198 protein-coding genes, 1 tRNA gene, 2 other RNA genes and 1 riboswitch (1 of these 202 cut by a window edge) are annotated in these 201,330 nt (G+C 62.3%); of the genes, 125 read left to right on the forward strand and 76 right to left on the reverse strand.

The features are described from left to right. Nucleotides 1–1,028, forward strand: partial view of a serine hydrolase domain-containing protein gene (locus ACODR6_RS21275; protein ID WP_489024299.1) — the 3' portion only. 352 nt of this gene lie to the left of the window's left edge; the window shows 1,028 of its 1,380 coding nt (coding positions 353–1,380); the start codon falls outside the window, past its left edge; its stop codon occupies nucleotides 1,026–1,028. Nucleotides 1,029–1,051: 23 nt separating this feature from the next. Here ACODR6_RS21275 and ACODR6_RS21280 read toward each other — a convergent pair whose 3' ends face one another. From ACODR6_RS21280 to ACODR6_RS21290, 3 genes are all read right to left on the reverse strand, one after another. Then, complete coding sequence (locus ACODR6_RS21280) at nucleotides 1,052–2,005, reverse strand: transglycosylase SLT domain-containing protein (RefSeq protein ID WP_489024301.1); 954 nt, start codon at nucleotides 2,003–2,005, stop codon at nucleotides 1,052–1,054. Nucleotides 2,006–2,130: 125 nt separating this feature from the next. Beyond that, nucleotides 2,131–2,766 carry a LysE family translocator gene (locus tag ACODR6_RS21285; protein WP_112386971.1) on the reverse strand — a complete coding sequence of 212 codons (636 nt, stop codon included), beginning with the start codon at nucleotides 2,764–2,766 and terminating at the stop codon, nucleotides 2,131–2,133. A gap of 58 nt (nucleotides 2,767–2,824) precedes the next feature. Then, nucleotides 2,825–4,036, reverse strand: a complete 1,212-nt coding sequence (locus ACODR6_RS21290) for a pyrophosphate--fructose-6-phosphate 1-phosphotransferase (protein WP_489024303.1) — start codon at nucleotides 4,034–4,036, stop codon at nucleotides 2,825–2,827. 337 nt (nucleotides 4,037–4,373) lie between these two features. Here ACODR6_RS21290 and ACODR6_RS21295 point away from each other — a divergent pair, with 337 nt between their 5' ends. From ACODR6_RS21295 to murB, 17 genes are all read left to right on the forward strand, one after another. Next, a complete protein-coding gene (locus tag ACODR6_RS21295; RefSeq protein ID WP_112715502.1) occupies nucleotides 4,374–5,081 on the forward strand; it encodes a J domain-containing protein in 708 nt (235 codons plus the stop codon). Beyond that, nucleotides 5,078–5,839, forward strand: coding sequence for an N-acetylmuramoyl-L-alanine amidase (locus tag ACODR6_RS21300; protein ID WP_489024306.1), 762 nt, complete (start codon nucleotides 5,078–5,080; stop codon nucleotides 5,837–5,839). The genes ACODR6_RS21295 and ACODR6_RS21300 overlap by 4 nt, the downstream gene beginning before the upstream one ends. Before the next feature lie 265 nt (nucleotides 5,840–6,104). Continuing rightward, the gene (locus ACODR6_RS21305; RefSeq protein WP_130277985.1) at nucleotides 6,105–6,632 is read left to right on the forward strand and encodes a lytic transglycosylase domain-containing protein; all 528 of its coding nucleotides are present in this window, start codon (nucleotides 6,105–6,107) and stop codon (nucleotides 6,630–6,632) included. A gap of 230 nt (nucleotides 6,633–6,862) precedes the next feature. Next, the gene (locus ACODR6_RS21310; RefSeq protein WP_489024308.1) at nucleotides 6,863–8,038 is read left to right on the forward strand and encodes an NAD(P)/FAD-dependent oxidoreductase; all 1,176 of its coding nucleotides are present in this window, start codon (nucleotides 6,863–6,865) and stop codon (nucleotides 8,036–8,038) included. A 55-nt stretch (nucleotides 8,039–8,093) separates the two neighbouring features. Beyond that, nucleotides 8,094–8,490, forward strand: an RNA gene (gene rnpB, locus ACODR6_RS21315) — RNase P RNA component class A. A 419-nt stretch (nucleotides 8,491–8,909) separates the two neighbouring features. Further along, on the forward strand, nucleotides 8,910–9,347 hold the full coding sequence (gene mraZ, locus ACODR6_RS21320; RefSeq protein ID WP_489024553.1) for a division/cell wall cluster transcriptional repressor MraZ: 438 nt from the start codon (nucleotides 8,910–8,912) through the stop codon (nucleotides 9,345–9,347). 17 nt (nucleotides 9,348–9,364) lie between these two features. Then, on the forward strand, nucleotides 9,365–10,390 hold the full coding sequence (gene rsmH / locus ACODR6_RS21325; RefSeq protein WP_489024310.1) for a 16S rRNA (cytosine(1402)-N(4))-methyltransferase RsmH: 1,026 nt from the start codon (nucleotides 9,365–9,367) through the stop codon (nucleotides 10,388–10,390). A 1-nt stretch (nucleotide 10,391) separates the two neighbouring features. After that, entirely contained in the window at nucleotides 10,392–10,865 is a 474-nt protein-coding gene (ftsL, locus tag ACODR6_RS21330; protein ID WP_112715492.1) for a cell division protein FtsL, read from the forward strand. A 2-nt stretch (nucleotides 10,866–10,867) separates the two neighbouring features. After that, entirely contained in the window at nucleotides 10,868–12,619 is a 1,752-nt protein-coding gene (locus ACODR6_RS21335; RefSeq protein WP_489024313.1) for a peptidoglycan D,D-transpeptidase FtsI family protein, read from the forward strand. 61 nt (nucleotides 12,620–12,680) lie between these two features. Continuing rightward, complete coding sequence (locus ACODR6_RS21340; RefSeq protein ID WP_203428539.1) at nucleotides 12,681–14,141, forward strand: UDP-N-acetylmuramoyl-L-alanyl-D-glutamate--2,6-diaminopimelate ligase; 1,461 nt, start codon at nucleotides 12,681–12,683, stop codon at nucleotides 14,139–14,141. Then, nucleotides 14,138–15,571 carry a UDP-N-acetylmuramoylalanyl-D-glutamyl-2,6-diaminopimelate--D-alanyl-D-alanine ligase gene (locus ACODR6_RS21345; protein WP_489024315.1) on the forward strand — a complete coding sequence of 478 codons (1,434 nt, stop codon included), beginning with the start codon at nucleotides 14,138–14,140 and terminating at the stop codon, nucleotides 15,569–15,571. Before ACODR6_RS21340 ends, ACODR6_RS21345 begins: the two co-directional genes overlap by 4 nt. 22 nt (nucleotides 15,572–15,593) lie before the next feature. Then, nucleotides 15,594–16,694: a phospho-N-acetylmuramoyl-pentapeptide-transferase gene (mraY, locus tag ACODR6_RS21350; RefSeq protein WP_112715484.1), complete on the forward strand. Its 1,101-nt coding sequence runs from the start codon at nucleotides 15,594–15,596 to the stop codon at nucleotides 16,692–16,694. 7 nt (nucleotides 16,695–16,701) lie between these two features. Then, the gene (gene murD / locus ACODR6_RS21355; protein ID WP_489024318.1) at nucleotides 16,702–18,114 is read left to right on the forward strand and encodes a UDP-N-acetylmuramoyl-L-alanine--D-glutamate ligase; all 1,413 of its coding nucleotides are present in this window, start codon (nucleotides 16,702–16,704) and stop codon (nucleotides 18,112–18,114) included. A 1-nt stretch (nucleotide 18,115) separates the two neighbouring features. Further along, nucleotides 18,116–19,270, forward strand: coding sequence for a putative lipid II flippase FtsW (ftsW, locus tag ACODR6_RS21360; RefSeq protein ID WP_112715480.1), 1,155 nt, complete (start codon nucleotides 18,116–18,118; stop codon nucleotides 19,268–19,270). A 4-nt stretch (nucleotides 19,271–19,274) separates the two neighbouring features. After that, complete coding sequence (gene murG / locus ACODR6_RS21365; protein ID WP_489024320.1) at nucleotides 19,275–20,399, forward strand: undecaprenyldiphospho-muramoylpentapeptide beta-N-acetylglucosaminyltransferase; 1,125 nt, start codon at nucleotides 19,275–19,277, stop codon at nucleotides 20,397–20,399. After that, entirely contained in the window at nucleotides 20,396–21,811 is a 1,416-nt protein-coding gene (gene murC, locus ACODR6_RS21370) for a UDP-N-acetylmuramate--L-alanine ligase (protein WP_112715476.1), read from the forward strand. Before murG ends, murC begins: the two co-directional genes overlap by 4 nt. Further along, nucleotides 21,808–22,782, forward strand: coding sequence for a UDP-N-acetylmuramate dehydrogenase (gene murB, locus ACODR6_RS21375; protein WP_130277993.1), 975 nt, complete (start codon nucleotides 21,808–21,810; stop codon nucleotides 22,780–22,782). The genes murC and murB overlap by 4 nt, the downstream gene beginning before the upstream one ends. Nucleotides 22,783–22,791: 9 nt before the next feature. Here murB and ACODR6_RS21380 read toward each other — a convergent pair whose 3' ends face one another. Both ACODR6_RS21380 and ACODR6_RS21385 read right to left on the reverse strand, forming a co-directional pair. Next, on the reverse strand, nucleotides 22,792–23,889 hold the full coding sequence (locus ACODR6_RS21380; RefSeq protein WP_203428544.1) for a metallophosphoesterase: 1,098 nt from the start codon (nucleotides 23,887–23,889) through the stop codon (nucleotides 22,792–22,794). Nucleotides 23,890–24,005: 116 nt separating this feature from the next. Further along, nucleotides 24,006–25,316: an MFS transporter gene (locus tag ACODR6_RS21385; protein WP_489024324.1), complete on the reverse strand. Its 1,311-nt coding sequence runs from the start codon at nucleotides 25,314–25,316 to the stop codon at nucleotides 24,006–24,008. Nucleotides 25,317–25,744: 428 nt separating this feature from the next. On the opposite strand from ACODR6_RS21385, the gene ACODR6_RS21390 reads away from it, so the two are divergent. The 8 genes from ACODR6_RS21390 (at nucleotide 25,745) to ligA (ending at nucleotide 37,395) form a co-directional block, all read left to right on the forward strand. Further along, nucleotides 25,745–26,671 carry a D-alanine--D-alanine ligase gene (locus tag ACODR6_RS21390; RefSeq protein ID WP_489024555.1) on the forward strand — a complete coding sequence of 309 codons (927 nt, stop codon included), beginning with the start codon at nucleotides 25,745–25,747 and terminating at the stop codon, nucleotides 26,669–26,671. After that, entirely contained in the window at nucleotides 26,659–27,591 is a 933-nt protein-coding gene (locus ACODR6_RS21395) for a cell division protein FtsQ/DivIB (RefSeq protein WP_489024326.1), read from the forward strand. Before ACODR6_RS21390 ends, ACODR6_RS21395 begins: the two co-directional genes overlap by 13 nt. Beyond that, entirely contained in the window at nucleotides 27,588–28,919 is a 1,332-nt protein-coding gene (ftsA, locus tag ACODR6_RS21400) for a cell division protein FtsA (protein WP_112715464.1), read from the forward strand. Before ACODR6_RS21395 ends, ftsA begins: the two co-directional genes overlap by 4 nt. A gap of 57 nt (nucleotides 28,920–28,976) precedes the next feature. Next, entirely contained in the window at nucleotides 28,977–30,716 is a 1,740-nt protein-coding gene (gene ftsZ, locus ACODR6_RS21405) for a cell division protein FtsZ (protein WP_112715462.1), read from the forward strand. 290 nt (nucleotides 30,717–31,006) lie between these two features. After that, the gene (gene lpxC / locus ACODR6_RS21410; protein ID WP_112715460.1) at nucleotides 31,007–31,963 is read left to right on the forward strand and encodes a UDP-3-O-acyl-N-acetylglucosamine deacetylase; all 957 of its coding nucleotides are present in this window, start codon (nucleotides 31,007–31,009) and stop codon (nucleotides 31,961–31,963) included. A 266-nt stretch (nucleotides 31,964–32,229) separates the two neighbouring features. Next, a complete protein-coding gene (locus ACODR6_RS21415) occupies nucleotides 32,230–33,099 on the forward strand; it encodes an outer membrane protein assembly factor BamD (RefSeq protein ID WP_199629177.1) in 870 nt (289 codons plus the stop codon). 13 nt (nucleotides 33,100–33,112) lie between these two features. Beyond that, complete coding sequence (gene recN, locus ACODR6_RS21420) at nucleotides 33,113–34,783, forward strand: DNA repair protein RecN (protein WP_199629176.1); 1,671 nt, start codon at nucleotides 33,113–33,115, stop codon at nucleotides 34,781–34,783. A 455-nt stretch (nucleotides 34,784–35,238) separates the two neighbouring features. Next, nucleotides 35,239–37,395, forward strand: coding sequence for an NAD-dependent DNA ligase LigA (gene ligA, locus ACODR6_RS21425; RefSeq protein WP_489024330.1), 2,157 nt, complete (start codon nucleotides 35,239–35,241; stop codon nucleotides 37,393–37,395). A gap of 131 nt (nucleotides 37,396–37,526) precedes the next feature. Here the strand turns inward: ligA and ACODR6_RS21430 are convergent, their stop codons facing one another. After that, nucleotides 37,527–38,060: a GNAT family N-acetyltransferase gene (locus ACODR6_RS21430; RefSeq protein WP_489024332.1), complete on the reverse strand. Its 534-nt coding sequence runs from the start codon at nucleotides 38,058–38,060 to the stop codon at nucleotides 37,527–37,529. Between the two features lie 272 nt (nucleotides 38,061–38,332). Here ACODR6_RS21430 and ACODR6_RS21435 point away from each other — a divergent pair, with 272 nt between their 5' ends. Together ACODR6_RS21435 and ACODR6_RS21440 are read left to right on the forward strand one after the other, a co-directional pair. Then, nucleotides 38,333–38,923 (forward strand): 3'-5' exonuclease, encoded by a 591-nt coding sequence (locus ACODR6_RS21435; protein WP_489024334.1) that lies wholly within the window; start codon nucleotides 38,333–38,335, stop codon nucleotides 38,921–38,923. A gap of 71 nt (nucleotides 38,924–38,994) precedes the next feature. After that, the gene (locus ACODR6_RS21440) at nucleotides 38,995–39,483 is read left to right on the forward strand and encodes a CreA family protein (RefSeq protein ID WP_489024336.1); all 489 of its coding nucleotides are present in this window, start codon (nucleotides 38,995–38,997) and stop codon (nucleotides 39,481–39,483) included. Nucleotides 39,484–39,555: 72 nt separating this feature from the next. Here ACODR6_RS21440 and ACODR6_RS21445 read toward each other — a convergent pair whose 3' ends face one another. Together ACODR6_RS21445 and ACODR6_RS21450 are read right to left on the reverse strand one after the other, a co-directional pair. Beyond that, nucleotides 39,556–40,026, reverse strand: coding sequence for a chemotaxis protein CheW (locus tag ACODR6_RS21445; RefSeq protein WP_112387003.1), 471 nt, complete (start codon nucleotides 40,024–40,026; stop codon nucleotides 39,556–39,558). Then, on the reverse strand, nucleotides 40,026–41,990 hold the full coding sequence (locus tag ACODR6_RS21450) for a methyl-accepting chemotaxis protein (RefSeq protein ID WP_489024338.1): 1,965 nt from the start codon (nucleotides 41,988–41,990) through the stop codon (nucleotides 40,026–40,028). The genes ACODR6_RS21445 and ACODR6_RS21450 overlap by 1 nt, the downstream gene beginning before the upstream one ends. Nucleotides 41,991–42,360: 370 nt before the next feature. Between ACODR6_RS21450 and ACODR6_RS21455 the strand changes: the two genes are divergently transcribed. From ACODR6_RS21455 to ACODR6_RS21465, 3 genes are read left to right on the forward strand one after another with little or no spacing between them, the layout of a single operon-like run. Beyond that, complete coding sequence (locus ACODR6_RS21455; RefSeq protein ID WP_112715442.1) at nucleotides 42,361–42,969, forward strand: SCO family protein; 609 nt, start codon at nucleotides 42,361–42,363, stop codon at nucleotides 42,967–42,969. Nucleotides 42,970–42,972: 3 nt separating this feature from the next. Beyond that, nucleotides 42,973–44,100: an FAD-dependent oxidoreductase gene (locus ACODR6_RS21460; protein ID WP_489024341.1), complete on the forward strand. Its 1,128-nt coding sequence runs from the start codon at nucleotides 42,973–42,975 to the stop codon at nucleotides 44,098–44,100. 14 nt (nucleotides 44,101–44,114) lie between these two features. Then, on the forward strand, nucleotides 44,115–44,993 hold the full coding sequence (locus ACODR6_RS21465; protein WP_130278005.1) for a 50S ribosomal protein L11 methyltransferase: 879 nt from the start codon (nucleotides 44,115–44,117) through the stop codon (nucleotides 44,991–44,993). Between the two features lie 170 nt (nucleotides 44,994–45,163). On the opposite strand, the gene ACODR6_RS21470 is transcribed toward ACODR6_RS21465, so the two are convergent. Further along, the gene (locus ACODR6_RS21470; RefSeq protein WP_165402589.1) at nucleotides 45,164–45,337 is read right to left on the reverse strand and encodes a hypothetical protein; all 174 of its coding nucleotides are present in this window, start codon (nucleotides 45,335–45,337) and stop codon (nucleotides 45,164–45,166) included. 279 nt (nucleotides 45,338–45,616) lie between these two features. Between ACODR6_RS21470 and ACODR6_RS21475 the strand changes: the two genes are divergently transcribed. Continuing rightward, complete coding sequence (locus ACODR6_RS21475; protein WP_489024344.1) at nucleotides 45,617–47,452, forward strand: aminopeptidase P family protein; 1,836 nt, start codon at nucleotides 45,617–45,619, stop codon at nucleotides 47,450–47,452. A gap of 51 nt (nucleotides 47,453–47,503) precedes the next feature. Here ACODR6_RS21475 and ACODR6_RS21480 read toward each other — a convergent pair whose 3' ends face one another. Then, a complete protein-coding gene (locus tag ACODR6_RS21480; protein ID WP_130278007.1) occupies nucleotides 47,504–47,812 on the reverse strand; it encodes an AzlD family protein in 309 nt (102 codons plus the stop codon). Nucleotides 47,813–47,814: 2 nt separating this feature from the next. Beyond that, nucleotides 47,815–48,534, reverse strand: a complete 720-nt coding sequence (locus ACODR6_RS21485) for an AzlC family ABC transporter permease (protein WP_112715430.1) — start codon at nucleotides 48,532–48,534, stop codon at nucleotides 47,815–47,817. A 125-nt stretch (nucleotides 48,535–48,659) separates the two neighbouring features. On the opposite strand from ACODR6_RS21485, the gene ACODR6_RS21490 reads away from it, so the two are divergent. Next, entirely contained in the window at nucleotides 48,660–48,908 is a 249-nt protein-coding gene (locus ACODR6_RS21490; RefSeq protein ID WP_130278008.1) for a DUF2164 domain-containing protein, read from the forward strand. A gap of 3 nt (nucleotides 48,909–48,911) precedes the next feature. Here the strand turns inward: ACODR6_RS21490 and pncA are convergent, their stop codons facing one another. Together pncA and ACODR6_RS21500 are read right to left on the reverse strand one after the other, a co-directional pair. Beyond that, nucleotides 48,912–49,538, reverse strand: a complete 627-nt coding sequence (gene pncA, locus ACODR6_RS21495; RefSeq protein WP_112715426.1) for a bifunctional nicotinamidase/pyrazinamidase — start codon at nucleotides 49,536–49,538, stop codon at nucleotides 48,912–48,914. A gap of 287 nt (nucleotides 49,539–49,825) precedes the next feature. Beyond that, nucleotides 49,826–50,377: a hypothetical protein gene (locus tag ACODR6_RS21500; RefSeq protein WP_112715743.1), complete on the reverse strand. Its 552-nt coding sequence runs from the start codon at nucleotides 50,375–50,377 to the stop codon at nucleotides 49,826–49,828. Nucleotides 50,378–50,748: 371 nt separating this feature from the next. On the opposite strand from ACODR6_RS21500, the gene ACODR6_RS21505 reads away from it, so the two are divergent. Both ACODR6_RS21505 and ACODR6_RS21510 read left to right on the forward strand, forming a co-directional pair. Beyond that, nucleotides 50,749–51,147, forward strand: coding sequence for a DUF488 domain-containing protein (locus ACODR6_RS21505; RefSeq protein WP_489024348.1), 399 nt, complete (start codon nucleotides 50,749–50,751; stop codon nucleotides 51,145–51,147). Nucleotides 51,148–51,501: 354 nt separating this feature from the next. Continuing rightward, the gene (locus ACODR6_RS21510) at nucleotides 51,502–51,849 is read left to right on the forward strand and encodes a hypothetical protein (protein ID WP_130278011.1); all 348 of its coding nucleotides are present in this window, start codon (nucleotides 51,502–51,504) and stop codon (nucleotides 51,847–51,849) included. Between the two features lie 2 nt (nucleotides 51,850–51,851). Here ACODR6_RS21510 and ACODR6_RS21515 read toward each other — a convergent pair whose 3' ends face one another. The 4 genes from ACODR6_RS21515 to ACODR6_RS21530 form a co-directional block, all read right to left on the reverse strand. Further along, nucleotides 51,852–52,148, reverse strand: a complete 297-nt coding sequence (locus tag ACODR6_RS21515; protein WP_489024350.1) for a type II toxin-antitoxin system RelE/ParE family toxin — start codon at nucleotides 52,146–52,148, stop codon at nucleotides 51,852–51,854. After that, nucleotides 52,141–52,401 carry a type II toxin-antitoxin system ParD family antitoxin gene (locus ACODR6_RS21520; protein WP_489024557.1) on the reverse strand — a complete coding sequence of 87 codons (261 nt, stop codon included), beginning with the start codon at nucleotides 52,399–52,401 and terminating at the stop codon, nucleotides 52,141–52,143. The genes ACODR6_RS21515 and ACODR6_RS21520 overlap by 8 nt, the downstream gene beginning before the upstream one ends. A gap of 69 nt (nucleotides 52,402–52,470) precedes the next feature. Continuing rightward, complete coding sequence (locus ACODR6_RS21525; RefSeq protein WP_112715418.1) at nucleotides 52,471–54,927, reverse strand: UvrD-helicase domain-containing protein; 2,457 nt, start codon at nucleotides 54,925–54,927, stop codon at nucleotides 52,471–52,473. 67 nt (nucleotides 54,928–54,994) lie between these two features. Next, nucleotides 54,995–55,672, reverse strand: a complete 678-nt coding sequence (locus ACODR6_RS21530; protein WP_489024352.1) for a YoaK family protein — start codon at nucleotides 55,670–55,672, stop codon at nucleotides 54,995–54,997. 294 nt (nucleotides 55,673–55,966) lie between these two features. On the opposite strand from ACODR6_RS21530, the gene ACODR6_RS21535 reads away from it, so the two are divergent. From ACODR6_RS21535 to ACODR6_RS21550, 4 genes are all read left to right on the forward strand, one after another. Next, nucleotides 55,967–57,148, forward strand: coding sequence for an efflux RND transporter periplasmic adaptor subunit (locus ACODR6_RS21535; protein WP_449097270.1), 1,182 nt, complete (start codon nucleotides 55,967–55,969; stop codon nucleotides 57,146–57,148). Then, the gene (locus ACODR6_RS21540; RefSeq protein WP_449097269.1) at nucleotides 57,145–60,297 is read left to right on the forward strand and encodes an efflux RND transporter permease subunit; all 3,153 of its coding nucleotides are present in this window, start codon (nucleotides 57,145–57,147) and stop codon (nucleotides 60,295–60,297) included. Before ACODR6_RS21535 ends, ACODR6_RS21540 begins: the two co-directional genes overlap by 4 nt. A 266-nt stretch (nucleotides 60,298–60,563) precedes the next feature. After that, the gene (locus ACODR6_RS21545) at nucleotides 60,564–61,562 is read left to right on the forward strand and encodes a flagellin N-terminal helical domain-containing protein (RefSeq protein WP_489024355.1); all 999 of its coding nucleotides are present in this window, start codon (nucleotides 60,564–60,566) and stop codon (nucleotides 61,560–61,562) included. 206 nt (nucleotides 61,563–61,768) lie between these two features. Next, a complete protein-coding gene (locus ACODR6_RS21550) occupies nucleotides 61,769–62,434 on the forward strand; it encodes a YiaD family glycine zipper/OmpA-like lipoprotein (RefSeq protein WP_112715407.1) in 666 nt (221 codons plus the stop codon). 54 nt (nucleotides 62,435–62,488) lie between these two features. Here the strand turns inward: ACODR6_RS21550 and ACODR6_RS21555 are convergent, their stop codons facing one another. Continuing rightward, complete coding sequence (locus ACODR6_RS21555) at nucleotides 62,489–62,896, reverse strand: DUF2000 family protein (protein ID WP_112715405.1); 408 nt, start codon at nucleotides 62,894–62,896, stop codon at nucleotides 62,489–62,491. Between the two features lie 30 nt (nucleotides 62,897–62,926). Between ACODR6_RS21555 and ACODR6_RS21560 the strand changes: the two genes are divergently transcribed. Further along, a complete protein-coding gene (locus tag ACODR6_RS21560) occupies nucleotides 62,927–63,814 on the forward strand; it encodes an AraC family transcriptional regulator (RefSeq protein WP_413709759.1) in 888 nt (295 codons plus the stop codon). Here ACODR6_RS21560 and ACODR6_RS21565 read toward each other — a convergent pair. The 3 genes from ACODR6_RS21565 to ACODR6_RS21575 all read right to left on the reverse strand — a co-directional run bounded on the left by ACODR6_RS21565 (nucleotide 63,774) and on the right by ACODR6_RS21575 (nucleotide 66,297). Then, entirely contained in the window at nucleotides 63,774–64,871 is a 1,098-nt protein-coding gene (locus tag ACODR6_RS21565; RefSeq protein WP_112715401.1) for an AbrB family transcriptional regulator, read from the reverse strand. The two genes, ACODR6_RS21560 and ACODR6_RS21565, sit on opposite strands and share 41 nt — an antisense overlap. Before the next feature lie 189 nt (nucleotides 64,872–65,060). Beyond that, nucleotides 65,061–65,309, reverse strand: coding sequence for a DUF6719 family protein (locus tag ACODR6_RS21570; RefSeq protein WP_413709757.1), 249 nt, complete (start codon nucleotides 65,307–65,309; stop codon nucleotides 65,061–65,063). 85 nt (nucleotides 65,310–65,394) lie between these two features. Further along, nucleotides 65,395–66,297, reverse strand: coding sequence for a LysR family transcriptional regulator (locus ACODR6_RS21575; protein ID WP_489024359.1), 903 nt, complete (start codon nucleotides 66,295–66,297; stop codon nucleotides 65,395–65,397). Nucleotides 66,298–66,388: 91 nt separating this feature from the next. On the opposite strand from ACODR6_RS21575, the gene ACODR6_RS21580 reads away from it, so the two are divergent. The 3 genes from ACODR6_RS21580 (at nucleotide 66,389) to ACODR6_RS21590 (ending at nucleotide 72,793) form a co-directional block, all read left to right on the forward strand. After that, nucleotides 66,389–67,423 (forward strand): aldo/keto reductase, encoded by a 1,035-nt coding sequence (locus ACODR6_RS21580; RefSeq protein ID WP_203428562.1) that lies wholly within the window; start codon nucleotides 66,389–66,391, stop codon nucleotides 67,421–67,423. A gap of 139 nt (nucleotides 67,424–67,562) precedes the next feature. Further along, entirely contained in the window at nucleotides 67,563–68,975 is a 1,413-nt protein-coding gene (locus ACODR6_RS21585) for an FAD-linked oxidase C-terminal domain-containing protein (protein WP_148195147.1), read from the forward strand. Nucleotides 68,976–69,064: 89 nt separating this feature from the next. After that, nucleotides 69,065–72,793 (forward strand): AsmA family protein, encoded by a 3,729-nt coding sequence (locus ACODR6_RS21590; RefSeq protein ID WP_489024362.1) that lies wholly within the window; start codon nucleotides 69,065–69,067, stop codon nucleotides 72,791–72,793. Nucleotides 72,794–73,025: 232 nt separating this feature from the next. On the opposite strand, the gene ACODR6_RS21595 is transcribed toward ACODR6_RS21590, so the two are convergent. The 4 genes from ACODR6_RS21595 to ssrA form a co-directional block, all read right to left on the reverse strand. Beyond that, entirely contained in the window at nucleotides 73,026–73,238 is a 213-nt protein-coding gene (locus tag ACODR6_RS21595; RefSeq protein ID WP_489024364.1) for a ribbon-helix-helix domain-containing protein, read from the reverse strand. Nucleotides 73,239–73,293: 55 nt separating this feature from the next. Beyond that, on the reverse strand, nucleotides 73,294–73,485 hold the full coding sequence (locus ACODR6_RS21600; RefSeq protein ID WP_489024366.1) for a DUF4169 family protein: 192 nt from the start codon (nucleotides 73,483–73,485) through the stop codon (nucleotides 73,294–73,296). Nucleotides 73,486–73,569: 84 nt separating this feature from the next. Further along, complete coding sequence (locus ACODR6_RS21605; RefSeq protein WP_112715387.1) at nucleotides 73,570–74,085, reverse strand: SspB family protein; 516 nt, start codon at nucleotides 74,083–74,085, stop codon at nucleotides 73,570–73,572. A gap of 128 nt (nucleotides 74,086–74,213) precedes the next feature. Continuing rightward, nucleotides 74,214–74,578, reverse strand: a transfer-messenger RNA (tmRNA) gene (ssrA, locus tag ACODR6_RS21610). A gap of 117 nt (nucleotides 74,579–74,695) precedes the next feature. On the opposite strand from ssrA, the gene ACODR6_RS21615 reads away from it, so the two are divergent. The 7 genes from ACODR6_RS21615 (at nucleotide 74,696) to ACODR6_RS21645 (ending at nucleotide 81,344) form a co-directional block, all read left to right on the forward strand. Further along, nucleotides 74,696–75,490, forward strand: coding sequence for a thymidylate synthase (locus ACODR6_RS21615; RefSeq protein ID WP_449097263.1), 795 nt, complete (start codon nucleotides 74,696–74,698; stop codon nucleotides 75,488–75,490). A gap of 150 nt (nucleotides 75,491–75,640) precedes the next feature. Further along, nucleotides 75,641–76,606, forward strand: coding sequence for a GGDEF domain-containing protein (locus tag ACODR6_RS21620; protein WP_489024369.1), 966 nt, complete (start codon nucleotides 75,641–75,643; stop codon nucleotides 76,604–76,606). 60 nt (nucleotides 76,607–76,666) lie between these two features. Continuing rightward, nucleotides 76,667–77,185, forward strand: coding sequence for a dihydrofolate reductase (locus ACODR6_RS21625; protein ID WP_489024371.1), 519 nt, complete (start codon nucleotides 76,667–76,669; stop codon nucleotides 77,183–77,185). A 152-nt stretch (nucleotides 77,186–77,337) separates the two neighbouring features. Further along, on the forward strand, nucleotides 77,338–78,429 hold the full coding sequence (gene hflK / locus ACODR6_RS21630) for an FtsH protease activity modulator HflK (RefSeq protein WP_112715363.1): 1,092 nt from the start codon (nucleotides 77,338–77,340) through the stop codon (nucleotides 78,427–78,429). Nucleotides 78,430–78,432: 3 nt separating this feature from the next. Next, entirely contained in the window at nucleotides 78,433–79,371 is a 939-nt protein-coding gene (gene hflC / locus ACODR6_RS21635; protein ID WP_489024374.1) for a protease modulator HflC, read from the forward strand. Nucleotides 79,372–79,399: 28 nt separating this feature from the next. Beyond that, nucleotides 79,400–79,567, forward strand: coding sequence for a DUF2065 family protein (locus tag ACODR6_RS21640; RefSeq protein WP_489024376.1), 168 nt, complete (start codon nucleotides 79,400–79,402; stop codon nucleotides 79,565–79,567). 103 nt (nucleotides 79,568–79,670) lie between these two features. Then, nucleotides 79,671–81,344, forward strand: coding sequence for a DegQ family serine endoprotease (locus tag ACODR6_RS21645; protein ID WP_489024378.1), 1,674 nt, complete (start codon nucleotides 79,671–79,673; stop codon nucleotides 81,342–81,344). Nucleotides 81,345–81,346: 2 nt separating this feature from the next. Here the strand turns inward: ACODR6_RS21645 and ACODR6_RS21650 are convergent, their stop codons facing one another. Continuing rightward, complete coding sequence (locus ACODR6_RS21650) at nucleotides 81,347–81,904, reverse strand: GNAT family N-acetyltransferase (RefSeq protein ID WP_489024380.1); 558 nt, start codon at nucleotides 81,902–81,904, stop codon at nucleotides 81,347–81,349. Then, nucleotides 81,901–82,791, reverse strand: a complete 891-nt coding sequence (gene serB, locus ACODR6_RS21655; RefSeq protein ID WP_489024382.1) for a phosphoserine phosphatase SerB — start codon at nucleotides 82,789–82,791, stop codon at nucleotides 81,901–81,903. The genes ACODR6_RS21650 and serB overlap by 4 nt, the downstream gene beginning before the upstream one ends. On the opposite strand from serB, the gene miaA reads away from it, so the two are divergent. Together miaA and ACODR6_RS21665 are read left to right on the forward strand one after the other, a co-directional pair. Next, nucleotides 82,792–83,685 carry a tRNA (adenosine(37)-N6)-dimethylallyltransferase MiaA gene (miaA, locus tag ACODR6_RS21660; RefSeq protein WP_489024384.1) on the forward strand — a complete coding sequence of 298 codons (894 nt, stop codon included), beginning with the start codon at nucleotides 82,792–82,794 and terminating at the stop codon, nucleotides 83,683–83,685. A 75-nt stretch (nucleotides 83,686–83,760) separates the two neighbouring features. Continuing rightward, nucleotides 83,761–84,018 (forward strand): hypothetical protein, encoded by a 258-nt coding sequence (locus tag ACODR6_RS21665; protein WP_489024386.1) that lies wholly within the window; start codon nucleotides 83,761–83,763, stop codon nucleotides 84,016–84,018. 3 nt (nucleotides 84,019–84,021) lie between these two features. Here the strand turns inward: ACODR6_RS21665 and ACODR6_RS21670 are convergent, their stop codons facing one another. Then, the gene (locus tag ACODR6_RS21670; protein ID WP_199629141.1) at nucleotides 84,022–86,073 is read right to left on the reverse strand and encodes an ATP-binding protein; all 2,052 of its coding nucleotides are present in this window, start codon (nucleotides 86,071–86,073) and stop codon (nucleotides 84,022–84,024) included. 348 nt (nucleotides 86,074–86,421) lie between these two features. Between ACODR6_RS21670 and ACODR6_RS21675 the strand changes: the two genes are divergently transcribed. Both ACODR6_RS21675 and ilvN read left to right on the forward strand, forming a co-directional pair. Then, on the forward strand, nucleotides 86,422–88,218 hold the full coding sequence (locus ACODR6_RS21675; protein ID WP_489024389.1) for an acetolactate synthase 3 large subunit: 1,797 nt from the start codon (nucleotides 86,422–86,424) through the stop codon (nucleotides 88,216–88,218). Nucleotides 88,219–88,240: 22 nt separating this feature from the next. Then, nucleotides 88,241–88,813 carry an acetolactate synthase small subunit gene (gene ilvN / locus ACODR6_RS21680; RefSeq protein ID WP_489024391.1) on the forward strand — a complete coding sequence of 191 codons (573 nt, stop codon included), beginning with the start codon at nucleotides 88,241–88,243 and terminating at the stop codon, nucleotides 88,811–88,813. 65 nt (nucleotides 88,814–88,878) lie between these two features. On the opposite strand, the gene ACODR6_RS21685 is transcribed toward ilvN, so the two are convergent. Beyond that, nucleotides 88,879–89,727 carry an aldo/keto reductase gene (locus ACODR6_RS21685; protein WP_130278044.1) on the reverse strand — a complete coding sequence of 283 codons (849 nt, stop codon included), beginning with the start codon at nucleotides 89,725–89,727 and terminating at the stop codon, nucleotides 88,879–88,881. A gap of 163 nt (nucleotides 89,728–89,890) precedes the next feature. Here ACODR6_RS21685 and ACODR6_RS21690 point away from each other — a divergent pair, with 163 nt between their 5' ends. From ACODR6_RS21690 to ACODR6_RS21705, 4 genes are all read left to right on the forward strand, one after another. Next, a complete protein-coding gene (locus ACODR6_RS21690; protein WP_489024394.1) occupies nucleotides 89,891–90,484 on the forward strand; it encodes a LysE family translocator in 594 nt (197 codons plus the stop codon). Between the two features lie 66 nt (nucleotides 90,485–90,550). Next, nucleotides 90,551–91,219, forward strand: a complete 669-nt coding sequence (gene nthA, locus ACODR6_RS21695) for a nitrile hydratase subunit alpha (protein WP_489024396.1) — start codon at nucleotides 90,551–90,553, stop codon at nucleotides 91,217–91,219. After that, nucleotides 91,216–91,875 carry a nitrile hydratase subunit beta gene (gene nthB, locus ACODR6_RS21700; protein WP_489024398.1) on the forward strand — a complete coding sequence of 220 codons (660 nt, stop codon included), beginning with the start codon at nucleotides 91,216–91,218 and terminating at the stop codon, nucleotides 91,873–91,875. Before nthA ends, nthB begins: the two co-directional genes overlap by 4 nt. After that, nucleotides 91,862–92,233, forward strand: a complete 372-nt coding sequence (locus ACODR6_RS21705; protein ID WP_203428581.1) for a nitrile hydratase accessory protein — start codon at nucleotides 91,862–91,864, stop codon at nucleotides 92,231–92,233. Before nthB ends, ACODR6_RS21705 begins: the two co-directional genes overlap by 14 nt. On the opposite strand, the gene ACODR6_RS21710 is transcribed toward ACODR6_RS21705, so the two are convergent. The 6 genes from ACODR6_RS21710 to ACODR6_RS21735 form a co-directional block, all read right to left on the reverse strand. Next, nucleotides 92,230–93,012, reverse strand: coding sequence for an anti-sigma factor family protein (locus ACODR6_RS21710; RefSeq protein WP_489024401.1), 783 nt, complete (start codon nucleotides 93,010–93,012; stop codon nucleotides 92,230–92,232). The two genes, ACODR6_RS21705 and ACODR6_RS21710, sit on opposite strands and share 4 nt — an antisense overlap. Next, nucleotides 93,009–93,524, reverse strand: a complete 516-nt coding sequence (locus tag ACODR6_RS21715) for an RNA polymerase sigma factor (RefSeq protein WP_489024403.1) — start codon at nucleotides 93,522–93,524, stop codon at nucleotides 93,009–93,011. The genes ACODR6_RS21710 and ACODR6_RS21715 overlap by 4 nt, the downstream gene beginning before the upstream one ends. Nucleotides 93,525–93,534: 10 nt before the next feature. Beyond that, nucleotides 93,535–93,915 (reverse strand): COG4315 family predicted lipoprotein, encoded by a 381-nt coding sequence (locus tag ACODR6_RS21720; RefSeq protein ID WP_203428582.1) that lies wholly within the window; start codon nucleotides 93,913–93,915, stop codon nucleotides 93,535–93,537. Between the two features lie 81 nt (nucleotides 93,916–93,996). Next, a complete protein-coding gene (locus ACODR6_RS21725) occupies nucleotides 93,997–94,707 on the reverse strand; it encodes a TfuA-like protein (protein WP_489024405.1) in 711 nt (236 codons plus the stop codon). Beyond that, entirely contained in the window at nucleotides 94,704–95,906 is a 1,203-nt protein-coding gene (locus ACODR6_RS21730) for a YcaO-like family protein (RefSeq protein ID WP_489024407.1), read from the reverse strand. The genes ACODR6_RS21725 and ACODR6_RS21730 overlap by 4 nt, the downstream gene beginning before the upstream one ends. A 17-nt stretch (nucleotides 95,907–95,923) precedes the next feature. Beyond that, nucleotides 95,924–96,475 (reverse strand): DUF922 domain-containing Zn-dependent protease, encoded by a 552-nt coding sequence (locus ACODR6_RS21735; protein WP_203430111.1) that lies wholly within the window; start codon nucleotides 96,473–96,475, stop codon nucleotides 95,924–95,926. Nucleotides 96,476–96,648: 173 nt separating this feature from the next. Here ACODR6_RS21735 and ACODR6_RS21740 point away from each other — a divergent pair, with 173 nt between their 5' ends. Next, a complete protein-coding gene (locus tag ACODR6_RS21740) occupies nucleotides 96,649–97,776 on the forward strand; it encodes an ATP-dependent DNA helicase (RefSeq protein ID WP_130278053.1) in 1,128 nt (375 codons plus the stop codon). Nucleotides 97,777–97,818: 42 nt separating this feature from the next. Here ACODR6_RS21740 and ACODR6_RS21745 read toward each other — a convergent pair whose 3' ends face one another. After that, complete coding sequence (locus ACODR6_RS21745) at nucleotides 97,819–98,511, reverse strand: MerR family transcriptional regulator (RefSeq protein ID WP_112715323.1); 693 nt, start codon at nucleotides 98,509–98,511, stop codon at nucleotides 97,819–97,821. Nucleotides 98,512–98,941: 430 nt separating this feature from the next. Here ACODR6_RS21745 and ACODR6_RS21750 point away from each other — a divergent pair, with 430 nt between their 5' ends. Next, nucleotides 98,942–99,694, forward strand: a complete 753-nt coding sequence (locus tag ACODR6_RS21750) for a pyridoxine 5'-phosphate synthase (RefSeq protein WP_489024410.1) — start codon at nucleotides 98,942–98,944, stop codon at nucleotides 99,692–99,694. A gap of 62 nt (nucleotides 99,695–99,756) precedes the next feature. Here the strand turns inward: ACODR6_RS21750 and ACODR6_RS21755 are convergent, their stop codons facing one another. Then, nucleotides 99,757–100,641, reverse strand: coding sequence for an SDR family oxidoreductase (locus tag ACODR6_RS21755; protein WP_489024412.1), 885 nt, complete (start codon nucleotides 100,639–100,641; stop codon nucleotides 99,757–99,759). Nucleotides 100,642–100,751: 110 nt separating this feature from the next. On the opposite strand from ACODR6_RS21755, the gene ACODR6_RS21760 reads away from it, so the two are divergent. After that, nucleotides 100,752–101,171, forward strand: coding sequence for a winged helix-turn-helix transcriptional regulator (locus tag ACODR6_RS21760; RefSeq protein ID WP_112715317.1), 420 nt, complete (start codon nucleotides 100,752–100,754; stop codon nucleotides 101,169–101,171). Between the two features lie 8 nt (nucleotides 101,172–101,179). Here the strand turns inward: ACODR6_RS21760 and ACODR6_RS21765 are convergent, their stop codons facing one another. From ACODR6_RS21765 to ACODR6_RS21780, 4 genes are all read right to left on the reverse strand, one after another. After that, the gene (locus ACODR6_RS21765) at nucleotides 101,180–102,388 is read right to left on the reverse strand and encodes an MFS transporter (RefSeq protein ID WP_489024414.1); all 1,209 of its coding nucleotides are present in this window, start codon (nucleotides 102,386–102,388) and stop codon (nucleotides 101,180–101,182) included. Between the two features lie 76 nt (nucleotides 102,389–102,464). Beyond that, nucleotides 102,465–103,082 carry a TetR/AcrR family transcriptional regulator gene (locus tag ACODR6_RS21770; protein WP_489024416.1) on the reverse strand — a complete coding sequence of 206 codons (618 nt, stop codon included), beginning with the start codon at nucleotides 103,080–103,082 and terminating at the stop codon, nucleotides 102,465–102,467. Nucleotides 103,083–103,166: 84 nt separating this feature from the next. Further along, the gene (locus tag ACODR6_RS21775) at nucleotides 103,167–104,084 is read right to left on the reverse strand and encodes a bifunctional helix-turn-helix transcriptional regulator/GNAT family N-acetyltransferase (protein ID WP_489024418.1); all 918 of its coding nucleotides are present in this window, start codon (nucleotides 104,082–104,084) and stop codon (nucleotides 103,167–103,169) included. A gap of 60 nt (nucleotides 104,085–104,144) precedes the next feature. Further along, a complete protein-coding gene (locus tag ACODR6_RS21780; RefSeq protein WP_489024420.1) occupies nucleotides 104,145–104,858 on the reverse strand; it encodes an aspartate/glutamate racemase family protein in 714 nt (237 codons plus the stop codon). Between the two features lie 156 nt (nucleotides 104,859–105,014). Between ACODR6_RS21780 and ACODR6_RS21785 the strand changes: the two genes are divergently transcribed. Both ACODR6_RS21785 and ACODR6_RS21790 read left to right on the forward strand, forming a co-directional pair. After that, complete coding sequence (locus tag ACODR6_RS21785; protein ID WP_489024422.1) at nucleotides 105,015–105,479, forward strand: Lrp/AsnC family transcriptional regulator; 465 nt, start codon at nucleotides 105,015–105,017, stop codon at nucleotides 105,477–105,479. A gap of 89 nt (nucleotides 105,480–105,568) precedes the next feature. Next, nucleotides 105,569–106,834 carry an NAD(P)/FAD-dependent oxidoreductase gene (locus tag ACODR6_RS21790; RefSeq protein ID WP_489024424.1) on the forward strand — a complete coding sequence of 422 codons (1,266 nt, stop codon included), beginning with the start codon at nucleotides 105,569–105,571 and terminating at the stop codon, nucleotides 106,832–106,834. Nucleotides 106,835–106,909: 75 nt separating this feature from the next. On the opposite strand, the gene ACODR6_RS21795 is transcribed toward ACODR6_RS21790, so the two are convergent. Then, nucleotides 106,910–107,956: an NAD(P)-dependent alcohol dehydrogenase gene (locus ACODR6_RS21795; protein WP_112715305.1), complete on the reverse strand. Its 1,047-nt coding sequence runs from the start codon at nucleotides 107,954–107,956 to the stop codon at nucleotides 106,910–106,912. Nucleotides 107,957–108,145: 189 nt separating this feature from the next. Between ACODR6_RS21795 and ACODR6_RS21800 the strand changes: the two genes are divergently transcribed. The 3 genes from ACODR6_RS21800 (at nucleotide 108,146) to ilvC (ending at nucleotide 110,886) form a co-directional block, all read left to right on the forward strand. Continuing rightward, on the forward strand, nucleotides 108,146–109,054 hold the full coding sequence (locus tag ACODR6_RS21800; protein ID WP_489024426.1) for an AraC family transcriptional regulator: 909 nt from the start codon (nucleotides 108,146–108,148) through the stop codon (nucleotides 109,052–109,054). Nucleotides 109,055–109,165: 111 nt separating this feature from the next. Continuing rightward, entirely contained in the window at nucleotides 109,166–109,816 is a 651-nt protein-coding gene (locus ACODR6_RS21805; protein ID WP_112715303.1) for a TetR/AcrR family transcriptional regulator, read from the forward strand. Between the two features lie 50 nt (nucleotides 109,817–109,866). Then, entirely contained in the window at nucleotides 109,867–110,886 is a 1,020-nt protein-coding gene (gene ilvC / locus ACODR6_RS21810) for a ketol-acid reductoisomerase (protein ID WP_112387060.1), read from the forward strand. A 54-nt stretch (nucleotides 110,887–110,940) separates the two neighbouring features. Here the strand turns inward: ilvC and ACODR6_RS21815 are convergent, their stop codons facing one another. Together ACODR6_RS21815 and ACODR6_RS21820 are read right to left on the reverse strand one after the other, a co-directional pair. Beyond that, nucleotides 110,941–111,528 carry a class I SAM-dependent methyltransferase gene (locus ACODR6_RS21815; protein WP_489024429.1) on the reverse strand — a complete coding sequence of 196 codons (588 nt, stop codon included), beginning with the start codon at nucleotides 111,526–111,528 and terminating at the stop codon, nucleotides 110,941–110,943. An 82-nt stretch (nucleotides 111,529–111,610) separates the two neighbouring features. After that, nucleotides 111,611–112,711: a branched-chain amino acid aminotransferase gene (locus tag ACODR6_RS21820; protein WP_489024431.1), complete on the reverse strand. Its 1,101-nt coding sequence runs from the start codon at nucleotides 112,709–112,711 to the stop codon at nucleotides 111,611–111,613. A 284-nt stretch (nucleotides 112,712–112,995) separates the two neighbouring features. On the opposite strand from ACODR6_RS21820, the gene ACODR6_RS21825 reads away from it, so the two are divergent. Continuing rightward, complete coding sequence (locus tag ACODR6_RS21825) at nucleotides 112,996–114,219, forward strand: aminotransferase-like domain-containing protein (RefSeq protein ID WP_489024433.1); 1,224 nt, start codon at nucleotides 112,996–112,998, stop codon at nucleotides 114,217–114,219. Between the two features lie 170 nt (nucleotides 114,220–114,389). Then, the gene (locus ACODR6_RS21830) at nucleotides 114,390–114,776 is read left to right on the forward strand and encodes a GNAT family N-acetyltransferase (protein ID WP_489024435.1); all 387 of its coding nucleotides are present in this window, start codon (nucleotides 114,390–114,392) and stop codon (nucleotides 114,774–114,776) included. 74 nt (nucleotides 114,777–114,850) lie between these two features. On the opposite strand, the gene ACODR6_RS21835 is transcribed toward ACODR6_RS21830, so the two are convergent. Next, on the reverse strand, nucleotides 114,851–115,909 hold the full coding sequence (locus ACODR6_RS21835; protein ID WP_489024438.1) for an aldo/keto reductase: 1,059 nt from the start codon (nucleotides 115,907–115,909) through the stop codon (nucleotides 114,851–114,853). A gap of 176 nt (nucleotides 115,910–116,085) precedes the next feature. Here ACODR6_RS21835 and ACODR6_RS21840 point away from each other — a divergent pair, with 176 nt between their 5' ends. The 7 genes from ACODR6_RS21840 to ACODR6_RS21870 all read left to right on the forward strand — a co-directional run bounded on the left by ACODR6_RS21840 (nucleotide 116,086) and on the right by ACODR6_RS21870 (nucleotide 122,913). Next, nucleotides 116,086–117,066 carry an ABC transporter substrate-binding protein gene (locus ACODR6_RS21840; RefSeq protein ID WP_489024440.1) on the forward strand — a complete coding sequence of 327 codons (981 nt, stop codon included), beginning with the start codon at nucleotides 116,086–116,088 and terminating at the stop codon, nucleotides 117,064–117,066. A gap of 17 nt (nucleotides 117,067–117,083) precedes the next feature. Continuing rightward, nucleotides 117,084–118,778 carry an ABC transporter permease gene (locus ACODR6_RS21845; RefSeq protein ID WP_203428596.1) on the forward strand — a complete coding sequence of 565 codons (1,695 nt, stop codon included), beginning with the start codon at nucleotides 117,084–117,086 and terminating at the stop codon, nucleotides 118,776–118,778. Next, entirely contained in the window at nucleotides 118,766–119,794 is a 1,029-nt protein-coding gene (locus tag ACODR6_RS21850; protein WP_489024442.1) for an ABC transporter ATP-binding protein, read from the forward strand. Before ACODR6_RS21845 ends, ACODR6_RS21850 begins: the two co-directional genes overlap by 13 nt. Nucleotides 119,795–119,867: 73 nt before the next feature. Then, nucleotides 119,868–120,977 carry an endonuclease/exonuclease/phosphatase family protein gene (locus tag ACODR6_RS21855; RefSeq protein ID WP_489024444.1) on the forward strand — a complete coding sequence of 370 codons (1,110 nt, stop codon included), beginning with the start codon at nucleotides 119,868–119,870 and terminating at the stop codon, nucleotides 120,975–120,977. Then, nucleotides 120,974–121,720 (forward strand): NUDIX hydrolase, encoded by a 747-nt coding sequence (locus tag ACODR6_RS21860; RefSeq protein ID WP_489024446.1) that lies wholly within the window; start codon nucleotides 120,974–120,976, stop codon nucleotides 121,718–121,720. The genes ACODR6_RS21855 and ACODR6_RS21860 overlap by 4 nt, the downstream gene beginning before the upstream one ends. A 65-nt stretch (nucleotides 121,721–121,785) precedes the next feature. Continuing rightward, nucleotides 121,786–122,700: a PhzF family phenazine biosynthesis protein gene (locus ACODR6_RS21865; protein WP_489024448.1), complete on the forward strand. Its 915-nt coding sequence runs from the start codon at nucleotides 121,786–121,788 to the stop codon at nucleotides 122,698–122,700. Nucleotides 122,701–122,837: 137 nt separating this feature from the next. Further along, nucleotides 122,838–122,913: transfer RNA gene (locus tag ACODR6_RS21870), tRNA-Lys, on the forward strand. Between the two features lie 79 nt (nucleotides 122,914–122,992). Here ACODR6_RS21870 and ACODR6_RS21875 read toward each other — a convergent pair. The 3 genes from ACODR6_RS21875 to ACODR6_RS21885 all read right to left on the reverse strand — a co-directional run bounded on the left by ACODR6_RS21875 (nucleotide 122,993) and on the right by ACODR6_RS21885 (nucleotide 124,386). Beyond that, nucleotides 122,993–123,301, reverse strand: coding sequence for a hypothetical protein (locus tag ACODR6_RS21875; RefSeq protein WP_413709715.1), 309 nt, complete (start codon nucleotides 123,299–123,301; stop codon nucleotides 122,993–122,995). 86 nt (nucleotides 123,302–123,387) lie between these two features. Then, nucleotides 123,388–124,092 (reverse strand): YoaK family protein, encoded by a 705-nt coding sequence (locus ACODR6_RS21880; RefSeq protein WP_413709714.1) that lies wholly within the window; start codon nucleotides 124,090–124,092, stop codon nucleotides 123,388–123,390. Nucleotides 124,093–124,179: 87 nt separating this feature from the next. Then, nucleotides 124,180–124,386, reverse strand: coding sequence for a hypothetical protein (locus ACODR6_RS21885; RefSeq protein ID WP_489024451.1), 207 nt, complete (start codon nucleotides 124,384–124,386; stop codon nucleotides 124,180–124,182). A gap of 251 nt (nucleotides 124,387–124,637) precedes the next feature. On the opposite strand from ACODR6_RS21885, the gene ACODR6_RS21890 reads away from it, so the two are divergent. Then, the gene (locus ACODR6_RS21890; RefSeq protein WP_112715273.1) at nucleotides 124,638–124,793 is read left to right on the forward strand and encodes an entericidin; all 156 of its coding nucleotides are present in this window, start codon (nucleotides 124,638–124,640) and stop codon (nucleotides 124,791–124,793) included. A gap of 39 nt (nucleotides 124,794–124,832) precedes the next feature. On the opposite strand, the gene ACODR6_RS21895 is transcribed toward ACODR6_RS21890, so the two are convergent. Continuing rightward, entirely contained in the window at nucleotides 124,833–125,237 is a 405-nt protein-coding gene (locus ACODR6_RS21895; protein WP_489024453.1) for a hypothetical protein, read from the reverse strand. A 310-nt stretch (nucleotides 125,238–125,547) separates the two neighbouring features. On the opposite strand from ACODR6_RS21895, the gene ACODR6_RS21900 reads away from it, so the two are divergent. Continuing rightward, complete coding sequence (locus tag ACODR6_RS21900; RefSeq protein WP_112715269.1) at nucleotides 125,548–125,736, forward strand: hypothetical protein; 189 nt, start codon at nucleotides 125,548–125,550, stop codon at nucleotides 125,734–125,736. A 3-nt stretch (nucleotides 125,737–125,739) separates the two neighbouring features. Here the strand turns inward: ACODR6_RS21900 and ACODR6_RS21905 are convergent, their stop codons facing one another. The 4 genes from ACODR6_RS21905 to ACODR6_RS21920 form a co-directional block, all read right to left on the reverse strand. Then, complete coding sequence (locus ACODR6_RS21905; RefSeq protein WP_112715267.1) at nucleotides 125,740–125,976, reverse strand: hypothetical protein; 237 nt, start codon at nucleotides 125,974–125,976, stop codon at nucleotides 125,740–125,742. A 58-nt stretch (nucleotides 125,977–126,034) separates the two neighbouring features. Beyond that, nucleotides 126,035–126,265, reverse strand: a complete 231-nt coding sequence (locus tag ACODR6_RS21910; RefSeq protein ID WP_112715265.1) for a hypothetical protein — start codon at nucleotides 126,263–126,265, stop codon at nucleotides 126,035–126,037. 71 nt (nucleotides 126,266–126,336) lie between these two features. Further along, entirely contained in the window at nucleotides 126,337–127,272 is a 936-nt protein-coding gene (locus tag ACODR6_RS21915) for a DMT family transporter (RefSeq protein ID WP_130278078.1), read from the reverse strand. 110 nt (nucleotides 127,273–127,382) lie between these two features. Beyond that, the gene (locus ACODR6_RS21920) at nucleotides 127,383–127,643 is read right to left on the reverse strand and encodes a hypothetical protein (protein WP_489024456.1); all 261 of its coding nucleotides are present in this window, start codon (nucleotides 127,641–127,643) and stop codon (nucleotides 127,383–127,385) included. A 218-nt stretch (nucleotides 127,644–127,861) separates the two neighbouring features. Here ACODR6_RS21920 and ACODR6_RS21925 point away from each other — a divergent pair, with 218 nt between their 5' ends. The 7 genes from ACODR6_RS21925 (at nucleotide 127,862) to ACODR6_RS21955 (ending at nucleotide 136,902) form a co-directional block, all read left to right on the forward strand. After that, nucleotides 127,862–129,310 (forward strand): MFS transporter, encoded by a 1,449-nt coding sequence (locus tag ACODR6_RS21925; protein ID WP_489024458.1) that lies wholly within the window; start codon nucleotides 127,862–127,864, stop codon nucleotides 129,308–129,310. A gap of 275 nt (nucleotides 129,311–129,585) precedes the next feature. Next, nucleotides 129,586–130,641 carry a sensor histidine kinase gene (locus tag ACODR6_RS21930; RefSeq protein WP_112715257.1) on the forward strand — a complete coding sequence of 352 codons (1,056 nt, stop codon included), beginning with the start codon at nucleotides 129,586–129,588 and terminating at the stop codon, nucleotides 130,639–130,641. A 29-nt stretch (nucleotides 130,642–130,670) separates the two neighbouring features. Beyond that, a complete protein-coding gene (locus tag ACODR6_RS21935; protein ID WP_489024461.1) occupies nucleotides 130,671–131,222 on the forward strand; it encodes a DUF924 family protein in 552 nt (183 codons plus the stop codon). Nucleotides 131,223–131,350: 128 nt separating this feature from the next. After that, on the forward strand, nucleotides 131,351–133,930 hold the full coding sequence (locus ACODR6_RS21940; protein WP_489024559.1) for a mechanosensitive ion channel family protein: 2,580 nt from the start codon (nucleotides 131,351–131,353) through the stop codon (nucleotides 133,928–133,930). Between the two features lie 122 nt (nucleotides 133,931–134,052). Continuing rightward, a complete protein-coding gene (locus ACODR6_RS21945) occupies nucleotides 134,053–134,316 on the forward strand; it encodes a hypothetical protein (RefSeq protein WP_489024463.1) in 264 nt (87 codons plus the stop codon). A 214-nt stretch (nucleotides 134,317–134,530) separates the two neighbouring features. Continuing rightward, a complete protein-coding gene (locus ACODR6_RS21950; protein WP_112715251.1) occupies nucleotides 134,531–135,361 on the forward strand; it encodes a response regulator in 831 nt (276 codons plus the stop codon). Between the two features lie 209 nt (nucleotides 135,362–135,570). Then, nucleotides 135,571–136,902, forward strand: a complete 1,332-nt coding sequence (locus tag ACODR6_RS21955; protein WP_489024465.1) for a GGDEF domain-containing response regulator — start codon at nucleotides 135,571–135,573, stop codon at nucleotides 136,900–136,902. A gap of 31 nt (nucleotides 136,903–136,933) precedes the next feature. On the opposite strand, the gene ACODR6_RS21960 is transcribed toward ACODR6_RS21955, so the two are convergent. The 3 genes from ACODR6_RS21960 to ACODR6_RS21970 form a co-directional block, all read right to left on the reverse strand. Next, complete coding sequence (locus tag ACODR6_RS21960) at nucleotides 136,934–137,953, reverse strand: GlxA family transcriptional regulator (RefSeq protein WP_112715247.1); 1,020 nt, start codon at nucleotides 137,951–137,953, stop codon at nucleotides 136,934–136,936. 293 nt (nucleotides 137,954–138,246) lie between these two features. Next, nucleotides 138,247–138,441, reverse strand: coding sequence for a hypothetical protein (locus ACODR6_RS21965; protein ID WP_112715245.1), 195 nt, complete (start codon nucleotides 138,439–138,441; stop codon nucleotides 138,247–138,249). 63 nt (nucleotides 138,442–138,504) lie between these two features. Continuing rightward, on the reverse strand, nucleotides 138,505–138,726 hold the full coding sequence (locus ACODR6_RS21970; RefSeq protein ID WP_489024468.1) for a hypothetical protein: 222 nt from the start codon (nucleotides 138,724–138,726) through the stop codon (nucleotides 138,505–138,507). Nucleotides 138,727–138,796: 70 nt separating this feature from the next. On the opposite strand from ACODR6_RS21970, the gene ACODR6_RS21975 reads away from it, so the two are divergent. Both ACODR6_RS21975 and ACODR6_RS21980 read left to right on the forward strand, forming a co-directional pair. Then, nucleotides 138,797–139,738, forward strand: coding sequence for a LysR family transcriptional regulator (locus tag ACODR6_RS21975; protein WP_413709709.1), 942 nt, complete (start codon nucleotides 138,797–138,799; stop codon nucleotides 139,736–139,738). Between the two features lie 97 nt (nucleotides 139,739–139,835). Beyond that, nucleotides 139,836–139,991, forward strand: coding sequence for an entericidin domain-containing protein (locus ACODR6_RS21980; RefSeq protein WP_112715239.1), 156 nt, complete (start codon nucleotides 139,836–139,838; stop codon nucleotides 139,989–139,991). Between the two features lie 3 nt (nucleotides 139,992–139,994). Here ACODR6_RS21980 and ACODR6_RS21985 read toward each other — a convergent pair whose 3' ends face one another. Continuing rightward, nucleotides 139,995–140,345, reverse strand: a complete 351-nt coding sequence (locus ACODR6_RS21985; protein ID WP_489024470.1) for a hypothetical protein — start codon at nucleotides 140,343–140,345, stop codon at nucleotides 139,995–139,997. A gap of 98 nt (nucleotides 140,346–140,443) precedes the next feature. After that, the gene (locus tag ACODR6_RS21990; protein WP_489024472.1) at nucleotides 140,444–141,442 is read right to left on the reverse strand and encodes a glycine betaine ABC transporter substrate-binding protein; all 999 of its coding nucleotides are present in this window, start codon (nucleotides 141,440–141,442) and stop codon (nucleotides 140,444–140,446) included. 450 nt (nucleotides 141,443–141,892) lie between these two features. On the opposite strand from ACODR6_RS21990, the gene ACODR6_RS21995 reads away from it, so the two are divergent. Continuing rightward, nucleotides 141,893–143,347: a cobyric acid synthase gene (locus ACODR6_RS21995; protein ID WP_489024474.1), complete on the forward strand. Its 1,455-nt coding sequence runs from the start codon at nucleotides 141,893–141,895 to the stop codon at nucleotides 143,345–143,347. On the opposite strand, the gene ACODR6_RS22000 is transcribed toward ACODR6_RS21995, so the two are convergent. Then, a complete protein-coding gene (locus tag ACODR6_RS22000) occupies nucleotides 143,344–145,134 on the reverse strand; it encodes a chloride channel protein (protein ID WP_199629103.1) in 1,791 nt (596 codons plus the stop codon). The two genes, ACODR6_RS21995 and ACODR6_RS22000, sit on opposite strands and share 4 nt — an antisense overlap. A 222-nt stretch (nucleotides 145,135–145,356) precedes the next feature. Next, nucleotides 145,357–145,749, forward strand: a riboswitch (cobalamin riboswitch). A 326-nt stretch (nucleotides 145,750–146,075) separates the two neighbouring features. On the opposite strand from ACODR6_RS22000, the gene cobU reads away from it, so the two are divergent. Genes cobU through ACODR6_RS22025 form a run of 5 tightly spaced genes read left to right on the forward strand, consistent with a single transcriptional unit; the run spans nucleotide 146,076 to nucleotide 152,644 of the window. After that, the gene (gene cobU, locus ACODR6_RS22005) at nucleotides 146,076–146,588 is read left to right on the forward strand and encodes a bifunctional adenosylcobinamide kinase/adenosylcobinamide-phosphate guanylyltransferase (RefSeq protein ID WP_489024476.1); all 513 of its coding nucleotides are present in this window, start codon (nucleotides 146,076–146,078) and stop codon (nucleotides 146,586–146,588) included. Between the two features lie 4 nt (nucleotides 146,589–146,592). Continuing rightward, nucleotides 146,593–147,642 carry a cobalamin biosynthesis protein CobW gene (gene cobW / locus ACODR6_RS22010; protein WP_489024478.1) on the forward strand — a complete coding sequence of 350 codons (1,050 nt, stop codon included), beginning with the start codon at nucleotides 146,593–146,595 and terminating at the stop codon, nucleotides 147,640–147,642. 3 nt (nucleotides 147,643–147,645) lie between these two features. Then, on the forward strand, nucleotides 147,646–151,572 hold the full coding sequence (cobN, locus tag ACODR6_RS22015) for a cobaltochelatase subunit CobN (RefSeq protein WP_489024479.1): 3,927 nt from the start codon (nucleotides 147,646–147,648) through the stop codon (nucleotides 151,570–151,572). A 14-nt stretch (nucleotides 151,573–151,586) separates the two neighbouring features. Beyond that, complete coding sequence (gene cobO / locus ACODR6_RS22020) at nucleotides 151,587–152,219, forward strand: cob(I)yrinic acid a,c-diamide adenosyltransferase (protein ID WP_489024481.1); 633 nt, start codon at nucleotides 151,587–151,589, stop codon at nucleotides 152,217–152,219. Beyond that, nucleotides 152,219–152,644 carry an EamA family transporter gene (locus ACODR6_RS22025; protein WP_130278092.1) on the forward strand — a complete coding sequence of 142 codons (426 nt, stop codon included), beginning with the start codon at nucleotides 152,219–152,221 and terminating at the stop codon, nucleotides 152,642–152,644. The genes cobO and ACODR6_RS22025 overlap by 1 nt, the downstream gene beginning before the upstream one ends. On the opposite strand, the gene ACODR6_RS22030 is transcribed toward ACODR6_RS22025, so the two are convergent. Together ACODR6_RS22030 and ACODR6_RS22035 are read right to left on the reverse strand one after the other, a co-directional pair. Continuing rightward, nucleotides 152,641–153,435 carry a helix-turn-helix domain-containing protein gene (locus ACODR6_RS22030; RefSeq protein WP_203428660.1) on the reverse strand — a complete coding sequence of 265 codons (795 nt, stop codon included), beginning with the start codon at nucleotides 153,433–153,435 and terminating at the stop codon, nucleotides 152,641–152,643. The two genes, ACODR6_RS22025 and ACODR6_RS22030, sit on opposite strands and share 4 nt — an antisense overlap. Next, nucleotides 153,435–153,800, reverse strand: coding sequence for a nuclear transport factor 2 family protein (locus ACODR6_RS22035; RefSeq protein WP_203428661.1), 366 nt, complete (start codon nucleotides 153,798–153,800; stop codon nucleotides 153,435–153,437). Before ACODR6_RS22035 ends, ACODR6_RS22030 begins: the two co-directional genes overlap by 1 nt. 165 nt (nucleotides 153,801–153,965) lie before the next feature. Between ACODR6_RS22035 and ACODR6_RS22040 the strand changes: the two genes are divergently transcribed. Further along, complete coding sequence (locus tag ACODR6_RS22040; RefSeq protein ID WP_489024484.1) at nucleotides 153,966–154,634, forward strand: cysteine hydrolase family protein; 669 nt, start codon at nucleotides 153,966–153,968, stop codon at nucleotides 154,632–154,634. Nucleotides 154,635–154,642: 8 nt separating this feature from the next. Here ACODR6_RS22040 and ACODR6_RS22045 read toward each other — a convergent pair whose 3' ends face one another. Continuing rightward, nucleotides 154,643–155,428, reverse strand: a complete 786-nt coding sequence (locus tag ACODR6_RS22045; protein WP_199629095.1) for a TSUP family transporter — start codon at nucleotides 155,426–155,428, stop codon at nucleotides 154,643–154,645. Nucleotides 155,429–155,535: 107 nt separating this feature from the next. On the opposite strand from ACODR6_RS22045, the gene ACODR6_RS22050 reads away from it, so the two are divergent. From ACODR6_RS22050 to ACODR6_RS22115, 14 genes are all read left to right on the forward strand, one after another. Next, the gene (locus ACODR6_RS22050; RefSeq protein ID WP_489024487.1) at nucleotides 155,536–155,955 is read left to right on the forward strand and encodes a cobalamin biosynthesis protein; all 420 of its coding nucleotides are present in this window, start codon (nucleotides 155,536–155,538) and stop codon (nucleotides 155,953–155,955) included. A gap of 72 nt (nucleotides 155,956–156,027) precedes the next feature. Then, nucleotides 156,028–156,978: a nucleoside hydrolase gene (locus tag ACODR6_RS22055; RefSeq protein ID WP_489024489.1), complete on the forward strand. Its 951-nt coding sequence runs from the start codon at nucleotides 156,028–156,030 to the stop codon at nucleotides 156,976–156,978. A gap of 187 nt (nucleotides 156,979–157,165) precedes the next feature. Continuing rightward, nucleotides 157,166–158,005, forward strand: coding sequence for a uroporphyrinogen-III C-methyltransferase (cobA, locus tag ACODR6_RS22060; RefSeq protein ID WP_203428665.1), 840 nt, complete (start codon nucleotides 157,166–157,168; stop codon nucleotides 158,003–158,005). Beyond that, nucleotides 158,002–159,309 (forward strand): cobyrinic acid a,c-diamide synthase CobB, encoded by a 1,308-nt coding sequence (locus ACODR6_RS22065; protein ID WP_489024492.1) that lies wholly within the window; start codon nucleotides 158,002–158,004, stop codon nucleotides 159,307–159,309. The genes cobA and ACODR6_RS22065 overlap by 4 nt, the downstream gene beginning before the upstream one ends. After that, entirely contained in the window at nucleotides 159,306–160,307 is a 1,002-nt protein-coding gene (gene cobD / locus ACODR6_RS22070) for a threonine-phosphate decarboxylase CobD (RefSeq protein ID WP_489024494.1), read from the forward strand. The genes ACODR6_RS22065 and cobD overlap by 4 nt, the downstream gene beginning before the upstream one ends. Beyond that, the gene (gene cbiB / locus ACODR6_RS22075) at nucleotides 160,304–161,284 is read left to right on the forward strand and encodes an adenosylcobinamide-phosphate synthase CbiB (RefSeq protein WP_489024496.1); all 981 of its coding nucleotides are present in this window, start codon (nucleotides 160,304–160,306) and stop codon (nucleotides 161,282–161,284) included. The genes cobD and cbiB overlap by 4 nt, the downstream gene beginning before the upstream one ends. A 149-nt stretch (nucleotides 161,285–161,433) precedes the next feature. Then, on the forward strand, nucleotides 161,434–161,862 hold the full coding sequence (locus tag ACODR6_RS22080; protein ID WP_489024498.1) for a L,D-transpeptidase: 429 nt from the start codon (nucleotides 161,434–161,436) through the stop codon (nucleotides 161,860–161,862). A 176-nt stretch (nucleotides 161,863–162,038) separates the two neighbouring features. After that, nucleotides 162,039–162,317: an acyl carrier protein gene (locus ACODR6_RS22085; protein ID WP_027513277.1), complete on the forward strand. Its 279-nt coding sequence runs from the start codon at nucleotides 162,039–162,041 to the stop codon at nucleotides 162,315–162,317. A 115-nt stretch (nucleotides 162,318–162,432) separates the two neighbouring features. Beyond that, nucleotides 162,433–162,915 carry a 3-hydroxyacyl-ACP dehydratase FabZ family protein gene (locus ACODR6_RS22090; RefSeq protein WP_112715199.1) on the forward strand — a complete coding sequence of 161 codons (483 nt, stop codon included), beginning with the start codon at nucleotides 162,433–162,435 and terminating at the stop codon, nucleotides 162,913–162,915. Further along, entirely contained in the window at nucleotides 162,912–164,117 is a 1,206-nt protein-coding gene (locus ACODR6_RS22095) for a beta-ketoacyl-ACP synthase (protein ID WP_489024501.1), read from the forward strand. The genes ACODR6_RS22090 and ACODR6_RS22095 overlap by 4 nt, the downstream gene beginning before the upstream one ends. Before the next feature lie 11 nt (nucleotides 164,118–164,128). Continuing rightward, the gene (locus ACODR6_RS22100) at nucleotides 164,129–165,415 is read left to right on the forward strand and encodes a beta-ketoacyl-ACP synthase (RefSeq protein WP_112715195.1); all 1,287 of its coding nucleotides are present in this window, start codon (nucleotides 164,129–164,131) and stop codon (nucleotides 165,413–165,415) included. Between the two features lie 54 nt (nucleotides 165,416–165,469). Next, nucleotides 165,470–166,498 carry a zinc-binding dehydrogenase gene (locus tag ACODR6_RS22105; RefSeq protein ID WP_112715193.1) on the forward strand — a complete coding sequence of 343 codons (1,029 nt, stop codon included), beginning with the start codon at nucleotides 165,470–165,472 and terminating at the stop codon, nucleotides 166,496–166,498. 4 nt (nucleotides 166,499–166,502) lie between these two features. Further along, nucleotides 166,503–167,438: a lipid A biosynthesis lauroyl acyltransferase gene (locus ACODR6_RS22110; protein ID WP_489024504.1), complete on the forward strand. Its 936-nt coding sequence runs from the start codon at nucleotides 166,503–166,505 to the stop codon at nucleotides 167,436–167,438. Between the two features lie 186 nt (nucleotides 167,439–167,624). Continuing rightward, nucleotides 167,625–168,332: a PAS domain-containing protein gene (locus tag ACODR6_RS22115; protein ID WP_112715189.1), complete on the forward strand. Its 708-nt coding sequence runs from the start codon at nucleotides 167,625–167,627 to the stop codon at nucleotides 168,330–168,332. 9 nt (nucleotides 168,333–168,341) lie between these two features. On the opposite strand, the gene ACODR6_RS22120 is transcribed toward ACODR6_RS22115, so the two are convergent. The 3 genes from ACODR6_RS22120 to ACODR6_RS22130 are packed head-to-tail and all read right to left on the reverse strand — an operon-like array spanning nucleotide 168,342 to nucleotide 169,690. Continuing rightward, nucleotides 168,342–168,935, reverse strand: a complete 594-nt coding sequence (locus ACODR6_RS22120) for a YdeI/OmpD-associated family protein (protein WP_489024507.1) — start codon at nucleotides 168,933–168,935, stop codon at nucleotides 168,342–168,344. Between the two features lie 2 nt (nucleotides 168,936–168,937). Further along, on the reverse strand, nucleotides 168,938–169,291 hold the full coding sequence (locus ACODR6_RS22125; protein WP_130278105.1) for a VOC family protein: 354 nt from the start codon (nucleotides 169,289–169,291) through the stop codon (nucleotides 168,938–168,940). After that, on the reverse strand, nucleotides 169,292–169,690 hold the full coding sequence (locus ACODR6_RS22130) for an SRPBCC family protein (protein ID WP_489024509.1): 399 nt from the start codon (nucleotides 169,688–169,690) through the stop codon (nucleotides 169,292–169,294). A gap of 186 nt (nucleotides 169,691–169,876) precedes the next feature. Between ACODR6_RS22130 and gndA the strand changes: the two genes are divergently transcribed. Further along, nucleotides 169,877–171,307 carry an NADP-dependent phosphogluconate dehydrogenase gene (gene gndA / locus ACODR6_RS22135; RefSeq protein ID WP_130278106.1) on the forward strand — a complete coding sequence of 477 codons (1,431 nt, stop codon included), beginning with the start codon at nucleotides 169,877–169,879 and terminating at the stop codon, nucleotides 171,305–171,307. A 114-nt stretch (nucleotides 171,308–171,421) separates the two neighbouring features. Here gndA and ACODR6_RS22140 read toward each other — a convergent pair whose 3' ends face one another. Continuing rightward, entirely contained in the window at nucleotides 171,422–172,462 is a 1,041-nt protein-coding gene (locus tag ACODR6_RS22140) for a LacI family transcriptional regulator (RefSeq protein ID WP_489024511.1), read from the reverse strand. 456 nt (nucleotides 172,463–172,918) lie between these two features. Between ACODR6_RS22140 and ACODR6_RS22145 the strand changes: the two genes are divergently transcribed. The 11 genes from ACODR6_RS22145 to ACODR6_RS22195 all read left to right on the forward strand — a co-directional run bounded on the left by ACODR6_RS22145 (nucleotide 172,919) and on the right by ACODR6_RS22195 (nucleotide 185,793). Beyond that, nucleotides 172,919–174,154 (forward strand): ABC transporter substrate-binding protein, encoded by a 1,236-nt coding sequence (locus ACODR6_RS22145; protein WP_130278108.1) that lies wholly within the window; start codon nucleotides 172,919–172,921, stop codon nucleotides 174,152–174,154. A 207-nt stretch (nucleotides 174,155–174,361) separates the two neighbouring features. Further along, the gene (locus ACODR6_RS22150) at nucleotides 174,362–175,267 is read left to right on the forward strand and encodes a carbohydrate ABC transporter permease (RefSeq protein ID WP_130278109.1); all 906 of its coding nucleotides are present in this window, start codon (nucleotides 174,362–174,364) and stop codon (nucleotides 175,265–175,267) included. After that, entirely contained in the window at nucleotides 175,260–176,204 is a 945-nt protein-coding gene (locus ACODR6_RS22155; protein WP_130278110.1) for a carbohydrate ABC transporter permease, read from the forward strand. The genes ACODR6_RS22150 and ACODR6_RS22155 overlap by 8 nt, the downstream gene beginning before the upstream one ends. Nucleotides 176,205–176,206: 2 nt before the next feature. Then, nucleotides 176,207–177,292 carry an ABC transporter ATP-binding protein gene (locus tag ACODR6_RS22160; protein WP_489024514.1) on the forward strand — a complete coding sequence of 362 codons (1,086 nt, stop codon included), beginning with the start codon at nucleotides 176,207–176,209 and terminating at the stop codon, nucleotides 177,290–177,292. 120 nt (nucleotides 177,293–177,412) lie between these two features. Further along, entirely contained in the window at nucleotides 177,413–179,878 is a 2,466-nt protein-coding gene (locus ACODR6_RS22165) for a beta-mannosidase (RefSeq protein ID WP_489024516.1), read from the forward strand. A gap of 36 nt (nucleotides 179,879–179,914) precedes the next feature. Beyond that, nucleotides 179,915–180,676, forward strand: coding sequence for a sugar phosphate isomerase/epimerase family protein (locus ACODR6_RS22170; protein WP_199629076.1), 762 nt, complete (start codon nucleotides 179,915–179,917; stop codon nucleotides 180,674–180,676). Nucleotides 180,677–180,684: 8 nt separating this feature from the next. Continuing rightward, entirely contained in the window at nucleotides 180,685–181,818 is a 1,134-nt protein-coding gene (locus ACODR6_RS22175) for a Gfo/Idh/MocA family protein (protein ID WP_130278114.1), read from the forward strand. 85 nt (nucleotides 181,819–181,903) lie between these two features. Further along, on the forward strand, nucleotides 181,904–182,935 hold the full coding sequence (mgrA, locus tag ACODR6_RS22180) for an L-glyceraldehyde 3-phosphate reductase (protein ID WP_489024519.1): 1,032 nt from the start codon (nucleotides 181,904–181,906) through the stop codon (nucleotides 182,933–182,935). 286 nt (nucleotides 182,936–183,221) lie between these two features. Beyond that, entirely contained in the window at nucleotides 183,222–184,835 is a 1,614-nt protein-coding gene (locus ACODR6_RS22185; RefSeq protein ID WP_489024521.1) for a glycoside hydrolase family 43 protein, read from the forward strand. A gap of 7 nt (nucleotides 184,836–184,842) precedes the next feature. Beyond that, nucleotides 184,843–185,340: a GNAT family N-acetyltransferase gene (locus ACODR6_RS22190; protein WP_203428681.1), complete on the forward strand. Its 498-nt coding sequence runs from the start codon at nucleotides 184,843–184,845 to the stop codon at nucleotides 185,338–185,340. 129 nt (nucleotides 185,341–185,469) lie between these two features. Beyond that, complete coding sequence (locus tag ACODR6_RS22195) at nucleotides 185,470–185,793, forward strand: RcnB family protein (protein ID WP_112715159.1); 324 nt, start codon at nucleotides 185,470–185,472, stop codon at nucleotides 185,791–185,793. A 48-nt stretch (nucleotides 185,794–185,841) separates the two neighbouring features. On the opposite strand, the gene ACODR6_RS22200 is transcribed toward ACODR6_RS22195, so the two are convergent. From ACODR6_RS22200 to znuA, 3 genes are all read right to left on the reverse strand, one after another. Continuing rightward, entirely contained in the window at nucleotides 185,842–186,012 is a 171-nt protein-coding gene (locus tag ACODR6_RS22200) for a hypothetical protein (RefSeq protein ID WP_489024524.1), read from the reverse strand. Further along, nucleotides 186,009–187,214: a zinc metallochaperone GTPase ZigA gene (gene zigA, locus ACODR6_RS22205; protein ID WP_489024526.1), complete on the reverse strand. Its 1,206-nt coding sequence runs from the start codon at nucleotides 187,212–187,214 to the stop codon at nucleotides 186,009–186,011. Before zigA ends, ACODR6_RS22200 begins: the two co-directional genes overlap by 4 nt. Before the next feature lie 91 nt (nucleotides 187,215–187,305). Then, a complete protein-coding gene (znuA, locus tag ACODR6_RS22210) occupies nucleotides 187,306–188,295 on the reverse strand; it encodes a zinc ABC transporter substrate-binding protein ZnuA (RefSeq protein WP_489024528.1) in 990 nt (329 codons plus the stop codon). Between the two features lie 100 nt (nucleotides 188,296–188,395). On the opposite strand from znuA, the gene ACODR6_RS22215 reads away from it, so the two are divergent. Genes ACODR6_RS22215 through ACODR6_RS22225 form a run of 3 tightly spaced genes read left to right on the forward strand, consistent with a single transcriptional unit; the run spans nucleotide 188,396 to nucleotide 190,480 of the window. Continuing rightward, nucleotides 188,396–189,280: an ATP-binding cassette domain-containing protein gene (locus ACODR6_RS22215; RefSeq protein WP_489024530.1), complete on the forward strand. Its 885-nt coding sequence runs from the start codon at nucleotides 188,396–188,398 to the stop codon at nucleotides 189,278–189,280. Beyond that, nucleotides 189,273–190,085: a zinc ABC transporter permease subunit ZnuB gene (znuB, locus tag ACODR6_RS22220; RefSeq protein ID WP_489024561.1), complete on the forward strand. Its 813-nt coding sequence runs from the start codon at nucleotides 189,273–189,275 to the stop codon at nucleotides 190,083–190,085. Before ACODR6_RS22215 ends, znuB begins: the two co-directional genes overlap by 8 nt. Continuing rightward, entirely contained in the window at nucleotides 190,082–190,480 is a 399-nt protein-coding gene (locus ACODR6_RS22225; protein ID WP_112715151.1) for a Fur family transcriptional regulator, read from the forward strand. Before znuB ends, ACODR6_RS22225 begins: the two co-directional genes overlap by 4 nt. A 27-nt stretch (nucleotides 190,481–190,507) precedes the next feature. Here ACODR6_RS22225 and ACODR6_RS22230 read toward each other — a convergent pair whose 3' ends face one another. From ACODR6_RS22230 to ACODR6_RS22250, 5 genes are all read right to left on the reverse strand, one after another. Then, nucleotides 190,508–190,693 (reverse strand): hypothetical protein, encoded by a 186-nt coding sequence (locus ACODR6_RS22230; RefSeq protein WP_489024532.1) that lies wholly within the window; start codon nucleotides 190,691–190,693, stop codon nucleotides 190,508–190,510. A gap of 80 nt (nucleotides 190,694–190,773) precedes the next feature. Next, entirely contained in the window at nucleotides 190,774–191,304 is a 531-nt protein-coding gene (locus ACODR6_RS22235) for a gamma carbonic anhydrase family protein (protein WP_489024534.1), read from the reverse strand. Between the two features lie 9 nt (nucleotides 191,305–191,313). Next, entirely contained in the window at nucleotides 191,314–192,012 is a 699-nt protein-coding gene (locus tag ACODR6_RS22240; RefSeq protein ID WP_489024536.1) for a fumarylacetoacetate hydrolase family protein, read from the reverse strand. A 72-nt stretch (nucleotides 192,013–192,084) separates the two neighbouring features. Next, nucleotides 192,085–194,058 carry a CHASE2 domain-containing protein gene (locus ACODR6_RS22245; protein WP_489024538.1) on the reverse strand — a complete coding sequence of 658 codons (1,974 nt, stop codon included), beginning with the start codon at nucleotides 194,056–194,058 and terminating at the stop codon, nucleotides 192,085–192,087. Continuing rightward, nucleotides 194,058–197,711: a FecR domain-containing protein gene (locus ACODR6_RS22250; protein WP_489024540.1), complete on the reverse strand. Its 3,654-nt coding sequence runs from the start codon at nucleotides 197,709–197,711 to the stop codon at nucleotides 194,058–194,060. The genes ACODR6_RS22245 and ACODR6_RS22250 overlap by 1 nt, the downstream gene beginning before the upstream one ends. 112 nt (nucleotides 197,712–197,823) lie before the next feature. On the opposite strand from ACODR6_RS22250, the gene ACODR6_RS22255 reads away from it, so the two are divergent. Beyond that, a complete protein-coding gene (locus ACODR6_RS22255) occupies nucleotides 197,824–198,363 on the forward strand; it encodes a Pycsar system effector family protein (RefSeq protein WP_203428689.1) in 540 nt (179 codons plus the stop codon). Between the two features lie 379 nt (nucleotides 198,364–198,742). Next, nucleotides 198,743–198,955 carry a cold-shock protein gene (locus tag ACODR6_RS22260; RefSeq protein WP_007533154.1) on the forward strand — a complete coding sequence of 71 codons (213 nt, stop codon included), beginning with the start codon at nucleotides 198,743–198,745 and terminating at the stop codon, nucleotides 198,953–198,955. A 77-nt stretch (nucleotides 198,956–199,032) separates the two neighbouring features. Here ACODR6_RS22260 and dusA read toward each other — a convergent pair whose 3' ends face one another. After that, a complete protein-coding gene (gene dusA / locus ACODR6_RS22265; RefSeq protein WP_489024543.1) occupies nucleotides 199,033–200,079 on the reverse strand; it encodes a tRNA dihydrouridine(20/20a) synthase DusA in 1,047 nt (348 codons plus the stop codon). 333 nt (nucleotides 200,080–200,412) lie between these two features. On the opposite strand from dusA, the gene ACODR6_RS22270 reads away from it, so the two are divergent. Then, nucleotides 200,413–201,060 carry a J domain-containing protein gene (locus ACODR6_RS22270; RefSeq protein WP_489024545.1) on the forward strand — a complete coding sequence of 216 codons (648 nt, stop codon included), beginning with the start codon at nucleotides 200,413–200,415 and terminating at the stop codon, nucleotides 201,058–201,060. A 22-nt stretch (nucleotides 201,061–201,082) separates the two neighbouring features. On the opposite strand, the gene ACODR6_RS22275 is transcribed toward ACODR6_RS22270, so the two are convergent. Then, the coding region (locus ACODR6_RS22275; RefSeq protein WP_489024547.1) for a hypothetical protein at nucleotides 201,083–201,330 on the reverse strand (248 nt) is incomplete at its 5' end.

The following is a 201,330-nucleotide window of genomic DNA, read 5'->3' on the forward strand; positions in this document are numbered from 1 at the left end:
CCGCCAATGCCGCGCCGGAGGAGGATCTTGCCGTGCCGCCGCCGAGCGAGGAACTGTGGCCGGAGGGCGACCGTGTCGCCGCGCCCAACAATCCCAAGCTCGCCCCGCTGCTCGCAGACGCGGCACTCGCCGGGCCGGCGATGCGGGCGATCGTCGTGGTGCATAACGGCAAGATCGTCGCCGAGCGCTATGGCGACGGTTTCGATGCGCGCACGCCGCTGCTCGGATGGTCGATGACCAAGACCGTGAATGCCGCGCTGGTCGGCCGGGTGATGCTGGCGGGCAAGCTGAATTTCGACGATGCGCATCTCTTTGACGCCTGGCGCGGCGATGGCCGCTCGGCGATCACGCTGGCCGATCTGCTCGGCATGGAGAGCGGCCTTGCCTTCAACGAGGATTATGGGGCTGTCGCCGATGTGACGCGCATGCTCTATCTCGATCCTGATATGGTGACGCTGCCGGTGAATGCGCCGCTGGTGGACAAGCCCGGCCAGACCTTCCGCTATTCCAGCGGCACCGCCGTCCTTCTCTCGCGCATCTGGATGGACCGGCTCGGCGATCCGCAGCGGGCCTTCGATTATCCGCGAGAGGCGCTGTTCGGGCCGCTCGGCATGTCGAGTGCCGTTCTGGAGGTCGATGCTCGCGGCACCTTCGCCGGAAGCTCCTATCTCTATGCTACCGCGCATGACTGGGCGCGCTTCGGGCAGTTCCTGATCCAGGATGGCGTGTGGAACGGTCAGCGCATGCTGCCGGAGGGGTTCGTTGCGACGATGCGCACGCCGACGCAGTCGTCAGGCGGAAAATATACGCAGGGGCAGGCGTGGCTTGCGGCACCCGGCGGCGATCTGAGCCCTGCTGCGGGGCTGCCGGCCGATACGTTCTGGCTTGAAGGGCATGACGGGCAGAGCGTGGCGATCGTGCCGTCGGCCGGCCTCATCGTCGTGCGCCTAGGCCTGACACCGAGCCGGCTCGGCTACAAGCCGCAGGCGCTCGTCAAGCAGATCGTCGGGGCGCTGTCGTCGCCCTGACCATCACGTATAAAGGGTAGGGATCAGTAGTTGCCCTGGGCAACGTCGTCCATGCCCTTGCGCTTGGCATCGTAATAATAGCCGCGCGCATAGAGGCGGACCGCATCGTCTTCCTTGCTGTCGGAGACGAGCCAGGCGCCGCGCAGATATTTTGCGGCATACTTGATGTTGGTCTCGGCATCGAGCAGGCCCGACGGCTCGCCATCGTAACCCATCGATTTCGCCGTGTTGTACTTGATCTGCATCAGGCCGAAATAGCCGCGCTTGTTATAGGCGCGCGGATTGTAGCGGCTTTCGCGATGGACGACGCGGTGGAGCAGGGACGCCGGCATTTCATAGAGCTTGGCGTATTTCTCGATCAGCTTGTTGACGAAGCCCTTCTCTGCAGTCGGCGCATCGTCGGTATCGTTGTCGCTGAACATCGGCGGTGCCGTCGGCGGATCCATCGGACCGGATTCGTCGAAGGTGAAATCGGACATCGAGCGCGGCGCACTGGTCTGGACGGCAAGTGCTGCGAGCGCGCCGTTCTGCGGCGTGGTCGCTGCAAAGGCGAGCTGCGTCGCGGGCGATGCCGGCGTGCCGGGACGCGGGGTCGGGACGACGGACTGGATTGCCGTCATCTCCGGCGTCAGCGGAATCTCGGTCGGCATGGCGGCCGAAGCGGTCTGCTGGAAGGCGGCATCGGCCGGCGAAACGGCGGTTGGCAGCACGGCGGTCTCGGCCGAAAGAGCCGGCGTCGTCTGCGGATTGGCGGCAGCAAATGCCATCGGGGTCTGCGGAGCGGAGCCGTCGGCAGCCGGAACGGCCGCCATCATCATCGCATCTTCACCCGGCTTCGGCGTCGGAACGACGGTCTGGACCGCGCTCAATTCAGCCTGGGAGGTGTACTCGACGGTCGAGCATCCGGTCATGACCCCGCAGAGCATCGTCGAAACGACCAGACTGCGTTTCAGGCCGGAAAATCCGTTCGCTACCATTCTGTCACTTTCGTGAATCGCGCCGCCCTGGCAGCGTTTAAAAAGTTACTGAGAAGCTAAGCACTGATTTTTCCCATTAACCTATTCGTATGGGCGTCGCAACCCGCTGAAAATTGCGATTGCGTTCAGGCCGCAATGCGGCGGTAGCCGGCGGTCACAGCGCCTGCTGCGATCAGCAGCGTGCCGCCCGTGCGGTTGACGGCGCGCTGGACGCTTGCCTTGCGGATGAGGCCGCGGGCGGCATGAGCGAGCAGGGCATAGCTCGAGGCGTTGATCGTGGCGAGCACCAGGAAGGTGAGCTCCATGATCAGCATCTGTTCGAAGAAGGGGGCTGCAGGGTTCAGGAACTGCGGCACGAAGGCGACGAAGAAGACGATGCTCTTCGGGTTCAGCGCGGTGACGACATAGGCGTGAAGAAAGATCTTCAGCGACTTTTCTTCCGGCAGGTTGTCGTTATCGGCGACGGGGCCGGGGATGATCGGCGCCCGCCAGAGCTTGATTCCGAGCCAGATCAGATAGGCGCCGCCGACCCACTTCAAAACCGTGAACAATGTCGCGGAAGCCGCGAGCAGAGCGCCGAGGCCGAAGAGCGACGCGGTCATGGCGGTGAAATCGCCGAGCGCCACGCCCGATACCGTCGCCAGTGCCGTCTTGCGGCCATGGCCGAGCGCATAGGAGACGACGAGCAGGATCGTCGGTCCCGGAATGGCCAGCATAATGGCGGAAGCAGCAGCAAAAGCGAGCCAGGCTTCGAGCGACATGGAATCTCCTCCTATTCCCTAAGAAACAAGCAAAGACACCATATCAACCCTGCGTCAATCATGCGGCGCGGTATTTTTGGCCAATCTGATCCATCAATTCGGCGAACCACTTGGCCGATGTATCGAAGGCCTTGCCGCCCTTGATGCGCGGGAATTCGATGGTGCGCAGCTTGCCGTTCTGGTCCTCGTCGTGACCGGTGACGCCGGAGACCTTGTTGAGAGCGCTTTCGACGGCGAGGTCGGTCATGCTCTGGATCAGGCGCAGGTCTTCGCTGTTGGCGGGAGCGGAGCGGGCGAAATAGCCGGACTTCTGCACCAGCGAACGTTCGGCATTCAGGAGGCTTGCAAACTGCTTCTGGAACCAGCCGCCGACATTGATCGTGTCGATCTTCACATGGCCGAAAGCGTCGCGCTTGATGGTCTCGCCGGCTGCTTCGCGCTCGGCGACGATGGCGTCGAGGCAGGCGCCTTCGGAGACGAAGACGGTGGCGTGGCCGGTGCGGTCCATGATCTCCTTGAGCCGGGCCGCTTCGGCCTGCAGGTCGAAGGCGGTCTCCGGCAGGTAGACGGCGTCGATGCTCTTCATGCCTGCGTTCATCAGCATGCCATCGACATATTCATTGTGGCGCGTGCGCTTCAGGTAGGCCTGGGCGGTCGCTGCCGTCAGCCAGCCGCAGTGGCGGCCCATGACTTCGTGGATGAGGAGGGTGCGCGGGGCGGCACTCTGTTCGTTGCTGACATTGTCGAAGAAATGCGCGCCGACTTCGGCCGCCGTCCAGGCGCCGAGCGACTGGCGGATCGGCACGACGTCGTTGTCGACGGTCTTCGGCAGGCCGACCACGGTCAGGTTGTAATTGTTGGCGGCGAGATAGGCGGCAAGGTCGGCGGCGGTCGTATTGGTGTCGTCGCCACCGATCGTGTGCAGGATGGTGACGCCGTCAGCGGCGAGACGCTCGGCTGCGACGCGCAGCGGGTTTTCGCCTTCCTTGACGAGGCCGCGCTTCACGCAATCGGCAGCGTTCGTCAGCTTGACGCGGCTGTTGCCGATCGGCGAGCCGCCGTAGCGGTGCAGCAGCGGCGCCTTCTCGCGCATGTCCTTGGTGATCCTGATGCTGTCGCCGAGCAGGACGCCCTGATAGCCGGACTTGTAGGCGATCAGTTCGATATCGGGAGCGACGTCGCTATAGCGCTCGATCAGGCCGCCGACAGCGGAAGACAGACAGGGAGCGAGGCCTCCGGCGGTCAGCATTGCGACTTTCTGTTTGGCCATGTTCCCTCCATATCGACCTGAGATGCGCGATTGCACGCGGCTTAGCTAACGCATGCATGGGGCAGGGAAAGAGGCCTGTAAAGTAAAGAATTGACGAAAAATCGGCACCGCTGGCGAAGCCCGGCCGGAAGCGCCGATATAATCGGTTAAGACGGCGATCGGATGCCGCCAAGATCTGTGGAAACTGTCTCACCGCAGACGGAAAATGCGGCGTCCCATCGGCAAACAATTACCGAATTGTGAAAAGTGTTTTCAACCTTACGACTAATCGCTGCCTTGCATTGGCAACGATTATTTGGTCATGGTGTTATCAGATATTGCGATGCGGGAAACTTCGATGTCCTTCTGGGAAAAACTGCTCAACGCCATTGGCAATACTGCGGGCAATGTGCTCTCCGCGGTGGTCGAGGCCGTGCGCACGGTTTTCGAAGGCGATCCCGAGACCCGCCGCAAGGTTGCCTTCTCGGTTGCTGTGATCGCGCTCTCGGCCAAGATGGCGAAGGCAGACGGGATCGTCAGCGAGAAGGAGGTTCAGGCCTTCCGCGACATTTTCGAATTCCCGCAGGATCAGGCCAAGAACGTCGCCCGTCTCTATAATCTGGCGCGCCAGGACGTTGCCGGTTACGAGGCCTATGCCGAGAAGCTGTCGTCGCTCTGCGTCACCTGCGCTGCAAACTGCCCGGTACTGGAAGACGTTCTCGACGGTCTGTTCCATATCGCCAAGGCGGATGGGCTGATCCATGAGAAGGAAATGAACTTCCTTCGTCATATCGCCGAAATCTTCAAGATGAGCGAGCAGCGCTTCGAGCAGATCGCCGCCCGCCACGTCTCGATCGGCCGCGATCCCTACAAGGTTCTCGGCGTTTCCTCCGCAGACGATTTCCCGACGATCCGCCGCCGCTATCTGGCGCTGGTCAGCGAAAACCATCCGGACCGGCTGGTGTCGCGCGGTGTGCCGGAAGAGTTTCATGCGATCGCCAACGAGCGTATGGCTGCCCTCAACGACGCCTATGCGGCGATCGAGAAGGAACGCCGCGCAGCATGACCGCCTTCGAGGCTGACTACCGCAAGGCCTCCGTGAAGCCGTCGCCGAACCATGGCGAGCGGGTAGGGGGGCGGAAGCCGGATATCATTCTTCTCCATTATACCGGGATGTCGACGCCGGAATCGGCACTCGACTGGCTCTGTCGCGAGGAAAGCCAGGTCTCGTCGCACTATTTCGTCCATGAAAACGGCGACGTCGTGCAGATGGTGCCGGAGACGCGCCGTGCGTGGCATGCGGGCAAGAGCACCTGGCACGGCCAGGACGACGTGAATTCCGCGTCGATCGGCATCGAAATCGCCAATGCCGGCCATCCGGGCGGGTTGCCCGAATTCCCGAAAGAGCAGATTGCGGCAGTGATCGAACTGTGTCGGGATTGTGGCGAACGTTGGTCGATCCTGCCCGAAAGAGTGCTCGGGCATTCCGATGTGGCGCCCGTTCGCAAGGTCGATCCGGGCGAGAGATTCCCTTGGGGAGAACTGCATAAAGCGGGGGTCGGGCACTGGGTCGAACCGGCGCCGATCACCGGTGGGCGGTTCTTCCAGCGGGGTGACCGCGGGCAGCCGATCGAGGCCCTGCAGTCTATGCTGTCGCTCTATGGTTACGGCACGGAAATCACGGGCGAATTCTCCGACAAGATGGCCGGTGAGCTGGAGGCTTTCCAGCGCCATTTCCGCCCGGAGCGGGTGGATGGAATCGCCGACTTCTCGACGATCGATACGCTGCACCGGCTGCTTGGCGCGCTGCCGCGCTATTCGTAAGCTGCGATCCGGTACTTTCACCGGCGAATTTGCAGATTCACACTTGAATTGTGCAGTGCCACATCATTTCCCTATTATCTCCTCATTGCGATGGTCTAACCCCTGCCGCTGAACGGCGTCTGCGGCCTTTGTGAAGTGTAGCGGCCAGACGTCAACTGAAACGATAAGAATTGCTGCGGCATGCAGTCATTCCTTGGCTGCGTGTTACCGTGAGACGGCGAGGCGCGCAGTCCGGCAATTCTTTGGGTCGGAGTGTCAAGACTACATGAGAAATGCGATTATTGGTGCTGCGGCATGCGTTGGCGTGCTGCTGGCAGGGTATAACTGTGCCTTCGCGGGCGAAGCAGATAATAAAACTGATAAGACTGAGACGGTTCAATTCAAGACCGTCGATCGCGACAGCGGCTATGCAATGCCTGACTTTGCGACCAACAAGTATTCGGTTCTCATCGCAAAATACGCAAAGCAGTATGATGTACCGGTGGCACTCGCCTCGGCCGTCGTGCGCGTCGAAAGCAACTTCAATCCGAATGCACGCGGCAGCGCCGGCGAAATCGGCCTGATGCAGATCAAGCCGGCAACGGCACGGATGATGGGCTATGCCGGTACCAAGAAGGGCCTCTTCGATCCGGAAACCAACATCAAGTACGGCATGAAATATCTCTCCATGGCCCATGAGCTCGGCGGCGGCGAAACCTGCGGCACGATCCTCAAGTACAATGCCGGCCATGCCGCCAAGCGCATGAATCCGGTCTCCAAGGCCTATTGCGGCAAGGTTCTGGCGCTTCTCTGAGAGCGCCGCTAACCGGCTGATGCGGAATCCTTTTCCGCTCGCACTTCAGAAAATGATTCAACTTTCCGGCCGCAATGTCTGACGTCGCAGAAGCGAGGTGAGACATGGCCGGGTTGAAGACGCGCAGATGCCGGCGGCCATGACGGTTCGCCGCCTTGCCGCCCATCCCGCAGGCGGCTATCCCTATCGCGGATTCCGGAATCCTATTCCGGCAGGCAGGGAAGGCAGGCATGGCAGCGGATTTCAAATATATCGTCGTCGGCCGCGGCATGATGGGCGCGGCTGCCGCAAAATATCTCGCCATGCAGGCGGATGGTGTTGCCGTCATCGGTCCGGACGAGCCGGAGAATCGCAGGGCGCATCAGGGCGTCTTCGCCAGCCACTATGACGAAGGCCGCATCACCCGCACCGTCGATCCCGACCGGGACTGGGCGCTGCTCGCCAATCGCTCCATCGCGCGCTACGCAGAGATCGCTGCCGAAAGCGGCATCGATTTCTATACCGAGGCGGGCTGCGTCGTCGTTGCTCCCGCCGGTTCCGACTACACCCGCGATACCAAGAATGCGGCGGATTCGCTCGATGTCGAGACGCGGATGCTCGATGGCGCTGCCCTGAAGCAGGCGTTCCCCTATTTTGCCCTGCCGCAGGGTTGCGAGGGCGTCTTCCAGCGGGAGGATGCCGGCTATATCAGCCCGCGGCGGCTGGTGAGAGCGCAGTCCACGATTGCCGAAAAGCGCGGTGCCACCGTCATCCGCGACTACGTGACGGCGATCCGCGACGAGGGCGGGATCGTTGCAGTCGAGACATCGGGCGGCAGGACCGTCACGGCGGAAAAGGTGCTGCTGGCTGCCGGTGGTTTCTCCATCAACGAGAATCTCTTGGCCGAATCTGTTGACATGTCGGTTTATGGGCGGACGGTGGTGATGTTCGAGGTCGGCGAAGAACAGGCCGAAGCCTTTGCCGGCATGCCGTCGCTCATTCTCGAAACCCGCGATATCGACATCTACCTGCTGCCACCGATCCGTTATCCTGACGGAAAGCTTTATCTGAAAATCGGTGGCGATCCTGACGATTACCAGCTGAAGACCGATGCCGAGCTCCGGGCCTGGTTCCGCACCGATGGCCGGCCGCGGGCGCGCGATCACCTGATGCTGATCACTCGGCGTCTGGTTCCTGATCTCAAGCCACTCTCGGTCTCGACGGCATCCTGCGTGGTGTCGAAAACGGCGAGCAGGCATCCGATGATCGGCTTCACCTCGTCGCCCGGTATCGCCGTGCTGACCGGCTGCGCCGGCACGTCGGCGAAGAGTTCGGACGAGATCGGGCGGCTGGGCGCCGAGCTGCTGATGACCGGCGAGATCGCGCCGCAGGGCTATGCGACGGATTTCAAACCGGCTTTCCGATAACCCGAGCCGATATTTGCTGTGGCAATTGCCGGCGGGCTCCGCTAAGGGAGCGCTGCCAGTTGGCCGGGCAGCCGCGCTTTACAATGCCGAAAGGTGGTAGGGTGAGGAAAGTCCGGGCTCCACGGAAACACGGTGCCGGATAACGTCCGGCGAGGGCGACCTCAGGGAAAGTGCCACAGAAAGCAAACCGCCTGCGTCCGCGCAGGTAAGGGTGAAAGGGTGGGGTAAGAGCCCACCGCGTTTGCGGCAACGTAAACGGCACGGTAAACCCCACCGGGAGCAAGACCGAATAGGGATGACGCGGTTGGCGCAAGCCTTCCGGCTGGTTTCCAGGCCAGTCATCCGGGTGGGTTGCGAGAGGCAGCGTGCAAACGCTGTCCCAGAGGAATGGCTGCCACGTTCCGGGTCAAACCGGAGCCATACAGAACCCGGCTTACAGGCCAACTGGCGATTTAACTTTCTTCTATCATCATGCCTTCGGCGCGGTGGCGGCAGCCGCCGCCGTCGCGGCCGGTTTATGCTGAGAAATCAGGCGCTCAGCCTATATTTGCGGTTTCTTACGGACGTTTTCTCGGGTGCCGGAAAGTGCCGATCCTAACCCTTTGTTAAACTTAACAGCTTATAAATTTTCGGTACTGCGCTCATCGCGAGAGGGGCGTTTCCCATTGACGCCCATATGGTCCCATGGTATCCCATAAGAGCACTGCACAAGGGCAATCATCTGCCCATCAATCGCAAAGCCAAGGCGCCTTCCATCCCGGAAGCGCCGGGCGGGCCTCGGTCCGTTCGGCTAGCGAAGCTGTGCTCTGTGTTGAGGGTTCCGGTGGCGGTTCTTCGCTTCGGGCTCTTTCGGAAACGGATGTTTCGTGTCATGAGCCGCTTCCTTTCAAGTGCGACCAACAGGATCGATTCCAAGGGCAGGGTTTCCGTGCCTGCGGCCTTTCGTTCCGTGCTGGCGCAGCGCAATATCCAGGAGCTCTATTGCTTCCAGGATTTTGTGTTTCCGGCGATCAGCGTCGGCGGCCCGGATCTTCTCGAAAGGTTCGAGCGGCAGATCGCTGCGGAGGATCCGTTTTCGCCGGTCGCGAACGAGATGTCGCTTCTCATTCATGGGGGCGGGGTCTTCATGAGGCTCGACGCCGAGGGGCGTTTGATGGTCACGGATTTCATCCGGGATTTCACGAGGATCTCGGACGAAGTGACTTTCGTCGGGCGGGCAGATCATTTTCAGCTGTGGCAGCCGCAGGAATTTCAGGCGGCCCAGATGCAGGCACGAGAGGGGCGCACGCTGGCGGGCAAGCGCTCCTGAACAAGCGAGGGCGCGGAATGGTGACGAATCCTGGCGGAGGTTCATCCGAAGCTGGTGGCGGACCGGTTCGTCACATTCCGGTTCTTCTCAACGAAGTGCTCGACGCGCTGCAGCCGTCTTCCGGCAAGATCGTTTTGGACGGCACCTTTGGCGCAGGCGGCTATACGTCGGCGATTCTCGCCGCTGGTGCCGATGTCGTCGCGCTCGATCGCGATCCGACGGCGATCGCTGCCGGTCAGGCGCTGGTGGCTGAGCATTCCGGTCATCTCCAGCTCGTCCATTCGCAGTTTTCCAATCTCGCAGATCAAGCGCCTGCCAGCGGGCTCGATGGCGTCGTGCTCGATATCGGCGTGTCCTCGATGCAGATCGATGAGGCGGATCGCGGCTTCTCGTTCTCGAAGAACGGTCCGCTCGACATGCGCATGTCGGCTGCCGGTGTCTCGGCTGCCGATGTGGTCAATCGCGCCAAGGTCGCCGAGCTGATCCGCATTTTTCATTTCCTCGGTGAAGAGGATCAGGCGCCGCGCATCGCGCATGCGATCGAGAAGCGCCGCGCCGAAAAGCTGTTCGAAACCACCCGCGATCTCGCCGGGCTGATCGAGCTGGTGACGCCGCGCAAGATGAAGGACAAGATTCATCCTGCGACCCAGGTGTTTCAGGCGCTGCGCATCTTCGTCAATGACGAGCTCGGTGAGCTGGCGCAGGCGCTGTTTGCAGCCGAGCGTGCGCTGAAGCCGGGCGGCCGTCTCGTCGTCGTCACCTTCCACTCGCTGGAAGACCGGATCGTCAAGAAATTCTTCTCCGATCGCGCCGGCAAGGCCTCGGGCTCGCGTCACCTTCCGGTGGCGCACGAGCGCGCCGCCACGTTCAATGCTGTCGGGAAGTCTATGGTTGCTGCCAGCAAGGCGGAAGCCGAAGCAAATCCACGGGCACGTTCCGCCAAGCTGCGCGCTGGGGAGCGCACATCGGCTCCGGCCGAAGCAGCGGACATGTCCATCTTCGGCCTGCCTAGCCTGGCCAGTCTCGGAAAACTTGGGGGTTGATGTGCTGAGAACGTTCGACTTCGTTTTGATCGGTGTCATGACGGCCGCGGCCGCCGTGACCTATACGATCAAGCATCGCGCCGAGCTGAAGCTCGAGGAGGTTCATCGCCTCGAGGCCGAGATCAAGCTCGAGAAGGACACGATCGAGCTCCTGAAGGCCGATTGGGCCCTGCAGTCTCAGCCGAACCGGCTGGAGCGCCTCGTCAATACTTATAATGACGAGCTGAAGCTGCAGCCGACGGATTCGACCTCGCTCATCCACGCACGCGAACTGCCGATGCTGAAGTCGCAGGTTCCGGTTCCCGATGTCACTGAAGCCAAGGCCGACCAGAAGCCGGGCGCTCCTGCTGTGGCTGCGAAGAAGCCGGCGGCTGGAACGGCTGTTGCCGCCAAGGCAGCGCCGAAGCCTGTGCCGCGGGCAGCTGTGCCCGAGGTCGAAGACCAGGACGAAATGGCAACCGGATCGGTGGAGTAAGCATGTCGTTTCTCTCTCGCATCATGGTTCTGAAGAGCCAGGCTCATTTCTCCTCCGGCGTCTATAACCGCTTCGGCGGCCCGACCGGCAGCCTTCCGCTGGAAGGTTCGCGCAAGAAGAAGTCCGGCCAGGCGAAAAGCCGCGTCGGCCTGCTGATCATCGGCTTCACGGCGCTTTACGGCGTCATCGGCGGCCGTCTCGTCGAATATGCAATGAAGGATCCTGAGGTCGTTTCCTCGATCCTGCCGCCCGACCGGCTGATGGCCTCGCGCCCTGATATTCTCGACCGCAACGGCGAAGTGCTGGCGACCGACATCCGCACGGTGTCGCTGTTTGCCGAGCCGAACAAGATCGTCGATGCCGACGAGGCCATCGAGAAGCTGGCGACCGTGCTGCCGGATCTCGACGTCAAGGGCACCTATCGCAAGCTTTCGGTGAAGAGCTCGCATTTCGCCTGGCTGCGCCGCCAGCTGACGCCGAAGCAGCAGAGCCAGATCCTGGCGCTCGGCATTCCCGGCATCGGCTTCCGTCCGGAAAAGCGCCGCTTCTATCCGGGTGGCCCGACCGCCTCGCATATTCTCGGCTACGTCAATATCGACAACCGCGGCGTCTCCGGCATGGAGAAATATATCGACGATCAGGGTCTGGCCGATCTCGCTTCCGTCGGCATGACCAGCGGTCAGCCGCTCGAGCCGGTGAAGCTCTCCATCGATATCCGCGTCCAGAACATTGTCCGCGACGTCGTCACCAGCGCCGTGACCAATTACGAAGCCAAGGGTGCCGGTGCCGTCGTGCTCGATATCCATACCGGCGAAGTGCTCGGCATGGCTTCGGCGCCTGACTTCGACCCGAACAATCCGGAAGAGGGCGCCAAGGAAGGCTGGCTGAACCGCATGTCGAACGGTACGTTCGAAATGGGTTCGACCTTCAAGACCTTCTCGACCGCCATGGCGCTCGACAGCGGCAAGGTCAGCATCAACGACAGCTTCGATGCCAGCCGCCCGATCCGCATCGGCGGCTTCACCATCAACGACTTCCACGGTCAGCGCCGCTGGCTGACGGTTCCCGAAATCTTCGAATATTCGTCGAACATCGGTACCGCGAAGATGATCGATATCGTCGGTATGGAGATGCAGAAGGATTACCTGACGCGCTTCGGCCTGCTGACGAAGATGAAGACCGAGCTTCCTGAAGTGAAGATGCCGAGCCAGCCGAGGGTCTGGAAGAAGATCAACTCGATCACGATCTCCTTCGGCCACGGTGTTTCGACGACGCCGATGCAGACGGCGGTTGCCGGTGCTGCTCTCGTCAACGGCGGCAAGCTGATCGAGCCGACCTTCCTGCCGCGCACCCGCGAACAGGCGGACGAGACGGCCGAAGTCGTCGTCAAGAAAAGCACCAGCGACAGCATCCGCTATCTCTTCAAGCTGAACGGTCTCAAGGGTTCGGGCCGCAATGCCGACGTGCCGGGCTTCAATGTCGGCGGCAAGACGGGTACGGCTGACAAGGTCGTCAACGGCCGCTACGCCCATAACCTCAACTTCAACGCCTTCTTGGCTGCCTTCCCGATCGACAATCCGCGCTATGTGGTGCTGACTTTCTGCGACGAGCCGCATAACGGCGAGAAGGGCCAGAACATTGCCGCTTACACGGCTGCGCCGATGGTGAAGAACATTATCCGCCGCGCAGCCCCCATTCTTGGCGTCGAACCGCAATTCGGCGAAGACGGATCGGCCTTGTTGGTGTCTTATTGAGTCTGAATGAATACGGCGCCGATTCGCGTGGGGTGAGCGGCGCCAGAGAGAAAAGACATTGATGAAACTGCGGGACATTGCCGGAAGCGCATTTCCGGAAATCAAGGATCAACTCGACGGACCGGCAGGCGGGCTGGAAATCTCAGGCCTGACAGCCGACAGCCGCAAGGTCGAACGCGGCATGGCCTTCGTCGCCGTTGCCGGGACCAAGGCCGATGGCGCGGGCTTCATCGCTGACGCCGCCAGGAACGGTGCCGCAGTCGCGATCACCTCTCAGCCGGTCGAAGCCTCCATCCCCGTTCTCGTCGTCAAGGATCCGCGCCGCTTCCTGTCGCTTGCGGCCGCCAATTTCTACGGCAGGCAGCCGGCAACGATGGTTGCGGTAACGGGCACGGCAGGCAAGACGTCGGTCGCCTCCTTCACCCGCCAGATCTACGCGCATGCCGGGCATCCCGCCGCGATGATCGGTACGACCGGCGTCGTTTCGCCGACCCGCAACGATTACGGCTCGCTGACCACGCCCGACCCGGTTTCGCTGCACAAGCTGCTTGCCGAACTCGCCGATGAGGGCGTGACGCATGCGGCGATGGAAGCCTCAAGCCACGGTCTCGACCAGAGCCGTCTCGATGGCGTCAAGCTGGCCGCTGCCGCATTCACCAATCTCGGCCGCGATCACATGGATTACCATCCGACGGTCGAGGACTATATGGCCGCCAAGATGCGGCTCTTCGATACGCTGCTGCCGAAGGGCTCGCCGGCGATCATCTTTGCCGACGACCCATGGTCGCCGCAGGCCATCGAAGCGGCCACCAAGGCCGGTCACGATGTCCGCACAGTCGGCCGCAAGGGCGATTACCTGACATTGAAGCGCGTCGAGCATTTCCGCCACAAGCAGGTGGCCGAAGTGCATGTCGGCGACGAGATTTTCGAGGTCGATATTCCGCTCGCCGGCGATTTCCAGATCGCCAATGCGCTGGTTGCCGCAGGGCTTGCGATGTCGACAGGCGTTCCGGCCAAGGTGGCGATGGCCGCGCTCGAAAAGCTGCAGGGTGCTTCCGGCCGCCTCGAGCTGGTCGGCCACACCCAGGATGGCGCGCTCGCTTACGTCGATTATGCCCACAAGCCGGATGCGCTTGAGAACGTCCTGAATTCCGTCCGCCCGTTCACCACCGGCCGTGTCGTCGTGGTCTTCGGCTGCGGCGGCGACCGCGACAAGGGCAAACGCCCGATCATGGGCGAGATCGCCTGCCGTCTGGCCGACGTGGTCATCGTCACCGACGACAATCCGCGCTCGGAAGATCCGGCGACGATCCGTGCCGAGATCATGGCGGCTGCGACCTGCGCCACCGAAATCGCGGACCGGTCGCTGGCGATCAGCAAGGCCGTCGCAATGCTGAAGTCGGGCGACACGCTGATTGTCGCCGGCAAGGGACATGAAGAAGGGCAGACCATCGGGAGTGTGACGCTGCCTTTCTCGGATCACGCCGAAGTGCGTGAGGCCTTGGAGGAGCTGAAACCTTGAACTGGCTTTGGACCACGGAAGACATGATCACCGCGATGGCGGGACGCCCCTTCGGCACGCTGCCGCAGGGGATCACCGGCATTTCCATCGACAGCCGCTCGATCGGGCCGGGCGAAGCCTTCTTCGCCATCAAGGGTGATCGCGTCGATGGTCACGACTATGCCTCGATGGCGATGGCCAACGGGGCGTCGCTGCTCGTCGTCAGTGAAGCGCGGCTTGCGGGTCTCGGCCGGCTGACCGTGCCGATGATCGTCGTCGACGATGTGCTGGATGCGCTTGGACGCCTGGCGATCGCCTCGCGCCAGCGCTCGCGGGCGCAGATCATCGCGGTGACCGGTTCTGTCGGCAAGACGACCACCAAGGAGATGCTGCGCCATGTGCTTTCGCCATCCGGCAAGGTGCATGCGTCGGTCGCATCCTTCAACAATCACTGGGGCGTGCCGCTGACTTTGGCGCGCATGCCGCTCGATACGCATTACGGCGTCTTCGAAGTCGGCATGAATCACCCGGGCGAAATCCGTCCGCTGGTGCAGATGATCCGCCCGCATGTCGCCGTCATCACCACGATCGCACCGGCCCATCTCGGCAACTTCAAGAGCATCAAGGAAATCGCTGCCGCCAAGGCCGAGATCTTCGAAGGCTTGACGCCCGGCGGCCATGTCGTGCTGAACCGCGACAACGACCAGTATAATTTCCTCGACCGCACCGCCCAGGCGCTCGGTATCACCAACATCCATTCCTTCGGCCAGCATGCCAAGGCGGAATTCCGTCTTGCCGAATTCAACGGTTCCGACGAGAGCTCGGCGCTGTGGCTGACGATCGATGGCGATACGTTTGAAGTGGCGATCGGCGCGCCCGGCCGCCATATCGCCGAGAACGCGCTTGCCGCACTCGGCGTCGTGACGCTCGTCGGTGCCGATCTCGACAAGGCGATCGATGCGCTGGCGACGCTGCAGCCCGAAAAGGGCAGGGGCAAGCGCCACAAACTGAGGCTCGGCGCCGGCACCTTGACCGTCATCGACGAGAGCTACAATGCCAATCCGGCCTCGATGCGCGCGGCGATCGCGCTGCTCGCCGCCGCCGTCCCGCAGGGCTACGGCCGCCGGGTCGCCATTCTCGGCGACATGCTGGAGATGGGCGAATTTGCCGAGCGCGTGCATTCCGATCTCGCCGGTCCGCTGCTTGCGGCCGGTATCGAACACGTCTGGCTTGCAGGCAAGGACATGCAGGCGCTGAGGGATTCGCTCCCCGACAGCGTCGCCGTCGAGTACCGCGAGACGACGGAAGAACTCAAAGATTTTGTACTGAACTCGGTCGAGCCGGGCGATGTCTTGATGGTCAAATCGTCATTGGGGATTGGTTTCGGCAAGATCGTTGCCGCGCTCCTTGACAAGTTTGCGCCATTTGCGGACACGCAGCGCGAGATTTGATCGGGTAAACAAGGGGCCCTGAATGCTGATTTGGCTAGTCGAACTGTCGGAACATTTTAAATTTCTGAACCTGTTCAGATACATTACCTTCCGCACAGGCGCCTCTCTCTTCACTTCCGCACTGATCGTCTTCCTGTTCGGGCCGATGATCATCCGCTCGCTGCGCATCCGCCAGGGCAAGGGTCAGCCGATCCGCGCCGATGGTCCGCAGACGCATTTCAAGAAGGCCGGTACACCGACCATGGGCGGCCTGATGATTCTGGCCGGTATCGTCGGTTCGTCGCTGCTCTGGGCTGATCTTTCGAACGTCTATGTCGTGGCGACCCTGCTGGTGACGCTCGGCTTCGGTGCGATCGGCTTCTATGATGACTATCTCAAGGTAACGAAGCAGAGCGACAAGGGCTTTTCCGGCAAGGCCCGCCTCGGTATCGAGTTCATCATTGCCGGTATCGCCGTCTATTTCATGATGCGCACGTCGCTGGCCTCGGGTCCTGCCGGCTCGACCTTCGGCTCGTCGGTTGCCTTCCCCTTCTTCAAGGACTTCCTGATCAATCTCGGCATCATGTTCGTGGTCTTCGGCGGCTTTGTCATCGTTGCGGCCGGTAATGCCGTGAACCTGACTGATGGTCTCGACGGTCTGGCGATCGTTCCGGTGATGATCGCCGCGGCCTCCTTCGGCATTATCTCTTACCTCGCCGGTAACGCGGTGTTCGCGGGCTATCTGCAGATCAATTTCGTGCCCGGCACCGGCGAGCTTGCCGTCGTTCTCGGCGCCGTCATCGGCGCCGGTCTCGGCTTCCTCTGGTTCAATGCGCCGCCCGCGGCAATCTTCATGGGCGACACCGGTTCGCTGGCGCTCGGCGGCACGATCGGCACCGTTGCCGTCGCCACCAAGCACGAGATCGTCATGGCGATCATCGGCGGCCTGTTCGTGATGGAGACGCTCTCGGTGATCATCCAGGTCGGCTTCTTCAAGATGACCGGCCGCCGCGTCTTCCTGATGGCGCCGATCCACCATCATTTCGAAAAGAAGGGCTGGACGGAAAGCCAGGTGGTCATCCGCTTCTGGATCGTCGCCGTCGGCCTCGCGATGCTCGGCCTTTCCACCCTGAAACTGCGGTGAGCGGGCGATGATTCCGGTCACGACACTCGCTGGCAAGAAGGTCGCGCTTTTCGGGCTCGGCGGTTCCGGCCTTGCCACGGCCCGGGCGCTGGTCGCCGGGGGCGCAGAGGTTACGGCATGGGACGACAATCCTGATAGCGTCGCCAAGGCCGGTGCCGAGGGTATTGCGACGGCCGATCTTCACGGTATCGATTGGGCGGCGCAGTCGCTTTTCGTGCTGTCTCCGGGTGTGCCGCTGACCCATCCGAAGCCGCACTGGACCGTCGATCTGGCGCGTGCCGCCGGTGTCGATATCGTCGGCGATGTCGAACTCTTCGTGCGCGAGCGCCGCGCCCATGCGCCGGACAGCCCGTTCATCGCGATCACCGGCACGAACGGCAAGTCGACCACGACGGCGCTGATTGCCCATATCCTGAAATCATCAGGCAGGGATACGCAGCTCGGCGGCAATATCGGCACCGCCGTTCTGACGCTCGATCCGCCGAAGGCGCAGCGCTTCTACGTCGTCGAATGCTCGTCCTACCAGATCGATCTGGCGCCGACGCTCAATCCGTCTGCGGGTATCCTTCTCAACCTGACGCCCGATCATCTCGATCGTCACGGCACGATGCAGCATTATGCCGACGTCAAGGAACGTCTGGTCGCGGGAAGCGATACGGCGATCGTCGGCGTCGACGACAGCTATTGCGAAATGATCGCCGACCGTGTCGAGCGCGCCGGGACCAAGGTTGTGCGCATCTCGCGCCGCCAGCCGCTGGCCGACGGCATTTACGCTGAAGGCACTAGGCTCATTCATGCCACCGGTGGCGCGGCGCTGCCGCTTGCCGATCTCGATGGCATCCAGACGCTGCGCGGCAGCCACAACGCGCAGAATGCGGCGGCGGCCGTTGCGGCCTGCCTCGCGGTCGGCGTCAGCGCCGATGAGATCAGGGCAGGGCTCGCGTCCTTCCCGGGCCTGAAGCATCGTATGCAGCCGGTCGGCAGGCGCGGCCACGCCGTCTTCGTCAACGATTCGAAGGCCACGAATGCCGATGCGGCTGCACCGGCGCTTTCGAGCTACGACCGTATCTACTGGATCGCCGGCGGCCTGCCGAAGGCCGGTGGCATCACGACGCTCGCGCCGTTCTTTCCGCGGATCGCCAAGGCCTATCTGATCGGCGAGGCGGCGGCGGAATTTGCCGCGACGCTCGGCGAGGCGGTGCCTTACGAGATCTCCGGCACGCTGGAGCGCGCCGTCGCGCATGCGGCTGCCGATGCGGAAAAAGATGAAACTGGCCCTGTCGCGGTGATGCTATCCCCGGCTTGCGCAAGCTTCGACCAATATAAGAACTTCGAAGTCAGGGGCGATGCATTTGTCAGCCATGTGGCAGCGCTCGACGGAATCACCATGCTGATCGGTTCGGCAACAGGAGATAAATGACATGGTAAGCCGCGCGGAACGTGGGCCTCTGGCCGATTGGTTTTGGACCATCGACCGCTTTTTCCTGGCGATGTTCGTCTTCCTGATGGGCATCGGCTTCATGTTGTCCTTCGCCGCGTCGCCCGCGGTTGCCGAGCGCATCGGGCTCGAGCCGTTTCACTTCGTCAAGCGCCACGCAGCCTTCATGATCCCGTCGCTGATGGTGATGATCGGGCTGTCGTTCCTGACGCCGCGGCAGGTGCGCCGCACCGCCATCCTGCTTTTGATCGTCGCGCTGGCGATGATGCTGCTGGCACTGTTCTTCGGCGTCGAGGTCAAGGGCTCCAGGCGCTGGGTAACGCTCGCCGGCATCTCCATCCAGCCGTCGGAATTCATGAAGCCGGCCTTCGTCGTCGTCTGCGCCTGGCTGTTTGCCGAGCATGCGCGCCAGCCGGAGATTCCGGGCAACCTCTTCGCCATCATCCTGTTCGGCATGGTCGCGGCACTTCTCGTCGCCCAGCCTGACCTTGGCCAGACGATCCTGACGACCGCGGTCTGGGGGGGCATGTTCTTCATGGCCGGGATGCCCTGGCTCTGGATCATCGTGCTCGGCGTCGGCGGCGCCGGTGGTCTCGTCTCGGCCTATTACGTCTTCCCGCACGTTGCCGGACGAATAGACAAGTTCATGACCGGCGAGGGCGACACGTTCCAGATCGATACCGCCCGCGAGGCGATCATCCGCGGCGACTGGTTCGGCCAGGGACCGGGCGAAGGCATCGTCAAGCGCATCATCCCGGATGCTCACACCGACTTCATCTTCTCGGTCGCCGCCGAGGAGTTCGGCATCATCTTCTGCATCGCGCTCGTTGCGCTGTTCACGGTCCTTGTTTTGAGGGGGCTGTCGCACGCATATAAGGAGAAGAACGACTTCAACCGGTTTGCGGTCGCCGGCCTCGTGCTGCAGATGGGCATCCAGTCGATCATCAATATCGGCGTCAATCTCGAACTGCTTCCGGCAAAGGGCATGACGCTGCCGCTGATTTCCTACGGCGGCTCGTCCATGGTCGCGATCTGCGTGACCGCCGGTTTCATTCTCGCGCTGACGCGCCATCGCCCGGAAAAACGTGCGCAGGACCGGAGCCTCTTCCGCGTGCCGCACGGAATGCCGGCGGAGTAAGAATATGAGTAAAGGCATCGTCCTTCTTGCCGCCGGGGGAACCGGCGGCCACGTCTTTCCCGCGGAAGCCCTGGCTTACGAGCTGAAGGCCCGCGGTTATTCCGTTCATCTGGTTACCGACAGCCGCGCCGAGCGCTATGCAGGCAAATTCCCGGCCGAGCAGATCCATGTCGTGCCATCGGCAACGATCGGTTCGAAGAACCCGGTCGCCGTGGCGCGATCGCTCTGGACACTGTGGAGCGGTATGCGCGCCGCCAAGAAGCTGATCCAGAAGCTGAAGCCCGCCGTCGTCGTCGGCTTCGGCGGCTATCCGACCGTGCCGCCGCTGCTGGCCGCGACGCGTCTCGGCGTGCCCGCGATGATCCACGAGCAGAATGCCGTGATGGGCCGCGCCAACAAGGCGCTGGCAGCCCGCGTCCAGGCGATCGCCGGCGGCTTCCTGCCCGAGAATGGTGGCTCCTATCCCGAGAAGACGGTGACGACGGGCAACCCGGTTCGCCCCGCGATCATCGAGGCGGCAAAGGTTCCCTACGCGCCATCGCATCCGGGCGAGCCCTTCAATCTCGTCGTCTTCGGCGGCAGCCAGGGCGCTCAGTATTTCTCCAAGGCGATGCCGACGGCGATCAGCCTGCTCGACGATGACCTGCGTGCGCGGCTGCGGATCACCCAGCAGGTGCGGCCCGAGGACATGGAGATGGTTGGCGGCTGCGTCGCGCAGCTGAAGATGGGCGCCGATATCGCGCCGTTCTTCACGGACATGGCCGAACGCCTCGCGAAAGCGCATCTGGTGATCTGCCGTTCGGGCGCCTCGACCGTGTCGGAAATCTCCGTCATCGGCCGCCCGGCCGTACTCGTGCCTTATCCGCATGCTCTGGATCATGACCAGGCGGCGAATGCCGCAGCGCTTGCCGCGACCGGCGGCGCCAAGGTCATCGTCCAGGCCGAACTGTCATCCGAGAAGATCGCCTCGATCCTGACGCATGCGATGAACGACCCGGAAAAGCTGGCGCGAATGGCGGCGGCGGCTAAGCAGACCGGGAAACCTGACGCTGCGAACTTGCTTGCCGGCATGGTTGAGGCTATTGCCGCCGGACGTACAATTGCAGAGTTCAAGGGGGCACAGTCATGAAACTGCCGAAGGCCATAGGCCTCGTCCATTTCATCGGCATCGGCGGCATCGGCATGAGCGGCATCGCCGAAGTGCTGCACAACCTCGGCCACAAGGTCCAGGGATCCGACCAGTCCGACAGTGCGAACGTTCAGCGCCTGCGCGAAAAGGGCATCGAAGTCTTCGTCGGCCACAAGGCCGAGAACCTCGGCGATGCCGAAGTCGTCGTAGTCTCGACCGCGATCAAGAAGACCAATCCGGAACTGATCGCGGCGCGCGAAAAGCTGCTGCCGGTCGTGCGCCGTGCGGAAATGCTCGCCGAGCTGATGCGCTTCCGCAATGCGATCGCCATCGGCGGCACGCATGGCAAGACGACGACCACCTCGCTGGTGGCGACGCTGCTTGAGGCCGGCGGTCTCGATCCGACGGTCATCAACGGCGGCATCATCAATGCCTACGGCACCAACGCCCGCATGGGCGAGGGTGAGTGGATGGTTGTCGAGGCCGACGAATCCGACGGCACCTTCCTGAAGCTGCCGGCCGACGTTGCCGTCGTTACCAATATCGACCCCGAACATCTCGACCATTACGGCAATTTCGATGCCGTGCGCGCGGCCTTCCGCCAGTTCGTCGAGAACGTGCCGTTCTACGGCTTCGGCGTCATGTGCCTCGATCACCCTGAAGTGCAGGCGCTGGTCAGCCGCATCGAGGACCGCAAGGTCGTCACCTACGGCGAAAACCCGCAGGCCGACGTGCGCTTCATGAATGTTCGCATCGACGGCGCGCGCTCGATCTTCGACGTGGAGATCCGCCGCCGCCGCACCGGCAAGGTGTTCAAGCTCGACAATCTCGTGATGCCGATGCCCGGCCGTCACAATATCGCCAACGCCACGGCCGCGATCGCCGTCGCCAACCGTCTTGGTATCTCAAATGAAGATATCGCCAAGGGGCTGGCCTCGTTCGGTGGCGTCAAGCGGCGCTTCACGCTGACCGGCGAATGGAACGGCGTGCAGGTGTTCGACGACTACGGTCACCATCCGGTCGAGATCAAGGCCGTGCTGCGCGCCGCGCGCGAGGCCTGCAAGGGCCGCGTCATCGCCGTTCACCAGCCGCATCGCTATACGCGCCTGTCGAGCCTGTTCGAAGAATTCTCAAACTGCTTCAACGATGCCGACAGCATCTTCCTTGCTCCCGTCTATGCCGCGGGTGAAGAGCCGATCGAGGGCGTCGATTCCGAGGCGCTCGTTTCGCGCATCAAGGCGGGCGGCCATCGCGACGCGCGGTTCCTTCCGTCACAAGACGTACTACCTGAGCTGGTTGCAGAGATTGCAAAGCCGGGTGATTTCGTGGTTCTCTTGGGGGCTGGGAGTATCACTTATTGGGCAGCTGCACTGCCGAAGCAATTGGAAGGCCTTTCGGGAAAGTCTGCATGAAACAGGTCAATGGGGAAAAGCTTCTCGAGTCTCTGGGAGAAGGCGTCAAGGATATCCGCGGTCGTATCACGCCGGATGCCCCCATGGATCGCGTCACCTGGTTCCGCGCCGGCGGTCTCGCCGAGCTGATGTTCCAGCCGCATGACGAAGACGATCTGGTCGCCTTCATGAAGCTGCTGCCAGAAGAGGTCCCGCTGACCGTGGTCGGTGTCGGCTCAAACCTTCTGGTGCGCGACGGCGGCATTCCGGGCGTCGTTCTGCGCCTGTCCGCCAAGGGTTTTGGCGGGCTGGAGCTTGCCGGCGAGAACCGCATCCGCGCCGGCGCGATCTGCCCCGACAAGCATGTCGCGGCGATGGCGATGGATAACGGCATCGGCGGTTTCCATTTCTACTACGGCATCCCGGGCAGCATCGGCGGCGCGGCGCGCATGAATGCCGGCGCCAATGGCGGCGAGACGCGCGAGCGTCTGGTCGAGTTGACGGCGATCGACCGCAAGGGCAACAAGCATGTGCTCTCGAATGCGGATATGGGCTATTCCTATCGCCATTCCTCGGCTGCCAAGGACCTGATCTTCACCTCGGTGCTGTTCGAAGGCTATGCCGAGGACCGTGCCAAGATCCGTGCCGACATGGATGCCGTGCGCAACCATCGCGAGACCGTGCAGCCGATCCGCGAGAAGACCGGTGGCTCGACCTTCAAGAACCCCGAGGGTCATTCGGCCTGGAAGCTGATCGACGAAGCGGGTTGCCGCGGTCTCGTCATCGGCGGCGCGCAGATGTCGTCGCTTCACTGCAACTTCATGATCAACATGGGGCAGGCGACCGGTTACGATCTCGAATATCTCGGCGAACAGGTTCGCCGTGAAGTCTTCGAGAATTCCGGCATCAAGCTCGAATGGGAAATCAAGCGCTTCGGTGTGTTCATGCCCGGCCGCGAAGTGCGTCCGTTCCAGGGCGTGACCAGCGAATAAGGCTGGCTTTTATAATCTGAGGGCTTTGCTGAAGGCGGTGTCGAAACGGACGCCGCCTTTGTCGTCTGCGGCTTCGCCGATCGCCACGTCCATCCGGTCGTTGCTGACGCGCACCAGCGTGAAGCCGCCCATGAAGGCGGCCTTGGCCTTGAAGATGTCGATGCCGTTGACCTTGTAGGCCATCGGCGTGTCGTGTTCGTGGCCGTGGAAAATGCCGATTACGTTGTACCCGCTGAGGCTTGCGAGCAGATCCTGACGTTCTGATTCATCCCACCAATGCGGCGTTCCGGTGCCGTTGTCGTCGAAGGTGCTCTTGGCCGGGTCCCAGCGCTCGGTGGAGAAATGATCCCAGCCGTAGTGCTGGAAGATGACGACGGGCCTGCCGTCGGATGCGTAGGTCTTCAGATCCTGCTTGATCCAGTCGAGGCTGCTTGCCGTGCCCTTGCTGTTATCGCCGCCATAGCGCTGCGCCTGGATCAGATGCAGGCCGCCCCAGTTCCAGGAGTAATTGTCCGACGCCTCGTCGTAGTTGTCGACGGGGACGGCCGGTTTGAAGAAGACGCTCGGCTTGTGGTTCATCTGCACGTAGTCGCGCAGCTCGTCGCGATACCAGTCGACCTGCGGCGGGCGGCCATCCTGATCGAGGTCGTGATTGCCGAGGCCGACATAGACGGGGAAATGGACGTGGTCGGAGCCGCGGCCCTGCTGGTAGCGGTGCGAGAACTGCAGAAGCTGCGAACCCTCGGCGAATTCCGCCGTCTGGCCGCCGCCATCGTCGGTGACGTCGCCGCAGACGATGATCCCCTGCGGGCGGGCGATCTCCTTGCCGGCGACGCTGAGGCCGCTCGGCTTGCCGGCGATCTCTTCGGGCCATGTCTGATGGTGGATGTTGTTGAGCGCCAGGATGTGGCGCAGCAGGTTGGCGTCGGTCTTGCCTTCCTGCTGGCAATTGGGGCTGAGGCCATCGCCGATGCGGCAGGCATGCACGTCGTTGATGACGAGGAAGGTAACGTTGACATCGGGGACGGCGGCGCGCGACAGGCGCGGCATCGATAGCGCAAAGCCTGCGCCCATACCCTGTGTCAGCAGTGACCGTCTCGTCAGCATGATCGTCCTCTCTCCTGCTTTTGAGGAGAGAGTAGGGGGCAGATGTTAACAGACAAGAATCGAAAAGGCCGCGGTGTTGCCACCGCGGCCTTCGATCGATTGGGCTTTTGAAGCGCTTAGACTTCTTCGCGGCCCGACAGCAGGATGCAGACCAGCGAGATGACTGCTGCGCCGGAAAGATAGTAGCCGACATAGGAGAGATCGTAATGCGTCGCCAGCCAGCTGGCGATGTTGGGTGCCAGCGAGGCGCCGAAGATGCCGCCGAGGTTGAAGGTCATCGAGGCGCCGGTATAGCGCACCGTGGTCGGGAAGGGGGCCGCAAGAGCAGCGCCGATCGGACCGTAGGTGAAGCCCATCAGCGCGAGGCCGATGATCGAGCACAGGAAGGCGCCGGTCAGGCCTGCGGTCAGCAGCGAGGCGTAGAAGAAGCCGAAGATCGCGATACCGATCGTTACGAGGATCAGGATCAGGCGGCGCGAGTAGCGGTCGGAGAGCAGGCCGGAGAGCGGGATCGTCAGGCCGAAGAACACGACGCCGACAAGCTGGATGACCAGGAACTGCTCACGCGAGTAGCCGAGCTTCGACGTGCCCCAGGACAGTGTGAAGACCGTCATCAGGTAGAACAGAACGAAGGTGGCGACGGCGATGAAGGTGCCGAGAACCAGGCTGCGGAAGTGCTTGGTGAAGACGACGGCAACAGGAACGGCAACGCGCTCGTGCTTCTCGACGGCCTTCTGGAACTCGGGCGTTTCGGCGATCTTCAGGCGGACATAGAGGCCGACAGCGACGAGCGCGAGGCTGGCAACGAAGGGGATGCGCCAACCGAAAGCCAGGAAGTCGTCGTTGGTCATCGTCTCCGTCAGAATCAGGAAGAAGCCGGACGAGAGGATGAAGCCGATCGGCGCGCCGAGCTGCGGGAACATGGCGTACCAGCTGCGCTTGCCGGGCGGGGCGTTTTCGGTGGCGAGCAGGACGGCACCGCCCCATTCACCGCCGAGGCCGAGGCCCTGGCCGAAGCGGCACAAAGCCAGAAGCAGAGGGGCCAGGATGCCGATCGAATCGTAGCCCGGCAGCATGCCGATCGCTACGGTCGACAGGCCCATGGTCATCAGCGCGGCGACGAGCGTCGCCTTGCGGCCGATACGGTCGCCGAAATGGCCGAAAAGGATGCCGCCGAGCGGGCGGGCGAAGAAGGCAATCGAGAAGGTGGCGAAGGACTGAAGCTGCGCAGATGCGGGATCGCTCGCCGGGAAGAAGAGATGCGGGAAGACCAGCACGGCGGCGGTCGCATAGACGTAGAAGTCGAAGAATTCGATGGTGGTGCCGACGAGGCTCGCGATCAGAACACGCGCCGGCGAATTGACTTGCGCACTGTTCGATGAGGAGGGGGTCGGCGATACGGGTGATATCGCGTCAGACATTGTCATTCCAATCAGGATTGCTGTTTGCCTTGGGAGGCAAGCGGGTCTTAACGCAATTTTAAGTCGGCGCAAACGCCAAAGACGCAAGAAAGCCACAAAATCGCCGGGCATTCTTTGGCTTTCCGATTCTCCTCGATTCCATCGCGACGCACGTTCGGTCCGGCGATTGTGACAGCGGCGGCGGAAGGCGCCGGTGGCTGCGGAGTTGATTCAAGGCTGAATCTTAAGCCTATGATAAAGCGAAGCTATTTCGGCTGCTTCAGCTTCATGATCCGATTCAAGAATGTTTCATAAATGACGCCCGTTAACAAAAGTAAACGGTTCATTAACCATATTAGTGTTTGATTGCCTTCAAGTCTGAAGGGCTGAGATTCGACTGCGAAAGCCTCGCGCAAGCGTCGAAATTCATGCCGGAAGTTATTTTGGGGGTAAGTATGAGTCGCAAGCATGTCGCTGTCCTGATGGGCGGATTTTCTTCGGAGAGGCCTGTGAGCCTGTCTTCGGGGAAGGCATGCGCTGAGGCTCTTGAGGCTGAAGGCTTCCAGGTCACGACTATCGATGTCGATCGTGACGTTTCTGCCAAGCTTTCCGCCCTTCGTCCCGATGTCGTCTTCAATGCCCTGCATGGGCCGTTCGGCGAAGACGGGATGATCCAGGGCGTTCTCGAATATCTCGAAATTCCCTACACGCATTCCGGCGTGCTCGCCTCGGCGCTCGCCATGGACAAGGGCAAGGCCAAGGGCGTTGCGGCGGCAGCCGGCATTCCGGTCGCACAGTCCGAGGTCATCAATCGTTTCGCCTTTCCGGCCGAGCATCCGATGAAGCCGCCTTATGTGGTGAAGCCGGTTCGTGAGGGTTCGAGCTTCGGCGTGTTGATCGTTCAGGAAGATCAGTCGCATCCGCCGCAGGTCATCAGTTCTCCCGAGTGGCGCTATGGCGAAGAGGTTCTCGTCGAGCGTTATATCCATGGCCGCGAGCTGACATGTGGCGTCATGGGTGATGTGGCGCTCGGGGTTACCGAAGTGGTGCCGCTTGGTCACAACTTCTATGACTATGATGCGAAGTACGCCGCGGGCGGTTCGAAACATGTCATTCCGGCAAAAATTTCACCGAAAATTTACCAAAAAATACAATCATTGGCGCTAAGGGCGCATCAAGCAATTGGTTGCCGTGGCGTCAGCCGGTCTGACTTTCGCTACGACGATCGCTTCTCCGAAGATGGCGAAATCATCTGGCTCGAGGTCAATACTCAGCCGGGAATGACTCCAACCTCTCTGGTGCCCGAAATGGCCGGTCATGCCGGTTATTCCTTTGGTGAGTTTCTGCGCTGGATGGTGGAGGACGCTTCTTGTTCTCGTTGACGGTCAAAAGGATAGGGCGCCCGAGCCATCGCGATGAGATCGCCTTCCCGGAAGGCGACAATCGCATGGTGCTGCCGCGTCCGCTGCGCCGTGTCGTCCGCTTTCTCGTGAGTCTCGGTACGGGGCGCATCTACATTCCGGCGCATACCGGCACTGTTTCGGCCCTGGCGTTCATCGCTGCGACCGGCCTCTACGGCATGTCGCTCGGTGGTCACACGGAAGCGGTGGCGCAGGCGACGACCACGGCTGCAGGCTTTGCCATCGAGGACGTGAAGGTCTCCGGGAATACGGCGACTTCCGAGATCGAAATCCTCGAGCTTCTCGGCCTCGACGGCACGACATCGCTCGTCGCTCTCGACGTCGATGCTGCCCGCCAGAAGATTGCCAAGCTTCCCTGGGTCGAAAGCGCAGAGGTTCGCAAGGTCTATCCGCGGACGATCGAAGTGAAGCTCAAGGAGCGTCAGGCCTATGCGATCTGGCAGCACGGCCAGGAGCTTTCGCTGATTGAGCGCAACGGCTCTGTCATCGCGCCGCTGCGCGACAACAAGTTTTCCAACCTCCCGCTCGTCGTCGGTCGCGATGCCGAGACGGCGGCAGCCGCGCTCGAGGGCGAGTTCGCCAACTGGCCGGATATCAAGGCTCGCGTGAAGGCTTACGTCTGGGTTTCCAGCCGCCGTTGGGATCTTCATCTCGAAAATGGTGTCGTCGTGAAGCTGCCGGCCGACGATGTCGATCAGGCACTGGCGACGCTGTCGAAACTCAACAAGGAACAGGATCTTCTGGCGCGCGACATCGCAGCCGTCGATCTCCGATTGGCAGACCGGACCGCAATCCAGCTCACCCCCGAGGCCATGGCCCGGCGTCAGGTGGTGCTCGATCAGCGGACCAAGGATTTGAAGAAGGCGGGGCAGAATATATGAGCTTGTTCGGTTCATCCCACTTTGGATTGCCGCGCCTGAAGCCGCTTTCGTCGAAGCGGTCGCACATCGTTTCGGTGCTCGATATCGGATCGACGAAAGTCGTCTGCATGATCGGCCGGCTGACGCCGCGCGAGGAGAGCGAAATTCTCCCGGGCCGTACGCACGACATCGAGATCATCGGTATCGGCCACCAGCGTTCCCGCGGCATCAAGACCGGCGTGATCGCCGACCTCGACGCGCTCGAGAGCGTCATCCGTCTCGCCGTCGATGCGGCCGAGCGCATGGCCGGTCTCACGGTCGAGAGTCTGATCGTCAACCTGACGGCCGGCCGTCTCGGCAGCGACGTCTACACGGCGACGATCGATCTCGGCGGCCAGGAAGTCGAACTCAACGACCTCAAGAAGGTTCTCGCCGCCGCCTGCCAGCAGTCGCTGCGCCAGGACCGCGCAGTCCTGCATTCGCTGGCAACCGGCTTCTCGCTCGATGGCGAGCGCGGCATTCGCGACCCCTTGTCCATGTACGGTGACATGCTCGGTGTCGACATGCATGTCGTCACCGCGGAGCGCGCCGCCCTCAAGAACCTCGAGCTCAGCGTCAACCGCGCGCATCTCTCGGTCGAAGGCATCGTTGCGACGCCTTACGCTTCCGGTCTGGCAGCCCTCGTTGACGACGAAGTCGAACTCGGCTGCGCGGCCATCGACATGGGCGGCGGCACGACGACGATCTCGGTCTTTGCCGAAGGCAAGCTGGTTCATACCGACGCTGTCGGCCTTGGCGGTCATCATGTCACCACCGACCTCGCACGCGGTCTTTCTACCCGCATCGAAGATGCCGAGCGCCTGAAGGTCGTTCACGCTTCGGCGATGTCGAATTCTTCGGACGAGCGCGAACTGATCTCGATCCCGCCGATCGGCGAAGACGAGCGCGATTTGCCGACCCAGGTGCCGCGTGCGCTCGTCTCGCGCATTGTCGGCGCCCGTATCGAGGAAACGATGGAATTGATCCGCGACCGGATCCAGCGCTCGGGCTTCAGCCCGATCGTCGGCAAGCGCGTCGTGCTGACGGGCGGCGCAAGCCAGCTCACCGGTCTTGCAGACGTGGCCCGCAAGATCCTGGCCCGCAACGTTCGTATCGGCCGCCCGATGGGCGTCTCCGGCCTGCCGACGGCAGCCAAGGGACCGGCCTTTTCGACGGCGGTCGGCCTGATGATCTATCCGCAGGTCGCGGACATGGAAACACATGCGTCACAGAGCGGTCTGCTCTTGTCGCTTGGGGGAAATAACAGCCGCATAGCCCGGATGGGCCAGTGGCTGAAGGAAAGCTTCTGAACATCGAGTGAATTGGCCGGCGTGGCGATGCGGCCATAAAGAGAAGGAACGGGTACCATGACTATCAAGCTGCAAAAGCCTGACATCACAGAGCTGAAGCCGCGTATCACCGTGTTCGGTGTTGGCGGTGGCGGCGGCAATGCTGTCAACAACATGATCTCCGCCGGCCTCCAGGGCGTCGACTTCGTCGTTGCCAACACGGATGCGCAGGCTCTGACGATGACGAAGGCGGAGCGGATCATCCAGCTCGGCGCCAACGTCACCGAAGGCCTCGGTGCAGGTTCGCAGCCGGAAGTCGGCCGTGCAGCCGCCGAAGAGTGCATCGATGAGATCATCGACCACCTGAACGGCACGCATATGTGCTTCGTCACCGCCGGCATGGGCGGCGGTACCGGCACCGGTGCCGCTCCTGTCGTCGCACAGGCAGCCCGCAACAAGGGCATCCTGACCGTCGGCGTCGTCACCAAGCCGTTCCAGTTCGAAGGCGGCCGCCGCATGCGTCTGGCCGAAGCCGGTATCGAAGAGCTGCAGAAGTCGGTCGACACGCTGATCGTCATTCCGAACCAGAACCTCTTCCGTATCGCCAACGACAAGACGACCTTTGCCGACGCCTTCGCGATGGCCGACCAGGTTCTCTACTCGGGCGTTGCCTGCATCACCGACCTGATGGTGAAGGAAGGTCTCATCAACCTCGACTTCGCCGACGTCCGTTCGGTCATGCGCGAAATGGGCCGCGCAATGATGGGCACCGGCGAAGCATCCGGCCAGGGCCGTGCGATGCAGGCTGCTGAAGCCGCTATCGCCAACCCGCTGCTCGACGAAACCTCGATGCGCGGCGCACAGGGCCTGCTGATCTCGATCACCGGTGGCCGCGACCTGACGCTCTTCGAAGTCGACGAAGCTGCAACCCGCATCCGCGAAGAAGTCGATCCGGACGCCAACATCATCCTCGGCGCGACGTTCGACGAATCGCTCGAAGGCATCATCCGCGTATCGGTCGTTGCGACCGGTATCGATCGCGCTGCCGCCGAAGCGTCCACCAAGACCTTCCAGCCGGCCGCAAAGCCGATCATCCGTCCTTCGGCGGCCGTTGCTCCGGCTCCGGCCGCAGTACAGCCTGCTCCGGTCATGCAGGCACCGAAGCCGGTTGATACCGTTGCCCAGACGATCCGCATGGCGGAAGCCCAGATGGAACGCGAACTCGACATCGTCGCGCCGCGCGCTCCGGCCCCGGCTCCTGTCCAGCAGCCGGTCGCCCAGGAAACCTTCCGTCCGCAGAGCCGCATCTTCGCGGCAGCACCGGAAGCTCCGGTTGCCCGTCCTGCACCGATGCAGATGCAGCCTGCTCCGGCTCCGGTCATGAGCCAGCCGGCTCCGCAGCCTGTCATGATGCAGCAGCCTGCACCGGTCGCGCCACAGCCGGTCCGCCAGGAGCCTGCCATGCAGCAGCCGACGCGCATGCCGAAGGTCGAAGACTTCCCGCCGGTCGTCCAGGCCGAGATCGATCACCGCTCGCAGCCCGTCGCAGCACAGGCTCACGAAGAGCGCGGCCCGATGGGCCTGCTCAAGCGGATCACCAACTCGCTGAACCGCCGCGAAGAGGAAGTTGCTCCTGAGATGACGTCTGCTCCGGCAGCCGCTTCCCAGCAGCGCCGTCCGCTTTCGCCGGAAGCCAGCCTCTACGCTCCGCGTCGCGGCAACCTCGACGACCAGGGCCGCGCCGTTCCGCAGGCCCGCATGATGCAGGAAGACGACCAGCTGGAAATCCCGGCATTCCTGCGCCGCCAGTCGAACTAAGCAGACGAGAATCGCCACGCTCAGCGCCCGGGATCACAGTCCCGGGCGCTTCTGTTTCAGGGCCGCTTCAGAAGGCTAAATTAACAAATCATTTCAATTGCATGGTTTCGTAACAATCCGAAACGAACAGTGATTTGGAATGGAGCCCGGGCGCACGTATGTATGAGGTCAGGGGACCGCGCCTTGACGCCATATGGCGACAATCCGGCGGTGTGGACAAAGAAACTTGGTGGTTTGTTTTGGGTGCTTTGAGCGCTAGGAACCATCAAGGGTAATGAAGGCAGAATTTTATGGTTATTGGCATGCTTGGCTTCCAGACGACGGTTTCTCGCCCGGTGACGCTTTCGGGCACCGGCGTCCATTCCGGCGCGGAAGTCTCCATCACCTTCAATCCGGCTGAAGTTGATACGGGCGTTGTTTTTCAGCGCATGCACGAAAACGGCTCGGTGACCGAACTGCGCGCGGTTTCCTCGCAGGTCGGCAATACGGACCTCTGCACGGTTCTCGGTTTCTCTCCGGCGCATTCGGTCGCGACCATCGAACACGTCATGGCCGCCGTCTATGCGCTGGGCCTCGACAACGTGATGATCGAAGTTCACGGCGCCGAAATGCCGATCATGGACGGCAGCTCTGCTCCCTTCATCGAAGCGATCGAGCAGGTCGGCCTCGTCTCTCTCGGCGTCAAGCGCCGCTATATCCGCATCACCAAGCCGGTTCGCATAGAGCATGGCGGTTCGTGGAGCGAGTTCCGCCCCTATGACGGCACGCGCTTCGAAGTCGAGATCGATTTCGAATGCCCGCTGATCGGCCGCCAGAAGTGGGAAGGGGACCTGACCGCGCAGACGTTCAAGACCGAACTGTCGCGGGCCCGCACCTTCGGCTTCATGCGCGACGTCGAGCGCCTGTGGGCTTCGGGCCACGCTCTCGGTTCCTCGCTTGAGAATTCCGTCGTCATCTCCGACGACAACACGGTCATCAATGTCGAAGGCCTGCGTTACGCCAAGGACGAGTTCGTACGTCACAAGACGCTCGACGCCGTCGGCGATCTGGCGCTTGCCGGCGCTCCCTTCATCGGCTGCTACCGCTCTTACCGCGGCGGTCACAAGATGAACGCCAATGCGCTCAAGGCGCTGCTCAGCGATCCGAGCGCCTACGAAGTCGTCGAGACCTCGGCTGCCCGCCCGCGCGTTGCGGCCCGTGACTTCATTGCAGTGAATGCTCCCGGCTTCGCCCCCTGGTCGGCGTGACCTCCAGAACGAATTCCTAGACCAGGACCGCCTCCCTCGGGAGGCGGTTTTTTTATGCCGGGTTTCCACCGGATAGTGTTTTTGCGGCAGATGCTTAGCGGCAACACACGGAATCAAAGATAAAAAGCCGGATATTCTCTGGGCCGATGCCACAAAAATGCGTTAATGCGTCATCATTGCGTTGCTCTCGCCGCACATTTATGGCTAGAAACGCCAGCGAGGTGTGGCTGCCGCTAAGAGTGGGTAGCGGGAGTCGGGATTTATCTATGAGTTATGCAAGGTCTGAAGGTATGATGAAGACAGCGCGCGCTTTGCTCGCATCGCTCGTGGTGCTGAGCGCAGGCGCCTTGATTTCCGGTTGCCAGTCGGATCCAGATATCGACATCACCAAGCTCGGCCTCGACAATGACCCGCCGGATGTTCTCTACAATCAGGCGCTTGCCAACATGAAGGCAGGCAACATGGCCGAAGCGGCGCGCAAGTTCGACGCCATCGACCGTGAAAACCCGTTCTCCGAATGGGCCCGCAAGGCCCTGGTGATGAGCACCTTCGTCAAGTACCGTCAGGGCAAGATCGACGACGCTCTGGCTTCCGGCAACCGCTACATGGCGCAGTATCCGGCCTCCAAGGACGCTGCTTACGTGCAGTACCTGATCGGTCTGTCCTATTCGAAGCAGATTTCTGACGTCACCCAGGACCAGCGTGCCTCGTCCAAGACGATCGACGCGATGCAGGCCGTCATCGACAAGTATCCGGACTCCGAATATGTCGACGACGCTCAGGCCAAGATCCGCTTTGCCCGCGACCAGCTCGCCGGCAAGGAAATGCAGATCGGCCGCTACTATCTTGAGCGCAAGGAGTATCTTGCCGCTATCTCCCGTTTCCGTATCGTGGTTGAAAAGTACCCGAATACGAATCAGGTCGAGGAAGCGCTCGCCCGTCTGGTCGAAGCCTATTACGCGATGGGTATCGTGGAAGAAGCTCAGACTGCGGCAGCCGTTCTCGGCCACAACTATCCGGATAGCCAGTGGTACGCCGATTCCTTCAAGCTGCTGAAGAATGGCGGCGCGGAGCCGCGGGAGAACAAGAGCTCCTGGATTTCCGAAGCCGGCCGGAAGCTGCTGCTCGGCTCGTGAGGCCTGTAACGCAATGCTGATCCAGCTTTCGATCCGCGATATCGTTCTGATCGAGCGGCTGGATCTCTCATTCGAATCCGGTCTCTCCGTTCTGACGGGGGAGACGGGTGCCGGCAAATCCATCCTTCTCGACAGTCTGTCGCTCGCCCTTGGCGGGCGCGGTGACGGCGGCCTCGTGCGCCATGGCGAAGACAAGGGGCAGGTGACTGCCGCCTTCGACGTGCCGATGAACCACGGCGCCCGCAAGCTCCTGCGCGAAAACGGCATCGACGACGACGGCGACCTGATCTTCCGCCGCCAGCAATCCGCCGACGGCCGCACCAAGGCCTATGTCAACGACCAGCCGGTCAGCGTGCAGCTGATGCGCCAGGCGGGGCAGATGCTGGTCGAAATCCACGGCCAGCACGACGACCGCGCGCTTGTCGATACCAATGCCCACCGCATCCTGCTCGATGCCTTTGCCGGCATCACCGAGGATGTCGCTCACGTTTCCGATCTCTACAGAACCTGGCGCGACGCCGAGCGGACGCTGAAGAAGCACCGCGAGAAAGTGGAGAATGCCGCCCGCGAGGCCGACTATCTGCGCTCGTCGGTCGAGGAGCTCGAGAAGCTTTCGCCGCGTGACGGCGAAGAGGACGAGCTGGCCGACCGCCGCCAGAAGATGATGAAGGCCGAACGGATCGCCGGCGACATCGCCGAGGCTTCCGAATTCCTGAACGGCAATGCCTCTCCGGTGCCGCATATCGCCTCGCTGGTGCGCCGCCTGGAGCGCAAGAGCCATGAGGCGCCCGGATTGCTCGAAGACACCGTGGCGCTGCTCGACGCGGCGCTGGATCAGCTTTCCAACGCGCAGATGGAAGTCGAGGCTGCGCTCCGGAAGACTGAGTACGATCCGAAGGAACTGGAGCGGGTCGAGGAACGGCTGTTTGCGCTGCGCGCAGCGTCGCGCAAATATTCCGTGCCGGTCACCGAGCTGCCGGCGCTTGCCGTGAGGATGATCGCCGATCTCGCCGATCTCGATGCCGGCGAGGAGAAGCTCGTCAAGCTCGATGCCGAAGTGGGCGTCGCGAAGGCTGCCTATGACGCGGCGGCGCGCTCGCTCTCCGAGAAACGTCATCATGCCGGTACGGCGTTGTCGGAGGCCGTGATGGCCGAGCTTCCGGCTCTCAAGCTCGAACGCGCCCGTTTCATGGTGGAGATCACCACGGATGCCGCGGAAGCGGCTGCCGAAGGCATCGATATCGTCGAATTCCATGTGCAGACCAATCCGGGCACGCGCCCGGGCTCGATCATGAAGGTCGCCTCGGGCGGCGAACTCTCGCGCTTCCTGCTGGCGCTGAAAGTGGCGCTTGCCGACCGCGGCTCGGCGCCGACGCTCGTCTTCGACGAAATCGACACCGGTGTCGGCGGCGCCGTTGCCGATGCGATCGGCCAGAGACTGAAGCGGCTTTCCGACAAGGTCCAGGTTCTCTCCGTCACCCATGCGCCGCAGGTTGCCGCGCGGGCGGCGACGCATCTGTTGATCTCCAAGGGTCCGGTAGAGGGCTCCGAGAAGATCGCGACGCGGGTGGCGACGATGGCGCCGCGGGACCGCACCGAGGAGATCGCCCGTATGCTGGCCGGGGCTTCGGTCACCGACGAGGCGCGGGCTGCGGCTGCCAAGCTGTTGTCGGGGAACGGGTAGGGGCTCTGCTGAGAGCGCCGCCCTCGTCCTTCGAGGCTACGCCCTTGCGGGCTTCGCACCTCAGGATGAGGGCTCCCACTAAGGCTGCGACTGGTTGGCCTTTAAGGCCCAAAGCTAGATCCGCAGTACTCGATGTTCTCGTATACTTGCGCCACCATCTCTCCACCCCTCATCCTGAGGTGCGACGGCCTCGTCCTTCGAGGCTACGCCCTCGCGGGCTTCGCATCTCAGGATGAGGGCTCCATATTCGCTGAGGCTTGCCGGTCCCCAGAGTCTCAAAACTTATTCCGCAAGGCATGATGTTGGCGATATTTGCGCTGCGATCTCTCCACCCTCATCCTGAGGTGCGAAGCCGCAGGCGCAGCCTCGAAGGACGAGGGTGGCCACAGCCCACCACTTCCCATCCAGCCAATTTGCGCTAAAAAACAACTCCAGATTCTCCGGAGTGATCACGCATGTCCATCGAAGCCGATAGCCTGACGATCGAAGAGGCCGCAGCCGAGCTTGAGCGCCTGGCGAAGGAAATCGCCCATCACGATGCGCTCTATCACGGCAAGGACCAGCCGGAGATTTCGGATGCCGATTATGACGCGCTGAAGCGGCGCAATGATGCGATCGAGGCGCGGTTTCCGGAGCTGATCCGCGAAGACAGCCCGACGCGGCGGGTGGGCGCTGCGCCATCCGCAACGTTCTCCGCCGTCACCCATGCCCGCCCGATGCTGTCGCTCGACAACACCTTCTCGCAGGAAGACGTCGAGGATTTCGTCGCCAGCGTCTACCGCTTCCTGGGACGCCTGCCGGATCAGTCGATCGCCTTTACGGCCGAGCCGAAGATCGACGGGCTCTCGATGTCGATCCGCTATGAGAACGGCAAGCTCGTCAGCGCCGCGACGCGCGGCGATGGCACCACGGGCGAGAATGTCACCGCCAATATCCGCACCATCAGGGAAATCCCGCAGACGCTGCCCAAGGGCGTGCCTGATGTCGTCGAGGTGCGCGGTGAGGTCTATATGGCCAAGAGCGACTTCCTGGCGCTGAACAGGCAGATGGAGACGGAAGGCAAGCAGACCTACGTCAATCCGCGCAATACGGCGGCCGGGTCGCTGCGCCAGCTCGATGCCAAGGTGACGGCGAGCCGCAAGCTGAAATTCTTCGCCTATGCCTGGGGCGAAATCTCCGAGCCGAACGATCTGCCGAAGACGCAGTTCGACATGGTGCAAACGTTCAGGGAATGGGGCTTCCCGGTCAATCCGCTGATGAAGCGGCTGAATGCGGTGGCCGATATTCTTGCCCATTACGACGACATCGGCCTGAAGCGCCCGGATCTCGACTACGATATCGACGGTGTGGTCTACAAGGTCGACGGCCTGGAACTGCAGCAGCGCCTCGGCTTCCGTTCGCGCAGCCCGCGCTGGGCAACGGCGCACAAGTTCCCGGCCGAGCAGGCTTTCACCGTCGTCGAGAATATCGACATCCAGGTCGGCCGCACCGGTGCGCTGACGCCGGTGGCGCGCCTGACGCCCGTCACCGTCGGCGGCGTCGTCGTCACCAATGCGACGCTGCATAACGAGGATTATATCAAGGGCATCGGCAATTCCGGCGAACGCATCCGCGAGGACGATCACGATATCCGCATCGGCGACACCGTCATCGTGCAGCGGGCGGGCGACGTGATCCCGCAGGTGCTCGATGTCGTCATGGAGAAGCGGCCGGCGGATGCCGCCGCCTACAAGTTCCCGAAGACCTGCCCGGTCTGCGGTTCGCATGCGGTGCGCGAAGTCAACGAGAAGACCGGCAAGGTCGACGCGGTCACCCGCTGCACCGGCGGCTTCATCTGCCGGGCGCAGGCGACCGAGCATCTGAAGCATTTTGTCTCGCGCAATGCCTTCGACATCGAAGGCTTCGGAACGAAGCAGGTGGATTTCTTCTTCGAGAGCGAGGACCCGTCGCTGCAGATCCGCACGGCGCCCGACATCTTCACGCTGGAGAAGCGCCAGCAGGCGTCGACGCTGACGAAGCTCGAGAATATCGACGGCTTCGGCAAGGTCAGCGTCGGCAAGCTCTATGCGGCGATCAACGAACGCCGTTCGATCGCGCTGCACCGCTTCATCTACGCGCTCGGCATCCGCCATGTCGGCGAGACCACGGCAAAGCTACTGGCGCGCTCCTACGGCACCTACGAGGCCTTCGCCGCCGCGATGCAGGAGGCGACGCCGCTCTCCGGCGAGGCGTGGAACGAGCTGAATGCGATCGAGGGCATCGGCGAGATCGTCGCCCGCGCCATCGTCGAGTTCTACAAGGAGCCGCGCAATGTCGAGGTCATCAACGCGCTGATCGCCGAGGTGACGCCGCAGGAGGCCGAGCAGCCGGTAACCTCGGGGAGCCCCGTCGCCGGCAAGACCGTCGTCTTCACGGGATCGCTGGAGAAATTCACCCGCGACGAGGCGAAAGCGCGCGCCGAAAGCCTGGGCGCCAAGGTCGCCGGCTCTGTGTCGAAGAAGACCGACATTCTCGTCGCCGGGCCGGGGGCAGGATCCAAGCTCGACAAGGCTAAGGAGCTCGGCGTTCAGACGATGGACGAGGACGAGTGGCTGGCGCTGATCGGTGGCTAACTGCTGAAGTCAGCCTATATCATGGCGTCATCCTCGGGCTTGTCCCGAGGATCCGCTACGTTGCAGATGCTCGGGACAGGCCCGAGCATGACGGAAGGATGTTGTGGCCTCGCCGGGCCACATAGTTCCTTTCAAAACCTCACCCGCGCCATCGTATAGGCATCGACATATTCCCCGGCGCGGAAGCCGAAGGCTTTCAGGAGACCTTCCTGTTCGAAGCCGAATTTGCGGTAGAGGGCGAGCGCGGCGGGGTTGTCGGTATAGACGGTCAGTTCCAGCCGCTTAATATCAAGCCAGTTGTCGGCCGTGTCGACGAGGGCCTGCATCAGGGCGCTGCCGATGCCCTTGCCTGTGAAGTCGTCGTGGATGCCCATGCCGATGCTGGCGGCGTGGCTGCGGCGGCCCTGGTTGCGCATGAGGTGGGCGTCGCCGACCGGCACGCCGTCATATTCGGCGACGAGGCTGATATTGCCCTGGGGCATGGCTTCAAAGCGCCTGCGGGTTTCCTCGATGGTCTGGAAGGGCAGGCGCAGCGTGCCGTGGCGAAAGCCGGGCAGGTTGAGGAAGGCGGTGACGGCCTCGAGGTCGTCGGCGCGCATGGCGCGGATGGTCACGCCCTTGGTGGACGGCTGTTTGCTGAATGAAATGTCTTGCGGCTTTTCCAAAATGCTCTCCTTGAAAATGACGGAGGAGAGCGGGACTTCAAAAACCCTGCTCGCCTCGGCAGGGTCTTCGGGTGTGATCGCACGATTAACGCGCCAATGCCTCCCCGAACCCTGCAGGGGCCGTGGTAAGATGCATGGTGGCGATGTGCGCGTTCGATACGATCATGGCGGGAAAAGTCGTTGATGCCGGGTGCGATGTCAACAGGTCTGTTTGCGCACAGGTGCCGGCGCGGCTAAGCCTGTGTGAACACCAGCGAATCACGGACCTCTCCTTGAAGACCATTGCCATCGACTTCGAAACGGCCAACGAACAGCGCGGCAGCGCCTGCTCGGTCGGGCTTGCCTGGATCGAGGACGGCAGGGTGACTCGCGTCGAGGAGCGGTTGATCCGCCCCAGGGACATGCGCTTTTCGGGCATGAACATCGCCATCCACGGCATTCGCCCTGAACATGTCGAGGATGCGCCTGAGTTCCCCGAGGTCATGGACGAGTTTCATGACGACTTCAGGGGCTCGACGATGATCGCCCATAATGCCGCCTTCGACTTCAGCGTCTGGCGCGCCTCGCTCGATCTCTACCGGCAGTCCTATCCGGAGCTCACCTATCTCTGCAGCCTGAAGATGGCGCAGCGCATCTGGCCGCAGTTCCTGTCGCACAGGCTGAACATCATCGCCGAGCATCTCGGCCTGCGTTTCGTCCATCACAATGCCGCCGAGGATGCCGTCGTCTGCGCCCAGGCGGCGATCGAGATGGCGAAGGCGGTCAAGGCCGCGGCGGTGCATGCGATCCCGGCCATGATCGGTATGAAGCCGGGGCGGCTGCTTGCCGCCGGCTATGAGCCCTGCACCTGCAAGCGCGCCTGATCGTTAGGCTTTTCTTGTATTGCGCCTGATGCTGCCTATCTAGAAAGCGGTTCAATTAGGAGCTTCCATCCATGTTTCGTAAGATCGTTCTTGCCGCTGCGTCCGTTGCTGCGCTCTCTGCCGGCGGCGCTTCCGCCGAGGTCGTCGGCAAGGTCGGCGTCGACTGGATCGGCAATGACATCATCGTCGATGCCATCCCGGATCCGGCGGTGAAGGGCGTAACCTGCCACGTCACCTATTTCGACCGCAGCCTGATTGACAGGGTGAAGAACGGCAACTGGTTCGAGGATCCCTCCAACAATTCCATCGCCTGCCGCCAGACCGGGCCGATCGAGATCGGCGACATCAACCTGTCGAAGGATGGCGACGAGGTGTTCAAGGCGGGCATGTCGCTGATCTGGAAGAAGCTGGTGGTGACCCGCATCTACGACAAGCCGAACGACACGCTGATCTATCTCGCCCACTCGCGCGAGCTGACGGATGGCTCGGCGAAGATGTCGATCTCGACGATCCCGCTCTATGGGCAGAACCCTGTCTGGAAGAACGGGAAGCCCCAGTAAGTGTGCTACCCGCATTCAACGAAAAAGGCCCGGCTTGCGACCGGGCCTTTCCATATCTGCAATCGCTGCCGATCAGGCTGCCTCGCGCGCCAGTTCGTCGGCGATGACGGTGTCGAGGTTGAGGAAGCAGACCATGGTCTTCTCAAGCGCGACGATGCCGCGGCAGAAGGCGCGCTGCTGTTCCGGGATGATTTCCGGAGCCGGCTGCAGGTCTTCGCTCTTGATGGTCATCATGTCGGAAACCTGCTCGACCAGGAGGCCAACCAGCTTGCCGGCGATGTCGGTGACGATGATGGCGGAGCGCTCGGAGGGCTCGGTCATCTTCATGCCGAGGCGGCAGGCCATGTCGATAACCGGGATAACGGCGCCGCGCAGGTTGATCAGACCGAGCACGTAGGGCGGCGTATGCGGCATCGGGGTTACCGGTGCCCAGCCGCGGATTTCGCGGATGGCCATGATGTCGATGCAGAATTCCTGCTCGCCGAGATGGAACGATACGATTTCGAGATGCGATCCGGCCTGTGTGATAATGGCGTTAGTCATCAAAATTCTTCCCAATTGTCTCCGGCCGGAGCGGCCATGGCTCTGGCGGCGGCGCCGCCACTGAATGCGCCCGCGACCTTGCCGATCAAGCTCCGTGCGGGTGAGGGTTTAGGATGCGAGGCGGCGGAAGCTTCTCGCGGCGTTGAACGGGCATTCATGCCCTCGCCGATCTGGAACTGACCGACCAGCCTGATCAGATTGTCGGCGTCCGTCGCAAGCGTATGGCTTGCTGCGTTCGTCTCCTCGACCATGGCGGCGTTCTTTTGCGTCACCTGGTCCATCTGGCTGATGGCCGTATTGATCTCGTGCAGTCCGGTGGATTGTTCGCGCGCAGAGGTTACGATTGATTTAACATGTTCGTCGATGCGCAAAACATCTTCGCCGATCTGGCGAAGCGCTTCGCCGGCAGCCGTGACCAGCTCGCCGCCGGTCTTCACTTCGGCGCCTGATTTGGTGATCAACGCCTTGATATCCTTGGCAGCGCCGGCGGCGCGGCCTGCAAGTTCGCGAACTTCCTGAGCGACGACCGCAAAGCCCTTGCCGGCTTCACCGGCACGTGCAGCCTCGACGCCGGCGTTGAGCGCCAGGAGGTTCGTCTGGAAGGCGATCTCGTCGATGACGTTGATGATCGTGCCGATTTCCTGAGAAGCGCCTTCGATTCGCTCCATCGCCGCCATTGCCTGGGTGACGACCAGATCCGACTTCTCGGTGTTCTGGCGGGTATGGGCGACCATGTGGCCGACTTCTTCGGCGCGGCTGGTGGCGCTGCGAACGGTTGCGGTGATCTCGTCGAGCGAAGCGGATGTCTGCTCGAGCGAGGCGGCCTGCTGCTCGGTGCGCTTGGCGAGATCGTCGGCGGCGGAGCTCATCTGGCGGCTGTTGGCCTGGATGGAGGTGCTGTTTGCCGTGATGTCGCGCATCGCCTTGCGCAGATGCTCGGTGGTCTGGTTGAAGTCGTTGCGCAGGCGTTCGAGCTCGGCCTTGAACGGGCGGTCGAGCGTAACGGTGACATCGCCGCGGGCGAGGCGGTTGAGGCCCTGGCCGAGATCTTCGACGGCAGCGTTCAGCGCTTCGGCATCGGCGAGCTTGAGGGCTTCGCGCTCGCGGCGCTCGGTCTCGCTCTGGCGGCGTTCGCTTTCGGTTTGGCTCTCAAGATTCTGCTTGTCGATAGCGGCCTGGCGGAAGCTTTCCGCGGCACGGGCCATCTCGCCGATCTCGTCGCCGCGCTCGGTCGCCGGGACCTTGCTGTGCAGGTCGCCCTGCATGATCCGCACCATGCTGGAACGGACGGCTTCGATACCGTTGCGGATCGAGCCACCGTGGATGTACTGGAGAAGAGCCATGCTGACGATGGCGAAGAAGCCGAGGCCGATCTGGATCCAGAGGGCGTTGGCGGAAATTTCGTTGGCCTGGTTGACGCGAAGTTCGGCGACATCGCCGCCGTCCTTCGCCAGCTTGTCGAGCGTTGCCGACAGCTTGTCGCCGCCGCCGTCGATGGCGTCGTCGAGCTTGTCGAAAGCCTCGTCCGGGGCACCGGCTTCGACGGCAGCCTTGAGATCGACGGTGATTGCCTTTTGCAAGGCGGCGACATCGGCGTCGTAGCTGCTCAACAGGGCGCTGGCATTCAGCTCGCCTGCGACGATCTCCATGTCCTTCGAGCCGCTCTTGAGCGTCTCGATCGTCTTGGTCATCAGTGCCAGACGTTCGGGGGCGATGGTCTTGTCGCCGCGATCGACGATCGTGTCCATCGCCGCGAGAATGAGCGTCAGGTTGGAGATGCGCATGTCGCTGACGCGATCGACGCTGTCCTGGATGTCGTTGGCGCGCTGGAGCGCGCGGTCCACACGCGCGTTCTCATACCAGCCGACACCGACCATCGAGCCGAAGCCGATCAAGGCCGCTCCGCCGAGTGTCCAAAGCCGCTGGCTGACGGATAATGTCTTGCGTATCGAATTGCTGGTCATGAAATGAAAGCCCCCGGCTGAAATAAAGCGGATGAAATGCCGTGTATCGTCGCGTTCGCCAAATCTGTCTTGATAGCGCTGACATCATGTCAAACGTAGCGCCAATGGCGCCGGCCGCAGTGCGAAATATAAAGGTGACCGATTAAGTCTTCGCTAACGATGTATTTCTTCTGATCTTTGGATGTAACGGTGTTAAATAGTTGCAGGATAAGAGAATTGTTTCTTTCGTCATAGGCGCGGCGGGATGACCGGAGGTTACCGGGTGAGGCAATTAATCACGGGTGAGAAAACGGGTTGTTGAATTGCGCGGCGTTGCCGGAGGTTATATTCCGCCAGCGATGGGCGCTTTGCGCCGCTAGGGGTTAGATTGATGAAGAATTTCCGTATTGCCGTCTGGATCGCCGTTCTGCTCGTAGCAGGCGTACTCGGCTGGCTGACGCTCAATGTCACCAAGACCAAGGACCTGCCGCTGGCGGCCGAAGGGCCGTATGGCGTGCCGTTCACGCTGGTGGCGCAGGATGGCAAGCCGATCACCGAGCAGGCGCTGCGCGGCAAGCCGAGCGCGCTGTTCTTCGGCTTTACCCATTGCCCCGAAGTCTGCCCGACGACGCTGTTCGAGCTCAATGGCTGGATGGAGAAGGTGGATCCCGCCGGTGACAAGCTGAACGCCTATTTCGTCACCGTCGATCCCGAGCGCGATACGCCGGAGATCATGAACCAGTATGTCTCGAACGTCTCGAAGCGCATCACCGGTATCTCTGGCTCGCCGGACAAGATCGCCGATGTCGTCAAGGGCTTCCGCGTCTATGCCAAGAAGGTGCCGGTCGACGAGAACAATCCGAACGGTGACTACACGATGGACCATACGGCATCGGTTTTCCTGCTCGATGGGCAAGGCCGTTTCGCCGGCACCATCGCCTATGGCGAAAATCCCGATACGGCTGTAAAGAAGCTCGAGAACCTGATCACCAAGGGGTGACACATGCCGGGCGGACATCGTGATATCCTGATCGTCGGGGCCGGGGCGACCGGCCTGACTGCAGCGCTCGAACTCGTTCGGCGCGGCCACCGCCCAAGGATCATCGACAGCGATGCCGGCCCGGTGCCGCTGGTGGAAAGCCGGGCGCTCGGCATCAATGCCCGGACGATGACGCTTCTTTCACCCTCGCGGGTCAGCGACGTCATCCAGCAGGTGGCCTTCCGCGTCGATCGTCTGCGGGCGCGCTCGGGCGAGCGCATCCTGTTCGAGATCGATCCGGGCCGCGTTACCGGCAAGTTCCATGCGATGCAGATCCTGGCGCAGGGGCATACCGAGCGGCTTTTGATCAGCAAGCTTTCCGACTATGAGGTCGAGCCGGAATGGCAGACCGTGCTGGAGCGCGTCGAGGGCAGCATGGAGAAGCCCATCGTCGTGCTACGCCGTCCGGATGGCACGGCCGAAGAGGTGGCTCCCGATATCCTGATCGGCGCCGACGGCGCCCATTCCGCAGTGAGGAAGGCAGCCGGGCTCGGCTTTCCCGGCCAGGCGCTGGAGGCCAGTTTCTATCTCGCCGACTATCAGTATCCGCAGCCGGTCGATCCGCATTATGTCGAGATCGAACTCGTCGATCCCGGCATGATCGGCCGCCTGCCGGTGTCCTCGGATACGGTGCGCTACCTCTCGACGCTGCCGGATTTCGAAAAGCGCATCCGCCATCCGATGCCGGGCGGCCAGGCGGTCTGGGTGTCGAATTTCCGCATCCATTTCCGCCATGTCGAGAAGATGTACGTCGGCAATGTTTTTCTGGCCGGAGATGCGGCGCATATTCACTCGCCGGCCGGTGCGCGCGGCATGAATCTCGGCATCGAGGATGCCTGCTGGCTCGCCTATCTGATATCGGAGGGGCGCGAGCAGGAATATTCGGCGCGGCGCATTCCGGCCGTCAAAACCGTGCTGAAGCAAACCTATGGTTTGACGTCGATGGTGACGATGCGTAATCCGGTAGCGACGAAATTGCGCAACATGCTTGCTCCGCTCGCCGTTCGCATTCCCTTTGTTGCAAACCGCCTGCTGCGCGGTGTTGCCGGTTATGATACGCCGCCTCCGCCTTGGATCGATGGCGCCCAGTAAAGAAAGACGAATTCGTGAGTGAAATCCGCCTGTATGTCTCGACCACCGAGAAGAAGGCCGAGCAGGTGCTCGATCTGCTGACCGAGGTTTTCGGCGAAGAGGACTTCGCCATTGCCACGACCGAGATCGACGAGAAGAAGGATATCTGGGAAGCCTCCGTCTACATGATGCGGGAAGACGAGGACGAGGTGCGCCGGCGCGTCGACGAGGCGCTGACGGCTGCCTATCCCGAACTCTCGGTCGAGCGCGAGGTCATTCCCGATGTCGACTGGGTGGCGAAGTCGCTCGAAGGGCTGAAGCCGGTGCGGGCAGGGCGCTTCCTGGTGCATGGCTCGCATGACCGCGACAAGGTGCGATCCGGCGATATCGGCATCGAAATCGATGCCGGCCAGGCTTTCGGCACCGGCCATCACGGAACGACGGCCGGCTGCCTTGAGGTGATCGACCGCGTCATGCGTTCACGCACCGTCAGGAATGCGCTCGATCTCGGCACCGGCAGCGGCGTTCTGGCGATCGCCGTGCGCAAGTTGAAGAATATCCCGGTTCTGGCAACCGATATCGACCCGATCGCCACGCGCGTTGCCGCCGAGAACGTGCGCACCAACGGCATATCGTCAGGGATCGTCACCAAGACGGCGCCGGGCTTTCATTCGACCGCCTTTTCCGAATACGGGCCCTTCGACCTGATCATCGCCAATATTCTGGCACGGCCGCTGATCCGCATGGCGCCGAAGCTGACCGACAATCTGGCGGCTGGCGGCACGGTCATCCTGTCGGGCATTCTGGCATCGCAGCGCTGGAAGGTGTTGTCGGCCTATAATGGCCAGAAGCTTCGCCATGTGCGCACCATCTGGCGCAACGGCTGGGTGACGATCCATCTCGATCGTCCGTAAGGGCCAGGGAAAGCAATTCCGGGAAAAAGAAAAGGCGGTGCCAATGGCACCGCCTTTTGACCGTCTAACGGTCGTGCCCACGAGCTAAAGGAGGAGGAGCGCTCGAGTGGGCTCTACAGTTCTGATTGCCGGTCCGTCGAGGGAGGAGGAGAGACGAAGCGGCAAATAGCTCAGAACGCGTAGCTGGGTGCGCCCTTGTGGCGCGTAGCCTTGTGGCTGGTGCCGAGCATCTTGAGGCTATCCTCATTGAGCGGGCGGCGCGAGCCGATGACATGACGGACAGTCTGGCGCTCGCCAGCCTGCACCGGGCTGCTGTAAGCGAAGCGCGACAGAGAGGCAGTCATTTCAAAATTCCTTTTTCGTTTGAGGTTCATCTCGAACCCGTTTGATGCGCTCTATATAATCATCCGAAAAAACTCAGGCAGAGGGTTTGCGTCATGGGAGCCATGCGTGGAATGCATAAAGCGTGCCAGTTTCACATTTGCTGTCACATTTCTGCCAAAATAATGGGCGGCCTGCCTTAAGGAGAGGTGGCGGTGTTTTTCTCCACTTCCCTAGAAATTCCGGTAACATAGCGCCAACCGCTCTCAGGCGGATTCGGCCTTCAGCATTGGGTTTTCAGCATGTTTCAGTCTTTTGAAGTGACGTCCACGCCGCAATTCGGCCGCGATCGGGTCTCGGGTTTGCGTGAAAGTTTCGATGCGCTCGGGATCGACGCCTTTCTGGTGCCGCGCGCCGACGAGTTCAACGGCGAATATGTGCCGAAATGCGCGGAGCGGCTGGCCTGGATTTCCGGTTTCACCGGATCGGCCGGCATTGCGCTGATTGCCCGCACGCAGGCGATCGTCTTCGTCGATGGCCGTTACGTGACGCAGCTTGCCGAACAGGTGGACGGATCGGTCTTTACCGGCGGCGATCTCGTCAACGAGCCGCCGCATCTGTGGATCCCCAGGAACGGCAAGGAAGGCATGCGTCTCGGCATCGATCCCTGGCTGCATTCGGGATCGGAAGTCCGCAAGCTGCAGCAGGCGCTCTCCGAGATCGGCGGCAGTCTGGTGTTCCTGCCGCACAATCCACTCGACAGGCTGTGGAGCGACCGTCCGGCCGAGCCGCTCGGCGCCGTGGCGATCCAGAATATCGCCCAGGCGGGCGTGCTGGCGAAGGACAAGATCGCGACGATTGCCGCGGACCTTTCCAGGAAGAAGGTGGCGGCGGTGCTGATCGCCGATCCGTCCTCGATCGCCTGGATCTTCAATATCCGCGGTGCCGACGTGCCGCATACGCCGCATCCGCTGGCGCGCGCCATCATTCATGCCGACGGCAAGGCCGAGCTCTTCCTCGACAAGCGCAAGACCGGCATCGAGCAGGAGGCCTATCTGGCACAGATCTCGACGCAGCTGCCGCCGTCTTCGCTCGACGAGCGGCTGGCTGCCGTGTCGAAGGATGGCGGCCGGGTGATGATCGATCCGGAGATCGCCTCCTATGCGCTTGCCGAGATCATCCGCAAGGCGGGTGGCGAAGTGGTCGAGGGTGCCGATCCGGCGAAGCTGCCGCGCGCCATCAAGAACGATGTCGAGATCAACGGTTCGGCCGCCGCGCATCTGCAGGATGGCGCGGCGATGGTCGAGTTCCTCTACTGGCTCTCGACGCAGAAGCCCGGCGGTGTCACCGAGATCCAGGCCGCAGAGAAGCTTGAAGCGGTGCGCGCCAGCGTCGGCCAGAGCATGCAGAACCCGCTGAAGGATGTGTCCTTCGATACGATCTCGGGTGCCGGCGAACACGCGGCGATCATGCATTACCGCGTCACCGTCGATACCGACCGGCCGATCCAGGCGGGCGAACTGTTCCTGATCGATTCAGGCGCGCAATATATCAACGGCACCACCGATATTACCCGCACGGTCGGCATCGGTGCCGTCACCGAGGAGCACAAGCGCTTCTTCACGCTGGTGCTGAAGGGCATGATCCAGATCAGCACGGCGCGCTTCCCCAAGGGCACGCGCGGCTGCGATCTCGATCCGCTGGCGCGTATCGCGCTGTGGCGGGCAGGGGCCGATTTCGGTCATGGCACCGGCCATGGCGTCGGCTCCTATCTCTCAGTGCATGAAGGGCCGCAGCGCATCTCCAAGCTGTCGACGCAGGAGCTGCTGCCCGGCATGATCCTTTCCAACGAGCCGGGTTACTACCGGCCGGGAAGCTTCGGCATCCGCATCGAGAACCTGATTTATGTGCGCGAGGCCGAAGAGGTCGCGGGCGGCGATACGCCGATGCGCAGCTTCGAGACGCTGACCTTCTGCCCGATCGACCGCTCCATCGTCATTCCGGAACTCCTGACGCATGACGAGCTGCACTGGTTCAACGACTATCACGCCCGCACCCGCGAGGCGCTGATGCCGCTGATCCATGACAAGGATGTCCAGGCGTGGCTGGAGAACGCGACGCTGCCGCTGGAATATTGAGGCGCGATATCCCGACAAAAACAAAGGGCGGCCTCGAGCCGCCCTTTTCCGTTACATGCCGATCGTGTGGCGCCAGGCCATGACGATGACCCAGGAGACGGCGAGCATCCACATATGCGAGTAGCGCAGGCCGATGACGAGGGCGGCGGCGAGCGCCAGCTTGGAATCCCAACCGCCATCGAAGAAGGCAGGGGCGACCAGCGTCGTCAGGACGGCGGCGGGAACGGCATTGAGCGCCGCTTCCATGCGCGGCGGAATGCGCTTCATCGTGGTGATCAGCACGTAGCCGCCGATGCGCGTCGCATAGGTGGCGACGGCGGCGGCGATGATGACGAGGACCATGTGGAGATCGAATTGCATGATCAGACCTCGTGCGGCTCGTTGGCCGGTTCCGGCGCGTGGACGGCTGGTAGCGGCAGAAGGGCCGCCAGGATGATGCCGGCAGCGGCGCCGAGGCTGACATGCCAGGGCGAGCCGACGAGGTGATAGGCGATCACTGAGGCGACGGCGCTGACGAGCGCCACCGGCAGGAAGTTGTCGCGGCTGCGGAAGCCGAGCACGATGCCGAGGAAATAGGCGGGCAGCAGGATATCGAGGCCGAGCGTCTTGGGATCGCCGATGAAGCTGCCGAGAACGCCGCCGAGCAGGCTGATCAGCACCCAGGGAATGTAGATGATGATGCCGAAGCCGAGGTACCAGATGAAGGTGACCGGCTTGCCGGCCTCACCGCGCTTGACCGTTTCGGCAAATTGCGGATCGACCAGCAGGAAGAAGGTGAAGAACTTCTGCAGCGCCGTGAAGTGGCGGATGTGCTTGGCGATCGCTGCCGAATAAAGAACGTGGCGGAAGTTGACGGCGAGGATCGAGGCGACGATCACCCAGGCAGGCACATTGCCGCCGAAGAGCTCGATGCCGACCATCTGGCTGGCGCCGGCATAAACAGTGGCGCTCATGAAGGTGAGCTCGGCAAGCGACATGCCGTGATCGGCGGCAAGCGCCCCGAACAGCGCGCCGAAGGGGGCGGAGGCGAGGGCCACGGCAAAGCCGCCCCGCAAGCCGTCAACGAAATCCGACCGACTCATCGGTATCTTCCTTTTCTCGAATGGGCCTCCTCTATGGCGCAAAGGCTTTCGCCGCAATCGAATTTCCTTGATTGACCGATCGATTTCGCTGAACGGTGGTGGCGTTCACGAGGAGAGGAAGAGCGATGAAAGCGGTGGAATTCTCGAAGGATGAGAAGGCGCAGCTGAGCGCGCGCATCCAGCATTTCTTCGACAGCGAGCTCGATCAGTCCATCGGCATCATCAAGGCGGAGCTGGTCATGGAGTTCTTCGCCAAGGAGATCGGCGCCGCCTATTACAAGAAGGGGCTGCAGGATGCGCATGCGGCCTTTGCCAAGCGCGCCGAGGATCTGGCCGACGATATCTACGGATTGGAGCGGGCGGCGACGGACTGAGGCTCAGGCCTCGAGCACCTGTTCGCTGCCGATGATCTCGATGCCGCGTGCGCGCATTTCCTCGATTGCGGCGTCAACACCCTCGGCGGTGATGCCGCGGCTGGCATCTTCGATGAAGCGGACCTTGACGCCCGGGATCATGTCGAGCGCGTCGATCGCCGAGAACTTTACGCAATAATCGGTAGCGAGGCCGCAGACGTCGAGCTCGGTGACGCCCTGGTCTTCGAGGAAATCCGACAGTCCGGTCGAGGCATCGCGGTCGTTGTCGCGGAAGGCCGAGTAGCTGTCGACATGCGGGTTTTCACCCTTCTGCTGGATGAGGTCGATCTCGTCGGCCTTCAGTTCCGGATGCAGTTCTGAATCGACTGTGTGCTGGACGCAATGATCTGGCCACAGCATCTGCGGCTTGCCGGAGAGTTCGCCCATTTCGAAGGGTTGTTTTCCAGAATGCGAGGAGGCGAAGCTGCCATGGCCGGGCGGATGCCAATCCTGCGAGGCGACGATCAGCTGATATTTTCCACTGTCGATCAGACGATTCGCCACCGGGACGACCTTGTCGCCATCGGGAACGGGAAGATTGCCACCGGGACAAAAGCCGTTCTGGATATCGACGAGCAGAAGCGCTCTCATCAAAAAGGACTCCCTCGAAGCGTGTCTTGCGCAATCGGGATCGCGATCATCTCAAGCGATTAGTGGGGGTCTCAGGCTTTGCATGCAAGCCCTATTTTTCGGGTATTTCGATTGGCGGTGCGGTACTTTAAGCACGTTCGCCTCATCTGCCTGACATCACGCGCGTCGCGTGTGCATTTTGCCATTCTCTGCGTCTTTAGACTGCGGCAGTCCGGTGACGCGGCTGCCACTCATCAATCAACGTCCATCTTCCCCGGCAAGGCTCCCCCGGCGGAGCCCGGCTCGGGTCAGATGGCCTGGATCTCGCCCTGCGTGTCTGCCGTATCGGCAGCAGGGGAGGAACCGTAGGTATTCTGGTAGGCCTGCTGCGACTTCTGGATATCGCTGAGGATATTGGTCAGGAACTGATCATCGTCATCGCCCGACGCATTGCCTGCGAGGGCCTGCGTATCGCCGGAGAGGATTTCGCTGGTCGTCAGCTGACCGTCGCCATTGGCATCGAGCGAAGCAAGAACGCCCTGCGGGCCGCTTGCGGCGTCGGTGCCGTCACTGCTGTCATCGCTGCTGGTGCCGCTATCGGACTGCTGCTGCATCTGCAGCATCATGTTGAGGATATCGGCGGTGATGCGCTGCACGACGTCGGTGGTGGAACCGCTGTCGTCGTCGGTGCTGGTGGAGGACGCCTTCGCAGTACTGGTGGCGGTCGTCGATGCACCGGTGGAAATGTTTGCCGCAGCAAGCTCGTCGGCGGAGATAATGCCGTCGCCGTTCTTGTCGAGGCTCGAAATCGGGGACTGATACTGGGTGAGGGCGCTGCCCAAGGATGATACACTGGTCACTAGAACCTCCTTTGCGAGTTCATCGTGAAGCCCGGTCTTCATGGCCGGACAGGAGCCGGGCTAAGCCGATTTGCGAGTCGGGTCAAAGCGGCGTTTTGACAGGGGAGAAGTACGATTGACGGATGATGCCGACGCAGTCTAAACTTTGGCGTACCGAAATTATGTCTTTGAAATAGAATGGTATTTTAGAGCGATTTTCGGCGAATCTCCTTCGGTTTCGTGTTGGTTTTTGGCATTTTGCTCCGGTCTCGCCATGCCAGGTGGCCGCTGCCTGCCTCTTGGCACGCCGTCGCCGGCTGCGGCATATTGTCGAGCGCAGCGCGCGCCTTGCGCGGTTACAGGGAATCAATCGCGCTGCCGGGAGGAGACGAATGGCCATCAGCATCGTGCGCCTGGGATCGCCGCGCGGAAAAGACGAGGGCTTACGGATCGGCACTGTCAGGCGGCCGCCGCGTGGGGTGCCGAAGGAAGAATTCGCCAGCCGTGACTATTACGATGTCTGGCTGCCGATGCTTTCGCCGAGCGCCGAACTTGTGGCCGAGGCGCGTTTGGCGGAAACAGAGAAGGAATGGCAGGCGTTCAGCCGTGCCTTTCTCAAGGAGATGGCGGTGCCGGATGTGGCGCGGGTGCTGGATATGCTGGCGCTGCTGTCGCAGGGCACGAATTTCGCTGTCGGCTGCTATTGCGAGGAGGAGAGCCGCTGCCATCGCAGCCTGCTGCGTGAGCTCTTCGAGGAGCGCGGCGCCCGGATCGTCTGCGTTTCAGCCTGAATGCCGCGCAGCAAAAAGGCGCGAACCCCGGCCCGCGCCTTCTGTTCCCTTGCGTCGAGGGCTCAAGATCCGATGATCTTGTTGCAGGCCATGGCGATGCCCGGATTGCCGATGAGGGCAACCAGGAGCGAAAGGCCGATCATCGACAGTGAGTAGCGTTTCATCTGCGTCCTCCTTATCCAGCCCACGGGCAGTATGCGGGAGGAGGGGCGGCAGACGAAGTCACGAATGGGTGACACCGGCTCACATAAGGTCCATCGCGGCGTGAAGCCTTGCCCTATGCCCTGCGTAAGCCCTTGCAGAAGCGCGCCATTTCTGCCTTTCTTGGGGTGACCGTCATCGGGAGGGAAAGCGGTGGCAGAGCCCGGTCCAGAAGAGAAGATCGACTCGACATTCCGGAACGGCTCGCTGACGGCGGCCGGGATCATCCTCGGCTTTTCCCTGAACTTCATCAGCCGCTGGGTCTCCAACCCCAACGACTGGAGCCGCATCGACATCCTCCCCATGGCCTTCCTCACCGTCGGCATCGCCATCCAGGTGAAGGTCTTCGCCGATCTGCTGGCGCGCGACTCGCTGATCGCCGCCAACTACGACCGCTCGCGGCGGCTGTTTCTGATCGGGCTGGTGATCGTGGCGCTGGGGATGGGGATTGCGCTGCTCAACGATATTCTGGGGCTAGGGTCGATGCAGATGCTGGGGTGAAGTCAGGCTTCGTCCAGCCAATGCGCAGGATCGCGCTTTCCGTGGACGATGGCGATAATGAGGACGCCGTAGGACGTGGGCTCGTAGATCGCGATATAGTGGCCCTCAATGAGAAGGCGGGCGGTCTCGCTGAGCTCGGGGCGGGAAGGCCCTATTTCGGGATGCGCCGCGGCGAGTTCGAATTTGTCGAAGAGACGGACAATGAGCTGATCGGCAGCGGCTTCGTTATGCACGGCGATATCGTGCCATATCTCGCGGAGATCGTTCTGTGCTCTGGGCGTCAGCCTGTAGCTAGCCACGTGCGGAGCGTTCCGCCTTCAGGCCCTTCAAGAACGCTGCGGGATCGACGTCTTCGTCTTCTCCGCTGTTTTTCCCGTCATGATAGGCTTGCTTGAGCCGGTCCAGTTCGAGGGCGCGGACGTCTTCGCGCTGTTCCCATAACCGCAGTGCGTCGCGGACAACCTCGCTGTTCGATGCATAGCTGCCGCTGTCGACGGCGCTTTGCAGTCGCGCGGCCTGTTGAGGTGTCAGCGAGACGGTAAGGGTTCGCATGTTCGTGCTTTTCATGGGCGTGACCATAGCACGGCAAGCAATATCTAACAAACTTTGTTAGGTGGTGGCCTAAACCCGCTCCACAAACCCGTCCAGCACCCGCTTCTGCCCGGCCCGGTCGAAATCGATCGTCAGCTTGTTGCCTTCGATACCGACGATGTTGCCGTTGCCGAACTTCATGTGGAAGACGCGGTCTCCGGTCTTGAACTTCGAGGGTTCGGCGGAGGTGGATTTGGCGACGAGTTCGCCTTCGATGGTGCGGCCGCGCGGGCCGCTTTCGCCATAGCCAATGCGTTCGACGGCGTGGCCGGAGCGGGTGCCCCAGTTGTCGCGGGTGGCGTCGGTTTTGTTCTGCTGGGCGCGCTTCCAGCCGGGCGTCGAATAGGAATTTTGGAAGGGGTCGGCCTTGTCGAAGCGGGACTGGCCGTAGCCACCGCGGCCATAACCGCCGTAGCTCTGCTCGGTCTCGGCGACTTCGACATGCGTTTCCGGCAGTTCGTCGAGGAAGCGCGACGGGATCGTCGATTGCCAGAGGCCGTGGATGCGGCGGTTGGAGACGAACCAGATGTGGCAGCGGCGCTTGGCGCGGGTGATGCCGACATAGGCGAGGCGGCGTTCCTCCTCGAGACCAGCGCGGCCGCTTTCGTCGAGCGAGCGCTGATGCGGGAAGAGGCCTTCCTCCCAGCCGGGCAGGAAGACGGTGTCGAATTCGAGGCCCTTGGCCGAATGCAGCGTCATGATCGAGACCGCGTCGAGGTCTTCGTTCTGCTCGGCATCCATGACCAGCGAGACATGCTCAAGGAAGCCACGCAGCGACTCGAAGCTATCCATCGAGCGGATCAGTTCCTTGAGGTTGTCGAGGCGACCTGGCGCTTCGGCCGTCTTGTCGTTCTTCCACATGTCGGTGTAGCCCGACTCTTCGAGGATCGTCTCGGCAAGTTCTGTATGCGGGGTGTTCTCCAGCAGTCCCTGCCAGCGGCGGAAGGACTGGATGACGTCGAAGAGCGCCTTGCGCGCCTTCGGTTTCAGTTCGTCCGTTTCGATGATGTCGGCGGCGGCCGCCAGCATCGGGATGTCGCGGGCGCGGGCATAGTCGTGCAGCGCGCGCACCGTGGTATCGCCGAGGCCGCGCTTCGGGGTGTTGATGATGCGCTCGAAGGCGAGATCGTCGGCCGGCTGGGCGACGAGGCGGAAATAGGCCATGGCGTCGCGGATTTCGAGGCGCTCGTAGAAGCGCGGGCCGCCGATGACGCGGTAGTTGAGGCCGAGTGTCACGAAGCGGTCTTCGAACTCGCGCATCTGGAACGAGGCGCGCACCAGGATCGCCATGTCGTTCAGCTTATGCTTGTCGCGCTGGAGCTGCTCGATCTCTTCGCCGATGGCGCGGGCTTCCTCTTCGGAATCCCAGGAGGCATGAACCTGCACCTTGACGTCTTCGGGATCGGAGCGGTCGGTGAACAGCGTCTTGCCGAGGCGGCCTTCATTGTGGGTGATCAGGTGCGCGGCGGCACCGAGAATATGGGCCGTCGAGCGGTAGTTACGCTCGAGCTTGATGACCTTGGCGCCCGGAAAGTCCTTCTCGAAGCGCAGGATGTTGTCGACTTCGGCGCCGCGCCAGCCATAGATCGACTGGTCGTCGTCGCCGACGCAGCAGACATTCTGCGGCTCGCCCTTCGGCCGCTGAGCGAGAAGCCGCAGCCACATATACTGGGCGGTGTTGGTGTCCTGATACTCGTCGACGAGGATGTAGCGGAAGCGGCCGTGATATTCCTTCAACAAATCCGGGTTCTTGCGGAAGATCGCGATCGGATGCATCAGCAGGTCGCCGAAATCGCAGGCGTTCAGCGTCGACAGGCGGTTCTGATAGGCGAAGTAGAGTTCGCGGCCCCGGCCGTTTGCAAAAGCGCGGGCATCGCCTTCCGGGATGTCGGCAGGGCCGAGGCCCTTGTTCTTCCAGGTGTCGATCATCCCGGCGAACTGTTTGGCCGGCCAGCGCTTGTCGTCGAGCCCTTCGGCCTGGATCAGCTGCTTGATGAGACGCACGACGTCGTCGGTATCGAGAATGGTGAAATCCGAGCGCAGGCCGACGAGCTCGGCATGGCGGCGCAGCAGCTTGACGCCGATCGAGTGGAAGGTGCCGAGCCAGGGCATGCCTTCGACCGCGCCGCCCACGAGAACGGCGATACGTTCCTTCATCTCGCGGGCCGCCTTGTTGGTGAAGGTGACGGCGAGGATCTGCGAGGGGAAGGCGCGGTTGGTATTGAGGATATGGGCGATGCGCGTCGTCAGCACGCGGGTCTTGCCGGTGCCGGCGCCTGCGAGAACGAGGACGGGGCCTTCAAGCGTTTCGACGGCGTCGGTCTGTTCCGGGTTGAGGCCGGAGAGATAATCCGGGCGTCTTCCGCCATCGCGCGCTGCCATGGCGCGGGCTGCCAGGCCGCCCGCTGCCGGAGCGCCAGCAGCTGGTTTGCGCGGCGCCTGCGGCTCTTCGTCGAAGAAGGGGATGTCGTCGAAACTATTGCTCATGCCGCGTAATGTAGTGATTCGGTACCGAAAGACCAGAAAAGATGTTCTGCTTCCGTACCCCAGGCTTTTATGGGGTTTTCTCCGGGCGGAAGGCGAGCGTCACCGAGGCCAGCGCCAGCAGCGGCGGAAGTGCGAAACACCAGACGCCCGCGACGATATAAGAGAGTGCGGCCAGCCCGCAGCCGAGTGCGAAGGCGGCAACGGCGAGCGCCATCTTCGAGAGACGGGTTTTCACCGGCTTTTCGGGATCGCCCGTCGCGCCCTGGGCGACATCGGCAAGGTCGATCATGATCTGCGTCGTCGTACCGGTCATCAGTGTGGTCGGCGGAGCGGATGAGAGGTAGATGCGGTGGACGGCGTTCTGGATCGCCATGGCGGTGACCAGGAGCATACCCGTCGCGACCAGCGGCAGCCCATCGGGATCGGCGAATGGGCCGAGGCGGATCGCCAGTACCGCACCTGCCGTCAGGAACAGCAGCTTGAGGATCAGCATGATGCGCAGGCTAAGGTCATTGTTGCTGACGCTGCGGCGCATGACGTAGCGCAGCAGGAAAATGGTGAGGCAGAAGACCGGCAGCGCCAGAAGCTTGGCGATGATGCCCGAGGTGCCCGAAGCGAGGGCCGCGCCGAGCGTCACGAAATTGCCGGTGACATGGGCGGTGAAGAGACCGCCGAGCCCCAGGAAACCGGCGGTGTCGACATAGCCGCCGGTGAAGCTCAGAAGGAAGGGAAGGGCGGGGCGCATCGGTCCTCCGGGTGGCGGGGGATTGAGAGAAATCTGCGTCTTCTACTGCGCTTTTCTGGCATCGCTAAAGAAGCGGGCCGTAAAATTCTTCAAAAAGCTGCGCTTCTCAAGCAAAAGTGACTTGCATCGCCACTTTCCGGACCTCGTCCAGATTACAATTCTGTAATGACGGATGGATACGCTTGAAGCCGGTTTGTAAAGGGGTGATATTGCCGCAGTCAGGCGGGAATCTTTGCCCCAGTACGCCTCTTTCGACCGACCCTGGTCCAACCTCGAGTCCCTCTGGAGACGTGAATGGCTTTTTGGAAGCAGTTTGTTCTTTCTATAGTTGTTATTGTTGCCGGTTTTGCCGGATGGATATTTTTTGCGCCCGGTGCGGCGGATAGTTTGAAAAATGCCGGGGTTCCCGAGAGCCTCGTTTCCAGGATTGCGCCGTCTGCGAAGACGGCTGATGCGACGGCTCCTGCTGCAGAGGGCGGCAATCGCCGCAATGGCGGCGGACGCGGCGGCAATGGCGCGGTTCTCGTCGTCACGCAGGATGTCGTCCAGGGTGTCGTCAACGACCGGCTGAGCGCCATCGGCACCGGTGATGCCATCCGCTCGGTTGCGGTCACGCCGCAGGCGACCGGCACGATCCGCGAGATCCTCATCAAGTCGGGCGACAAGGTGAAGGCCGGTCAGGTGATTGCCAAGCTCGACAGTGAAGAGCAGGTGATTGCCAAAGGCCAGGCCGAAGTGGCGCTGAAGGCGGCACTCGAGAAGTCTAACCTCTATCACAATATCAAATCCAGCGTGTCGCGCATGGATGTATTCGATGCCGAGATTGCCGAGCAGGGCGCACGCCTGCAGCTGCAGGCCGCCGATCTCAATCTGACGCGCCGCGATATCACCGCACCGATCGACGGCATCGTCGGCATCGTCCCGGTCAATATCGGCGACAATGTCACGACCACGACGCCGATCGTCACGCTCGACGACCGCAGCGAGATCCTCGTCGATTTCTGGGTGCCGGAGCGATTTGCCAATACGGTTTCCGTCGGCCAGCCGGTCGAGGCGACGTCGGTTGCCCGTCCCGGACAGGTGTTTTCCGGTGAGGTGGAAGCGGTCGACAACCGCATCGATTCCGCCAGCCGTACGCTGCGCATCCGGGCCCGTATCGATAACGCGTCGGACGAGCTGCGCGCCGGCATGTCCTTCAATGTCGGCATGAAATTCCCGGGCGACAAATATCCGGCGGTCAATCCGCTCGCAGTACAGTGGGATTCGCAGGGGTCGTTCGTCTGGCAGGCGCTCGACAACAAGTCGCACAAGGTGCGCGTCAGCATCGTCCAGCGCAATCCGGATTACGTTCTCGTCAAGGCCGATATCAAGGATGGCGACGCGATCATCACCCAGGGCCTGCAGCGTATCCGAGAAGGCGGGGCTGTGCGGACGGCCAATGAGGTTGCTTCCAATAATGGAGTGGCGACCCAATGAGCGTGACCGAGATCCACGACCGCGCCTCCGGCAAGCAGAGTTTCACCGCTCTCTTCGTGCGCCGGCCCATTCTGGCGCTGGTCTTCAACACATTGATGGTGGTCGCCGGCCTTGCTGCCTATGTCGGCATCGAGGTGCGCGAACTGCCTGACGTCGATCGCCCTGTCGTCACCGTGCGCACCACCTTCGACGGTGCGTCGCCGCAGACGATCGACCAGGAGCTGACGAAGGTGATCGAAGGCGCGGTTGCCCGCGTCAGCGGCCTGAAATCCATCTCGTCGCAATCGCAGTTCGGCCAGAGCCGCGTGACGCTGGAATTCTCCGATTCCGTCGATCTCGCCGTGGCCGCTAACGACGTGCGCGATGCGATCGGCCGGATCACGCAGAACCTGCCTGACGACGCCGACGCACCACAGATCGTCAAGGCGGACTCGGATTCGCAGGCGATCATGCGTCTGGCTGTCACCTCCAGCAATCTCAACATGGACGACCTGACGCTGCTCGTCGAGAACGAGATCGTCGACCGCCTGGCATCAGTCGATGGCGTTGCCGATGTCGAGGAGTATGGCGATCAGGAAAAGGTCTTCCGCGTCGATGTCGATCAGAGCGCGCTGGCAAGCCGTGGGCTGACGATCGGCGACCTGACGCAGGCGCTCAGCAATGCGGCGCTCGATGTGCCCGCGGGATCGCTGAAGAGCACGACGCAGGATATCGTGGTGCGCGCCACCGCCAACCTGCAGAAGCCCGAGGATTTCCAGAACGTCATCCTGCAGGACCGTGTCCGGCTCGGGGACGTCGCGACCGTGACGCTCGGCCCGCGGGACGGCGAAACGGCGCTGCGCTCCAACGGCAACCCGGGCATCGGTCTCGGCATCATCCGTCAGGCGCAGTCGAACACGCTGAATATCTCGGCCGGCGTGCATGCCGCCGTCGAGCAGTTGTCGAAGACGCTGCCCGAGGGTACCAAGATCGCGATCACCAGCGACGATGCCGTGTTCATCCAGGGCGCGATCCATGAGGTCGAGCTGGCGCTGATCCTCGCCGCCGTGATCGTCACCGCCGTCATCTATCTCTTCCTGCGGGACTGGCGGGCGACGCTGATCCCGGCGGTCAGCATGCCGGTGGCGCTGATCGGCACGCTGGCGGCGATCTACATGGTCGGCTTCTCGATCAACATCCTGACGCTGCTCGCCATCGTCCTGGCGACCGGTCTCGTCGTCGACGACGCTATCGTCGTGCTCGAAAACATCGTGCGGCGAAGGGCCGAGGGCATGGGGCCGCGTGCGGCCGCGGTGCTCGGCACCCGCGAAGTGTTCTTCGCCGTCATCGCAACGACGGCGACACTCGCTGCCGTCTTCATCCCGCTTTCCTTCCTGCCCGGTCAGGTCGGCGGTCTGTTCCGTGAATTCGGCTTCGTGCTGGCCTTCTCGGTGGGGCTGTCCTCGCTCGTGGCTTTGACGCTTTGTCCGATGCTCGCATCGCGCATGCTGACAAAGCCGATGCGTGAGGATCACGGGGCGCTCGGTCGCTTCGGCAACCTGTTTGCCACCGCCTATAAGTGGGGGCTGCAGCGCTGCCTCAATGCGCCGCTCGTCGTCATCATCGTTTCGCTGCTGTTCGGGGGCGCTGCACTGCTCGCCTTCTCGACGGTCAAGAGCGAGCTGACGCCGAATGAAGACCGCGCCATGGTGATGATGCGTCTGACCTCGCCGCAGGGCTCCAGCCTTGAATATACCCGCGACAAGATGCAGCTCGTCGAAGAGTATCTGCAGCCGCTGGTCGATAGCGGCGACATCCAGAACGTCTTCTCGATTTCGGGACAGGGTGGCCAGGCCAATAGCGGCTTCATGGTGCTGACGCTGGCGCCCTGGGGCGAGCGTGAGCGGACCCAGGCGGAAATCGTCCAGGACATCAACCGGGCGGCATCGCGTGTTCCGGCGCTGCGTGGCAACGCGATCTCCTCGAACAGCCTGCGCATCCGCGGGGCAGGCAACGGCCTGCAGATGGCGCTGATCGGCAACAATTACGAAGATCTGACGGCCGCGGCGCTGAAGCTGGTCCAGGCACTCGACGCCACCGGCCAGTTCGATACGCCACGACTGACCAATGAGCCGACGCAGGCCCAGGTTTCGGTGTCGATCGACCGCGAACGGGCTTCCGATCTCGGCATCGATATCACCGGACTTTCGACGGCGATCCAGTCGCTGCTGGAAGGGCGCTCGGTGGTCGATGTCTTCGTCGACGGTGAATCCTATCCTGTGCTGCTGACCTCGACGACGCGGCCGATCGACGATCCGACCGATCTCGAAAACGTCTTCCTGAAAACGGGGGACGGCAAGATCGTGCCGATGTCGGTCATCGCTTCGCTGAAGGAAGGATCGGTTGCGCCGCAGCTGAACCGTGAATCACAGCTGGCCTCAGTGGCAATCACCGCCGGTCTCAAGGACGGCATGTCGCTCGGCGATGCGGTGCATCAGGTGACACAGCTTGCAGAGCCGCTGCTGCCCTCAGGCGCCCGGCTGCTGCCGCTCGCCGAAGCTGCGACGCTGGAAGAGAATTCCAGCGGCATGGCGCTGACCTTCGGCTTCGCGATCGTCATCATCTTCCTGGTTCTGGCGGCACAGTTCGAAAGCGTGCTGTCGTCGCTGATCATCATGTCGACGGTGCCGCTCGGTCTTGCCTGCGCGGTGTTTGCGCTGATCATCACAGGGTCGAGCCTCAACATCTACAGCCAGATCGGTCTGGTGCTGCTTGTCGGCGTCATGGCGAAGAACGGCATTCTGATCGTCGAGTTCGCAAACCAGCTGCGCGACCACGGCGTCGAGGTGCGCGAAGCCATCGAGCGGGCCTGCGAGCTTCGCCTGCGCCCGGTGATGATGACAATGATCGCGACCATTCTTGGGGGCGTTCCGCTGGTCTTTGCGCATGGGGCGGGTGCCGAAGCCCGTGTGGCGCTCGGCTGGGTGATTGTCGGCGGTCTCGGGTTTGCGACCCTGGTGACGCTGTTCATCACGCCCGTCGCCTACCTGCTGATTGCCCGCTTCGCCAAGCCGCATGCCCATGAAGAGGCCCGGCTGCACGAGGAAATGTCGCATGCGACGCGGCCCAAGGTGGTGCCGGATGCGGAGCAGCTGCAGGCTGCCGAATAAGCGTTTTTGCTATGTTTTCAAGGGACGCCGCCGGATTTCCGGCGGCGTTTTTTATGGTCAACGAAGAATTGTAAAACAGCGTGAATCACTTCTGAAAGTTAGCCGTTTTTTAAGTATAAACGGCAATGATCGCGCCGTGACCGATCAATGCCTCCAGCGTTTTTGGAGGTGCTTTTCTTCCGCTGATCCCAGCGCCCGAACATGACGTTTCGCGGACCCGGTCATGTCAGTTAGTTGCGTATAGTTGTGTTCGGAGTTCGAGTTCTGTGAGTATCTTTCAACGCACATCGGTTGATGCGGCGCTGCATATTTTGCGCGAGACCAACCGTAGTTTGACCACAACGCAAAATCATGTCTCCACCGGTCTTCGCGTCGCCAAGGCGCAGGATAACGGTGCGTATTGGGCGATCGCCACCACCGTTCGCACCGATAACAAGGCGAACGGCGCGATCCAGGATGCACTCGGCATCGCGGCGGCGACGATGGGCGTTGCCTATACGGCCGTTTCCAGCGCCATCGAGATCGTCTCCACCATCAAATCCAAGCTGGTGGCGGCAACCGAAGAGGGCGTCGACAAGACCAAGATCAATGACGAGATTACTCAGCTCAAGTCGCAGCTGCGTTCGGTGTCCGAAGCCGCGAGCTTCAACGGCGACAACTGGGTACAGCTGACCGACGAGGACGATCCGACGAAGCCGAAGGAGATCCCAGCGGCCTTCATTCGCGGCGACGACGGCTCGGTCAAGGTCTCGACGCTCACCTATCACATCGACGTTCCCTCGACCGGTGTCACGACCTCTGCTGATGCGCGCTACATGGTCGATGACCGCGCCGGCGGCACCGGCGAATACGGTGCGCTGACGACCGATCACTATGCGACCGAACTCGGCGCTGCGCAGAACTATGTGATGATCTTCAGCAAGGAAGGCGATACGACCGACCAGGTCGAGATCGGTCTCGATGCCAATACGTCAGCCGACGATCTCAAGGACATGATCAGCGTCACCGATGCGGCCCTGAAGCAGATGACCACCGTAGGTTCGTCCTTCGGTGCACTGGAAAAGCGCATCGACCTGCAGAACGACTTCGCCAAATCGCTGACGGATTCCTACACGTCCGGCATCGGCCGCCTCGTCGATGCCGACATGGAGGAGGAGAGCGGCCGGCTGGCGGCGCTGCAGACGCAGCGGCAGCTCGGCATCCAGTCACTGCAGATCGCCAATGCGAGCTACAACACTATCACCCAGCTCTTCCAGAATATCTGATCGCTGTTCTCCAAAACGAATCGCCCGGGCTCTCCCGGGCGTTTTCGCGTTTGCGGATCGCCGCAAAGCTGGTGATATCCGGGCACAGTCTGCCGCGCGCCGTGTGCATTTGCCGGATTTTACGGTATCGGATGTGCACGTTTCATCTTGTTGCCGCATTCCTTAATATTTGCTCGGGTCAGCTTCGAACGGAGAGCCTTCTGCCAATGATCAAGAAATTCATAGTCCTGGCGCTTGCCGCCACCTATCTGAGCGCCTGCACGACGACCGATCCCTATACAGGCGAGCAGAAGATGTCGAACACGGCAGGCGGCGCGATGCTTGGCGCCGTTGGCGGCGCGCTCGCAGGTGCTGCTCTCGGCGGACGCGGCCATGGTGCGCGCAACGCGGCCCTGATCGGCGCCGGTATCGGCGCGCTCGCCGGCGGCGCGATCGGCAACTACATGGACCAGCAGGAAGCCGAGCTTCGCCAGCAGCTCGAAGGCACCGGCATTTCCGTCACCCGCAACGGCGACAACATCATCCTCAACATGCCGTCGAACATTACCTTCGACGTCGACCAGGATGCGGTGAAGCCGGGCTTCTATCAGACGCTGAATTCCGTCGCGATCGTGCTGCGCAAGTTCAACCGCACGCTCATCGACGTCAACGGCCACACGGACTCGACCGGCAGCCTGCAGCATAACCAAGATCTGTCGCAGCGCCGTGCCCTGTCGGTTGCCGATTATCTCGGCGGCCAGGGTATCGACCAGCGCCGCGTGTCGGCCGTCGGCTTCGGCCCATCGCAGCCGATTGCGTCCAACGCGACGGAAGCAGGGCGCTCGCAGAACCGCCGCGTCGAAATCCAGATCGCTCCGGTTACCCAGGGCTGATCCATCCTCGCATGGGCATTCAAAGCTGCCGGGCCAATGCCCGGCCGTTTTCGTTCAGGCATGCATCCTGGCGCCCTTGGTGATCTTGTCAACGATCTTCTTGTCGGCGCGCATGGCGATGCCGACGACCTTGGCATCGTCTGGGGCAAATTGCGCGAAGACCTCGCGGTTGGCGGCATCGTGGCCGGTCGCAAACATTTCCTCGATGAAGATCGACGTAGCGATGCCGCGCTCCAGCGAGCGGCGGTGAACGGCGGCAATGGTCGCGTCGTCGGCCGACAGGACGATGATCGGCTGGACGGAAAGGGCATTATAGAGATTGCCCGCCTTGTCCTTATAGGCTTCGCCGATGATATCGGGATTCTGCCCGGCGATGCCGCTCATCAGGAAGGCCGTGACATTCAGCGTCTGCCAGGAGGCAAGATTGTTTCGCAGGACGATCGCAATTTTGGTATCAAACATTCCAGGTCTCTTCGTGAGTGCGAGGTGGCATTGAGTCAGGATGTAAATTCAACTCTCTTCCAGGGTCTTGAACGTTTGTGCGCGCCATCAGGCGCGGACGGAATCCTGACTGCGCCTGCCTTTCCGGGCATCGAGCGCATCGAGGCGCAATTCTCCGGCAATGCCTTCGAGCCGCACCGCCACGACACCTATGCGATCGGCGTGACGCTGAAGGGTGTCCAGACTTTCAGCTATCGCGGTGAGAAGCGTTTCAGCATGCCCGGCCAGGTGATCGTGCTGCATCCCGACGAGGAGCATGACGGCGGGGCGGGCACCGAGGACGGGCTGCAATACCGGATGCTCTATATCGAGCCGGCGCTGGTCGCCGAATGTCTGGATGCGGAGAAGATGGGGTTGCCCTTCGTCGGCGAGCCCGTGTTCGGCGATGCGGCGCTTGCCAATGTGCTGCTTGGGGCGCTCAGCGATCTCGATGGCGAACTCGACGGTCTGTTCGTCGACGATTTCCTGACGGAGGTGGCCGGCGGTCTGGCAAGGCGGGCGAGTGCACCGGTGAAACCGATCGGCAAGCTTGCCTGGCGGCAGGCGCGCAAGGCGCGTGACTATCTCGAGGCGCATGCGACGCGCGCCGTTCATTCCGAAGAGCTGGAAGTCGTGACCGGTCTCGACCGTTTCACGCTGTCACGGCATTTCCGCGCGGCCTTTGCCACCAGTCCGCACCGCTATCTGCTGATGCGGCGGCTGCAGCAGGCAAGGGCGCTGATCATCGAAGGCGAGAAGCTGCCGGAGATCGCCTTTGCGACCGGCTTTGCCGACCAGAGCCATTTCAACCGGCATTTCAAGAAGGCCTATGGCATGACGCCCGGGCAGTGGGCGGCGCTCAGACGCGGCTCATCGCCAGGCCGCTCTTCCTGGCGATGAAACGGGCGAGCATCGGGCCGGTCAGCAGGATGACCAGGAAGCGCCCGACCTGCATCGCCATGACGAAGGGCATGTCGACATCGCTCGATGCGGCGATGATGGCGACCGAATCGGCGCCGCCGGGGCTGGTTGCCAGATAGGCCGTCAGCGGATCGACGCCGGCAAGCTTGTGGAGCGCAAAGGCCATCAGGCCGCAGATCGACATTAGCGTCAGGATCGAAGCTGCGACGCGGGGCAGGGCGCGGGCGGCGTGCGCCATGATACCCGGCGTGAAGCGCAGGCCGATGCTCCAGCCGATCAGGGCATAACTGATGGCAAGCAGCCAGAGCGGCAGCTCGATCGTCAAAAGACCCAGTCCCTGCAGCGTCGAGCCGATGATCAGCGGCAGGATGATCGTGCCGCCCTGGATGCGCAAGCGCGCGGCGCCATAGGCGCAGAAGCCGGTCAGCGCGATCGTTGCGGCAAAGGCCGGCCAGTCGACCGGCGGAAAGAAGATCAGCGGCGGCGGTTCTGCGCCCTCGGCGCTGGTCCAGAGGGTTGAGACGACAGAGGCGGCGACGGCGACGAAGACGACGCGCAGATATTGCATGAAGGCGACGAGGCGGGCATCGGCGCCGTAGCTCTCGGACATGATGGTCATCGCCGCCGCGGCGCCGGGGGAGGAACCCCAGACGGCAGTGGTGCCCGGCAGCACCTGCAGTTTGGTCAGCACGTAACCAAGCAGGCCGGCAGCGGCGATGATCGCGAAGATCAGCGACAGGAAGAGCAGGGCATCATCGGCCATGGTCTTGACGATATCGACGGTGATGGCGCGTGCCATCAGGAAGCCGACCAGCGCCTGCCCGAAGAGCAGCGGCCAGCGGGGCACGCGCAGCTGCGTCTTCGATGCGGTCAGCGCCACGACGATCGCCGCGACCATCGGACCGATCAGCAACGATGCCGGCAGGCCGAGCATTTCCAGGCCGAGAACCAGGATGACGGAGAGAGCAAGCAGGATTGCCCATCGGGGCAGGCTCGCCTTCGAAGGTAGGAAGCTGGCAAGGGCTTTGAACGGCATCAACGATATCTTCTTTGCCGATCGGCAGGCACCGCGAGAGCGATCGAAGGATGATTATCGGCGTGACTTCTGGACCGGCGGGGATGCCGGAGGCGCAGTGCGGATATATTTGTCAGCCTGCCGCAGGGTCAACTGCGAAATGTGGCACTGCACTGCCGCCAGGGTCTGGCGGCAGTGCATCCGATCCGGTCACTTATGAACGCATTTCTTGCTGATATTGTTGTTTCGTTTCGCCTTGGTGAACTTCGCGATCATCCCGGCAGGGCAGGTCTTGTCGTCGTAAAGGACCGGCTCACCCGGCGTCATCGTGGCTGCCGTGGGCTTGGTCGTCACCGTCTTGATCTCGGCGCTTGCCGGCGATGTCAGCATCGCGAGAACCGCGCCTGTCGATGACAGGACGGTCATGCCCTTCAATTTCGGATAGGTCTTGGCCTGCATCTCGATGTCCCTCCGTTGCCGGGAAGGAAGACAACATGGCTTTGCGGCCTCTGCCAATTCGCCTTTTCGAGCTAACCGGCAGTTCTCATAGCTTGGCGTGAGTAGCCAGAAAATCGAGGAGGGCGCGCACGCGAGCCGGAAGCGGGCCGCCCTGGCCGAGATAGACGGCGTAGAAGTCCTCGATATCGCCGGGATTGAAGTCTTCCATGACGACGGCAAGTCTCCCTGCGGCAATATCTTCCCGTAGGGTGAAGTCGGCGAGCCGGGCCAGCCCAGCGCCGGCAACCGCCAGATGGCGCATGGCCTCACCGTCGCTGACCTGCACACCCGGTGTGACCGGCACGTTGACCGCTTCGGCGCCATCCTGAAGCGGCCAGCCCTGGATGGCGCGGGAATAGGAAAAGCCGATGCGGCAGTGGTTTTCGAGATCGGCGATCGTTTCAGGCACGCCATGCGTCGCGAGATAGCTGGGGGCGCCGACGATGAGCTTGCGGGCGCCGCCGAGCTTGCGGGCGATCAGGCTGGAGCTCTTCAGCGGACCGGCGCGGATCGCCACATCGGCCCGCTCTTCCATGAGATCGACGATCTTGTCGGTCAGGGTGATGTCGAGGGTGATGCCGGGATGTTCGGACAAGAACTTCGGCACGAGCGGCGCCAGGATGTGGTTGCCGAAGGAGCCGCTGGTATTGATACGGATCGGCCCGGTCGCCTGTTCGCCTGACGATGCATAGCGCTCGGCCTCTGAAATATCGGCGAGGATCGAAACGCTGCGCTGGTAGAAAGCCGACCCTTCCGGTGTCAGCTGCAGCTTGCGGGTGGAGCGGTTGACGAGGCGGGTGCCGAGCCTTGCCTCAAGGCGGGTAATCAGCTTGCTCACCGCCGAAGGCGTCATCTTGCAGGCCGTTGCGGCCGCCGAAAAGCCGCCGAGCTCGACGGCGCGGACGAAGACTTCCATTTCGCCGGAGCGATTGATGTCCTGCCTGCTCATGATGAATTCAAATCACAAATGAGTTTCTTTGAGGCAATCTATATCAGCGTAATTTGAGTGTCTATCTTCTGGAGACAACAGGAGAAAGACTATGGACTATCGAAATCTCGGCCGGTCAGGCCTGCGTGTGCCCGTTCTGAGCTTCGGCGCCGGTACCTTCGGTGGCTCCGGCCCGCTGTTCGGTGCCTGGGGCAATACCGATGCCGCGGAAGCGCGCCGTCTCGTCGACATCTGCCTCGAGGCCGGTGTCAATCTGTTCGACACGGCGGACGTCTATTCTGCAGGTGCCTCTGAAGAAGTGCTGGGGCAGGCGATCCGCGGCAAGCGCGATCAGGTGCTGATCTCGACCAAGACGGCTCTTCCCGTCGGTGACGGTCCGGCCGATTGGGGCGCCTCGCGCTCGCGGCTGATCCGCTCGGTCGACGCGGCGCTGCGCCGCCTCGGCACCGACTATATCGACCTCCTCCAGCTGCATGCCTTCGATGCCTCGACGCCGGTCGAGGAAGTGCTATCGACGCTCGACGGGCTGATTGCAGCGGGCAAGCTACGCTATACCGGCGTCTCGAACTTCGCCGGGTGGGAGCTGATGAAGTCGCTTGCCGCGGCCGATGCGAACGGACATCCGCGCTATGTCGCCCACCAGGTCTACTATTCGCTCGCCGGCCGCGACTACGAGTGGGAGCTGATGCCGCTCGGCGCCGATCAGGGTGTCGGTGCTCTGGTCTGGAGCCCGCTTGCCTGGGGCAGGCTGACCGGCAAGATCCGCCGCGGCCAGCCGCTGCCGGAAGGCAGCCGCCTGCACCAGACGGCGGAGTTCGGGCCGCCTGTCGACGACGAGAAGCTCTATGCGATCGTCGATGTGCTGATGGAAATCGCCGAAGAGACCGGCAAGACCGTGCCGCAGATCGCCATCAACTGGCTCACCAGCCGTCCGACCGTTTCGAGCGTCATCATCGGCGCCCGCAACGAAGAGCAGCTGCGCCAGAACCTCGGCGCGGTGGGCTGGTCGCTGACGCCGGAGCAGATCAAGCGGCTGGATGCGGTGAGCGCCGTGACCGCGCCCTATCCCTATTTCCCCTATCGCCGCCAGGAGGGTTTTGCCCGGCTGAACCCGCCTCTGGTCTGACGATCGCGCGGCGGGCGGCCTTATTCGAAAGGCTGCCCGCAGCTCACCCCGATTGCGCGCAATCTTGACTGGACATGTCATTCCACTTGTCCCATACCAGCCTGCCTGTCGATGGTAGAACGTATTGGAGATCAACGGGATGGCTCTCAAGGATGCGAAGGCTGGATTGCGCAATGAGGCAGGGATTTCTGCCGTTCTGGGCATCCTGAAGCAGAGTTTCGGCGAGCGTTTCCAGACCGGCGAATCCTTCCGCGCGCAACACGCCCATACGACCACCTATATTCCGGCGCAGCTGCCCGACGGCGTCCTGTTTGCCGAGACGGCGGATGACGTCAAAGCCGCGGTCAGGGTCTGCGCCGAGCACAAGGTTCCCGTCATCGGCTTCGGCACGGGCTCGTCGCTCGAAGGTCAGGTCAATGCGCCCTCGGGCGGCATTTCCATCGATTTCAGCCGGATGAACCGCGTTCTCGAAGTCAATGCCGAGGATCTCGACTGCACTGTCGAGCCTGGCATCACCCGTGAAGAGCTCAACGTTTACCTCCGCGATACCGGCCTGTTCTTCCCGATCGATCCCGGCGCCAACGCCTCGATCGGCGGCATGGCCTCGACGCGCGCTTCGGGCACCAATGCGGTGCGCTACGGCACGATGAAGGACAACGTGCTGTCCGTCACCGCGGTGACCGCCAATGGCGAGGAGATCCGCACCGCGCGGCGCGCCCGCAAATCCTCGGCCGGATATGACATGACGCGGCTCTTCGTTGGCTCCGAGGGTACGCTCGGCATTCTGACGTCGGTGACGTTGAGGCTGCAGGGGATCCCGCAGAAGATCGGCGGCGGCGTCTGCCCGTTTCCGACCATCAAGGCGGCCTGCGACGCCGTCATCATGACCATCCAGATGGGCATTCCGGTCGCCCGCATCGAGCTTCTCGACGCGTTGCAGATCAAGTGCTGCAACGCTTATTCGAACCTCAGCTACGAGGAGACGCCGACGCTCTTCCTCGAATTCCACGGCACGGACGAGACGGTCGCGCTGCAATCGCAACAGTTTGCCGAGATCGCCGCCGAGTGCGGGGGCGGGGAGTTCGTCTGGACCGTGAATGCCGAGGAGCGCGCCAAGCTCTGGAAGGCCCGCCATAATGCCTATTGGGCATCGCGGGCGCTGGCGCCCGAGCTTGCCGCACTTTCGACGGATGTCTGTGTTCCTATCTCCCGGCTGGCGGATTGCATCACGGAGACGCAGGCGGATATCGAGGCACACGGCTTGCTGGCGATGATCGTCGGGCATGCGGGCGACGGGAACTTCCATGTCCTGGTGTTGTTCGACGACAAGACCGCGGAAGGTGTTGCCGGCGTCGAGAATTTCGTCTCGCGGCTCAATGCACGGGCGCTGGCAATGGATGGAACATGCACCGGGGAACACGGGATCGGACAAGGCAAGATGTCGTTTCTTCAAGAGGAGCTCGGCGGCACCGTCGATCTGATGCGCCAGGTCAAGCGCTCGCTCGATCCGGACAACATCTTCAACCCGGGCAAGATTTTTCACCTCGGCTGAAAACGGAATAATCTCATGATCTTCGGCCTTGCTACCGGCATGAATAACAGTAGTGTCGGCAACAGAATCCCGAATGGAGAATCCTTGATTTGGTAGGCCGGTTCCTCGTCTTTCTAGGGGGAGTGATCGTCGTAGTGCTCTTTGTGGCGCTACTCGCACCGCTATTCATCGACTGGACGGACTTCCGCAAGAATTTCGATGATCAGGCAAGCCAGATCATCGGCAAGAAGGTCACCGTGCACGGCACCGTCGATGCACGGCTGCTGCCGTTTCCGTCGGTGACCATGCATGACGTGCGCGTCGGCCAGGAGCCGGATGGCCAGCCGATCGTTCAGGTCGAGCAGTTTTCCATGGATGCCGAGCTTGCGCCGTTTCTCTCTGGCGAAGCGCTGATTTTCGACATGCGCGTCGTCAATCCGAAGGTGCGGCTGCGTCTCCTCAAGGATGGCACGCTGGACTGGATGCGCGGCAGCCAGGCGGAAATTCCGGCCAAGACCGTGGTGCTCGAAAATGTTCATGTCAGCGGCGGCGATGTGCAGTTCATCGACGACCAGTCCGGCCGCTCGCGCAACATCACCGGCCTGAATGCCGAAATGTCTGCAAAGTCGCTCGCCGGTCCGTGGCGCATCGATGGCGACGCGACGCTCGATGGCGAGCATGGCAGTTTCTCGATCGCCAGCGGCCAGCCGGATGAAAACGGCGTGTTGAAAGTCCGCACCCGTCTCGTTCCCGACCAGCATCCTGTCAGCGTCGATCTCGATGGCGAGCTGAAGCTCGTCGACCGCAAGCCGAACTATCAGGGCACGATGTCGGCAGCGATCGAAAACCGCGGGCAGAGCAAGAATGACAAGACGCTGCCGCCGCCGCGCGTAAAGGGCCGTTTCGAACTGACCAACGAGCGCATCCGCGTTCCCGAATACCGGCTGGAAGTCGGCTCGGCCGATGACCCCTATGTGATCACCGGGGAGGCGACGCTCGATACCGGCAGCGCGCCGGAATTCCTGCTGATCGCCAACGGCCAGCAGATCGATGTCAACCGCATCGGCAATCAGGGCGCGGGCGGCAAGACGGCGCGCGATCCCGGCCTTTCGGCCCGCCAGCGCCTCAACTCGCTGATCAATATCGTGGCGCAGGTGCCGATCCCGCAGGTGCCGGGCAAGGCAAGCGTGCGCCTGCCGGCTATCGTTGCCGGCGATACGACCATCCGCGACGTGCAGCTCGATCTGCAGCCGGCCGGTGACGGCTGGACGATCGACGATGCCGTCGGCACGCTGCCGGGGCGCACGCAGGTGGAAGGCAAGGGGCGGCTTGCGCTGCGCGGCCAGCCGTCGTTCAACGGCCAGGTGACCGTTGCCTCCAATCAGCCGAGCGGACTTGCCTCCTGGCTTGCCGGTTCCGTCGATCCGGCGATCCGCCAGCTGCGGCAGGCAGGTTTTTCCGCCGATGTCAGCCTGACGCATCAGAAGCAGAGTTTCGACAATCTGGAGATTGCCGTCGGCCCCGCGACGCTGAAGGGCAGGGTGGAACGGCTGGCACCCAAGGACCAGACGCCTTCACTCAATGTGGCTTTGAACGGCGACGCGCTGGATCTCGATGCCCTGAGGGCGCTGACCGGCCTCTTCACCGGCCAGGACGCCGGCGACAATGTGCTCGATCACAAGATCACCGCGCAGCTGAAAGCCGACAAGTTCACGGCCTTCGGCGTCGAGGCGTCGAATGTCGAGACGAGTTTCACCATCGCCGACGGCGCGCTTGCCGTCGAAAAGCTGGCGGTGAAGAATTTTGCGGGTGCCGAGCTGACAGCGACCGGCCGCGCCGAGGGCTCGCTGCTCGACTACAAGGGTTCCGGCGAGATCACCTTCAAATCGGCCGATCCCGGCCCGTTTTTCACCATGCTGAAGGAGCATCTGCCGCAGCATCCCGTCATGGACCGGCTGGTGCGCAATTCGGCCTGGTACACCAATACGGCGCTGCGCGGCGCTCTCACGCTCGGCGGCGACCAGAATGACGGGCTGACGCTGACGCTCGCCGGTGTTTCTAACGGCAGTCGCGTCAATCTCGACTACCGCATGTCCGATCTTCTGGCGCTGACCGGCAAGGGGACGACCAGCCTTGAGGCGACGCTCGAGAATGCGACGACCTCTGTGCTGTTCGGCCAGGCCGGTCTCGACCCGCTGCCGGTGGAAGCCGATGCCAATGGCAGGCTGTCGCTGAAGGTGCAGGTCAACGGCACCGATCCCGCCGATGCCTCGCTGGCCTTTGCGACCGATCGCACGTCGTTTACCGCTAATGGCAAGGTCGATGTGCGTCCCGATACCTTCATGAACGGCCAGGTCGGCGTGTCCCTGGAGAGCGCCGATCTCGACCCCTATCTGATCATGAACGGCATCGCGCTGCCGCAGCTCGGAACCGGACTGCCGTTCGGCCTCCAGACGACGGCGACGATCGATAGCGGCAAGATCACATTCGCGGACCTGAAGGGCCATGCTGCCGACAACAAGTTCGCCGGCTCGCTGGCGGTCGACAGGGCAGCGAACAAGACCACGGCGAGCGGGGAGCTGGCGCTCGACCGCGCCGATGCGATCTGGCTCGGCGAGGCCGTCTATGGGCCGATGACCGATCCTGCAACCGGCAATCTGACGACACAGGGTCTCGGACAGCCGGTCTTCAAGGATATGGACGTCAACCTGAAGCTCTCGGCCCAGCAGTTCTGGCCCGGCTGGTCTGGCGCCGTCAACGATTTCGCCAGCAACATCGCCTATAAGGGCGACGAGCTGCAGCTGAACGACATGCAGGGCACCTGGGATGGCGGCAAGCTTTCCGGCAACCTGCTCTTCACCAATGCCGACGGCACCGGCTTCTTCCAGACCAAGCTGGCGCTCGCCGATGCCGATCTCGGCGGTGTCGTCTGGTCGCGCGACGGGGCGCCGATTGCCAACGGCAAGTTCGGCCTGTCGCTGAGCTCCGAGGCATCCGGCAAGTCGATGACGGAACTCGCGAGCTCGATGACCGGCTCCGGCGAGATGCGGCTTGGCGAGACCAGCGTGCGCGGTCTCAATCTGGCGATCCTGGCGCCGCTGCTCTCGGCCACCGATCCGATGCAGGACCAGCTGAATGCCGGCAAGGTGCATCCGATCGTCGAGACGCTGCTGAACAACGGCGAGGCAAAGCTGCCGCCGCTCGGCATTCCGTTCAACATCACCGACGGCATGCTGCGGGTGCAGAACGTCACCGTATCCAACGACCTCGCCAAGGTGACCGGCAACGCGCAGATCGACCTGCCACAGGAGCGCATCAACGCCTCGCTGAATATCGGCTTCAACCCCGGCAACGACGCGCTCTCCGGCGCCGACCCGGCGTTGAGGCTCGATTTCTCCGGTCTGCTGGCATCGCCTGGCCGCACCATGGACGTGACCGATATCACCGGCTACCTGTCGCTGCGCGCCTTCGAACGCGAACGCCGCCGCGTCGAGCGCCTGCAGGCCAACGTGCTCGAAAAACAGCGCCTGCGCCGCGAAGTGGCTCTCTACAAGTTCAACGACGCCGAACGCGCCAAGGCAGCTGCGATTGAGGCCGAGCGCAAGGCCGAGGAGGAGCGTCTGCGGGCGCTCGCCGAAGCTGCGGCAAAGCAGAAGGCGGAAGCGGAAGCCAAGGCGAAGGCCGAGGCGGATGCGAAGGCTGCTGCCGACGCCAAGGCTGCGGCTGACGCCGAAGCACAACGGCGTGCGGCCCAGCAGAACAGCAGCCAGGGCCAGACACCGGCAGGCGGCAACGGGCTGAATTTCAACACCATGCCTGGCGCCGGCATTCCGCAATAAGCCGGATATCCGTCTTTCCACAATCGACCAGTGATTTACGTCCTTCGGACAAGTTCGGGATGCGGCGAGCGCTTTCATCTAGCGCGAATGCCGCAGCTTCTGATCGAAAGACGGCGTATCGCGGCTTTCGGAAACGCATAAGCTGAAATCGGGTGGTTACCCGAACCTAGCCATCAAGGGGTCATTGCCGGGCGCTCACGGGCGCGGCAATGACCTCGCCAAAAGGCTGCCATCATCTGCTGTTCTTGAGCCAGGCAAGCACGTGCAGGCGCAGCGCCGAGGAGAGGTTGCTGTCGGCGGCACGGCTATCGTCGATCTCAGAGATCAGGGCGGCGAGCGGGATTGAGCGGGCCGTGGCGATTGCCTTCAGTTCGGCCCAGAATTCGTCTTCGAGAGTGAAGCTGGTGCGGTGGCCGTGAAGCGTTGCGGAATGCTTGCGGATCATCGGCGGGACTTGCTGGGTTGATTAAACGGACGAAGCAGTGCGATCGGCAACGGGCCTATTCGTCCTTGTCCTTCTCGATCCGGCCCTGGCTATGGCTCTTCTCTGCCTTGTCGTTCAGCGCCTTGGTCAACTGCTTCTCGGCTTTGGTGCGGCCGAAGCTGATGCGATTCTGCTCGGCCTCTTTGTCCTTTTCCGAACGGGCCTGCTTCTTCTTGAACTGGCGGAGATTGACGATTTCGGCGCTCATGGCATGCCCCGATCTGAAATGAATTCGGCCGGCCAAAATGCACTTGGCTGGAATGAAAAAGGGAAGCCTTGGCTTCCCTTCCGGTTACTGCTTCTTGCGGAAGGCGTCGAGCGAGACGACCGATCCGGGCTTCTTTTCCTCGCCGCCCTCGGCAGGCTTGGCCGCCGGCGTTTCCTCGCTCTTTTCGGGAGCGACGGGGTAGGCGGTGATCTCGGCTTCGGTCAGCTCCTCGCCATCGGCGAGCGGCACGTCGAATTCCAGCTCGAAATTCACCGAGGGATCATAGAAGCCGCGGATGGCATTGAAGGGGATGACGAGCTTTTCGGGAACGTCGGAGAAGGAAAGGCCGATCTCGAACAGCGATTCGGTGATCTTCAGATCCCAGAACTGGTGCTGGATGACGATGGTCATCTGCTCGGGATATTTGCTCTTCAGGTGCTGCGAAATGCGCACGCCGGGAGCGCCGGTCAGAAAGGTGATGAAAAAGTGGTGGTCGCCGGGAAGGCGGCCCGTCGCTCCGACTTCGGACAAGACCTTGCGGATGACGCCACGCAGCGCGTCCTGTGCCAGAATGTCGTAGCGGATGTGGTCCTGCCCCATGCTTTTCCTGTCTTTCGTTGGTTCGGAAGTCTTTTCGCTCGCTTATATGCCATGTCCGGCAGCGCTGCGGAAGCCTTGCCCCGAGTCATGCTTGACGGAAGCATACATGATTTCAATGGCAGGGAGAAGGTGAAGGCTTCTGTTGCCAGGTGCCTTCGGACCCCGCCTCAAGGGGCTAACCTAGAGGACTTGGAGCGGAATTCCCGCACCGCCATTAGGCAGCGAGAGCGTATTCCTTAGCGTTGTTGTCGTTTGCAACTACACTTGTGACCCGATAACGGCGGTATCATGCCGAGCGAAAAGTCGATCTTTACACCCTTGTCGATCCTATTTCGCCCCCATCAACAGCAGCCGTACATCCAGCTGTTCTTGGTGGAGGCGCCGGGTACCGCCCCCGGGTCCAATAGGCTTATTACACCGCCCATTTATCGCCATAGCCGACCCGAAGACCGGCAAGGCTGATATAGTGTTTTCCTGAAGCGATGGGAAGAGGCTCGTCACAAAAGCGTCGTTGATATCGGCGGATTTTGCTTGGAAAAGCGATGCCACGTGGTTGGTTTCGGGGCAGGGACGGCTTAAATATAGCGCGAAAACGGAGTCGGCGGCGGCCATGAAGCAATATCTCGATCTTCTGACCCATGTGATGGACAAGGGCACCGACCGTGGCGACCGGACGGGAACCGGCACGCGCTCGGTCTTCGGCCATCAGATGCGCTTCGACCTGAACGACGGTTTCCCGGTTCTGACGACAAAGAAGCTGCATCTGCGCTCGATCATCCACGAGCTGCTCTGGTTCCTGAAGGGCGAGACCAATATCGGCTACCTCAAGGACAACGGCGTGTCGATCTGGGACGAATGGGCCGATGAAAACGGCGATCTCGGCCCGGTCTACGGCGCGCAGTGGCGCTCCTGGCCGGCACCTGATGGCGGGCACATCGACCAGATCGCGAATTTGGTGAACGGCATCATCAAGAACCCGAATTCGCGCCGCCACATCGTCTCGGCTTGGAACCCGGCCGAAGTCGACAACATGGCGTTGCCGCCCTGCCATTGCCTGTTCCAGTTCTACGTCGCCGACGGCAAGCTCTCCTGCCAGCTCTACCAGCGCTCCGCCGACATCTTCCTCGGCGTGCCCTTCAACATCGCTTCCTACGCGCTGCTGACGATGATGGTGGCGCAGGTGACCGGCCTGAAATACGGCGATTTCGTCCACACGCTCGGCGATGCGCATCTCTACCACAATCACTTCGAGCAGGCGAAGCTGCAACTGACGCGCGATCCGAAGCCGCTGCCACGCATGCTGATCAAGCGCGACGTCAAAGATATCTTCGATTTCAAATTCGAGGATTTCGAGCTCGCCGGCTACGAGGCAGATGCCAGCATCAAGGCGCCGATCGCTGTTTGACCTCTTCGCAATTTCAGCAAAGCGCTGGACCGCGAGACGATTGAAAACGTCTTTATCCGGCAATGTCTGAAAATGTACCAAGTTTCATCAGTAAGATATTAATAGCCTTCGGTTATTTTCTCCCGCGCAGATAATGCTCCCGGGACCGCAATGGACGATACTGACCTTCTTCCCCCAGATGTACTGTCGTCGATGCTGATGCGCATGTTCGAGTTTGCGCCGATCGCCATGGCGATCACCACCAGCGACACGAAGACGTCGAGCTATGCGAAGGTCAATGACGCCTATCTGAAGCTGACGGGTCTGAAATGGGAAGATATCAGCGGCAAGAAACTGACCTCCGAGGGAGCGGCGATCGACAATCCGGCGCGCGATCGGCGGCACCGGATGCTGGCTGAGGACGGTGCTTATGTGCTTGAAGAGGTCGATATCCGCCATGCCGACGGGACGATCATTCCGACGCTGATTTCGGCGCAGCGCACGATTGTCGGCGGTGTTTCCTTCGACGTCGAAGTGATCATGGACGTTTCGGCGCGCGTGCGCCATCAGCGTGAGATCGAGCTGGCGCTGCGTGCTTCGGCACGCACGGACGCGCTCTCCGGCCTGCCGAACCGGGCCTGTTTCGACGAGACCCTGGCCGAGCAGATCGAAGCGGCGCGGGCGGCGGAAAAGTCGATGGCGCTGGCATTCATCGATCTCAACGGCTTCAAGGCGGTCAACGACCGGCTTGGACATGGCGCCGGTGACGAGGTGATCCGCACGCTTGCCAGCCGTTTTCGCGAGAGTTTTCGCGCCAATGATTTCATCGCCCGGATCGGCGGTGATGAATTCGTGGTGCTGATCGAGGTGGATCCGGTGCTGATCCACGATGTCAGGAATACGGTGACGGACGCTGCCGAGCGCATCTTCAAGCCGATCGCCATCGATGGGGCGATCACCGAGGTGGGTGCTGCTGTCGGCGTGGCGCTGCTCGAGCCGTCGGATACCGCGGCTTCCTTCGTCAAGCGAGCCGACAATTACATGTATCTCGCCAAGCAGACCGGCGAGCGCGTTGCCGTCATCTGGCTCGGCAATCCGGATGCGCAGCAGACGTCTGCCGGGCGCGCCGTCGGCTAGCTTTCCCCCTCATTAGCGGGTAGGTGTCCGCACTGGCATCGAATGCGGAGGCGGGGTCTCATGTCCGGTATCATCAAGACGATCGTTGTGGCTGTATCTGAGAACGGCATCATCGGCCGGGACGGCGATATGCCCTGGCGCCTCTCGACCGATCTCAAGCGCTTCAAGGCAATAACCGTGGGCAAGCCGTTGGTGATGGGCCGCAAGACCTACGAATCGATCGGCGGCAAGCCGTTGCCGGGGCGCCCGCATGTGGTGATCTCGCGGCACGCCGCGATCGATCATCCCGATGTGACGATGGCGCATTCGCTGGCGGAGGCGATCGGCAAGGCCGAGGCGATTGCGGCTGAGCAGGGGATCGGCGAGATCATCATTGCCGGTGGCGGTCAGATCTATGCGCAGGCGATCGATTTGGTCGACCGCATGTGCGTTACCCATGTCGAGACGCATGTGGAGGGCGATACGGCTTTTCCCGCGATCGACGCCGCGCACTGGAAGCCGGTCGAGACGCTCGACGTGCCCGCCGGCGAGAAGGACAACTATCCGACGCGCTACGTCGTCTACGAGCGCCGCAGCTGAAGATAACGAATTATTTTCCAAGAAAGAACACCAAGTCCTTCATGTCGCGTTGAAAGCAGGGTCGGCGATACCTATAACGGTCACAATCGCTTACCGTCTGCCGCCCCCGCGGGCATTATGCGATCGGGAGTTCAACGAACAAAGAGGTTTTGATGCCCTGGAGCAATCAGAATGGCGGCGGCGGCCCATGGGGCGGCGGCGGCGGTAACAACAACAATCAGGGACCATGGGGGCAGGGCCCGAACCGTCCGAAAGGCGGCGGCGGGGGCAAGGGCGGTCCGCCCGATCTCGAAGACATCATTCGCCGTGGTCAGGACCAGCTGGGCCGCATGGTGCCCGGCGGCTTCAATGGCGGCGTGGCGCTGATCATCGTCGCAATCCTCGCGGCCTTCTGGCTTTTCCAGTGCATCTACATCGTCCAGCCGGACGAGCGTGGAGTAGAACTGCGCTTCGGCCAGCCGAAGCAGGAAGTCTCGATGCCGGGCCTGCATTTCCATTTCTGGCCGCTTGAGACGGTCGAAACGGTCAAGGTCACGGTGCAGCAGCAGAATATCGGCGCGACCTCGTCGTCGTCCTCGAGCGGCCTGATGCTCTCGGGTGACCGCAGCGTCATCAATGTTCAGTTTGCGGTGTTCTTCACCGTCAGCGATCCGAAGGCCTATCTCTTCAACGTCGAGAACCCGGCGGAAACGCTGCAGCAGGTTTCCGACAGCGCGATGCGCGAGATCGTCGGCCGCCGTCCGGCACAGGACGCGTTCCGCAGCAATCGTCAGCCGATCGAGACGGACGTTCTCAATATCGTTCAGGGGACGATGGACCGCTACAAGGCAGGTATCACCGTTACCGGCGTGACGATCCAGAACGTGGCTCCGCCGCGCGAAGTCTCCGATGCCTTCGAAGAAGTGCAGCGTGCAGGCCGAGACCGCGACAGCACGATCGAAGAGGCAAACCGCTATACCAACCAGCGGCTCGGCCAGGCGCGAGGCGAGGCGGCTCAGATCCGCGAAGACGCCGCCGCCTACAAGGACCGTGTCGTCAAGGAAGCGGAAGGTGAGGCGCAGCGCTTCGCATCGATCAATGACGAATATGCAAAGGCTCCTGACGTGACGCGCAAGCGGCTGTTCCTGGAAACCATGGAACAGGTGCTGAAGAATTCGAAGAAGGTCATCATCGACGAGAAGCAGGGGGTCGTACCCTACCTGCCGCTCAACGAGATCGGCAAACCGGCACAGCAGGGAGGTTGAGCCATGACATCCAATAAGCTTCCCGCCGTGCTGATCGCACTCGCGGTCGTTCTCTTCGTCGTCTATTCGTCGGTCTTCGTGGTCAATGCCCGCGAACAGGCGATCGTCGTCCGCTTCGGTCAGATCCAGTCGGTCAAGACCGAGCCGGGCCTGTATTTCAAGCTGCCCTTCGCCTTCATGGACGCGGATCGCGTGCAGTATGTCGAGAAGCAGGCGCTTCGCCTCGATCTCGATAATATCCGCGTACAGGTTCAGGACGGCCAGACCTTCGATGTGGACGCCTTCGTGATCTACAACATCGCCGATGTCCGCCGCTTCCGCGAAACGGTATCGGGTGACCGCGAGGCTGCCGAGGCTCGTCTTCGCGCACAGCTCGATTCGTCGCTGCGCCGCGTCTACGGTCTGCGTGACTACAATGCCGCTCTTTCCGAAGAGCGCGTTGCGATGATGCTCGAGATCCGCGACGACCTCAGGATCGATGCCGAGAACCTCGGTTTGAACATCGACGACGTCCGTATCCGCCGTACCGACCTCTCGCCTGAAGTCGCGCCGAACACCTACAACGCGATGCGTTCGGAGCGTCTGGCGGAAGCCGAGCGTATCCGTGCATCGGGTAACGAAGAAGGCCAGCGCCGCCGCGCCGTCGCCGACCGTCAGGTCGTCGAGATCACCGCGGAAGCGCAGCGTGATTCCGAAATCCTGCGCGGTCAGGGCGATGCAGACCGGAACCGGATCTTCGCCGAATCCTTCGGCAAGGACCCGTCGTTCTTCGAGTTCTACCGCTCGATGTCGGCTTATTCCTCGTCGCTCTCGTCGCAGGATACGACACTGGTGCTGTCGCCGAACTCGGAGTTCTTCCGCTACTTCGACAACGCCACCGGCACGCCTTCGGTACCGCCGGCAGCTCCGGCGCCGGCAGCACCCGCCGCACCGGCAAACTGACAATAGAGGACTGCAGGATTTCCTGAGGGTGCCTGCATTCTTTCTCGCGATCGAGGGGCTGGTCTATGCACCGGCCCCTCGTTTTTTTGTGCAGATGGCAAGGCTTTTGCCGTCGGTTGCGGAGCAACAGATTCGCGCTTTCGGACTGGCCGCTGTCGGTCCCGGGGGTGCCTTTGTCCGGCTTCTCACAGGCTGAGTTGAGATTGCGCGGGATTTCGCGAAAAGGTGATTTCACGCTCCATCATTCCGCCCTATGTTGGTGGTCAGACTGCCGCTTTGACCTGACATGAGGAAGCTTGATGGCCCCCACGACACGCCCGACCTTCAGACGATCGCTCGCTCTCCTGGCCGGCGCAGCCCTTCTTGCCAATATCGGTCTTGCCGGCACCGCAGCCGCTCAGGGAACGCCGCCGACAAACGGCCCGGCTTCCGTCGCCGATCTCGCTGAAGGCCTCCTCGACGCAGTCGTGAACATCTCGACATCGCAGAACGTCAAGGACGACGAGGGCGCCGGTCCGGCGCCGCGTGCGCCCGACGGATCGCCCTTCCAGGAATTCTTCAACGACTTCTTCAACAAGCAGCAGGGCGGCAAGGGCGGCGGCAACCACAATGTCAGCTCGCTCGGTTCGGGCTTCGTCATCGACCCCGCGGGCTACATCGTCACCAACAACCACGTCATCGAAGGCGCCGACGATATCGAGGTCAATTTCGCCAATGGCTCGAAGCTGAAGGCAAAGCTGATCGGCACCGATACCAAGACCGACCTGTCGGTTCTCAAGGTCGAGCCGAAGACGCCGCTGAAGGCGGTGAAGTTCGGCGATTCCAGCGGCATGCGTATCGGCGACTGGGTGATGGCAATCGGAAATCCGTTCGGCTTCGGCGGCTCGGTGACCGTCGGCATCATTTCCGGCCGCGGCCGTAACATCAATGCCGGTCCCTATGACAACTTCATCCAGACGGATGCGGCGATCAACAAGGGCAATTCCGGCGGTCCCCTGTTCAACATGAAGGGTGAAGTCATCGGCATCAACACGGCGATCATTTCGCCGAGCGGCGGTTCGATCGGTATCGGCTTCTCGGTGCCGTCAGAACTCGCTTCGGGTGTCGTGGCGCAGCTTCGCGAATATGGCGAGACGCGCCGCGGCTGGCTCGGCGTGCGCATCCAGCCCGTTACCGACGATGTCGCCGACAGCCTCGGCCTCGATGCCGCCAAGGGCGCGCTGGTTGCCGGTGTCATCAAGGGCGGACCTGTCGATAACGGCTCGATCAAGGCCGGCGACGTCATCCTGAAATTCGACGGCAAGGCGGTCAACGAGATGCGCGATCTGCCGCGCGTCGTCGCCGAAAGCCCTGTCGGCAAGGAAGTCGATGTCGTGGTGCTGCGCGACGGCAAGGAGCAGACCGTCAAGGTGACGCTCGGCCGTCTCGAAGACAGCGACCAGGCCGCGGCAAACAGCGATGACGGTTCGCAGAATGGCGGCGTCATCAATCCGGATCCCGGCGAGAACGACGACATGGACGAGCCCGACAGCGATCAGGCTCAGCCGTCACCCGACAACAAGGGCACGGAAAACAAGACGCCTGAAAACAAGGGTCCCGAGAACAAGGGTCCCGAGAACAAGGGCCAGGGCCAGACAGACCAGCAGGGTCAGGTCGCCCCCGACGCAGCGACGCCGAAGAACGTGCTCGGGCTGTCGTTGTCGCTGCTCAACCCGGATATCCGCAAGACCTTCAACATCGCCGAAAGCGTCGACGGCGTCGTCGTCACGGAAGTGACGCCCGGCTCGGCTGCGGCCGAAAAGGGCCTGAAGCCCGGCGACGTGATCGTCGAGGTGGCGCAGGAATTCATGAAGTCGCCGGATGCCGTTGCTGCCAAGGTTCAGTCGCTGAAGCAGGAAGGCCGCCGCAACGCCCAGATGATGATCGCCGCCGCCAATGGCGACTTGCGCTTCATCGCGGTGCCGATGGAATAGGGTCAGCGGCGCTCCGGCGCGCTGATCGCATAGAGGACGTGGCGGATGAAGTCCGGGGTGGTGGCCGGGACCTTCGGGTGGTCGAAGTCGCGATCTTCATGATGCGTCATGCCGATGCGTTCCATGACGGCGCGTGAGCGGCGGTTCTGGGGGACAGTGAAGGCGACGATTTCCTTGAGCCCGTGGTTGTCGAAGCCGTGCTGTAGCAGCGCGGTTGCGGCTTCGCTGACATAGCCCGCACCCCAATGGCGTTTGGCGAGCCGCCAGCCGATCTCCACGGTGCCGTCGGGGATTGCCGGTTCGTGCGAAGTTCGCATGATGCCGCAGAAGCCGAGCGTGTCGCCGGTCTCCGTGTGTTCCAGGGCGTAGAAGCCGAGGCCGGTGTCGGCGATCAGCTTGCGGAGGTAATCGAAGAGCTCGTCCGATTCCTGGCGGTTGCGCCGCCGCGGGAAAAACTCCATGACATCGGGGTCGGAATTGATCTCGTGGAAGAGATCGCGGTCCTCCTCGCGCCAGTTGCGGATGATGAGCCTGCTGGTCGTGAGGATGGTCTCGGTCATGGCGTTACGAAATCCGTTTTGCGGTAACCCTGGATGTAGAGAAGCGCGGTCAGGTCGCCGTGGTTGATGCGCATCTTCGCTTCGGCGGCGACGGCCGGCTTGGCGTGCAGGGCAACGCCGGATCCCGCGAGGTGCAGCATGCCGAGATCGTTGGCGCCGTCGCCGACGGCGATGGCGTCCTCAGGGGTGATGCCGAGCTTCTCCGAGATGTCGATCAGCGCATCGACCTTGGCCTGCTTGCCGAGGATCGGCTCGGCGACGAAGCCCGACAGGGTGCCGTTCTCGTTGAGCAGCAGGTTGGCGCGGTTTTCGTCGAAGCCGAGCGTGGCGCCGATGCGGCTCGTAAACACTGTAAAACCGCCGGAGACAAGGGCGGTGTAGTAGCCCTTCGCCTTCATCGTGGCGATCAGTTCCGGACCGCCCGGCGTCAGCGTGATGCGCTTGGCGATGACCTCGTCGACGACGGAAATGGGCAGGCCCTTCAGCAGCGCGACGCGCTCGCGCAGCGCCGGTTCGAAGGCGATCTCGCCGTTCATGGCGCGGGCGGTGATCGTTGCCACCTTATCCTTGAGGCCGACTTCGGCGGCGAGCTCGTCGATGCATTCCTGGCCGATCATCGTCGAATCCATGTCGGCGATCAGCAGCTTCTTGCGGCGCGTCTCGGCGTTCTGAACCACCACGTCCACGGGCTGGCCGGCGAGGACCGAAAGAATTGCAGCTTCGGCTTCTGCGGCATCCGTGCCGTCGCGAAGGGCGATATCGCAGGCGATGCCATCCGCCAGCCAGTAGAGACCGGAGGCTTTGACGCTGTCATGCGCCTTCTCGGCAAGCGCCGGAGACAGAACGGGGTTTGACGGATTGGCAACAAGCGTGGCAACGAGAGCCATATGGAAAACCTTCTGAGCACAACAGGTGCGATCCTGATAACCGGGCCGACCGCAAGCGGCAAGTCCGCGCTGGCCTTGAAACTGGCAAAGCAGCATGGCGGCGCGGTGATCAATGCCGACAGCATGCAGGTCTACGACACGCTGCGGGTGCTGACGGCGCGACCCGATGACGCCGACATGGAAGGCGTGCCGCATCATCTTTATGGGCACGTGCCTGCCGGTACCGCCTATTCGACCGGTGCCTGGATTCGGGATGTCGTCGAGCTCCTGCCGCGTTTGCGGAACAAGGGGCGACTGCCTGTTTTCGTCGGTGGCACCGGGCTCTATTTCAAGGCGCTGACAGGCGGGCTTTCCGACATGCCGGTGATACCCGATGAAATCCGCGCAGGATTGCGCCAGCGGCTGATCGACGAGGGGCCGTCGCAGCTCTATGCGGCGCTGCAGGAGCGGGATCCGGCGGTTGCGGAAAGCCTGAACCCTGAAGATGGGCAGCGCATCGTCCGCGCGCTGGAAGTCCTGGAAGCGACGGGCCGTTCGATCGCCGCCTTTCAACAGCAGACCGGACCGGTGATCGTCGATCCCGATAGCGCGCGGAAGATCGTCGTGCTGCCTGATCGCGCGGTGCTGCACCAGCGGATCAACGGCCGTTTCGAGGCGATGCTGGAGCAGGGCGCGGAGGATGAGGTTCGGGCGCTGCTTGCCCTTAATCTACCAGCCGAGATGCCCGCCATGAAGGCGATCGGCGTTTCGCAGATTGCAGCGATGTTTCGCGGCGAGCTGACGAGGGACGAGGTGATCGACAGGGGTTCGGCGGCGACACGCCAGTACGCCAAGCGACAGATGACGTGGTTTCGCAATCAGATGGACGACAGTTGGGAGCGTATGGCGCCCTGACGCATACACTCCGCGGCAAGCTTGGCGCGGGGATGCAGTTGTAGAGGTTCTCCAGGGACAATCTGGAGAAACTCCATGAACAACTTTCTGGCCAAGACGCTTGCTTCCATCAATGCAATCATCGCCGTCATCATCCTGGCATTCTCGACATTTTCAGCCGGAGCGGCCGCGTCTGCTCAGGGTGGATCGGGAATGTTCCTGGTTGGCGCGCTGTTCGGTGCCATCGGCGGTATCGTGCTTGCGTCGCTGATCTGCGGCACAATCGCTTTTCTGACACTGATCGAACGGCATCTCAGCGTGCTTGCTGCCGCGACCAAATCGCGGACTGCGTAAGCATCAATCCTTGTTGTAAAGGCTGCTCAGCGGCTTCCTGAGGATGCTTTCGCGCAGGGAAGAGGTGCCGGGTTCGCGGCGCTGGACTGTCGGTGCCGGTTCCTGATTGCCGAAGGAGCGGGGCTGGCCGGCTTCCTCGCGGCGCATTTCACGGCGCAGCGCCTCCAGGCGGCTGTCGATCGATCCGGCGGCTGCCGGCTGCGGATCCTGCGGCGCGTAGCTGCGCGGCAGCATATCCGGGCGGTAGGGCTCGTTCAGCGACATCGATGGCGTGGCGGCGGCCGGCAGCGGATAGGCTTGGCCCTCCGGCGGCTCCTCGTCGTCGAACAGCATGTCGCTCTGGACCGAGGCGTTGTAGCTGTTTTGGAAATTCGAGATATCCGGGCCGGCGGCGCCGCTGACGGCGCGCATGCGGGTGACGATCTTGCGCAGATCGACGGTATCGGGATCTTCCTCGGACTGCTTTGCCGTTGCGCCATGGGCTTTCGGCAGCAGGTTCTGCGCAACGCGCGAGAAGCGCATTCGCATGGGAACGCTGATCGCCTCGCCGAAGGCGATCGCTTCGCCGTTGCCGATCGAGGAGATGAAGCTGGTCGTCGAGATCGACGAATTCGGGATCGCCGAGCGGATGATTTCCTGGTCGCGGTCGTTGGACAGACGCATGGCAAACAGCGTCGAGCACTGCGACAGGATCGTCTGGTCGAGTTCGCCCGGGCGCTGGGTGATGATGCCAAGCGAGACGCCGTATTTGCGGCCTTCCTTGGCGATGCGGGCGATGGCCTGGCGGGTCGGCACGAAACCGAGCGTTGGATCAGCCGGAATATAGCGGTGCGCTTCCTCGCAGACTACCAGCATATGGATCGCGCCTTCGCTCCAGAGGCCGATTTCGAAGGCCATGCGGCAGAGCACGGACGCGACGGAATTGACGACTTCCGACGGGATGCCGGAGAGCTGGAAGGTGCAGATCGGGCGGCCTTCGCCCGGGATGCGGAAGATCTGCGCCACGGTCTCCACAATCGTGTCGGAGATCGTGTTGTTGGAGAACATGAAGTGGTAGCGCGGGTCGTTGATGGCGGCGATGATGCGCATCTTCAGCGACCGCAGGAACGGCTTTTCGGCACGGCCTTCGAGGCGGCCGATGCGCTCGTCGATCAGTGCCAGGAGATCGGCCATGCGATAGGGCACCGGCGTATCAGCGGTGATCGAGCTTTTCTCCGTCGTGCGGCGCACCAGCGAGCTGTCGCTGCCGCGGAAGGCGCGCTTGGCCTCCGGCATGATGTCGCGCAGCATGTCGAGCTCTTCCGGCACCGGCGGGCGGCCGCGGAAGACCACTTCGGCGAATTCCTCGAGCCGCATCAGCCAGAAGGGCAGGTCGAGCGTGTCGGTGTCGATGACGACGGAATGCTTGGGGAAGGCCGCGGCAAATTCGTTATGCGGATCGAGGATCAGCACGCGCAGCTTCGGATCGGCCTCGATCGCCTTGTGCAGCAGCAGCGACACCGCCGTCGACTTGCCGACGCCGGTCGAGCCGACGATGGCGAAATGCTTCGACAGCATCGAGGGCACATGGATCGCCGCGTCGATGCTTTCGTCCTGGGTGAGGTTGCCGATCACGGCGGTCGCGCCGGCACCGGCATCATAGATGCGCATCAGGTCGGCAGAGCGGATCCGGTGGGCGATGGCGCCGAGATAGGGGTAGCGTGAGATGCCGGTCGAGAATTCCTCGCGGCCGTCTTCATCGACGCGGACTTCGCCGAGGAGCTCGGCCTCGATGCTGAAGCCGTTGTCTTCACCTTCGCCCCACATGTGGGAGCCGGTGTTCATCTGATAGACGAGGGCGACGACGCGGTTGCGCCCGACGCTGATCGAAATCAGCCGTCCGACGGACCAGAGTTCGGTGAGATCGGTGCCGCCGCCTTCGGCGATTGCGGCGATCGTCGTGCGGGAACCGCTGCATGCGACGACACGGCCCAGAAAGCGGTTACCCCGCGCCTGGCTATCGCGGCGGTCATGCTCGCCGGCTTTCCCTGACGTCTGCAAGTCGTTGTTGAGCAACGGCCTACTCCCTGCGTTAGCGATCCAAGATATGACTTATCTTTTAATAAATGGTTCCGGCCCTTAATTCTGGAGGGTAAGAACCTGTAGATGGCGCCGCCGGACGCGTCGTTTTTTTATTTCGGCAAGCGTTGACGCTGCGAAATTTTCTGTCTATCACTTGCGCCCATGAAAATCGCAGCAGCTCTTATTGTGGTGGGAAAGCGCATGGGCAGGATGGTGTAACCATCCGGCGATAGCCACCCATGCGCTAGATGACAGGCTCCCTCAGGGGCCTTTTTTTATGCCTGAAATTCAGGCTTGCCGACCACAAAACTTAAATCCCAGCAGTCAGAACGGAACAGAGAAATGACGGGCACGGACAATCAGACGGCAGATAGCAATCGGATGACGGGAGCGGAGATCGTACTCCGGGCGCTGAAGGACAACGGCGTCGAGCATATCTTCGGATATCCGGGTGGTGCCGTGCTTCCGATCTATGACGAAATCTTCCAGCAGGACGAGATCAAGCACATTCTCGTCCGCCACGAGCAGGGCGCCGGCCACGCGGCCGAAGGTTATGCCCGCTCGACCGGCAAGGTCGGCGTCATGCTGGTCACCTCCGGCCCGGGCGCGACCAATGCCGTTACGCCGCTGCAGGACGCGCTGATGGATTCCGTCCCGCTCGTCTGCCTCAGCGGCCAGGTTCCGACCTCGCTGATCGGCTCCGACGCCTTCCAGGAAGCCGATACCGTCGGGATCACCCGCCCGTGCACCAAGCACAACTGGCTGGTCAAGGACGTCAACCAGCTGGCGGCCATCATCCACGAAGCCTTCCGTATTGCCCAGTCGGGCCGTCCGGGCCCGGTTCTGGTCGATATTCCGAAGGACATCCAGTTCGCGACCGGCACCTACACGCCGCCGTCCGCCCATGTCATCCAGAAGAGCTACCAGCCGAAGGTCCAGGGCGATCTGAACCAGATCCACGCGGCAATCGAGATGATGGCGAATGCCCGCCGTCCGATCATCTACAGCGGCGGCGGCGTCATCAATTCCGGCCCGGAAGCCTCCAAGCTGCTGCGCGAGCTGGTCGAGCTCACCGATTTCCCGATCACCTCGACGCTGATGGGCCTCGGCGCCTATCCGGCATCCGGCAAGAACTGGCTGAAGATGCTCGGCATGCACGGCTCCTACGAAGCCAACATGGCGATGCATGATTGCGACGTCATGGTCTGCATCGGCGCCCGTTTCGACGACCGCATCACCGGCCGCATCAACGCCTTCTCGCCGAACTCGAAGAAGATCCATATCGACATCGATCCGTCGTCGATTAACAAGAACGTCCGCGCCGACATTCCGATCCGCGGCGACGTCGGCAATATCCTCGAGGATATGGTCCGCCTGTGGCGGGCTCTGCCGAACAAGCCGGCAAAGACCCAGACGGCGGACTGGTGGGCCGATATCGCCCGCTGGCGCGCCCGCAACTCCTTCGCCTACACGAAGAACAACGACGTCATCATGCCGCAATATGCGCTTGAGCGTCTCTATGAACTGACCAAGGATCGCGACACCTACATCACGACCGAAGTCGGTCAGCACCAGATGTGGGCCGCGCAGTTCTACGGCTTCGAGAAGCCGAACCGCTGGATGACCTCGGGTGGCTTGGGCACCATGGGCTACGGCCTGCCGGCAGCGCTCGGCGTCCAGATCGCCCACCCGGAAAGCCTGGTTATCGACATTGCTGGCGATGCCTCGATCCAGATGTGCATCCAGGAAATGTCGGCCGCGATCCAGTATGACGCGCCGATCAAGATCTTCATCATGAACAACCAGTACATGGGCATGGTGCGCCAGTGGCAGCAGCTGCTGCACGGCAACCGCCTGTCGAACTCCTATACCGAAGCGATGCCTGATTTCGTCAAGCTCGCCGAGGCCTATGGCGCTGTCGGCCTGCGTTGCGAAAAGCCCGAGGATCTCGATGCGACCATCCAGGAGATGATCGACGTCAAGAAGCCGGTCATCTTCGATTGCCGCGTTGCCAATCTCGCCAACTGCTTCCCGATGATCCCGTCGGGCAAGGCACATAACGAGATGCTGCTGCCCGATGAAGCGACCGACGAAGCCGTCGCCAACGCCATCGACGCCAAGGGCCGTCAGCTCGTCTGATCGAAGTAGAGGAAACAAGACCATGAACGCACACCTTCAACCCACCGGTTCCGCCTACTTCATCTCCCCGGAAACGGCCGCCGCCGAGAGCCATACGCTCTCGGTACTGGTCGATAACGAACCGGGCGTCCTCGCCCGCGTCATCGGCCTGTTCTCCGGCCGCGGCTACAACATCGAAAGCCTGACCGTTTCCGAAACCGAGCATCAGGCGCATCTGTCGCGCATCACCATCGTCACCCGCGGCACGCCGCAAGTTCTCGATCAGATCAAGGCACAGCTGGAACGCATCGTTCCGGTTCACCGCGTGGTCGACCTGACGGTGCGTGCCCGCGAGCTCGGCCAGGACCGGCCGATCGAGCGTGAAGTCGCGCTGATCAAGGTGGTGGGCGAAGGCGATGCCCGCGCCGAGACGCTGCGCCTTGCCGATGCGTTCCACGCCAAGGTCGTCGACGCCACCGTCGATCATTTCATCCTGGAAATTACCGGCAAGTCCTCGAAGATCGACCAGTTCGTCTCGGTCATGAAGCCGCTCGGCCTCATCGAAGTCTGCCGCACGGGTATCGCGGCGATGAACCGCGGCGCGCAGGGCATGTAAGCCCAACGCCGATTACGGAATTAAGAGAGCGCCCGGGTTTGATGCCCGGGCGTTTTCATTTTGCGTCACAGCATCTCCAGCGAGGACTTTCGCGCGGGCGGCGGGAAGGCGGCGTCGAGGGCGGACCAGTCCTCGTCGCTGAGATCGAGCGAGACGCTTTCGCGGTTTTCGCTCGTGCGCGCTGCCGACGAGGTCTTCGGGATGGGGATGACGCCGTCGCGTTCAAGCAAGAAGGCGAGCGCCACCTGCGCCGGGGTCGCCTGATTGGCCTTGGCGATGCGGATCAGTTCGGGCTTGTGCAGGATGCGGCCCTGTTCGATCGGCGAATAGGCCATGACCGGCACGCCGTATTTCTGGCACCAGGGCAGGAGGTCATATTCAATGCCTCGGCGGGCGAGATTGTAGAGCACCTGATTGGCGGCGCATTTGCGCCCGCCGGGCACGGAAAACAGCTCCTCCATATCGGCGGTGTCGAAATTCGAGACGCCCCAGGCGCCGATCTTGCCGGCGTCCTCCAGGTCTTCGAAGGCCTCGACCGTCTCTTCCAGCGGGTGCTCGCCGCGCCAGTGCAGGAGATAGAGATCGATGCGATCGATGCCCAAGCGCGAGAGGCTGCGGTTACAGGCCTCGATCGTGCCGGTGCGGCTGGCATTGTGGGGATAGACCTTGCTGGTGATGAACACCTTGTCGCGCTGGCCCTTGATGGCGCGGCCGACGATGCGCTCGGCGCCCCCTTCGCCGTACATTTCGGCGGTGTCGATCAGCGTCATGCCGAGATCGATGCCGGCCTTCAGGCTTGATATCTCGCGTTCGGATTCGGTGCCCCGTTCGCCCATGTTCCAGGTGCCCTGACCGAGCGCGGGCACTTCGATGCCGTTGGGGAAGGTGATGGTCGGGATCGGGTCTTCCTGCATGGCTTTGCCTTTCCGGGTTGTGAAGACGGAGATTGCGCAGATACTCCATCTTTCAAGCAATTGTGTCACGGTGACAATCATCTGCTGGCGAAGGAAAAATAGGACAGTTAGGCTGACCTAATAAGCGGATCGCGGCAACAAGCGGTCGCTCTGGGAGAAGACGATGCCTTTGGACACTTTCGCAGCCCTGGTGCTGTTTGCCTTCACGACGTCGATCACGCCGGGGCCGAACAACATGATGCTGTTCACCTCGGGCGTGAATTTCGGCTTCCGCCGGACGATCCCGCATATGCTGGGGATCGGCGCGGGCTTCCTGTCGCTGCTGCTGGGTGTCGGCCTCGGGCTCGGCGCGCTGCTGCATACCGTGCCGTTGCTCTATACCGTGCTGAAATTCGCCGGCGGCGCCTATCTGCTGTGGATCGCCTGGAAGATCGGCTCGTCGCGGTCGCTGAGCGAGGGCAAGACGAGTGCGGCGCCGATGTCCTTCCTGTCGGCGGCGGCCTTCCAGTGGATCAATCCGAAGGCCTGGGTGATGGCGGTGACCGCCATGGCGACCTATACCGATCCGGAGCTCTATTTCATCAGCGTGCTGATCGTCGGCTTTGCCTTTGCGCTGGTCAATGTGCCGAGCGTTTCGACCTGGGCAGGGTTCGGCTCGGCGCTGCGCGACTGGCTTTCCGATCCCAAGAGGCTCAAGTGGTTCAACATCACCATGGCGCTGCTGCTCGTGCTCAGCCTGTGGCCGATGCTGAAGTGATTTTCGTGGCTTGGCGCGGAAGCGGCAAGCGCCTAAACAGGATTGCAAAGCGCGGAGGGGACAGTCATGCACGATCACGACGACGATCACCATCATCATGGTCACCACCACGATCATGACCACGGGCATGATCATGACCACGACAACCGCTATACCGACATGCAGGCGCGTGTCAGGGCGCTGGAGACGGTGCTGACGCAGAAGGGGCTGATCGATCCCGCTGCGATCGACGCCATCGTCGAGACCTACGAGACGAAGATCGGGCCGCGCAACGGGGCGCGGGTCGTCGCCAAAGCCTGGAGCGATGCTGCCTTTGCCGAATGGCTGAAGCAGGATGCGACGGCGGCGATCGCCAGCCTCGGTTATACCGGCCGCCAGGGCGAGCATATGCGCGCCGTGTTCAACACGCCCGATACCCACAATCTCGTCGTCTGCACGCTGTGCTCCTGCTATCCGTGGTCGGTGCTCGGTCTGCCGCCGGTCTGGTACAAGGCGCCGGCCTATCGCTCGCGCGCCGTCATCGATCCGCGCGGTGTGCTTGCCGAATTCGGCGTGACGCTGCCGGAGGAGAAGAAGATCCGCGTGTGGGATTCGACGGCCGAGCTTCGCTATCTCGTCATTCCTGAGCGCCCCGTGGGCACTGATGGCCTCGGTGAGGAGGCGCTTGCCGATCTCGTCAGCCGCGATGCGATGATCGGCACCGGGATTGCCGCAACGCCCGGAGCGGGCGCATGAACGGCCCGCACGATCTCGGTGGGCAGATGGGGTTCGGGCCGGTGGCGCCCGAGCCGAACGAGCCATACTTTCATGCCGAATGGGAAAAGCGGGCGCTCGGCGTCGTGCTGTCCTGCGGTGCCTGCGGCGCCTGGACGATCGATGAAAGCCGCCACGCCCGCGAGAGCATTCCGCCGGCACAATATCTCTCGGCCAGCTATTACGAGATCTGGACGCGGGCTTTGGAAGTGCTTCTGGAGCGCCACGGTTTCGCGACGCAGGCGGAGATCGCCGATGGTCACAAGCGTGATGACGGCGCGGTGCCGAAGCGGGTGCTGAAGGCCGATATGGTGGCCGGCGTGCTGGCCAAGGGCGCGCCCTGTGACCGGCAGGTCGAGACGGCCGCACGCTTTGTTGTCGGGCAGGCGGTGCGGACGCGGAACTTCAATCCGGAAACCCATACGCGCCTGCCGCGCTACGCGCGTGCCAAGACCGGCGTCGTCGAGGCCGTCCAGGGCTCCTTCGTGTTTCCCGACGATCACGCCCATGGAAAGGGCGAGAACCCGGAATGGGTCTATACGGTCGTCTTCGATGGTGGCGAGATATGGGGCGAGGGCGCCGATCCGTCGCTGACGGTGTCGATCGATGCCTGGGAGAGCTATCTTGAGCCAGTGTGATCAGGTGTCACCGCTGCGGGACTCGCCGCAGCTGCCGAAATCGGCCGAGGGCGATCCGGTGTTTCCGGAGCCCTGGGCGGCGGAGGCCTTCGCGATCACCGTGCATCTGCATGAGCGCGGATTGTTCGCGTGGAGCGAGTGGGCGGAGACGCTGTCAGCCGAACTGCACAAGCCCGGCCGCGCCGCCGATGGTGCTGACTATTTCGATTGCTGGGTTGCTGCGCTGTCGCAGATCGTCGCCAGCAAGGGCGTAACCGATGCCGCGACGATCCTGTCGCTGCAGGAAAGCTGGCAGCGCGCCGCCGAAGCGACGCCGCATGGCCGGCCGATCGAGCTCGCCAACGATCCGCAACGTTAGGACGGGAACTGCCGGTAGCACTCCTCGGCGATCTGGCGCAGCAGGTCGCGGGAGATTTCGCCGGTGACGGCATAGCCGAGCTCGCCGTCGATCCAGTAGAAGGTCTCCAGATTGTCGGCGGAGGCGAAGCGGAAGCTTGTGGTGCGATTGCCGGCATTGCGGCCGACCAGCACCGTCAGGCGCTCGCCGCCCTGATCCTCATACATGAACATCGCTCCCGGCTTGCCATCGACCGGCAGCAGGCGACCGCCAACGAGATGGAAGCCGAGCGCCTGCAGATCGGGCACCTTCAGGTTCTGGATCGCCAGCCGCTTGCCGAGCCAGGTGGCGAGATGGGCTTCCTCGTTGGCAAAGACCTCGACGGGGTGGCGGACCTCGCTTGCATAGACGAGGAAGGCGTTCTGGGCCTGCTGCGGCAGGGTCTCGGACGCCGTGAGCTGCAGCTCCGGCTTTTCGAGCAGAGCCGGACCGTAACGGCCGCTCAGCGCGCCGGCGGCGAAGATGGCGGCGATGGAGGCGGCGATTGCGGCGCGGCGCGGCCATGAGGAGCGCGCCCTATGCGGGCTGACGAGAAGGGCATCGTCAGGGCGGGTCGCGGCGTAAGGGCCGAACATCTTCTGGATTGCAGCACTCTGCGATTGCCATTCGGCTACAGTGGCGGCCTCATCGGGATTGTCCTTCAGCCATGCCTCGATGCGGGCGCGTTCGGCTTCCGCCAACTGGCCGTCGGCATAGGCATGCAGGTCCGCTTCGGTCACGGTCGGGTTGGTCTCGCTCATTTCGGTCTCCGAAGCGTAATCACATTATCGGCCTTCATTCTTTCGGCAACGCGCTGTCGGGCGCGTGACAGGCGCGACATCACCGTACCAACCGGGATATCGAGGGCGGTGGCGACTTCGCTATAGGTGTAGCCCTCGATGACGACCAGCATCAGCACGGCGCGGTTTTCTTCCGAGAGGCTGTTCAGCGCATCTTCCAGGCGGGCGCGCTCCAGCGGATCGGACGGCGTCTCGGGCGAGGCGATGTTTTCGGCCGTATCGAGATCGACGGTCATGCTGCGCGGGCCGGGGCGGCGGGCATTGCGGTAGAGATTGGTCATGATCGTCAGCGCCCAGCCGCGCAGGTTCAGGCCGCGCCATTGCGAGCGGCGGGCGAGTACCTTTTCGACGCAGTCCTGCAGCAGATCCTCGCCTTCGGCATCGGAGCGGGTCAGGCTTCGCGAATAGCGCCGGAGCGAGGGAAGGAGGGCCAGGATCTGGCCCTCGAATGTTTCGGGTGCAGGTGTTTTCACGCGCGGATACTCAGGGCTTGGCAAGATCCCAGTTGCCGCCGACGCCATCGCCGGTGATATCGCCCTTCTTCTTGTCCTTGACCCAGAAGTAGAGCGGCATGCCGTCCTTGGCCCACTGTTTCGTCCCGTCCTTGCGATCGATGATCGAATATGCACCATCTGGCTTGGCATCGCCAGCGGCAGCGAGCGGCGGCCAGTTCTTGGCGCAATCGCCATTGCAGTTGGACGTGTCCTTGGCGTCCTTCTTGAAGGTGTAGAGCGTCATGCCGTTTTCGCCTGCGAGCACCTTGCCCTTGGCGGATTCGACGGTCTGGACGGGGGCGGCTGCAAAGGCGGCGGTGGCAGCGGCTGCGGCAACGGCAAATGCGGTTGCGAAGGTTACGATCTTCATGTGGGTCTCTCCTCACGTTCGGCAGGCTTTCTTGCTTTGCCGGACATGAGACACGCGGGGCGGCGATTTTATTCCGCGCTGTCACGCATTTCTTTCGAGGGCGTCCCAGAGCGTGGTCTTTTTGAAGCGCCAGTTCTCTGGCGGGACGGAGTATGCATCGGGCGCAGCGATCACTGCTGCGAGCAGTTCCTCGGCATCGCGGCGCTTCTGATCGATGGCGTTGGCGGCGATCAATCGCATCAGTTCTTCTGCACGCGCAGCTTCGATTTGCGCTGCCGCGAGAATGGATTTCCAGGTTCGCAGTTTGAAGAAGATTGCTCTGGCGTTGTGACCGAGGATCCGCTGTTCCTCATGGCTGATCAACCCGCGCGCCAGCATGTCACCAAGTGTGGACACGACATTGACGAACGGTTCGCTGAGCGAGCGGTAGCCGAGTTCGCCGGGCGCATGCAGCTGGGCGACGGCGCTGTCGTCTTCGAGCGCGCCGCTGGCATACATCTCATAGATCCGGCCGATGCCGGTCATGCCATAGGCGGCACATTCGGCGGCGCGGAGCGCGCCCATGCTGGCGGCGCCGAAGACGCAGATGCCCTGCGACAGGGCGAAGAGGATTTCCTTGTGCCAGATGGGGGCGGCATATTCGAAGTAACCGTCGACGATGCCGATGACGGTCGCGCCGTCCTTTGCGGCACGGAAGACGTCGCCCTGCGATGCCGGGGGGCGGATATCGATCTCGCCGCTTGCAAGCTTGCCGGCATTCGGAAGCGTCGGGCCGACGAAGACAGTCTTCATAGGAACTCCATCGATCGCGAGATGGCGCGCGGGCCGAAGCGGTGCTTGCGATTGCCCTCGGGATTTTCGAGAGCGGGGACGAAGACTTTCGAGACGGCAATCGGCAGGCCGGGCTCCTGGAGCTCAATGGCGATGGCGGGACCGAGGCCTGTGGCGCTGAGCTTTTCGAGGGTCACGGCGAGGAGCGCGGCAGCGCCGAACGGAAGGTCGCTATTTGCTATCCTCATGTCCCGAACGGGGGCGTTGAATAACGCTCGTATCGCTTCCGGCAGCGGCCGTGCAAAGACCTCGGGCAGGATGTCGTCCCGGGCGCCGCTGATAAAGGTCAGGCGTGATTGTGCGGCTTCGGTGATGGCGCGGATGGCGGCGCGGACGGGATTGGGATGGCAGCCGCATCCGTGGGTGACGTCGACGAAGCGGACATGTCTTGCCTCGGTGACATTGCCGGGGCCGAGCAGGGCAGCGATGCAGGGGATACCGATATCGCTGGTGACGTCGAAGAGGCGGAGCGAAAGACTGGCCATAGCGATGCGCTCGCAGAGGCTGTCGATTGCCGGATCGCCGAACGTTTCAGGTGCCAGCGCTTCGATTTGGCTCGGTGGCGTCATCTGCCACAGAGCGTAGGCGTCGCGTTCGATCCGTTCGAGGAGAGCGTGGAGCCTGGCTTCCTCGACGGTGTTGCCGGATGCGAGGCCGTCGGAGGATTGCCAGAAGCGGCAGTCATGCTGGGTCCGGTCGAGCGGGATCGCGTCCCTGGGGACGTAGATGGTGGCGCCGTCCTCGAGGCTCGTGCCGGCGACCCATTCCAGTCGCTCATCGGCTTCGATGTCGTCGTGGCCGGCTGCTATCAGTTCGTTCAGCGGATGCCAGCGGGCGCCCGATGCGGAGAGATTGGCGCCGGTCGAGAGCCTGCCCGTCAGATGCGGCTCGCCCGCTATCGCGCGCTCCAGTGCCTCCATGGCGGCGGACACTTTTGCGTCCGTATCGGTGAGACCCTTGCCCTGGTTGATGACGATCGAGCGGGCGTTGGGAACGATGGCGTTCCAGACGGGGATGCGGATGCAATCGAGGCCGGTGACGCGGGCGAGGCGGGTGATACCGTAGCGGAGGAGCAGTGGAGCGATGCGGGCAAGCGTTTCCTCCGGCGCGCAGGCGCGGTCCGAATAGATGCCGGAATTCTGACGCTCTACCTCCGTCACATCCCTTCCTTCTGATATCAGGGGCCGTTGACCAGCTTCAGGATCAATGTCTGGACATTGCCGCCGTCGCCCATCTCCACCTTGTCGAAATCGCGGCCCTGCTGGCGCTGGTGGCCGGAGAGTTCGCCGAGCCGCTGCTGCAGGGTGACGCGGATCTTCTTGCATTGCGGATCGTCGGCTGCCGTCAGGCCGAAGCTGAAGGCCTCGATCTCTCTGACCATCTCCTTGATCGTCTCGCCATGCCAGTGCTCGTGCGTTTCGACGCCTGCGAGGAAGCTCTGCCAGCTGGCCTTGACGGCGGGCGGCAGGTCGCCCGATGGCTTCGGCAGCGTGTAGGTGATGATCAGCTTGGGGCGCGCCACCGTGATCTTGCAGGCATTGTCCGGCTGCACTTCGTATTTGCGGGTCCAGGTGAGCTTGAAGGTCGTGTGCGCGATCACCCGGCCATTGCCGGCGGCGGGGCCGCGCTCGCCGATCGACTGGTAGAGCTCGGCGCCTGTTCGGCCCGATATCGCATAGGTCTTGATCTGCTCGACGGGCTGCCAGTCCGCATGAGCGGCGGCGGGCATCGCGAGCGATGCCGTGATCAGAGCAAGGCCTGCAATATTCTTCACGCGATTCCCCTTCGATGCGAGTTCTGCGAGACTAAGGGCGAGGGCGGCACCTTTCAATCTCGGCCTTGCGCAACTGCGAGGCGTTTTCGCCTTGCGTCCGGCTCGCGAATCCTGCCAAGTCGATCATCATGCAATTTGCTCCGCAACAGGATGAAGCCCTGAAGGCCGTTTCGAAATGGCTGAAGGAGGGCAGGTCACCGCTCTTCCGTCTTTTCGGCTATGCCGGAACGGGCAAGACGACGCTTGCGCGCCATTTTGCCGAGAATGTCGATGGCGATGTGCTGTTTGCGGCCTTCACCGGCAAGGCGGCGCAGGTGCTGCGCTCGCGGGGCGCTTCGAACGCGAAGACCATCCATTCGCTGATCTACCGGCCGCGCGGCGAGGAAGCCGTTGAGGATGAGGAGACCGGCAAGACCTCGATCGCGCCGATGTTCACCATCAACCGGCAGAGCCCCGTCGCCAAGGCGGCGCTGATCATCGTCGACGAATGCTCGATGGTGGACGAGGCGCTCGGCAGGGACCTGATGAGCTTCGGCACGCCGATCCTGGTGCTCGGCGATCCCGGCCAGTTGCCGCCGGTTTCGGGTGGCGGCTATTTCACCAATCAGGATCCCGATTATCTGCTGACGGATATCCACCGCCAGGCCCGCGACAATCCGATCATCAAGCTCGCCATGCAGGTGCGCGAGGGCAACGAGATCATGTATGGCGACTATGGGGCTGCGCAGGTGATCTCGAAGAACGAGGTCAATCAGGCGCTGGTGATGGATGCTGACCAGGTGCTTGTCGGCACCAACCGGACGCGGCGGCGCTATAATCAGCGGCTGCGCGAGCTGAAGGGCTTTTCGGCTGATTATCCGCAGACCGGCGACAAGCTCGTCTGCCTGCGCAACGACCCGGCCAAGGGGCTGCTCAACGGCTCGCTCTGGCAGGTGATGACGTCGTCGAAGGAGACGACGAAGCCGGGGATCAACCTGCTGATCCGCCCAGAAGACGACGACATGGATCGCGGGGCGGCTAAGATCAAGCTGTTGAAGCAGGCCTTCGAGGATGTCGAAGGCGAGATTCCCTGGAATACCCGCAAGCGCTATGACGAGTTCGATTACGGCTATGCGTTGACCGTCCACAAGGCGCAGGGTTCGCAGTGGAACAATGTCGTGCTGTTCGACGAAAGCTGGGCTTTCCGCGATACGCGCGAGCGCTGGCTCTACACGGCGATTACGCGCGCGGCCGAGACGCTGACGATCGTGCGGTAGTTGGACAGGCGTGGCGGCGCCGTTCCTGTTGGGATTTCTCCGTCAGACCTGGACGATGCCGAGCAGTACGGCCTTGGCGATCGCCTGGAAGCGGTTGTTTGCCCGAAACTTCAGGATGATCGCGGATTCGAGCGCCTTTGCCTCGTCATGGGTCAGATCCAATGCCCTGGCGATGCGTTGCGTCGAATAGCCTTCGGCCATCAGCGACAGGCAGCGGCGTTCCTTGTCCGAGAGACCGGCCGGATCGTCGTTGTCGTTCAGCGGCGGCATGTCGCCCTGGGCGTCGAGATCGAGCAGGTCCCCAACCTGCTGGAGCTGGCGGTGCAGGGTGGACATTTCGGCCGTCAGCTCTCGCTTACGGACGCCGAGCGCCTCTCGGAACATCGCTTCGGCTTCGTCCTGCGAGCGGGCGCGGCGCAGCTCGTCCATCAGGTCCTGAATGACGGCGATCGGCATGCCGGTTTCGCGGCAGACGTTGATGACGGCCATGCGCATCACGTCGTCCTGGCCGTAGACGCGCATCAGGCCGATGCGGTTGGCCGAGAGCAGGCCCTTTTCTTCGTAGAAATGTAAGGTCCTGTGGGTGACACCGAATGCATTCGCCATGTCAGCGATGGGCACCGGTCCATCAGGGAGATCCGGCGGCAGCGCGGCAGAAGGCAGGAACCGGTATTTGGACCGGGCCTCCGAAGCGTTGCCGGCGGCAGCAAACATGCGTTTGGAACCGTCTGGCATGAACCCTCCTAGGGCATACTGTTGCACCTCATGCGGTTGCCAGTTGCTTCGACGGCGCTGTGGAGTGGGGTTTCCTCGAGGCGTTCTTGTCGTTGGGTAAGGAAGCAGTACGCGGCGTACTAAACTCGAACCATATTCTTCACGTTATGCGTGAACGGTCTTTTTTGTAAGTGCTAAAAATAATCGTTTTTAAATAGGATAGCAATGAGGGCCGGAATGCCCGGAATGCCGAGAAAAGATAGCCGGATGCCGTTTGCGGGAGCGAAAAGATTTCTTCCAGCTGAACGGGAAATACTCAAAGCGGTACGGATGACATCACGCTGCGTGAAGCATCACAGATTTGCATGCGGCCATCTGCGAATCTCGTTGGCCTTGAGGGCGCCATTGGCATAAAAGCGGAGCACGCCCCGACACCGAATGGATCATCGCCATGCCGACAACGCTTTCCGTGAACCTCAACGCCATCGCCATGCTGCGCAATCGCCGCGACCTGCCGTGGCCGAGCGTCGAAGCGCTGGGTCGTATTGCGCTGAAGGCGGGAGCGAGCGGGCTGACCGTGCATCCGCGCCCGGACCAGCGGCATATCCGCTTTTCCGACCTGCCGGTGATCCGCAACCTGATCGACGACGAGTTTCCGGAAGCCGAGTTCAATATCGAGGGCTATCCGACCGAAGATTTCCTCGAGCTCTGCCGCAGCGCTGCCCCGGAACAGGTGACGCTGGTTCCCGATGATCCCAGCCAGGCGACATCCGACCATGGCTGGAATTTCCGCAAGGACGAAGCCCTGCTCACGGACGTCATTGCCAAGCTGAAGAAAATGGGTACGCGCGTTTCGCTGTTTGCCGATGGCGACGGCGATGTCGAGGCGGTGAAGATCGCCAAGGCGGTCGGCGCCGATCGCATCGAGCTTTACACCGGCCCATACGGCGGCTGCTACGATGCGCCGGAGAGGGTCGGGCCGATCCTCGAAGGGCTTGGAAAGACGGCGGATGCGGCGCTGGCGATCGGTCTCGGCGTCAATGCCGGCCACGATCTGACGGTCGCCAATCTGCCGCCGCTTGTGAAGCGCATTCCGAAGCTCGCCGAAGTCTCGATCGGCCACGGCTTGACGGCGGATGCGCTGGAATACGGCATGGCGGAAACCGTCCGCCGCTTCTGCCGCGCCTGCGGCCAGAAGGTCTGATGCGAAAAGCCCGCCGCGGTGGTGCGCAGCGGGCTCTCCTGCAGCACTCTTTTCCCCTGCAATCAGGCGGTGAGCGCTGCCTTGCGGTCTTCGATGAACTTGCGGAGCGTCTGAGGCTCCTTGCCGGTCAGCGTCGTGAAGTCGCCGCTGAGGCTGTCGAAATTGCCGGCGCGGATATTGGCGTCGGCCGATACCAGCATGTCGACGACGAAGGACGGCAGGCCGGCGCCGGTCAGGCCGCCGGAAAGCTGCTCGTCGGTGACATCGATCACTTCGAGCGGGCGGCCGGTGATGGCGGTGACGGCAGAGGCGACATCGGCGATCGAATAGGACGTCGATCCCGTCAGCGTGTAGGTCTTGTTCTCGGGCTTGCCGACGAGGGCGGCGGCGATGGCGAGGGCGCAGTCTTCACGGGTGATGTAAGGCACCTTGCCGCCTTTGGTCGCCGTGTACCACTTGCCGCCTTCGAGATTATGCGGCAGCGACATCATGAAATTGTCGAAGTACCAGGCGTCACGCAGGATAGTGTAAGGCAGGCCGCTTGCCTTGATGGCGTTCTCGGTGCCGAGATGGTCCGGCGCGAAGGTGACCAGCGATTTGTCCGGCGAGGGCATCGAGGTGTAGGCGATATGCTTGACGCCGGCCTTTGCTGCGGCGTTAACGGCAGCGGTGTGCTGCTTCAGGCGCTGGCCGGGAACGGCGAGCGCATCGGTGCTGATGATGAGAACGGTACCGGCGCCCTCGAAGGCGGAGACGAGACCGGCGGCATCGTCGAAATCGGCCTTGCGGGTGGCGACGCCCTTGGTGGCGAGATCAGCGAGCTTCGACGGATCGCGGGTTGCGGCGATGATCCTGCCGGCCGGAACCTTGTAGGTTTCGAGCAGGTGGTGGACAACGCGCTGGCCGAGCTGGCCGGCCGCGCCGGTGACGAGAATGGTATCGCTCATGGTCTTCCTCTTGGTGGTCTCAAAAAGAGAGTAGCTCTAAAATAGGAATTGACCGCGTTCTGTAAAGAAGGCAGTTTTGGCGCCATACGTTACCAAAAGGGAACCACCCCATGAGCGGCGCGGTCGTCAACCTGAAGAGCAAAGCGGCATCCGGCATTCGCCGCGAGATCGATTTCGGCGAGCTGAATTTCGATAACTGTCCAGTCCGGGACATGATGCAGCAGATCGGCGGGAAGTGGTCGACGCTGATGATCGAGGCGTTGTCGGCGCGGCCTTATCGCTTCGGCGAGCTGCGGCGGAAGATCCCGGATATCTCGCAGCGCATGCTGACGCAGACGCTGCGCGACCTGCAGCGGGACGGCTATATCGAGCGCGAGGTTTTCCCGACCAAGCCGCCGAGCGTCGAATATCGCATCACCGATCTCGGGCGTTCGCTCTATGCGACGATGGCGCCGCTGTTGAACTGGGCGGAAGCGAACCATGATGCGGTTCGCGCCGCCCGTCTCCGCTTCGATGCCGCGGAAGGCTGAGACACGGCTTACTTGCCGCGTCCCTCGGTGAGAAAGAGCAGGAAGGCGAAAGCCGGGAAGCAGAAGCCGATCCAGGCCGTCATCGTCCAGCCGCCCGTTGCATAGGCCCAGCCGCCGAGGGCCGAGCCGATGGCACCCCCTGCAAAGAAGGTTGCCATGAACAGGCCGTTGAGGCGGCTGCGGTGCTCGGCGCTGATCGCATAGATCGCACGCTGGCTGCAGACGAGATTGGTGGTGACACCGAAATCGAGCAGGATTGCCGAAGCTGTTAGCAGGCCGATCGCCAGTGTCGAACCATCCGTTGCGAAATGGCTGACCAGGAACGAGCCCATGCCGAGCAGCATGGCCAGCGTCGAGGCGGCCTTGGTCATGCCGCGATCGGCGAGGCGGCCGGCAATCGGCGAGGCGATCGCACCGGCGGCACCGGCGAGCGCAAAGACGGCGATGCCATTCTGCGTGAAGCCGAAGGCGGGGCTGGCAAGCAGCAGCGGCGTCGTCGTCCAGAACAGGCTGAAGGCGCCGAACATGCCGGCCTGGTAGAGGGCGCGGCGCTGCAGGACCCGCGAGGTGAGCGCAAGGTGGGCCATCGAGGCGAGCAGGGCGCCGTAGCTGAGCTTCGTATGCGGCTTGCGGACCGGCAGGGTGGCGCGCAGCAGCAGGACCAGCAGCACCATGATGACGGCGGTGACGTAATAGACCATGTGCCAGGACGAGGCCTCGGCGACGAAGCTAGCGAAGGGCCGGGCCAGCATGATGCCGCAGAGCAGACCGCTCATGACATTGCCGACGACGCGGCCACGGCTTTCATCCGGCGCCATATGGGCGGCAAAGGGCACGACGACCTGAACGGCGACCGAGGAAAGCCCGATACAGAGCGAGGCGAGCAGGAAGAGCGACGGCGTGGAGGCGAATGAGGCGCCGACGAGGGCGACGGCGGAGGCGGCGATCAGCACCAGGACGAGGCGGCGGTTTTCCAGGAGGTCGCCCAGCGGCACGAGCAGCAGAAGGCCGAGACCGTAGCCGATCTGGGTGAGCGTGACGATCAGGCCGGTGGCGGCCGGGGTGAAGCCGAGATCGGCGCTGATCGGGCCGGCCAGCGGCTGGCCGTAATAGAGGTTGGCGGCGACGAGGCCGCAGGTGGCTGCGAACAGAAATGTCATCAGCGACGAGATTGCCGGGGAGGCGGCCGTCTCGTCCGTTGCCGAGGAAATGCTCATAAGAACTCCAATATGCGGATCTGGGGGAGGATCGGTATAAAAGTCGGTTCAGGCCACCCGTTTCAGGCAGGTGGCGTCAGGTCAGTAATTTCATCGCGGTTTCGGCCACCGCATTCATTTCGGCCGCCGTGCTGCCGGTCTTGCCGACGATGCGCATGCCGTTCATCACGCAGAGCAGGCTGATGGCCGCTGCGGCCGGATTGACGGACGGCGAGATGGAGCCGTCGGCCTGTCCGATGATGATGAGATCAAGGATGAATTCCTCGTTCGACGTGTAGGCATCCTCGATGCGCTTGGCAGCTTCGGCGTCGAAGGTCGAGATTTCATTGGCGCTGCCGACGACGAGGCAGCCGCGGCGGCCGGATTCGCCATGCGAGGAGACGGCGTAGAGGCCGAGCAGGGCTCTGAGCTTGTCGCGCCCGGTTTCGGCGCCCACCATGCTTTCACTGATCTTGCCACGGCGGATGGCCCGGTAGCGGTCGAAGGCGGCGAGAAAGACGCCGCGCTTGTCCTTGAAGGCTTTGTAGACGCTGCCGGATGTCAGCCCCATGGCCTCGGTCAGCTCGCTGATCGAGGTGGCGTGGTAGCCGCGTTCGGAAAACACCAGAAGCGCCTTGTCGAGGGCGGCATCCATATCGAATTCGCGCGGGCGGCCGCGGCTGCGGCTTACATCTTCGGGGGCGAGCGTCGTCATGGCTCACTCAATTAGGAAATGATCGTTTCCAAATCAAGAGAAATTTTTGCGACGCACAAGCGTCAGAGGACCAATCGATTGGCCTTAGAGGTCGAGGACCCAGGTCTGGCCGTTCTCCTCCGGGCCGAACATGCGGTGTCTCTCCTCGGAGACAAGCCTGAATCCGGCCTTCACATAGATGGCGCGAGCCGGGTGGAGGACGTCGTTGGTCCAGAGCGAGATCTGGCGGTAACCCCTTGCTTTGGCGAAGCGGATGCATTCGTTGACCAGCGTCTTTCCAAGTCCGAGGCCGCGGGCGGCCTTGTCGACATAGAGCAGCCGCAGCTTGGCGATGCCATCGCCGCCATTGGTGATCAGGATCGAGCCGATGTTGATGCCGTTGCGCTCGGCGATCCAGCAATATTCCATGGCCGGATCGAAATGCGCCAGGAACTTGCCGGCGACTTCGGCGACGAGGCCTTCGAAGCGCATGTCCCAGCCGTATTCCTCGGTATAGGCCTTGGCCTGGCTCTGGACGATCCAGCCGATATCGCCGGGGCGGTGAGCGCGGATGATCGGGGCGGGAGACTTGGCCTTGGGGTCGAGCAGCGAGCGGATCGTCTGCATGGCGCTAACGACGCTCTGCGGCTCGCCATCTGCCAGTGTCACGAAACGCTCGGCGAGCTGAGCGTTGGAGCGGCGGCCGAACTCTTCGAACTGCTTTTGTCCCTTGTCGGTGACGTGGATGATCTGGCTACGCCGGTCGCTTTCGTCGGCTTTGGTCTCGATCAGGTCTTCTGCACGGAAGCGCTTGAGGATGCGGCTGAGATAGGCGGGGTCGAGCTGCAGATCAGAGGCGAGCGTGGTGGCGCTGATGCCCTTGTGCGAGCCGATCTCGAACAGAACCCGCGCATCGGTCAGCGTGAAGGGCGTATCGAGATAGGCCTTGTTCAGGACGCCGAGGAAGTTGGTGTAGAAGCGGTTGAAGTCGCGGGCGGCTTCGATGAGCACGGAATCAGTCATGGACAAAATCTCCTGTCGAAGATTTTGTCTATTATTTATTTGACTGAGTCAACTAAATGCTCAGGCGGCTTTCTGCTTGCGCTCGTCGCCGATGGAAAAGCCAACGGCGGCCTGGGCGTGGATCGCCGTGGTATCGAAGCCGGGCAGGGGCAGATTGTCGGGATCGAGGATCAGGCAGATCTCAGTGCAGCCGAGAATGATGCTGTCGGCGCCCTTGGCCTTCTCGCGCTCGATGATCTGCATCAGCTTCTGGCGCGAGCTGTCCAGCACCTTGCCGGCGCAGAGCTCGTTGAAGATGATGTCGTGAACGACGGTCCGGTCTTCGGCTTCGGGAACGACGATATCGACGCCGAGGTTCTTCATGCGATCGGCATAGAAGCCATGCTCCATCGTGTAGCGCGTGGCGAGCAGCAGCGGGCGCTTGCGGCCCGCCGCCTTCAGCGAGGCTGCCGTTTCGTCGATGATGTGGATCAGCGGCACGGAGATGCGGGCTGCGACCTTCTCGGCAATCAGATGCATGGTGTTGGTGCAGATGAGGATGCACTCGGCGCCGGCGATCTGAAGCTTGAGGGCCACGTCGCCGAGGCGGCGGGCGGCGCCATCCCAGTCACCGGCCTTCTGCATGGCGACGATGTCTTCGAAGTTGACGGAATGCATCAGCAGTTCGGCCGAGGACAGGCCGCCGCAGCGCTCGCGCACCATCTCGTTGATCATCCGGTAATAGACTGCCGAGCTCTCGAAGCTCATGCCGCCGATCAGGCCGATTGTGCGCATTTCCGTTCTCCCATGTCATGTATTCGATGTGCAAATCATGCCGCACACCGCGCGCCGAATGTTTGCATTGTTTCACCGGTAATGCGACATGGCGCTTCCATTTTGCGATAAAATGAATGATCGTGCAAAAATTGAGCGCATTATGGAGGTCACGCAATGCTTGATGATCGCGACCGCAGGATTCTCGACCTGCTGCAGGCGGATGCCGGGATATCCGTGAGCGAGCTCGCCGAGCGGGTCTCGCTTTCGGTGTCGGCCTGTTCGCGGCGCATCCAGCGGCTGGAGGAGAGCGGCTATATTGCGCGGCGGATCGTCGTGCTCGACCGGGAGAAGATGGGGGTTCCGACCACCGTCTTCGCGCTGATCAAGACCGCGCATCATTCCGACGAATGGATCGAGAGCTTTCGCAAGGCGATCAGCAGCGTGCCGGAGATCGTCGAGGCGCACCGTCTGACGGGCAATCACGATTATATCCTGAAGATCGTCCTGCCGCGGGTCGAGCATTACGATGTCATCTACAAGCAGATCGTCCGCAAGATCGAGCTCTTCGATGTCTCCGCCTCGATCTCGATGGAAATCCTGAAGAGTGGCACGACGATCCCTGTCGGATATGCCGGATAGCTGCAGGGGAGCTATTCGCAAACGTTCATTGAAACTGCCCTGGAAGTGACGACATTAGCGTCGGCTGAATGACGCTAAAGGGGGTTGTCATGAGCGAACATCGCGTCGTCGTTGTCGGCGGCGGTTTCGGCGGGCTGCAGCTCGTCAATGATCTCAAGGGTGCCGGCGCGGCGATCACGCTCGTCGACCGGCGCAACCATCATCTTTTCCAGCCTCTGCTCTATCAGGTCGCCACGACCATCCTGTCGACCTCCGAGATCGCTTGGCCGATCCGTCATCTCTACGGCAATCGTCCCGATGTGACGACGCTGCTCGGCGAAGTCACCGGCGTCGACAGTGCGGCCAAGACCGTCAGCTTACGCAACGGAATGACCTTGCCCTACGATACGCTGGTGCTGGCGACCGGGGCGACGCATGCCTATTTCGGTCGCGACGAATGGGAGCCGGTGGCGCCCGGCCTGAAGACGCTCGAGGATGCGACGACGATCCGCCGGCGCCTGCTGCTGGCCTTCGAGCGCGCCGAGACCGAGACCGATCCCGCCATCCGCGAGGCGCTGCTGACCTTTACGATCGTCGGTGCCGGACCGACAGGCGTCGAGCTTGCCGGCATCATCGCCGAGCTGGCGCACAAGGCGCTGCCGGGCGAATTCCGCAATATCGATACGCGCAAGACCCGCGTCGTGCTCATCGAGGCTGGGCCGCGCGTCTTGCCCGCCTTTGCCGAGGAGCTCTCGGCCTATGCGCAGCGCGAGCTCGAGAAGCTCGGCGTCGAGGTGCATCTGCGTGAGCCGGTGACCAATTGCAGCGCCGACGGCGTGTCGATTGGGGAGAAGTTCATCGCCAGCCGGACGATTGTCTGGGCCGCGGGCGTTGAGGCCTCTGCCGCTGCCAGGTGGCTGGGCGTTGCCGCCGATAGGGCAGGACGCGCCGTGGTCGAGAAGGATTTGACGGCACCGGGGCTGCCTGATGTCTTCGTCATCGGCGATACCGCGCAGGTGATCCAGGCGGATGGAAAACCGGTTCCCGGCATTGCGCCGGCGGCCAAGCAGCAGGGTTCCTATGTGGCGAAGGTCATTCGCGCCAGGATCGCCGGGAGGCAGGCGCCCGCAGCCTTCCGCTATCGGCATCAGGGCAGCCTTGCGACGATCGGCCAGAGTGCGGCGATCATGGATTTCGGCAGGATCAAGCTGAAGGGCTGGCTCGCCTGGTGGGTCTGGGGCATCGCCCACATCTATTTCCTGATCGGAACCCGCTCACGCTTCGCCGTCGCCTGGAGCTGGCTGTGGATTTATCTGAGCGGCCAGCACAGCGCGCGGCTGATCACGCAGAAGGAGACGATGCGGGAGGAGAATTAGGGGCAGATGGGTGACGCCCGAGAAGATCCGGGTATGACGAAAAAGGGGCGCCGGTTGGCGCCCCTTCTTGTTTCATCAGGCCGCCAGCGAGGCGATGTCGATGACGAAGCGGTAGCGGACGTCGCTCTTGAGGACGCGTTCGTAGGCTTCGTTGACCTGCTGGATGTTGATCTTCTCGATCTCGGAGACGATGTTGTGCTCGCCGCAGAAATCCAGCATTTCCTGGGTCTCCTTGATCGAACCGATCATCGAACCGGAGATGCTCTTGCGGCCGGGGATCAGCGAGAAGGCGTGAACCGGGATCGGGTTCTCGGGAGCGCCGACGACGACCATCGAGCCGTTGACCTTGAGCAGGCCGAGATAGGCGTTCCAGTCGATTTCGGCGCTGACCGTGCAGATGATCAGGTCGAAGGTGCCGGCGAGCTTGGTGAAGGTCTCGGCATCGTTCGTCGCGTAGTATTCCTTGGCGCCGAGCTTCAGGCCGTCTTCCTTCTTCGACAGCGACTGCGAGAGGACGGTGATGTCAGCGCCCATGGCGGCGCCGATCTTCACGCCCATATGGCCGAGGCCACCCATGCCGACGATCGCGACCTTCTTGCCGGGGCCGGCATTCCAGTGCTTGAGCGGCGAGTAGAGGGTGATGCCGGCGCAGAGCAGCGGCGCGGAAGCGTCGAGCGGCAGGTTTTCCGGGATCGACAGGACATAGCCTTCCTTGACGACGATCGAGTCGGAATAGCCGCCTTGGGTCGCCGTCTTGCCGTCGGCTTCGACGCTGTTGTAGGTGCCGACGAGGCCGGGCATATACTGCTCGTTGTCGACATCGCGGCTGGCGCAGCCGACGCAGCTGTCGACGAAGCAGCCGACGCCGACGTGGTCGCCAACCTTGAACTTGGTGACGTTGGCGCCGACGGCGGTGACGATGCCGGCGATCTCGTGGCCGGGAACGATCGGGTAGACGGCGTTCTTCCACTCGTTGCGGACGGTATGGATGTCCGAATGGCAGATGCCTGCATATTTGATGTCGATGACGACGTCGTCGGCATTCGGTTCACGGCGTTCAAAGGTGAACGGCGTCAACGGCTTGGATGCGTCGGTAGCGGCATAGCCTCTTGCGATTGGCATGGGGTAGTTCCTTCTTTTCAGGAGGGTGGAAGGGATGGCGGACTATGCCCCGGCTCTCGTCACAAGCGGTATAGCGATCCTGCAAGCTTCTTGTACGATCCTGCAAATCTCCTTGCGCCGAAACGCCATCCGCTCCATGATCTGGCCAAGCGCCTGTGGCGTAACATCAAGAAAACAAATGGTAATGTTATGACGTTACATATTGGCCCCTTCGATGAAATGACATCGATCATTGCCCGTTACGCCAGGAAAGACGGGGATTCCGAGACGGCGATCGAGAACCTGCATGTCTTCAAGGGCAGCTGTCCGACGCGGCTGCAGCACATGGCCTACAAGCCGGGATTCTCGCTGGTGCTGCAGGGAAGCAAGCGGCTGATGGTCGGCTCCGACGTGCATGTCTATGGCGCCGGGCAATATGTGCTGACCTCGCTCGATCTTCCCGTTGCCTCGCATGTGACGCAGGCGACGGCCGATATTCCCTATCTCTGCTTCACGCTGTTCATCGACAGCGAAAAGCTCACCGATCTCCTGTCGAAGACCAGGATCCAGCGCGTGCCGCCATCGCCTGACGATGCCCGCGGTCTGGTGGTCAAGACGGCGCCGCCGGAGCTGCTCGATGCCTCGGCCCGGCTGCTGCGTTTGCTCGATAATCCGCAGGACATTCCGGCGATGGCGCCGCTGATCGAGCAGGAGATATCCTATCGGCTGCTCAGCGGCCCCGATGGTCCGCGGCTGCTCGACATGACGCTTGCCGAAAGCCAGAGCCACAAGGTTGCCCGGGCAGTCGCTTGGCTGCGCACAAATTTCGTCCAGCCGCTGCGCATCGAGGACCTAGCCGACCACGTCAGCATGAGCGCGTCCTCGCTGCATCATCACTTCAAGGCGGTCACGGCGATGACGCCGATGCAATATCAGAAGCAGTTGCGCCTGCATGAGGCGCGCCGGCTGTTGCTGACCGAGCATGTCGATGTCGCGACGGCGGGATACCGCGTCGGCTATCAGAGCCCGTCGCAATTCAGCCGCGAATATAGCCGTCTCTACGGTCTGCCGCCGCTGAAGGACATCGAGGCGATGCGCGGGCAGATGGCCGCCGAGTAGCGCTTTTCTTTTGATGCGCCGCAGCAACGAATTTCGCTTGACGGCGAAAAGCGCCTCGTTCATAACACGCCGCGAACCGTACCGTACGGTACGTATTGGGGAGTGCTTATCGTGTCTGCCGAAACCTTGGAGCCCAGCGAATTTTCGCCGCGTCAGAACGCCGTTCTGGAGCAGGCGTTGCAGCTTCTCGTCGATGGCGGAGAAAAAGCGCTGACGACCTCGGGTGTGGCGCGTGCCGCCAACTGCTCGAAGGAAAGCCTCTACAAGTGGTTTGGTGATCGCGACGGCCTGCTGTCGGCGATGATCGCCTATCAGGCCAGCAAGGTGCGCACCTTCGAGCGCAACGGCGAGCGCCTGACCTCGGCCAGCCTGCACGACCACGTCGTCATCTTTGCCCGCGATCTCCTGGAAGTTCTCGCCGGCGACGTGTCGCTGGCGCTGAACCGCCTGGCGATCGGCCAGTCCCATCGCGACGGCTCCAAGCTCGGCAAGCTGCTGCTCGAACGCGGCCGCCGCCAGATCGACCGCCGCGCCATGGCGCTGATCGATGCCGGCAAGCGGGCAGGGCTATTACGCTTTCATGATGCCGACGAGGCATATCACACGCTTTATGGCCTTGTTGTCTCCGACCTGCATGTGCGCATGCTGCTCGGCGAACCGGGCCTCAAGGATACGGGCCGTCAGGCGGAGAAGGCGGTCACCGCTTTCCTGCGCCTTTACGGCACGGAGAAGGTTCTTGCGGAGATGCCGGCACTCGCCTGATCTCCGCGTCTATCAAACGATGCGACAAGCAAAAGGGAAGGAACTCTACAATGCGCGTCTATTACGATCGTGATGCCGATCTCAACCTGATCAAGTCCAAGAAGGTCGCCATCATCGGCTACGGTTCGCAGGGCCGCGCCCACGCGCTGAACCTGAAGGACAGCGGTGCACAGAACGTCGTCATCGGCCTCAAGGCCGGTTCGCCGACGATCAAGAAGGCCGAAGCCGACGGCTTCAAGGTCATGACCGTTGCCGAAGCTGCCGGCTGGGCCGACCTGATGATGATGGCCACCCCGGACGAACTGCAGGCCGACATCTACAAGGCCGACATCGCCGCCAACATCCGTGACGGCGCTGCGATCGCTTTCGCACACGGCCTCAACATCCACTTCGGCCTCATCGAGCCGAAGGCCTCGGTCGACATCGTCATGATCGCGCCGAAGGGCCCGGGCCACACGGTTCGCGGCGAATACCAGAAGGGCGGCGGCGTTCCCTGCCTCGTTGCCGTTCACCAGAACGCTTCGGGCAACGCTCTTGAACTCGCTCTCTCCTACGCCTGCGGTGTCGGCGGCGGCCGTTCGGGCATCATCGAAACCAACTTCCGCGAAGAGTGCGAAACCGACCTATTCGGCGAACAGGTCGTTCTCTGCGGCGGTCTCGTCGAGCTGATCCGCGCTGGTTTCGAAACCCTGACCGAAGCCGGCTACGCTCCGGAGATGGCCTATTTCGAGTGCCTGCACGAAGTGAAGCTGATTGTCGACCTGATCTATGAAGGCGGTATCGCCAACATGAACTACTCGATCTCGAACACGGCGGAGTGGGGCGAATACGTCACCGGCCCGCGCATCATCACCGCTGAAACCAAGGCTGAAATGAAGCGCGTCCTGCACGACATCCAGACCGGCAAGTTCACGTCCGACTGGATGCAGGAATACCGTGCCGGCGGCTCGCGCTTCAAGGGCATCCGCCGCATGAACGACAGCCACCAGATCGAAGAAGTTGGCGCCAAGCTCCGCGGCATGATGCCGTGGATCGGCAAGAACAAGCTGGTCGACAAGTCGGTCAACTAATCGCTGTTGCGACTGATATTGCGAGAGGCCGGAGCGTAAGCTCCGGCCTTTTTGCTATTTGCGGGCGGTGAGGAAGAGCCAGCGGGTCGGCTTGCCGTCGTAGCCGCCGCCGTCGGCCTCCGATAGCGCAATGTTGCGCCAGCCGCCTGACGTCAGGCACTGCGAGAGCCAATCGGGCGAGAGGTAGTTGTAATAGCGGCCGAAGCCGTCATGTCCCTCGGCTTCGCCGGCCTTGAAGCTGGCATGCAGGGGAGCGCCCGGTTTCAGCGCGCTGTGGATGCGGGAGAAAACGTCGAAAAGTTCCCCGCGGGGAACATGCAGCAGGCTGGCTTCGGCCCAGACGCCGTCGAATTTGCCGGTTGCCTGCAGGTCCTGAAAGCGCATGACGGTCACTGGCCGGCCGATCAGTTTTTCCGCCTGCCTGGCGAGCTCTGCCGATCCATCCGTCGGCGTCACGTCGAAACCCTTTCCCAGCATATAGGCGCTGTCCTGCCCGCCGCCGCAGCCGAGTTCGAGGATTTTTGCGCCCGCCGGGAGTGCGGCGAGGAAGGCGTCGAGGCGTCTTGTTGGCAGACGGCGCTCGCGGGAAGCGTAGGTTTCGGCATTGCCGTCGTAGAAGGCTGAGGTTTCGTCGTTGGACATGCTGGGGACCTCTCCAATAGCAAGAAACCGGGCGAGAGGCCCGGTTTCGAAGGTGGTTTCGTCCGTTGCGGCTAACGCGAGGTCAGGCCGGAATGAGGCGGGTCCAGCCGCGCTCGTCGTTGGTGGTGCCCTTCTGCAGGCCGACGAGCTGCTGGCGCAGGTCGGTGGTCAGCTTGCCGGTCTGGCCGTCGCCGACCAGGAACTCGCCGCCGGCGTGGCGCACGAGGCCGATACCGGCGAGCACGGCGGCCGTGCCGCAGGCGAAGGCTTCCACGAGCTTGCCGCTCTTGGCATCAGCCTGCCATTCGTCGAAGGAATAGGGACGCTGTTCGACGCGCAGGCCCTTTTCCTCGGCAAGCACGATGACCGAAGCGCGGGTGATGCCCGGCAGGATCGTGCCACCGAGCGGCGGGGTGACGACCGTACCGTCGTTCATCACGAAGAAGACGTTCATGCCGCCGAGTTCTTCGACCCAGCGGTGTTCGGCTGCATCGAGGAAGACGACCTGGTCGCATTCCTTCTTTGCGGCTTCGGCCTGGGCCACGAGGCTGGCCGCATAGTTGCCGCCGCACTTCGCTGCACCGGTTCCGCCGGCGGCCGCGCGGGTGTATTCCGTCTCGACCCAGAGCGACACGGCCTTGGCGCCGCCCTTGAAGTAAGCGCCGACGGGCGAGGCGATGATGCAGAAGATATATTCCTGCGCCGGACGAACGCCGAGGAAAGCTTCGTTGGCGAACATGAACGGGCGGAGGTAGAGGCTGGCATCGCCCGAAGGGATCCAGTTCTTGTCGACGCGGACGAGCTCTTCGACGGCCTTCAGGAAAAGATCTTCCGGCACGGCGGGCATTGCCATGCGGGCAGCCGACTGGGCGAAGCGGCGGGCGTTTTCTTCCGGACGGAAGAGAAGGACGCGGCCGTCATCAGCCTTGTAGGCCTTCATGCCCTCAAAGATTTCCTGGGCGTAGTGCAGCACGGCGCTGGCGGGGTCGAGTTCCAGCGGGCGGCGAGCCGTGACCTTAGCCTCGTGCCAGCCCTTGTCGGCTGTCCACTTTGCCAGGACCATGTGATCGGTGAAGACCTTGCCGAATCCGGGTGTTTCGATCGCCTTGATGCGGTCGGCATCGGAGACCGGAGATTTGTGGAATTCGATTGTGATTTCAGGAGAGGGCGACGTCGCGGTCATTGCTGGCACCTTGGTAGTCCATTGAATAATGCGCGGCACACTACTGCTGCCGCACCTGTTTTGGAAAGGTCTGTTTCAGCGAGTTTCGGCATTTCGTCAGCGAATGATGGCCGGATGCGGCGAATGTTCAGGCCAATTCGGCCCGGTTTCCTCATCCGTGCTGCTTTCGAGGGCCAATTCGCCCAAACTTGTCACCGGGACAAGAAAATAGGTCAGTATTGTTGACATAAATTCTGTGCCGTGATGATCTGCCAGCACCACAAAAAGAGACTGAGGAAACCCCGATGCTGAACTGGGATGAAATGTTTGCGACGCGCTCGTCACGCATGCGCGCCTCCGAAATCCGTGAACTGCTGAAACTGCTCGATCAGCCCGATATCATCTCCTTTGCCGGCGGCATTCCGGATCCGGCGCTGTTTCCGGACAAGGAGTTCAAGGCGGCCTATGCCGGGATATTCGATGGCGGCGCGGTCAACTCGGCGCTGCAATATTCGGTCAGCGAAGGCTACAAGCCGCTGCGCGAATGGCTGGTGAAGCAGATGGCCGGTCTCGGTATTCCCTGCGAGGCCGAAAACGTCTTCATCGTCTCCGGTTCGCAGCAGGGCCTCGACTATCTCGGCAAGCTCTTCCTGTCGCCGAAGGATACGGCGCTGGTAACGTGGCCGACCTATCTCGGCGCGCTTCAGGCCTTCAACGCCTATGAGCCGTCCTATGACCAGCTGACGCCAAACGGCAACCGCACGCCGGAGAGCTACAAGGCGGCGGCCACGCAGAACGGCGGCAAGGTGAAATTCGCCTATCTCTCCGCCGACTTCTCCAACCCGACCGGCGAGACCGTCGATCGCGAGGGCCGCGAGAAGGTTCTGGCGCTGGCCGAAGATCTCGATATCGCCATCATCGAGGATGCTGCCTATCAGAATCTGCGTTACGACGGCCAGGCGATTCCGCCGATCTTGTCGCTTGAGATCGCCAAAAAGGGCCATATCAACGATACCCGCACGATCTATTGCGGCAGCTTCTCGAAGACGCTGGCGCCGGGCCTTCGCGTCGGCTTCATCGTCGCCAATGCCCCCGTTATCCGCAAGCTGGTGCTGATGAAGCAGGCGGCAGACCTGCATTCCTCGACGATCAACCAGATTGCCATCGCCGAAGTCGCCGAGCGCGGTTTCGATGCGCAGGTCGCCAAGATCAAGGCTGCCTATAGCCACCGCCGCGATGCGATGCTGGCAGCACTCGCCCGGCATATGCCTGATGGTGTCAGCTGGACGAAACCGGAAGGCGGCATGTTCATCTGGATCACGCTGCCGGAGGGCATGGATGGCGCGGCGCTGCTCGCCAAGTCGATCGAGACCACGCGCGTCGCCTTCGTTCCCGGCAAGGCCTTCTTCGCCGACGGCTCGGGCGCCAACACCATCCGCCTCAGCTTCTCCTGCGCCAACGATCAGATGATCGAGGACGGCATCGGTCGTCTCGGCAAGCTGGTCGCCGGTGAGATCGGCGCGCTTTAGGGCGAATAGTCTGCGTGATTGGTGCGACGCGACCTTTCGTCGGATGCCCGGTTGCATCGACTCGCCTCGCGTTGCATCTTCCCGCCGCTTCGGAAGGTTGAGGAACGACGATGAGCGGGATCAAGGTCAGGATGGCAACTCTGTCTGATGCCGAGTAGCTGGCGAGCCTGATGGCCGAACTGGGTTATCCGACAACCTCCGACAGAATGACCGCCCGAGTTGAGCGGCTGAGCGGCCGTGAGGACCACTCTATATTTGTCGCCGATGAAGACGGTGCAGTTGCCGGAATGATTGGCTTGTCCGTCTCTCCAACGCTCTACCGGGACGATCTTGATGGTGCCATCGTCGCGCTGGTCGTTTCCTCGAACTTCAGGGGAAGAGGCATTGCCGGATTGTTGGTCGCTCATGGCGAGCGCTGGCTCTATGACCGCGGCGCCCGCCTCGCGACGGTGAAACCCAACTCCCGCCGCGAAGACGCGCACCGCCTCTACAAGCGTTGCGGGTATGAACATACCGGGTTGAGATTTACGAAGGTTCTTGAAAGGCTCGGCGGATAGCGGTTCGCCATGTCTCGATAGCGCTGGTCGCACAGGAAATCGGCGCCTAAAAGGCGCCGATCATTCTCTGATTTTTACTGGTTCAGGTGCGGGGCGATCAGTTCGAGATCGGCCTCGCTCAGCCGGTCGCTCGCCGTATTGCGCTGGTGCCAGTAGGGGTAGAGGAGCGGGGGGACGCTGACGTCGTCGAGGCGCTTGCGCTCTTCGGCGGTCAGCTTCAGGTCTGCTGCGGCGAGATTGTCCTTGAACTGCGCTTCCGTGCGGCCGCCGATGATGACCGACGTGACCGTCCTGCGGCCGATCAGCCACGCGAGTGCCACCTGAGCTGCCGAGACGCCGCGGCTTTCGGCGATCGAGACCAGCGTATCGACGATATTCCACAAACGGTTCTCGTCGCGGATCGGCGGCTCGGGCCAGCCGGCGAACTGGCGGGTGCCCTCAGGCGTCGCCTGGTTGCGGCGGTGCTTGCCGGAGAGCAGGCCGGCGGCCAGCGGGCTCCAGACGAGGACGCCGAGGCCCTGGTCGATCGACACGGGCAGCAGCTCATATTCGGCATCGCGGGCTTCCACCGTGTAGTGGATCTGCTGGCTGACGAAGCGCTGGTAGTTATGCTCTCTGGAGACGCCGAGCGCCTTCATGATGTGCCAGCCGGAGAAGTTGGAGCAGCCGATATAGCGGACCTTGCCCTGGCGCACGAGCGTATCGAGCGCTTCCATGGTCTCCTCGACCGGTGTCTGGCCGTCCCATTCATGCAGCTGGTAGAGGTCGATGACATCGGTCTTCATGCGGCGAAGGCTGGCTTCGCAGGCCTCGATCAGGTGCTGGCGCGAGGAGCCGACATCGTTCGGCCCGTCGCCCATGCGGAAGCGGGCCTTGGTGGCGAGCATGACGCCGTTCTTGCGCTTGCCGCCGAGCACTTCGCCGATGATCTCCTCGGAGGCGCCGGCCGAATAGACGTCGGCGGTATCGATCAGGTTGACGCCGGCATCGAGGCAGAGATCGACGAGGCGGCTGGCTTCGGCCACATCCTGGCTGCCTGTCGCCTTCGCCCAGCCGACGCCGCCGAAGGTCATGGTGCCCATGGTCACGGTTGAAATCTTCAGGCCGGAACGGCCAAGCAGACGATATTCCATTATCCTCTCTCCCAAATTTAAACGGAAACGCGCAATCTGCCGCAAACAAATAGCGGCTCGGCGTCATGGTCAAGCGCAGATGGCGGTCTTCGACGCGGCATCTTTAGCCGACTGTCACAATCATGTTATTCGGCCTGTCTATGGAACGGCTAACTTTCACGCTCAGGGATATCACCATGAAGAAGAAGCTCTCCGCTCTCGCTGCGCTGATCGCGGCCGGTCTCGTCTCCGTTTCCGCCCATGCCGGCAACCTGGTGCTCTATACCAGCCAGCCGAACGAAGACGCGCAGGCGACCGTCGACGGCTTCATGGCCGCCAACCCCGATATCAAGGTCGATTGGGTGCGCGACGGCACGCCGAAGATCATGGCCAAGCTGCAGGCCGAGATCGAGGCCGGCAATCCGGTTGCTGACGTTCTGTTGATCGCCGACACCGTGACGCTCGAGCGTCTCAAAGAAGCCGGTAAGCTGATGGCCTACAAGTCGCCGGAAGCCGCCAATTACGATGCGGCGCTCTATGACGCCGACGGCTACTATTATTCGACCAAGCTGATCACCACCGGCATCATGTACAACACCTCGGCCTCGATGAAGCCGACGAGCTGGAGGGACCTGACCAAGCCGGAAGCCAAGGGTCTCGTCACCATGCCGAGCCCGCTGACCTCTGGTGCTGCGCTGATCCATGCACAGACGCTCGCCGGCGTTTCCGGTCTCGGCTGGGATTACTACAAGGCGCTCGCCGATAACGGCGCGACGGCTGCCGGCGGCAACGGCGCCATTCTGAAGGCCGTCGCCTCGGGCGAAAAGGCTTACGGCATGGTCGTCGACTACATGCCGATCCGCGAAAAAGCCAAGGGCGCGCCGGTCGAGTTCGTCTTCCCGGAAGAAGGCGTTTCTGCGGTGACCGAGCCGGTCGGCATCCTCGCCAGCGCCAAAAACGCCGATGCGGCCAAGAAGTTCGTCGACTACGTTCTCTCCGAAAAAGGCCAGGAAGGCTTCCTGAAACTCGGCTATATTCCGGCCCGCAACGGCATGAAGCTGCCGGAAGGCTTTCCGGCGCGCGACAGCATCAAGGTGCTGCCGATCAATGCCGCCGAGGCGCTGAAGAATACGGATCAGGATCTGAAGACCTTCTCGGGTATCTACGGGTCGAATTGATCGAAACCGGATAGTCGATGCAGGGTTACGTTCGTCCGGGAAACAGCCAGCCTGCCTGGCTGTTTCCCTTTATCATTCTGGTGGTGCTTGTTCTGAGCGTCCTGCCGCTGGCGCGGCTGGCGGTGGCAGGCATCGCTGCGCTGTCGAATGGCGGGGCAGGGGCGGTGCTCGGCGACCCGGCGCTCTGGTCGGCGACCTATTATACGCTGGTGACGGCGGTGTTCGGGACCATCATCTCGCTCGTCATCGGCTGCGCTTTCGCCTTCCTGCTGACGCTGACGGATATCCGCGGCAAGGGGCTGATCAGCTTCCTGTTCGTGCTGCCGATGATGATCCCGCCGCAGGTGACGGCGCTTGCCTGGGTGCAGATGTCAGGGCCATCGAGCCCGCTTCTGAAGGCGCTGCATATCGCGCCGCCGCTCGGAACGCCGCAGCCGCTCTACTCGGTCGGCGGCATCGCGCTGCTCTACGGCGTCCAGCATGCGCCGCTCGTCTATCTCGCATTGAGGGCCGGGCTGATGAGCCTGCCGCGCGATGGCGTCGAGGCGGCCAGGCTTTCCGGCGCTTCCAGCCTGCGGGTGTTTCGCGACATCATCGTGCCGCTATCACTGCCCGGTGTCATCGCGGGTGCGGCGATCTCCTTCGTCTCCTGCACCGGCAATTTCGGCATTCCGGCGATCCTCGGCATTCCGGCCTCGATCTATACGCTGCCGACGCTGATCTTCTCGAAATTCTCGGCCTTCACCAGCCGCACTTTCGGGGACGTGGCGCTGCTCTCGGCGATCATCGCGCTGATCTCGGTCGCGGGTCTCGCCATCCAGGAGCGGGCGCTTCGCGGGCGCGATTACCGGGTGCTTGGGCTCTCCGGGGCGACGGCAGCCTTCGAGCTCGGCGGCTGGCGCCACATTTTCACGCCGCTGCTCTGGATCGTGCTGTTCTTCATGCTGGCGGCGCCGTTCTTCGCGCTGGTCGCGGGCGCGCTGGTTCCGGCATACGGCGTGCCGCTGACCTTCAAGACCATGTCCTTTCACGCTTTCTCGGAAATCCTGTTCCGCCAGACGATCACCCGCACTGCCTTCGTCAATTCGCTGTCGCTGGCGGTGGGTGCTGCCCTGTGTCTCCTGGTGGTGACCGTGCTTGCCGCCTATGCGCTCAGCCGGCGGCGGGATCTCTTGGCGCGGCTGGTTTCGAGCGCGATCGAGATACCCTATTCGCTGCCCGGCATCGTCATTGCCGTATCCTTCATTCTGGTCTTTGCGGCGCCGCTGCCGGTTGTCAACGTCACGCTTTACGGCACGGTCTGGATCATTCTCGTTGCTTATCTCTCGAGCTTCTTCGCCGTCAGCCTGAAGCCCGTCGTCAGCGCCTTCCACCAGTTGGATCCGGCGCTGGAAGAGGCTGCGCGTCTTGCGGGAGCCGGCTTCTTCCGGCGGCTTGCCGATATCATCGTGCCGCTGATCGCGCCTGCTGCCGGCGCCTCCGTCATCCTCGTCTTCCTGATTGCCTGCAACGAGCTGACGATTTCGGCGCTGCTCTGGTCGGCGGGGACGCAGACGCTGGGTGTCGCGATCTACAACCTCGACGACAGCGGCAGTTCGGATCTCGCTTCGGCGCTCTCCGTGCTGGTCGTGCTGATGGTCGTTTTCATGATGCTGCTTCTGGAACTGATGGCAAAGCGGCTGCCCAAGGGAGTGGTGCCGTGGCGAAACTGACGCTCAATCAGGTCAGCAAGGATTTCGGCACCGGGCGTGCGGCCGTCAGCGGTCTTTCGCTCGATGTGCGCGACGGCGGCTTTCTGGCGCTGCTCGGCCCCTCAGGCTGCGGCAAGACGACGGTTCTGAGGATGATCGCAGGCTTCGAGACGCCGACGGATGGTTCGATCCATCTCGGCGAGCGGCTGCTTGCCGATGCATCGCAATCGCTGCCGCCGGAGCGGCGCAACATGGCGATGGTCTTCCAGTCCTACGCGCTCTGGCCGCATATGAGCGTTGCCGACAATGCCGGATATCCGCTGAAGGTGCGCGGCGTGAAGGGCGAGGCCTACCGCAGCAAGGTGCGCGAGGCGCTGGCGACGGTGCGGCTCAGCGATTATGCGGACCGGCGCCCCGCAGATCTCTCCGGCGGCCAGAGGCAGCGCGTGGCGCTGGCCCGCTGCCTGGTGACATCGCCCGATGTCGTGCTGCTTGACGAGCCGCTCGCCAATCTCGACCGGCACCTGAAGCAGGAGATGGAAGAGACGTTCCGCGAGTTCCATCAGCGCTCCGGCGCGACGATGATCTATGTGACGCACGACCAGAGCGAGGCGATGGCGCTGGCGACCGACGTTGCCGTGATGTCGGAAGGGCGGCTGCTGCAGGTGGCGGCGCCTGCCGAAATCTATGCGCGGCCGGAGGGGCGGATGGTTGGCGGGTTGATCGGCCGTGGTGCTATCTTGCGTCTTGCATCACCGCTTGGTGATAAGCGCGCGCTTGATTGGGACGTGATGCGTGCGGCGCTGGAGACTACCGGTACGGGCGGTGACATGAGCGATATCCTCGTGCGGCCCGAGGATGTGGTGATCGGCGGGGAGGGCGTTCCCGCTCTCGTCGACAGCGTGCTCTATGAGGGCGAGCGCTATGCGGTGAAGCTGTTGCTTGGCGATGGCCAAGTTCTCCGCGCCTTCAGCCGCGAACGGGTTTCGGGGGGCGATAACGTGATGGTGGCGGTGCGCTCGGCCTGGCGGCTCTGATCGGGCTTCGGCCTTCACGAACGCAATTTTCGCCTGTACCAATGGCGAAGCAGCATGCAAACGGGAATGCCTGATGTCGCTTCGCCTCGCTACCTTCAATGTCGAAAATCTGATGACGCGTTTCGACTTCACCGGCTTTCGCAACCAGCTGCGCCAGGACCGGGTCATTCAGCTCTTCGAGGTGCGCAACGAGGGCGTCTACCAGCAGCTGGAGCAGGCGCGCGTGATCGCGGCGACCGACGATACACGGCAGATGACGGCCTTGGCGATCGCCGATGCCGATGCGGATATCCTCTGCCTGCAGGAAATCGACAACATGGCGGCGCTGCAGGCCTTCGAATACGGCTATCTGTTCCGCATGGTCGGCAATGGTTACCGGCAGAAATATCTGGTCGAGGGCAATGACAGCCGCGGCATCGACGTTGCCGTGCTGATGCGCGAGGAGACGCGCGACGGACGCAAGATCGAGCTTCGCGACATCAAGAGCCATGCGATGCTGACCTATCGCGATCTCGACCTGTTCGACGAGACGCTGGGCCAGAATGCCCATATCGACGACAAGATCTTCAAGCGCGACTGCCTGGAGCTCGACCTCCTGATCGGCGGCGTGCCCTTCACGCTCTATGTCGTGCATTTCAAATCGATGGGCAGTCCGCGCGACGGGCTGGACGGGCGGCAGGCGACGATGCCGGTTCGCCGCGCCGAGGCGCGCGCCGTGCGCCGGATCATTGAGAACCGCTTCGGCGCCGGGGAGACCGCCACGAAGAATTTCGCCATCTGCGGCGACATGAACGACTATCAGGAACGCGTCGACGTGATCGGCACGCGCCGCACCGGCTATCGGTTCGAGCACAAGAACGAGGCCGAGAGCGCGCTCGACGTTTTCAGCCATGACGGTTTTGCCGAGAATGTCATGCGCCGCCGCGACGAAATGGATCGCTGGACGCTCTACCACGCCCGCGGGCCTCAGGAGCAGTGGCTCTGCCAGCTCGATTATATCTGGCTGTCTCCGGCGCTAGCCAGCGTCAATGCCGGGCGCCAGCCCGAAATCATCCGCCACGGCCAGCCTTTCCGCACCGTCTTTCCGCCGGGCCAGGAAGTCGAGCGCTATCCGCGCACCGGCTGGGACAGGCCAAAGGCGTCCGACCATTGCCCTGTAGTCATGACACTGGATTTGACATGAACTCGATATTTTCAGAGGAATTTGCCGGCTGGCCGCCGGAGCAGACCGTATTTCCCGTTGCCAAGATCGACCTTCGCGTTCTCGACGGCGAGCATCCCTACCGGATATCCAGGCGCGACGAGATCGCCGCCAACTGGGAGGCCGAGGTGAAGGCCAATCCGGCGCTTTTCGACGGGCGCATGGTGTTTCAGCACCGGCTGGCATTCGGCGAGGATGGGATCAGGGGGCAGGGATACGTGATCCCGTTCTCGACCTTCATGTACTGGCGGCGCCAACAGGACCGGACGGGCGGCATGCACCTGTTCGCCTATCCTGTCATCGAAGCCTCCGACAATGCGCTGGTGGCGATCCGCATGGGCGCGCATACCGCCAATCCCGGCCAGGTCTATTTCGCTGCGGGTTCGCTGGAGCCCGAGGATATCGCATCCGGCGTCTGCGACCTCGAATTCAACATGCGCCGCGAGGTGCTGGAGGAGACCGGTCTCGATCTCGCCCGCTCGACGCCGGGCAACAGCTACTATGCCAGCCGCTTCCGCCGCACCGTCACCGTCATGCGGCTGTATCGTTTCGATCTGACTGCGGACGAGATCGTCGAGCGGATCGCGGCGCATATGCTGGTGGCCGAAGACAAGGAAATCGCCGGTGCCGTGGCGATCCGCTCGGCCGACCACTCGGCCTATCCGTATAACGTCGCCATGCTGCCGGTCATCGATTGGTATTTTGGTAATCCAGACAAAACCTAAAACCTTGCACTCGTTTCGCCGGTCGGGCAGGTTGGCGGTTCGATGACCGATTCAAGGAGGCCGATGTGGCGCGCAGCTACAGCGTCTACGATGTGTTCACCGACCGCAAGCTCGCCGGCAATCCGCTGGCCGTCATCTTCGACGGCGAGGAGCTGAGCGACGAGGCGATGCAATCGATCGCCCGCGAAACGAATCTGTCGGAGACCGTCTTCGTCCAGAAGTCGGCCAATCCCGCCTATAGCGCCAGGATTCGCATCTTCACGCCGGGCCGAGAGCTGCCTTTTGCCGGTCATCCGACCGTGGGTACCGCGATCGCGCTCGCCGAGCGCACGCATGGCAGCGATGCGACGCTCGATCTCGTCTGCGTGCTGGAAGAAAATGTCGGGCCGGTGCGCTGTGCGGTGCGGCTGCGCGAGGGCGTCGCGAGTTTTGCCGAATTCGATCTGCCGCGCAAATCGCAGCAGATCGCCATGCCGCTCGAGAAGCTCGGTATCGCCAACGCGCTGTCGCTGAAGGTGACGGAGGTCGGATTCGAGAATCACGTTCCATCGATCTGGAGCGCCGGCGTGCCGTTCCTGCTCGTGCCGATCCGTGACGTCGGTGCGGCCCAGCGCATGGAGTTCGATCCGCAGCTTTGGGAAAAGACGGTGCCCTTCGTCGATGGCGCGCTGGCTTCGGCCTATATCTACTGCCGCGGCGGGGTGAACCATTCGGCGAAGTTTCATGCGCGGATGTTTGCGAGCGGAATGGGGATCGTCGAGGACCCGGCGACCGGTTCTGCGGCGGCTGCACTCTCCGGAGCGATTCACCATTTCGACCGTCTGCCTGATGGTCATCATCCGATCACCATCGAACAGGGTGTGGAAATGGGCCGTCCCTCGATTATCCACCTTCACATGGATGTCGAGGCTGGAGCGATCTCAAACGCCCGGATTGGCGGCCAGGCAGTGCGTTTGGCCACGGGTTCGCTCGACCTTTGATTTCATTGCATTTCAGCCATGCAGAAAAAAATCGAAGAATTTTTCGAGGGGCGCTAGACAAGGTCGAATATCCTGTTTATACGCCCCCTCACACCGCGCCGAGAGGCACGGGACACCGAGCGGAAACGCAAGGGAATGGGTGATTAGCTCAGTTGGTAGAGCAGCTGACTCTTAATCAGCGGGTCGTAGGTTCGAGCCCTACATCACCCACCATCTTCTTCTTGAAAAGATTGAAGATAAAGCGCCGCAGCGCCCCACCAGGGGCGCTGCGCTTTTGCGTTTTGGAAGGCCGCTAACGCGGGAATTTGTTGTAGAAAGATTCCGGATCGTAGACGCAGGCGTAGTCGAGAACGCATTGCTTTCCGGTGGCGTCCCTGAGGCTCGTGGTCGCCCATTTGTCGCCCAGCCGGCACTGCGATGGCGGGTGGCGGAAACTGCGGCCGCCGATGCCGATCCGAACGAAGACGGCCGGATTCTGGCGGATGATTTTCGCGAGTTCGTTGCAGGTGTGGTCGCGGGCCTTGACCTCGATGGCATCCAGGGCGAAGGCGGCCGACGGCAAAAGCACCGCGGCGGCGAGTGCGGCGATAACGATCTTCATATGCGGATTCCCTCTCATGCGCGGCGGCAGGAATTGTCTCTGGCCTCCATCATCAGATGGTTGCGTTTTCCGGCCAGACAAGCCCGTCAGCGCGCGATCGCGGTGCGTCTGATGTAGCGGGCGCAGAGAGCCAGCAGGATGACGCTGAAGGCGCAGAATACGCTTCCGCCCGCCGCCTTGTATCCGAGCACGCCAGCGACGCCGCCAAGCAGGAAAAACAGCACTGTCGCAGCATGCAACGTCAGGCGGCGGACGATCTGCGGGCGCTCGGGTGCGGCCTTGCCGCCGATCAGCAGCGCGAGACCGACGCCGATATCTGTGGCGATGCCGGAAACATGGGTGGTGCGCACGCGGCTGCCGGAGATACGTGTCGATGCAGCGTTCTGGATGCCCATGGTGAAGCTGAGGAGCCCGGCGATGGTGATGCCGTTCGCGGCCGGTCCGGCGCTGCCGGCATAGAGCCCCACGGCGAGCAATAGCGCTGCTTCGGAGAGCAGCGTCAGGGCATAGATATTGGCAAGCCGCCGCTGCTTGCCGATCTCGATGAAGAGCGAGGCGCTGAAGGCACCGAGAACGAACATCACGACAATCATCAGGAAGGCGAGAGCAGCGCTGAACTCGCGGACCGACATGTGATCGGAGATCATCGAGACATTGCCGGTCATGTTGGCGGAGAAATAGCCGAAGGCGAGGAAGCCCGCGCTGTTGACGCCGCCCGCCACAAAGGCGAGCACGGCTGCGAGAAGAAGATCGATCTTGGATGTGCGGCTATCGCCTTCGTGGACCAGCATATCGGGGAAGCTCGCTGAAACGCCTTGAGAGCCCTCAGTCAGCCGTGAGTCTGCGATTGGCGCAAGCCGTGAAAATCATGGGGCAGATCAGGCGAAGATCCGCGCATCGGCGCGGGCGGCGTCTTCCTGGCGGTATTCCCAGCCATCAGGGGTGATGCGGCGCCAGGTGGGCCGTCCATCGCTCGTATAGCTGCCGTCGATCGATTTGCGGGGCGGGAAGGGCGCGGCACACTGGTGCCAGATATAGCTGTTCGGCGGTGGTGGATTCAAAAACCTGGTCAATCGCTTCAACATGGCGAACCCCGAGGGTGGTGAGGCCCGCCGCGTTAGGGGTGAGGCGGGCCTTTGAACAGGAGGACATACGCAAAACTGACGCCTCGTCATGGTTGTAGCATTGATGTCGGAAAATCCAGCGTGACACGGGCGTGACATTGGCATTTGCGCGGTTACGTTGAATAAATCGTAGCGAAGCTGCGGCCGCTATTGATTTCGGCACAGTTGGTAACATCTTCATCCCATTGCCAGTTTCGACACAGGGGATATCAATGCCGAAGTCCGCCCTCGCTTTTGTCTGCCTTTCCGCTCTTCTTTTGTCCTCCTGCGGGAATACCGCCTGGGGTCTGAAGAAGGACGGCCAGGATGCGAGCCATGCCATGGACAATGCCACGCATCGCGTTCTCTCGGCCGGTGCCAAGAAGTAGCGCCGCCCGGCCTGCAGGCGGCGCCTTTCGGGCTGCCGCCTAGCGCATCGGCTGCGGCGTCGGCGCGCTGATGGTGCTCTTCGACGAGAACAGCACGAAGGCAAACAGCAGCACGCCCACAAAGACGATCAGCGAGGAGACGGCGACGAGCGGTTCCATCGCCATATTGCCTTCGAGCATCATGTAGAGCGACGGCACCATGATCACGACGCCGGCCGTATAGATGTAATACTGGATCATCGCGATACGGCGCTCGGCCTTGGCCGGGTTCAGCGCGTAATAGACGCCGAACAGCGCCATGCTGACCCATCCCAAGAGATTACAGTGCGCATGCGCGCCGATCACCGTATGATCTTCCGATATCGCCATCTTCAGCCCGATGCCGATACCGATGATGAAGAAGATGATCGCGGTTTTGAAGTAAAGTTCAGCTAGACGTGGCATGATATTTCCCCTCCGTTCGTCTGCAATCAAGACTAGCACTTGTTGCGATCCGGGAAAATGCATGCTTTTCTATGAGGAGCTGCTGACGTTTCTTTCCATAAAAAGAAACCCCGCCGGGGGCGGGGCAGCTGGGGAAGTGAGAGTAAAGCGATCTCCATCGCACGATATGAAATAGGGCGGCACGCTTTGCCGGCTACCCCTCATGAGCAGAAATTCCGTGTCCGGTTATGGTTAATTTTTTAACTATATCGGCAGTAGGGTGGAACGGAAGCGAGCTGCTTGCCGTTGTGGCAGCGAACTGGAGGAAACGATGATCTTCAAAATCTTTGCTGCCAAACCCGAAGTCGAAACCGCCGACACCGGCACCTTTGCCGATGGGCATTTCGAAACCCAGCGCATCGACGTCAGCAGCCGGCGTGATGGCCGTTACCGTTCCTCGCACGAGCGTGACTATGGTCCGGGACGCAAGATTGCCGAGGTTCCGCTCGGTCTCGCCTGATCGTCAGGCGGTCTTTTCCGTCAGTGCCCGGAAGGCGAATTTCCGGTTGCACTCACATCTGATGATATAGGTCTCCTGAAAATTGGAGGCCTTTTCCTCGAAGAAGCCGCGCGGCATCTCGTCGATCAGAAATGCCGGATGCTTGCGCGTCGGGTGATCGTCCTCAGAGACCTCTGCGATACCGGTATTGCCGCATTGCGGGCAGGTTAGCTTCTTCGAAAAGCGGTCGCGTGCGGCCATTTCATTTCCTTCCAGATTCACCCGGTCATACAGGCGAACGGCTTTCCAGGAAAGCCGCTCAGGGTGCTGGCGTCTCGATATGCTGTGGTTTCGGCGTCGATCCCGTCGTTGCCGGATCGGGTCCGGGCGATATGGCGACCGTGCCTGCAATGATGACCGCGACAATGGCGCCGGCGATCCCGAAGGTCCAGATCAGCCAGCTGCGGCGCTCCTGCTCGTAGATACGCTGTTCCTCCTCGGCGGGAGAAATATAGGGTTGCCGGCCCTCGGTCCTGTTTTTGTCAGCCATGAAAACTCCGTGCTTTTAGGGGGAACAGGCCGATGCCCGGATTGTTCCCGCCACGGAGCTTCAAAACCGGCTCAGTCGGTGGCGACCGTCGTGACCGCAGGCGCCTGGTTGTCGGAGGAGACGACGGCCGTCGGCAGCGGCGTCCCGCGCTTGCGTTCGCGCACCAGAGTCAGCAGGCCGGAGCAGATGATCAGCGCGATGCCGCCTGCCATCGGCAGGTCGATCGTGTCGTCGAAGATCAGGTAGCCGAAGGCGATCGCCCAGATCATCTGGCTATATTGCGGCGGGGCCACGAGATTGGCCGGAGCGAGGCGGGCGGCGGTCATCAGCAGCACGTTGCCGATCGCGCCGAGAATGCCGTAGCTCGCAATGAAGAACCATTCGCGTGCCGTTGGGATGGCGATGTTGGAGACCATCAACAGACCGCTGACGATCAGTGTGCCCAGGAGGCCTGCGCCATAGAGCGACAGGCGCTTTTCCGCCGGACCCATGGCGCGCAGGATGACGATCGAAATCGCGGCGCTGATGCCGCCGATCGCGGCTGCCAGATGGCCGACGGAGAGTTCGCGAAAGCCCGGGCGCAGCACGATCAGCACGCCGATGAAGCCGACGATGACTGCCGTCCAGCGCTGCCAGCGGACATCTTCTTTCAGGAAGATCACCGAGAGGATGGTGACGAAGGAGGGGAGCAGGAACAGCAGGCAGAAGGCTTCCGCCATCGGCAGCTTGGTGAAGGTGATGATCGAGGCGATGGCGCCGATCGCGCCGCAGGCAAAGCGCAGCATCCAGAGAGTGCGGTTCGAGGTCTTTACCAGATCCGTCCAGCTGTCATCCTTGCCCTTGATGAAGGGGAGGACAACGATGCCGAAAGCGCAGCCGAGAAAGGCAATCTGATAGGCGGGGATCGCACCGTGGAGGATCTTGATCGACGCGTCGCTGAAGGCAAAGACGGCGTAGGCCGCGAACGCGACGAGGACGCCGCGAAGCGGCGAGGCAGAGGAGGGCATGACATAGAATCGCGTGAGAGGGATCGCAGCCTTCCATACGCGGGAAATGCCGCCCCAGGCAGGGGCGGCGGCGAATAGCTGCCATGCCGTTTCGGCGGTGCTGTCTGCGCTCAGCGGGCCTCGCTGCGCAGCTGGGCGCCATATTCGCGGTAGATGCTCAGGCAGTCGGTATAGCTCAGCGTGCCGTTATCGCCATAGACGATATGGACGCTCGAGGCGTCGGTTGCGGCTTGCTCGACGACGAAGAGAATGGCGTCGCCGAGCGATTTGCCCTTGATCGGCAGGTCGCTGCCATCTTCCTTGGTCATTCCTTCGACGGTGGCTGCAATCTTGCGATGGCTGAAAACGGCGCGTCGGTCTTCCGGCGTCATGAAAATGTCCTCAATCGAAAAGGGGGCGATTTGCCCTTACGATCGATGAAACGCCCGGCGGGGCATTTTGTGCCAAAGAGAGTGAACCGATCACGCAAGATTTGACCTTTCCGAAGCCGGATAACGGGCGTATGCACGGTCATCCCCTTTTTGCCGGCCGGTCCGCCCCGGGCCATCCACCGCCGGCGCCACGGAATCGCAATCGCATTGGCTTCTCGATGACCCCGGCTGACATCACAGACAAGATCGACGACGCGGCAAGCGCCCGCCAGGCGAAGATCGTCGCGCTGGTGGTTGCCGTTTCCTTCTTCATGCAGATCCTCGACGGCACGATCGTCGCCACGTCGCTGCCGCAGATGGCGGCAAGCTTCGGGGTGCAGCCGGTGTCTATGAGCATCGGCATCACCGTCTACATGCTGACCGGCTCCGCCTTCATTCCGCTGTCTGGATGGCTCGGCGACCGCTTCGGCGCGCGGCGTATCTTCCTGATTTCGATCGCCGTCTTTACCGGCGCCTCGTTGCTTTGCGGCCTTTCCGGCAGCCTGACGCAGTTCATCATCGCCCGCGCCATCCAGGGCGCAGGCAGCGCGCTGATGACGCCGGTCGGGCGGATCATTGTGCTGAAGAACGCGCGGAAATCCGAACTGGTCCAGGCGATCGCGCTGATCACCTGGCCGGCGCTGACGGCGCCGGTCGTCGGCCCTGTGCTCGGCGGGTTCATCACCACCTATGCCAGCTGGCACTGGAACTTCCTGATCAACATTCCGATCGGCCTGATCGGTCTCTTCCTGGTGATGCGCTTCGTGCCGGAGCAGAAGGAAGAGGAAGCAGGCAGGCTTGATATCCTTGGCTTCATCCTCAGCGCTCTGGGCTTGACGCTGCTGCTGACGGCGCTGGAGATTTCGGTCAAATGGCATGGCGGGATGCTGCCCGTCGCCGCGATGTTCGCCGGCGGCGTGCTGTTTTCCTACCTCGCGACGCGCCACTTCCTCGTTGCGCAAAACCCGCTGCTCGATCTGTCCGCCTTCAAGGTGCAGACCTTCGCGCTCTCGACGCTCTATGCCGGAACGGCCTGCCGCGTGGCGATCAATGCGACGCCGTTTCTGCTGCCGCTGCTTTTCCAGCTCGGGTTCGGGATGAGCTCGATTGCGGCGAGCGCCTACCTGCTCGTCTACTTCCTCGGCAATCTCGGGATGAAGACGGTGACGACGCCGCTGCTGGCGATCTTCGGCTTCCGCAACGTGCTGGTGTTCAACGGCCTGATCGCGGCGGGCTCGATCATCGTCTGCGGTTTCTTCACCGAGAGCACGCCGCAGGTGCTGATCTATGCCATGCTGTTCATCGCCGGTCTGTCGCGCTCGATGGAATTCACTGCGCTCAATACGCTGGCCTTTGCCGATATCAATTCGGCGCAGCGCAGCTCCGCCTCGACACTGTCGAGCATGCTGCAGCAGGTATCGCTGCTGCTCGGTGTTGCTGTCGCAGCGGCAGCACTCAACATTTCGGCGGCCTTCCGTGCAGCGCCGGAGCCGGAGCTTTCGGACTTCCGCTGGGCGTTTCTGACCGTCGGGCTGATCGGCATCGTGTCCTGCCTGCGGTTTGCCAAGCTGCCGCCGGAGGCGGGTGCCGAGGTTTCGAAGCACCGGCGATACTCAAAAAAAGTCTGATTGCGATGGAACCATTTGGACTTACCGGCGTTTATCGCGCGGGTTAGTGCGTCCTCTTGTGTCTTTTCATTCTTAATCGCGCCTTGGCGGATACTACCGCAAGGTGAAGGTACATTGCAGATGGTGTCGTTTGAAATTCGACGGTCGATATATTTCCGGGGACGGGGCGGATTTGCTGCTGTTTGCGCACGATGACCGATACAATACGACAATCCAGAGCAGACGATTCGGCCGCCAGGCAGCCACGTTGCTGCGAGGCAGAGTCCGGAGGCGGAATGGGTGACGACACGGTCGATGCGGGCAAGACGATCCGCATCCTCTACATCGATGACGACGATGCGCTCGCAATGCTGATGCGCCGCAATCTGTCCAGGCGCGGTTTTACCGTCGAATGGGCGGAAGACGGCGCGACAGGGCTGAAGCGTGTTGCCGAAGGCGGCATCGATGCGGTTATCCTCGATCACTTCCTCAAGGCCGAAACCGGGCTCGACATCCTGCCGAAGCTGATGGAACTGCCGGATCATCCGCCCGTCATCTACGCCACCGCGTCCGGTGATACGAGCGTTGCCGTCGCCGCCCTGAAGGCGGGGGCTGACGATTACGTTTTGAAGGGCATCTCGCACGACTATTTCGATCTTCTGGCCGCCGCCCTCGAACAGGGGCTGGAGCGGGCACGCTTCCGCCGCGAGACGGCGCAGGCGCAGGAAGTGATCCGCCAGCAGCGTGACCATGCCGAAATGCTGCTCGCCGAAGTCAATCACCGCATCGCCAACAGCCTCGGCCTCGTCGGCGCGCTGATCCGCATGCAGTCGTCGATGACGACGGACCAGGTGGCGATCGACGCGCTGCAGGAAACGCAGATGCGCATCAACGCGATCGCCAGCGTCCACCGCCGCCTATATACCAACCGCCAGGTCGGTACTGTGCAGATCGACGAATATCTCGGCAGCCTGCTGACCGAGCTCGAGGCGTCGATGCGCGACGACAAGCGGCCGCACCGGGTGGTGCTGGCGGCAAAGCCGGTCAATCTGGCGACCGACAAGGTCATCACGCTCGGCCTCATCGTCAGCGAGCTCGTCACCAATGCCTTCAAATACGCCTATGGCGACGGCATCGAGGGCGAGGTTCGCGTCATCATCGACCAGACCGACGATCTCCTGCGCGTCATCGTCGAGGATGATGGTGCCGGTTTCGATCATGCCGGTCCGGCAAAGGGCACGGGTCTCGGCACGAAGATCCTGACGGCGATGGCCGCTAGCCTGAAATCCGAGCTCGGCTACGACAGGGAACATCGTGGCACGCGGGCAACGCTTGTCTTCTCGATCGGCTGAGCGGCTGACGAAGCGCCGGGGAGGGACGCTTGGCTAAAATCTGTACGCCTGACGAGGTGCTGCGCTTCTGGCTGGAAGAATGTGGCCGTGACATGTGGTTCCGGTCGTCGCTGGCGCTGGACGAGCAGATCATGGCGCGGTTTCGCGACACGCATCTGACGCTTGCCGGCGGCGGCGTCGAGACGTGGCGGGCGACGCCCGAGCAGCGTCTGGCCGCGATCATCGTCCTCGACCAGTTTCCCCGCAATATCTACCGCGCCACGCCGCTTGCCTTCGCGACCGATGCGCTGGCACTGCGGGAGGCGAAGCTCGCGATCGAGGCGGGCGCGGACAAGGCGATTGCGGCGGCGCATCGCTGCTTTTTCTACATGCCATTCGAGCATTCAGAAGTGCGGGCCGAGCAGGATCGCTCGGTGGCGCTGTTCGAAGAGCTGGGTGACGCCGAATATGCCGATTACGCGCGGCGTCACCGCGAGGTGATCGTCAAGTACGGGCGCTTTCCGCATCGCAATGCGATCGTCGGGCGCAGTTCGAGCGAGGCGGAGCTCGCCTATCTCGCGCAGCCCGGCTCCGGCTTCTGACCGGGCATTTTCACATCCGCCTTTCTGTCGCCTTTCTTTGCGATAAGAAGCGGCCTCATTGATTGATAGAATCCTGCGGGGATATTTTGCGGCCCATTCATTTCCTGCTCCGAAGCCTCGTTCTGGTGATGCTGACGATTGCGACGCTGGCACAATCCGCCGGTGTGCCGATGGCGCAGGTCGCCCAGCCAGCCGCACCGGCACCCGCCGCGCAACCGGCGCCAGCACCGGCAGCCCCGCCTGCAGCCGCTCCTGCTCCAGCAGCCGCGGCTCCAGCAGCCGCTGCGCCGCAGGCTGACGCTCCGCTTGCCAATAGCGGGCTCGAACAGGCTCTGAAGGATATCGAGGGCGCCAAGAAGAAGCTTGCCGCCTATCAGGAAAGCGCCAAGACCAATGCCGGCGATGACGACGCGCTGGTGACGCTTGCCGGTCAGGTCGATGAGCTTGGCCGCGGTGTGATCGCGACATCCGTCGGTCTTCGCCCGCGTTTCGATCAGATCAAGAACCGCCTGGCCGAGATCGGCGAGCCGCCGAAGGACGGGCAACCGCCGGAAGCCGAGATCGTCACCAACGAGCGCAATGCGCTGACGGCCGAGCGGTCGCAGATCAACGCGGTGACCGGCGATGCCGAAAACCTCTCGATGGCGATCAACAAGCTGACCAATCAGGTCGCCGAGACCCGCCGCCGGCTGTTTGCCGCGACGCTATTGCGCCGGACCGATGTTTCGATGTCGGTGCTCGACGATGCCGGGAGTTCGTTCCTGGTCGAAGTCGGGAAATTCAATGACGCGCTGACAAGTTGGCTGGTCTTCGTCTGGAAGTTCAAGAGCCTGCCGATGTTTACGGCGCTGTTCCTGTCGCTGGCGACCGCGCTCATCCTGCTTTCCGGCGGCTACCGGATTTTCGGCCGGTATCTGAGGCGCGACGACAGCATCGAGCAGCCGAGCTATATCAGCCGCCTGTCGATCGCCTTCTGGGCGACCGTCATCCGCACCTCGTCGCTCGTCGTGCTGCTCGTCACCTCCTATTTCTTCCTCGACAGTTTCAATGTGCTGAGGCCCGACATCGCGCCTGTTGTCGCGGCGCTGTTTGCGGCGATCGGGCTCATCTATTTCGTGCGGCGCTTCACCAATGCCGTCTTTGCGCCGGGTGAGCCGCACTGGCGCCTGGTGCGCCTCTCCAATCGCGGCGCGCAGTCGATCGGCGCCTGCCTGCTGGCAATGGCGATCGTCAACGCGCTCGACTATTTCTTCGGCAGCATCGGTGAGGCGATGGGATCGCCGCTGGTGCTGACGGTGGTTCGCAGCCTGATTGCGTCGATGATCATCGGCCTGATCCTGATTGCCGCCTCCTTCGGCCGCCCGATGCTGGCCCGCAGCGGCGATCCGGATGCGCCCGGCCGCCGCTGGCCGCGCGGCATGGCGATCATCCTTCGGGTGCTCGGTGCCGGCCTGATCATCACGGCGCTGACGGGCTATGTCGGTCTGGCGCGTTTCGTCGCCACGCAGCTGATCATCACCGGCGCCATCGTCGTCACCACCTATATCGGCCTCCTGTCGGGCAAGGCGATCTCGAAGACCGAGACCTTTGGCGAGACCTTCATCGGCCGCTTCCTGATGCAGCGTTTCAAGCTTGGTCCTGTTGCCGTCGACCAGGCGGGGCTTGCCGTTGGTCTGGCGATCTACGCCGTGGCGCTGATGACCGGCATTCCGCTGGTGCTGCTGCTCTGGGGCTTCCACATCCAGGATCTGCAACAGATCGCCTACCGGCTGTTCACCGAGGTTCGTCTCGGCGGCATCAGCATCTCGCTGGTCGGCATCTTCACAGGCATCCTGCTCTTTGCCGGCGGTTATCTCGTCACGCGCTGGATCCAACGCTGGCTCGACGGCAATGTCATGGCGCGCAGCCACGTTGATCTCGGCGTGCGCAATTCGGTCAAGACGGGCATCGGCTATCTCGGCGTCGGCGTTGCCGCCATCATCGGTGTTTCCGCTGCCGGTATCGACCTGTCGAGCTTCGCGCTCGTCGCCTCGGCCCTGTCGGTCGGTATCGGTTTTGGCCTGCAGAATATCGTTTCGAATTTCGTCTCCGGTCTGATCCTGCTGGTCGAGCGTCCCTTCAAGGTCGGCGACCACGTTGTATCGGGAACGGCCGAAGGTATCGTCACCCGCATCTCGGTGCGCGCGACCGAGATCGAGACCTTCCGCAAGCAGTCGATCATCGTGCCGAACTCGGAGCTGATCAACGCGGCGGTCGGCAACTGGACGCATCGCAACAAGGTCGGCCGTTCGGAGATTCCGGTATCCGTCAGCTACGATGCCGATCCGCAGAAGGTGATGGATATCCTGCTTGAGCTCGTCAACGCCGTGCCGCAGGTGCTGCGCAATCCCGAGCCGCATGTCGAGTTCCTGCGCTTCGGCACCTATTCGCTGGATTTCGAACTGCGCTTCATGCTGGCCGATATGGGCGATGGCCTGAAGGTGCGCAACGGGCTGCGCATCGCCATCCTGCGGCGCTTCCGCGAGGAGGGGATCGAGATCCCGCTGCCGCAGAGCGACATCACCTATCATCGCGACAATGCGGCGCCGCCGCTCATCCAGGCGAAGGACGAGCCGGAAGAAAATCCTAAGGATAACGAGGCAAAGGAAGAGGGCGGCCAAGTACGCCAGTTGCGCGGCAAGACAGCCGATGGCAAGCTCAAGGGCTAAGGGCCTTATTCAGCGGCCGTTCACGGGCGGCCGGCTATAAGGTTCGGGTAATCGGGTTTTCGCTGCTGGGGGCAGCAGCGCCGATATGCTCCTGGGGAGGGCGCGTCAACGCGCCGTTACGAATGGCAAGACTTGCCGCCGGACTGCTTCTTTTCCTCTTCGCCGCCTGGGGCGCATCAGCGGCGACCATCACCAATACAGACCCAGCCGCGGTCGTTCTCGTCATCACCGAGGGCGGCAACAAGGTGGAGATCGTCGTCGATAGCGGCGCTTCCGAAAACCTCTGCGCATCCGGCTGTTTCATGACGACGCCCGACGGCGATCGCATCGGCCTCGATGGCGGCGAGACGATCGAGATCGTCAAGGGTTCGGCGATCATCAAGTAAAGCGCCGGCGCCCGGAACGGGGTTGTGGCGCATTGCGCCCTGCGCAGCCCGTGCGGGCGCTTGAGCATAATCTTTTAAGCATAAGCAAAAGAAGGTATCGGGCGGGCGCTGCAAGAACTTCCGGGCTGTTTTCCGGGGCGTTCGATTAATAATTATTCAAATGAATTGATATATCTGTCCCATCGAGGGGCTCATTTTCATTCAAAGGTTTGCTATGTCGTTTTTAGGTATTTCGGGAATGCAATATTCCGGCGAAATGTTTGCGGGTGCGCGTATTATTCTTGCCGAGGATTCCAACGTCTTCACGTCGATGGTCAGCAAGCGGCTTAAGGAGCTGTTCGACATCACGGTCGAAGTATGCCGTGACTTCGAGGAGCTGCAGCTCGCCTACGACAAGTCGTCCGATCCGATCACGCTGGCGATCTCCAATATCAACCTGCCGGGCGCCGAAAAGGGCGAGGCACTGGAATATCTGGTCGATCTCAGCATTCCGACCATCGTCTTCACCGGCACGTTCAACGAGACCCTGCGTGACGAGCTGATGGCCAAGGACATTGTCGACTATATCCTCAAGGACAATGTCTTCGCCGTCGATCTCCTGTCGGAATCGATCTGCCGCTTCCTCACCAACAAGCGCCATCACGTGCTGATCGTCGATGACAGCGCGACGGCCCGCGCGCTACTCTCCAGCCGCCTGAAGCGCTATAATTTCCGCGTCAGCGTTGCCGAAAGCGGCGCCAAGGCGCTCGAAATCCTCAAGGCCAATCGCGACATCGGCCTGATGGTCACCGATTACAACATGCCCGATATCGACGGCTTCGAGCTGACGCGCCGAATCCGCGCCAATATCGGCTCGCATGAACTGCGCATCATCGGCGTTTCCTCGTCTTCGAACCGGCTGCTTTCGGCCCGCTTCCTGAAGGCCGGCGGGAACGATTTCATGCTGCGCCCGTTCATCGACGAGGAGTTCTATTGCCGCGTCAATCAGAACCTCGACACTTTGCTGCAGATCAAGACGATGAAGCGAGAGCGAGCGGTTGCATAGTTCGACAATCTTCCATGACGGATTGTGGAGGGCCCCCGGATGAACGAGGGCCCTGCTTCCGTTGTTAAGAGAAGTCGAATTTTTGCAATTTCAGGTTATTTTAGAGCCCGCTTGGCTCTTCACCCAATTGGGTGTGTCCGCTATCGTCCGAGCCGTTGTGGAAAGAGTCGATTCGACTCTCTCTTGCAGCACGGGGAGTAGGGGACTGAATGGCTTTCCAGGCGGATTTCAATCGGGACAGTTCTGCGCCGCGTTTCGGCGGCCATAAGATACTGCTGGTTGAAGATTCCCGCATGTTTTCCGCGGTTTTGTGCCATCGCTTCCAGACGGAGCTCGGCCTGAACGTCAAAGCCTGTCCTTCGCTCAAGGCGCTGCAGGAGGCGCTGGCCCAGGATTCGCATGGCTATACGATGGCCGTCGTCGATCTCAATCTGCCGGATGCGCCCTATGGCGAGGCGCTGGACTGCGCGATCGAGCACAAGATCCCGGCGATCGTTTTTACCGCGACATTCGACCTCGAGACGCGCAACAGGATCATGGAGCGCAATGTCATCGACTATGTGCTCAAGGACAATGAATTCGCGCTCGACAATCTGGTCTCGACCGTCCGCCGGGCGATCACCAATCGCAAGACGCGGGTGCTTGTCGTCGATGACGTCGCTTCGGCGCGTCAAGTGCTGGTCGATCTCCTGACGGCGCAGCAATATATGGTGGTCGAAGCCAATTCCGGGCTGGAGGCGCTGGCGGCGCTGGAAGCCTATAGCGACATCGAGCTCGTCGTTACCGATCATCATATGCCCGATATGAGCGGCTACGAGCTGACGCGGCGCATTCGTCACCGTTTCGGTTCCGACAAGATCCGGGTGATCGGCGTGTCCTCGTCCAGCGACAGGATGCTCTCGGCGAGTTTCCTGAAGGCCGGGGCGAGCGATTTCGTCTACCGGCCCTTCGTGGCCGAGGAGCTGCAGTGCCGTATCGCCAACAATGTCGAGACGCTGACGCAGATGAAGCAGTTACGCGCTGCCGCCGCCTGCGATTATCTGACGGGTCTCTATAACCGGCGCTATTTCTACGATTACGGCCCGAAGGTCGTGAACGAATGTCTGCGGCAGAAGTCGGCGAGCTCGGTCGCCATTCTCGACATCGACCATTTCAAGCGGCTGAACGACACCTATGGTCACGAGATCGGCGACAAGGTGCTGATCGCGGTCGCCGCGCGGCTGGCGACGATCTTCGAGGGCAGCGACAATCTTCTGTCGCGCCTCGGCGGCGAGGAATTCGCCATTCTCTTCCCGATGATGGATTCGCAGGCGGCGACGAAGCTTTGCGACGAGGTCCGCTCGGATCTGTCGCGGCTCAAGGTTTCGGCCGACGACGAGGAGCTGTCGGTGACGGTCTCCATCGGCGTTGCCGAAATTGCCGGCTACGAGACCTTCGAAAACTATCTGAACGCTGCGGACCAGTTCCTCTACATGGCCAAGCACAAGGGCCGGAACATGGTCTATTCGGATGCCCGCATGACGGAAGAAGCGGCGCAATAGGCGCCGCTCCGAATGTCCAATCCCGCTATTTTCAGGCTGCCAGCGCCTGGCGCGCGGTTGCCATGGTCATCTTGCGTTCGGCACGCTCCTGCTGGGGCGAGCGGTTGTAGAGTTCGCGATAACACTTGGAGAAGTGCGAGGCGGAGACAAAGCCACAGGCGACGGCCACTTCGACGACAGGCATCGACGACTGCACCAGGAGATGGCGGGCGCGGTCGAGGCGGATTTCGAGATAGTAGCGGGCAGGCGAACGGCCCATTTCCTGGCGGAACAGGCGCTCGATCTGGCGGCGCGACAGGCCGGCGCCATCGGCGATCTCCAGCAGCGACAGCGGCTCGGCGAGATTGCCTTCCATTAGCTCGATGATGGAGAGAACCTTGGCGTTCTGGACGCCGAGGCGGGCGCGCAACGGCAGGCGCTGGCGGTCATGCGGGCTGCGGACGCGGTCCGTCAGGTGCTGCTCGCAGATGCGGTTGACGAGGCTTTCGCCGAAATCCTGGCCGACGAGGTTCAGCATCATATCCAGCGAGGCGGTGCCGCCGGCGCAGGTATAGAGATTGCTGTCCACTTCATAGAGATCGGCATAGACCTCCGCCTGCGGGAAGGCTTCGGAGAAGCCCGGCAGGTTTTCCCAGTGGATCGCGCAACGCTTGCCATTCAGGAGCCCTGCCTGAGCAAGCAGATGCGCGCCCGTACAGAGACTGCCGACGGCGACGCCGCGGTTATAGCTTTCACGCAGCCAGGCGTTGACCGACTTGTTGTTGAAGTCCTCGACATCGATGCCGGAACAGACGAGCACCATGCTTGGGCGGTTCTCGCCGCCGAGATGACGGCGCTCTTCAGCGAGCGAGGAGTTCGCCTCAACGCCGATGCCGCAGGAAGAATAGACCTTGTTGCCGTCGACCGAGGTGAGGCGCCAGGTGTAAGCCTGATAGCCGAGCATACGGTTGGCGATGCGCAGCGTGTCGATCGCCGCCGAGAACGGCAGCATGGTGAACTGGGGAACCATAAAGAAGACGAGAGAGCGCTTCTTGGTCAGCATCTTGTTCATTGAGCAAAATCCATGCTGGAGGGCGATGCATATTGGTTGCCTGAAATGCGTCGCCTAGATGTTCCAAAAGCGACATTCGCATGGAAATATGCGGCTAGTAAGAGCAATTTTGCGACATTGTCGGAAAGGGCTTCCGTCAATCGCCCAAAGCGAGGGTCAAAAGTCGCGCGGTGAAACTGCTTTCAAATATATGCTTCTGAAATTCAAGATTAAATTTTGCCGCCCGGAAACGATGAGGGCGGCGCTGCCAGTGGCAGGACGCCGCCCTCACGCTGGGAGGTATGTCGCATTCATTACATAACCTTGCGTTCGTCCGCGGCTTCTGCCGACGGGTAACCCACGTCCTTGCGGATGTCGAACGGCATGGATTCGATTTCACGCGCTGCCTGCCACTGCTGCCAGGAGTGCGAAACCTTCTGAAGAAGGCTGCCTACGTCGAAATGCAGGCCGGATGAGCTCTTGCTCTCGCGATAGGTGATGGTGGTCATTGTCCTCGTCCTTTGTTCGTCAGGCATGTTGCGCCTGTTCCACATATTAGATCTTGCTATCCATCAATCAAACGAATTGATTTTATGGATACCATCATTTTTGTTGAAGCTCTTCGTCATCAGGTCACGCTCGGCTGCGGCGGCTGCGTAAGGATCGACATCGGCGATCAGGTGATGGGGCAGGGCCGTCATCTGGCGCATCGTGTTGTTCCAGGCGGTGCGCTGGATCTGCCGTGAGCGGAGCGCGAAGAAGGCGTCAATTGCGGTCTGTACAGTGTCAGTCATCATGGCCTCCTGTGTTCGTGTTTCAGCCATGAGTAAAATATAAGGTTCGATTGACTTTCAAACAAACGAAATGATATGGTGTTTAAATTCAGAAAAATTGAAAGATGCGCCGATGACGATGCCCTTTCGCAGGCCTATCCCGCTTCTCGATAACGACGTTCTGCGCACCTTCGTGGCAATCGCGGAAACCGGCAATTTTTCGACTGCGGCCGAAGCGGTGTTCAGGACGCCGTCGGCCGTCTCCATGCAGATCAAGAAGCTCGAGGAACAGCTCGGCGCGACACTGTTCATGCGCGACGCGCGCTCGGTGACGCTGACGCAGCATGGCGAGCTGCTCTTGACCTATGCGCGCAATATCCTGGCGCTCTCCAACGAGGCCGTCTCGCGCTTCATCATGCCCGAACTTAGCGGCGTCGTCCGTCTCGGCGCGCCTGAAGATATCGGCGAGCGGCTGCTGCCGAGCATTCTGAAGAGTTTTGCCGAGAGCTACCCCGGCATCATGGTCGATGTGACGATCGACATGAGCATCGGCTTGAAGAAGCGGATGGAAGAGCAGCGCCTCGATCTGGCGCTCGTCAATTTCGCGACCAGGCCTTTCCCGACCGGCGGTGAGATCGTCTATCGCGAAAAGCTCGTCTGGGCCGGCGCCAAGTGCGGCACGGCGCATCGCAAGGAGCCGCTGCCGATCTCGATATGGGAAGAGGGCTGCATCTGGCGCCAGGAAGCGTTGGCGCAGCTCGAGCGCAACAAGCGGCCCTATCGTGTCGCCTATCTCAGCGGTCACACGATGGCGCAGCGCGCTGCCGTGGTGTCCGATCTGGCGATCGCGCCGCTGCCGCGCTCCTATGTCAGCGAAGACATGGTGATCCTCGGCGCTCAGGAAGGCCTGCCGGAACTCGGCTCCTTCGAAATCCGGCTGCTGACGGCATCGCAGCTTTCCGGGCCGATGCAGGCGGTGGCCGACAGCATTCGCCATGCCTTTGCCGAAAAAGCCAAGGCCGTCGCCGCCTAAGCCATTATTGGCGTGAACCTTTTTGGCCTTGGCGCGTTAATCGCCCGGAGCGGCGCCCGCCGCTTCGGAGAGGTCATATTTGCAAAGGATTTCCAAAATGACGACGACAGCCAAAATCGGTGCTGCCTTCCTGCTTCTGCTCGCCCTGTCTTCCTGCGGCAACACGATCCGCGGCATGGGCCGCGATACGGCCAATGCCGTCAACGCCACGCAGGATGCCGGCCGCTCGGTTGACCGCGCGGCGCGCCATTAACGATCAGATCTTGGCTGCCGGATAAGCCTTCTCGAGGCCGCCGGAGCGGGAGAGACCATTGCGGAAGGCCTGATAGGCCGGATGCTGGCTCGACTTGGCGGCCTCCATCAGCCGGATCTGAAGACGGGCAGGTGCAGCCGTACCAATCCATGTGCCCGTCGTCTCAAGCTTCAGCGAATTCAGGAAGCGGCTCTCTGCGGAGAGATCGAGATAGCGGTGCAGGCCGTCGACCAGATTGTCGTCCTGCGCGACGTTTTCCATCAGCAGTTCGATATAGGACTTGTCGGCGTCACTGGCGCCGGCGAACTTCTGGGCAACGGTTTCGCGATCGGGGAAGGAAGCGGCTGTGGTCATCGGGTACCTCAAGAAAATCGTTTTGGCGCGCAACAGAGGCGCGGTCGTTATCGGTTCTTCCTTTTGCCCGCTCTGGCCTTCGCGAAGCTTGCAGCGATTTAGAGCGCCCGCTTGACCCGTGCCGCGATCTCTTCGGGAACCCAGGTGGTCCAGAGTTCCGGATAGTTCTCCAGGAAATAGACGGCGGCGTTCCGGCTGCTTTCGCTGTTCTCGTCCTGCCAGGCGAGGACGTCGTTGATCGTGCCGTTATCCCAGCTGCGCTTGCGCAGGTAGTCCATTGCCGGGCCGGCGCGATCGGCAAAGGCCTTCGTGGTGACGGTGACGCCCTGCGAGGTCGGGTATGCATTGCGCCGGGGGCGGGCGCAGCCGGAGACTGCCGTGCAGGTGTTCCACTCCATCTCGCTATAGGGGACGCCCATGCCGAGGCGGATCATGTCGTATTTTCCGATGAGGGCGGTTGGTGCCCAGTAGTAGCCGAGCCAACCGCGCTTGCGCTCGAAGGCATCGGCGATCGAGGCGTCCAGGTCTTTCGGCGTATCGGCGCTGATCAGGTTGAAGCCCTTGGCTTCGGCATAGTAGGCCTTGAACAGGTTCTGCGTGGTGATCTTGCAGCTCCAACCCGTCGGGCAATTGAAGACCGCGCCTTTTGCGGGGTCGTTCTCATCGGGGAACAGATCGGGCCTTGCCAGCGCATCCTCGATCGTCCTGATCGAGGGATTGGCATCGGCAACGAATTTCGGGATCCACCAGCCCTCGACAGCGCCATCGGCGAGGATATCGGCGCCCTCGACCAGCCGCCCGGCGGCAATCGCCTTGGAGAGTTCGATCTCGACGCCCTTGACCCAAAGCTCGGGCGCGATATCGGGCGTGCCCTTGCCATCCATGGATGCGAAAGTCGGCATGGTATCGCCGGGGACGATCTCGACGCTGCAGCCGTAGCCGGCCTCCAGGATGATCTTGTCGAAATTGGCAGCGATCGCAGCCGACCCCCACTTCATCTCGGCGATCGTCACCGCGCCGCAACCTGCCGCTACGGCAGCTGAAGCGCAGGCCCAGGCCATGGCTGACAGGAACAGCATTCTCAATGCGGCCTTCATCTGCGCTTCCTTTGTTCCACTTGTGATTTTTTATTTTGCCGATGGTAATGCCGAAAAGGTTGAGATCAACTTTCTCAGGTTGAATTTTTCTGGGCTAAATCTTTGATTTGTATCGGCTAATATTACGGGTTCACGCAGCTTTCCGTTAGGTGAGTGCAGGAGTGCGTTTCGCGTCGCGGTCAATAAAAGTTCAAAAAAGGTCGAAATTCATCTTTGCTTAAGAGCTCAATAACTCTCCGGTAAGAATGTCGCGCTATCAGTGTAACCACGGCGGGGGACAAACCGCCGGTTCTCCGGATCAGGTTCTGCGTCCCGGAGAGCACGAGTTTCGCCGTGTATGGGCGATACGCCAGAGTTTTACGGCAAACCGCGCGGCTCCCGGCTGGCGCGGTTTTCGCGTTTTGGGACCTGCCGTTGACCGCGCGCGGCAACGCGTTGTAGGCGTCATCCATGACCAGAGCCATCATGCTTCAGGGAACAGGATCGGATGTCGGCAAGACGGTGCTCGTCGCCGGGCTCTGCCGGCTGGCGGCCAATCGCGGTCTGACCGTTCGCCCCTTCAAGCCGCAGAACATGTCGAACAATGCTGCCGTCGCCGATGACGGCGGCGAGATCGGCCGGGCGCAGTGGCTGCAGTCGCTTGCCGCGCGCACGCCGTCCTCCGTTCACATGAACCCGATCCTGCTGAAGCCGCAATCGGAGAATGGCAGCCAGATCGTCGTGCAGGGCAAGGTCTGGGGGCAGGCGAAAGGGCGCGACTACCAGCGCCTGAAACCGCAGCTGCTCGAGTATGTTCTCTCCAGCTTCGCGATGGTTTCTGAAGGCGCCGACCTTGTGATCGTCGAGGGCGCGGGATCTCCGGCGGAGATCAATCTGCGGCCGGGCGATATTGCCAATATGGGCTTTGCCACGCGGGCGGGCGTGCCGGTCGTGCTGGTCGGCGATATCGACCGCGGCGGCGTCATCGCCTCGTTGGTCGGAACGCATGCGATCCTCGATGTGCGGGATCGCGGCATGATCTCCGGCTATATCATCAACAAGTTCCGCGGCGACGTCTCGCTCTTCGATGACGGCATTGCTGCGATAGGGCGCTATACGGGCTGGCCGTGCTTCGGCGTGGTACCTTGGCTGAAGGCGGCTGGTGGCCTTCCGGCCGAAGATTCCGTCGTTCTCGAAAAGCTGGCGCGCGGGAAGCCGGCGGCGCTGAAAGTCGCCGTACCCGTGCTGCCGCGGATTGCCAATTTCGATGATCTCGATCCGCTCCGCGCGGAAGAGGATGTCGAGCTTGTCTTCGTCAAGGCCGGCGACCGTCTTCCTGATGATGCCGCTCTCGTCGTTCTGCCGGGCTCGAAGTCGACGATCAGCGATCTCGCGGATTTCCGCGCAGCCGGCTGGGACCGCGATCTTGCGGCCCATATGCGGCGTGGCGGGCGGGTGATCGGCATTTGCGGCGGCTACCAGATGCTCGGGCGCAAGGTTCATGATCCGCTCGGCATCGAAGGCAGTGCAGCCGAAACGGAAGGCCTTGGCCTTCTGGACGTCGAGACGGTAATGGCGCCTGAGAAGGTCGTGCGCAACAGCCGTGCTGTCTCCGCCGAATATGGCACGCCGCTTTCCGGCTATCAGATCCATCTGGGCGTGACGGAAGGCGCGGATTGCGACCACCCGTCCGCCCAAATCGACGGCTTGCCTGACGGTGCGATCTCCACCGATGGCCGGGTGATGGGCACCTATCTGCACGGGCTGTTTTCGAGCGACGCCTACCGCGCGCGACTGCTCGAAAGTTTTGGTCTCGCAGGCGAACGGAAGAGCTATGCCGAAAGCGTCGACAGGGCGCTGGATGACGTGGCGGCCGAGCTGGAGCGCCATCTCGATCGCGACTGGCTGCAGCGGCTGCTGGGCTAGATTTCGCCAGAGACCTCGCGGCGGCGGCGGTCCAGTTCTTCCGTATAACGGCGCAGCGTATGGCTTTCGCTGAGCTGGCCGACGACCTTTCGCTCGATCAGATTGTTGAGCACGGCGAGCGCTTCGCTCTCGGTCTTGTCGAAGATCGCGGCGGCCTGCTTGGCGTTCATCTGCGGCTGCAGGAAGTCGTTCTTGTAGCGGATGAAGCTCTCCAGGCCCTTGCCCTCGTCATCCGTATCGATCGGATTGGAATGGATTTCGGGAACAAGGACGAGGCCGGCATATTTCCCGGTGTCATCGACGAGGATGACGCGCTGCGTCGAACCGGCCGGGAAGGTCTTCTTGAACTCCTCGACGGAGGTCGCGACATTGGCGGTCTTCACGTCGGCGCGCATCAGCTTGCCGACCGTCAGGTTGCGGATCCAGCCGACATCATGGGCGCTGCGAATGCTTTCGCCGCGCAGATGGAAGCGCCATGTGGCGAAGGAGTAGCCGAAGGTGGTGCGCACGACGAGCGAGGATGTGATGACAGCGGCGAGCACCAGCGCGGTGATCGGGAAGTCGCCGGTGATCTCGAGCGCCAGGAAGGTCATCGTCAACGGTCCGCCGATGATGGCGACGGCGAGCGAACTCATGCCGACGACGGCATAGACCTCCGGTGTCAGTGACGCATGCGCGAAGAACGGCGCCGAATAGGCGAAGAGCTTGCCGAGCAGGGCGCCCATGAACAGCGAGGCAAAGAACAGGCCGCCTCTGAAGCCGGAGCCGATCGATACGGCGGAGGCGAAGGATTTCAACAGCAGAATGCCGATCAGCGCCGGGATCGCCACCTGATGCGACAGGTTGAGATGCAGGGCGCCATGGCCTGCCGAGAGCACTTGCGGCGAAATCATCGCCAGCAGGCCGACGACGATGCCGCCGAGCGCCGGGCGGGCATAGGTCGGCACCGAGCTCTTGCGCGCCAGTTCCTCGATGAAGGAGACGCCCTGCATGATCAGAATGCCGGCCCCGGCGCAGCAGCCGCCGAGCAGGATCGCCGGAACGTAGTCGGCCGGAACGACGCTGCCGAATTGGCCGACATCGATGGTAAAGTCGCTGCCGGCAAGCAGGCGGGCGATTAGCGTCGAGAGCAGGGCGGAAACGACGACGGGGGTCAGCGAGACGATCGTGTAGGTGCCGATGATCAGCTCGAAAGCGTAGAAGGCGCCCGTCAGCGGCGCGTTGAAGGCGGCGGCGATGGCGCCGGCCGCGCCGCAGCCGACGAGGACGCGCAGATCGGCGCGCCGCAGTTGCAGCTTCAGGCCGAGCTTGGAGGCCAGACCGGCCGCAAGCTGCGTATAGCCGGCCTCAAGGCCGACCGAGGCGCCGAAGCCGTTGGAGATCAGGTTCTGGATCGCGACGATCACGCTATCGGTCAGCGACAGGCGGCCGCCATGCAGCGCATTCGCCTCGATCGGGTCGACCATCGGCTTCTTGCGCGTTCTGCTAAGGATGAACAGCAGCAGGCCGAGAAGCAGGCCGCCGCAGATCGGCGCCAAGAGCAGGAGCAGCTTGTTGTCGATTTCGGACGAGCTCAGGCGATCGACATCGCTGATGCCGAAAATCAGGCTGTGCATTTCGCGCGAGATCAGGCTCATGCCGGTCACCGCGCAACCGGCGATGATGCCGACAGCGCCGCCCGCGAAAACCATGCCCATTTCATTCTGGCGCGCCAGGGCGCGCAGCCGCGCCATATCGAATTTGAGATGGCGCCGCGCCAGGCGGCCGATGTCGGTTTTCGTGAGCATGATGAGAGAACTAGGCGATGGAATGCAGGATCAAGGAAGCGCGCTTTTTGCGCCGCATGATTTCGCGAGCAATTGCAGCAAAAGAGAGGCGGCCGCAAGCGAAATGTCGCCTTAAGTCAATGAATTTAATAGGCTATCTGTTTGGTAGACTCAGTAGGGTTAAGGGCGGGCTGTTTGGATTGCCCTGGCATCGATTGACTTCGCATCGCGGCACGCCTAACGATGCGTTCAATTACGGATGGTTCCGGGGCGGCGGTTGCTGCCCGGGATGAAAAGGGAATGTGACGGGGCGGACCCAAACCGGGCGCCTTCATCACAGCCGACCCCGCGACTGTAGAGCGGTCAGGGTCTTCCATCCGGTGCACCGGCACCACTGCCTGATCGCTGCATTCCGCAGCAGGGCAATGACTGACGGACACCGGAAAAGCCACTGGAAATGCATCGTGATCAGCCGGGGCAGGACGCCTCTTATTCTACGAATCGTCCGCCTTTTCACGAGAATGCAGCCGGGAAGGCGAGGAAGATCCGCTGGCACGATCAGGGATGGCCTTTTGGCCGTCCCTGTCGGGGCCGACAACCGCGAGCCAGGAGACCTGCCATCTGTGCCGGGCGAAGAGCCCTTGGGCATTCCCGCCCGCTGCCAGCACGGAGGTTGTCATGGCTGAAACAGAGTTTTGTGTGCCGTCTTTGGCGGTGCGATGGAAGGGGGAGGCGCCCGGGTCTTTGGGTGTTGCTAGCTCTACCCCCATTCCTGTGGCCTTAGGGCTGCGCCCACGGGATGTCACAGGAATCCAGCGTGCCCAAGTCCTTGGGCACGAGAGACTCATTTCCTTGTTGCTGCGATTCATTCACGGCGCAGACGCGCCGTGGCTGGATTCCTGTGACAAGCACAGGAATGAGGGAAGACCGAGAGATATGTGCCCCAGGACGGCGGCCTTCGCATGAGCAGTGCGACTTTCATCCTCGGCGGCGCCCGGTCCGGCAAATCCCGCTTCGCCGAAAATCTCATCACCGCTACCGGTCTCGAACGTCACTACCTGGCGACGGGGCGAGCATGGGATGACGAGATGCGGGCGCGGATCGAGCAGCATCGGGCCGATCGCGGGCCGTCGTGGCAGACGCATGAGGAGCCGCTGCAGCTTGCCGAACGGCTTGCGGCGATCGATAGCGAGGGCCGGGCGATCCTTGTCGATTGCCTGACGCTCTGGGTCACCAATCTGATGATGGACGAGCGCGATGTGGCGGCGGAAAGTGCCGCGCTCGCGGCCTGGCTGCCGAAGGCGAAGGCGCGGCTCGTTCTCGTTTCCAATGAAGTCGGCCTCGGGATCGTTCCCGAAAACCGGATGGCGCGGGATTTTCGCGACCATGCCGGGCGGCTGCACCAGATGATCGCAGCCTCAGCCGCGGACGTGTATTTTATCGCGGCAGGTCTGCCGCTGAAGATGAAGGGTTGAACGAATGAACCAGCAGAAAATCCCCGCAACCGTGATCACCGGCTTCCTCGGGGCCGGCAAGACGACGATGATCCGCAACCTGCTTTCCAATACCGGCGGCAAGAAGATCGCGCTGATCATCAACGAATTCGGCGATCTCGGCGTCGACGGCGATGTGCTGAAGGGCTGCGGTGCTGAAAATTGCACCGAGGACGATATCATCGAGCTCACCAATGGCTGCATCTGCTGCACCGTCGCCGACGATTTCATTCCGACGATGACCAAGCTCCTGGAGCGCGACCAGCGCCCCGACCATATCGTCATCGAGACCTCGGGTCTGGCGCTGCCGCAGCCGCTGGTCGCCGCGTTCAACTGGCCGGATATCCGCAGCGAAGTCACTGTCGACGGCGTCATCACCGTCGTCGATAGCGCCGCAGTCGCGGCCGGCCGCTTTGCCGATGACCACGATGCCGTCGAGGCACGCCGCGTCGAGGACGAATCCCTCGATCACGAAAGCCCGATCGAGGAACTGTTCGAGGATCAGCTGACCTGCGCCGACCTGATCGTGCTCAACAAGACCGATCTGCTCGATGCGGCCGGCATTATCCGTGTCCGCGACGAGGTTGCGTCGCGTATTTCACGCAAACCTGCGCTGATCGAAGCGAAGAACGGCGATGTCCCGGCAAGCGTTCTGCTCGGCCTTGGCATCGGCACGGAAGAAGACATCGCCAACCGCAAGTCCCATCACGAGCTGGAGCACCAAGACGGCACGCCGCATGACCACGACGAGTTCGACAGCTTCGTCGTCGAGCTCGGCACGCTTGCCGATCCCGCCGGTTTCATTGAGAAGCTGAAGGGCGTGATCGCACAGCATGACGTGCTGCGCCTGAAGGGCTTTGCCGATGTCTCCGGCAAGCCGATGCGCCTGCAGATCCAGGCTGTCGGCAGCCGCATCGACCAGTATTTCGACCGTGCCTGGGCACCGGGCGAAACCCGCGGCACGCGCCTCGTCGTCATCGGCTTGCACGATATGGACGAAGCTGCCGTGCGCAAGGCGATCGAGGCGCTGGTCTGATCCATGCATCTACTCCTCGCCCAGAAAGGAACGATCAGCGACGGTGACGAGGCGATCGATCTCGGCCAGTCACCCGGCGACATCCTGTTCCTTTCTGCGGCGGATACGGAGCTTTCGGCAATCGCCGCCGCCTACGGTCAGAGCGGCGGTTCACCGCTGACGCTGCGCGTCGCCAGCCTGATGAGCCTGAAACACCCGATGTCTGTCGATGCCTATGTCGAGCGGACGGCGCGGCACGCGAAGCTGATCGTCGTCCGGGCGCTCGGGGGGGCGAGTTACTTTCACTATGCTCTCGAGGCACTGCATGCCTGCGCGGCCCGCAGTGGCGCGCGGATTGCGGTGCTGCCCGGAGATTCCAAGCCGGATGCCGGGCTGACGCCATTTTCCAATGTCGATCTCGATGATCTCAATGCGCTCTGGTCCTATCTGATCGAGGGCGGCGACGAGAACTCGCGACGGTTTCTGGATTATGCGGTGGCAATGGTTGCCGGCGGCGAGAAGCCGGGTGCGGCTGCTCCGTTGATGAAGGCGGGGATCTGGTGGCCGGGGCGAGGTGTTGTCGGGGTTGAGGAGTGGCGGGCGCTTTCGGATCGGCTGCGGTCCGCGATACCCCCCTCGACATCCGCCGAAGCCCCCATCGCCGCAATCAGCTTCTACCGCGCCCTCGTCCAGAGCGGCGAAACCAAGCCGATCGAAGCGATGATCGAGGCACTGGCGGCGGAAGGCCTGCGGCCGCTGCCGGTCTTTGCCTATAGCCTCAAGGATCTGGTCTCCACCGGCATCCTCGAAAGCGTCTTCGCCGCCGCCGCACCCGATATCGTCGTCAACACGACAGGATTTGCGGTCTCCGCGCCGGGCGCGGACCGCCAACCCACCATCCTCGAGGCCAGCGGCGCCGTCGTGCTGCAGGCGATCTTCTCGGCCTCTTCGAAGGAGGCATGGAGCGGTTCATCGCAAGGTCTCTCGGCCCGCGATCTCGGCATGAACGTTGCGCTTCCCGAAGTCGATGGCCGGGTGCTGTCGCGTGCCGTCTCGTTCAAGGCGGCGGCGCGCTACGATGCCAATGTCGAAGCCAATATCGTCGGCAGCGAGCCGGATGCCGGGCGGATGCGGTATACGGCGAGACTTGCCGCCCATTGGGCGAGGCTGCGGCGCAAGACCATGGCGGAGCGCCGGGTGGCGCTTGTGATGGCCAACTACCCGAACCGCGACGGGCGGCTCGGGAACGGGGTCGGGCTCGATACGCCAGCGGGGACCGTCGAGGTGCTGAAGGCGTTGCGCGAGGCGGGTTACGGCGTCGATGCGTACCCGGCTGATGGCGATGCGCTGATGCGGCATCTGATGGACGGGCCTACCAATTCCGGGCGCGATGGGCGCGCGATCCGTGAGTGGCTTTCATCGAGTCGATACAAGGCTTTCTTCGAGAGTCTTCCGAGAAAGATTCAAGATGAGGTGACGGCGCGATGGGGCGGTCCGGAGACTGATTCCTATTTCGTCGATGGCGGCTTTGCCCTGCCGTTTTCGCGGCTTGGCAACGTGCTGATCGGTATCCAGCCAGCGCGCGGCTACAATATCGATCCGAAGGAAAGCTACCACTCGCCGGATCTGGTGCCGCCGCATGGCTATCTCGCCTTCTACGCCTTTCTGCGCCAGGAATTCGGCGCCGATGCCGTCATCCATATGGGCAAGCACGGCAATCTCGAATGGCTGCCGGGCAAGGCGCTGGCGCTGTCGGAGGAATGCTATCCCGAAGCGATCCTCGGGCCGCTGCCGCATCTCTATCCCTTCATCGTCAACGATCCCGGCGAGGGCACGCAGGCCAAGCGCCGCACCGCCGCCGTGATCATCGACCACCTGACGCCGCCGCTGACGCGGGCCGAGAGCTATGGGCCGCTCAAAGATCTGGAGGCGCTGGTCGACGAATATTACGAGGCCTCCGGCGGCGATCCGCGCCGCATCCGGTTGCTGTCGAAACAGATCCTCGACCTCGTCGCCGATATCGGTCTCGACAGCGATGCCGGGATTGCCAAGGGCGAGGCTGAGGACGAGGCGCTGAAGAAGCTCGACGCATATCTCTGCGACCTCAAGGAAATGCAGATCCGCGACGGGCTACATGTGTTTGGGGTGTCGCCTGAGGGGCGGTTGCTGACGGACCTGACGGTGGCGCTGGCGCGAGTGCCGCGCGGACTGGGTGAGGGTGGCGATCAGAGTTTGCAGCGGGCGATTGCGGGGGATTTGTTCGCAAACCCCTCCCCAACCCCTCCCCACAAGGGGGAGGGGCTTAACGCGTTGCTGCCGTCTCAATCCGCAACGGCTGAACCAGTTGAGGTTGGCCGATCCGTGGAGGCTATCTCGGCGCAAAGTCCCTCCCCCTTGTGGGGAGGGGTTGGGGAGGGGTTTTCTTTCGATCCCCTCGACTGCAACATGGCCGCACCGTGGACCGGCCCAACACCTGCGATCCTCGCTGACATCCTCGACACCCCCTGGCGCACCAATGGCGACACCGTCGAGCGCATCGAACTGCTCGCCGCCAAACTCGTCTCCGGCGAAGCGCCATGCTCATCCACCTGGCCGCAAACCCGGCAGGTGCTCGCGACCATCGAATCCCAGCTAAAACCCTCGATCCTCGCCTGCGGCGATGCCGAAATCTCGGCACTCCTCACCGGCCTCGACGGCCGTTTCGTGCCTCCCGGCCCCTCCGGCGCACCGACACGCGGGCGTCCCGACGTGCTGCCAACGGGGCGGAATTTCTATTCGGTGGATAGCCGTGCCGTCCCGACACCGGCCGCCTACGAGCTCGGCAAGAAATCCGCCGAGCTTCTGGTGCGCCGCTATGTGCAGGATCATGGCGAGTGGCCGGTTTCCTTTGGTCTCACTGCCTGGGGCACGTCGAACATGCGTACCGGTGGCGACGATATCGCCCAGGCGCTGGCGCTGATCGGCGTCAAGCCGGTCTGGGACATGACCTCGCGCCGCGTCACCGGCTACGAGATTATCCAGCCCGCCATGCTGCGCCGTCCGCGAGTCGATGTGACGCTGAGGATCTCTGGCTTCTTCCGCGATGCCTTTCCGGAACAGATTGCCCTGTTTGACAAGGCAATCCGCGCCGTCGGCGCATTGGACGAGGATGCGGCCGATAACCCCATTGCAGCGCGCATGCGCGGCGAAGCCATGCGGCTTGCGGCGTCCGGCTTGGACGAAGCTTCCGCGATGAAGCGGGCCGGTTATCGCGTCTTCGGTTCGAAACCCGGCGCTTACGGAGCCGGGCTGCAGGCGCTGATCGACGAGAAGGGCTGGGAGCGGCGTGCCGATCTGGCCGAGGCCTATCTGATCTGGGGCAGCTATGCCTATGGCGCGGCCGAGGAAGGCCGGGCCGAGCGTGGCATTTTCGAGGAGCGGCTGCGGTCGATCCAGGCCGTGGTGCAGAATCAGGACAACCGCGAGCACGATCTGCTCGACAGCGACGATTACTACCAATTCGAAGGCGGGATGGCGGCGGCGGCCGAGCATGTCGGCGGCATCAGGCCATCGATCTATCACAACGATCATTCGCGGCCGGAAAAGCCGGTGATCCGCTCGCTGGAGGAGGAGATCGGCCGTGTCGTGCGCGGGCGTGTCGTCAATCCGAAATGGATCGATGGCGTCATGCGCCACGGCTACAAGGGCGCCTTCGAGATCGCGGCGACCGTCGATTATCTCTTTGCCTTTGCAGCAACGACGGGTGCCGTCGGCAATCATCATTTCGAGGCGGTCTATCAGGCCTTCGTCGCCGATCCCAAGGTGCGCGATTTCATGGCCGAGAAGAACCCGGCCGCCCTCGAAGAGATGAAAGAGCGGCTGATGGAGGCGATCGACAGGCGCCTCTGGACGCCGCGCAGCAATTCGGCGCGCTTCGATCTGGCGCCCCATATCCATACTGAAACAGCATAAGACTGGACATGACGATGAGCGAAGAGACTGCAGAAACCGGCGAGAAGGACGATGCCCGCCATAACGAAAAGATGGCGAAGAAGAAGGCTGCCCGTGACAAGATCATGGCCACCAAGACCGATGAGAAGGGCCTGATCATCGTTCACACCGGCAAGGGCAAGGGTAAGTCGTCCTCGGCCTTCGGCATGATTTTCCGCCATATCGCCCATGGCAAGCCGTCGGCCGTCGTGCAGTTCATCAAGGGGGCGATGTGGACCGGCGAGCGCGATCTCATCGAGAAGCATTTCTCCGATATCTGCCAGTTCCACACGATGGGCGAGGGCTTTACTTGGGAGACGCAGGACCGCGCCCGTGACGTCGCCGCTGCCGCCGCGGCCTGGGAGAAGGCCAAGGAGCTGATCCGCGACGAGCGCAATTCGATGGTGCTGCTCGACGAGATCAACATCGCGCTGCGCTACGACTATCTCGACGTGAACGAAGTGGTCGCATTCCTGCGGGATGAAAAACCCTATATGACTCACGTCGTGCTGACCGGCCGCAATGCCAAGGACGAGCTGATCGAGCTTGCCGATCTCGTGACTGAGATGGAGTTGATCAAGCATCCGTTCCGCTCCGGCATCAAGGGGCAGCCCGGCGTGGAGTTCTGATGACGCAAAGCTGGCTATTCTGGGCGGTGCTTTCGGCGGCTTTCGCGGCGCTGACGGCGATTTTCGCGAAGATCGGGGTAGCCGGCGTCAATTCGGATCTGGCGACGCTGATCCGTACCGTCGTCATCATCCTGATCATCACGGCGATCGTCGCCGCCACCGGCCAGTGGCAGCCCATCTCCAGCATTTCGGGCAAGACGTGGCTGTTCCTGGCGCTTTCGGGCGCGGCAACAGGCGCGTCGTGGCTCGCCTATTTCCGGGCGCTGAAGCTTGGCGATGCGGCCCGCGTCGCACCGATCGACAAGCTCTCCATCGTTCTCGTCGCCGTGTTCGGCGTCGTCTTTCTCGGCGAGAAGCTCGGGCTGGTGAACTGGCTGGGCGTGGCGATGATTGCCGGTGGCGCGCTGCTGCTGGCGCTGTTCTAGTCTAGGAGTCGCCTCAGAAGCGCGGCGGTTTCCTCGTCCGCCGGGAAGAAGGATTCGATCGCCAGTTCCGAGAGCGTGACGTCGACGGGCGTGCCGAACACCGTCGTCGTCGAGATCAGCGACAGCGTTCCACCCGCAGTGCGGAGTTTCAGCGGAACGGCAATTCCCGCATAGTCGTGTCTCATCTCATCGGCGGGGTTGCCGCCGGGCGAGAGCTGCTGCAATTCCTTGAGCAATCCGGCGAGGATCGGGTCGGCGGTCATGTCGATCTGCTGGCGAAGCCGTTCCAGGAGGTGGGCGCGCCATTCGGCGAGATTGACGATATCGGGCGCCAGTCCCTCCGGATGCAGGCTGAGGCGGAGGACGTTGACCGGGCCTTCGAGCAGGCTTGCGTCCCTGACATTGCGCAGAAGGGGCGCGATCGCGGCATTGGCTGATATCAGCGTCCAGTGACGATCGATGGCGAGCGCCGGGAATGGCTCATGTGCCTTCAGCACCATGTCGACGGCTTGGCGGGCTGGCTTCAGGGCCGGATCGTCGAGCGACCGCTCGGCAAAGAGCGGCGCATAGCCGGCCGAGAGCAACATCGGGTTGCGGTCGCGAAGCGGCACGCCGAGCCGTTCTGCCAGATGCAGCAGCATATCGCGGCTCGGCGTCGAGCGCCCGCTCTCGATGAAACTCAGGTGTCTCTGCGAAATCTCGGCTTCGAGCGCCAGATCGAGCTGGCTCATGCGGCGAAGCTTGCGCCATTCGCGGAGGTGGTCACCAAGAGAGCGGGCTGACGGGGTCATTATGCGGCTTCCGGAACGAGATCGAGGAACCCGTGTACGGCTTTCAGGCGACCGTCTTCAAGCAGGGCGAAGTCGGTTCCCTTGATGATCGCCTCGCCACCATCGGGTCCGAGACCCCAGGAGAAGCGCAGGTTGTCGCCGTGCCCGTCTGCCGCGCCAATGAGATTGAAGCGGAACCCGGGAAAGCGGGTCTGGACGGCCTCGACCAAGGCGTTGATCTGTTCATGGCCTTCGCCGCGCATCAGCGGGTCGATATAGACGGCGTTCTCGGTCCAGCCTTCGGCGATCAGCGCCTTGCGGCGGCCGGCATCTTCCTCGTTCCAGATGGCGATGTAGCGTTCGGCCTTGTTGGTCGCGTCGGTCATTCTCTGTCTCCTTGTGATCGCCCGGTTCGTTCAGGCAGGGCGATCATCGGCAAAGGGTGGCCGCTCATCAATTACGCGAGAGGTAATCATGCTCGCGGCTTGGTGATTTGACAGCGCGGGTCGCGGCCAGAAGATTTCCCTCAGGATTTCGAGAAGGAGGATGTCATGGGTTTTCCATCAGTGATGCGTAGCGCCGGTATCGCGATCATCGTTTCCGTTGCAGGCCTTTCGGCGGCGCATGCGGCGACCATTGTCGACGAGTGGAAGAAGATCAAGGCGCCTGCCGCGCCCAAGCTCGGCGAGGTGACTGTCGATCCCTCGACGACGGCGCTGCTGCTTCTCGATTTCAACGGGGCGCAGAATCCGGAGAAAGGGCCGTGCAACACAAAGGTCAAGCCGCGCTGCATCGCCGAGCTGCCGCATGTGGCGAAACTGATGAAAGAGGCGCGCGATAGCGGGACGCCTGTGGTCTACAGCATCACGTCCAACGCGGCACCTGAAGATATCGCGAGGGTGCTGGCGCCAAAGGATGGCGATCCGATCGTGAAGTCGGGCGCCAACAAGTTCATCAATACCGACTTGGAAAAGATCCTCGCCGACCGGCATATCAAGACGGTGATCGTCACCGGCACGGCGTCCGAAGGTGCGGTGCTGAACACGGCTGCCTATGCGGCGCTGAAGGGCATGGATGTGGTGCTACCCGTCGATGGCATGTCGTCGACCGATCCCTATGCCGAGCAATACGTCACCTGGCATTTCGCCAATGCGCCCGGCGTTTCCGCCAAGACCAAGCTGACGAAGATCGATGCGATCAAGTTCGGCAAGGCGGGCTAGGAAAAGACCTAGACACCGAGCCAGACGCGGAGCGGATTGGCCGGATCGGCGATCAGCTTGATCGCGAAGGCGATGCAGACGACGACGAGCAGCGGCTTGATGAGCTTGGCGCCGGTGCGCATTGCGAGCCGCGAGCCGACCTGCGCGCCGAGGAACTGGCAGACGCCCATCATCAGGCCGACGGTCCAGAGGGTTGCGCCGAAGGAGGCGAAGACGATCAGCGCGCCGACATTCGAGCCGAGGTTCAGAAGTTTGGTATGGGCCGTCGCCTTCAGCATGCCGAAACCGGCAAGCGTGACGAAGGAGAGCATCAGGAAAGATCCGGTGCCGGGGCCGAAGACGCCGTCGTAAAAGCCGATCAACGGCACGAAAGTCATGCCGAAGAGATAGGGCGTGATGCGGCGGTGGGTGTCGAGGTCGTTCAGGTTCGGCTTGAAGGCGAAGTAAAGCGCGATCGCCACCAGCAGCACCGGCATGATGGCGCGCAGCACGTCGCCTGGGACGATCGTCGCCAGCGCCGCGCCGAGTGCGCCGCCCATCAGCGCCATCATCGCCATCGGCAGCTGTTCGCGCAGGTTTACATGGCCTTTGCGCGAATAGGCAAGCGTTGCGGACGCGGCGCCGAACATCGACTGCACCTTGTTGGTCCCGAGCGTCTGCAGCGGCGGAATGCCGGCGATCAGCATGGCGGGAACGGTGATCAGACCGCCACCGCCGGCGATGGAATCGACGAAACCGGCACAGAAGGCAGCGAGGCAGAGAAGGGCGAGAAGATGGGGGGCAATATCGGACAAGGAAGGACTCTGAATGCAGGCGTGATGGAAATCGGCGCCATGTTGCATTTCCGGCCCCGGGCTGCAATGGCTGCGGGGACATAGTTTTCTCCTTTCGGATTCCGTTGATGACCGGCTCCAGCACAGACAGAGCAAGGCTCTACGTTCTCGGCCTCGGCTGCGAGCGGGGAGCGGATGCTGCCGAGGTTTCGGCGCTGGCATGGCAGGCGCTGGAGGATGCGGCGATCGGTGCGGATGATGTCGCAGCCATCGCTTCGATCGACAGCCGCAGGGCGGAGCGGGCTATCCACGCTGTGGCCGAAGAGCTCGGCGTTGCCGCCTCCTTCTTCACCGCTGCGCGGCTGGAAGAAGAGACGCCGCGGATCAGGAATCCCTCAGCCATCGTCTTTGCCCGCGTCGGCTGCCATGGCGTCGCGGAATCGGCGGCACTTGCGGCAGCGGGGGCGGAAGCGGAGCTCGTGGTGCCCAAGATCAAATCGGCGCATGCGACGGCTGCTGTCGCGCGCATGTTGTTGCAGAAAGAATAGCGGGCGTTATGGTGGCGGCCACCTCGCGGAGCGCCCCAGGGCATCCGTGACGAGAATGAGAAGGAATATTTCATGCATAAGGTCGTTTATGACACGGACCCGGGCGTCGATGATGCCATGGCGCTCCTCTTCCTGCACCGTCATCCGGAAATCGATCTGATCGGCATCACGACGATCTTCGGCAATGCCTCGATCGAGACGACGACGCGCAATGCGCTGTTCCTGAAGCGCGAATGGAACATTGCCGCCCCGGTTGCCAAGGGCGCCAACGTCACCTTCGATCCGTCGCGCAAGGAAATCGGCTGGCCGACCTTCGTGCATGGCGATGACGGTCTCGGCAATATCGGCGTGCCCGCGACCATCGACTTGCCTGTCGATCCGCGCCCGGCGCACCGCTTCATCATCGAAACCGTGCGCGCCAATCCGGGCGAGGTGACGCTGGTTGCCGTCGGCCGCATGACCAATCTGGCGCTGGCGCTGAAGGAAGACCCTGAGATCGCCAAGCTGGTGAAGCAGGTCGTCATCATGGGCGGCAATTTCTATGTGCCGGGCAATGTCTCGCCGGTGGCCGAAGCCAATATCCATGGCGACCCCGAAGCGGCCGATGCGGTGATGACCGCGCCGTGGAAGGTTGCGATCATCGGTCTCGACGTCACCGCGATCACGACGATGAGCCGCAGCTACCTTAAGGCCGCTGCCGACAAGGGCGATGCGGCAGTGAAGTTGCTGAACGACCTTTCGCAGTTCTATATCGACTTCTACAAGCACGCCGTCGAAGACGGCATGATGGTCCATGATAGCTGCGCCTGCGTTTATGTCGTGGCGCCAGAGCTGTTCACCACGATAACGGGTGCCGTGCGCGTCGTCTGCGGCGGCATTGCCGATGGCCAGACGATCGTCAAGCCGGACGGCCGCCGTTTCCCGCCGGGCGATTGGGACAACCTGCCGAGCCAGACCGTCTGCACCGGCATCAAGTCGGAAGAGGTCATCGATCTCATCCGCGATACGCTTCTCAGGGCTTGATGTCCTGACAGGGCCGGGCGTTTTGCGTCCGGCCCCGTTTTGTCGAGTCCAATCAAATTCATCCGGCCGTCTGCTCAGATTTTGAGTCGGCTTCTTCGTAAATTGAGTCGGCTGTCAGATGGCAATCGACGATTGCCTCGGCGTCGTTGCCGTTGACCTCGCGGAATGGCGGGCATAGACCACCTCTATGATCGAGAATGCGTTCGCCCATCTGCCGGCACTGGAGCCGGGAACCGTCTGGCTCGTCGGTGCAGGGCCGGGCGATCCCGGGCTGTTGACGCTGCTGGCTGCCAAGGGGCTTTCGGAGGCCGATGTCGTCGTTCACGACGCACTGGTCAACGAGGAATGTCTGAAACTGGCAAGGCCGGATGCCATCCTCGAATATGCCGGAAAGCGCGGCGGCAAGCCGTCGGCCAAGCAGCGCGACATCTCGCTGCGGCTGGTGGAATTGGCGCGCTCCGGCAAGCGCGTGTTGCGGCTGAAGGGCGGCGATCCCTTCGTCTTCGGCCGCGGCGGTGAGGAGGCGCTGACGCTTGTCGAGCACAATGTTCCGTTCCGCATCGTGCCCGGCATTACCGCGGGGATCGGCGGGCTCGCCTATGCCGGCATTCCGGTGACGCACCGGGATATCAATCACGCGGTGACGTTCCTCACCGGGCATGATTCTTCGGGGATCGTGCCCGATGCAATCAACTGGGATGCTATCGGGCGGGGCTCGCCCGTGATTGTCATGTATATGGCGATGAAGCATATCGCGCAGATCAGTTCGTCGCTGATAGCGGCCGGGCGCAAGGCAGACGAACCCGTCGCCTTCGTCTGCAATGCGGCCACCAGCGGGCAGCAGGTGCTGGAAACCACGCTTGGCGAAGCCGCTGCTGCGGTCGATGCCTCCGGGCTGGAGCCGCCGGCGATCGTCGTCGTCGGCGAGGTGGTGCGGCTGCGTTCTTCGCTCGATTGGCTCGGCGCCCTAGGCGGACGCCGCCTTCAGCCCGATCCCTTCCGGCAGAGCGGAAAGGAGACGGCATGAGCGGCCTCCTGATCGCGGCACCGTCCTCCGGTTCGGGCAAAACGACGATCACGCTCGGGCTTCTGCGCGCGCTGCGCAATCGCGGCGTGGCGGTGGCGCCCGGCAAGGCGGGGCCTGATTATATCGATCCGGCCTTTCATGCGGCTGCGAGCGGGGCGCCCTGTCTCAATTTCGATCCCTGGGCAATGCGCCGCGAGCTGATTTCGGCCAATGCGGCGATCCATCGCCAGGGCGACCGCATTCTCGTCATCGAGGCGATGATGGGTCTCTTCGATGGCGCCGCCGACGGCAAGGGCACTGCGGCCGATCTTGCGGCGATGCTCGGGCTCTCCGTCGTGCTCGTCGTCGATGCCTCGCGCATGTCGCAGTCGGTCGCGCCGCTGGTCAGCGGCTTTGCGAGCTTCCGCGCCGATGTACGGATTGCCGGCGTCATCCTCAACAAGGTCGGCAGCGAGCGTCACGAGATGATGTTGCGCACGGCGCTCGACGCGATCCGCATGCCTGTCGTTGCCGTCATTCGCAGCGACAAGACTCTGGCGCTGCCGGAGCGGCATCTTGGCCTCGTTCAGGCCGGTGAGCATGCGAGCCTCGAAGCCTTCATCGATCATGCTGCCCAAGCCGTCTCGGACGAGTGCAATTTCGAATTCCTGCTGCGGATCGCCCGGCAGGGGCTGAACATCGCCTCGACCGCCAACATCAGGCGTCTGCCACCCCTGGGCAAGAGGATTGCCGTTGCGCGCGATATCGCCTTTGCATTCTGCTACGAACACATGCTGCTCGGCTGGCGCCGCCGCGGGGCGGAGATCTCCTTCTTCTCGCCGCTCGCCGACGAGGCGCCTGCGGCCGATGCCGATGCGATCTATCTGCCGGGCGGCTATCCCGAGCTGCATGCCGGAGAGATCGCGTCAGCTGTGAATTTCCGGCGCGGGATGCTGGATGCCGCCAAGAGCGGGACACGGATTTACGGCGAGTGCGGTGGATACATGACGCTGGGCGAGGGGCTTATCGATGCTGAAGGTGTCAGGCACGAAATGCTCGGCCTGCTGCCGCTGGTGACGAGCTATGAAAAACGCAGCCGCCATCTCGGCTATCGCCGCGTCCGGCCTGTCGATAGCGCCTTCTTCGAAGCGCCGATGACCGGGCATGAGTTTCACTATTCGACCGTCGTCTCGGAAGGCGATGCCGACCGGCTGTTTTCGGTGACCGATGCGCTCGGCACCGATCTCGGTCAGGCCGGGTTGCGGCGCGGGCAGGTGGCCGGGTCCTACATGCATATGATCGATCTCTCCGGGGAAACGGCATGAGCGGTCCGATCGTGCATGGCGGCGGGATCACCGCCGCCGCCGCCGAATTCGGCGGCAGGCCGGAGGACTGGCTCGACCTGTCGACCGGCATCAATCCCTGTCCTGTCGACTTGCCCGAGATACCGCAATCCGTGTGGCACCGGCTACCCGACCGGCATCTGCTGAATTCCGCCGTCGAAGCGGCGCGCGACTATTATCGCAGCGGCCCGCTCTCGCCGCTGCCGGCGCCCGGCACGCAGTCGGTCATCCAGCTGCTGCCGCGCCTCGTTGTGCCGGGAAGCCGCGTGGCGGTGGTATCGCCCACCTATGGTGAATACGAGAAGGCCTTTCGCAGCGCCGGATGCGAGGTGGATACCGTTTCCAGCCTTGATGAGATTGGTGACAGCACGATGCTGGCGGTCGCGGTCAATCCGAACAATCCGACCGCCAGGCTGCATGATCGCGACAGCATGATCCATCTGCATGATACGCTGAAGGCGAGGGGCGGTTATCTCATTGTCGATGAGGCCTTCGGCGACATCGCGCGCGGGGAAAGCCTTGTGCCATCGGCGGCCGAGCTCTCCAACCTGATCATCTTCCGGTCTTTCGGGAAGTTCTTCGGCCTTGCCGGTCTGCGCCTCGGCTTCGTCATCGCTCAAGACAGCCTGCGGGCGAAGTTCGAGGATTGGCTTGGTCCCTGGGCTGTCTCCGGCCCGGCTCTGTCGATCGCTACTGCATTGCTGCGCAGCGACCCCGCGCCGATCGCGGCCGGGATTGCCGAGCGGAATGCGGGGCTTGTCGTGGTGCTCGAGGCTGCAGGCTTGGCGGTCACCGGTAACGCAGCCTTGTTCACGCTTGTCGAAGACAAACACGCTGGCGATCTTTATAGGCATCTTTGCCGGCATCACATTCTGGTTCGCAGGTTCGACTACGCGCCGCACTGGCTGCGCTTCGGCCTCGGGCCAGACCGATCTGCGGACCGCAGGCTGGCGGCCGCACTGGAAAGCTTTGACGCATGACGATCGACGAACATCTGCTCGTACTTCTACTGGCTCTGCTTCTCGACCGGATCGCCGGCGATCCCGAGTGGCTCTGGTCGCGGGTGCCGCATCCGGTCGTGCTGTTCGGCAAGGCGATTTCCTATTTCGACCGCACCTATAATGGCGAGACGCTGACGCGGCCCGAGCGGCGGCTGAACGGAACGGCGTCGATTGCCTGCTTGCTGTTCGGCAGTGCGATCGCCGGATTGGTGCTGCACTGGTTCTTCAATCTCTTCGGCGTCATCGGCATCGTTCTGGAAGTGATCTGCGTCGCGGTCTTCCTGGCGCAGAAGAGCCTTGCCGATCACGTCTCCGATGTTGCGGACGCGCTTCGCTCGGAAGGGATTGCCGGTGGGCGCCGCGCCGTGTCGCGCATCGTTGGCCGCGACCCGGAGACGCTGGACGAGCCGGGTGTTTGTCGCGCGGCGATCGAGAGTCTCGCCGAAAACTTCTCCGACGGCGTCGTTGCGCCGGCGCTCTGGTATGCGGTGCTCGGCCTGCCGGGCCTCTTCATCTACAAGATACTGAATACGGCGGACTCGATGATCGGCCACAAATCCGACCGTTACATCGACTTCGGCTGGGCCTCCGCGCGGCTCGACGATATCGCCAACTGGCCGGCCGCGCGTCTTTCGATCCTGCTGATCGCTGCCGGTGCCTGGCTGCGCCGCGGCGCCCATGCCTGCAAAGAAGCCGTCCAAGTGGCGATCCGCGATGGCGGGCTGCACCGTTCGCCAAATTCCGGGCGGCCGGAAGCGGCGATGGCAGGCGCGCTCGATGTGCAGCTCGCCGGCCCGCGCGTCTATTCCGGCATCGTCGTCAGCGAGCCGATGATCAACGGCGCTGGACGCGATACGGCGACGATCCGAGACGTCGAGGATGGCGTTCTCGTGTTCAACGGCAGCTGCATGATCCTGGCGATCACTGTCTTCTTGGCCTTCCTGTTCTTCCTCTGACGGCGTTACCTGCTGTCTCAAAGTACCGTTTCTTGCAATGCTGCGTTATCTTTCCGATTACCAAGCGCCTTAAGTCAAAATAATCAGTATCTTTATAAGCTTCTTCTCACCGGTCCGGATCGCCAGTGTCCTGCCGAAGAGGGGAAGTCATGAAGACGTTTATGGCGGCTGCTGCCGCGTGCCTTTTACTGCAGTTTATTCCTGTAACCGCGAGTGCCGCCAATCTCGTTGCCAAGGTCAGCCTGGGATCGCAGACGATGACGGTGACGGAGAACGGTTTCGTCAAATATCGCTGGAAAGTATCGACTGCGCGGCGCGGCTATGTGACGCCCACGGGGTCGTGGAGCGCCAAGTGGCTGTCGCTCAATCACCGCTCGCGCAAATACGACAATGCGCCGATGCCCTATGCCGTGTTCTTCAACGGCGGCTATGCCGTTCATGCGACATTTGACCTCAAGCGGCTGGGCCGCCCGGCCTCGCATGGCTGCGTGCGGCTGCATCCTGACAATGCGGCGCAGTTCTTCTCCATGGCAAAGCAGGCGGGGCTTTCCAATACCCGCGTCGTCATCACGCAATAGCTGTTGCGGCAATCATCTGCTATCGAGGCCCGGGAAGGTGTTTCCGGGCCTTGCGCGCATTGCTGTTTCGGCAACAGTTGCCATGCAAATTTGAAACGTGCTTGAGCGAAAGCATTGGCTTTTGAAATGGATTTGCCTATGAGGGGGATAAATTCGTTGTTCAAAGAGGTAAGCGCGTGACCGCTACATTCGATAAAGTTGCCGACATCATTGCAGAAACCAGCGAGATCGACCGCGAGACGATTACGCCGGAGAGCCATACGATCGACGACCTCGGTATCGACAGCCTCGATTTCCTCGACATCGTCTTCGCGATCGACAAGGAATTCGGCATCAAGATTCCGCTCGAAAAGTGGACCCAGGAAGTGAACGAAGGCAAGGTTTCCACCGAAGAATACTTCGTGCTGAAGAACCTCTGTGCAAAGATCGACGAGCTGCGCGCCGCCAAGGCTTGAAGCAACACCGCCGTCTTTTTTATCCGCCCTGCCTCTGCAAACCGTAGCGGCCGGGCGGTTTTGTTCCTAACTAGGCGTAACCGGCGCGGCTTTTCGCGACGGGCCGGAGGATCCGATGCTGCTGGAATATTTCCAGATGATTGACCGCATCGAAGCGGTCGACCTTCAGAAGGGCGTGCTCAAGGCGCGTTCCGTGGTGCCTGCAAAGAGCCCCGTCTTCGAAGGTCATTTTCCTGGTATGCCGCTCGTTCCGGGCGTGCTTCTCATCGAAACCATGGCGCAGGCCTCGGGCATGCTGGTGCTGGCCGCGACCGATTTCGCCGCCATGCCGTTCCTGATGTCCGTCGACGGCGCCAAGATGCGCACTTTCGTCGAGCCCGAAGCGGTGCTCGACATCGAGGCGTTCCTGGAACATGACGGGTCCGGATTTGCCGTCACCAAGGCAAAGATTACCAGCGGCGGCAAAAAGGTCTGCGATGCGCAATTGAAGCTGCGCACCATGCCTTTCAGCGAAGTTCCGCTCGGCGATATCGTGAAGAAACGTGCTGGCGAAGTCGGCCTGATGGACGCGATCGCAGCGCAGGGAGTGAAGGAATGAGCAAGGCTCAGAATGATGTCGTCATCACCGGCGTCGGTATCCTGACCTGTCAGGGCGTCGGCAAGGACGCGCATGTCGCGTTGCTGACCGGCAATGGCGCGCCGCCCGTCATCGTCGAGACGGAAAAGTTCAAGCCCTATCCGGTGCATCCGCTGCCGGAGATCGACTGGTCGCAGCAGATCGCCAAGCGTGGCGACCAGCGCCAGATGGAAAACTGGCAGCGCATCGGCGTTTTCACCGCGGGCCTGGCGCTCGACGATGCCGGTTTCAAGGATGATGCGGAAGCCTGCGGCACGATGGACATGATCGTGGCGGCCGGCGGCGGCGAGCGCGACATCAATGTCGATACGCTGATCGTCGACGAGGGCATGAAGCGCAACGACCGCGAGCTGCTGTTGAACGAGAAGCTGACGACCGAACTGCGCCCGACGCTGTTCCTGGCGCAGCTGTCCAACCTGATGGCCGGCAATATCTCGATCGTCCACAAGGTCACCGGTTCGTCGCGTACCTTCATGGGCGAAGAGGCCTCCGGCATTTCCGCCGTCGAGACGGCCTTCTGGCGCATCAAGTCCGGCGAATCCACGCATGCGCTCGTCGGCGGCGGCTTTGCCGCCGAGCGCGAAGACATGCTGCTTCTGACCGAAGCGATTGGTGCCAATGCGCAGGGCGAATGGGCGCCCCTCTGGTCGCGTGAAGACGGTGCCGGCGGCGGTCTGATCTTCGGATCGGGCGGCGCCTTCCTGGTGCTCGAATCCCGCAAGCATGCCGAAGCGCGCGGCGCCCATATCTATGCGACCATCGATTCCATCGAGGGCGACCGCGGCAATCGCGCTGCCGGCAATTTCGAGAAGCGTCTCGAGCGTCTGCTGGAGCCGGCCTCGAAGCTTCCTGCCGAGGGCACGGTGGTGTTCTCAGGCGCGACCGGCATGCATGAGATCACGGCCCGCGAAAAGGCCGTTCTTGAGAATAAGCTGCCCAACGCTGCCATTCGCGGCTATTCCGGTGTTTCCGGCGTCACGCTCGAAGCCCAGTTCGGTCTCGGCCTTGCTTTCGCGGCCCTGGCCATCGGCGCCAAGGCCAAGGTGCCGGCATTCGATGCTGCGCATGAAAAGCCGATGAATGCGGCCGCCAAGGTTGCCGTCGTCACCACGGTCGGTCATCAGCGCGGCGAGGGCGTCGCCGTTCTTTCCGCGGAAGCGTGAGGAGTTTTCACATGACAGAAGCTGCTTACAAGGATCACCTCGGCCGCCCGATCGTTGCGGTCACCGGCATGGGCATCATCACCTCGCTGGGGCAGGGCCTGAAGGATAACTGGTCGGCGCTGACTTCAGGCACGTCCGGTATCCACAACATCACCCGTTTCCCGACCGAGGGGCTTTCGACCCGGATCGCCGGCACCGTTGATTTCATCGACATCCCGGTGCCGAACGCCGTCGAGCGCTCTTTTGCCTTCGCGCGCGAGACGACGATCGAGGCTCTCGCCGACGCCGACATTTCCGGCGATTTCAACGGCCCGCTGTTTCTTGCTGCGCCGCCGATCGAGCCGGAGTGGAGCGCCCGCTTCGAGCTTGCCGACCGTGCCCCGCCGTCCGATCATCCGGGCGACGCCTACGAGCGCTTCCTGGCGGCGATGCGCCAGCGCACCGATGCGTCCTTCCATGAGGCGGCCCTTTTCGGCGCGATCTCCGAGCGCCTTGCCGACCGTTTCGGCACGCGCGGCCTGCCGGTGACGCTGTCGACGGCCTGTGCCTCTGGCGCCACCGCGATCCAGCTCGGCATCGAAGCGATCCGCCAGGGCCGCACCGACCGCGCGCTTGCTGTTGCGACCGACGGGTCGCTCAGCGCCGAAGCGCTGATCCGTTTCTCGCTGCTTTCGGCTCTCTCGACCCAGAACGATCCGCCGACCAAGGCTTCCAAGCCGTTCAGCAAGGACCGCGACGGCTTCGTCATCGCCGAAGGGGCCGCGACGCTCGTGCTGGAATCGCTGGAATCGGCGATCGCCCGCGGCGCCAAGATTCTCGGTATCATGAAGGGTGCCGGCGAGAAGGCCGACAGCTTCCACCGCACCCGTTCGTCGCCTGACGGCGGCCCGGCGATCGCAACGATCCGGGCGGCTCTCGCCGATGCCGGTCTCGACGAAAGCGCCATCGGCTACATCAACGCCCATGGCACGTCGACGCCCGAGAACGACAAGATGGAATATGGCTCGATGCTTGCAGTCTTCGGCGAACGCATGGCCTCGATTCCGCTGTCGTCCAACAAGTCGATGATCGGCCATACGCTGACGGCTGCCGGTGCAGTCGAGGCCGTCTTCTCGTTCCAGACGATGCTGACGGGCACGCTGCCGCCGACCATCAACTACAACAACCCGGATCCGGCGATCGTTCTCGATGTCGTGCCGAACAAGAAGCGCGATCAGCAGGTTTCGGCCGTGCTGTCGAACTCCTTCGGTTTCGGCGGACAGAACGCCAGCCTTGTCATGGCGCTCGAACCGGCTTAATCGGTTCCGACAAAATTCAGAGATAAGGACGCCTGAAAGGCGAGAGGTTTTGCCATGCGCGCATTGCAATTGATCGACGACCGCAAACTGGAAACCGTGGACCTTCCGGAACCGGAGGCTCCCGGTGCCGGTGAGGTAACGCTGCGCGTGAAAGCCGTGGCTCTCAACCATATCGACGTCTGGGGCTGGCGCGGCATGGCTTTCGCCAAGCGCAAGATGCCGCTCGTCATCGGTGCGGAAGCCTCGGGCGTGGTCGAAACGATCGGTCCCGGCGTTGCAAATGTTCTGCCGGGTCAGCTGGTATCGATCTATGGCGCGCGCACCTGCGGCCTCTGCCGCCCGTGCCGCGAAGGCCGTGACAATCTCTGCGAACATGTCTCCGGCGTCCACGGTTTCCATCTCGATGGCTTCGCGCAGGAGAAGGTCAATCTTCCGGCGCGCCTGCTGGTCCCGGCACCTCCCGGTGTCGATGCTGTCGGCGCTGCGCTGGCGCCTGTGACCTTCGGTACCGTCGAGCACATGCTGTTCGACAATGCCAAGCTCGAACCGGGCGAGACGATCCTCGTCCATGCCGGCGGTTCCGGCATCGGCACGGCGGCCATCCAGCTTGCCAAGAAGATCGGCTGCACCGTGATCACCACCGTCGGTTCCGACGACAAGATCGAGAAGGCGAAGGCGCTCGGCGCCGATCACGTCATCAACTACCGCACCGACCGTTTCGAAGGCGTCGTGCGCAAGCTGACCAAGAAGAAGGGCGTCGACGTCGTCTTCGAACATGTCGGCAAGGACACCTGGGCTGGCTCGATGCTCTGCATGAAGCGCGGCGGCCGTCTCGTCACCTGCGGCTCGACCTCCGGCGTCTCCACTGACATGAACCTGATGATGCTGTTCCAGCAGCAGCTGAAGCTGCTCGGCTCGTTCGGTTGCCGCATGGAAAACATGGCCGACGCCATGCAGAAGATGGGCCGCGGTCTTGTGCATCCCGTCATTGATACGGAAGTCGGCTTCGACGATATCGACCGGGCGCTGGAGCGCATGGAATCGCGCCAGATCTTCGGCAAGATCATCCTGAAGATGGACTGATCTTGTGAAGCTTTTCATCACCCGGATCGTTCTGAAGCTCGAGCATTTCCGCCAGTGGCTGATCGCCCAGCTGATGTTCGGGTTTCTGAACTTCCTGAAGATCTTTCCGGCTGACGGCGCGATCCGCTTTGCAGACTGGCTGGTGCGCAAGATCGGCCCGCGTATACCGCGCCACAAGCTGATGCTCGTCAATCTGCGCAACGCCTTTCCGGAAAAGAGCGATGCCGAGATCGAAGAGATCGCGCTCGGCAGCTGGGGCAATATGGGCCGGCTGGCAGCCGAGTACGTCTTCCTCGACCGGCTGTTCGACTTCGACCCGGAGCGCAGCGAGCCGGGCCGCATCGAGGTGTCGGGGATCCCGCTGTTCCTCGATCTGCGCGACAATCCGCGCCCGTTCATCGTCTTTACCGGTCATACCGGCAATTTCGAGCTGCTGCCGGTCGCAGGGGCGGCCTTCGGTCTGCACGTGACCGTGCTATTTCGTCCGCCGAACAACCCCTACGTGGCGCAGAAGGTCTTCGATTTCCGCAGCGCGCGCATGGGCAAGCTGGTGCCGTCGCATGCCGGCTCCTCCTTCACGCTGGCGCGTCAGCTCGAAGCAGGGCAGGGCGTTGGCGTCCTCGTCGACCAGAAGTTCCGGAAGGGGCTGAAGACCAAGTTCTTCGGAATCGACGTCACCACCAATCCGCTGGTGCCGAAGCTCGTGCGCCAGTTCGATTGCGAGGTCTATCCGGCCCGCTGCATCCGCTTGCCAGGTAATCGCTACCGTCTGGAGATCGAGCCGAAGTTCGAAATCCCGCGCGACTCAAAGGGCAATCTCGACCTGACGGCCATGGCCCAGATGCTGAACGACAAGGTCGAATCCTGGGTCCGGCAGTATCCGGAGCAGTGGCTCTGGTACCACGACAGGTGGAAAATCAAAGGAAAAGTGCTCAACTAGCGCTTTTTACCCCTAAAATTCATATGTAAAAATATGACTGCCGTTTTCGTTGAATGTGAACGGTGTTCATGTTAATGCTCGCTACCAAGGCGAGTAGCCGGTTGGCACAGATCGAGAATCGACGGGCTGGCGGTGAAAACTGACATATGCTGGTTTCCCCTATGTATCAGGGGATTGGGGGGCATATTGCTGGAACTGCTGCAGGCATTCTCATCCCGTTGTGCGCAGATCGATGCCGCGATCCGCGCCGGCGACGATCGTCGAGTCTCAACCCTTGATAGCAGCGTCGACGATCTCATCGACGCGATAGTTAAGTATCAAGCTACGAATGTACTCGAGATCTACATGCAACTTCAGTTCGTGGTCTATCTGCTGGAGCAGAATGCCGACGACTGCGCAACGGTGACCAATCACGCGGCGACGCTGTCGCATCTTCTTGATCGCTATTTCGGCAATCCGGTGAAACGCCGCCTGCCGCAGGCGGCCGAGCGCATGCCGGAGCCGGAGGGCTATTTGCCCAATATGGACAACGGCAATTTCCTGAATTCGGCGATCCTCGAGACGCTGCCGGATCGTGTCGCGGTGCTGACGCGCGACTACCGCTATCTCTATTCGAACCCGGCGAACTGCGCCTATCTCGGCCGTAAGCCGATCGACATGATCGGCCGCCATGTCGCCGAGTTCATCGGGCCGGACCGCTTTGCCGAGACCAAGGCGAATTTCGACGCCTGCTTTGCCGGCGAGCGGCGCGAGTATAACTACCAGCGCGCTTCGGCCGAAGGCATGAAGCTGATCCGCTGCCGGATGTCGCCGCTGCGCGACAGTGGCGGGCGGGTGATCGGCGCGCTGGTGATGATGGAGAATGTCAGCGCGCCTGAGGCGGTGAAGGCTTGAAGCCTCGCGTCAATCGTTGAGACCCTTGCCGGCGAGGATCTGCGGCATCGCCTTCTCGATCCTGGATTCCCGGGTCTTGGCCTGTTTCGGCTGGGCGAAGTGCAGGAGATAGGCACGCTGCCGGCCGGGTGTCAGCGCTTCGAATGCCGTCTTCAGCGAAGGCGTGCTGTCGATTTTTGCCTGAAACTCCTCCGGTACGGCAAATTCATCCGTGCCCTTGAAATCGATCTTGGCGCCGGAGCGTTCGATCTCGGCGGCCTCGGCGACATAGGCTTTCAGCACATTCTCCATGCCCGAAATCTCCTCGGCGCTGGTGAAACGGATCTGCCGGGCGGCCTGGACGTTCTTGGTCTGCTGGATCAGCACGCCGGCCGTATCGCTCATCAGCGCGCCCTTGAAGAACAGCAGGGCGCAATAGTCCTTGAAGCCGTGGATCAGCACGATATTGGCGCCATTGAGCGTATAGCAGGGCTCGCCCCATTTCAGGTCTTCGCTCAGCCCGGTATCGAGGAGGATGCGGCGCAGGCGCGTGAATTCTTCCTGCCAGCTGTCACGGCGGCTGAAATAGGCGTCGACCTTGGGGGTGGTCACTGTTGCAGGCATGCTCAATCCTTGCTCCAGACCGCAAGCTCGTAGCCGTCGGGGTCGCCGAAATGAAAGCGGCGGCCGCCGGGGAAGGCGGTGATCGGCTTGACGATCTTGCCGCCGGCGCGCTCGACAGCTGTGAGCGATGCTTCGAGATCGTCCGCATAGAGAATGACCAGCGGGCCACCCGGCTGCGGCTTGCCCATTGTCGTGAAGCCGCCGGTCAGGCGACCATCGCCGAATTCGCAATATTCCGGTCCGTAGTCGGTGAAACTCCAGCCGAAAGCGGCGCCGTAGAACGCCTTGGAGGCGGCGATATCTGCAACGTTGAACTCGATATAGTCGATACGCAGGGTCGTCGGATTTCCAGCCATCTACTTCTCCATCAATGCCTTGAGCGCGTGCAGGTCTTTCTCGACATGGGCGGCGTCGGCGGCAAATTGCGCGTCGGTCATGCGGGGCTGCTTCAATAGCGTGAACATGACCTCGCAGCCATCGCCGTTCGGGACGATGCGCAGCGCATTGTAGACGCGAAGGCCGCTCTCGATGGTTACGGTATGATCGATGATGCCAAAGGGGTTTTCCGGCACGAAACTGACCCTGACAGTGCCGAGGACGCCGCGGGCGACCCAATCGTCGCCATCCCGGTCGAGGCCGGTTGCCAGGCCAGATGCCCAAAGCGGCATGTTTTCGGGCTTTCCGGCAAAATGGTAGACATCCTGCCAGTCGCGGTCGATCGAGCAATGCACGATCTTCGCGGTCATCGTCGTCATAATGGCCTCCCATAGGCGCAAAGTGCGGCCCCGCATCTCCTCAGATGGGGCCGTCGCGCCATCGATCAATATCGCGCCAGTGCTCTGACGTCGATTCCGGAGAACCATTTAGGCCGCTTCCCGTCTTGCCGTTTCGGGCTGGGAGTGCCAAAACACCGGTCGAATTTGACTCATCGGAGGATTGTCGTGGAAAAGGCAGAAATCGGACTGATCGGCCTTGCCGTCATGGGTTCCAACCTGGCGCTGAACATTGCCGAAAAGGGCAACAAGATTGCGGTTTTCAACCGTACGCCTGAGAAAACGGATGAATTCTACGAGAGTGCCGGCGATCTGAAGAAGCAGATCATTCCGTGCAAGACGATCGAGGAATTCGTCGAGGCGATCCGCCCGCCGCGCCCGATCATCATCATGATCAAGGCAGGCGAGGCAGTCGACCAGCAGATGGAACTGCTGCGTCCGTACCTCTCCAAGGGTGACATCATGATCGACGCGGGCAATGCCAATTTCCGCGACACGATCGCCCGTTTCGACCGCCTGAAGAATACCGACCTGACCTTCATCGGCATGGGCGTTTCCGGCGGCGAAGAAGGTGCCCGTCACGGCCCGTCGATCATGGTCGGCGGTACGGAAGACAGCTGGAAGCGTGTCGAGAAGGTGCTGACCTCGATCGCCGCCAAGTACAAGGGCGACCCCTGCGTCGCCTGGCTCGGCAATGACGGCGCCGGTCACTTCGTCAAGACGATTCACAACGGCATCGAATATGCCGACATGCAGATGATCGCCGAAATCTACGGCATCTTCCGCGATGGTCTCGGCAAGAACTCGCAGGAGATCAGCAAGATCTTCGGCCAGTGGAACAAGGGCCGCCTGAACTCCTACCTGATCGAGATCTCCGAGAAGGTGCTGGCCGCCACCGACCCGATCTCCAAGGGCTCGATGGTCGACATGATCCTCGACAAGGCTGGCCAGAAGGGCACCGGCAAGTGGTCGGCGATCGAAGCGCAGAACATGGGCATCCCGGCGACCGCCATCGAAGCCGCCGTTGCTGCCCGCTCGATCTCCTCGATGAAGGATCAGCGCGAAGCTGCCGAGAAGATCTTCGGCAAGCCGGACTACAAGTTCCCGATCGCTTACGGCCCCGAGCTCGACAAGGATCTGGAACTGGCGCTGTTCGCCGCCAAGATCGGCGCCTATGCGCAGGGCTTCGCCGTCATGGCCGAAGCATCCCGCGAGTTCAACTGGTCGCTGCCGATGCCGACGATCGCCAAGATCTGGCGCGACGGCTGCATCATCCGCTCGCAGTTCCTCGACGAGATCACCTCGGCCTTCACCAAGGCGCCTGACGCGGCCAACCTGATCGTCACGCCTGCCTTCTCGGAAATGGTCAAGGAATCGATCCCGGCACTCCGCCGCGTCGTTACCGCCGCCCTGCAGGCCGGCCTGCCGGTTCCGGCGCTGACCTCGGCGCTGACCTATTTCGACGCCTACCGCCAGGGCCGAGGCACTGCCAACCTGATCCAGGCGCAGCGCGACTTCTTCGGCGCCCACGGCTTCGACCGCCTCGACGGCAAGGACTTCCACCACGGCCCCTGGGGCAGCGGTGCGGCGACCTTCTGAGCTTGCTTTAAGGAGTAAGAAAAGCCCGGCATTGCCGGGCTTTTTTGTTTGGGCCTTTGCCTCTCTTCGCCCTTACTCCTGAGACGAGCGCAAGAATGAGGCAGGGAGAGGGGCTCAGCCCCGCCCATCCGCCCAGAACGGCTTGCTGACGCTCTGCAGCAGCTCCGGTTCGATGCCGTCGATGCGGGCGATGACGGCTTTGGCCATTTCGCGGCCGGCGTGGCGGACGTCTTCGTAGGCGGTGATGATTTCGGGCCGGATCCAGTTGAGGATCGGGGCGGATTCCTTCGAGACCATATCGACATCCTTGCCGAGGCGCTTGCCGGCAGCCTCGATGCCGGCGTTCACCGCGATAGCGGCGCTGCCGGCGGAACAGACGATGCCATCGGGAGCATTCGGCGAGCGCATCATCGCCTCAATGGTATTCCTGATCTCGTCGAGCGGCGCATCGATGTTGACGCGCAGCGGCACTTCCTCGGCGCCGTAATCGTGCAGGCCGGTCTGGAAGCCGATGCGGGTATGGGCGTAGTAGGTGAGCTTGCTCGGCGGCTGGAGCAGGGCGATATGCCGGCGTCCGCGATCGACGAGACGTTGCACCGCCTGGTGGGCGAAAGCCTCGTTGTCGAAGTCGTGATAGGGATGCACCAGCCCGGCATCGGTGCGGCCGTGGGTGGCGAAGGGGATGTTCTGCTCGGCAAGCAGCCGCACGCGCGGATCGTCAGGCTCGATGCGCGAGATGATGACGCCGTCGGCCGATCCCGTGTCGAGGATATAGCGGACCGGCATCATCGGGTCCTTGCTGTGCGAATGCGGGGTGACGACGATATGGTAGGGCGTACCCGTCAGCACTTCAGAAATGCCGAACACCATCTGGCTCGAAAAGCCCATGATCTCTTCGTCGATCGACAGGACGAGGGCGATGACATTGGTCTTGCCGGTGCGCAGGCGCACGCCGGCACGGTTCGGCTGGTAGCCCAGCTGGCGCGCCACCATGCGCACCCGCTCCTTGGTTTCGGCGCCGATATCCGGCGCGTCCTTCAAGGCGCGTGAAACGGTGGTAATGCCGAGACCGGTCATGAAAGCGATCGTCTTGAGCGTCGGACGCTCGCGTTGGACGGCCGCCGCCGTTCCCCCGAAATTTCCCTTGCTTTCCATAGGCCTAAGGTACCCTCACGCGAATTGCGTCTGCTTATAGATGCTTTTTCGAAACGCCGTAAGCGCCGCGGCATCCAAAAGCGTCTCCTCCCTGAGAAATAAAATCTGTAACGATACAGTAGAAAAGTCGAGCACTTTTTGATGTTTGCGCCGCAGCAATAGACGCATAGGTTGAATCGTCTAAAATCGCACAGTTTTTTTGCGCCTGCGAAGCGTGTTTCGTTGTAATTTTCGACATGCCTTGATAATTGTAATGTTAAAACAGCATCGTAGTCTCAGAAGTGCAGTGCGGCATTGACCGCACAGTATTGCGCCATCCTTGTCCGATTTGTGAATTATGGACAGGCATTGGTAGCAAAAGGGTGGCTGAAAGAAAATTTTACGAGCCGGCTGTTGCGCCAAAAAATCGATTGCACTAAGTTTTTCCGGCAACGTTTCAGTGAGGGAGGAGAACTCATGAATATCCGTTCGTTCGCGGCAATGCTCGCCGCTTCCGTCATCATTCCGCTTGGCGCAGCCCAGGCAACCGATCTCGAAGTCACCCATTGGTGGACCTCGGGCGGTGAAGCTGCTGCCGTCGCCGAGCTCGCCAAGGCATTCGACGCCACTGGCAACAAGTGGGTCGACGGCGCTATTGCCGGTTCCGGCGGTACCGCGCGTCCGATCATGATCAGCCGCATCACCGGCGGCGACCCGATGGGCGCCACGCAGTTCAATCATGGACGCCAGGCTGAAGAACTCGTCCAGGCCGGCCTGATGCGCGACCTGACCGATGTCGCCACCGCGGAGCACTGGAAGGACATCATCCGTCCGTCGAGCCTGCTCGATTCTTGCACGATCGACGGCAAGATCTACTGCGCGCCCGTCAACATCCACTCCTGGCAGTGGCTGTGGCTCTCCAACGCTGCCTTCAAGAAGGCCGGCGTCGAAGTGCCGAAGAATTGGGATGAATTCGTCGCTGCCGCTCCGGCTCTCGAAAAGGCCGGCATCGTGCCGCTCGCCGTCGGCGGTCAGCCGTGGCAGGCTACCGGCGCGTTCGACGTGCTGATGGTCGCAATCGCCGGCAAGGATACCTTCTACAAGGTGTTCAAGGACAAGGACGCAGAAGCTGCTGCCGGTCCCGAAGTCGCGAAGGTCTTCAAGGCTGCCGACGATGCCCGCCGCATGTCGAAGGGTACGAACGTTCAGGATTGGAACCAGGCAACCAACATGGTCATCACCGGCAAGGCCGGCGGTCAGATCATGGGTGACTGGGCGCAGGGCGAGTTCGCGCTTGCCGGCCAGAAGGCCGGAACCGACTACACCTGCCTTCCGGGCCTCGGCGTCAACGAAATCATCTCCACCGGTGGTGATGCTTTCTACTTCCCGCTGCTGAAGGACGCAGAAAAGTCGAAGGCGCAGGACGTTCTCGCCAAGACGCTTCTCGACCCCAAGACCCAGGTTGCCTTCAACCTGAAGAAGGGCTCGCTGCCGGTTCGTGGCGACGTCGATCTGGCTGCTGCCAACGACTGCATGAAGAAGGGTCTGGAAATCCTCAAGAAGGGTAACGTGATCGAAGGTACCGACCAGCTGCTCTCGGCCGACAGCCAGAAGCAGAAGGAAGACCTGTTCTCGGAATTCTTCGCGAACCCGTCGATGACGCCGGAAGACGCCCAGAAGCGCTTCGCTGAAATCATCTCTTCCGCCGACTGATCGTTTTCCGATCGCTGAGGCGATCCGGCTCCCGCGTGGGGCCGGATCGTTCCGGAATGCGGGGTTTGATCCTGCGTCCGGCTCCATCCCGGCAGCGCCATGCGTCTGTGCGGAATGGTGAGGGGAGGCGACGAAAATAAGGAGGGCGGCGTGCAAGCGGTGCCGCTCTGGATCACAAGACGCAATTGCGATTCAGGAGGAGTCACAATGACGGGTCAAGCGCAAGCAGGCCGGCCAAACCAACTATTGCGCAATCTCAATTCAAAGATTGCTTCCATCCCGATGATCCTTACCGCCCTGGTCATCTTTCTCGGCGGTACGCTCTGGACGGTGTTCTATTCCTTTACCAATTCGAAGCTCCTGCCTCGGTTGAGCTTCGTCGGTTTCGACCAGTACAAGCGCCTCTGGGCTGCACCGCGCTGGATCGTTTCGATCGAAAACCTTGCCCTTTACGGCATCCTGTCGCTGATCTTCAGCCTGGTGATCGGCTTCGTGCTGGCCGCGCTGATGGATCAGAAGATCCGGTTCGAAAACACGTTCCGTACGATCTTCCTTTATCCCTTCGCTCTGTCCTTCATCGTCACCGGTCTCGTGTGGCAATGGGTGCTCAATCCGGAATTCGGCGTTCAGTCGGTGATCCGGTCGCTCGGATGGACGAGCTTCACCTTCGATCCGCTCTATACGCCGAGCATCGTCATCTACGGCGTGCTGATCGCCGCTCTCTGGCAGGGGACCGGCCTCGTCATGTGCCTGATGCTTGCCGGTCTGCGCGGCATCGATGAGGACATCTGGAAGGCGGCGCGTGTCGACGGCATTCCGATGTGGAAGACCTATCTTTTCATCGTCATCCCGATGATGCGCCCGGTTTTCATCACCACGCTGGTCATCATCGCCAGCGGTATCGTCAAGGTCTACGACCTCGTCGTGGCTCAGACTTCAGGCGGTCCGGGCATCTCGTCCGAAGTGCCTGCCAAATATGTCTATGACTACATGTTCCAGGCGCAGAACCTCGGGCAGGGCTTTGCGGCCTCGACGATGATGCTGATCACCGTCGCCATCATCATCATTCCCTGGGCTTATCTGGAATTCGGCGGAGGGCGCAAGCGTGGCTAATACCGGAACCCTCAACACCACCGCGGCCGGCATCGACGCCGTCGCCTCCAAGCTTGGTTCGGGCCCGAGCGGCCCGCGGCCGAAGCCTGTTCTTTCGGCGCGCAACATCATGCTCTACGGCACGCTGTTCGTCGCCGCCGCCTATTACCTGCTGCCGCTCTACGTGATGGTCGTGACCTCGCTGAAGGGCATGCCTGAAATCCGCATGGGCAATATCTTCTCGCCGCCGATGGAAATCACCTTCGAGCCGTGGGTGAAGGCATGGGCGACGGCCTGCACCGGCCTCAATTGCGATGGCCTGTCACGCGGCTTCTGGAATTCGGTGCGCATCACCGTTCCCTCGGTCGTCGTGTCGATCGCGATCGCTTCGGTGAATGGCTATGCGCTTGCCAACTGGCGCTTCAAAGGCTCGGAGTTCTTCTTCGCGGTCCTCGTCGTCGGCGCGTTCATTCCCTACCAGGTGATGATCTATCCGATCGTTATCGTGCTGCGTGAAATCGGCATCTATGGGACGCTGACCGGTCTGATCATCGTGCATTCGATCTTCGGCATGCCGATCCTGACGCTGCTGTTCCGCAACTACTTCGCCTCGCTTCCCGAAGAACTCTTCAAGGCGGCGCGTATCGACGGTGCAGGATTCTGGCAGATCTTCTTCCGGATCATGCTGCCGATGTCGCTGCCGATCTTCGTCGTTGCGATGATCCTGCAGGTTACCGGCATCTGGAACGACTTCCTGTTCGGCGTTGTCTTCACCCGCCCGGATACCTATCCGATGACCGTGCAGCTCAACAACATCGTCAATTCGGTCCAGGGCGTGAAGGAATATAACGTCAACATGGCCGCGACGATCCTCACCGGTCTCGTGCCGCTTATCGTCTACTTCGTGTCCGGACGTCTCTTCGTCCGCGGTATCGCCGCTGGCGCAGTGAAAGGTTGATCATGAACACAAGCGTTTCCATCAAAGATCTGTCGCTGAGTTTCGGTGCGGTCAGCGTTCTCAAGGACCTGAACCTCGAAATCAACGACGGCGAGTTCCTGGTCCTGCTCGGTTCGTCCGGCTGCGGCAAGTCCACGCTCCTGAACTGCATTGCCGGTCTTCTCGATGCATCGGCGGGGCAGATCTTCATCAAGGGCAAGAACGTCACCTGGGAAGAGCCCAAGGACCGCGGCATCGGCATGGTGTTCCAGTCCTACGCGCTTTATCCGCAGATGACGGTCGAGAAGAACCTGTCCTTCGGCCTGCAGGTCGCCAAGGTTCCTCAGGCGGAGATCGACAAGCGCGTCGCCCGGGCTGCCGAGATCCTGCAGATCCAGCCGCTCCTGAAGCGCAAGCCGGCCGAGCTTTCGGGCGGCCAGCGCCAGCGCGTCGCGATCGGCCGCGCCCTGGTGCGCGATGTCGACGTGTTCCTCTTCGACGAGCCGCTGTCGAACCTGGACGCCAAGCTGCGCTCGGAGCTGCGCGTCGAGATCAAGCGTCTGCACCAGTCGCTGAAGAACACGATGATCTATGTCACGCACGACCAGATCGAGGCGCTGACGCTGGCCGATCGTATCGCCATCATGAAGAGCGGCATCATCCAGCAGCTCGCCGATCCGACGACGATCTACAACAAGCCGCGCAATCTCTTCGTCGCCGGTTTCATCGGCTCGCCGTCGATGAACTTCCTGCGCGGCGAACTGGCAACTGCGAACGGCAAGCCTGCCTTCGTGGCAAACGGCGTGACCTTCTCGCTGGAGGGATACCAGGCTTCCGAGCCGCTGCAGCCCGGCCGAAAGGTGGTGCTCGGCGTCCGTCCCGAGCATATCAAGGTCAACGAGGAGCTCGGTGCCGAAGTTCATGAAGCGACGGTCGACGTCGAGGAGCCGATGGGCGCCGACAATCTGCTCTGGCTGAAACATGCCGGACATACGATGTCGGTACGCATCAACGGCGCGCGCCGCTTCAGCCCCGGCACGCCGGTCAAGCTCGGCTTCGACACCTCGCTCGCGTCGGTTTTCGATGCCGAGACCGAGGACCGGATCTGACAAACGCAATAGGGGCGGGGCGTAAGCTCCGCCTTATCCTCAATAGCGGCCGAAAGGCCGTCCAAGTTTGGCCGCGGACCGGTATCGGTCTTCCCAAGGCGGCCTGATCGGAAACATACCATGACGTCCTTGCCGAAGAACGGTTCCCCCATCGACCTCTCGGGCAGCTGGCACCTTGCCTCCGCCGATGGCGAGGTCAAAACCACGATCAATATTCCGGGCGACGTGCACACCGCGCTGCATGCCGCCAACCTCATTCCGGATCCTTATTTCGGCCGGAACGAAGAGAAGATCCAGTGGGTCGCTCATCAGGAATGGACGATCGAGCGCAGCTTCAAGCTCAAGGAGACCGAGGGCGACTGGTATCTCGATATCGATTATCTCGATACGGTCGCCTCGGTCTATGTGAACGGCTTCCTGGCGCTTTCGGCCGATAACGCCTTCCGCCGCTACCGTCCTGACGTGACCTCGATGCTGAAGGCCGGCGACAACACGGTGCGCATCGTCTTCAAGTCGAGCATCGCGGAAGGTGCCGACCGGCAGGGTAGGCAGCCTTTCTACATTCCCTATTCGACCGGCAACTCGCCGATCCCGAACGGCAACATGCTGCGCAAGCCGCAGTGCCATTTCGGCTGGGACTGGAATATCGCGCTGGCGCCGCTCGGTCTCTACGGCACGGTCGCGCTGAAGAAGCTGGAAACGGCCCGCATCGAGCATGTGACCACGCGCCAGACGCATAATCTCGACGGCAGCGTCGAGCTGCAGGTGACCGCTACGCTCTATTCGAAGGACCCGGGCATCGTGCCTGTGCATTTCGAGCTCGACGGCGAGCGGGTGCGCCTCGATGTCGGCGTCAATGGCGGCGAGACCGTCATCAATCAGTTCTTCCAGATCGACAAGCCGAAGCTCTGGTGGCCTTCGGGCAGCGGCGAGCAGGCGCTCTACACGTTGAAGGTCGAGCTTCCTGCCGATAGCGCCAGCAAGCAGATCGGTCTCAGGACCGTCGAGCTGATCACCACGCCGGATGCCGCCGGCAGCCGGTTTGCGTTCAAGGTCAACGGCCGCGAGATCTTCTGCCGCGGCGCCAACTGGATCCCGGCCGACGCGCTCTATTCGCTGTCGTCGCCCGAGAAGACCGAGGACCTGCTGCAATCGGCGAAGGCCGCCAACATGAACATGATCCGCGTGTGGGGCGGCGGGTTCTACGAGCAGGATTACTTCTACGATCTGTGCGACCGGCTCGGCCTGATGGTCTGGCAGGACTTCATGTTCGCCTGCAACCTCTATCCCTCGACCGACGACTTCCTCGATAGCGTTGCGCTCGAGGTGGACTATCAGGTCAAGCGGCTCTCCTCGCATCCGTCGATCGCCATCTGGTGCGGCGACAACGAGCTGGTCGGGGCGCTCACCTGGTTCGAGGAGTCGCGCAAGGACCGCGACCGCTATCTTGTTTCCTACGACCGCCTGAACCGGGTGATCGAGCTGGCGATGAAGAAGGCGGCGCCCGGCGCCATCTGGTGGCCGTCGAGCCCGGCTTCCGGCTATCTCGATTTCGGCGATGCCTGGCATGCTGACGGTTCCGGCGACATGCATTACTGGTCGGTCTGGCACGAGAACAAGTCGTTCGACAATTACCGCACGGTGCGGCCGCGCTTCTGCTCGGAATTCGGCTTCCAGTCCTATACGTCGCTGCCCGTCATCAAGACCTATGCCGACGCCAAGGACATGAATGTCGCATCTCCAGTCATGGAGCTGCACCAGAAAAATGCCGGCGGCAACGAGCGCATCGCCGGCACGATGTTCCGCTATTTCCGCTTCCCCAAGGATTTCCCGAATTTCGTCTATCTCAGCCAGATCCAGCAGGGCCTGGCGATCAAGACGGCTGTGGAATACTGGCGGTCGCTGAAGCCGCATTGCATGGGCACGATCTACTGGCAGCTGAACGACACCTGGCCGGTGGCCTCCTGGTCGAGCCTCGATTACGGCGGCCGCTGGAAGGCGATGCACTATCTGGTCAAGCGCTTCTTCCAGCCAGTAGCCGTCGCCGCCATTCCTGCCGATGACGGCAAGTCGATCCGCTTCTCGCTGGTCAACGATACGCTGGATGAAGTCAGCGTCGATCTGTCGATCTCGATCCTGACGATGAAGGGCGAGCGTCAGCATCTGCGGGATGTTCAGGCTGTCTGCTCTCCGGATGCCGCGGTGACCGCCGCCTCGATCGATATCTCGGATATCCCCGAGGGGACGCTGCTTGCCTGGCGTTTCACGGCTTCGAACGGCATGGGCGGCGAGGGGCACTATGTCCACGGCACCTACAAGGCGCTGGAGCTCGAACCCGCCGGTCTGCAGGTGACGCATGAATATGTCGAGGAGGACGGCTCGGTCTGCCTCAATGTCACCGCGAGGGGACTGGCGCTTTTCGTGATGATCGAGACGGACGAGGACGGGAAATATTCCGACAACGCCTTCGATCTCGCGGCCGGTGAAACTCGCCGCATCACCTTCACCCCGGCCAAGGCGCTCGAAAAGGGCAAGCTGCCGGACTTCCGTTTCTACGACCTGCATTCCTGCCAGTCGGCAGAATGAATTTGAAAGATGGGCACGAGGCCCGAGGAGGAAATGATGACGAAACTCAGCTTTCAGCTCTATAGCGCGCGCAACTTCCAGCCCTATTCGGCGATCTTCGAAAAGCTCGGCAAGGCCGGCTACGGCGAAGTCGAAGGCTTCGGCGGCATCTATGCCGATCTTGACGATGCCGGACTGAACAGCCTGCGCGGCGAACTGGACAAGAACGGCCTCACGATGGCGAGCGGCCATTTCAGCCCGGATTTCCTGGATGGTGAAGTCAAGAAGTCGCTCAACATTGCCAAGCTGCTCGGCATGGATTCGATCTATGCCCCGCATCTGGCCGCCGATCAGCGCCCGACGGATGGCGCCGGCTGGCTGGCATTCGGCAAGCGCCTGCATGAGATGGCAAAGCCCTTCAAGGATGCCGGATACGAGTTCGGCTGGCACAATCACGACTTCGAATTCGTGAAGCTCGCCGACGGTTCGCTGCCGATCGAGCGCATCTTCGAAGGCGCGCCGGATATTTCCTGGGAAGCCGATATCGCCTGGGTCGTCCGTGGCGGCGCCGATCCCTTCGCCTGGATCGAGAAGCTCGGTTCGCGCATCACGTCGGTGCACGTCAAGGACATTGCGCCCGCCGGCGAGAACAAGAACGAGGATGGCTGGGCCGATGTCGGCCATGGCACGCTGCCCTGGGCAAAGCTGATCGCCGCGCTGAAGGGCACCAAGGCCAAGCATTTCGTCGTCGAGCATGACAATCCTGCTGACGTCGACCGCCTGATCACCCGCTCGATCGCATCCTTCAAGACCTATTGAGGCATATCATGACCAAGGAACTTGGCGTCGGCATCATCGGATGCGGCAACATCTCCACCACCTATTTCTCCCTGTCGCCGCTGTTCAAGGGCCTGAAGGTCCTTGCCTGCGCCGACATCAACATGCAGGCGGCCGAAGCGCGCGCCGCGGAATACGGCGTCAAGGCGCAGACGATCGAGGAGCTCCTCAAAAACGATGAGATCGACGTCGTCGTCAACCTGACGATCCCGGACGCGCATTTCCCGGTCTCGAAGTCGATCCTCGAGGCGGGCAAGCACGTCTATTCGGAAAAGCCGCTGGTTCTGACGCTGGAGCAGGGCGAGGAGCTTCGCCGCATTGCCAAGGAAAAGAACCTTTCCGTCGGCTGCGCGCCCGACACCTTCCTCGGCGGCGCGCACCAGCTCGCCCGCAAGTTTATCGATGAAGGCGGCGTCGGCCGCATCACCTCGGGCGCCTGCTACGTCATGAGCCCGGGCATGGAAATGTGGCATCCGAACCCGGACTTCTTCTTCCTGCCGGGCGGCGGCCCGATCCTCGATCTCGGTCCGTACTATATCGCCAACCTGATCAATCTGATCGGCCCGGTGAAGCGCGTCGGCGCCATGACCTCGATGGCATCGGAAACCCGCACGATCACCAGTGCGCCGCGCAACGGCGAAGTGATCCCGGTGAAGACGCCGACGACGATCCAGGCAATCCTCGAATTCGTCAGCGGCGCGACCGTGACGCTGACGGCAAGCTGGGACGTCTGGTCTCACCGCCACGCCAATATGGAGCTCTACGGCACCGAAGGCTCGATCTATGTGCCGGATCCGAACTTCTTTGGCGGCGTGGTCGAGGCGAGCGGCAAGGACAAGGACATCAAGCCGGTCGAGGGCTGGGATCATCCCTTCGGCATCTTCAACCAGGAGAGCCCGCAGGGACCGCGCGCCAACTACCGCACGGCCGGTCTCGCCGACATGGCGATGGCGATCATCGAGGGGCGTGACGCGCGCTGCTCGCTCGACCGCACGCTGCACGGCGTCGATGTAATGACCTCGATCCTGAAGTCGGGCGAAGAGGGCCGCTTCATCGAGCTGACGACGACCTGCACGCAGCCGGCCGCTCTCGGCATCGAAGAGGCGCAGGCGCTGCTTCGGTAATCGCCCGCTCTTGAAGTGAGGCTTCAAACGACTATTGTCCCGCGCGGGCAAACTGCCCGCGCGATTTTCTTAAAGGAATAGAACCATGAGCTGGCAACCGGCTTCCGACCGTTATTCGAAGATGAAATACAACCGCACGGGCCGTTCCGGCCTGAAGCTGCCTGCCGTCTCTCTCGGCCTCTGGCACAATTTCGGCGGCGACACGCCACATGACCGCAAGGTCGACATGTGCCGCACGGCCTTCGATCTCGGTATCACCCATTTCGACCTCGCCAACAATTACGGCCCGCCTCCCGGCAGCGCCGAGACCGCGTTCGGCGAGATCCTGCGTACCGATTTCGCAGGCCTGCGCGATGAGCTGATCATTTCGTCCAAGGCCGGTTACGACATGTGGCCGGGTCCTTACGGCGAGTGGGGCAGCCGCAAGTATCTGATCGCGTCCTGCGACCAGAGCCTGAAGCGCATGGGCCTCGACTATGTCGATATCTTCTATTCGCACCGCTTCGACCCGGAGACCCCGCTGGAAGAGACCTGCGGCGCGCTTGATCATATCGTCCGCTCCGGCCGCGCGCTCTATGTCGGCATCTCGTCCTACAATTCGCAGCGCACCCGCGAAGCGGCCGCGATCCTTAGGGAACTCGGTACGCCATGCCTGATCCATCAGCCGAGCTATTCGATGCTCAATCGCTGGGTCGAGGACGACAAGCTGCTCGACACACTCGATGAAACGGGCATGGGCTCGATCGTCTTCTCGCCGCTGGCGCAGGGCATGCTGACCACCAAGTATCTCGGCGGTATCCCGCAGGACAGCCGCGCGGCGCAGAACCACTTCCTGAAGAAGGACTTCATCCGTCCTTCGATCATCGACAACATCAAGAAGCTCAACGAGATCGCCGAGAAGCGCGGCCAGACGCTGGCGCAGATGGCGATCGCCTGGGTGCTGCGCGGCGACCGCGTGACCTCGGCGCTGATCGGCGCCAGCCGCTCCTCGCAGATCGTCGATTGCGTCAAGGCGCTCGACAATCTCGAGTTCACCGCAGACGAGCTGAAGCAGATCGATGTCTATGCCAAGGAAGCGGATATCAATCTGTGGGCTAAGTCGGCTGAGCTGGAATAGGCTGGGTGATTGATGACGCCCGGGGGAGTTTGGCGGACAACGTTTCACCATGCTCCCTCATTCCTGTGCCCTTAGGGCTACGCCCACGGGATGTCACAGGATCCAGCCGGCCCAAGTCCTTGGGCCGGTAAGACTCTTCTCGCCGCGCGGACGCGCGGCGGCTGGATCTCTGTGGCATCCCGTGGGCGTAGGCCTAAGAGCACAGAGATGAGGGGGGGAGACGGGTATTAATGCTCACAGCCCCGGCGAAATTGACGTACGTACCGCAAATTCTGGAGGAGCCGCCATGATCCGCAATCCCATTCTGCCCGGTTTCAATCCGGACCCGTCGATCTGCCGTGTCGGCGAGGACTATTACATCGCGACGTCGACCTTCGAGTGGTATCCGGGCGTGCAGATCCATCATTCGCGCGATCTGGTGAACTGGACGCTGGTGCGCCGCCCGCTGGAGCGCAAGTCGCAGCTCGACATGCGTGGCAACCCCGACAGCTGCGGCGTCTGGGCGCCCTGTCTTTCCTATGCTGACGGGTTGTTCTGGCTCGTCTACACCGACGTCAAGCGCTTCGACGGCAACTTCAAGGATGCGCATAATTACATCGTCACGTCGCCGACGATCGACGGCGAGTGGTCCGAGCCTGTTTATGTGAATTCTTCCGGCTTCGACCCGTCGCTGTTTCATGATGAGGACGGCCGCAAGTGGTTCGTCAACATGCAGTGGAACCACCGGACCGAGAGCTACGGCGGGGCGCCGAAATCACCGGCCTTCGACGGCATCCTGCTGCAGGAATGGGACGCGAAGACGCGCTCGCTCGTCGGGCCGATCAAGAACATCTTTGCCGGCAGCCCGCTGGGGCTCGTCGAGGGGCCGCATCTCTTCCGAAAGAACGGCTATTATTATCTCACCACCGCCGAGGGCGGCACGGGCTACGACCATGCCGTGACGATGGCGCGCTCGCGCAGCATCGATGGTCCTTATGAGATGCATCCGGACATGCACCTGATCACCTCCAAGGACCAGCCGGGCGCCGTGCTGCAGCGGGCAGGGCATGGGCAATATGTCGAGACGCCGGATGGGCAGGTCTATCACACCCATCTCTGCGGGCGGCCGATGCCGCCGAAGCGGCGCTGCACGCTTGGGCGGGAGACGGCGCTGCAGAAATGCGTGTGGAAGGAGGATGGCTGGCTCTATCTCGAAAGCGGCACCGTCGTGCCCGATGTCGAGGTTCCCGGCCTGAATGGCGCGACGCTTGCCGAAAAGCCCGTTCGCACCGAGTACAGTTTCGACGGCGGCAAGCTGCCAGCCGATTTCCAGTGGCTGCGCACGCCGGAGCCGCAGCGCATCTTCAATCTGACGGAACGGCCCGGTCATCTCCGGCTGGTCGCCCGCGAAAGCATCGGCTCCTGGTTCGAGCAGTCGCTGGTGGCACGCCGCCAGGAACATCACAGCTTCCGCGCCGAGACGGTCGTCGAGTTCCAGCCGGATACCTACCAGCAGGTGGCGGGCCTGACGCATTACTATAACCGCCACAAGTTCCATGCCGTCGCAGTGACGCTGCATGAGAAGCTCGGGCGCTGCGTGACAGTGCTCTCCTGCGATGGCGATTATCCGAATGGGCGGCTGAGCTTCCCGGCAGGCAGTGGTGCCGCCGTGCCGGCCGAGGGCCGCGTCCAGCTGTCGATGGAAATTCGCGAGAACGGGTTGCAGTTCTTCTGGCAGACCGAGGGCATGGGGGCCTGGCAACCTGTGGGCCCCGAGCTCGATGCCGGCGTCGTTTCCGACGAGGGCGGGCGCGGCGAGCATGGCTCGTTTACCGGCGCCTTTGCCGGCGTCTTTGCCTTCGATACGTCGGGCAGGGCGAAGACGGCCGATTTCGACTGGTTCAATTACGAGGAGCTGTGAGGGAACAATGAACGATATCGACATCGTCCCGATCGCCGAGCAGCATATCGACGGCTTTCATCAAGCGCTCGATACCGTCGCCCGCGAGCGGCGCTACTTGACCTTCCTCGAGGCGCCGCCGCTCGAGAGCACGCGGGCCTTCGTACGGGATATGATTGCCAACGGCCATTCGCAATTCGTGGCGATCGCCGACGGCGCGGTGGCCGGCTGGTGCGATATCCGCCGCCACGCGCAGCCTATCCATGCCCATGGCGGCGCGCTCGGCATGGGCATCCTGCCGGCGTTTCGCGGCAGAGGGCTTGGCGAGCGGCTGATCAGGACGACGATTGAGGATGCCCAGTCGAAGGGGCTGGTACGCATCGAGCTCAACGTCCACGCCGATAACGCCCGCGCCATCCGGCTTTACGAGCGCGTCGGCTTCGTTCGGGAGGGGATCGGCAAGGACTTCGTCTGCATCGACGGGCGCTATCTCGACGTCATCTCAATGGCAATCGTGCGCCGCTGACGCCGCGAAAGCTACATTAGATATCCGGCATAAGCCTTTGTCCGGATTACAGAAGTTTAATTAAAATTTCAGATTCGGTTCATCTTTATGGACGTAATTTCGGGGCGTGTTCAACACGAGGAAACCCCAATGAAAAAGTTCTTCGCCGCTCTTCTCTCCGCCTCCTTCCTGCTGTCGCCGATCGTTGCTTCGGAAGCCAGCGCCAACGATTATCGCCGCCCGGTTGTCGTCGAGAAGAACGTTCACAAGCAGGTCATCGTCAAGAAGTACCGCTGGACCAAGGGTCATCGCGTCACCGCCGCCGAGCGCCGCCGGATGGCTGACGTTCGCGACTACCGCCGCTACCGCCTGTCGGCTCCGCCGCGCGGATATCACTGGGTAAAGGTCGACAACGACTTCCTGCTGGTCGGCGTCGCCACCGGCATCATCACCAGCATCATCGCCGGCCGCTAAGCGGTTGCGGGAATGAAACAGAAAGGGCGGCAGTGATGCCGCCCTTTTTCATTTATCCTGACCGGCAGCCGGCTTGCGCGCGATGGCTGCCTTGAGGAGTGCTGCTGCGAGCGCCTTGGCTTTGTTTGGCTGCGGCTCGGGAATGCCGAGGCCGGGGATCGGCGGCAGCGGTTCGCATTCCTCGCAGACGCAACGGAAGGCCTTTGCTCTCTCGCTCATGCGGCGCGCAACGCCCAGCTGGCGAAGGGATCGGGAAGATCGCGCCATTTCTCGGGCGTGAAATCCGCGGCATCGACGAGACATGCGTCCAGCCCGGCGCGGATCTTGGCCTCGTCCATCGGATCGGCGCCGATGAAGACGATTTCCTGGCGGCGATCTCCCCAGACAGGATCGAGATAGGGCGCAATGTTCTTTTCGAAACCGGGATCGCGCGGCCACTGCTCCTTCGGAACCGCCGTCCACCACAGACCCATCTTGCCGGTGCGGACAATGGCGCCGGCCTGACTGATCTCGCCGACATAATGCGGGCGGGTGGCCAGCCAGAAGAAGCCTTTCGAACGGACGACGCCCGGCCAGGGGCGATCGAGGAAGGCCTGCAGTTTTCCGGGATGGAAGGGACGCTTCTCGCGATAGACGAAGGAGCGGATGCCATATTCCTCGGTCTCTGGCACATGATCGCGGAAGCCGTGCAGCTCCTTGTACCAGAGCGGGTGGGTCTCGGCCTTGTCGATATCGAAGCGGCCGGTGCCCAGGACGTCTGCGAGTTCGACGCGGCCGAAATCCGTCTCGATCAGCTTGGCATCCGGGTTCAGCCCGGCGATGATGATGCGGGCGGCATCGCGCTGCTCCGGCGTTGCGGTGCCGGTCTTGTTGAGGATGACGACATCGGCGAATTCGATCTGCTCGACCAGGAGATCGACGATCGTCCTGTTGTCACCATCGCCTGCAGTCTCGCCGCGATCAGCGAGGAAATCGGTGGAGGCGTAGTCCGCAAGCAGATTGGCGGCATCGACGACGGTGACCATGGTGTCGAGCCTAGCGAGATCGGAGAGGCTTTCGCCGGCCTCATCGCGGAATTCGAATGTGGTGGCGACGGGCAGGGGCTCGGCGATGCCTGTCGATTCGATCAGCAGGTAATCGAACCGGCCCTGTTCGGCGAGCTGGCGGACCTCGGTCAACAGGTCGTCGCGGAGCGTGCAGCAGATGCAGCCGTTGGTCATCTCGACCAGCTGTTCCTCGGTGCGCGACAGATTGGCGCCGCCATCCCGCACCAGCGCGGCGTCAATATTCACCTCGCTCATGTCGTTGACGATGACGGCGACGCGCATGCCCTGTCGATTGGAAAGGACATGATTGAGCAGCGTCGTCTTGCCTGCGCCGAGGAAGCCGGACAGGACGGTGACCGGGAGCCTGTTATCCATGGATATCTCTGTATTAATGTTATACCATTACATATGGTGATCTGAAAAAGGCGAGCGGAAGGGCTCGCCTCTCTTGTCGATATTCGAAAGCTCAGCTCTCGCGGCTGAGGCAATCCTTCATGCTGGCCGCAATGCCGCGCATCAGGGTGAAGTAGAGATCGGGACCGGCTTCCAGCGTGGCGGCTTCCGGATCGAGGACGCCCGACTTCGCCTTGGTGCCTTCGATGACGACATCGACGAGGCGCGGCTCGAACTGCGGCTCGGCGAAGACGCAGGTGGCGCCAAGTTCGGCGACCTTCTTGTGGATCTCCGAAACGCGCTCGGCGCCTGGGATGGTTTCCGGGCTGACGGTGATCGAGCCGGCGACCTTGATGCCGTAGCGGTGCTCGAAATACTGGTAGGCGTCGTGGAAGACGATGAAGGGCTTGTCCTTGACGGGTGCGACGGTGGCGGCCAGTTCCTTGTCGAGGGCATCCAGCTTGTCATCAAGCGTCTTGGCATTGGCCTGATAGGTCAGCGCGTTGGCCGGATCGGCGGCAACCAGCGTCGTGGTGATCTCGGCCGCCATCGCCTTGGCATTGGCGGGGTCGAGCCAGAGATGGGTATCGAATTCGCCGTGGCCATGATCATGCCCGTGATCGTCATCGTCGTGACCGGCGGCTTCCGCATGGTCGTGATCGTGTGCTTCTGCCTCGTCGCCATCGTCATGCGGCTCGAAGGCGCCGCCTTCGCGGAATTTCAGCTTGGTGAGGCCCGGCGCATCGTCTAGCTCGGCAATGCTGGCATCGGAGCCCAGCGATTCAAGCGGCTTTTGCAGAAAGGCCTCGAGGCCGGGACCGACCCAGAACACCACCTTGGCGTCCTGCAGCGTGCGCGCATTCGAGGGCTTCATGCTGTAGGTATGCGGGGAGGCCGCGCCATCGACGATCAGCTCCGGCGTGCCGACGCCCTGCATGATCGAGGCGACCAGCGAATGGACAGGCTTGATCGAGGTGACGACGACAGGCGCATCGGCGGCCTGGGTTGCGCCCGCCAGAAGCAGGGCCGGAAGGGCGAGGGAGAGGCCGGCGGCCAGTTTCATGTGCACGCTCCGCTTGAATAGCGTTTGTTATGTTATTACATCAATTGCGTAATGCTATAACGTGTGCGATAGCATGAGGCAACAGCACATCAGGAAAATTATGTTATCTCCCGCCAATACAGAGGCGAAGCCGCTGGTTTCCCTCAACAATGTCGGCATCAGGCGCAATGGGCGCTGGCTGGTCCGCGGCGTCGATTTCTCGGTGTCGCCGGGCGAGATCGTGACGCTGATCGGCCCGAACGGCTCCGGCAAATCGACGAGCGCCAAGGCGGCCATCGGCGTGTTGAAGCCGGATGAGGGGACGGTCGAGCGCCTGTCCGGCCTGAAGGTCGGCTATGTGCCGCAGAAGCTTGCGGTCGACTGGACGCTGCCGCTCACCGTGCGCCGGCTGATGACGCTTACGGGGCCGCTCGCCGACAAGGAAATGATGGCGGCGCTTGAGGCGGCCGGCATGGCGCATATGCTCGATGCCGAGGTTCAACACCTCTCCGGCGGCGAATTCCAGCGCGCCCTGATGGCCCGCGCCATTGCCCGCAAGCCCGATCTGCTTGTGCTCGACGAACCGGTGCAGGGCGTCGATTTCTCCGGCGAGATCGCCCTCTACGACCTGATCAAGCAGATCCGAAACAATACCGGCTGCGGCATCCTGCTGATCTCGCACGACCTGCATGTCGTCATGGCCGAGACCGATACGGTCATCTGCCTCAACGGCCATGTCTGCTGCCGCGGTACGCCGCAGACGGTCAGCCAGAGCCCGGAATATGTGCGCCTGTTCGGCAGCCGCGCGGCGCAGACGCTTGCCGTCTACAGCCACCATCACGACCACACGCATTTGCCCGACGGCCGCGTCCAGCATGCCGATGGAACGGTGACCGATCACTGCCATCCGGAGGATGGTCATCACCACGATCATGACCACGCGCACGGTCATGATCATGACGGGCACGATCACCATCATCACCATGCGGGAGAGCGCCATGCTTGACGATTTCTTCGTCCGCGCGATCCTCGCCGGCGTCGGTCTGGCGCTGACCACCGGGCCGCTCGGCTGCTTCATCATCTGGCGGCGGATGGCCTATTTCGGCGACACGATCGCCCATTCGGCGCTGCTCGGCGTGGCGCTGTCGCTGCTCTTCCAGTTCAACCTGACGCTCGCCGTCTTCGGCGTGGCGGCGACGGTGTCGATCCTGCTGCTTCTCCTGCAGAAGCGCCAGGCGCTATCGGCCGATGCGCTGCTCGGCATTCTCTCGCATGCGACGCTGGCGATCGGTCTCGTCATGGTCGCGTTCATGAGCTGGGTGCGCATCGATCTTATCGCCTTCCTGTTCGGCGATATCCTGGCCGTCTCCAAGAGCGATATCGCGGTCATCTGGGGTGGCGGCATCTTCGTCGTCGCGGCGATCGCCTGGCTCTGGCGGCCGCTGCTTGCCTCCACCGTCAATCCCGAGCTTGCCGAGGCCGAGGGCATGCAGCCCGAAAGGGCGCGGCTGTTCTTCATGCTGCTGATGGCGGTCGTTATCGCCATCGCCATGAAGATCGTCGGGATCATGCTGATCACCTCGCTGCTGATCATTCCGGCCGCGGCAGCCCGCCGTTTTTCGCCGACGCCTGAGATCATGGCGGTGCTTGCATCGCTGATCGGCGCCGTTGCCGTGGTCGGCGGGCTGTTCGGCTCGCTGACCTATGACACGCCTTCCGGCCCGTCGATCGTGGTGGCCGCACTCATCCTCTTCATCCTCAGCCTGCTGCCGCGGCTGGGACGCAGACAAGCGCAAGGACAAGGCACATGAACACGCCGCAGCTGACCAAGAACCAGGCCCTGGTCTATGACGTCCTGGAAAAATCCGAAGGGCCGCTCAGCGCCTACACGATCCTCGACAAGCTCAGGGATCACGGCTTTCGGGCGCCGTTGCAGGTCTACCGGGCGCTCGACAAGCTGCTCGAATATGGCGTCGTTCACCGGCTCGAAAGCATCAACTCCTTCGTCGTCTGCGCCCATCCGGACGAGAACTGCCACAACCACGGCACCGTCGCCTTCGCCATCTGCGAAAGCTGCGGCCAGGTGATCGAATTCCACGACCACGAGGTGGATCACCGGCTGATGGACCGGATGCGCGCCAAGAAGTTCAAGGCCGAGAAGACGACGATCGAGATCCGCGGCGTTTGCGAGAGCTGCGCCGCTTAGGCTTCGTCAAATGCAGGCCAGCAGCGATTACTGCTGCTTGGTCTTGCCGTCCTTGGCCTGCCGCCGGACGAAGAGGCGCATGATCAGCTGGAAGGCCACGACGATGGCAAACATGTAGAGCCAATGGCTCCAGTTGCCGTCCGCCGAGAAGGCGAAGTTCAGGCCTATGATGACGGCAAAACTCAAAGCGAATGAAATGATGTAAATGGCCATCCGATCCTCCCCCAGACGATCCTAGTGTAGATATCGACGGGGTGCCTTTCAACTTGGAGGGGATTTCTGGCCGTAATCCCTTAGTCTAGTCGCCTGAGATCGCGCGCGAACCGCTGCCAGTTCGACACGTATTTCTCAGCCGAGCGCTTCAGCCCTTCGATCGCCTTTTCATCCAGCGTGCGGATCGCGCGGGCGGGGGAGCCGACGATCAGCGAGCCGTCGGGGAATTCCTTGCCCTCGGTGACCAGCGCGTTGGCGCCGACCAGGCAATTGTTGCCGATCCTGGCGCCGTTCAGCACCGTCGCGCCCATGCCGATCAGCGCGTTGTCGCCGATGGTGCAGCCGTGGACGATGGCGTGGTGACCGATGGTGCAGCCTTCGCCGATCGTCACGGGCGCGCCTGGATCGGTATGCAGCATCGCGCCTTCCTGGATGTTGGTGTTGCGGCCGACGACGATCGGCTCGTTGTCGCCACGCAGCACCGCGCCGAACCAGATGCCGACGCCTTCACCGAGTTCGACATCGCCGATCACATGCGCATCCGGAGCGATCCAGTAAAGACCGCTTGCGTGAAGGCGTGGCGTCAATCCTCCGAGCGCATAGACCGGCATGGCAATTCCTCAGCTGACGGTGACGGTCAAGGTGGCGATGCCATCGATGCCGCATTCGACGGTATCGCCCTTGACGACGGCGCCGACGCCGGCGGGCGTGCCGGTCATGATCACGTCGCCGGGTGCCAGGATGAAGAGTTTCGAGAGCTCGGCGATGATCTCCGGCACCTTCCAGATCATCTGGTTGAGATCGCCTTCCTGGACGCGCTTGCCATTGTGATCGAGCCAGATGCGGCCGCTTGCGGGATGGCCGAGTTCATCGGCGGGGACGATCGGCGAGACCGGTGCGGAGAATTCGAAGGCTTTCGCGACCTCCCACGGGCGGCCCATCTTCTTGGCGACGGCCTGCAGGTCGCGGCGGGTGAAATCGATGCCGATCGCGTAACCATAGATGCAATCAAGCGCCTTCTCGACCGGAATGTTCTCGCCGCCTTCCTTCAGGAAGATCACGCATTCGGCTTCGTAATGCACATCTTCGGAGAGTGGCGGATAGGGGAAGGGCTTTCCGGCGGGCAGCAGGTTGTCGGGGTTCTTCTGGAAGAAGAACGGCGGCTCGCGGCTCGGGTCATGCCCCATCTCGATCGCGTGGTCGGCATAATTGCGCCCAACGCAATAGACGCGGCGCACGGGGAAGAAATCGGCGCTGCCTTCGATGGGAAGCAGAACGGGCTGCGGGACGGGGATGACGGTCTTGAGATCGGCGGACATGGCATGCTCTTGCTGTTATCGGTGCGCGATCTTAGACGTAAAAGGTGACGCAGGGAAAGGACGCTGGCGCGATTATCGGTCCTGTGCCGCGTCGTGGCGCATGACGGCGTAATAGCCCGAAAGTTCCGGGATCATCGCCGCCATCACGTCGAAGCGGGGATCGTCCTCGACCAGTTCGCCGGCATATTTCGCCTGCAGGAACAGCGCGTGGGCGGCTAGCGCATCGTCATTGGCCCGGTGCAGAATGGTGAAGACAGGGGCAGGGACGGTCTTGCCCTTGACGATGACGCGGTCGAGCTCGGCGATCGTGTATCTGCCGCTGACCAGGAATGCCGTGGTCTCGCCGAGCAGCAGCGCGACGCCATAATTCTTCGAGGCGCCCTCCAGCCGTGAGGCGAGGTTGACGCTGTCGCCGAGGCAGGAATAGTCGAAGCGGCGGGTGGAGCCCATGTTGCCGACGACGCATTCGCCGGTGTTGATGCCGACGCCCATCTTCAGCACATGCAGCGGCGTGCCAAAGGCCTTGGCTTCGGTTTCCAGCTCGCGATTGAGCTTGGTGATCTCTTCCTGCATCGCCAGCGATGCCGTGACGGCATGCATGGCATGATCGGGGTCGTCGAGCGGCGCGTTCCAGAAGGCCATGATGCAGTCGCCCATATATTTGTCGATCGTGCCGCCATGGTTCATCACCACTTCGGACAGCGGCGTCAGTAGCCGGTTGATCAGTGTCGTCAGCTGCTCCGGATCGTCCTTCATCGTCTCGGCGATGGTCGTGAAGCCGCGCACATCCGAAAACAGCACCGAGAGCGTGCGCCGCTCGCCGCCGAGCTTCAGCTGCGAGGGATCTTCCGTCAGCCGCTTGACGAGTTCCGGCGAGATATATTGCGAGAAGGCGCGGGTGATCTGCTGCTTGTTGCGACGCTCCTCGGCGAAGTCGAAGGCAGCCTGGCCGAAGGCGACGGCGATATAGGCGATCGACGGGCCGAGCGGCGAGACGAAGATATGGCCGAAACGGATGCCGGCGAAGCTTGCGGCAGCGAAGACGCCGATCGCGGCAATCGCGGCCGCGAGCGTCAGCCAGCTGGTGGAGCGCCAGACCGTTGCCGCCGCGAGGATCGCCGCGACGAGGATCGCCAGCGCCACCAGCGGCAGCGCGCCCCTGGCGATATAGAAGCGGTGGACGATATTGTCGTAGATCGTTGCCTGGATCTCGACACCCGCCACCAGCTTGCCGGTGTGGACGGTATAGGGTGTCGCAAAGGTATCGGCGCCGCCCTTGTCGATCTCGGGTGCGTTCTGCAGGCTGAGGCCGACGAGCACAACGCGGTTCCTGAAGAAATCAGGGGGCAGGAAAGTCGGCGGATCGAGCGCCTGATAATAGGAGACCGTCGGATAGCTTCGGGCCGGGCCGAAGGACTGGATCATTGCCCCCGCGGGCGGCATCTCGGCCGCCTTTCCCGCGGCGGCGGCCAGCATCACGGCAAAGCCGTCGCGATAGGCGGGAATGGTGCGGAAGGTGCCGTCGCCGCCAAGCTCGATCGAGGCGATGCCGGTTCTGGCACCGGCGGCCGTGAACTGCGGCATTGGCGTGGTGCGGATCAGCTGGTCGGCCTGCGGCGCCTGGATCAGCGTTTCATCACCGGCAAGCACCAGATCGGGTGCAGAGGCTGTGGTGATTGCCGCGTCATTCTCGGGAGACGACGGCTCGGCCATGATGATGTCGAGGCCGATCGCCTTGGCGCCGGCGGCCCGCAGCGCCTTGATCAGGTCGGCATGCAGGCGGCGCGGCCAGGGCCATTGGGCGTTGATCTGCGCCAGCGCCGGTTCGTCGATCGCGACGATGACGGGCGCATCCTCGGGCGGCAGCGGATCATCGACCGTCGAGAGATAGTCGAAGCTCCGGAGCTCGAGCAGCGACCACGCGGGCAGCCGCGATAGAAACGAAATCGCCACCAGCGTCGCCAGCACCAGCACGGCAAGCCTGACCGGCCGGCTGCTGAACGGCCAGCCGGGAGCGCGGATGGACTGGCGGGGATTGGAGCGCATCAGAAGCGGATCTTCAGGCTGCCCTTGACCGCACGCCCCCAGCCCGGCACGCCCGGTGCCACTTCGAAATCTTCGTCAAGAAGATTGAAGGCAGAGGCTTCGAGGGCGAAACGCTTGTCGAGCGGCTCCCAGATCAGGTTGGCGTCGAGCGTCCAGTAGTCGTCGAGGCGATCTGTGCCGCCGAGGCCGCCGTCGCCCTGGCGTTCACCGATGTAGTTTGCCGCGACCGTCGCCTTGACGTTCGCTTCGTTGACCCATGTGAGGGCGAGCTGACCGCTCTTCTCGGGAATGTAGGGCAGGGCATCACCGAAGCCGGCGCTGCTCGTATCTTCATTCTTGGAGTGGGAATAGGCGACAGTTGCGGAAACGCCGAAGCCGTAGGCGAGCGCAACGTTGGCTGTTGCGCTGACACGATCGATATTCGCCTTGCTGATGCTGAGCCCGCCGGGCAGATAGGGAATAAAGGGACCCGCTACCGGATAGGCCAGATCGAGGTCGCGAATTTCCTGATGTTGGTATTCAATGCTGGTGAACAGCCGATCGGTCCACTGCGCATCCCATTGGAGCGCGATCGTGTCCGTATAGCCGTCAATGCCGGAATAGGGTTGATTGGCCTGGATGCCGACGACACCGATCGGTGACAAGGTCGGCGAGCCCATGTCGTAGCTCTGGCGCATGAAGGCCGCTCGCAGCCATTGACCGTCGAGCGGCGCCCAGGCGACGCCGAAACGCGGCTCCAGTCTCGCGACATCCGTCGAGCCGCCGTCCATGACTGTGCCGAAAAGCGCGTATTCCGCCTTGAGGCTTGGGGTAATCTCGTGAAGCAGATCGACATAGACCCGACCGATACCGATCCGCTCATCGACCGAAGTGAAAAATGGGTCGGTAGCTCTTACGTCGGCAAAGCCGCCCTCGATGCCGTAGCGCCAGGTCAGATCTTCGACGCCATACAGATGATTGATCGCTGCCACATAGTTGCGCTGCACGCTGTCGGCGATGCGCACTAACGGCGGAGCGACGAGCTCCTGTTCAACGTTTTGTTCGGCACTCGTGTAGAAGAATGCGGCATTGACAACATTGCGATAGCCGAATGTGTGGCTCCAGCCCAGACCGGCCGCCGTTGACTTCGTATCGATGTCGTCGCTCTCGGTGTAGCCCGCAGTGGGGAAGTCGATTGACTGATCCAGCCGGCTGTCGGAGTGATTGGCGTAAAGCACAAAGCGGTCGTCCGGATTGGGCGTGGCCGTCAGATATCCGTTGCCGGACAAATTACGAATGTTTCCGTCAAAGCTGCCTGGGCCGCCGAAAATTGCAGGACTGGTCAGGAACGGTGCATAATCGCCGCCATACGGCGTCTGCACCCACGTCAAATTCAGATACCCGCTCACCGGGAACGGCGCGTTGGCAAAACCCTGCAGTTCCGCTTCACCCGTCGGTTTCGTCTCGCCAGCCGAATTGATAAAGCCCGCGCCAAGCGAACCCTCCAGAAACGGGCGGCGCAGAAGATTTGCGGAGCGCGAGCGCCCCGACAGCATGTGCGGATCGAGCAGCAGACCCTGCAAGAGCGCCGAGAAGCTGTTCGAGTTCAGCTTGTAGAGATCGATCTCGTCGTCGAAGATCTCGGTATTGGCGAAGGGGCGGATGTTGCCGCGGATCGACTGGTCGACATAGCCGCTGCCGGCGAAGGGGTCGAAGACCGCATCGCCGTAATAGCGGCCCCAGGCGTTGAGGCCGCGCAGGCGGAAGGCGTTGTTCAGCGTCGAGCCGGCATCCTGATTGGCGCCGAGCGAGCCGTAGTGGCCGCCGCGGGCCTTGGAGCGGCGCAGGAATTCCTGGGCATTCTCAAGCGCGCCATCCGGATCGTAATCGTCGATCGCGACGGCGGTGCGGAATGACGAGATTACCGGATCGTTCTTGTCCAGCCGGTCGGCATTGTCGAGCGCCTGTTCGGAGAGGACGCGGTCGCCCTTTTCGTAGTGGCCGGCGGCGAGCATAAGCTGCGCCTGCGAATGCGCCGGATTGGCCGTCGAAGACGCCAGGAGATCGTCGATCGCCTTGTCCATCTCGCCCATCTGCAGATAGTAGCGGCCGCGGGCGAGAAGGGCGATGTCGAAGGCCGGGTCGGCGGCGAGCGCGAGGTCGATCTCGTGCTTGGCTTCCTTCATCCGTGACTGGTCGAGATAGAGAATTGCCAGATTGGCGTGGCCGATCGGATCGTCGGGATCGAGCTCGATTGCTTTCTTCAGCGTGGCTTCGGCTTCGCGCGAGGCGCCGCGGGCATCCTGAAGCAGGCCGAGGTCGTTCCAGGCCATGGATGAGCCGGGCGCCACTTCGATCGCTGCGTTCAAGTCGGCGAGGGCGCCTTCGAGATCGCCCTGATAATCGGCGCGCATGCGGGCGCGGGCCTGCAGGGCGTTCGGATCCTGCGGGTCTATCGCCAGCGAGCGGGCGATAGCATCCTGCATCTGGACGCGGTCGTTGATCAGCAGCGCGAGCTGGGCGCGCAGCGCCGGAAGCGTCGAGTCGTCAGGGTAGCGCGCTTCGGCTTGCTTCATCGTGGCGATCGCTGCCGGGATGTCTTCGAGGAAGCCTGCCGTATAGGCCTTCATCACCGCGGCGTAGGGGCCGGTGACGCTCGCCGGCGGCTTCTCGCTACGGGAGGGATCGCGGAGCGACCGGGCATAATAGCCGCCGTAGGCGGCGATGCCGCGGCGCAGCGGATCGAGGGAGCGTTCGGCGTCGGCAAAGAGTTTCGCCGCATCGTCATAGCGCTTCTCGGCGCCTGCGATCAGCGCCTCGATGAAATCGGCGCGGGTGCGCTGCGACCCCGAGAGGCCCAAGGCGCGAGCCTCTGCCAGCGATTGCAGTGCCTTCTGGCGGCCATCGAGCGAGAGCTGCACTTCGGCAAGCGTCAGCCAGTCCTCGGGGCTGCGGGCGCCGGGCGCCTTGGCCTCGATGCGGCCGCGCTCGCTGCGCATCTTCTGCACCGGAAGCGGCGAGGCGGGCATGAAGGTGAAGCCGCTGCGCAGCGTCAGGTAGAAGAGCATCTGCTCGCGATCATCCGGCGTAACGATGACGAGCTTGCGCGGCGCCTGGCCGATGGTGGCGACGGCGCCTTCGCCCTCGGCCACCTGGACGCTGCCATAGTCGTTTTTCAGCTCGACCTGTCCCTCGAGCACGATCAGCGAGGTCTGGTCGCCCTTGACGGTCAGCGTCCAGTCCGTGCCGCGGATAGCGGCGGCCGCAGCCGGGGTCTCGACCGTCAGCCCCGTTCCGCCGCGCTGGGCGCGGGCCCACATGGTGCCGGATTGCAGGTTGAGGATCGTGTCGCCGTCGCGCGCCATCTTCTTGACCTGCAGCGCCGAGTTGCGGCCGAGGCGAACCTGGGTGCGGTCGGCGAAGAGGATGGCGAGCTGGCCGGATGCATTGGTGCGCAGCACGTCGCCGCCGAGCAGATCCTGGTGCAGATCGACATTCTGCCAGTTCGACAGATCGACGAAGCGGACTTCCTCGCCCATCTTGCGGTCGATGACGGAACCGGCTGCCGGTTCGGCGCGCAAAACAGGGTCGGCCGCTGCCGGCCGCGCAACAAAAGACGCTGCCACAGTCAACGCCATCACGGCGGACATGGAATTCGTAAATCTACCCCTCATAGAAAAGCGTTTGTCTTTGGTGCCGCCAAAAGTCAAGCAGAGTTCTACTTATGCTCTTGCTTTGGTTGTGAAGTGTAATATCAGGGAAACACTTTGCGGCGGAGTTAAGTGCGTGGCGGATTTCGAAAGTGCGACTGAACTGATGATGAGCGATCCTTCGACAGGGGATATCGGATCGGAATATTTCGATCATATCAAGAAGATAAACGACATCTTCTACGATCAGATCAAGATATCCGATCAGAAGGCGGCTTACATCTTCACCTTCATGCTTGCCTTTCTCGTCAGCTCCAGCGAGGTACGCGCGGTCTTTACATGGACGCGCTATGCGGACGGAAACCTGCAGCACATTCTGTTCTCCGGTCTGCTTGCAGCGGCGTCCGTCTTCTCGATCCTGTCGGCGATCCTGGTGGTGCTGCCGCGTCATCTCACCAAGTCCACCTCGCTATTCTGGGGCACCTGGGGCGAGCACCGGCAGCTCTTCTGGGACGCGGCGGCGCGGCGCGACGAGCGTTATCTCTTCGCCGAATATCTCGACAATGCCGATATTCTCTCCACCATTGCGCGCGGCAAGTATCGTTGCGTCACACTCGCGTTTCGCGGACTGATGGTCACCGTCATCGCTTATGTGCTGCTTCTGATCGCCGGGTAACGACGGGTCCTTTTCCGGCACGGAATCCCGTTTTGAAACAGCAGTGGCTGTGGAGTGTTACCATTGGTCAAGTATCTGAATCTTTGGCATTTCCGGCCTTGCTCATGAGCATGCCACAATATTGCCGCTTGCTTTTTTTCCCGAATGCTGTCACGTCATGCAGTACTCGGGCATTAGCATGCCGGTGACTGGACAGATGTGGTAGCCCTCCCGCAAGGGTGGCAGAGCGGCTAGAAACCGCTTCGTAGACGTTCTTTCCCCGTACGTGACTTCTCCGACTGACCCTTCGCGCCCGGTTTCGGGACGAAAGCTAAAGCCGTCCGCTTCCTCTCGAGGGGGCGGATACTAAGACAAGACTAAGGGAAAAGGACTATCCCACATGGCCACCAAGGGCACCGTAAAATTCTTCAACCAGGACAAGGGTTTTGGTTTCATCACTCCGGAAGGCGGCGCTAAGGACGTATTCGTCCACATCTCCGCTCTCCAGGCTTCCGGCATCCAGTCGCTGCGCGAAGGCCAGCAGGTCACGTTCGACACCGAGCCGGATCGCATGGGCAAGGGCCCGAAGGCCGTCAACATCTCGGCTAACTAATTCGATTTCTGCCTTCCGGCAGGAATGAGAACGGCGCCTTCAGGGGCGCCGTTTTTCATTTGGGCCGTTGTCCGAAATCAGGCGCTGAGGGCTTCCGCCGGCGATGCAGAGACATCGACGGCGGCAAAGGCAGCGGCGATGACGTCGGGGCCGGCGCCGGGTTTAGTCGCATCCGTCGAGAGGATCTGGCGGTAGCGACGCGCGCCGGGTAGGCCGGTGAACAGGCCAACCATGTGGCGGGCGATATGCTGCAGGCGGCCGCCATTGTCGATATGGGCGGCGGCATAGGCCATCATCCGGTCGCGCAATGCGTCCCAATCCATCTCGCGCGCAGGCGCCCCGTAGAAGCGCTGGTCGACCTCGGCAAGGATCGCCGCATTCTGATAGGCGGCGCGGCCGAGCATGACGCCATCGACATGCGCGAGGTGGGCCTCAGCCTCATCCAGCGTATGGATGCCGCCGTTGATGCCGATGAAGACGTCGGGCCAGCGCTGCTTCATCCGGTAGACCATGTCGTAGTCGAGCGGCGGGATTTCGCGGTTTTCCTTCGGGCTCAGGCCCTTCAGCCAGGCCTTGCGGGCATGGATCCAGATGGCGTCGGTGCCGGCATCGAGCACGCGTGTGACGAGATCGGGCAGGGCGGCCTCCGGATCCTGCTCGTCGACGCCGATGCGGCATTTGACGGTGACCGGCACCGACGACACCGCCTTCATGGCGCGCACGCAGTCCGCCACCACCTCCGGCGTCAGCATCAGGCAGGCGCCGAACGTGCCGGATTGCACGCGGTCGGAGGGACAGCCGACATTGAGATTGATCTCGTCATAGCCATAGGGCGCGGCGATCCTGACGGCTTCGGCAAGCTTTGCCGGATCGGAGCCGCCAAGCTGCAGCGCGATGGGGTGTTCGGCGGCATCGAAGGAGAGGAGCCGCTCGCGCGGGCCATGAATGATCGCGTCGGCGACGACCATCTCGGTATAGAGCAGGGCGTTTTCGCTGATCTGGCGGTGGAAATAGCGGCAATGACGATCGGTCCAGTCGATCATCGGGGCCACAGCAAAAGCCGGCCCATTGGAATAATGCGCCCTGCCTTCAGCCAAAGATGTCCCGCCGCCTTGCGCCGTCATGCCGTCTCGATCCTGTTTCGCTGCCGTCCCGCCACAATCTGGCCCATCAGAGATGGGAAGGCGGGGCGCGAAGCGCAACCGCCGGGAACGAGGGTGCTATACAGAACAAACGGCCCGAAAGCGAGCGGCAAAATCCGGGCACGACAGCGGCCGGCCGCCGCGCTTTCTCCATGAAAATGGCGGCGAGTTCACAATTTCGTCCCGACCGGCGGAATAATGTGGGCCGGCGCGGCCGGGGCTTGATGCATCCGGGGCAAGCGCGTAGGTCTTGAAGCAAGGATGCTGCAGGGCGTCACCGGCCGGAGACATGGCGGGAATGGACGCGCTGCGGGAATGCGAAATGCGGAAGAGGTGGGCGGTTTGATCGATCCCTATGTGATGCTCGGAATTGACCGCGATGCCGGGGAGCAGGCGATCCGCAGCGCCTGGCGCAAGGCCGCCAAGACCTCGCATCCCGACGCCGGTGGCGATGCGGAGCATTTCGGCAAGCTGCAGGCCGCCTATGATCTCCTGAAGGACCCGGTGCGCCGCCGCGTCTATGACGATACCGGCTACGACCCCCAGCTCGCCGACCCCAAGGATATCGAGGGCGTGCTGATGCTGGAAAAGCTCGTCAACGACATCATCCTCGACGAGCGCGAACCCGGCAGCTTCGACCCCGTCGCCGCCATCCGCCGCAAGCTCTCCGACGACATCGTCAAGAACCGCTTCCACATCCTGGAACTGGAGCGCCACCGCAACCGCGTCCGCCAGCATATCGACCGCCTGGGCCGCCGCCCCGAAACCGACGTCCTCGGCTCCATGCTGCGCGCCCGCAGCCAGTCGATCACCGACGCGATCAAGAAGGCGCAGGGGCAGATCGAGGCGATCGAGCATGCCTATCAGATGCTCGAAGGGTATAGTTATGAGCTGGAGGCGCTGGTGATGGTGGCGGAGCGGGAGAGCGAGGTTGAGGTGCGGCGGGAGGAGGCTGCGGAGTAGGGCCGACTGCCTCAGCACCAATTCATCTGCACATCACGTCGCGCACCTCGGAAACAAATCGCGTCGTTCGCAGACGATCACGATCAACTGGCCCCAAAGTTGCGAAACGCCGAGCTATATCGTTACAAAGCGCAATACACGTATCATCATTCTTTGAAATGATGTCGATAATTGCTTCGCAGTCTTTTTCGACTTTTGACGATGTGACGTTCGATGTGACCTTGCCCCCAAGTTTTATCCAGTTTTGAGTTCGCTCCAGCGGTTTTGGGT

The sequence above is a fragment of the Rhizobium sp. FG96 genome (assembly GCF_057808655.1).

What these genes read in the sequence shown, in the direction of transcription:
- ACODR6_RS21280 (WP_489024301.1), bottom strand. Translation starts at nt 2,005, where the DNA reads ATGGTAGCGAACGGATTTTCCGGCCTGAAACGCAGTCTGGTCGTTTCG.
- ACODR6_RS21285 (WP_112386971.1), bottom strand. Translation starts at nt 2,766, where the DNA reads ATGTCGCTCGAAGCCTGGCTCGCTTTTGCTGCTGCTTCCGCCATTATG.
- ACODR6_RS21290 (WP_489024303.1), bottom strand. Translation starts at nt 4,036, where the DNA reads ATGGCCAAACAGAAAGTCGCAATGCTGACCGCCGGAGGCCTCGCTCCC.
- ACODR6_RS21295 (WP_112715502.1), top strand. Translation starts at nt 4,374, where the DNA reads ATGTCCTTCTGGGAAAAACTGCTCAACGCCATTGGCAATACTGCGGGC.
- ACODR6_RS21300 (WP_489024306.1), top strand. Translation starts at nt 5,078, where the DNA reads ATGACCGCCTTCGAGGCTGACTACCGCAAGGCCTCCGTGAAGCCGTCG.
- ACODR6_RS21305 (WP_130277985.1), top strand. Translation starts at nt 6,105, where the DNA reads ATGAGAAATGCGATTATTGGTGCTGCGGCATGCGTTGGCGTGCTGCTG.
- ACODR6_RS21310 (WP_489024308.1), top strand. Translation starts at nt 6,863, where the DNA reads ATGGCAGCGGATTTCAAATATATCGTCGTCGGCCGCGGCATGATGGGC.
- mraZ (WP_489024553.1), top strand. Translation starts at nt 8,910, where the DNA reads ATGAGCCGCTTCCTTTCAAGTGCGACCAACAGGATCGATTCCAAGGGC.
- rsmH (WP_489024310.1), top strand. Translation starts at nt 9,365, where the DNA reads ATGGTGACGAATCCTGGCGGAGGTTCATCCGAAGCTGGTGGCGGACCG.
- ACODR6_RS21335 (WP_489024313.1), top strand. Translation starts at nt 10,868, where the DNA reads ATGTCGTTTCTCTCTCGCATCATGGTTCTGAAGAGCCAGGCTCATTTC.
- ACODR6_RS21340 (WP_203428539.1), top strand. Translation starts at nt 12,681, where the DNA reads ATGAAACTGCGGGACATTGCCGGAAGCGCATTTCCGGAAATCAAGGAT.
- mraY (WP_112715484.1), top strand. Translation starts at nt 15,594, where the DNA reads ATGCTGATTTGGCTAGTCGAACTGTCGGAACATTTTAAATTTCTGAAC.
- murD (WP_489024318.1), top strand. Translation starts at nt 16,702, where the DNA reads ATGATTCCGGTCACGACACTCGCTGGCAAGAAGGTCGCGCTTTTCGGG.
- ftsW (WP_112715480.1), top strand. Translation starts at nt 18,116, where the DNA reads ATGGTAAGCCGCGCGGAACGTGGGCCTCTGGCCGATTGGTTTTGGACC.
- murG (WP_489024320.1), top strand. Translation starts at nt 19,275, where the DNA reads ATGAGTAAAGGCATCGTCCTTCTTGCCGCCGGGGGAACCGGCGGCCAC.
- murC (WP_112715476.1), top strand. Translation starts at nt 20,396, where the DNA reads ATGAAACTGCCGAAGGCCATAGGCCTCGTCCATTTCATCGGCATCGGC.
- murB (WP_130277993.1), top strand. Translation starts at nt 21,808, where the DNA reads ATGAAACAGGTCAATGGGGAAAAGCTTCTCGAGTCTCTGGGAGAAGGC.
- ACODR6_RS21380 (WP_203428544.1), bottom strand. Translation starts at nt 23,889, where the DNA reads ATGCTGACGAGACGGTCACTGCTGACACAGGGTATGGGCGCAGGCTTT.
- ACODR6_RS21385 (WP_489024324.1), bottom strand. Translation starts at nt 25,316, where the DNA reads ATGACAATGTCTGACGCGATATCACCCGTATCGCCGACCCCCTCCTCA.
- ACODR6_RS21390 (WP_489024555.1), top strand. Translation starts at nt 25,745, where the DNA reads ATGAGTCGCAAGCATGTCGCTGTCCTGATGGGCGGATTTTCTTCGGAG.
- ftsA (WP_112715464.1), top strand. Translation starts at nt 27,588, where the DNA reads ATGAGCTTGTTCGGTTCATCCCACTTTGGATTGCCGCGCCTGAAGCCG.
- ftsZ (WP_112715462.1), top strand. Translation starts at nt 28,977, where the DNA reads ATGACTATCAAGCTGCAAAAGCCTGACATCACAGAGCTGAAGCCGCGT.
- lpxC (WP_112715460.1), top strand. Translation starts at nt 31,007, where the DNA reads ATGGTTATTGGCATGCTTGGCTTCCAGACGACGGTTTCTCGCCCGGTG.
- ACODR6_RS21415 (WP_199629177.1), top strand. Translation starts at nt 32,230, where the DNA reads ATGAGTTATGCAAGGTCTGAAGGTATGATGAAGACAGCGCGCGCTTTG.
- recN (WP_199629176.1), top strand. Translation starts at nt 33,113, where the DNA reads ATGCTGATCCAGCTTTCGATCCGCGATATCGTTCTGATCGAGCGGCTG.
- ligA (WP_489024330.1), top strand. Translation starts at nt 35,239, where the DNA reads ATGTCCATCGAAGCCGATAGCCTGACGATCGAAGAGGCCGCAGCCGAG.
- ACODR6_RS21440 (WP_489024336.1), top strand. Translation starts at nt 38,995, where the DNA reads ATGTTTCGTAAGATCGTTCTTGCCGCTGCGTCCGTTGCTGCGCTCTCT.
- ACODR6_RS21445 (WP_112387003.1), bottom strand. Translation starts at nt 40,026, where the DNA reads ATGACTAACGCCATTATCACACAGGCCGGATCGCATCTCGAAATCGTA.
- ACODR6_RS21450 (WP_489024338.1), bottom strand. Translation starts at nt 41,990, where the DNA reads ATGACCAGCAATTCGATACGCAAGACATTATCCGTCAGCCAGCGGCTT.
- ACODR6_RS21455 (WP_112715442.1), top strand. Translation starts at nt 42,361, where the DNA reads ATGAAGAATTTCCGTATTGCCGTCTGGATCGCCGTTCTGCTCGTAGCA.
- ACODR6_RS21460 (WP_489024341.1), top strand. Translation starts at nt 42,973, where the DNA reads ATGCCGGGCGGACATCGTGATATCCTGATCGTCGGGGCCGGGGCGACC.
- ACODR6_RS21470 (WP_165402589.1), bottom strand. Translation starts at nt 45,337, where the DNA reads ATGACTGCCTCTCTGTCGCGCTTCGCTTACAGCAGCCCGGTGCAGGCT.
- ACODR6_RS21475 (WP_489024344.1), top strand. Translation starts at nt 45,617, where the DNA reads ATGTTTCAGTCTTTTGAAGTGACGTCCACGCCGCAATTCGGCCGCGAT.
- ACODR6_RS21480 (WP_130278007.1), bottom strand. Translation starts at nt 47,812, where the DNA reads ATGCAATTCGATCTCCACATGGTCCTCGTCATCATCGCCGCCGCCGTC.
- ACODR6_RS21485 (WP_112715430.1), bottom strand. Translation starts at nt 48,534, where the DNA reads ATGAGTCGGTCGGATTTCGTTGACGGCTTGCGGGGCGGCTTTGCCGTG.
- ACODR6_RS21490 (WP_130278008.1), top strand. Translation starts at nt 48,660, where the DNA reads ATGAAAGCGGTGGAATTCTCGAAGGATGAGAAGGCGCAGCTGAGCGCG.
- pncA (WP_112715426.1), bottom strand. Translation starts at nt 49,538, where the DNA reads ATGAGAGCGCTTCTGCTCGTCGATATCCAGAACGGCTTTTGTCCCGGT.
- ACODR6_RS21505 (WP_489024348.1), top strand. Translation starts at nt 50,749, where the DNA reads ATGGCCATCAGCATCGTGCGCCTGGGATCGCCGCGCGGAAAAGACGAG.
- ACODR6_RS21520 (WP_489024557.1), bottom strand. Translation starts at nt 52,401, where the DNA reads ATGCGAACCCTTACCGTCTCGCTGACACCTCAACAGGCCGCGCGACTG.
- ACODR6_RS21525 (WP_112715418.1), bottom strand. Translation starts at nt 54,927, where the DNA reads ATGAGCAATAGTTTCGACGACATCCCCTTCTTCGACGAAGAGCCGCAG.
- ACODR6_RS21530 (WP_489024352.1), bottom strand. Translation starts at nt 55,672, where the DNA reads ATGCGCCCCGCCCTTCCCTTCCTTCTGAGCTTCACCGGCGGCTATGTC.
- ACODR6_RS21535 (WP_449097270.1), top strand. Translation starts at nt 55,967, where the DNA reads ATGGCTTTTTGGAAGCAGTTTGTTCTTTCTATAGTTGTTATTGTTGCC.
- ACODR6_RS21540 (WP_449097269.1), top strand. Translation starts at nt 57,145, where the DNA reads ATGAGCGTGACCGAGATCCACGACCGCGCCTCCGGCAAGCAGAGTTTC.
- ACODR6_RS21550 (WP_112715407.1), top strand. Translation starts at nt 61,769, where the DNA reads ATGATCAAGAAATTCATAGTCCTGGCGCTTGCCGCCACCTATCTGAGC.
- ACODR6_RS21555 (WP_112715405.1), bottom strand. Translation starts at nt 62,896, where the DNA reads ATGTTTGATACCAAAATTGCGATCGTCCTGCGAAACAATCTTGCCTCC.
- ACODR6_RS21565 (WP_112715401.1), bottom strand. Translation starts at nt 64,871, where the DNA reads ATGCCGTTCAAAGCCCTTGCCAGCTTCCTACCTTCGAAGGCGAGCCTG.
- ACODR6_RS21570 (WP_413709757.1), bottom strand. Translation starts at nt 65,309, where the DNA reads ATGCAGGCCAAGACCTATCCGAAATTGAAGGGCATGACCGTCCTGTCA.
- ACODR6_RS21575 (WP_489024359.1), bottom strand. Translation starts at nt 66,297, where the DNA reads ATGAGCAGGCAGGACATCAATCGCTCCGGCGAAATGGAAGTCTTCGTC.
- ACODR6_RS21580 (WP_203428562.1), top strand. Translation starts at nt 66,389, where the DNA reads ATGGACTATCGAAATCTCGGCCGGTCAGGCCTGCGTGTGCCCGTTCTG.
- ACODR6_RS21585 (WP_148195147.1), top strand. Translation starts at nt 67,563, where the DNA reads ATGGCTCTCAAGGATGCGAAGGCTGGATTGCGCAATGAGGCAGGGATT.
- ACODR6_RS21595 (WP_489024364.1), bottom strand. Translation starts at nt 73,238, where the DNA reads ATGATCCGCAAGCATTCCGCAACGCTTCACGGCCACCGCACCAGCTTC.
- ACODR6_RS21600 (WP_489024366.1), bottom strand. Translation starts at nt 73,485, where the DNA reads ATGAGCGCCGAAATCGTCAATCTCCGCCAGTTCAAGAAGAAGCAGGCC.
- ACODR6_RS21605 (WP_112715387.1), bottom strand. Translation starts at nt 74,085, where the DNA reads ATGGGGCAGGACCACATCCGCTACGACATTCTGGCACAGGACGCGCTG.
- ACODR6_RS21615 (WP_449097263.1), top strand. Translation starts at nt 74,696, where the DNA reads ATGAAGCAATATCTCGATCTTCTGACCCATGTGATGGACAAGGGCACC.
- ACODR6_RS21620 (WP_489024369.1), top strand. Translation starts at nt 75,641, where the DNA reads ATGGACGATACTGACCTTCTTCCCCCAGATGTACTGTCGTCGATGCTG.
- ACODR6_RS21625 (WP_489024371.1), top strand. Translation starts at nt 76,667, where the DNA reads ATGTCCGGTATCATCAAGACGATCGTTGTGGCTGTATCTGAGAACGGC.
- hflK (WP_112715363.1), top strand. Translation starts at nt 77,338, where the DNA reads ATGCCCTGGAGCAATCAGAATGGCGGCGGCGGCCCATGGGGCGGCGGC.
- hflC (WP_489024374.1), top strand. Translation starts at nt 78,433, where the DNA reads ATGACATCCAATAAGCTTCCCGCCGTGCTGATCGCACTCGCGGTCGTT.
- ACODR6_RS21645 (WP_489024378.1), top strand. Translation starts at nt 79,671, where the DNA reads ATGGCCCCCACGACACGCCCGACCTTCAGACGATCGCTCGCTCTCCTG.
- ACODR6_RS21650 (WP_489024380.1), bottom strand. Translation starts at nt 81,904, where the DNA reads ATGACCGAGACCATCCTCACGACCAGCAGGCTCATCATCCGCAACTGG.
- serB (WP_489024382.1), bottom strand. Translation starts at nt 82,791, where the DNA reads ATGGCTCTCGTTGCCACGCTTGTTGCCAATCCGTCAAACCCCGTTCTG.
- miaA (WP_489024384.1), top strand. Translation starts at nt 82,792, where the DNA reads ATGGAAAACCTTCTGAGCACAACAGGTGCGATCCTGATAACCGGGCCG.
- ACODR6_RS21665 (WP_489024386.1), top strand. Translation starts at nt 83,761, where the DNA reads ATGAACAACTTTCTGGCCAAGACGCTTGCTTCCATCAATGCAATCATC.
- ACODR6_RS21675 (WP_489024389.1), top strand. Translation starts at nt 86,422, where the DNA reads ATGACGGGCACGGACAATCAGACGGCAGATAGCAATCGGATGACGGGA.
- ilvN (WP_489024391.1), top strand. Translation starts at nt 88,241, where the DNA reads ATGAACGCACACCTTCAACCCACCGGTTCCGCCTACTTCATCTCCCCG.
- ACODR6_RS21685 (WP_130278044.1), bottom strand. Translation starts at nt 89,727, where the DNA reads ATGCAGGAAGACCCGATCCCGACCATCACCTTCCCCAACGGCATCGAA.
- ACODR6_RS21690 (WP_489024394.1), top strand. Translation starts at nt 89,891, where the DNA reads ATGCCTTTGGACACTTTCGCAGCCCTGGTGCTGTTTGCCTTCACGACG.
- nthA (WP_489024396.1), top strand. Translation starts at nt 90,551, where the DNA reads ATGCACGATCACGACGACGATCACCATCATCATGGTCACCACCACGAT.
- nthB (WP_489024398.1), top strand. Translation starts at nt 91,216, where the DNA reads ATGAACGGCCCGCACGATCTCGGTGGGCAGATGGGGTTCGGGCCGGTG.
- ACODR6_RS21710 (WP_489024401.1), bottom strand. Translation starts at nt 93,012, where the DNA reads ATGAGCGAGACCAACCCGACCGTGACCGAAGCGGACCTGCATGCCTAT.
- ACODR6_RS21720 (WP_203428582.1), bottom strand. Translation starts at nt 93,915, where the DNA reads ATGAAGATCGTAACCTTCGCAACCGCATTTGCCGTTGCCGCAGCCGCT.
- ACODR6_RS21725 (WP_489024405.1), bottom strand. Translation starts at nt 94,707, where the DNA reads ATGAAGACTGTCTTCGTCGGCCCGACGCTTCCGAATGCCGGCAAGCTT.
- ACODR6_RS21735 (WP_203430111.1), bottom strand. Translation starts at nt 96,475, where the DNA reads ATGCCCGCCGCCGCTCATGCGGACTGGCAGCCCGTCGAGCAGATCAAG.
- ACODR6_RS21740 (WP_130278053.1), top strand. Translation starts at nt 96,649, where the DNA reads ATGCAATTTGCTCCGCAACAGGATGAAGCCCTGAAGGCCGTTTCGAAA.
- ACODR6_RS21745 (WP_112715323.1), bottom strand. Translation starts at nt 98,511, where the DNA reads ATGCCAGACGGTTCCAAACGCATGTTTGCTGCCGCCGGCAACGCTTCG.
- ACODR6_RS21750 (WP_489024410.1), top strand. Translation starts at nt 98,942, where the DNA reads ATGCCGACAACGCTTTCCGTGAACCTCAACGCCATCGCCATGCTGCGC.
- ACODR6_RS21755 (WP_489024412.1), bottom strand. Translation starts at nt 100,641, where the DNA reads ATGAGCGATACCATTCTCGTCACCGGCGCGGCCGGCCAGCTCGGCCAG.
- ACODR6_RS21760 (WP_112715317.1), top strand. Translation starts at nt 100,752, where the DNA reads ATGAGCGGCGCGGTCGTCAACCTGAAGAGCAAAGCGGCATCCGGCATT.
- ACODR6_RS21765 (WP_489024414.1), bottom strand. Translation starts at nt 102,388, where the DNA reads ATGAGCATTTCCTCGGCAACGGACGAGACGGCCGCCTCCCCGGCAATC.
- ACODR6_RS21770 (WP_489024416.1), bottom strand. Translation starts at nt 103,082, where the DNA reads ATGACGACGCTCGCCCCCGAAGATGTAAGCCGCAGCCGCGGCCGCCCG.
- ACODR6_RS21775 (WP_489024418.1), bottom strand. Translation starts at nt 104,084, where the DNA reads ATGACTGATTCCGTGCTCATCGAAGCCGCCCGCGACTTCAACCGCTTC.
- ACODR6_RS21780 (WP_489024420.1), bottom strand. Translation starts at nt 104,858, where the DNA reads ATGCGCACAATCGGCCTGATCGGCGGCATGAGCTTCGAGAGCTCGGCA.
- ACODR6_RS21785 (WP_489024422.1), top strand. Translation starts at nt 105,015, where the DNA reads ATGCTTGATGATCGCGACCGCAGGATTCTCGACCTGCTGCAGGCGGAT.
- ACODR6_RS21790 (WP_489024424.1), top strand. Translation starts at nt 105,569, where the DNA reads ATGAGCGAACATCGCGTCGTCGTTGTCGGCGGCGGTTTCGGCGGGCTG.
- ACODR6_RS21795 (WP_112715305.1), bottom strand. Translation starts at nt 107,956, where the DNA reads ATGCCAATCGCAAGAGGCTATGCCGCTACCGACGCATCCAAGCCGTTG.
- ACODR6_RS21800 (WP_489024426.1), top strand. Translation starts at nt 108,146, where the DNA reads ATGACGTTACATATTGGCCCCTTCGATGAAATGACATCGATCATTGCC.
- ilvC (WP_112387060.1), top strand. Translation starts at nt 109,867, where the DNA reads ATGCGCGTCTATTACGATCGTGATGCCGATCTCAACCTGATCAAGTCC.
- ACODR6_RS21815 (WP_489024429.1), bottom strand. Translation starts at nt 111,528, where the DNA reads ATGTCCAACGACGAAACCTCAGCCTTCTACGACGGCAATGCCGAAACC.
- ACODR6_RS21820 (WP_489024431.1), bottom strand. Translation starts at nt 112,711, where the DNA reads ATGACCGCGACGTCGCCCTCTCCTGAAATCACAATCGAATTCCACAAA.
- ACODR6_RS21825 (WP_489024433.1), top strand. Translation starts at nt 112,996, where the DNA reads ATGCTGAACTGGGATGAAATGTTTGCGACGCGCTCGTCACGCATGCGC.
- ACODR6_RS21830 (WP_489024435.1), top strand. Translation starts at nt 114,390, where the DNA reads ATGGCCGAACTGGGTTATCCGACAACCTCCGACAGAATGACCGCCCGA.
- ACODR6_RS21835 (WP_489024438.1), bottom strand. Translation starts at nt 115,909, where the DNA reads ATGGAATATCGTCTGCTTGGCCGTTCCGGCCTGAAGATTTCAACCGTG.
- ACODR6_RS21840 (WP_489024440.1), top strand. Translation starts at nt 116,086, where the DNA reads ATGAAGAAGAAGCTCTCCGCTCTCGCTGCGCTGATCGCGGCCGGTCTC.
- ACODR6_RS21845 (WP_203428596.1), top strand. Translation starts at nt 117,084, where the DNA reads ATGCAGGGTTACGTTCGTCCGGGAAACAGCCAGCCTGCCTGGCTGTTT.
- ACODR6_RS21855 (WP_489024444.1), top strand. Translation starts at nt 119,868, where the DNA reads ATGTCGCTTCGCCTCGCTACCTTCAATGTCGAAAATCTGATGACGCGT.
- ACODR6_RS21860 (WP_489024446.1), top strand. Translation starts at nt 120,974, where the DNA reads ATGAACTCGATATTTTCAGAGGAATTTGCCGGCTGGCCGCCGGAGCAG.
- ACODR6_RS21875 (WP_413709715.1), bottom strand. Translation starts at nt 123,301, where the DNA reads ATGAAGATCGTTATCGCCGCACTCGCCGCCGCGGTGCTTTTGCCGTCG.
- ACODR6_RS21880 (WP_413709714.1), bottom strand. Translation starts at nt 124,092, where the DNA reads ATGCTGGTCCACGAAGGCGATAGCCGCACATCCAAGATCGATCTTCTT.
- ACODR6_RS21885 (WP_489024451.1), bottom strand. Translation starts at nt 124,386, where the DNA reads ATGTTGAAGCGATTGACCAGGTTTTTGAATCCACCACCGCCGAACAGC.
- ACODR6_RS21890 (WP_112715273.1), top strand. Translation starts at nt 124,638, where the DNA reads ATGCCGAAGTCCGCCCTCGCTTTTGTCTGCCTTTCCGCTCTTCTTTTG.
- ACODR6_RS21895 (WP_489024453.1), bottom strand. Translation starts at nt 125,237, where the DNA reads ATGCCACGTCTAGCTGAACTTTACTTCAAAACCGCGATCATCTTCTTC.
- ACODR6_RS21900 (WP_112715269.1), top strand. Translation starts at nt 125,548, where the DNA reads ATGATCTTCAAAATCTTTGCTGCCAAACCCGAAGTCGAAACCGCCGAC.
- ACODR6_RS21905 (WP_112715267.1), bottom strand. Translation starts at nt 125,976, where the DNA reads ATGGCCGCACGCGACCGCTTTTCGAAGAAGCTAACCTGCCCGCAATGC.
- ACODR6_RS21910 (WP_112715265.1), bottom strand. Translation starts at nt 126,265, where the DNA reads ATGGCTGACAAAAACAGGACCGAGGGCCGGCAACCCTATATTTCTCCC.
- ACODR6_RS21915 (WP_130278078.1), bottom strand. Translation starts at nt 127,272, where the DNA reads ATGCCCTCCTCTGCCTCGCCGCTTCGCGGCGTCCTCGTCGCGTTCGCG.
- ACODR6_RS21920 (WP_489024456.1), bottom strand. Translation starts at nt 127,643, where the DNA reads ATGACGCCGGAAGACCGACGCGCCGTTTTCAGCCATCGCAAGATTGCA.
- ACODR6_RS21925 (WP_489024458.1), top strand. Translation starts at nt 127,862, where the DNA reads ATGACCCCGGCTGACATCACAGACAAGATCGACGACGCGGCAAGCGCC.
- ACODR6_RS21930 (WP_112715257.1), top strand. Translation starts at nt 129,586, where the DNA reads ATGGGTGACGACACGGTCGATGCGGGCAAGACGATCCGCATCCTCTAC.
- ACODR6_RS21940 (WP_489024559.1), top strand. Translation starts at nt 131,351, where the DNA reads ATGCTGACGATTGCGACGCTGGCACAATCCGCCGGTGTGCCGATGGCG.
- ACODR6_RS21945 (WP_489024463.1), top strand. Translation starts at nt 134,053, where the DNA reads ATGGCAAGACTTGCCGCCGGACTGCTTCTTTTCCTCTTCGCCGCCTGG.
- ACODR6_RS21950 (WP_112715251.1), top strand. Translation starts at nt 134,531, where the DNA reads ATGTCGTTTTTAGGTATTTCGGGAATGCAATATTCCGGCGAAATGTTT.
- ACODR6_RS21955 (WP_489024465.1), top strand. Translation starts at nt 135,571, where the DNA reads ATGGCTTTCCAGGCGGATTTCAATCGGGACAGTTCTGCGCCGCGTTTC.
- ACODR6_RS21960 (WP_112715247.1), bottom strand. Translation starts at nt 137,953, where the DNA reads ATGAACAAGATGCTGACCAAGAAGCGCTCTCTCGTCTTCTTTATGGTT.
- ACODR6_RS21965 (WP_112715245.1), bottom strand. Translation starts at nt 138,441, where the DNA reads ATGACCACCATCACCTATCGCGAGAGCAAGAGCTCATCCGGCCTGCAT.
- ACODR6_RS21970 (WP_489024468.1), bottom strand. Translation starts at nt 138,726, where the DNA reads ATGACTGACACTGTACAGACCGCAATTGACGCCTTCTTCGCGCTCCGC.
- ACODR6_RS21975 (WP_413709709.1), top strand. Translation starts at nt 138,797, where the DNA reads ATGATATGGTGTTTAAATTCAGAAAAATTGAAAGATGCGCCGATGACG.
- ACODR6_RS21980 (WP_112715239.1), top strand. Translation starts at nt 139,836, where the DNA reads ATGACGACGACAGCCAAAATCGGTGCTGCCTTCCTGCTTCTGCTCGCC.
- ACODR6_RS21985 (WP_489024470.1), bottom strand. Translation starts at nt 140,345, where the DNA reads ATGACCACAGCCGCTTCCTTCCCCGATCGCGAAACCGTTGCCCAGAAG.
- ACODR6_RS21990 (WP_489024472.1), bottom strand. Translation starts at nt 141,442, where the DNA reads ATGAAGGCCGCATTGAGAATGCTGTTCCTGTCAGCCATGGCCTGGGCC.
- ACODR6_RS21995 (WP_489024474.1), top strand. Translation starts at nt 141,893, where the DNA reads ATGACCAGAGCCATCATGCTTCAGGGAACAGGATCGGATGTCGGCAAG.
- ACODR6_RS22000 (WP_199629103.1), bottom strand. Translation starts at nt 145,134, where the DNA reads ATGCTCACGAAAACCGACATCGGCCGCCTGGCGCGGCGCCATCTCAAA.
- cobU (WP_489024476.1), top strand. Translation starts at nt 146,076, where the DNA reads ATGAGCAGTGCGACTTTCATCCTCGGCGGCGCCCGGTCCGGCAAATCC.
- cobW (WP_489024478.1), top strand. Translation starts at nt 146,593, where the DNA reads ATGAACCAGCAGAAAATCCCCGCAACCGTGATCACCGGCTTCCTCGGG.
- cobN (WP_489024479.1), top strand. Translation starts at nt 147,646, where the DNA reads ATGCATCTACTCCTCGCCCAGAAAGGAACGATCAGCGACGGTGACGAG.
- cobO (WP_489024481.1), top strand. Translation starts at nt 151,587, where the DNA reads ATGAGCGAAGAGACTGCAGAAACCGGCGAGAAGGACGATGCCCGCCAT.
- ACODR6_RS22025 (WP_130278092.1), top strand. Translation starts at nt 152,219, where the DNA reads ATGACGCAAAGCTGGCTATTCTGGGCGGTGCTTTCGGCGGCTTTCGCG.
- ACODR6_RS22030 (WP_203428660.1), bottom strand. Translation starts at nt 153,435, where the DNA reads ATGACCCCGTCAGCCCGCTCTCTTGGTGACCACCTCCGCGAATGGCGC.
- ACODR6_RS22035 (WP_203428661.1), bottom strand. Translation starts at nt 153,800, where the DNA reads ATGACCGACGCGACCAACAAGGCCGAACGCTACATCGCCATCTGGAAC.
- ACODR6_RS22040 (WP_489024484.1), top strand. Translation starts at nt 153,966, where the DNA reads ATGGGTTTTCCATCAGTGATGCGTAGCGCCGGTATCGCGATCATCGTT.
- ACODR6_RS22050 (WP_489024487.1), top strand. Translation starts at nt 155,536, where the DNA reads ATGACCGGCTCCAGCACAGACAGAGCAAGGCTCTACGTTCTCGGCCTC.
- ACODR6_RS22055 (WP_489024489.1), top strand. Translation starts at nt 156,028, where the DNA reads ATGCATAAGGTCGTTTATGACACGGACCCGGGCGTCGATGATGCCATG.
- cobA (WP_203428665.1), top strand. Translation starts at nt 157,166, where the DNA reads ATGATCGAGAATGCGTTCGCCCATCTGCCGGCACTGGAGCCGGGAACC.
- ACODR6_RS22065 (WP_489024492.1), top strand. Translation starts at nt 158,002, where the DNA reads ATGAGCGGCCTCCTGATCGCGGCACCGTCCTCCGGTTCGGGCAAAACG.
- cobD (WP_489024494.1), top strand. Translation starts at nt 159,306, where the DNA reads ATGAGCGGTCCGATCGTGCATGGCGGCGGGATCACCGCCGCCGCCGCC.
- cbiB (WP_489024496.1), top strand. Translation starts at nt 160,304, where the DNA reads ATGACGATCGACGAACATCTGCTCGTACTTCTACTGGCTCTGCTTCTC.
- ACODR6_RS22080 (WP_489024498.1), top strand. Translation starts at nt 161,434, where the DNA reads ATGAAGACGTTTATGGCGGCTGCTGCCGCGTGCCTTTTACTGCAGTTT.
- ACODR6_RS22090 (WP_112715199.1), top strand. Translation starts at nt 162,433, where the DNA reads ATGCTGCTGGAATATTTCCAGATGATTGACCGCATCGAAGCGGTCGAC.
- ACODR6_RS22095 (WP_489024501.1), top strand. Translation starts at nt 162,912, where the DNA reads ATGAGCAAGGCTCAGAATGATGTCGTCATCACCGGCGTCGGTATCCTG.
- ACODR6_RS22100 (WP_112715195.1), top strand. Translation starts at nt 164,129, where the DNA reads ATGACAGAAGCTGCTTACAAGGATCACCTCGGCCGCCCGATCGTTGCG.
- ACODR6_RS22105 (WP_112715193.1), top strand. Translation starts at nt 165,470, where the DNA reads ATGCGCGCATTGCAATTGATCGACGACCGCAAACTGGAAACCGTGGAC.
- ACODR6_RS22120 (WP_489024507.1), bottom strand. Translation starts at nt 168,935, where the DNA reads ATGCCTGCAACAGTGACCACCCCCAAGGTCGACGCCTATTTCAGCCGC.
- ACODR6_RS22125 (WP_130278105.1), bottom strand. Translation starts at nt 169,291, where the DNA reads ATGGCTGGAAATCCGACGACCCTGCGTATCGACTATATCGAGTTCAAC.
- ACODR6_RS22130 (WP_489024509.1), bottom strand. Translation starts at nt 169,690, where the DNA reads ATGACGACGATGACCGCGAAGATCGTGCATTGCTCGATCGACCGCGAC.
- ACODR6_RS22140 (WP_489024511.1), bottom strand. Translation starts at nt 172,462, where the DNA reads ATGGAAAGCAAGGGAAATTTCGGGGGAACGGCGGCGGCCGTCCAACGC.
- ACODR6_RS22145 (WP_130278108.1), top strand. Translation starts at nt 172,919, where the DNA reads ATGAATATCCGTTCGTTCGCGGCAATGCTCGCCGCTTCCGTCATCATT.
- ACODR6_RS22150 (WP_130278109.1), top strand. Translation starts at nt 174,362, where the DNA reads ATGACGGGTCAAGCGCAAGCAGGCCGGCCAAACCAACTATTGCGCAAT.
- ACODR6_RS22160 (WP_489024514.1), top strand. Translation starts at nt 176,207, where the DNA reads ATGAACACAAGCGTTTCCATCAAAGATCTGTCGCTGAGTTTCGGTGCG.
- ACODR6_RS22165 (WP_489024516.1), top strand. Translation starts at nt 177,413, where the DNA reads ATGACGTCCTTGCCGAAGAACGGTTCCCCCATCGACCTCTCGGGCAGC.
- ACODR6_RS22170 (WP_199629076.1), top strand. Translation starts at nt 179,915, where the DNA reads ATGACGAAACTCAGCTTTCAGCTCTATAGCGCGCGCAACTTCCAGCCC.
- ACODR6_RS22175 (WP_130278114.1), top strand. Translation starts at nt 180,685, where the DNA reads ATGACCAAGGAACTTGGCGTCGGCATCATCGGATGCGGCAACATCTCC.
- mgrA (WP_489024519.1), top strand. Translation starts at nt 181,904, where the DNA reads ATGAGCTGGCAACCGGCTTCCGACCGTTATTCGAAGATGAAATACAAC.
- ACODR6_RS22185 (WP_489024521.1), top strand. Translation starts at nt 183,222, where the DNA reads ATGATCCGCAATCCCATTCTGCCCGGTTTCAATCCGGACCCGTCGATC.
- ACODR6_RS22190 (WP_203428681.1), top strand. Translation starts at nt 184,843, where the DNA reads ATGAACGATATCGACATCGTCCCGATCGCCGAGCAGCATATCGACGGC.
- ACODR6_RS22195 (WP_112715159.1), top strand. Translation starts at nt 185,470, where the DNA reads ATGAAAAAGTTCTTCGCCGCTCTTCTCTCCGCCTCCTTCCTGCTGTCG.
- ACODR6_RS22200 (WP_489024524.1), bottom strand. Translation starts at nt 186,012, where the DNA reads ATGAGCGAGAGAGCAAAGGCCTTCCGTTGCGTCTGCGAGGAATGCGAA.
- zigA (WP_489024526.1), bottom strand. Translation starts at nt 187,214, where the DNA reads ATGGATAACAGGCTCCCGGTCACCGTCCTGTCCGGCTTCCTCGGCGCA.
- znuA (WP_489024528.1), bottom strand. Translation starts at nt 188,295, where the DNA reads ATGAAACTGGCCGCCGGCCTCTCCCTCGCCCTTCCGGCCCTGCTTCTG.
- ACODR6_RS22215 (WP_489024530.1), top strand. Translation starts at nt 188,396, where the DNA reads ATGTTATCTCCCGCCAATACAGAGGCGAAGCCGCTGGTTTCCCTCAAC.
- znuB (WP_489024561.1), top strand. Translation starts at nt 189,273, where the DNA reads ATGCTTGACGATTTCTTCGTCCGCGCGATCCTCGCCGGCGTCGGTCTG.
- ACODR6_RS22225 (WP_112715151.1), top strand. Translation starts at nt 190,082, where the DNA reads ATGAACACGCCGCAGCTGACCAAGAACCAGGCCCTGGTCTATGACGTC.
- ACODR6_RS22230 (WP_489024532.1), bottom strand. Translation starts at nt 190,693, where the DNA reads ATGGCCATTTACATCATTTCATTCGCTTTGAGTTTTGCCGTCATCATA.
- ACODR6_RS22235 (WP_489024534.1), bottom strand. Translation starts at nt 191,304, where the DNA reads ATGCCGGTCTATGCGCTCGGAGGATTGACGCCACGCCTTCACGCAAGC.
- ACODR6_RS22240 (WP_489024536.1), bottom strand. Translation starts at nt 192,012, where the DNA reads ATGTCCGCCGATCTCAAGACCGTCATCCCCGTCCCGCAGCCCGTTCTG.
- ACODR6_RS22245 (WP_489024538.1), bottom strand. Translation starts at nt 194,058, where the DNA reads ATGCGCTCCAATCCCCGCCAGTCCATCCGCGCTCCCGGCTGGCCGTTC.
- ACODR6_RS22250 (WP_489024540.1), bottom strand. Translation starts at nt 197,711, where the DNA reads ATGAGGGGTAGATTTACGAATTCCATGTCCGCCGTGATGGCGTTGACT.
- ACODR6_RS22260 (WP_007533154.1), top strand. Translation starts at nt 198,743, where the DNA reads ATGGCCACCAAGGGCACCGTAAAATTCTTCAACCAGGACAAGGGTTTT.
- dusA (WP_489024543.1), bottom strand. Translation starts at nt 200,079, where the DNA reads ATGACGGCGCAAGGCGGCGGGACATCTTTGGCTGAAGGCAGGGCGCAT.
- ACODR6_RS22270 (WP_489024545.1), top strand. Translation starts at nt 200,413, where the DNA reads ATGCGAAATGCGGAAGAGGTGGGCGGTTTGATCGATCCCTATGTGATG.